This is a genomic window from Streptomyces sp. NPDC058650 (assembly GCF_042717315.1).
In the GTDB taxonomy this organism is placed as follows: domain Bacteria; phylum Actinomycetota; class Actinomycetes; order Streptomycetales; family Streptomycetaceae; genus Streptomyces.
Genome location: NZ_JBHXRL010000005.1, coordinates 184018 through 410496 on the forward strand (window position 1 = coordinate 184018; position 226479 = coordinate 410496).

General features: G+C 72.1%; 203 protein-coding genes, 2 tRNA genes and 2 pseudogenes (1 of these 207 only partly in view). 126 read left to right on the top strand and 81 right to left on the bottom strand.

What is annotated here, in order from left to right:
* From ACFWWU_RS11085 to ACFWWU_RS11095, 3 genes and pseudogenes are all read left to right on the top strand, one after another.
* Positions 1–447, top strand: a pseudogene (locus ACFWWU_RS11085) (hypothetical protein); the annotation flags it as partial.
* 118 nt (positions 448–565) lie between these two features.
* Positions 566–1078, top strand: coding sequence for a hypothetical protein (locus ACFWWU_RS11090; RefSeq protein WP_384142280.1), 513 nt, complete (start codon positions 566–568; stop codon positions 1076–1078).
* Between the two features lie 288 nt (positions 1079–1366).
* Entirely contained in the window at positions 1367–1654 is a 288-nt protein-coding gene (locus ACFWWU_RS11095) for a chaplin (protein ID WP_384142283.1), read from the top strand.
* 68 nt (positions 1655–1722) lie between these two features.
* Here ACFWWU_RS11095 and ACFWWU_RS11100 read toward each other — a convergent pair whose 3' ends face one another.
* Complete coding sequence (locus ACFWWU_RS11100; RefSeq protein WP_384142286.1) at positions 1723–2589, bottom strand: tyrosinase family protein; 867 nt, start codon at positions 2587–2589, stop codon at positions 1723–1725.
* Positions 2573–2995 (bottom strand): tyrosinase family oxidase copper chaperone, encoded by a 423-nt coding sequence (locus ACFWWU_RS11105; protein WP_384142289.1) that lies wholly within the window; start codon positions 2993–2995, stop codon positions 2573–2575. The genes ACFWWU_RS11100 and ACFWWU_RS11105 overlap by 17 nt, the downstream gene beginning before the upstream one ends.
* A 149-nt stretch (positions 2996–3144) precedes the next feature.
* Between ACFWWU_RS11105 and ACFWWU_RS11110 the strand changes: the two genes are divergently transcribed.
* Genes ACFWWU_RS11110 through ACFWWU_RS11120 form a run of 3 tightly spaced genes read left to right on the top strand, consistent with a single transcriptional unit; the run spans position 3145 to position 5354 of the window.
* Entirely contained in the window at positions 3145–3648 is a 504-nt protein-coding gene (locus tag ACFWWU_RS11110; protein ID WP_384142292.1) for a DUF5949 family protein, read from the top strand.
* A 55-nt stretch (positions 3649–3703) separates the two neighbouring features.
* The gene (locus ACFWWU_RS11115) at positions 3704–4327 is read left to right on the top strand and encodes a vitamin K epoxide reductase family protein (RefSeq protein ID WP_384142888.1); all 624 of its coding nucleotides are present in this window, start codon (positions 3704–3706) and stop codon (positions 4325–4327) included.
* Position 4328: 1 nt separating this feature from the next.
* Positions 4329–5354: a glycoside hydrolase family 26 protein gene (locus ACFWWU_RS11120; protein WP_384142295.1), complete on the top strand. Its 1026-nt coding sequence runs from the start codon at positions 4329–4331 to the stop codon at positions 5352–5354.
* 34 nt (positions 5355–5388) lie between these two features.
* Here ACFWWU_RS11120 and ACFWWU_RS11125 read toward each other — a convergent pair whose 3' ends face one another.
* Positions 5389–6093 (bottom strand): hemolysin III family protein, encoded by a 705-nt coding sequence (locus ACFWWU_RS11125; protein WP_384142298.1) that lies wholly within the window; start codon positions 6091–6093, stop codon positions 5389–5391.
* 196 nt (positions 6094–6289) lie between these two features.
* On the opposite strand from ACFWWU_RS11125, the gene ACFWWU_RS11130 reads away from it, so the two are divergent.
* Entirely contained in the window at positions 6290–8122 is a 1833-nt protein-coding gene (locus tag ACFWWU_RS11130) for a phosphoenolpyruvate carboxykinase (GTP) (protein WP_384142301.1), read from the top strand.
* A 126-nt stretch (positions 8123–8248) separates the two neighbouring features.
* Here ACFWWU_RS11130 and ACFWWU_RS11135 read toward each other — a convergent pair whose 3' ends face one another.
* From ACFWWU_RS11135 to ACFWWU_RS11165, 7 genes are all read right to left on the bottom strand, one after another.
* Positions 8249–9199, bottom strand: coding sequence for a poly-gamma-glutamate hydrolase family protein (locus ACFWWU_RS11135; protein WP_384142304.1), 951 nt, complete (start codon positions 9197–9199; stop codon positions 8249–8251).
* A 17-nt stretch (positions 9200–9216) separates the two neighbouring features.
* Complete coding sequence (locus ACFWWU_RS11140; protein ID WP_384142307.1) at positions 9217–9807, bottom strand: hypothetical protein; 591 nt, start codon at positions 9805–9807, stop codon at positions 9217–9219.
* A complete protein-coding gene (locus ACFWWU_RS11145; protein ID WP_384142310.1) occupies positions 9794–11425 on the bottom strand; it encodes a substrate-binding domain-containing protein in 1632 nt (543 codons plus the stop codon). Before ACFWWU_RS11145 ends, ACFWWU_RS11140 begins: the two co-directional genes overlap by 14 nt.
* Positions 11422–12642 (bottom strand): toxic anion resistance protein, encoded by a 1221-nt coding sequence (locus ACFWWU_RS11150; protein ID WP_384142313.1) that lies wholly within the window; start codon positions 12640–12642, stop codon positions 11422–11424. Before ACFWWU_RS11150 ends, ACFWWU_RS11145 begins: the two co-directional genes overlap by 4 nt.
* Entirely contained in the window at positions 12639–13769 is a 1131-nt protein-coding gene (locus ACFWWU_RS11155; protein ID WP_384142316.1) for a hypothetical protein, read from the bottom strand. The genes ACFWWU_RS11150 and ACFWWU_RS11155 overlap by 4 nt, the downstream gene beginning before the upstream one ends.
* 172 nt (positions 13770–13941) lie before the next feature.
* Positions 13942–14340 carry a hypothetical protein gene (locus tag ACFWWU_RS11160; RefSeq protein ID WP_384142319.1) on the bottom strand — a complete coding sequence of 133 codons (399 nt, stop codon included), beginning with the start codon at positions 14338–14340 and terminating at the stop codon, positions 13942–13944.
* Between the two features lie 80 nt (positions 14341–14420).
* Positions 14421–15632, bottom strand: coding sequence for a pyridoxal phosphate-dependent aminotransferase (locus tag ACFWWU_RS11165; protein ID WP_384142322.1), 1212 nt, complete (start codon positions 15630–15632; stop codon positions 14421–14423).
* A 118-nt stretch (positions 15633–15750) separates the two neighbouring features.
* Here ACFWWU_RS11165 and ACFWWU_RS11170 point away from each other — a divergent pair, with 118 nt between their 5' ends.
* Positions 15751–16299: a hypothetical protein gene (locus ACFWWU_RS11170; protein WP_384142326.1), complete on the top strand. Its 549-nt coding sequence runs from the start codon at positions 15751–15753 to the stop codon at positions 16297–16299.
* Positions 16300–16402: 103 nt separating this feature from the next.
* The gene (mptB, locus tag ACFWWU_RS11175) at positions 16403–17833 is read left to right on the top strand and encodes a polyprenol phosphomannose-dependent alpha 1,6 mannosyltransferase MptB (RefSeq protein ID WP_384142329.1); all 1431 of its coding nucleotides are present in this window, start codon (positions 16403–16405) and stop codon (positions 17831–17833) included.
* A 25-nt stretch (positions 17834–17858) separates the two neighbouring features.
* Here mptB and ACFWWU_RS11180 read toward each other — a convergent pair whose 3' ends face one another.
* Together ACFWWU_RS11180 and ACFWWU_RS11185 are read right to left on the bottom strand one after the other, a co-directional pair.
* On the bottom strand, positions 17859–19466 hold the full coding sequence (locus ACFWWU_RS11180) for an amidohydrolase family protein (RefSeq protein WP_384142332.1): 1608 nt from the start codon (positions 19464–19466) through the stop codon (positions 17859–17861).
* Positions 19467–19477: 11 nt separating this feature from the next.
* The gene (locus tag ACFWWU_RS11185) at positions 19478–20743 is read right to left on the bottom strand and encodes an alanine racemase (protein WP_384142335.1); all 1266 of its coding nucleotides are present in this window, start codon (positions 20741–20743) and stop codon (positions 19478–19480) included.
* 286 nt (positions 20744–21029) lie between these two features.
* Here ACFWWU_RS11185 and ACFWWU_RS11190 point away from each other — a divergent pair, with 286 nt between their 5' ends.
* From ACFWWU_RS11190 to ACFWWU_RS11200, 3 genes are read left to right on the top strand one after another with little or no spacing between them, the layout of a single operon-like run.
* Positions 21030–22094, top strand: a complete 1065-nt coding sequence (locus tag ACFWWU_RS11190) for a sugar kinase (protein WP_384142337.1) — start codon at positions 21030–21032, stop codon at positions 22092–22094.
* A complete protein-coding gene (locus ACFWWU_RS11195) occupies positions 22091–22852 on the top strand; it encodes an IclR family transcriptional regulator (protein ID WP_384142340.1) in 762 nt (253 codons plus the stop codon). Before ACFWWU_RS11190 ends, ACFWWU_RS11195 begins: the two co-directional genes overlap by 4 nt.
* On the top strand, positions 22849–23262 hold the full coding sequence (locus ACFWWU_RS11200; protein WP_384142343.1) for a RidA family protein: 414 nt from the start codon (positions 22849–22851) through the stop codon (positions 23260–23262). The genes ACFWWU_RS11195 and ACFWWU_RS11200 overlap by 4 nt, the downstream gene beginning before the upstream one ends.
* Before the next feature lie 82 nt (positions 23263–23344).
* Here ACFWWU_RS11200 and ACFWWU_RS11205 read toward each other — a convergent pair whose 3' ends face one another.
* Entirely contained in the window at positions 23345–24724 is a 1380-nt protein-coding gene (locus tag ACFWWU_RS11205) for a M14 family metallopeptidase (protein ID WP_384142346.1), read from the bottom strand.
* 381 nt (positions 24725–25105) lie between these two features.
* Positions 25106–26827, bottom strand: a complete 1722-nt coding sequence (locus ACFWWU_RS11210) for a chitinase (RefSeq protein ID WP_384142349.1) — start codon at positions 26825–26827, stop codon at positions 25106–25108.
* Between the two features lie 373 nt (positions 26828–27200).
* Between ACFWWU_RS11210 and ACFWWU_RS11215 the strand changes: the two genes are divergently transcribed.
* The 8 genes from ACFWWU_RS11215 to ACFWWU_RS11250 all read left to right on the top strand — a co-directional run bounded on the left by ACFWWU_RS11215 (position 27201) and on the right by ACFWWU_RS11250 (position 34384).
* On the top strand, positions 27201–28343 hold the full coding sequence (locus ACFWWU_RS11215) for a hypothetical protein (RefSeq protein ID WP_384142352.1): 1143 nt from the start codon (positions 27201–27203) through the stop codon (positions 28341–28343).
* Between the two features lie 64 nt (positions 28344–28407).
* Positions 28408–29118 (top strand): Flp pilus assembly protein CpaB, encoded by a 711-nt coding sequence (cpaB, locus tag ACFWWU_RS11220; RefSeq protein WP_384142355.1) that lies wholly within the window; start codon positions 28408–28410, stop codon positions 29116–29118.
* 7 nt (positions 29119–29125) lie between these two features.
* Positions 29126–30394, top strand: a complete 1269-nt coding sequence (locus ACFWWU_RS11225; RefSeq protein ID WP_384142358.1) for a CpaE family protein — start codon at positions 29126–29128, stop codon at positions 30392–30394.
* Between the two features lie 39 nt (positions 30395–30433).
* Positions 30434–30772 carry a TadE/TadG family type IV pilus assembly protein gene (locus ACFWWU_RS11230; protein WP_384142361.1) on the top strand — a complete coding sequence of 113 codons (339 nt, stop codon included), beginning with the start codon at positions 30434–30436 and terminating at the stop codon, positions 30770–30772.
* Entirely contained in the window at positions 30769–31164 is a 396-nt protein-coding gene (locus tag ACFWWU_RS11235) for a TadE/TadG family type IV pilus assembly protein (protein ID WP_384142364.1), read from the top strand. Before ACFWWU_RS11230 ends, ACFWWU_RS11235 begins: the two co-directional genes overlap by 4 nt.
* A 19-nt stretch (positions 31165–31183) precedes the next feature.
* Positions 31184–32527, top strand: coding sequence for a CpaF family protein (locus ACFWWU_RS11240; protein ID WP_384142367.1), 1344 nt, complete (start codon positions 31184–31186; stop codon positions 32525–32527).
* Between the two features lie 13 nt (positions 32528–32540).
* The gene (locus ACFWWU_RS11245) at positions 32541–33482 is read left to right on the top strand and encodes a type II secretion system F family protein (RefSeq protein ID WP_384142370.1); all 942 of its coding nucleotides are present in this window, start codon (positions 32541–32543) and stop codon (positions 33480–33482) included.
* 14 nt (positions 33483–33496) lie between these two features.
* The gene (locus tag ACFWWU_RS11250) at positions 33497–34384 is read left to right on the top strand and encodes a DUF5936 domain-containing protein (RefSeq protein WP_384142373.1); all 888 of its coding nucleotides are present in this window, start codon (positions 33497–33499) and stop codon (positions 34382–34384) included.
* A 160-nt stretch (positions 34385–34544) separates the two neighbouring features.
* Here the strand turns inward: ACFWWU_RS11250 and ACFWWU_RS11255 are convergent, their stop codons facing one another.
* Entirely contained in the window at positions 34545–34727 is a 183-nt protein-coding gene (locus ACFWWU_RS11255) for a hypothetical protein (protein WP_384142376.1), read from the bottom strand.
* A gap of 564 nt (positions 34728–35291) precedes the next feature.
* On the opposite strand from ACFWWU_RS11255, the gene ACFWWU_RS11260 reads away from it, so the two are divergent.
* From ACFWWU_RS11260 to ACFWWU_RS11275, 4 genes and pseudogenes are all read left to right on the top strand, one after another.
* Entirely contained in the window at positions 35292–35504 is a 213-nt protein-coding gene (locus tag ACFWWU_RS11260) for a Flp family type IVb pilin (protein WP_384142378.1), read from the top strand.
* 41 nt (positions 35505–35545) lie between these two features.
* Positions 35546–36130 (top strand): annotated as a pseudogene (locus ACFWWU_RS11265) (pilus assembly protein TadG-related protein); the annotation flags it as partial.
* A gap of 31 nt (positions 36131–36161) precedes the next feature.
* A complete protein-coding gene (locus tag ACFWWU_RS11270) occupies positions 36162–36734 on the top strand; it encodes a hypothetical protein (protein WP_384142382.1) in 573 nt (190 codons plus the stop codon).
* 9 nt (positions 36735–36743) lie between these two features.
* The gene (locus tag ACFWWU_RS11275; RefSeq protein WP_384142386.1) at positions 36744–37355 is read left to right on the top strand and encodes an OmpA family protein; all 612 of its coding nucleotides are present in this window, start codon (positions 36744–36746) and stop codon (positions 37353–37355) included.
* Here ACFWWU_RS11275 and ACFWWU_RS11280 read toward each other — a convergent pair.
* Complete coding sequence (locus ACFWWU_RS11280; protein WP_384142389.1) at positions 37352–38281, bottom strand: endonuclease domain-containing protein; 930 nt, start codon at positions 38279–38281, stop codon at positions 37352–37354. The genes ACFWWU_RS11275 and ACFWWU_RS11280 overlap by 4 nt on opposite strands.
* 164 nt (positions 38282–38445) lie before the next feature.
* Here ACFWWU_RS11280 and ACFWWU_RS11285 point away from each other — a divergent pair, with 164 nt between their 5' ends.
* Together ACFWWU_RS11285 and ACFWWU_RS11290 are read left to right on the top strand one after the other, a co-directional pair.
* Positions 38446–38808: a hypothetical protein gene (locus ACFWWU_RS11285; RefSeq protein WP_384142392.1), complete on the top strand. Its 363-nt coding sequence runs from the start codon at positions 38446–38448 to the stop codon at positions 38806–38808.
* A 31-nt stretch (positions 38809–38839) separates the two neighbouring features.
* The gene (locus ACFWWU_RS11290) at positions 38840–39952 is read left to right on the top strand and encodes a mannosyltransferase family protein (protein WP_384142396.1); all 1113 of its coding nucleotides are present in this window, start codon (positions 38840–38842) and stop codon (positions 39950–39952) included.
* Here the strand turns inward: ACFWWU_RS11290 and ACFWWU_RS11295 are convergent.
* Entirely contained in the window at positions 39924–40289 is a 366-nt protein-coding gene (locus ACFWWU_RS11295) for a DUF192 domain-containing protein (protein WP_384142399.1), read from the bottom strand. The two genes, ACFWWU_RS11290 and ACFWWU_RS11295, sit on opposite strands and share 29 nt — an antisense overlap.
* Before the next feature lie 39 nt (positions 40290–40328).
* Here ACFWWU_RS11295 and ACFWWU_RS11300 point away from each other — a divergent pair, with 39 nt between their 5' ends.
* A complete protein-coding gene (locus tag ACFWWU_RS11300; protein ID WP_384142402.1) occupies positions 40329–41066 on the top strand; it encodes a prepilin peptidase in 738 nt (245 codons plus the stop codon).
* A 295-nt stretch (positions 41067–41361) separates the two neighbouring features.
* Here the strand turns inward: ACFWWU_RS11300 and mgrA are convergent, their stop codons facing one another.
* Entirely contained in the window at positions 41362–42399 is a 1038-nt protein-coding gene (gene mgrA / locus ACFWWU_RS11305) for an L-glyceraldehyde 3-phosphate reductase (protein WP_384142404.1), read from the bottom strand.
* Positions 42400–42526: 127 nt separating this feature from the next.
* On the opposite strand from mgrA, the gene ACFWWU_RS11310 reads away from it, so the two are divergent.
* The 5 genes from ACFWWU_RS11310 (at position 42527) to ACFWWU_RS11330 (ending at position 48347) form a co-directional block, all read left to right on the top strand.
* On the top strand, positions 42527–43288 hold the full coding sequence (locus tag ACFWWU_RS11310; RefSeq protein ID WP_329621406.1) for an isoprenyl transferase: 762 nt from the start codon (positions 42527–42529) through the stop codon (positions 43286–43288).
* Positions 43289–43594: 306 nt separating this feature from the next.
* Positions 43595–44920 carry a PhoH family protein gene (locus tag ACFWWU_RS11315; RefSeq protein ID WP_384142408.1) on the top strand — a complete coding sequence of 442 codons (1326 nt, stop codon included), beginning with the start codon at positions 43595–43597 and terminating at the stop codon, positions 44918–44920.
* Between the two features lie 361 nt (positions 44921–45281).
* The gene (locus ACFWWU_RS11320) at positions 45282–46025 is read left to right on the top strand and encodes a transglycosylase SLT domain-containing protein (RefSeq protein WP_384142411.1); all 744 of its coding nucleotides are present in this window, start codon (positions 45282–45284) and stop codon (positions 46023–46025) included.
* A gap of 139 nt (positions 46026–46164) precedes the next feature.
* The gene (locus tag ACFWWU_RS11325; RefSeq protein WP_384142414.1) at positions 46165–47640 is read left to right on the top strand and encodes an AI-2E family transporter; all 1476 of its coding nucleotides are present in this window, start codon (positions 46165–46167) and stop codon (positions 47638–47640) included.
* On the top strand, positions 47637–48347 hold the full coding sequence (locus ACFWWU_RS11330; RefSeq protein WP_384142417.1) for a hypothetical protein: 711 nt from the start codon (positions 47637–47639) through the stop codon (positions 48345–48347). The genes ACFWWU_RS11325 and ACFWWU_RS11330 overlap by 4 nt, the downstream gene beginning before the upstream one ends.
* 72 nt (positions 48348–48419) lie before the next feature.
* Here ACFWWU_RS11330 and ACFWWU_RS11335 read toward each other — a convergent pair whose 3' ends face one another.
* A complete protein-coding gene (locus tag ACFWWU_RS11335; RefSeq protein ID WP_317598739.1) occupies positions 48420–48950 on the bottom strand; it encodes an alkyl hydroperoxide reductase in 531 nt (176 codons plus the stop codon).
* Between the two features lie 6 nt (positions 48951–48956).
* Complete coding sequence (locus ACFWWU_RS11340) at positions 48957–49511, bottom strand: peroxiredoxin (RefSeq protein ID WP_024758658.1); 555 nt, start codon at positions 49509–49511, stop codon at positions 48957–48959.
* Between the two features lie 134 nt (positions 49512–49645).
* On the opposite strand from ACFWWU_RS11340, the gene ACFWWU_RS11345 reads away from it, so the two are divergent.
* Positions 49646–50620: a hydrogen peroxide-inducible genes activator gene (locus ACFWWU_RS11345; RefSeq protein ID WP_384142421.1), complete on the top strand. Its 975-nt coding sequence runs from the start codon at positions 49646–49648 to the stop codon at positions 50618–50620.
* A gap of 101 nt (positions 50621–50721) precedes the next feature.
* Here the strand turns inward: ACFWWU_RS11345 and ACFWWU_RS11350 are convergent, their stop codons facing one another.
* From ACFWWU_RS11350 to ACFWWU_RS11360, 3 genes are read right to left on the bottom strand one after another with little or no spacing between them, the layout of a single operon-like run.
* On the bottom strand, positions 50722–53094 hold the full coding sequence (locus ACFWWU_RS11350) for an FtsX-like permease family protein (RefSeq protein WP_384142424.1): 2373 nt from the start codon (positions 53092–53094) through the stop codon (positions 50722–50724).
* Positions 53091–53774: an ABC transporter ATP-binding protein gene (locus tag ACFWWU_RS11355; RefSeq protein WP_384142427.1), complete on the bottom strand. Its 684-nt coding sequence runs from the start codon at positions 53772–53774 to the stop codon at positions 53091–53093. The genes ACFWWU_RS11350 and ACFWWU_RS11355 overlap by 4 nt, the downstream gene beginning before the upstream one ends.
* Positions 53771–54295 (bottom strand): PadR family transcriptional regulator, encoded by a 525-nt coding sequence (locus tag ACFWWU_RS11360; RefSeq protein ID WP_384142430.1) that lies wholly within the window; start codon positions 54293–54295, stop codon positions 53771–53773. Before ACFWWU_RS11360 ends, ACFWWU_RS11355 begins: the two co-directional genes overlap by 4 nt.
* Before the next feature lie 278 nt (positions 54296–54573).
* Between ACFWWU_RS11360 and ACFWWU_RS11365 the strand changes: the two genes are divergently transcribed.
* The gene (locus tag ACFWWU_RS11365; RefSeq protein ID WP_384142433.1) at positions 54574–56847 is read left to right on the top strand and encodes a transglycosylase domain-containing protein; all 2274 of its coding nucleotides are present in this window, start codon (positions 54574–54576) and stop codon (positions 56845–56847) included.
* An 89-nt stretch (positions 56848–56936) separates the two neighbouring features.
* Here ACFWWU_RS11365 and ACFWWU_RS11370 read toward each other — a convergent pair whose 3' ends face one another.
* The 3 genes from ACFWWU_RS11370 to ACFWWU_RS11380 form a co-directional block, all read right to left on the bottom strand.
* Positions 56937–59030, bottom strand: coding sequence for a SpoIIE family protein phosphatase (locus ACFWWU_RS11370; RefSeq protein WP_384142436.1), 2094 nt, complete (start codon positions 59028–59030; stop codon positions 56937–56939).
* 311 nt (positions 59031–59341) lie between these two features.
* Positions 59342–60007 carry a DUF402 domain-containing protein gene (locus ACFWWU_RS11375; protein WP_384142439.1) on the bottom strand — a complete coding sequence of 222 codons (666 nt, stop codon included), beginning with the start codon at positions 60005–60007 and terminating at the stop codon, positions 59342–59344.
* A 66-nt stretch (positions 60008–60073) separates the two neighbouring features.
* Positions 60074–61483, bottom strand: coding sequence for a class II fumarate hydratase (locus tag ACFWWU_RS11380; RefSeq protein WP_384142442.1), 1410 nt, complete (start codon positions 61481–61483; stop codon positions 60074–60076).
* A gap of 118 nt (positions 61484–61601) precedes the next feature.
* Between ACFWWU_RS11380 and ACFWWU_RS11385 the strand changes: the two genes are divergently transcribed.
* Entirely contained in the window at positions 61602–63131 is a 1530-nt protein-coding gene (locus ACFWWU_RS11385) for a ricin-type beta-trefoil lectin domain protein (protein WP_384142444.1), read from the top strand.
* A gap of 121 nt (positions 63132–63252) precedes the next feature.
* Here ACFWWU_RS11385 and ACFWWU_RS11390 read toward each other — a convergent pair whose 3' ends face one another.
* Positions 63253–63909 carry a lipoprotein gene (locus tag ACFWWU_RS11390; RefSeq protein WP_384142447.1) on the bottom strand — a complete coding sequence of 219 codons (657 nt, stop codon included), beginning with the start codon at positions 63907–63909 and terminating at the stop codon, positions 63253–63255.
* A gap of 98 nt (positions 63910–64007) precedes the next feature.
* Here ACFWWU_RS11390 and ACFWWU_RS11395 point away from each other — a divergent pair, with 98 nt between their 5' ends.
* The gene (locus ACFWWU_RS11395) at positions 64008–64532 is read left to right on the top strand and encodes a hypothetical protein (RefSeq protein ID WP_384142450.1); all 525 of its coding nucleotides are present in this window, start codon (positions 64008–64010) and stop codon (positions 64530–64532) included.
* Positions 64533–64549: 17 nt separating this feature from the next.
* Here ACFWWU_RS11395 and ACFWWU_RS11400 read toward each other — a convergent pair whose 3' ends face one another.
* Both ACFWWU_RS11400 and ACFWWU_RS11405 read right to left on the bottom strand, forming a co-directional pair.
* Positions 64550–65218, bottom strand: a complete 669-nt coding sequence (locus ACFWWU_RS11400; RefSeq protein WP_384142453.1) for an HAD family acid phosphatase — start codon at positions 65216–65218, stop codon at positions 64550–64552.
* A 224-nt stretch (positions 65219–65442) separates the two neighbouring features.
* Positions 65443–67137: a fumarate hydratase gene (locus ACFWWU_RS11405; RefSeq protein ID WP_384142456.1), complete on the bottom strand. Its 1695-nt coding sequence runs from the start codon at positions 67135–67137 to the stop codon at positions 65443–65445.
* A gap of 239 nt (positions 67138–67376) precedes the next feature.
* On the opposite strand from ACFWWU_RS11405, the gene ACFWWU_RS11410 reads away from it, so the two are divergent.
* Positions 67377–68096, top strand: coding sequence for a DUF1707 domain-containing protein (locus tag ACFWWU_RS11410; protein ID WP_384142459.1), 720 nt, complete (start codon positions 67377–67379; stop codon positions 68094–68096).
* A 322-nt stretch (positions 68097–68418) separates the two neighbouring features.
* On the top strand, positions 68419–68793 hold the full coding sequence (locus ACFWWU_RS11415; RefSeq protein WP_384142462.1) for a WhiB family transcriptional regulator: 375 nt from the start codon (positions 68419–68421) through the stop codon (positions 68791–68793).
* Positions 68794–69073: 280 nt separating this feature from the next.
* On the opposite strand, the gene glpX is transcribed toward ACFWWU_RS11415, so the two are convergent.
* Positions 69074–70108: a class II fructose-bisphosphatase gene (gene glpX / locus ACFWWU_RS11420; RefSeq protein ID WP_024760872.1), complete on the bottom strand. Its 1035-nt coding sequence runs from the start codon at positions 70106–70108 to the stop codon at positions 69074–69076.
* 133 nt (positions 70109–70241) lie between these two features.
* On the opposite strand from glpX, the gene ACFWWU_RS11425 reads away from it, so the two are divergent.
* Entirely contained in the window at positions 70242–70775 is a 534-nt protein-coding gene (locus ACFWWU_RS11425) for a DUF4245 domain-containing protein (RefSeq protein WP_384142465.1), read from the top strand.
* A gap of 106 nt (positions 70776–70881) precedes the next feature.
* Here the strand turns inward: ACFWWU_RS11425 and ACFWWU_RS11430 are convergent, their stop codons facing one another.
* The 4 genes from ACFWWU_RS11430 to ACFWWU_RS11445 form a co-directional block, all read right to left on the bottom strand.
* On the bottom strand, positions 70882–71472 hold the full coding sequence (locus tag ACFWWU_RS11430) for a malonic semialdehyde reductase (protein WP_384142468.1): 591 nt from the start codon (positions 71470–71472) through the stop codon (positions 70882–70884).
* A gap of 366 nt (positions 71473–71838) precedes the next feature.
* Positions 71839–72093 (bottom strand): exodeoxyribonuclease VII small subunit, encoded by a 255-nt coding sequence (locus ACFWWU_RS11435; RefSeq protein ID WP_384142471.1) that lies wholly within the window; start codon positions 72091–72093, stop codon positions 71839–71841.
* 48 nt (positions 72094–72141) lie between these two features.
* Positions 72142–73371 carry an exodeoxyribonuclease VII large subunit gene (gene xseA, locus ACFWWU_RS11440; protein ID WP_384142474.1) on the bottom strand — a complete coding sequence of 410 codons (1230 nt, stop codon included), beginning with the start codon at positions 73369–73371 and terminating at the stop codon, positions 72142–72144.
* 208 nt (positions 73372–73579) lie between these two features.
* Entirely contained in the window at positions 73580–74941 is a 1362-nt protein-coding gene (locus ACFWWU_RS11445; protein ID WP_384142477.1) for an APC family permease, read from the bottom strand.
* A gap of 54 nt (positions 74942–74995) precedes the next feature.
* Here ACFWWU_RS11445 and ACFWWU_RS11450 point away from each other — a divergent pair, with 54 nt between their 5' ends.
* Both ACFWWU_RS11450 and ppgK read left to right on the top strand, forming a co-directional pair.
* Positions 74996–76048, top strand: a complete 1053-nt coding sequence (locus ACFWWU_RS11450) for a 4-hydroxy-3-methylbut-2-enyl diphosphate reductase (RefSeq protein ID WP_384142480.1) — start codon at positions 74996–74998, stop codon at positions 76046–76048.
* Between the two features lie 44 nt (positions 76049–76092).
* Positions 76093–76836: a polyphosphate--glucose phosphotransferase gene (gene ppgK, locus ACFWWU_RS11455; protein ID WP_384142483.1), complete on the top strand. Its 744-nt coding sequence runs from the start codon at positions 76093–76095 to the stop codon at positions 76834–76836.
* 267 nt (positions 76837–77103) lie between these two features.
* Here the strand turns inward: ppgK and ACFWWU_RS11460 are convergent, their stop codons facing one another.
* Entirely contained in the window at positions 77104–77685 is a 582-nt protein-coding gene (locus tag ACFWWU_RS11460) for a DUF6542 domain-containing protein (protein WP_384142890.1), read from the bottom strand.
* A 341-nt stretch (positions 77686–78026) separates the two neighbouring features.
* Between ACFWWU_RS11460 and ychF the strand changes: the two genes are divergently transcribed.
* The 3 genes from ychF to ACFWWU_RS11475 all read left to right on the top strand — a co-directional run bounded on the left by ychF (position 78027) and on the right by ACFWWU_RS11475 (position 82903).
* Positions 78027–79115, top strand: coding sequence for a redox-regulated ATPase YchF (gene ychF, locus ACFWWU_RS11465; RefSeq protein WP_384142486.1), 1089 nt, complete (start codon positions 78027–78029; stop codon positions 79113–79115).
* A 226-nt stretch (positions 79116–79341) separates the two neighbouring features.
* A complete protein-coding gene (locus tag ACFWWU_RS11470) occupies positions 79342–82002 on the top strand; it encodes a BTAD domain-containing putative transcriptional regulator (RefSeq protein ID WP_384142489.1) in 2661 nt (886 codons plus the stop codon).
* A gap of 103 nt (positions 82003–82105) precedes the next feature.
* Positions 82106–82903, top strand: a complete 798-nt coding sequence (locus tag ACFWWU_RS11475) for a DUF4232 domain-containing protein (protein ID WP_384142492.1) — start codon at positions 82106–82108, stop codon at positions 82901–82903.
* 67 nt (positions 82904–82970) lie between these two features.
* Here the strand turns inward: ACFWWU_RS11475 and ACFWWU_RS11480 are convergent, their stop codons facing one another.
* Positions 82971–84140 (bottom strand): pyridoxal-phosphate dependent enzyme, encoded by a 1170-nt coding sequence (locus tag ACFWWU_RS11480; RefSeq protein ID WP_384142495.1) that lies wholly within the window; start codon positions 84138–84140, stop codon positions 82971–82973.
* 141 nt (positions 84141–84281) lie between these two features.
* Between ACFWWU_RS11480 and ACFWWU_RS11485 the strand changes: the two genes are divergently transcribed.
* Positions 84282–85856 (top strand): S8 family serine peptidase, encoded by a 1575-nt coding sequence (locus tag ACFWWU_RS11485; protein WP_384142498.1) that lies wholly within the window; start codon positions 84282–84284, stop codon positions 85854–85856.
* A 161-nt stretch (positions 85857–86017) separates the two neighbouring features.
* Complete coding sequence (locus tag ACFWWU_RS11490) at positions 86018–87226, top strand: DUF4190 domain-containing protein (protein WP_384142501.1); 1209 nt, start codon at positions 86018–86020, stop codon at positions 87224–87226.
* Between the two features lie 128 nt (positions 87227–87354).
* Here the strand turns inward: ACFWWU_RS11490 and ACFWWU_RS11495 are convergent, their stop codons facing one another.
* Positions 87355–88689 (bottom strand): glycoside hydrolase family 18 protein, encoded by a 1335-nt coding sequence (locus ACFWWU_RS11495; RefSeq protein WP_384142504.1) that lies wholly within the window; start codon positions 88687–88689, stop codon positions 87355–87357.
* Between the two features lie 308 nt (positions 88690–88997).
* On the opposite strand from ACFWWU_RS11495, the gene ACFWWU_RS11500 reads away from it, so the two are divergent.
* The 5 genes from ACFWWU_RS11500 (at position 88998) to ACFWWU_RS11520 (ending at position 94271) form a co-directional block, all read left to right on the top strand.
* Positions 88998–89750: a GntR family transcriptional regulator gene (locus ACFWWU_RS11500; protein WP_384142507.1), complete on the top strand. Its 753-nt coding sequence runs from the start codon at positions 88998–89000 to the stop codon at positions 89748–89750.
* A 549-nt stretch (positions 89751–90299) separates the two neighbouring features.
* Positions 90300–90479: an SPOR domain-containing protein gene (locus ACFWWU_RS11505; protein WP_384142510.1), complete on the top strand. Its 180-nt coding sequence runs from the start codon at positions 90300–90302 to the stop codon at positions 90477–90479.
* Between the two features lie 40 nt (positions 90480–90519).
* On the top strand, positions 90520–90993 hold the full coding sequence (locus tag ACFWWU_RS11510) for a (deoxy)nucleoside triphosphate pyrophosphohydrolase (protein ID WP_384142512.1): 474 nt from the start codon (positions 90520–90522) through the stop codon (positions 90991–90993).
* 143 nt (positions 90994–91136) lie between these two features.
* On the top strand, positions 91137–91559 hold the full coding sequence (locus tag ACFWWU_RS11515; RefSeq protein ID WP_384142515.1) for an ATP-binding protein: 423 nt from the start codon (positions 91137–91139) through the stop codon (positions 91557–91559).
* Positions 91560–91703: 144 nt separating this feature from the next.
* Positions 91704–94271, top strand: a complete 2568-nt coding sequence (locus ACFWWU_RS11520) for a SpoIIE family protein phosphatase (RefSeq protein ID WP_384142518.1) — start codon at positions 91704–91706, stop codon at positions 94269–94271.
* A 56-nt stretch (positions 94272–94327) separates the two neighbouring features.
* Here the strand turns inward: ACFWWU_RS11520 and ACFWWU_RS11525 are convergent, their stop codons facing one another.
* Positions 94328–95035: a PspA/IM30 family protein gene (locus ACFWWU_RS11525; protein ID WP_384142521.1), complete on the bottom strand. Its 708-nt coding sequence runs from the start codon at positions 95033–95035 to the stop codon at positions 94328–94330.
* A 50-nt stretch (positions 95036–95085) separates the two neighbouring features.
* Positions 95086–97194 carry a TPM domain-containing protein gene (locus ACFWWU_RS11530; protein ID WP_384142524.1) on the bottom strand — a complete coding sequence of 703 codons (2109 nt, stop codon included), beginning with the start codon at positions 97192–97194 and terminating at the stop codon, positions 95086–95088.
* Positions 97195–97345: 151 nt separating this feature from the next.
* Between ACFWWU_RS11530 and ACFWWU_RS11535 the strand changes: the two genes are divergently transcribed.
* Positions 97346–98353, top strand: coding sequence for a hypothetical protein (locus ACFWWU_RS11535; protein ID WP_384142527.1), 1008 nt, complete (start codon positions 97346–97348; stop codon positions 98351–98353).
* Between the two features lie 280 nt (positions 98354–98633).
* On the opposite strand, the gene ACFWWU_RS11540 is transcribed toward ACFWWU_RS11535, so the two are convergent.
* The gene (locus tag ACFWWU_RS11540) at positions 98634–99722 is read right to left on the bottom strand and encodes a LacI family DNA-binding transcriptional regulator (protein WP_384142530.1); all 1089 of its coding nucleotides are present in this window, start codon (positions 99720–99722) and stop codon (positions 98634–98636) included.
* 120 nt (positions 99723–99842) lie between these two features.
* Between ACFWWU_RS11540 and ACFWWU_RS11545 the strand changes: the two genes are divergently transcribed.
* Positions 99843–100688 carry a transglutaminase domain-containing protein gene (locus ACFWWU_RS11545; RefSeq protein WP_384142533.1) on the top strand — a complete coding sequence of 282 codons (846 nt, stop codon included), beginning with the start codon at positions 99843–99845 and terminating at the stop codon, positions 100686–100688.
* Here the strand turns inward: ACFWWU_RS11545 and ACFWWU_RS11550 are convergent.
* The 4 genes from ACFWWU_RS11550 to ACFWWU_RS11565 form a co-directional block, all read right to left on the bottom strand.
* The gene (locus ACFWWU_RS11550) at positions 100669–101439 is read right to left on the bottom strand and encodes a succinate dehydrogenase/fumarate reductase iron-sulfur subunit (protein WP_384142536.1); all 771 of its coding nucleotides are present in this window, start codon (positions 101437–101439) and stop codon (positions 100669–100671) included. The two genes, ACFWWU_RS11545 and ACFWWU_RS11550, sit on opposite strands and share 20 nt — an antisense overlap.
* Positions 101436–103346 (bottom strand): fumarate reductase/succinate dehydrogenase flavoprotein subunit, encoded by a 1911-nt coding sequence (locus tag ACFWWU_RS11555; RefSeq protein ID WP_384142539.1) that lies wholly within the window; start codon positions 103344–103346, stop codon positions 101436–101438. Before ACFWWU_RS11555 ends, ACFWWU_RS11550 begins: the two co-directional genes overlap by 4 nt.
* 32 nt (positions 103347–103378) lie before the next feature.
* A complete protein-coding gene (locus ACFWWU_RS11560) occupies positions 103379–104200 on the bottom strand; it encodes a hypothetical protein (RefSeq protein WP_384142542.1) in 822 nt (273 codons plus the stop codon).
* 64 nt (positions 104201–104264) lie between these two features.
* Positions 104265–104486, bottom strand: coding sequence for a hypothetical protein (locus ACFWWU_RS11565; protein ID WP_384142545.1), 222 nt, complete (start codon positions 104484–104486; stop codon positions 104265–104267).
* 248 nt (positions 104487–104734) lie between these two features.
* Here ACFWWU_RS11565 and ACFWWU_RS11570 point away from each other — a divergent pair, with 248 nt between their 5' ends.
* The 13 genes from ACFWWU_RS11570 (at position 104735) to ACFWWU_RS11630 (ending at position 122856) form a co-directional block, all read left to right on the top strand.
* The gene (locus ACFWWU_RS11570) at positions 104735–107146 is read left to right on the top strand and encodes an ABC transporter family substrate-binding protein (RefSeq protein WP_384142547.1); all 2412 of its coding nucleotides are present in this window, start codon (positions 104735–104737) and stop codon (positions 107144–107146) included.
* Positions 107147–107539: 393 nt separating this feature from the next.
* On the top strand, positions 107540–109441 hold the full coding sequence (typA, locus tag ACFWWU_RS11575; RefSeq protein ID WP_384142550.1) for a translational GTPase TypA: 1902 nt from the start codon (positions 107540–107542) through the stop codon (positions 109439–109441).
* Between the two features lie 493 nt (positions 109442–109934).
* The gene (locus tag ACFWWU_RS11580) at positions 109935–111572 is read left to right on the top strand and encodes an ABC transporter substrate-binding protein (protein ID WP_384142553.1); all 1638 of its coding nucleotides are present in this window, start codon (positions 109935–109937) and stop codon (positions 111570–111572) included.
* Positions 111573–111745: 173 nt separating this feature from the next.
* A complete protein-coding gene (locus ACFWWU_RS11585) occupies positions 111746–112678 on the top strand; it encodes an ABC transporter permease (protein WP_384142893.1) in 933 nt (310 codons plus the stop codon).
* Positions 112671–113618 carry an ABC transporter permease gene (locus ACFWWU_RS11590; protein ID WP_384142557.1) on the top strand — a complete coding sequence of 316 codons (948 nt, stop codon included), beginning with the start codon at positions 112671–112673 and terminating at the stop codon, positions 113616–113618. The genes ACFWWU_RS11585 and ACFWWU_RS11590 overlap by 8 nt, the downstream gene beginning before the upstream one ends.
* Before the next feature lie 13 nt (positions 113619–113631).
* A complete protein-coding gene (locus ACFWWU_RS11595; RefSeq protein WP_384142560.1) occupies positions 113632–114690 on the top strand; it encodes an ABC transporter ATP-binding protein in 1059 nt (352 codons plus the stop codon).
* Entirely contained in the window at positions 114683–115771 is a 1089-nt protein-coding gene (locus ACFWWU_RS11600) for an ABC transporter ATP-binding protein (protein ID WP_384142563.1), read from the top strand. Before ACFWWU_RS11595 ends, ACFWWU_RS11600 begins: the two co-directional genes overlap by 8 nt.
* A 194-nt stretch (positions 115772–115965) precedes the next feature.
* Complete coding sequence (locus tag ACFWWU_RS11605; protein ID WP_384142566.1) at positions 115966–117591, top strand: ABC transporter substrate-binding protein; 1626 nt, start codon at positions 115966–115968, stop codon at positions 117589–117591.
* A 103-nt stretch (positions 117592–117694) separates the two neighbouring features.
* Positions 117695–118618 (top strand): ABC transporter permease, encoded by a 924-nt coding sequence (locus ACFWWU_RS11610; protein ID WP_384142569.1) that lies wholly within the window; start codon positions 117695–117697, stop codon positions 118616–118618.
* Positions 118611–119597 (top strand): ABC transporter permease, encoded by a 987-nt coding sequence (locus tag ACFWWU_RS11615; RefSeq protein WP_384142572.1) that lies wholly within the window; start codon positions 118611–118613, stop codon positions 119595–119597. The genes ACFWWU_RS11610 and ACFWWU_RS11615 overlap by 8 nt, the downstream gene beginning before the upstream one ends.
* Positions 119598–119603: 6 nt before the next feature.
* Positions 119604–120587 carry an ABC transporter ATP-binding protein gene (locus ACFWWU_RS11620; protein WP_384142575.1) on the top strand — a complete coding sequence of 328 codons (984 nt, stop codon included), beginning with the start codon at positions 119604–119606 and terminating at the stop codon, positions 120585–120587.
* Positions 120580–121653: an ABC transporter ATP-binding protein gene (locus ACFWWU_RS11625; protein ID WP_384142579.1), complete on the top strand. Its 1074-nt coding sequence runs from the start codon at positions 120580–120582 to the stop codon at positions 121651–121653. The genes ACFWWU_RS11620 and ACFWWU_RS11625 overlap by 8 nt, the downstream gene beginning before the upstream one ends.
* Before the next feature lie 258 nt (positions 121654–121911).
* Positions 121912–122856 carry a hypothetical protein gene (locus ACFWWU_RS11630; RefSeq protein WP_384142582.1) on the top strand — a complete coding sequence of 315 codons (945 nt, stop codon included), beginning with the start codon at positions 121912–121914 and terminating at the stop codon, positions 122854–122856.
* A gap of 1 nt (position 122857) precedes the next feature.
* Here ACFWWU_RS11630 and ACFWWU_RS11635 read toward each other — a convergent pair whose 3' ends face one another.
* Entirely contained in the window at positions 122858–125056 is a 2199-nt protein-coding gene (locus ACFWWU_RS11635; protein WP_384142586.1) for a prolyl oligopeptidase family serine peptidase, read from the bottom strand.
* 181 nt (positions 125057–125237) lie between these two features.
* Between ACFWWU_RS11635 and ACFWWU_RS11640 the strand changes: the two genes are divergently transcribed.
* The 4 genes from ACFWWU_RS11640 to ACFWWU_RS11655 all read left to right on the top strand — a co-directional run bounded on the left by ACFWWU_RS11640 (position 125238) and on the right by ACFWWU_RS11655 (position 129237).
* Positions 125238–125432 (top strand): hypothetical protein, encoded by a 195-nt coding sequence (locus ACFWWU_RS11640; protein WP_046911704.1) that lies wholly within the window; start codon positions 125238–125240, stop codon positions 125430–125432.
* Positions 125433–125469: 37 nt separating this feature from the next.
* Complete coding sequence (gene mshB / locus ACFWWU_RS11645) at positions 125470–126360, top strand: N-acetyl-1-D-myo-inositol-2-amino-2-deoxy-alpha-D-glucopyranoside deacetylase (protein ID WP_384142590.1); 891 nt, start codon at positions 125470–125472, stop codon at positions 126358–126360.
* Positions 126357–126788: a DUF6113 family protein gene (locus ACFWWU_RS11650; RefSeq protein WP_384142593.1), complete on the top strand. Its 432-nt coding sequence runs from the start codon at positions 126357–126359 to the stop codon at positions 126786–126788. Before mshB ends, ACFWWU_RS11650 begins: the two co-directional genes overlap by 4 nt.
* 73 nt (positions 126789–126861) lie before the next feature.
* Complete coding sequence (locus tag ACFWWU_RS11655; RefSeq protein WP_384142596.1) at positions 126862–129237, top strand: hypothetical protein; 2376 nt, start codon at positions 126862–126864, stop codon at positions 129235–129237.
* Between the two features lie 129 nt (positions 129238–129366).
* On the opposite strand, the gene ACFWWU_RS11660 is transcribed toward ACFWWU_RS11655, so the two are convergent.
* The 6 genes from ACFWWU_RS11660 to ACFWWU_RS11685 form a co-directional block, all read right to left on the bottom strand.
* Entirely contained in the window at positions 129367–129729 is a 363-nt protein-coding gene (locus ACFWWU_RS11660; RefSeq protein WP_384142599.1) for a DUF1304 domain-containing protein, read from the bottom strand.
* A 102-nt stretch (positions 129730–129831) separates the two neighbouring features.
* The gene (locus ACFWWU_RS11665) at positions 129832–130374 is read right to left on the bottom strand and encodes an EF-hand domain-containing protein (protein WP_384142602.1); all 543 of its coding nucleotides are present in this window, start codon (positions 130372–130374) and stop codon (positions 129832–129834) included.
* 154 nt (positions 130375–130528) lie between these two features.
* Positions 130529–132100 carry a serine/threonine-protein kinase gene (locus ACFWWU_RS11670; protein WP_384142605.1) on the bottom strand — a complete coding sequence of 524 codons (1572 nt, stop codon included), beginning with the start codon at positions 132098–132100 and terminating at the stop codon, positions 130529–130531.
* Positions 132097–133662, bottom strand: coding sequence for a serine/threonine-protein kinase (locus tag ACFWWU_RS11675; RefSeq protein WP_384142608.1), 1566 nt, complete (start codon positions 133660–133662; stop codon positions 132097–132099). Before ACFWWU_RS11675 ends, ACFWWU_RS11670 begins: the two co-directional genes overlap by 4 nt.
* Before the next feature lie 98 nt (positions 133663–133760).
* The gene (locus tag ACFWWU_RS11680) at positions 133761–134579 is read right to left on the bottom strand and encodes a tetratricopeptide repeat protein (RefSeq protein WP_384142896.1); all 819 of its coding nucleotides are present in this window, start codon (positions 134577–134579) and stop codon (positions 133761–133763) included.
* Between the two features lie 73 nt (positions 134580–134652).
* Positions 134653–135654 carry a GNAT family N-acetyltransferase gene (locus ACFWWU_RS11685; protein WP_384142611.1) on the bottom strand — a complete coding sequence of 334 codons (1002 nt, stop codon included), beginning with the start codon at positions 135652–135654 and terminating at the stop codon, positions 134653–134655.
* A gap of 112 nt (positions 135655–135766) precedes the next feature.
* On the opposite strand from ACFWWU_RS11685, the gene fdxA reads away from it, so the two are divergent.
* Both fdxA and ACFWWU_RS11695 read left to right on the top strand, forming a co-directional pair.
* Complete coding sequence (gene fdxA, locus ACFWWU_RS11690; RefSeq protein ID WP_015035968.1) at positions 135767–136087, top strand: ferredoxin; 321 nt, start codon at positions 135767–135769, stop codon at positions 136085–136087.
* Positions 136088–136171: 84 nt separating this feature from the next.
* A complete protein-coding gene (locus ACFWWU_RS11695; protein ID WP_384142614.1) occupies positions 136172–137266 on the top strand; it encodes a bifunctional succinyldiaminopimelate transaminase/glutamate-prephenate aminotransferase in 1095 nt (364 codons plus the stop codon).
* Between the two features lie 156 nt (positions 137267–137422).
* On the opposite strand, the gene ACFWWU_RS11700 is transcribed toward ACFWWU_RS11695, so the two are convergent.
* Entirely contained in the window at positions 137423–137872 is a 450-nt protein-coding gene (locus tag ACFWWU_RS11700) for an ATP-binding protein (RefSeq protein ID WP_384142617.1), read from the bottom strand.
* A 303-nt stretch (positions 137873–138175) separates the two neighbouring features.
* Entirely contained in the window at positions 138176–139165 is a 990-nt protein-coding gene (locus tag ACFWWU_RS11705) for a hypothetical protein (protein ID WP_384142620.1), read from the bottom strand.
* A gap of 37 nt (positions 139166–139202) precedes the next feature.
* Here ACFWWU_RS11705 and dapE point away from each other — a divergent pair, with 37 nt between their 5' ends.
* Positions 139203–140306 carry a succinyl-diaminopimelate desuccinylase gene (dapE, locus tag ACFWWU_RS11710; protein ID WP_384142623.1) on the top strand — a complete coding sequence of 368 codons (1104 nt, stop codon included), beginning with the start codon at positions 139203–139205 and terminating at the stop codon, positions 140304–140306.
* 75 nt (positions 140307–140381) lie between these two features.
* The gene (locus ACFWWU_RS11715) at positions 140382–141131 is read left to right on the top strand and encodes a TIGR00730 family Rossman fold protein (protein ID WP_384142626.1); all 750 of its coding nucleotides are present in this window, start codon (positions 140382–140384) and stop codon (positions 141129–141131) included.
* A 170-nt stretch (positions 141132–141301) separates the two neighbouring features.
* Here ACFWWU_RS11715 and folP read toward each other — a convergent pair whose 3' ends face one another.
* Entirely contained in the window at positions 141302–142162 is an 861-nt protein-coding gene (gene folP, locus ACFWWU_RS11720) for a dihydropteroate synthase (RefSeq protein WP_384142629.1), read from the bottom strand.
* Between the two features lie 102 nt (positions 142163–142264).
* Here folP and ACFWWU_RS11725 point away from each other — a divergent pair, with 102 nt between their 5' ends.
* On the top strand, positions 142265–142585 hold the full coding sequence (locus ACFWWU_RS11725) for a hypothetical protein (RefSeq protein ID WP_384142632.1): 321 nt from the start codon (positions 142265–142267) through the stop codon (positions 142583–142585).
* Positions 142585–143172 carry a DNA-3-methyladenine glycosylase I gene (locus tag ACFWWU_RS11730; protein ID WP_384142635.1) on the top strand — a complete coding sequence of 196 codons (588 nt, stop codon included), beginning with the start codon at positions 142585–142587 and terminating at the stop codon, positions 143170–143172. The genes ACFWWU_RS11725 and ACFWWU_RS11730 overlap by 1 nt, the downstream gene beginning before the upstream one ends.
* 24 nt (positions 143173–143196) lie before the next feature.
* On the opposite strand, the gene ACFWWU_RS11735 is transcribed toward ACFWWU_RS11730, so the two are convergent.
* Together ACFWWU_RS11735 and ACFWWU_RS11740 are read right to left on the bottom strand one after the other, a co-directional pair.
* Positions 143197–144000, bottom strand: coding sequence for an enoyl-CoA hydratase/isomerase family protein (locus ACFWWU_RS11735; RefSeq protein ID WP_384142638.1), 804 nt, complete (start codon positions 143998–144000; stop codon positions 143197–143199).
* Positions 144001–144086: 86 nt separating this feature from the next.
* On the bottom strand, positions 144087–144314 hold the full coding sequence (locus tag ACFWWU_RS11740) for a hypothetical protein (RefSeq protein WP_384142641.1): 228 nt from the start codon (positions 144312–144314) through the stop codon (positions 144087–144089).
* Between ACFWWU_RS11740 and ACFWWU_RS11745 the strand changes: the two genes are divergently transcribed.
* Entirely contained in the window at positions 144313–144480 is a 168-nt protein-coding gene (locus ACFWWU_RS11745; protein WP_017239934.1) for a DUF3117 domain-containing protein, read from the top strand. The two genes, ACFWWU_RS11740 and ACFWWU_RS11745, sit on opposite strands and share 2 nt — an antisense overlap.
* A gap of 167 nt (positions 144481–144647) precedes the next feature.
* On the opposite strand, the gene ACFWWU_RS11750 is transcribed toward ACFWWU_RS11745, so the two are convergent.
* Entirely contained in the window at positions 144648–145313 is a 666-nt protein-coding gene (locus ACFWWU_RS11750) for an O-methyltransferase (RefSeq protein ID WP_024759307.1), read from the bottom strand.
* A 142-nt stretch (positions 145314–145455) separates the two neighbouring features.
* Between ACFWWU_RS11750 and sigE the strand changes: the two genes are divergently transcribed.
* The 5 genes from sigE (at position 145456) to ACFWWU_RS11775 (ending at position 150167) form a co-directional block, all read left to right on the top strand.
* Positions 145456–146214 carry an RNA polymerase sigma factor SigE gene (sigE, locus tag ACFWWU_RS11755; protein ID WP_384142645.1) on the top strand — a complete coding sequence of 253 codons (759 nt, stop codon included), beginning with the start codon at positions 145456–145458 and terminating at the stop codon, positions 146212–146214.
* Positions 146211–147146, top strand: a complete 936-nt coding sequence (locus tag ACFWWU_RS11760; RefSeq protein ID WP_384142648.1) for an anti-sigma factor family protein — start codon at positions 146211–146213, stop codon at positions 147144–147146. The genes sigE and ACFWWU_RS11760 overlap by 4 nt, the downstream gene beginning before the upstream one ends.
* 75 nt (positions 147147–147221) lie before the next feature.
* Positions 147222–148922, top strand: coding sequence for a trypsin-like peptidase domain-containing protein (locus ACFWWU_RS11765; RefSeq protein ID WP_384142651.1), 1701 nt, complete (start codon positions 147222–147224; stop codon positions 148920–148922).
* 91 nt (positions 148923–149013) lie between these two features.
* Positions 149014–149466, top strand: coding sequence for a sec-independent translocase (locus ACFWWU_RS11770; protein ID WP_384142654.1), 453 nt, complete (start codon positions 149014–149016; stop codon positions 149464–149466).
* A 74-nt stretch (positions 149467–149540) separates the two neighbouring features.
* Positions 149541–150167, top strand: coding sequence for a hypothetical protein (locus tag ACFWWU_RS11775; protein ID WP_384142657.1), 627 nt, complete (start codon positions 149541–149543; stop codon positions 150165–150167).
* A gap of 60 nt (positions 150168–150227) precedes the next feature.
* On the opposite strand, the gene ACFWWU_RS11780 is transcribed toward ACFWWU_RS11775, so the two are convergent.
* The 3 genes from ACFWWU_RS11780 to ACFWWU_RS11790 are packed head-to-tail and all read right to left on the bottom strand — an operon-like array spanning position 150228 to position 153245.
* Positions 150228–151361, bottom strand: a complete 1134-nt coding sequence (locus tag ACFWWU_RS11780) for an Mrp/NBP35 family ATP-binding protein (protein ID WP_384142660.1) — start codon at positions 151359–151361, stop codon at positions 150228–150230.
* 44 nt (positions 151362–151405) lie between these two features.
* Positions 151406–151972, bottom strand: a complete 567-nt coding sequence (locus ACFWWU_RS11785) for a DUF1003 domain-containing protein (protein WP_384142664.1) — start codon at positions 151970–151972, stop codon at positions 151406–151408.
* Positions 151962–153245 carry a magnesium transporter MgtE N-terminal domain-containing protein gene (locus ACFWWU_RS11790; RefSeq protein WP_384142666.1) on the bottom strand — a complete coding sequence of 428 codons (1284 nt, stop codon included), beginning with the start codon at positions 153243–153245 and terminating at the stop codon, positions 151962–151964. The genes ACFWWU_RS11785 and ACFWWU_RS11790 overlap by 11 nt, the downstream gene beginning before the upstream one ends.
* A gap of 297 nt (positions 153246–153542) precedes the next feature.
* Here ACFWWU_RS11790 and ACFWWU_RS11795 point away from each other — a divergent pair, with 297 nt between their 5' ends.
* Positions 153543–154301, top strand: a complete 759-nt coding sequence (locus tag ACFWWU_RS11795) for a hypothetical protein (RefSeq protein WP_384142669.1) — start codon at positions 153543–153545, stop codon at positions 154299–154301.
* Here the strand turns inward: ACFWWU_RS11795 and ACFWWU_RS11800 are convergent, their stop codons facing one another.
* Entirely contained in the window at positions 154302–154808 is a 507-nt protein-coding gene (locus ACFWWU_RS11800) for a hypothetical protein (RefSeq protein WP_384142672.1), read from the bottom strand. It abuts the gene before it with no gap.
* Between the two features lie 37 nt (positions 154809–154845).
* Entirely contained in the window at positions 154846–155973 is a 1128-nt protein-coding gene (locus ACFWWU_RS11805) for a magnesium and cobalt transport protein CorA (protein WP_384142675.1), read from the bottom strand.
* 428 nt (positions 155974–156401) lie between these two features.
* Here ACFWWU_RS11805 and ACFWWU_RS11810 point away from each other — a divergent pair, with 428 nt between their 5' ends.
* The 4 genes from ACFWWU_RS11810 (at position 156402) to ACFWWU_RS11825 (ending at position 159688) form a co-directional block, all read left to right on the top strand.
* Positions 156402–156986, top strand: a complete 585-nt coding sequence (locus tag ACFWWU_RS11810; protein WP_384142679.1) for a suppressor of fused domain protein — start codon at positions 156402–156404, stop codon at positions 156984–156986.
* Positions 156987–157132: 146 nt separating this feature from the next.
* Positions 157133–157771 carry a DUF6758 family protein gene (locus ACFWWU_RS11815; protein ID WP_384142682.1) on the top strand — a complete coding sequence of 213 codons (639 nt, stop codon included), beginning with the start codon at positions 157133–157135 and terminating at the stop codon, positions 157769–157771.
* Between the two features lie 96 nt (positions 157772–157867).
* Entirely contained in the window at positions 157868–158728 is an 861-nt protein-coding gene (locus ACFWWU_RS11820) for a PHP domain-containing protein (protein WP_384142685.1), read from the top strand.
* Between the two features lie 354 nt (positions 158729–159082).
* Positions 159083–159688, top strand: a complete 606-nt coding sequence (locus ACFWWU_RS11825; RefSeq protein WP_351823479.1) for a MarC family protein — start codon at positions 159083–159085, stop codon at positions 159686–159688.
* A 111-nt stretch (positions 159689–159799) separates the two neighbouring features.
* Here the strand turns inward: ACFWWU_RS11825 and ACFWWU_RS11830 are convergent, their stop codons facing one another.
* A complete protein-coding gene (locus ACFWWU_RS11830; protein WP_086024648.1) occupies positions 159800–159952 on the bottom strand; it encodes a hypothetical protein in 153 nt (50 codons plus the stop codon).
* A gap of 175 nt (positions 159953–160127) precedes the next feature.
* On the opposite strand from ACFWWU_RS11830, the gene ACFWWU_RS11835 reads away from it, so the two are divergent.
* Positions 160128–161081, top strand: a complete 954-nt coding sequence (locus tag ACFWWU_RS11835) for an NYN domain-containing protein (RefSeq protein ID WP_384142689.1) — start codon at positions 160128–160130, stop codon at positions 161079–161081.
* 16 nt (positions 161082–161097) lie between these two features.
* Here ACFWWU_RS11835 and ACFWWU_RS11840 read toward each other — a convergent pair whose 3' ends face one another.
* Both ACFWWU_RS11840 and ACFWWU_RS11845 read right to left on the bottom strand, forming a co-directional pair.
* Complete coding sequence (locus tag ACFWWU_RS11840; protein WP_384142692.1) at positions 161098–161988, bottom strand: alpha/beta fold hydrolase; 891 nt, start codon at positions 161986–161988, stop codon at positions 161098–161100.
* 113 nt (positions 161989–162101) lie between these two features.
* Complete coding sequence (locus ACFWWU_RS11845; RefSeq protein WP_384142695.1) at positions 162102–164624, bottom strand: DEAD/DEAH box helicase; 2523 nt, start codon at positions 164622–164624, stop codon at positions 162102–162104.
* Between the two features lie 487 nt (positions 164625–165111).
* Between ACFWWU_RS11845 and ACFWWU_RS11850 the strand changes: the two genes are divergently transcribed.
* Positions 165112–165834 carry a ferritin-like fold-containing protein gene (locus ACFWWU_RS11850; protein ID WP_317598878.1) on the top strand — a complete coding sequence of 241 codons (723 nt, stop codon included), beginning with the start codon at positions 165112–165114 and terminating at the stop codon, positions 165832–165834.
* Between the two features lie 75 nt (positions 165835–165909).
* Here ACFWWU_RS11850 and ACFWWU_RS11855 read toward each other — a convergent pair whose 3' ends face one another.
* The 4 genes from ACFWWU_RS11855 to ACFWWU_RS11870 form a co-directional block, all read right to left on the bottom strand.
* On the bottom strand, positions 165910–166179 hold the full coding sequence (locus ACFWWU_RS11855) for a hypothetical protein (protein WP_317598880.1): 270 nt from the start codon (positions 166177–166179) through the stop codon (positions 165910–165912).
* A 244-nt stretch (positions 166180–166423) separates the two neighbouring features.
* Positions 166424–166651, bottom strand: a complete 228-nt coding sequence (locus ACFWWU_RS11860) for a DUF3107 domain-containing protein (protein WP_015036001.1) — start codon at positions 166649–166651, stop codon at positions 166424–166426.
* Between the two features lie 139 nt (positions 166652–166790).
* Complete coding sequence (locus tag ACFWWU_RS11865) at positions 166791–167450, bottom strand: TetR/AcrR family transcriptional regulator (RefSeq protein ID WP_329621297.1); 660 nt, start codon at positions 167448–167450, stop codon at positions 166791–166793.
* A 146-nt stretch (positions 167451–167596) separates the two neighbouring features.
* Entirely contained in the window at positions 167597–167812 is a 216-nt protein-coding gene (locus ACFWWU_RS11870; protein WP_384142700.1) for a hypothetical protein, read from the bottom strand.
* Between the two features lie 142 nt (positions 167813–167954).
* Between ACFWWU_RS11870 and ACFWWU_RS11875 the strand changes: the two genes are divergently transcribed.
* The 12 genes from ACFWWU_RS11875 (at position 167955) to moeZ (ending at position 182959) form a co-directional block, all read left to right on the top strand.
* On the top strand, positions 167955–168920 hold the full coding sequence (locus tag ACFWWU_RS11875; protein ID WP_384142703.1) for an alpha/beta fold hydrolase: 966 nt from the start codon (positions 167955–167957) through the stop codon (positions 168918–168920).
* An 8-nt stretch (positions 168921–168928) separates the two neighbouring features.
* Positions 168929–170431 (top strand): DUF3152 domain-containing protein, encoded by a 1503-nt coding sequence (locus tag ACFWWU_RS11880; protein ID WP_384142706.1) that lies wholly within the window; start codon positions 168929–168931, stop codon positions 170429–170431.
* Between the two features lie 101 nt (positions 170432–170532).
* Entirely contained in the window at positions 170533–170628 is a 96-nt protein-coding gene (locus ACFWWU_RS11885; protein ID WP_317598890.1) for an Ms4533A family Cys-rich leader peptide, read from the top strand.
* 236 nt (positions 170629–170864) lie between these two features.
* Positions 170865–172616, top strand: a complete 1752-nt coding sequence (locus tag ACFWWU_RS11890; RefSeq protein ID WP_384142710.1) for an ABC transporter substrate-binding protein — start codon at positions 170865–170867, stop codon at positions 172614–172616.
* Positions 172613–173605, top strand: coding sequence for an ABC transporter permease (locus ACFWWU_RS11895; RefSeq protein ID WP_384142713.1), 993 nt, complete (start codon positions 172613–172615; stop codon positions 173603–173605). Before ACFWWU_RS11890 ends, ACFWWU_RS11895 begins: the two co-directional genes overlap by 4 nt.
* Positions 173602–174591: an ABC transporter permease gene (locus ACFWWU_RS11900; RefSeq protein WP_384142716.1), complete on the top strand. Its 990-nt coding sequence runs from the start codon at positions 173602–173604 to the stop codon at positions 174589–174591. Before ACFWWU_RS11895 ends, ACFWWU_RS11900 begins: the two co-directional genes overlap by 4 nt.
* On the top strand, positions 174588–176240 hold the full coding sequence (locus ACFWWU_RS11905) for a dipeptide ABC transporter ATP-binding protein (RefSeq protein WP_384142719.1): 1653 nt from the start codon (positions 174588–174590) through the stop codon (positions 176238–176240). The genes ACFWWU_RS11900 and ACFWWU_RS11905 overlap by 4 nt, the downstream gene beginning before the upstream one ends.
* Positions 176241–176430: 190 nt before the next feature.
* A complete protein-coding gene (locus ACFWWU_RS11910; protein WP_384142722.1) occupies positions 176431–178077 on the top strand; it encodes a glycosyltransferase in 1647 nt (548 codons plus the stop codon).
* A gap of 13 nt (positions 178078–178090) precedes the next feature.
* Positions 178091–179833: a hypothetical protein gene (locus tag ACFWWU_RS11915; RefSeq protein WP_384142725.1), complete on the top strand. Its 1743-nt coding sequence runs from the start codon at positions 178091–178093 to the stop codon at positions 179831–179833.
* A gap of 190 nt (positions 179834–180023) precedes the next feature.
* The gene (locus ACFWWU_RS11920) at positions 180024–180995 is read left to right on the top strand and encodes an NAD-dependent epimerase/dehydratase family protein (protein ID WP_384142728.1); all 972 of its coding nucleotides are present in this window, start codon (positions 180024–180026) and stop codon (positions 180993–180995) included.
* Positions 180983–181717 carry a spherulation-specific family 4 protein gene (locus ACFWWU_RS11925; protein ID WP_384142731.1) on the top strand — a complete coding sequence of 245 codons (735 nt, stop codon included), beginning with the start codon at positions 180983–180985 and terminating at the stop codon, positions 181715–181717. The genes ACFWWU_RS11920 and ACFWWU_RS11925 overlap by 13 nt, the downstream gene beginning before the upstream one ends.
* Positions 181718–181780: 63 nt before the next feature.
* Entirely contained in the window at positions 181781–182959 is a 1179-nt protein-coding gene (gene moeZ, locus ACFWWU_RS11930) for an adenylyltransferase/sulfurtransferase MoeZ (RefSeq protein WP_384142734.1), read from the top strand.
* Positions 182960–183044: 85 nt separating this feature from the next.
* On the opposite strand, the gene ACFWWU_RS11935 is transcribed toward moeZ, so the two are convergent.
* The 3 genes from ACFWWU_RS11935 to ACFWWU_RS11945 all read right to left on the bottom strand — a co-directional run bounded on the left by ACFWWU_RS11935 (position 183045) and on the right by ACFWWU_RS11945 (position 188954).
* Entirely contained in the window at positions 183045–184610 is a 1566-nt protein-coding gene (locus ACFWWU_RS11935) for an alpha/beta hydrolase (RefSeq protein ID WP_384142737.1), read from the bottom strand.
* A gap of 44 nt (positions 184611–184654) precedes the next feature.
* Positions 184655–186229, bottom strand: a complete 1575-nt coding sequence (locus ACFWWU_RS11940; RefSeq protein ID WP_384142740.1) for an alpha/beta hydrolase — start codon at positions 186227–186229, stop codon at positions 184655–184657.
* Positions 186230–186299: 70 nt separating this feature from the next.
* Entirely contained in the window at positions 186300–188954 is a 2655-nt protein-coding gene (locus tag ACFWWU_RS11945) for a flippase-like domain-containing protein (RefSeq protein ID WP_384142743.1), read from the bottom strand.
* A gap of 168 nt (positions 188955–189122) precedes the next feature.
* Between ACFWWU_RS11945 and ACFWWU_RS11950 the strand changes: the two genes are divergently transcribed.
* The 7 genes from ACFWWU_RS11950 to nudC all read left to right on the top strand — a co-directional run bounded on the left by ACFWWU_RS11950 (position 189123) and on the right by nudC (position 200994).
* On the top strand, positions 189123–189488 hold the full coding sequence (locus tag ACFWWU_RS11950; protein ID WP_384142746.1) for an MGMT family protein: 366 nt from the start codon (positions 189123–189125) through the stop codon (positions 189486–189488).
* A gap of 224 nt (positions 189489–189712) precedes the next feature.
* On the top strand, positions 189713–193141 hold the full coding sequence (locus tag ACFWWU_RS11955; protein WP_384142749.1) for an ATP-dependent helicase: 3429 nt from the start codon (positions 189713–189715) through the stop codon (positions 193139–193141).
* A 165-nt stretch (positions 193142–193306) separates the two neighbouring features.
* Positions 193307–194062, top strand: coding sequence for a hypothetical protein (locus ACFWWU_RS11960; protein WP_384142752.1), 756 nt, complete (start codon positions 193307–193309; stop codon positions 194060–194062).
* Positions 194063–194172: 110 nt separating this feature from the next.
* Complete coding sequence (locus ACFWWU_RS11965; RefSeq protein WP_384142755.1) at positions 194173–195075, top strand: hypothetical protein; 903 nt, start codon at positions 194173–194175, stop codon at positions 195073–195075.
* A gap of 105 nt (positions 195076–195180) precedes the next feature.
* Positions 195181–198561 (top strand): UvrD-helicase domain-containing protein, encoded by a 3381-nt coding sequence (locus ACFWWU_RS11970; protein ID WP_384142758.1) that lies wholly within the window; start codon positions 195181–195183, stop codon positions 198559–198561.
* Between the two features lie 10 nt (positions 198562–198571).
* Entirely contained in the window at positions 198572–200002 is a 1431-nt protein-coding gene (locus ACFWWU_RS11975; protein ID WP_384142761.1) for a dipeptidase, read from the top strand.
* A gap of 35 nt (positions 200003–200037) precedes the next feature.
* Positions 200038–200994, top strand: a complete 957-nt coding sequence (nudC, locus tag ACFWWU_RS11980) for an NAD(+) diphosphatase (RefSeq protein WP_384142764.1) — start codon at positions 200038–200040, stop codon at positions 200992–200994.
* A 56-nt stretch (positions 200995–201050) separates the two neighbouring features.
* Here the strand turns inward: nudC and ACFWWU_RS11985 are convergent, their stop codons facing one another.
* On the bottom strand, positions 201051–201308 hold the full coding sequence (locus tag ACFWWU_RS11985; protein WP_384142767.1) for a mycoredoxin: 258 nt from the start codon (positions 201306–201308) through the stop codon (positions 201051–201053).
* Between the two features lie 147 nt (positions 201309–201455).
* Here ACFWWU_RS11985 and ACFWWU_RS11990 point away from each other — a divergent pair, with 147 nt between their 5' ends.
* From ACFWWU_RS11990 to ACFWWU_RS12010, 5 genes are all read left to right on the top strand, one after another.
* Positions 201456–203633, top strand: coding sequence for an ATP-dependent DNA helicase UvrD2 (locus tag ACFWWU_RS11990; protein ID WP_384142770.1), 2178 nt, complete (start codon positions 201456–201458; stop codon positions 203631–203633).
* A gap of 174 nt (positions 203634–203807) precedes the next feature.
* On the top strand, positions 203808–204140 hold the full coding sequence (locus tag ACFWWU_RS11995; RefSeq protein ID WP_384142773.1) for a hypothetical protein: 333 nt from the start codon (positions 203808–203810) through the stop codon (positions 204138–204140).
* A gap of 171 nt (positions 204141–204311) precedes the next feature.
* Positions 204312–204698: a WhiB family transcriptional regulator gene (locus ACFWWU_RS12000; RefSeq protein WP_384142776.1), complete on the top strand. Its 387-nt coding sequence runs from the start codon at positions 204312–204314 to the stop codon at positions 204696–204698.
* Positions 204695–205018: a hypothetical protein gene (locus tag ACFWWU_RS12005; RefSeq protein ID WP_384142779.1), complete on the top strand. Its 324-nt coding sequence runs from the start codon at positions 204695–204697 to the stop codon at positions 205016–205018. Before ACFWWU_RS12000 ends, ACFWWU_RS12005 begins: the two co-directional genes overlap by 4 nt.
* A gap of 115 nt (positions 205019–205133) precedes the next feature.
* On the top strand, positions 205134–205316 hold the full coding sequence (locus tag ACFWWU_RS12010; protein WP_024758716.1) for a hypothetical protein: 183 nt from the start codon (positions 205134–205136) through the stop codon (positions 205314–205316).
* Positions 205317–205334: 18 nt separating this feature from the next.
* Here the strand turns inward: ACFWWU_RS12010 and ACFWWU_RS12015 are convergent, their stop codons facing one another.
* Both ACFWWU_RS12015 and ACFWWU_RS12020 read right to left on the bottom strand, forming a co-directional pair.
* Positions 205335–206684 (bottom strand): ABC1 kinase family protein, encoded by a 1350-nt coding sequence (locus tag ACFWWU_RS12015; RefSeq protein WP_384142783.1) that lies wholly within the window; start codon positions 206682–206684, stop codon positions 205335–205337.
* A gap of 41 nt (positions 206685–206725) precedes the next feature.
* Positions 206726–207877: a TOMM precursor leader peptide-binding protein gene (locus ACFWWU_RS12020; protein WP_384142786.1), complete on the bottom strand. Its 1152-nt coding sequence runs from the start codon at positions 207875–207877 to the stop codon at positions 206726–206728.
* 211 nt (positions 207878–208088) lie between these two features.
* On the opposite strand from ACFWWU_RS12020, the gene ACFWWU_RS12025 reads away from it, so the two are divergent.
* From ACFWWU_RS12025 to ACFWWU_RS12040, 4 genes are all read left to right on the top strand, one after another.
* Entirely contained in the window at positions 208089–208664 is a 576-nt protein-coding gene (locus ACFWWU_RS12025; protein WP_384142789.1) for a M48 family metallopeptidase, read from the top strand.
* A 131-nt stretch (positions 208665–208795) separates the two neighbouring features.
* Positions 208796–210481: a TerD family protein gene (locus ACFWWU_RS12030; protein ID WP_384142792.1), complete on the top strand. Its 1686-nt coding sequence runs from the start codon at positions 208796–208798 to the stop codon at positions 210479–210481.
* A gap of 14 nt (positions 210482–210495) precedes the next feature.
* Positions 210496–211176 (top strand): AIM24 family protein, encoded by a 681-nt coding sequence (locus tag ACFWWU_RS12035; protein ID WP_384142795.1) that lies wholly within the window; start codon positions 210496–210498, stop codon positions 211174–211176.
* Between the two features lie 19 nt (positions 211177–211195).
* Positions 211196–211951 carry an AIM24 family protein gene (locus ACFWWU_RS12040; protein ID WP_384142798.1) on the top strand — a complete coding sequence of 252 codons (756 nt, stop codon included), beginning with the start codon at positions 211196–211198 and terminating at the stop codon, positions 211949–211951.
* Positions 211952–212008: 57 nt separating this feature from the next.
* Here the strand turns inward: ACFWWU_RS12040 and ACFWWU_RS12045 are convergent, their stop codons facing one another.
* The gene (locus ACFWWU_RS12045; protein ID WP_384142801.1) at positions 212009–212530 is read right to left on the bottom strand and encodes an NUDIX hydrolase; all 522 of its coding nucleotides are present in this window, start codon (positions 212528–212530) and stop codon (positions 212009–212011) included.
* Positions 212527–213984 (bottom strand): zinc-dependent metalloprotease, encoded by a 1458-nt coding sequence (locus tag ACFWWU_RS12050; RefSeq protein WP_384142804.1) that lies wholly within the window; start codon positions 213982–213984, stop codon positions 212527–212529. The genes ACFWWU_RS12045 and ACFWWU_RS12050 overlap by 4 nt, the downstream gene beginning before the upstream one ends.
* A 211-nt stretch (positions 213985–214195) precedes the next feature.
* On the opposite strand from ACFWWU_RS12050, the gene ACFWWU_RS12055 reads away from it, so the two are divergent.
* From ACFWWU_RS12055 to ACFWWU_RS12070, 4 genes are all read left to right on the top strand, one after another.
* On the top strand, positions 214196–215305 hold the full coding sequence (locus ACFWWU_RS12055; protein WP_384142807.1) for an SDR family oxidoreductase: 1110 nt from the start codon (positions 214196–214198) through the stop codon (positions 215303–215305).
* 116 nt (positions 215306–215421) lie between these two features.
* On the top strand, positions 215422–215883 hold the full coding sequence (locus ACFWWU_RS12060) for a molybdenum cofactor biosynthesis protein MoaE (protein ID WP_317598947.1): 462 nt from the start codon (positions 215422–215424) through the stop codon (positions 215881–215883).
* Between the two features lie 245 nt (positions 215884–216128).
* Entirely contained in the window at positions 216129–216260 is a 132-nt protein-coding gene (locus tag ACFWWU_RS12065) for a hypothetical protein (RefSeq protein ID WP_384142906.1), read from the top strand.
* Between the two features lie 72 nt (positions 216261–216332).
* Entirely contained in the window at positions 216333–217421 is a 1089-nt protein-coding gene (locus ACFWWU_RS12070; protein ID WP_384142810.1) for a PDZ domain-containing protein, read from the top strand.
* Between the two features lie 97 nt (positions 217422–217518).
* On the opposite strand, the gene ACFWWU_RS12075 is transcribed toward ACFWWU_RS12070, so the two are convergent.
* Positions 217519–218070, bottom strand: a complete 552-nt coding sequence (locus ACFWWU_RS12075) for a PPA1309 family protein (RefSeq protein WP_329621264.1) — start codon at positions 218068–218070, stop codon at positions 217519–217521.
* A gap of 136 nt (positions 218071–218206) precedes the next feature.
* On the opposite strand from ACFWWU_RS12075, the gene ACFWWU_RS12080 reads away from it, so the two are divergent.
* From ACFWWU_RS12080 to ACFWWU_RS12095, 4 genes are all read left to right on the top strand, one after another.
* Positions 218207–221098 (top strand): UPF0182 family protein, encoded by a 2892-nt coding sequence (locus ACFWWU_RS12080; protein WP_384142899.1) that lies wholly within the window; start codon positions 218207–218209, stop codon positions 221096–221098.
* Positions 221099–221143: 45 nt separating this feature from the next.
* A tRNA-Met gene (locus ACFWWU_RS12085) sits at positions 221144–221217 on the top strand.
* A gap of 202 nt (positions 221218–221419) precedes the next feature.
* Positions 221420–223429, top strand: coding sequence for a tetratricopeptide repeat protein (locus ACFWWU_RS12090; protein WP_384142813.1), 2010 nt, complete (start codon positions 221420–221422; stop codon positions 223427–223429).
* Between the two features lie 61 nt (positions 223430–223490).
* A tRNA-Met gene (locus ACFWWU_RS12095) sits at positions 223491–223564 on the top strand.
* Between the two features lie 125 nt (positions 223565–223689).
* On the opposite strand, the gene ACFWWU_RS12100 is transcribed toward ACFWWU_RS12095, so the two are convergent.
* Positions 223690–224109: a Fur family transcriptional regulator gene (locus ACFWWU_RS12100; protein WP_317598955.1), complete on the bottom strand. Its 420-nt coding sequence runs from the start codon at positions 224107–224109 to the stop codon at positions 223690–223692.
* Positions 224110–224276: 167 nt separating this feature from the next.
* On the opposite strand from ACFWWU_RS12100, the gene ACFWWU_RS12105 reads away from it, so the two are divergent.
* Positions 224277–225728, top strand: coding sequence for a catalase (locus ACFWWU_RS12105; protein WP_384142817.1), 1452 nt, complete (start codon positions 224277–224279; stop codon positions 225726–225728).
* Positions 225729–225788: 60 nt separating this feature from the next.
* Here the strand turns inward: ACFWWU_RS12105 and ACFWWU_RS12110 are convergent, their stop codons facing one another.
* Complete coding sequence (locus ACFWWU_RS12110) at positions 225789–226181, bottom strand: cyclic nucleotide-binding/CBS domain-containing protein (protein WP_384142820.1); 393 nt, start codon at positions 226179–226181, stop codon at positions 225789–225791.
* A 203-nt stretch (positions 226182–226384) separates the two neighbouring features.
* Positions 226385–226479: the end of a histidinol-phosphatase gene (gene hisN / locus ACFWWU_RS12115; RefSeq protein ID WP_384142823.1), read on the bottom strand. 715 nt of this gene lie beyond the right edge of the window; 95 of the gene's 810 nt are visible here — the last part of the coding sequence; its start codon lies beyond the right edge, outside the window; its stop codon occupies positions 226385–226387.

Consider the following 226479-nt stretch of genomic DNA (forward strand, 5'->3'; position numbering starts at 1 on the left):
CGTACGACTCCGCCGCACACGCAGCCGCCGACGACTCCGCCGCACACGCAGCCGCCGACGACTCCGCCGCACACGCAGCCGCCGACGACTCCGCCGCACACGCAGCCGCCGACGACTCCGCCGCACACCGAGCCGCCGACGACTCCGCCGCACACGCAGCCGCCGACCACTCCGCCGCACACCGAGCCCCCGACCACTCCGCCGCACACCACGCCCCCGCCGACGAATCCGGAGGAGCCCGGCGAGTGCGAGGAGCCCACGCCCGGTGAGGAGCCGGAGCCCGGTTGTGAGGAGCCGACGACTCCGCCCACGTCCCCGCCGGGCCCCGAACTCCCCGACACCGGCAGCGAGCCCGCGCTCATGGGCGCGGCCGCCATCAGCGCGGCGCTGATCATCGGCGGCACCGTCGTCTACCTCAGGGGCGGACGGATCTCCCGCCGTCACTGACCCCGCGGACTGACGCAACGTCAAGCGAGGCCCTCGCCTTCACCGGTGAGGGCCTCGGGCGTTGCTGCACACGGGGGTATTCCGCCACGTTTCCCCCGAACGGCTCGTTCTACAGAGCATGACTCTGCGCTCTCACGCCGGCATGGGAATCCTCATGACCGCGCTCGCCTCCGCCGCCCTGGCCGCCCCGGCCGCCGCCGTCGAGGCACCGGTGATCGTCCCGCTCCAGGGACTTGAGCCCGTACTGCCGATGGACGCGCCCACGGTGGCCACCGGCGTGCCCGTCCCCGTGCCCGGCGCGCCCACCGGCTTCCAGAAGGGCCTCGGCTCCCTGCCGGACCTCACCCTGCCCAGCGTGCCGCTCACCAGCACCCTTCCGAAGACCGTCGTGGACGCGCCGCTGCCCGAGCTCCTGGACGGCAGCGACCCCGGCCGGGCACTCCTCAGCAGCCCGCACTCGGAGATGAAGGCGTCCACGCCCGGCGCCGTCGTCGGCAACCCCGTGGAGGCCCCGCGCGGCAACGGGCTCGCCGGTCTGCCGGACCTGGCGAAGCCTCAGGCCGCGCTCCTCACCCCCGTGCTCAGCGGAGCCCTCGACCCCCAGCTCGGCCTGGCACCGAACGCGCACTGACGGCGTCGCGCGCCCCACGCGGGTGAAGACACGATTCTTCCCCGCCACCCCCGGGGTCGTTGATCGTTACAAGAGAAGGCTCGTCGCATGGCCGCGGCCCGTGGACCGAGGCCCGTCCCGTCGTAACCGGCGGCGGGCGCCCTCCGTCCGCGGGCCAACTCTTTTCGGATCTTTTCGGATTTCATTCGTCCCGTTCGGCGCAATGACCGTGACCAGACCTTGTGACCGGCGTTGAAGGGGAGTCGGCCGTGATTCCTGCGGTCGCTTTCCACGTCCAAGGAGTTCTTGATGTCTCGTATCGCGAAGGCTGCCGCTGTTCTCGCCGGCACGGGTGCCGTGGCCCTCAGCGGAGCCGGCCTGGCCGTCGCCGACTCGGGCGCCGAGGCCGTCGCCGCCCACTCGCCCGGTGTCGCCTCCGGCAACGTCGTCCAGGTCCCGGTCCATGTCCCGGTCAACCTCTGCGGCAACACCGTCAGCGTCATCGGCCTGCTCAACCCGGCCTTCGGCAACACCTGCATCAACGCCGACGGCCACGGCCACGACAACGGCAACGGCAACGGCGGCTACGGCGGCTGATCCCCTCCGTTTCGACAGGTGTGTCCCCCCGGCCCCAGCGGGCCGGGGGGACACACCTGTGTGCGGGGTCAGGCGTACCGGTAGATCCGGCTGTGGTCGAACAGCTCCGCCGGAGTGACCCCCCAGGGCGCCATCGGCTCGTGTCGGGCGACGACCTTGCGGTACTGCGCGTCGCCCAGCGGCGGCGGCTCCGCCGGCAGGTACGCGGCGCCCGGGTTGCGCTGCTGCCACCGCGACCAGACCAGGTCGACGAAGGAGTGGTGCAGCCAGAAGACCGGGTCGTTGACGGAGCCGCCGCCGAGCATCAGCCCGCCGACCCAGCGGTGGACCCGGTTGTGGACGCGGAACCGCTCGTTGCCCTGGCCCGGGGCCCAGCCCTCCAGCCGGTTGCGGAAGCCGGAGCCGCTCGTCGAGTTCCAGGGCGCCACGTCGTACACCCGCTCCCGCATCACCTCGTCGAGCTGGGCCTGCGTGGGAAGTGCGACCGGATCGTGGGGCCGGCCGAAGTCCCTGGTTAGGAAGCGGGTCTCGGACATCGCGTACGTGACGTTCCACCGCCCGGCGGAGTGGGCGAAGGGGCCGGTCATGACCTGGAGGTCGGCGCGCCGCCCGTTGCCGCCCATGAAGTCCTCACCCCAGATCGACGAGGCGGGGCTGTTGTCCCGGGTCCAGTCCCAGTAGGGGACGGAGACCGTGCCGTCGATCCGGCGCAGCGCCTTCTCGAACTCCAGCAGGAACCTGCGGTGCCACGGCAGGAAACTCGGCGCCATGTGGGCGGTCCGCAGCCGCCCCTCCCCGTCGGCCGTGTAGTGGTCGATGTGGGTGCGGACGAACTCGTCGTACGCGCCGGTCCGCTTGAGCTCCAGGACGGCGGCGACGAACTTCCGGCGCTCGGCGCCGGTCAGGTCGCGCTGGTTCTTACGCGTGTACACCACGCGGGCTCCCTCCCGTCGGGTCGGTGTGGACGCCATGGGCGGCGGCGAACCGGGACAGCGGGGCCGCCCCCAGCTCGTCCACGGCGGCGCGGGTGGCCGCCAGCGGCGTCGGGCAGGACGCGTAGTGGTCGATCGGCGAGACGTAACCGCCGTCGGCGCAGCGCATCAGATGCAGCGGCCGGCCGTCGACGAAGGCGGCCGGGGTGCCGCCGGGTCCGGAGAAGCCCCGGATGCGGCGGCCTCCGTACATCTCGTCGAAGGCGAGCGGGTCGCGCGAGCCGCGCGGCGCCCCGGACGGCGCTCCCGGCGGGGTGCGGGTCGCGATGCGGCCGAGCGCGCCCCCGGTGAAGGCGGTGACCGCCACAGCGAAGAGGGACCGCAGTGCGACGCGGCGCGGGACGATCATGAGTGATCTCCTCGGGTCGGCAATTGCCCTCAGGGCACAACGATGAAAACCCGGGTTCGTTGCGTTCGAAATGCCAGCGGCGTGAATATCGACCGTTCGGGTGAAATCGGCGAAGAGGGAGGGGGGTTGGGCCACTAGCATCCGGATTCATGACCACTTCCAATGTCGTTTCCTCGGCGCGCAGCGCCTCTCCGCTGGGAACTCTCACGGTGATTCCGTGGTCCAGCGAGCCCTCCGCCGACTCGGCGGGCACGCCGTTCCTCATGGCGTATTCGCTCGGCGACGGCCGGGACGGCCCGGAGGCCGGTCAGCAGGCGCTGCGGACGGCCCTGGAGTCCATGAACCTCTCGGTCGGCGACCGGCTCTTCGACCTGGAGAAGGACGCCGGGATCAACGCGACGCTGATCGTCGAGGGCGGCTCCGCCGTGCTCAACCTGCCCTTCCTCAAGGTGCAGTGCCCGGTGCCCGACGAGTGGGAGGCCGCCGCCCGCGAGCGCGGCCAGGTCTACCTCATCTGCTCCGTGCGCCCGTGGCCCGAGGCCGTCCCCGGGCAGCCGGTCGACGAGGCGCGGCTGCGTTCCTTCGTCTCCGACGAGGAGATGCTCGCGGAGTGCGCGCACGTCCTGATGCCGGTGCGGCGCCTCCAGGGCTGAGCGCGAGACAACGGAAGGCGGTCGCGGCATGGCGACGGTGAACGTACGGGGCGGGATGCCCGGGCAGCGGCAGGAGGAGTCCGCGCGGGAGACCGCGGGGACTGGGCTCGGCGCGGGCCGGGCGTTCGCCTGGATGCTGATGGTCACCGGGGCGGCGGGCGTACTGGCCGGCTGGGTGATCACGATCGACAAGTTCAAGCTTCTGGAGGACCCCGGCTTCCAGCCCGGGTGCAGCCTGAACCCGGTCGTCTCCTGCGGCAACATCATGAAGAGCGAGCAGGCTGCGGTCTTCGGCTTCCCCAACCCGATGCTCGGGCTCGTCACGTACGCCGTCGTCGTCGCCGCCGGTGCCGGGCTGCTCGCCGGGGCCCGCTACCGGGGCTGGTTCTGGCTCGGCCTCAACGCCGGGATGCTCTTCGGTGTCGGCTTCTGCACCTGGCTCATGTACCAGTCGCTGTACGAGATCAACGCGCTCTGCCTGTGGTGCTGCCTGGCCTGGGTCGCCACCATCGTCATGTTCTGGTACGTGACCGCGCACAACGTCCGGGCCCGGCTGCTGCCCGCCCCGGCCGGGGTGCGGACCTTCCTCGGCGAGTTCGCCTTCGCCCTGCCCGTCCTGCACATCGGGATCATCGGGATGCTGATCCTGACCCGCTGGTGGGACTTCTGGACGAGCTGACGTGAAACCCCTCCCCTGGTTGTCCCGGCCGCGGGCCGCACTGATCGTGCTGCTCGCGGCCGTTCTCGTGGTCCTGTCGGCGCCCGAGCGGCTCGCGCCCGGCGGGCGGCACACCGGAAGCCGGGCGCCGGTGACTCCGGAGCCGCTGCCCGGGGTGCCCTCCGGCTTCTTCACCGGCTCCGACGAGGCCGGGGTGCGGCGGATCGCGCAGGTGCAGGCCTGGCTCGGCGGCGAGACGCTGACCGTCGGGCACACCTACCTGCCCGGTGACCGCTGGTCCAACATCGAGGGGCATCCGGCGCTCTTCGGGCCCTGGGCGCGGTGGAAGGAGGAGCGGCCGGGACGGCTCTTCGTCCTGAACGTGCCGCTGCTCGACCGCAACGAGGCGGGGCTCCCGGACGCGGAGGTGCGCGCGGGGCTGCGGCGCGGCGCGGGCGGTGCCTTCGACGCGCACTTCCGGGTCCTGGGGGAGCGGCTCGTGGAGCACGGGCTCGGCGACGCGGTCCTGGTGCTCGGCTGGGAGATGAACGGCACCACGTACAGCCATCGCTGCGGCCCGGACCCGACGGCCTGGAAGGCGTACTGGAGGCGGGTCGTGGGGGTGCTGCGGGAGGTGGCGGGGCAGCGGTTCCGCTTCGACTTCACCCCGAGCCGGGGCCTCGACGCCGTGGCGTGGCCGCTCTGCTACCCGGGGGACGACGTCGTCGACATCATCGGGATGGACGCCTACGACCAGCCGGCCGGGCTCTCCTTCGAGGAGCAGGTGACCGAGGAGTACGGGCTCGAACACCACGTGCGGTTCGCGGCGGCGCACGGGAAGCCCGTCTCGTACCCGGAGTGGGGGCTCTTCAGGAACGGGGACAACCCGGTGTACGTGCGGGGGATGCTCGACTGGTTCGCGGCGCACCGGCCCGTCTACCAGACGGTGACGGACTACTGCCCGCACGGAGTGTGGGAGTGCGCGGACAATCCGGAGTCGGCGCGGATCGTCCGGGGTGCGCTGGGCGCGCCGGCGGCGCGCCGGTAGGGGTTTGGTCGCCTACCGGCACGGTCGGCGGGCGTCAGGCGTGCTGGTAGGCCACCAGGGAGATGCCGACGTAGTGGACGACGAAGGCCGCGAGGGTCAGCGAGTGGAAGACCTCGTGGAAGCCGAACCAGCGGGGCGAGGGGTTCGGGCGCTTGATGCCGTAGATGACCCCGCCCGCGCTGTAGAGCAGACCGCCGACGACGACGAGGACGAGGACGGCGATGCCGCCGGCGCGCATGAAGTCCGGCAGGAAGAAGACGGCGGCCCAGCCCATCGCGATGTAGCAGGGCGTGTACAGCCAGCGCGGGGCGCCGACCCAGAAGACGCGGAAGGCGATGCCGGCGGCGGCCGCCGCCCAGACCGCCCACATGAGCGGCTCGCCCGTGGAGTCGGGGAGCAGGAGCAGGGTGAGCGGGGTGTAGGTGCCCGCGATGATCAGGAAGATGTTGGCGTGGTCGAGGCGGCGCAGGACGGCCTCGCCGCGCGGTCCCCAGTTCCCGCGGTGGTAGAGCGCGCTGATGCCGAAGAGCAGGCAGGCCGTGAGGACGTAGATCCCGCAGGCGATCCGGGCGCGGGGCGAGTCGGAGAGGGCGACGAGGACGAGGCCCGCGACGATCACGGCGGGGAACATGCCGGCGTGCAGCCAGCCTCTGAGCCGGGGTTTCACCGGGAGCGCCGGGGGGTTCCCGACCGACGGCGGGTACTCGGTCGGGGTCACTTCCGGCGTGGCTGCAGTCATGACAACGAATCGTACCTACGCACCAGTAGGTCCCGGATATGAGTGGCGATGCTCACGTGTGCGGCCCTCTGGACATATGGGCGCTAACATCGGATGATCAAATGAGTGCGGTCGGCACCGGATGAGCGGCTACGAAGCATCCGGGTCGCGGCCCCCACGGGGCATACACCAAAAAACCCCTCAACAAGGAGCAATCGTGGCGCGCGACAACGCGGCTCCCACCACCGTCCCGACCCAGCACCAGGAGCTCGTCTCCTGGGTGAACGAGATCGCCGAGATCACCCAGCCGGACAGCATCGTCTGGTGCGACGGGTCCGAGGCGGAGTACGAGCGCCTGTGCGAGGAGCTCGTCGCCAAGGGGACCTTCACGAAGCTCGACCCGGTGAAGCGCCCGAACTCGTACTACGCGGCCTCCGACCCCTCCGACGTCGCGCGCGTCGAGGACCGGACGTACATCTGCTCCGAGAAGGAGGAGGACGCGGGCCCGACCAACCACTGGAAGGCCCCGGCCGAGATGAAGGAGCTCTTCGCGGGCTCCGACGGCATCTTCCGCGGCTCGATGCGCGGCCGCACCATGTACGTCGTGCCCTTCTGCATGGGCCCCGTCGGATCCCCGCTCTCCGCCATCGGCGTCGAGATCACGGACTCCGCGTACGTCGCCGTCTCCATGCGCACCATGACCCGCATGGGACAGGCCGTCCTGGACGAGCTCGGCACCGACGGCTTCTTCGTCAAGGCCGTGCACACGCTGGGCGCGCCGCTCGCCGAGGGCGAGGCCGACGTGCCGTGGCCCTGCAACACCACCAAGTACATCTCGCACTTCCCCGAGAGCCGCGAGATCTGGTCGTACGGCTCGGGCTACGGCGGCAACGCCCTGCTCGGCAAGAAGTGCTACGCGCTCCGCATCGCCTCCGTCATGGCGCGTGACGAGGGCTGGCTCGCCGAGCACATGCTGATCCTCAAGCTGACCCCGCCGGCGGGCGAGGCTGAGGCCCCCACGTACATTGCCGCCGCCTTCCCGTCCGCCTGTGGCAAGACCAACCTCGCCATGCTGGAGCCCACGATCTCCGGCTGGACGGTCGAGACCATCGGCGACGACATCGCCTGGATGCGCTTCGGCGAGGACGGCCGCCTCTACGCGATCAACCCCGAGGCCGGTTTCTTCGGCGTCGCGCCCGGCACCGGCGAGCACACCAACGCCAACGCCATGAAGACCATGTGGGGCAACTCCGTCTTCACGAACGTCGCCCTCACGGACGACGGCGACGTGTGGTGGGAGGGGATGACCGAGACGGCCCCCGCGCACCTCACGGACTGGAAGGGCAACGACTGGACGCCCGCGTCCGAGACGCCGGCCGCCCACCCGAACGCCCGCTTCACCGTGCCGGCCGGGCAGTGCCCGATCATCGCGCCGGAGTGGGAGGACCCGAAGGGCGTGCCGATCTCGGCGATCCTCTTCGGCGGCCGCCGCGCCTCCGCCGTCCCGCTGGTGACCGAGTCCTTCGACTGGAACCACGGCGTCTTCCTCGGTGCGAACGTCGCCTCCGAGAAGACCGCCGCCGCCGAGGGCAAGGTCGGCGAGCTGCGCCGCGACCCCTTCGCCATGCTGCCGTTCTGCGGCTACAACATGGGCGACTACATGGCCCACTGGGTCAAGGTGGGCGCCGAGGCCGACGCCGCGAAGCTGCCGAAGATCTACTACGTGAACTGGTTCCGCAAGAACGAGGCGGGCAAGTTCGTCTGGCCCGGCTTCGGTGAGAACAGCCGCGTCCTGAAGTGGATCGTCGAGCGCCTGGAGGGCAAGGCCGAGGGCGTCGAGACCCCGATCGGCATCCTGCCGACCGCGGAGTCCCTGGACACCGAGGGCCTGGACCTGCCGGCCGAGGACCTGGAGTTCCTCCTCAAGGTCGACCGTGACGTGTGGCGCGAAGAGGCCGCCCTCGTCCCCGACCACCTGAACACCTTCGGCGACCACACGCCGAAGGAGCTGTGGGACCAGTACAACGCGCTCGTGGAGCGCCTGGGCTAGTCGTCCCTTCGAGACTCGTGGTGGGTTGCCCCGAAACACCGCCCTGACCAGTGGGGTCACGACGGCCCATCACGACGCATCCGGCTCCCGGAGCCCCCTCAGGCTCCGGGGGCCGGCGCACGTCCGCTACAGGATCGGCTGTCCGGCCTCGACGGTGGCGATCGCCCGGCGGCAGGCGTCGCGGAAGCTTTCGAACCGGCCGCCCGACTTGTACCAGGTCTCCGCGCGGCCGCCGCGGGACGACGGGTCGCCGAAGAGGCTCTTCCGCAGATCCGTGGTCAGCTCCAGCTGGGCGCCCATGGCGAGCATCGTGCGGTTGCACGGGTTGTTGACGTGGCTGCCGTTGAACTCGGCGAGCGTGGCGGAGTAGCGGGGGTCGTAGGCGTCGACCGCCTGGAAGCCGGCGTTGTTGATCTCGGTCACCAGGGCCGAGCGGAACGCGGCGTTGAGGCCGCCGACGACGGCGACCCCGAGGTCTCCGGTCGGCGGGTAGACGGCCGTGGGCAGGTTCAGCTGCTCGAACTTGCAGCCGTGCAGGGACAGGACGTTGAGGTGGCTCGCCGCGGTCGCCAGGGCGACGTGGTCGTCACAGTTCTTCGAGGTGACGTGCAGGGCAACGTTGCCGTTGGAGAGCAGGCCCTCGAACATGAAGTAGTCGTGCACGGTCGGCAGGATCGGGTCGCCCGCGGGGTCGCCCATCCCTTCGCCCGGGGCGCTGCCCGGGCTGTAGCCGGCGATGCCCAGGCACAGCTCGCTCGTGCCTATCTCGATGCCGCCGCCGTGCAGCGCGAGGATCGCGGTGCGCTGGAAGTCGTACTTCTGGCTCATCTTGAGGTCGAACTGCTGGTGGCGGCGGTAACGGCGGCTGTACGAGGTGCCCTCGACCAGCTTCGGGTCCTGGTAGAGGAGGGTGTTCGACTTGTACTCGATCGGGTCCGGAAGCGTGACGTCGGAGGGCAGGGCGGCGGCCGGGGTGGCGGCGGCGAGCTGGCCGAGGACCGGGGCTCCCGCCGTGGCTGCCGCGGCCAGCGCGGTCAGGATGGTGCGGCGGGATGCGGAGTGCTCGAAAAGTGTCATGTGCGGACCGTAGTCGATCAGTTGCCGCGCCCTTCCACGTACTCCGTGTGAATGTGCTGACGGATGGCTTCCGCTTCCTGGAGGGCGGTGGCGATCGCCGTCGCCTCCTCGTGGAGCGCGGCCAGCTGCCGTTCGAGGTGACCCTCCGGCGCCTCGGCGCCCGAGGCGAACCGCGACCACCACCGCGTCCGTACGAAGGTGTCGACCGCCTCCGGGACGTCCAGCCGGACCGCGCGGGCCAGGACGTGGAGGTGCTCCGGGTCGCTCACCCAGCCCGGTTCGAGCAGGGCCTCGATCAGGGTGTCGAGTGCGGTGAGCTGCTCGCGGGTGGCCGACGGCAGCTCCACCTCGGTCAGATACGCGCGCAGCTTGGTGAAGTCGGCTCGCAGGGCGTCCAGTTGCTCGTCGGCGCTCGGGAAGTGCGGGGTGTCCGGACGCTCGGGCGGGGCGATCAGCGCCCCCGCCCCGTACAGGCCCACGACGACCAGCGGCCACAGGGAGCCCGCGGCTCCGGTGAGGGTGAGCGCGAGGCCGGCCAGGCCGGCGGCGCAGCCCGTGAGGTTCTTGCGGGACTCGGCGTACCGCAGGAGGCGGTTACTGGTAGCCACGGATCTCCTCGAAGGCGCCGTCCAGCGAACCCTGTTGGGCGTCGAAGAGCTTGCCGCCGGTCAGGCTCGCGATGTGGTCGAGCTCGCCGCGGTCGGAGTCCCCGAAGAGGATCGGGAAGACCGGGGTGCGCTGCTGCTCGGCGGGCAGGGAGCGGTAGAAGGTGTCGAAGGCGGAGGCCGGGTCGCCGTCGGTGTTCTCCCCGTCCGTCATGAGCACGATCGAGGTGAACGTGTCGGTGGGGGCGGTGCCACCGGAGGACGTGCCGAGGAAGCGGTACGCCTCCTGGACGCTGGAGTAGATCGCGGTGCCACCGGAGGCCGAGAGGTTCCGGACGTCGGTCCCGATCGCGTCCTGCGCCGCCTTCGGCGAGGCCGGGTCGACCGTGTGCGTACGGACCTCGTACTGCTTCACCGCGGAGCCGAAGGGCATCAGGGTGACCTCCTCCCGGTCCCGGAAGTCGCCGGTGAGCTCGGCGAGCGCCGTCTTGAGGCGTTCGAGGCGCTCGCCCGCCATGGAGCCGGACGTGTCGAGCACGTACACCGTGCGGGAGGGCCTGCGCAGGGTGTTGTCGTACGCGTCGAGCAGGCCGTCGGCGACGGCCCGGCTGCCGGGGAACGGCAGCTCGCGCCGCTGGTCCTCGGCGAGCGCGGACGCCGGCGGCACGCCGAGGACGACCGGGCGGCGCAGGGTCGTGTCCGTGATCCGCCGCTGGGCGTCCGGGGTGCGCAGGTAGGTGGTGAGCCGGCCGGCCGCCTCCTTGGCTTCGGTGCGGGCGGAGGTGAGCAGGGTGAGCGGGTAGTCGGCGGTGACGACGCCGTCCGACGGACGGATCACGGTGAGCTTCCCGGGCGCGGACAGCAGCACGGACTCGTAGTTGACGAGCGCGTCGACGTCGGCGCGGCGGCCGTAGGCGGTCGCGAGCCAGCCGGAGGAGCCGGACGTCAGCTTCTGGCCCGCGAAGAACTCCTTCAGCCGGGGAGTGGCCCGGGTGACGTCCCGCTCGGTGAGCGCGGACTGGGCGCCGGAGAGTCCCGAGGCGACCGAGACCAGCGCGGAGAAACCGGAGTTGGAGCGCATCGGGTCCGTCATGCCGTACGTCAGCTTCTTCTCGGCGACCGCCTTGTGCAGCTGCGACCAGGTGACCTTGGCGGGGTCCCAGCCGAGGCGGGTGACGGCGGCGGGCCGGACCCCGAGGGCGACCGGCGAGGTCATGATCGGGGTCTCGCCGGTGATCCGCTTCGCGGTGTCCGGACGGAGCCTGAGGTAGTCGTTGGAGGAGAGCCAGATCGCGTCGTACGCCTTCTCCGCCTCGCCGGAGGCGATCTGCTCGACGGCGTCGAGGGTGCCGGCGTAGGTGGGGCGGACGGTGACGCCGGTCGCCTTGCGGGCCTCTTCCAGTACGGGGGCCATGTCGGCCAGCTCGGAGGAGGCGAGGACGCGCAGGGTGCCGGGGGCGTAGCTCGTGCCGTGCCGGTCGGGGGTCGGACGGCTGCCCTGGCCGCCGGAGGAGCTGTTGTCGATGGTGGAGCAGGCGCCGCCGGTGGCCGTGACGAGCAGGGCGAGGGCCAGGCCGGCGAACGTACGCCTCAGGAAGCCGCTGCGCGGGGTGCGGGTCATGCGGGGCCGCCACCCTCCAGGGCGCTGGTGCGGCGGCTGCGCTCCAGATGGGAGCTCGCCTGCTGGAGCTCGGAGGTCAGGGACCGGACGGTGGCGGCCATCGACTCCGTGGCCTGGACCTTGTACGTGTCGATGGCGTCGAGGGTCGTGTAGATCTGCTGGAACGCCGTGCGGAGCGTCTCCGCTCCCACCGCCGGGTCCGCCGCGATCCGCTGGATCTCGCCGGCCTGCTCCGACAGCATCCCGGCGTTGGTGGCGATGAGGTTCTCCGTCGTCGACCGGAGCGCGTTGACCTGCTCGGTGACGTTCCGCTGGTGCTCCAGCGCGGTGGCGAGCATCACGGCGATCCGCAGCGCCGAGAGGGTGGTCGTCGCCGCCCGGTCGACGCCCTTGATCAGCTCGGCGTTGTTCCGGCGGACCACGTCCATCGCCATGTACCCCTGGGCACAGACGGCGAGTTGGGTCAGCAGGTCCTGGTGCTTCTGCCGGACCGGGAAGAGGACGTCGGCGCGCAGCGCGTCCGCCTGGGCCCGGTCCGGGGTGACGGCGATCCGCTCCTCCACGGCCGCGTCGAGGGCCTCGGTGAGCACCGCGTACTCCTGGAGCTTGCCCATGGTCTCCCAGAGGCGGGCCCGCTCGGTCTGCAACGCGGCGTTGTCGCGCTCCAGTTCGTCCTGGCCGCCGCGCAGCGCGCCGACGATCCGGTTCAGAGTTGCCTGCGAGGAGGCGTACTTGGCGACGTGGTCGCGCAGCTTGTTGCCGCCGGGGAGCTTGGAGAGCAGCCCCTTGAACCCCTTGGCCGGGGTGTCCCGGGGGTCCAGGTCCTCCACTGTGCGCCGGAGTTCGACGAGCGAGGCGCCGACCCTGGTCTGGGCGTCGCCGGCGGACGCGCCGGTGCCGAGCGAGCGGACCGTGCGGTCGAGCATCCGGTTCGACTGCTGGGTGGCGGAGCGCATCTCGCCCGCGCCGAGCGCCGTGATCTCGCCGATGCGGCCCGAGAACTCGGGGGAGCGCGGGTCGAGTCCTTCGATCGAGCCGACGTACTCGGCGGCCCGCCGGGACATCTCGGTGCGGGTGGACTCGTCCAGCGGGACGACGCCGGAGACCTGCTCGGCGCGGACGGGCGCCACCGGCTCCGGCGGGGTGAGGACGAGCGGGCTGTCGTTCCCGGGCGGTGTCAGGGCCATCGTTCTTCTCGGATCCTCGGGCGTGGTCATGCGGTGTCCCCCTGGTCGCGGGCCCGCAGCGCCATCTCGTGCAGCACCTTGCTGGTGGGCACGGGCGCCTGGCGGACGCCGGTCAGTGTCTGGTTGAGGTAGGCGGTGTGGTGGTCGGTGGCCGAGGTGAACTCGCTCGCCGCGCCCTGCGGCCGGAAGCCGTGGCGGACGGCGAGCTTGCGCAGTTCGGGGTCGGTGGCGAGGAGTTCGCCGAGCGCCCGGCCGTTCTCGGTGAGCGGGACGAGGGTGTGGTCGCTGTTGACGGTGGTGTCCGGGTAGAGGACGACGAGGTCGCCCATGGGCTTGCCCGCGAGGAGCTGGGCGGCGACCTGGGACTCGTACACCAGGACCAGCGGGTTGCCGACGCCGCTGATGAAGTCGCGGAACGGGGCGTCGGAGCCCGCCTGTTGGGCGCCCTGCACCTGGATCAGTTTGCGCATGAGGGGGGCGGTGCGGGTCACGGCGGCGGCGTCGCCCGCGACCTTGCCGCCGTCGGCGACGTAGCTCGCGGCCGCCAGGTAGAGGGCGCCGGAGTTGGAGGCCACCGGATCGGTGGAGGTGATGAAGAGGGTGCCGCTCAGCTCGGCGTGCCCGGCGGAGCCCTTGAGCTGCTGCCAGGTCCGGTCGGCGCGGGCGGCGGCCAGGTAGGCGTCCATCTTCAGGGTGCCGGTCGTCCCGCGCGGGCCGAGGGTCGCGAGGCCGTTGCCCGCGAGGACCCGGGCCGCCGCGCTGTGCGCGACGACGACGAGCGGCGAGTAGAAGGGCCGCAGCGGGGCGGTGGTCGCCTTGTCCTTCGTCTTCGCCTTCGCGCGGAGCCCGTCGGCGGGCCCCCTGGAGGACGGGAAGGCGAAGTCGTAGCCGTCCAGGGGGAGTTCGTCCATGTCCCAGGACCCGGAGGTCTCGGTGCCCACGGCGAAGCCCTTGGTGGCCAGCGCCTTCACGACCTGCGGGTCGGCGAAGAACTCCGCCTTCTCCGACCCGATGACTCCTCGCACGGTCTTCGTTGCCGTGCCTGTGTCCTTGTCGCCGCCCGTCACGAGGACGGCGGCCACGCCGCCGAGGAGCAGGGCGGCCAGGACGATTCCCAGGATGCGTCTCACGCGGGCAGCGTGCTCGCGGAAACCCACATTCCAGGGGGAGTTGGGTGTACGAGGGGTGAAGTGCCGATCCCGGTACCGAACCGGAGCGATGGCTGCCGGATGGGCGGGCGGAGGGGGGGCGGACGGGAGGCGGTGGCTCCGGCCGTCCCGGGTGGGTGGCGCCCGGTCCGCGCGGTTCGTGCCGCGCGGACCGGGGCCGTCAGGGGGTGCCGGCTGCGGCCAGGGTGGGCTCCCCGGCCAGTGCCGCGGTGTGCGCGTCCATGCGCCCGGCGGCGAGGATCGCGGCGGCCGTGTCGGCCCGGGAGGCGGCGACGACCAGGGCGCGGCCCGCGAGGGCGTGCGCCTTGTGGTGCAGGTCCCGCGTCGGCGAGCCGCTCAGGCCCGCGTGGCGGGCGGGCGGTGCGCCGCGCAGCCGCGCCACCTGGCGGGCGATGAGCTCGCCCGCCTCCGTGTCGCCGAGCTCGTCGGTGACGGCGAGCAGGGCGGACAGGTGTCCGGCGAGCTGGATGTCCAGCTCCTCCTCGCGGGAGCGGTGCGGGTACGCGTGGTCGTCGTCGGCCATCCGGTGGACCGACTTGGTGCGGATCGGTTCGTACATGGGGATGGCCTCCTGAGTGCTCTGAGAGCCATCCTAGCTTAGATTCAGTCTAAAGTTGAGTGATGTCCGGCATGGTGGGTTCAGGGCTGGCTGTAGCCGTCCAGGAACCGGCCGATCCGGGTCACCGCGTCCGCCAGGTCCGCCGCCGCGGGCAGCGTGACGATCCGGAAGTGGTCCGGCTCGTGCCAGTTGAAGCCCGTCCCGTGCACGACCATGATCTTCTCGGCCCGCAGCAGGTCCAGGACCATCTGCCGGTCGTCCTTGATCTTGTAGACGTTCGGGTCGAGCCGCGGGAACAGGTACAGCGCGCCCTTCGGCTTCACGCACGTCACGCCCGGGATCTGGGTCAGCAGGTCGTACGCCGTGTCGCGCTGCTCCAGGAGCCGCCCGCCCGGCAGCACCAGTTCCTCGATCGACTGCCGGCCCTGGAGGGCGGCGGCCACCGCGTGCTGCGCCGGCATGTTCGCGCACAGGCGCATGTTGGCGAGGATCGTGAGGCCCTCGATGTACGAGGTCGCGTGATGCTTCGGACCGCAGACCGCGAGCCAGCCGGAGCGGAAACCCGCCACCCGGTAGTTCTTGCTCATCCCGTTGAAGGTGAGGCAGAGGAGGTCGGGGGCGATCGCGGCGGTCGGTGTGTGCGTCGTACCGTCGTAGAGGATCTTGTCGTAGATCTCGTCCGAGCAGACGACCAGGTTGTGGCGGCGGGCGATCTCCGTCAGCGAGCGGAGCATCTCGTCGTCGTAGACGGCGCCCGTCGGGTTGTTCGGGTTGATGATCACGATCGCCTTGGTGCGGTCGGTGATCTTCCGCTCGATGTCGGCGAGGTCCGGCATCCAGTCGGCCTGCTCGTCGCAGCGGTAGTGCACGGCCGTACCGCCCGCGAGCGAGACCGACGCGGTCCACAGCGGATAGTCCGGGGCCGGTACGAGGACCTCGTCGCCGTCGTCGAGGAGCGCCTGCATCGACATCTGGATCAGCTCCGAGACGCCGTTGCCGAGGTAGATGTCCTCGACGGAGAGCGGAATGCCCTTCGTCTCGTAGTGGCTCATCACCGCTCGGCGGGCCGACAGCAGGCCCTTCGCGTCGCCGTAGCCGTGTGCCTCGGAGAGGTTGCGCAGCACGTCCTCAAGGATGGCGGGCGGACACTCGAAGCCGAAGGCGGCCGGATTGCCCGTGTTGAGCTTGAGGATGCGATGACCCGCAGCCTCAAGCCGCATCGCCTCTTCGAGCACCGGACCCCGGATTTCGTAACAGACGTTGGCGAGCTTCGTGGACTGGATCACCTGCATGACGAGAGCTTACGGCGGGGTGGGGCGGGACGCCTCGTGTTTTGGGACACGTCGGACACGGCACCCCGATGTGACCCCCGTCGCACCGGCGGTGTCGTGCTCCCTACAATTCGGGCCCATGAGCCAGCACGACCCCGGCGCCGCCGGCCCCCGGCGCGCCCGCCGCCACGCCCCCGCACGCCGGGGGCGCGGTCCGGTGTGGCTGATCGCCGCGGGCGGGATCGCCGTCCTCGGGGCCGCCGCCGCGCTGCTCGCGGGCGGCTCCGGCACGAAGGGCGGCACGGGCTCCCCCGACGGCGGCCCCGGCGGACCGCCCGCGCTGATCCAGGCGGACCCCTCCGGACCCTCCGACCCGTCGGGACTCTCCGACCCCTCCGACCCGTCCAGCCCCTCCGACCCCTCCGACCCGTCCGCCCGCGACGGTGAGGCCGGTCCGACCGATGCGTCGGGCTCCGGCGGGGACGGGAGCGCCACCGCCTCCGCGCCCGCGTCGCCCCAGGGGCGTGCGGCGCCCTCCGCCACGGCCGGCGACCAGGAACCGACCGCTGCTCCGTCCGGGTCCGGGACGACCGATCCGGCCGCCGGCCCGACGACGGAGGCGGCTCCCGCCGGCGACCAGCCGACGAAACCGGGGAAGGGGCGGGGCTCCTCCAGGCGACCGAGATAGGGCCCGGGACGGCGGTCGTCGGCGGCCCGGGTCCCCGGCGGCGGGAGCGGGTGCCCGGCGGCGAGGTCGGGTCCCGCGCCCGGCCGGGATAGGTTGGCACGCCATGTGGGTTTTCAGTGCCTCCGGATGCCGGTGGCTGGGTGCTGCCGGATCGCTCGCCGTCGCCGTGGGCGGGTGGGCCGCCGGGACGCTGCCCGTACGCGGCGGCTGGGGACTGTGGGAGCCGCGCGGCTCCGCGCTCGCCGTGGCCGGCGCCGTCCTCGCCTACCTCGGCCTGACCCTGCTCGTCGCCGCCTGGTGGCGGTACGGCGTCCTGCTCGTGGAGGGCGTACGGGACGGGGTGCTCGGGACCCTGGCCCTCTGGACCGCGCCGCTGCTCCTCGCCCCGCCGCTCTACAGCGCGGACGTCTACAGCTACGTCGCGCAGGGCGCGATGGTCCTCGAAGGCCACGACGTCTACGGCGGCGGGCCCTCCGTCCTCGGCCCCGGCGACCTCGGCGCGGACGCGGCGGCGAGCGTCGGCGGCCACTGGACCGACACCCCGGCACCGTACGGTCCGGTCTTCCTGCTCCTCGCCGCGGTCGTCGTGAAGGCGACCGGCGGGGCGATCGTGCCGGCCGTGCTCGGGATGCGGCTGATCGCCCTGGGCGCGCTCGCGCTGATCGTCTGGGCCGTACGGGGGCTCGGCGGGGGTGCGGGCGGCCGCGACGGCGCGGTGTGGCTGGCCGCGCTCAACCCGCTGCTGCTGATCCATGTCGTCGGCGGCATGCACAACGACGGGCTGATGATCGGCCTCATGCTCGGCGGCGTGCTCCTCGCGGTGCGCGGGCGGTGGGTGCTCGGCTGCGTCCTCGTCGGCCTCGCGATGATGGTGAAGTCGCCGGCGGCCGTCGCCCTGCTGTTCATCGGCGTCATGATCGCGCGCCGGGACGGTGGCGTACGGGGTGTCGTGAAGGGGCTCGTGCTGCCGGGGCTCGTGGCGGGCGGGGTCGCCGTGGGGGCGACGCTGGCCGCCGGTACCGGGTTCGGGTGGCTGTGGACACAGAGCGTCGCCGGGGCCATCCACACGGCGCTCTCGGTGACGAGCGACCTCGGGCTCGCGCTCGGGCTGCTCGTCGCGGACGATCCCGATCCGGTGAAGGGCGTCGTCCAGAAGCTGGGGCTCGTCGTCGCCGCCGGGCTGATCCTCGCGCTCGCGTGGCGCTCGTGGCGGGGGGCCCTGGACCCGGTGCTCGGCCTCGGGATCTCGCTGGTCGCGCTCGTCGCGCTCTCGCCGATGGTCCAGCCGTGGTACCTGCTGTGGGGGACGGCCGTCGTCGCGGCGGTCGCCTGGCGGAGCCGGGTCGGACAGGTGCTGGTGGTGCTGTCGGCGGCGCTCGTGTACGAGACGGCGCCGTCGGGGCGCACGCCGTGGTACGGGTTCGTGGTGGCGGGGGTCGTGGTGGCGTTGGGGCTGCTGTGGATGCGGCGGGAGCGGTGGCCGGTCCTTTCGCGGCGGGGCGCCGTGCCGGACGCGACGGGGGCGTGGACCTAGCGGACCCAGGCCGCCGTCCCGCACCTCAGCTCGTCGGGGTCCTCCGGATGGCGCGGCCCGCCAGGGTGTCCGTGCGCTTGCCGTCCTCCATGACGAACCTGCCGTCGATCAGGACGTGCGGGATGCCCACCGGGAGGGTGCGGGGGGACGCGTACGTCGCTCCCGCCGCGACCGTCACCGGGTCGAAGAGGACCAGGTCCGCCACGTACCCCTCGCGGACCAGGCCCCGGTCCGGGAGGCGGAGGCGGGCCGCCGGGCGGGAGGTCAGGTGGGCGACGCACTCCTCAAGGGAGAGGACGCCGAGCTCGCGCACGTACCGGCCGAGGTAGTGAGGGAACGTGCCGTACGCGCGCGGGTGCGGCTTGAGGCCCTGGAGGATGCCGTCCGAGCCGCCCGTGTGGACCCGGTGCCGCATGATCGTCCGGACGTTCTCCTCGTGGCCCACGTGCTGGAGGATCGACGTCCCCAGCCGGTCGTCGAGCAGGAGGCGCCGCGCCGTGGCCCAGCCGTCGAGGCGGCGGCCCACGAGCTCCGTGAGGCCCGGGTCGGTCACGCCCGCGATCTCGATCGTGTCCCAGTCGACCGGCACTCCGTGGCAGCCGTCCGAGCCGACCACTTCGAGGTGGTGGCGGATCCGGTCCGCCGTCTCCTCGTCACGGAGCCGCGCGAGGACCGCCTCCGGGCCGCCTTCGCTCGCCCAGCTCGGGAGGACGGCGACGAGGGTCGTGCTGCCGGGCGTGTACGGGTACGTGTCGAGGGTGATGTCCGCGCCCCCGGCGAGGGCCTCGTCCAGGAGGGCGAGGAGCTCGGGCGCCCTGCCCTCGTTCACGCCGAAGTTCATGGTGGCGTGGGCCAGATGGAGGGCGCAGCCCGCCTCGCGCGTGAGGGCAACCATCTCCGCGTACGCCTGGAGGGCGCCGGCGCCGTACGAGCGGTGGTGCGGGCAGTAGTAGCCGCCGTACTCCGCCACGACCCGGCACAGTGCGGTGAGCTCGGCGTCCGGCGCGTACATGCCGGGGGTGTACGTCAGGCCGGAGGACATGCCGACCGCGCCCTGCTCCAGGCCCTCGGCGACGAGCCGCCGCATCCGGTCCAGCTCGGAGCCGGTGGCGGGGCGGTCCTCCCAGCCGACCGCGTACATCCTGACCGTCCCCTGGGGGACGAGGTACGCGGCGTTGACCGCGATGCCCCGGCCGCCGTGCGCGCCGTCGAGGCGGTCCAGGTACGCGCCGACCGTGCGCCAGTCGAGGTCGAGGGTCGTGTCCCCGGGCGCGCCGCCGTTCCAGCCGGCGATCGTCCGCCGGACCTCGGCGAGCGTGCGGTCGTCGACCGGCGCGTACGACAGGCCGTCCTGGCCCAGGACTTCGAGGGTCACGCCCTGCGCGGCCTTCGCGCTGTGGTCCGGGTCGCGGAGCAGCGCGAGGTCGCTGTGGGCGTGCATGTCGACGAAGCCGGGGGAGAGCGCGAGGCCCTCGGCGTCCACGATCCGGCGGGCCGTGGGGCGCTGACAGCCGGCGGCGGCGCCCTCCTTGACGATCGCGGCGATCCGGCCGCCGTCGATCGCCACGTCGGCCCGGTAGGACGGGCCGCCGCTGCCGTCGACGACCTCCGCGTCGCGGAAGACGAGGTCCATGCCGACTCCTTCTAGAAGAACGTGCGGAGGTAGTCGACCACCGTGCCGTCCGCCTCGACCAGCGGGATCAGCTGCCACTTGTCGAAGGACGTGCACGGGTGGGACAGGCCCATGCCGACCCAGTCGCCGACCTTCACGTCCGCCTCGGGCGTCGTGCGGAGCCAGGTGTGCTGGTCGGAGAGGCCGGTGACGGTGACACCCTCGGCGGCACGGACCTCGCCCGTGCGGGCGTCGCGGACCACCTGCGCCTCGGGCAGGTGGAGGTCGTGGGCCGCGTCCCGCTTGCCCGCGTTGGTGAACGCCTGCTCGGCGGTCGGGCGGGAGACGACCTGCGACCAGAGCCTGAACGCGGGCTGGAGCGCGCCCTCTTCGGGGACGCGGTTGAACGGGGTCCGCTCGCGGTACTGGCCGTCGTCGTGCGAGACGTACGCGCCGGAGCGCAGCAGCTTCAGGACGGGGAGGGAGAGTCCGGGGATCTCCGCGAAGACGTCCGCGACCGCGTCGAACCACTCGCTCCCGCCCGCGCTCACCACGATCTCGCCGATGGCGGGGTCGAAGCGGCCGGCCTTGTCGAAGTCGGCCGCGAGCCCGACCAGCCGGTGCAGCCACTCCCTGACCCGCTCGCCGTCCGCCCCGGGCATGGTGCCCTCGTACCCGGCGACGCCGACGAGCCGCAGGGTGGGGACGGCCGCGACCGCGTCGGCGACGGCCGCGCACTCCGCCTCGGTCCGTACGCCCGTCCGCCCGGTCGCGCCGGCGGCCAGCTCGACGACGACGTCCACGGGGCGGGCGGCTCCTGCCGCGCGCAGGGCCTCGTCCATCAGCTCGACGCCGCGCACCGAGTCGACGTAGCAGACGAAGCGGAAGTCCGGGTCGGCGTCGAGCTCGGCGGCGAGCCAGCGCAGGGCGACGGCGTCGACGACCTCGTTCGCGAGGAAGATCGTGGCCACGCCGTGGGCGCGGTAGACGCGGGCCTGGTGGGGCATGGCGGCCGTGATGCCCCAGGCGCCGTGCTCCAGCTGGCGGTCGAAGAGCCGGGGGGCCATGGAGGTCTTGCCGTGCGGGGCGAAGGCGAGGCCGTGGCGCTCGGCGTAGACCTCCAGGAGGCGGAGGTTGTGCTCGACGGACTCGGCGGAGAGCGCGAGGACGGGGGTGGTGAAGCCGCCGGTGAAGAGGGAGCGGCGCTGGGCCGCCAGCTCGCCGACGGTCAGGCCCTCGGCGTCCGGGGGCAGTCCCTTGAAGCGGTGGTCGACTCGCTCGCTCGCCAGGTCGGGCACGGGGCCTCCTCGTCCAGTGTTGCATTGTGTGCAACGGTCATTGCGTATCTTGCTCGTGGCTGTCTAACATCCGGGCCAAGGCCGGGTCAATGGACCCGTAACAGTCACAGGGAGCCCGAGAGTGAGCGGACACGCGCCCCCGGACGCGACCTCGGACACGTCCGCACCCTCACACGCACCCGCGCCCTCACACACACCCGCGCCCTCACACGCACCCGCGCCGTCACACGCACCCGCGCCCTCTCGCTCACCCGCGCCCCCGGACTTCGTCTGCCTCGGCGAGTCCATGATCACCTTCCTACCCTCCCGGCCCGGCCGCCTCGCCGACGTTCCCTCCTTCGCCCGCGCGATCGGCGGCGCCGAGTCCAACGTCGCCTGCGCCCTCGCCGCCGCCGGACACCGCGTGAGATGGGTCGGCCGCGTAGGCCGGGACGGCTTCGGCCACCACCTGGTGGAGACGATCGGCGCGTACGGCGTGGACGTCACGGCCGTCATCCGCGACCCCCACCGGCCGACCGGCGTCTACTTCCGCACCGACGAGGACCGGGCCACCGAAGCGCACGAGGTCGTCTACTACCGGGCAGGATCGGCCGCCTCCGCGATGTCGCCCGAGACCGTGCCGTACGCCTCCGTCGCCGACGGCCGCGTCCTCCACCTCACCGGCATCACCGCGGCCCTCTCCGAGGACTGCCTCACCCTCATGCGGGAACTCACCGCCCCGCGCCCCGGCCGCCCGCTCGTCTCCTTCGACGTCAACCACCGGCCGGGCCTGTGGCGCGACGGCAGCGCCCCCGAGGTGCTCCTCGAACTCGCGCGCCGCGCCGACCTCGTCTTCGTCGGCGCCGACGAGGCGAAGACGCTGTGGGGCCTCCGCGATCCGGCCGCGATCCGTGGGGTCCTGCCGGAACCGGCCGTGCTGGTGGTGAAGCGGGGTGGGGAAGGGGCGGTGGCGTTCGAGCGCTGCGCGGCTTCCTTCCCCACCCCGCCCCTTCCCGAACCGGGGGCTCTGCCCCCGGCCCCCCGCGCCTCAAACGCCGGCGGGGCTGAATTTCGGCCCGACACCGTCACCTCCGTCCCCGCCCCCCGCGTCGACGTGGTCGCGCCCGTCGGAGCCGGCGACGCCTTCGCCGCCGGCTTCCTCTCCGCCACCCTCCGAGGGCTCGACATGGCCACGCGGCTCCGCCACGGCCACCTCATGGCCGCCGCCGCCCTCACCGTCCCCGGCGACGTCGCCGTCCCTCCCCGCCGCGCCCGCGCCGACCGGCTCGCCGCCCTCGACGCCGGAGCCTGGGGCACACTTCACCTCGGCCCCGGCTGGACGGGGGAGGACCAGGAGGTACGTACGCCATGAGCCAGACCGTCGACCGGGCACTCAGCATCCTGCCGCTGCTCGCCCAGGGCCCCGCCGACCTCGGGCAGGTCGCCGAACGGCTCGGCGTCCACAAGTCGACCGCCCTGCGGCTGCTGCGCACCCTCCACGAGCACGGCCTCGTCCACCGCCAGCAGGACCAGCGCTACCGACTCGGCGCCCGCCTCTTCGCCCTCGCCCAGGAAGCCGTCGAGAACCTCGACGTCCGCGAGATCGCCCACCCCTACCTCGCCGCCCTCAACGAGCAGACCGGGCACACCGTCCACCTCGCCGTGTACGAGGAGGGCGAGGTCCTCTACATCGACAAGGTCGAGAGCCGCTACCCGGTCCGTATGTACTCCCGCATCGGCAAACCGGTCGCGATCACCGTCGCCGCCGTCGCCAAACTGCTCCTCGCCGACCTGCCCGAGCCCGACCGCCGCGCCGTCGCCGCGAAGCTCGACTACCCCCCGTACACGCCCCGTTCGACCCCGAACGCCGCCGCCTTCCTCAAGGAGCTGGCGACCGTACGCGAACAGGGCTGGGCCACCGACCTCGGCGGCCACGAGGAGTCCATCAACTGCGTCGGCGCCCCGGTCCGCGGCGCCGACGGCCGGGTCGTCGCCGCCATGTCGGTCTCGGCGCCCAACGTGGTCGTCACGGCCGAGGAACTCCTCGGTCTCCTCCCGCTGGTGCGCCGCACCGCGGACGACATCAGCCGGGAGTACTCCGGCACCGCCCCTACCAAGGACAACGGATGACACTCGAGAAGACCGCCCTCACGCCCGCCACCCACACCGCCCCGCCCGCGCAGTTCTCGCACGGCGTGAAGAAGGGCAACATCCTCCAGGTCGCCGGTCAGGTCGGCTTCCTGCCCGCCGTCGAGGGCCAGGCCCCGACGGTCGCGGGCCCGACCCTGCGCGAGCAGACCCTCCAGACCTTCGCCAACGTCAAGGCGATCCTGGAGGAGGGCGGCGCGAGCTGGGACGACGTCATGATGACGCGCGTCTACCTCACCGACGTGGACCACTTCGCCGAGATGAACGCGATCTACAACCAGTACTTCCAGGAGCAGGGCCTCAAGGCCCCCGCGTCCGCCCGGACGACCGTGTACGTCGGCCTCCCGGCCGGCCTCCTCATCGAGATCGACGCGCTCGCCGTCCTCGGCTGAGCGGTGCGACGTCGCGTGACGTGCGGGGGCGCCCCGGCGGTGGTCCGCGGGGGCGCCCTCTGCGCTTCGTACGTGGGTCAGGTCAGGCCGTGCAGTACTGCGCCTGCTTGCCGATCGAGCGGTACATGCAGTCCGCGTTCTCCAGGAGCTGGAGGACGGCGTCGCGGTTGCGGCTCGTCTCGCGCTCGATGACCTCGTCGGGCGGGTAGAAGCCGCCGCCGCCGGACGACGCCGGGTACATCTCGAACGTGTACCCGAAGATCCTGTGCACGCCCCACAGGTAGTCGTCGATCGAGCCGTCCGTGATGTAGAGGTCGCTGGACTGCTCGGGGGTGTAGCCGTTGCTCGCCGCCATCTTCCCGCCGACGGTCGCGAAGGCGTCGCGGTCGTCCTGGGTCATGCCGGGGGCGGTGTTCGCGGTGGTCCAGCCGAAGGGCCAGAGGACCAGTTCGCTGTAGGTGTGGAAGTCGATGGCCGCGGTGATCTGCTGCTTGCCGCCGACCGTGCGCGAGCGGACGAAGTCGGCGACGACCTTCACCTCGGGGGCCGACTCGGGGGCCGTGCCCCGGTACGTCTCGGAGCTCTTGGAGCCGGAGGAGCCGCCGCAGCAGCCCCACTTGTAGTTCCAGTTCCGGTTCATGTCCGTACCGATGTACGAGGAACCGGAGTTGGGCTGGCGGTTCTTGCGCCAGCTGCGGTAGGAGCCGGAGGCGATGTCGTACTCGCCGCCGTCCGGGTTGAGGTCGGGGATGATCCAGATCTCGCGCCCGTTCACGGCGTTGGTGACCCGGGAGTCGGTGCCGTAGCCCGCGCCGAGCTCGCGCAGGAGGTAGAGCGCCATCTCGACCGTGAGGTGTTCGCGGGCGTGCTGGTGGTGGGTGAAGAGGACCTCGGGCTCGCTCTCGTCGCTGGCGACGTTGTCGCTGATCTTGATCGCGACGATGTCCCGGCCCTGGTAGGACTTCCCGATGACCTGCTTGCGCATGATCGAGGGGTACGCGGCGAGGCGCTGGTCGATCTCCGCGTTCATCTCCGCGTAGTTGTGGTACCTCGCGTCGGCGGAGGGGAAGTCGAGCGGGCCGACGGCCTGGCCCCCGGGCTCGTCGTGGGTGTGGCCGTCGGCGATGTCGCGGTTCGGCGGGCCGGGGAGGGCGACCGGCTTGTAGCCGAGTGCCTTGAGGTTCTTCAGCTGTTCGGTGTTGGCGCTGACGACGACGGAGCGGGCGTCGACCTCGTCGATCGAGACGCCGGTGGCGGTGAGCGCGGTGCGGGCGGCCGGGGTGGACGGTCCGGCGATCTCGTACTGCCGGATCACCTCCTCGGCGCCGGAGGCGATACGGGCGGCGGTCGGCGCCGGGTCGGCCCCGGCGGGTGAGGAGAGAGCGGAGAGGGGCGCCGCGAGGGCGAGCGCCACGAGGGCCGCGAGGGTGGCGGACCTTCTGCCGCGGGTGGGACGTCGCATGGTGTCTCCTGGGTGGGGAGTGTGGGGGAGTGCGACAAACTCGTGCGGGTGTCCGGCCACATGGTGAAGGCATGTCATGGACCGGTCAAGATGATGAGTTCGGCCATGCCGTCCCGGGTGGTGCCCTCATGAGCGGATACGTCATCGAGCACAAGCTAGGTGACGGCGGCGTGGAAACCGTCTACCTGGGCCGATCGCGCGGCGGCCGCGGCGCCACCGCGAAGGGGACACGGCCGGAACTCGCCGTAGCCCCGTCCCTCCGCCCCCGCTGCCGCCGCGTCCCGCGCCGGGCTTCGCCCCCGACCGGGTGGCGGTCGCGCGGAAACGCGACGCAGCGCCGCCGGGGGAGCGACGGCGCTGCGTGCGGGAAATCCCGTACCGCTAGGGGAGGTTGTGGACGTGCGGGCCGACGGCGTTCGACCAGGCGTTGCCGGCCGTCGCGTCCCAGTTGGTCGACCAGGTCATCGCTCCGCGCAGCGTCGGCCAGGCCTGGGCCGGCTTGTAGGTGCCGCAGCCGGTGAGCTTGGTCAGGCAGTCGAGCGCGTTCTTCACGATCTGCGGGTCGACGTAGCCGCTGCCCGCGCCCCGCGTGGAGGCGGGGACGCCCAGGCCGACCTGGGACGGGGCGAGACCGCCCTGGATCTGGATGCAGGCGAGCGCGGTGAGGAAGTCCACCGAGCCCTGGCTGTACACCTTGCCGTCGCAGCCCAGCATCGAACCGCTGTTGTAGTACTGCATGTTGACGACCGTGAGGATGTCCTTCACGGCGAGCGCCGTCTTGAAGTACTCGGTGCCGGTGTTCTGCATGTCGATGGTCTGCGGAGCCATCGTCAGGACCATCGACGAACCGGCCTTGGCGGAGAGCTGGCGCAGCGCCTTGGTCAGGTACGTGGAGTTGATGCCGTGCTCCAGGTCGATGTCGACCCCGTTGAAGCCGTACTCCTGCATCAGGGCGTACGCGCTGTTCGCGAAGGCGGTCGCGCTCGCGTCACTGTTGATCGTGACGTTGCCCTTCTCGCCGCCGACCGAGATGATCACGGACTTGCCGGCCGCCTTCTTGGCCGCGACGTCGGCCTTGAAGTCGGCGGTGGAGGCGTAGCCGACGGCCGGGTCGAGGTTGAAGACGATCTGGCCGGGCGTGGTGGTCGAGTCGGCGAAGGAGACGGCGATGATGTCGTACTGCGCCTGCACGTCCCGCAGCTTCTGGACGGTCGCGCCGTTGTCGAAGTTCTGCCAGTAGCCGGTCAGGGCGTGCTTGGGCACGGCCGGGCCGGGGCCCGGGTCGGTGACCTTGGCGGTGCGGGCCGACACGGCCGTGGACTTGGCGGACTCGCCCGCGGAGTTCGTCGCGGCGACCTGGAACTGGTAGGCGGTGTCGGCGGTGAGGCCGGTCACGGTGGTGGACGTGCCGGTCACCGTCTGGGGGTTGGCGCCGTCGCGGTAGACCTTGTAGCCCGTGGCGCCGGAGACCGCGCCCCAGCTGAGGGCGACGGAGCTCGACGTGACCGTGCCGGCGGTGAGGCCGGCGGGGGTGGCCGGGATGACGGGGTCGGGGTCCTGGCCGCCGCCTCCGTCGGGGCCGAAGACGCTCACGTCGTCGACCAGGTAGGGGGACGTGCCGTACCAGCCGTGGGTGTAGACCTCGACGGAGGTCGTGCTCGCGCCGGTGGTGAAGGTGGTGGTGAGCTGCTTCCAGGCGGCGCTGTCGGGCGTCCAGGTGGAGACGCTGCCCGAGCCGGTCCCGGTGCCGCTCGCGCCGAGGTAGGCGTAGCCGCCCTGGACCCAGGCGCTCAGCGTGTACGTGGAGTTGGGCTTGACGGCCACGGTCTGCACGCACTTGGCGTTGTCGAGGCCGGCCGGGGTGGCCTTCAGGGCGCGGGCCCCGGTGCGTACCGGCGAGGAGACGGCGGCGCCGCTGCCCGCGGAGCAGGACCAGTTGGCGAGGCCGTTCTCGAACCCGGCGTTCTTGGCGACGTTGACGTCGGCAGCCTGCGCGGTGCCGGCTCCGCCGACGAGGACGAGCCCGGAGCCGACGGCGATCGCGAGGGCTCCGCCGAGCCATCGACGTGCGTGCGGGCGGGTGGTGGTGCGGTCCACGTGCATCCTCCGGTGGGGGAGTTGGGGATGTGGAGGTGCCGTACGTCGTCGTACGGAGGGGCTCGTACGGGGGTACGAGGCTGATGCGGGGGTGCGGACGGTGGCCACCGTTGTCGCACAAGCTGGTCCAGACCAATCGCGTTGTCAAGACCTCCGGCGGCAAGCGGCGTTCGGCGGCGGTGGAGTCACGGCGAAAAGGGCCGGTGGGCCCACTGCGGGGCCCGAAGAAAGTGGGGGGAGCTTGGCGGATTGTGTGTTCACCACCCCGGGTGGCGTGGATAGGGTGCAGAGGCGGCGGCGCCCTGCGGTGACGCCGCGAACGCGGTAGGTGATCTGCGGCTCCCGGGACCCCGGAGGCCGGAGGGGACGGGGGTCTGACGTGCCGACAGCGATCGCGGTCACCAGCGCCGACCTGGTGCTGCCGCCGACCGACCCGCAGACACCGAACGCCGCCGTGCTCCCGGGCCCCGAGACGCGGTCCCTCGACGCCTCCGTCGCCGACATGCAGCAACTCCTCACGCGGTACGGAAGCGTGGTCGTCGTCTGCCCCACCTCCGCACCCGCCGCCGTCGAGCGCCGCCTGCTCGCCGTCCGCGGCCTCCTCGAAAGCGACCGGATCGCGCTGGTCAGGACCGACCTGCCGCCGCTCGGCGCGGCCGTACTCGTCCGGCAGTTACGACAGCTGGCGGCCTGCGACTTCAGCCCCGGCGTACTCGCCTCCGCCGCCAGGCTGCTCGCCCACTACATCTACGCCGGGGCCGTACTCGGCTCGGTGTCCCGCCTCGACCGCGTACCCGTCAGCCTCTCCTCCCACCTCAAGAGCTGGCTGCCCGGAGCCCACTTCGCCGTCCTCGCCGGGCCCACGCCGCAGATCGTCCGGCTCGGCGGAGCGGGCGACCAGCGCCTCGCGGGACCGGAGTTCGCCACGCAGCTCCTCGTCGCGCGCGGCCAGCTCCAGACCGACTGGCCCGCCACCGCCCTCGTCCCCGCGTGGCAGATCCAGAGCCCCGTCCAGGAGGCCGGACTGCCCGAGACCTCGCCCGGCTGGTGGGGTACGGGCAAGCTCGTGGAGTTCGTCGCGTACCTGCCCGACCTGCCCGTTCTCTACCAGCTCGTCTCCTCCGTACGGCGCGAGACCTGCCACTGGTGCGGGATGGAGCTCATCGGCGACCGCTGCGGCTTCTGCGCGGCGCCGCTGACGGCCGTCGCCGGACCGGCGGCGACCGGGGCGGCACCGGGGTCCGGGACGGCGCAGGCCCGGGGGGCGACGCAGGTGCTCGGCACGGCCCGCGACACGGCCCCCGCCCTCGACCCGGTCCCGGCCCGGGGCCCGGCCCCGATCCCGGCTCCGGCCGGGGGGCGCGGAGCCACGCGGGCCATAGGAGCCGCACCCGGCTCCGGACCCGGCTCCGCACCCAGCTCCGCACGTGGCTCCGCACCCGGCCCCGCACGTGGCTCCGCACCCGGCCCAGCACCCGGCCCCGCGATCGGCCCCGCGATCGACCCCCGCACGGTCCCGTGAGCGCCGCCGCGTACGACCACCCCCGCCCGCCAAGACCCACGTCTCCGATCGAGGAAGTACGGCCATGAACTCCCGCCAGCGCCGCGGCGTGATCCTCTTGCTGCTCTCCGTCCTGTGCGCCCTCGGCGCCTTCGCCGGCGTCCTCACGGTCATCAGCGACGTGAACGCGAAGGTCGGCCCGGAGGTCACCGCGTACCGGCTCAGCGAGAACGTGGCCCCCTACGCCGCCCTGAACGCGGGCCAGTTCGAGAAGATCTCCATGCCCAAGCGCTGGCTCTCCGCCACCGCCGTCACCGATCTCCGCCAGATCGAGGGCAGGATCGCCGTCACCGAGCTCAAGAAGGGCTCCCTCCTCCAGAGCGACATGATCGTCCGGAAACCCGAGCTCAAGCCCGGCGAGCAGGAGATCGCGATCATGATCGACGCCGCCACCGGAGTCGCGGGGAAGATCAACGCCGGCGCCACCGTCAACATCTACGCCACCTTCGCCGGCGAGAAGAAGGACGACCCCTCCCAGTCACGGATGATCGTCGCCGGCGCCCGCGTCCTCTCCGTCGGCAAGCTCACCCCCATCGACAACCGCAACGGCGGCTCCGGGCGCACCGCCACCGAGGCCGTCCCCATCAGCTTCGCGCTCTCCACCCTCGACACCCAGCGCGTCGCGTACGCCGAGTCCTTCGCCGAGCACGTACGCCTCGCCCTCGTCGCCCCGGCCACCGGCGGCGCCCCGGCCGATCAGCGCGACCGCACCTACACGCTCGAAAAAGACAAGTGAGGCCGGTATGACCACCAGGATCCTGCCGGCCGTCGGGGACCCCGACGCCGCCCGCTCCGTCGTCACCCTGCTCAGCCAGCTGCCCGACGCCGAACCCGCCGCGCCCGTCACCGACTCCACCCAGCTCGTCGACACCCTCGCCCGGCTCGCCGCCGAGTCCCTCGACGAACTCCCCGAGGTCGTCCTCGTCCACGAGCGCATCGGCCCCGTCCCCGCGCTCGACGTCGTCCGCGAGGTCGCCCTCCGCTTCCCGGCCGTCGGCGTCGTCCTCATCACCGCCGACGCCAGCCCCGTCCTCTTCTCCGCCGCGATGGACTCCGGCGCGCGCGGCCTCGTCACCCTCCCCCTCGGCTACGAGGAGCTCGCCAGCCGCGTGCAGGCCGCCGCCCAGTGGTCCGCCGGGGTACGCCGCCACCTCGGCGCCGGAGCCGAACTCGCCACCGGACCCGGCGGCACCGTCGTCACCGTCAGCGGCGCCAAGGGCGGCGTCGGCACCACCGTCACCGCCGTCCACCTCGCCCTCGCCGCCCGCGCCTCCGGCCGGACCGTCGCCCTCCTCGACCTCGACCTCCAGAGCGGCGACATCGCCTCCTACCTCGACGTCCAGTTCCGGCGGTCGGCCGCCGACCTCGCGGCGATCGCCGACATCTCGCCCCGCGTCCTCCAGGACGCCGTATTCGTCCACGAGACCGGCCTCGCGCTGCTCCTCGCCCCGGCGGAGGGGGAGCGCGGCGAGGAGGTCACCGACCGCGCCGCCCGCCAGATCGTCAGCGCCCTGCGCGCCCGTCACGAGGTCGTCGTGGTCGACTGCGGCTCCCAGCTCACCGGCGCCAACGCCGCCGCGATCGAGATGTCCGACACCGCGCTGCTCGTCACCACCCCGGACGTGGTCGCGGTACGGGCCGCCAAGCGGACCGTACGGATGTGGGAACGCCTCCAGGTACGGAAGGCCGAGGAGACCGTCACCCTGGTCAACCGACACCACCGGTCCTCGGAGATCCAGCCGCCCCTCGTCCAGAAGATCACCGGCACCCGGACGGCGGGCGTCTCCGTCCCCGCCAACTTCAAGGAACTCCAGGCCGTCGTCGACGCGGGCCGGCTGCACGACCTCGACGCCCGCTCGACGGTCAAGCAGGCCCTGTGGTCGCTCGCGGGGGAACTGGGCCTGGTCCAGGCGACCCCCGCGCCCGGTCAGCAGGGCAGGCCCGGCAAGGAGCTCGCCCGGGCGGGCGACCGGGGCTCGCTCGGTCTGCGCCGCCGCACCGGAGGCCGCTGAGCGATGCGAGCCGCGTACCGGGACGACGACAGAGGGCAGGTGGCGATCGAGTTCCTCGGCATGGTGCCGCTGATCCTGCTCACCCTCGCCCTGCTGTGGCAGGTCGTCCTGGTCGGCTACACGTACACGCTGGCGGCCAATGCGGCGGACGAGGGAGCGCGGGCGTGCGCGGTCGGCGGGGATCACAGCGAGGCCGCGCTGCGACACCTCGATGGGGCGTGGCGGGACGGCGCGGTGGTGGGGGGCTGCTCCCCGAGCGGCGGCATGGCGACCCTGACCGTGGTGGTCCAGGTCCCCGCCATCGCCCCGGGCACGGTCGGCCTCTTCCCCGTGTCGGCCACAGCGGGTGCGATCTCGGAGGAGGAACTCAAGCAATGAGCGAACACCTCCGTGCGAGGGCCCGGGACCGAGGCCAGGCCGCCATCGAATACCTCGGCTTCCTCCCTCTCCTGCTCATCGTCGGGCTCGCGGGCCTCCAGCTCGGCATGGCCGCGTACGCCGCCCAGCAGGCGGGCACGGCGGCCCGGGCCGCTGCCCGGGCCGCGACTACGGACGTCGAGGGCGGACCGGGGTCCAGTGCGGCCGGCCACGCGGCCGTGAGCGGTTGGATCTCGCGCCGGGCGGAGATCGAGGTGACGCCCCCCGTGGGCGACCAGGTGGTCGCCACCGTCACCGTCCAGATCCCCCGCGTCCTCCCCTTCTGGGAATTCGACCCCATCGTGAAGACCGCCACCATGCCGCTGACCCCGCCCACCGAGGACGACGAATGAGAAGGAGGGACGACACGTCATGAGTCTGCGTGCCCGGATCAACGCCCCCGAGGACAAGGGCGCCGGAGCCGGCCGGGAGGATGGTCACCTCGTCGCCGCCTTCCGGGCCAAACTCCTGGAGGAGATCGACCTCACCGAGATGTCCGCGCTCGCGGCCGCCGAGCGGCGCGCCCGCCTGGAGCGCGTCCTCGGGCACATCATCAGCCGCGAGGGACCGGTCCTCTCCACGGCCGAGCGGGCCCAGCTGATCCGCCGCGTCGTCGACGAGGCCCTCGGTCTCGGCGTCCTCGAACCGCTCCTCGAAGACGCCTCGATCACCGAGATCATGGTCAACGGCCCCGACCAGATCTTCATCGAGCGCGCCGGCCGCGTCGAGCTGCTGCCGCTCCGCTTCGCCTCCCACGACCAGCTGATGCAGACCATCGAGCGGATCGTCTCGACCGTGAACCGCCGCGTCGACGAGTCGAACCCGATGGTCGACGCCCGGCTGCCCTCCGGCGAGCGCGTGAACGTCATCATCCCGCCGCTCTCCCTCACCGGGGCGACGCTCACCATCCGCCGCTTCCCCCGCGCGTACACGCTCCACGAGATGATCGGCCTCGGCTCGCTCGACGAGCAGATGCTGCTCCTGCTCTCCGGGCTCGTCCAGGCCAAGTTCAACCTGATCGTCTCCGGCGCCACCGGCACCGGGAAGACGACGCTCCTCAACGCCCTCTCCGGTCTCGTCCCGGAGGGCGAGCGGATCATCACCATCGAGGACTCGGCGGAGCTCCAGCTCCAGCAGGCCCACGTCATCCGCCTCGAAGCCCGCCCGCCGAACATCGAGGGCCGTGGTGCCATCTCCATCCGCGACCTCGTACGCAACTCCCTGCGCATGCGGCCCGACCGGATCATCGTGGGTGAGGTCCGTGGCGGCGAGACCCTCGACATGCTCCAGGCGATGTCCACCGGCCACGACGGTTCGCTCGCCACCGTCCACGCCAACTCGGCCGAGGACGCCCTGATGCGGCTCCAGACGCTCGCCTCGATGTCCGAGGTGAAGGTGCCCTTCGAGGCGCTCCGCGACCAGATCAACAGCGCGGTGGACGTCCTCGTCCAGCTGACCCGGCACCCGGACGGCACCCGCCGGATCACCGAGATCGCCGTCCTCGCCTCCCACGGGCGCGAGCGCTTCCTCCTCGCCACGATCTGCCGTTTCCAGGCGCAGCCGGTCGCGGCCGACGGCCGGGTGTACGGACAGTTCACCTACCACTCGCTGCCCCGGCGGGTCGCCGAGCGGCTCTACATGGCCGGTCAGCCCATCCCGCAGGCCTTCGGCGTGGCCGCGACCGACGCCGGGCTTGCCACCCGAGAAGCGAACTAGGAGCCGAGTTTCCATGACCGATCCCGTGTGGCTGACGCTCGGCGTGGCGCTGCTCTGCTGCGTCCTCGGCGTGACGGGCGTCCAGGTGTACGCGAGCGGGGCCCGCCGCCACGCGGCGCTCGTCGCCCGGCTCGACGAGACGAACGAGCCCGAGACGTCCGGCCGCCGCAGGCGCCACTTCCGGGGCATCGACCGACGCGTACGCCGGACGTCCCTCGGCCGGAAGCTGGAACTGCGGATCGCGGCGACCGGACTCGACGTCACGCCCGGCGAGTTCACGGTCGGCCTCGCGGTGACGGTCGCCGTCCTCTGGGTGGTCGGACAGTCCGCGCTCTCCCCGTTCTTCGGTCCGATCTGCGGACTCCTCGGCGTGTGGGTGGCGTTGGGCTTCCTCAACTGGCAGCGGCAGAAGCGCATCGAGAAGTTCATCAACCAACTCCCCGAGCTCTCCCGCATCCTGGCCAACGCCACCCAGGCCGGACTCGCCCTGCGCATGGCGCTCAGTCTCGCCGCCGACGAGCTGGAGTCCCCGGCGGGAGACGAACTGGAGAAGGTGGCGCAACAACTCGCCGTCGGCACCTCCCTCGACGACGCCCTCGGCGAGCTGGCCGAACGCCTCCCCTCCCGTGAACTCGTCGTCCTGGTCACCACGCTCGTCCTCGCCAACCGGGCGGGCGGCACCGTCGTCTCCTCCCTCCGGAACCTCACCGAGACGCTGGAGGAGCGCAAGGAGACCCGGCGCGAGGTCCGCACCCAGCTCTCCCAGGTGAGCATGACCGCGTACGCCGTCCCCGTCATCGGCGTCGGCTCCCTCCTGCTCATCGACAACATGCAGCCCGGCGCCCTCGACCGCATGACCGGCTCGACCCTCGGGCAGTTCGCGGTGGTCGCCGCCTGCGCCCTGTACGTGGTCGGCTTCGCCGCCATCCGCCGCTTCTCCAAGATCGACGTATAGGACGGGCGCGCGCCATGGACCTCCTTCTCGCCCTGCTCGCCGGGCTCGCCGTCGCCGGCATCGCCTACGGCCTGCGCCTCTACCGCGCCGACGCCCGCCTCCCCGACGACCTCAAGCTCGCCCTGGAGGTCGGAGCCACCCGTACCGGCGCGGTGGACTCCGCCGTCGACCGCCTCGGCATGCGCTACTCGCCCGCCGTCCTGCGCCTCATGGGCCCCAAGCGGGTCAACGCCGTACGCCGCCGCATCGACCTCGCGGGCAACCCCGGCGGACTGACGATCGACCGGTACGGGGCGAGGCGGGCCGTCTACGGCTTCCTGGGCGTCCTGGGCGGCCTGCTCATGCTGGGCAGGGGATCGGTCCTCGTCGCGCTCCTCCTCTTCGCGTTCGGCGCGTTCTGGACGGAGGTCGGCATCTGGTCGGCGGTCCGCATCCGCAAGGACCAGATCGAACGCACGCTGCCGGACTTCCTGGACGTCCTGGCCGTCGTCGTCTCGGCCGGCCTCGGCTTCCGCCAGGCCCTGGAACGGGTCGCGGAGCAGTACGCGGGCCCCTGGTCCGACGAACTCCGCATCACCCTGCGCCAGATGGACATGGGCGTCAGCCGCCGCCAGGCCTTCGACGAACTGCGCCGCCGCAACGACTCGGAGCAGGTGGCGCAGTTCGTCACGGCCCTCCAGCAGGGCGAGGAGCTGGGCGCCCCGATCGTCGACACGCTCATCCAGATCGCCAACGACATGCGACGGACGGACGCCCAGAACGCCCGCCGCAAGGCGGCGAAGGCGGTCCCGAAGGCCACCATGGTCATCACGACCCTGATGGTCCCGGCGACGATGATCCTCCTCGGCGCGGGCCTCTTCCTGGGCACGGGCACCGACTTCGGCTCGGTCACGGGCGAGTGAGCCCGCATCGCTGAAGCCGCCCGCGCCTCCCGGCTCGACCGCGCCGCGCCGCGCCGCGCCGCCACGGACAACGACGATGCCGGTGCCGGGCCGCTGTGCCGGTTCCGCGAACCGGATCAGGCCATGGCCGAGCGGGCCCGGATCACCGTGGGGCGCGCGCTCAGCGGCCGCCACCGCCCCGGCGCCGGTCCCGGTCGTGGAACAGGTCGAGCACGTCCGGCACGGGCGGGAAGTCCGGCGCGCACTCCGGGCAGGCGTGGACGTTGAATCCGGGCCCGGAGTTCTGGTGCACCTCGGAGACGACGACCGGGGCGGTCGTGATCGCGCAGCAGCGCACGCACATCCGTACGGGCTGCCGCGCCGCCCGCGTGGTCGCCTCCTCCGGGTACGGCCACGTCGCGGCGAAGGCGTCGCGGTGCGCGCCCTCGCGTCCGGCGGGAAGCGCGCACGGTGGTCGATGACGGCCGGGACGGCCCTCACCGGGCTACCGAGCGCCGCAGAGCTCGGGGCCCGGGACGGTCGAGATCGCCATCACGCCACCCGGGTGGCGGGACCGACGCCTGACCTAGGGTCACGACGGCGGCGGCAACTGTCTCAATCTCACCGCAGGTTGACGAACCTGCTTCGCGCGCGCAACCGCATGTGACAGAGTGCGGACCGAGTGTGAGAGAGGTGGGGGTGACGGGACTTGATTGCCATGGGCCTGAACGATCAGCGGATCGCCGCGACTTGCTCCAACGCCTTCGCTGAACTCCACACCGCCACGCGCGCCGAGGCCCTAGCCTTTTGGCTGGGCACCAGGCCGACCCGATGACCGGCACCAGGTGGGCCCACGGGCCCTGTGAGCCGACACGACCACCGGCTCACCGTGCCGGTGCGCAGGCGTCTGAACGCGGAGGGGACCACGATGAACGACGTGATGCTGAAGGCCGTGACCAAGGCCAAGGTCCGGGCATGGAGTTGGACGACAAGGTCCACGAGGGACCGCGGGCAGACGGCGGTGGAGTACCTCGGGATCATCGTGGTGGTGGTGGCGATCGTGGTGGCGATCACTGGCACGGATATCGGCAGCTCGATCAAGAACGCCATTACGCAGAAGATTGCCGACCTGACGAAGTAGCCCGATCGGCACGGCGAAGCGGGGATTCGGGCCAGGCGTTTCCTATCTACATCGCTGTCGTGGCGGGTCTATTGTTTCTCGCGCTCGCCTACTTCTTGGTGGGGCAGGCGGCCTTCGCTCGGAACAGCGCGCAGACAGCGGCCGACGCAGCGGCGCTAGCAGCCGCTCAGGATGCTCGGGAGCAGCTGCGGGACGACTGGCTTGAAGTAGCCCTCGTCCCTGAACAGTGGGCTGGCTTCCTTCAAGGGACGGCGTACGTCGATCGCTCTGCGTGCCAGCAGGCGGGTGAGTTCGCGGCCCGGAATCAGGCAAACCTCTCAGGGGACGGCTGTGAGCCTCTCGCCTCCTGGGGGTTCCGCGTGACGGTACGCACAACGGGCTCTGAGTCGCAGCAGGCAACGGCGTCTGCTGAAGCAGTGATCGAGCCGCGCTGCACGTTCACGCTGCAGGAGCCCACTTCGGAGCCGACTCCCACGCCATCGGCACCCGGTGAGGGCGAGGGGGAGGAAGAAGAAGAGGGCCCGATCGAGGGGCTCGATTGCAACGGAGACTCCTGGGAGATCGATCCCGAGAACCCGACCTTGCCCGGCGCCGTCGACCTCTTCACGGTCCGATTGTCCGAATGACCTGCGACGACGAGTAAAGGAAGCGCGCTTCATGAACGTTCGGTACGCACGACGAGGGTTGACCCTCCTCGCGGTGACGTCGGTGGCTCTCCTTGCGGTCGGCTGCGGAGCTGAGGAGAAACCGAAAGCGGACAAGCCGGCAGCGGTTTCATCCGCGCCTCAGAAGGATGCGACCACGCAAGGTTCGCAGGAGGTCGCGGAGCCGACGGAGACACTGGCTGTCCTCAAAGGGCAGAAGGGCGTGGAGCTCGTGATCAACTCCGCGGAACGTGACTCGGGAGGTTTCCTGACGGTCAAGGGCCAGTTGAAGAACACCTCGGATTCGGCTGTTGCCCTCCCCTCCCAGATGAGGGGCGACGAGACCGAGGTTGTGAAGCACGGCAACTCTCTGGGTGGTGCAACGCTTGTCGACTCCGTGGGTAAGAAGAGGTACTACGTTCTGCGGGACACGGACGGGCGACCGCTGACTACCTCGGCGCTCGACATCCTCCCGGCAGGGGCGGCGGCCGACGTATTCATGCAATTCCCCGCACCCCCCGCCTCCACCACCGACGTCTCGTTCCAGCTCCCCACCTTCGAACCCGCCACCCTCAAACTCTCCTGAGGCGACGCCATGACGACGACGAACCGCCGCCTGGCCGCCCTGGCCCTCGTCTCCGTGGGCGTCTGGCCGCTCACCATGCCCACCGCGCACGCCGACGATCCGCCCGGCTCCGCCGGCATCGCCGCTGCGCCGCCCGCCATCAACGCCAACGCGCCCGCGCTCATGCTCCCCGACGGCGCCACCCTCGCGCCCGCCAAGGTGCTCGACATCAAGCAGATCGTCGAGGAGGAGGGCGGTGCGGAGCGCCGGCAGGACACCAACGTGGACGTGACCTTCGCGCTTCAGGCCGAGGTCCTGTTCCCGAAGAACAGTGCCAAGCTGAGCCCCGCCGCCACCTCCCGCATCGCCGCCATCGCTGCCGAGGTCAACAAGCTCGGCTCCGGCCGCGTCCGGGTCTTCGGGTTCACCGACAACCTCGGGACGTACGAGCACGGGCTCAAGCTCTCGAAGCAGCGCGCCGTCGCCGTGCAGCAGGTCCTCGCCCGGAGTCTCGACCCCGGGACGGCCTTCGACGTCCGGGGCTACAGCGAGGACTATCCGATCGCGGACAACGCCTCCGAGGAGGGCCGCAAGAAGAACCGGCGCGTCGAGGTCTCCTTCCCCCGGACGACGGCCCCTTAGCGGGAGAGGGAGGTCAGGGCCGTCCGGATCGTTCGCGTCATGCGGTCCGGGGTCGTGAAGACCTCCCTCGCCGTGAAGCGCAGGACCCGGCGGACCTCCGGGCAGGACTGGAGCGCGTTGAAGCGGGCGACGTCCCGTTCGTGGGCCCGGCGCGTGCCGTGGAACGCGTAGCCCTCCACCTCCACCGCCAGGCCCGCCTCGCGGAAGAGGAAGTCGGGGCGCAGGGTCCCGCCCTCGGGTGTGCGGAGCGGGGGCTGAGACTCCGGGAAGAGCGCCGCGTCCCGTATGCGGAGACGGGCCACCGACTCCGCCGGGGAGCCCGAGGCCGGCTCGGTCAGGCGCAGCCAGGCGCGGGCCCTGGGGCCGCCGGGCCTCGGCGCGGCGAGTTCGGCGGCCAGCTCCTCGTACCGGACGAGCGCCTCGCGCCGTACGCCGCCGACCGCCCTCCGCGCCAGCGCCGAGTCCGCCGCCACGACCGCCTCCTCACGGCTGCCGCAGCTCCGTATCAGGTCGCCGACCGTCCGTGCTGGGGTCGTCACCCGCAGGCCGCGCCGTATCGCGCAGTCCCCGTCCGTGAGGGAGGACGTGGAGCGGACCCGTATCAGGGCGTCGTGCGTCGAGCGGGACGTCGCCGGTGCCGTGAAGTCCAGGAAGGCTGGGTCAACGGTCCTGCCCAGCACTTCGATGCGGTGCAGTCGCGCCGCCGTCCCGTGGCTGCACACCAGCTCCGGGCGCAGGAGCTGGAGCGCCGTCGCACGCACCCGCCAGTCCACTTCCTTACCCGGTGCCGCCCACGCGCCCCGGCAGATCCCCTGCCACCCGTCCCGGCGCAGGCGCCCCGCCAGCCGGCCCCGGGACCAGCCCGCCGCGACCGCCCACACCGTCAGGAGTACCCCGCCCCTCGCGAGGATCGCCAACTCGTACATACGCCCAACGATCCACGGAAGAGCGACACTTCGCACCCCCTGTGGAAAACCCCAAGAAACTCGTCGTCAGGAAAGTGCAAAAGTGACGGGACGCACGGGCGGCGGAGGAGCATCCTGGATCGGAGTACCCGACACCACAGGGACCGTTCCGAGGTGGGCTGCCGATGACATCGACGCCGAGTGTCCAGCTGGTCAGTGATCTCGTCACGCGGATTCCCGAGTTCCGGGGCGCCTACGAGACCCATGTCATGACACAGGGCGGCGTCCTGCCGCACGTCTTCTTCTGGGACGTCGTCCAGGGCACCGTCCGCTCCTTCCTCGGCGAGGACCCGACCGCCGCCGACTGGCGCCGCACGCTCGACTTCCTGGAAGAGCAGTGCTGTCGCGGTGTCATGGGCATCGACGAGGTCATCGTCACCTCGTTCCTCGGCGACCTGCCCTCCCCTCAGGAGCCCGGCCACGCCATCGTCCGGCAACTCGGACCCGTTCTCTCCGCGAAGTTCGTGCGGATAAGGCCCCTTGGGTGAGACGTAGGGCGACCTCGGGATAATCGGACGCATGTTCCTGCCCCGCCGTCCCACCAGCCTCTCGCGCCCCACCCTCACCGCCCTCGGCGGATACGTCGCCACCCGGCTCATCGGCCTCGCCGTCCTCGCGATCGCCGCCGCCGCGACCGGCAAGGACGGGCTGCACCGGCTCAAGGGCCGCTGGGACTCCGTCTGGTACGTCCGCGTCGCCGAGAACGGATACGGGTACGAGGTCACCCTGCCGAACGGCGCCGTCCACTCCGACCTCGCCTTCTTCCCCCTCCTCCCCGCCCTGGAGCGGGGCCTCTCCACCGTCCTCCCCGTCGACGCGGCCACCGCCGGGCTGGCCGTGTCCTGGACAGCCGGCCTCGCCGCCGCCGTGGGCATCTACAAATGCGGCGCCCACTTCGCCGGCGAGCGCACCGGCGTGCTGCTCGCCGTCCTCTGGGGCGTGTACCCGACCGCGTTCGTGCAGTCGATGGCGTACACGGAGACCCTGTTCACCGCCTTCGCCGCCTGGTCGCTGTACGCGGTCCTGCGCGGCCGGTGGATCCTGGCCGGCGCCCTGTGCGCCGCCGCCGGGCTCACCCGGCCGACGGCCGCCGCGCTGATCGCCGCCCTCGGGATCACGGCCCTCGTCACCCTCGTACAGGAGCGGAGGCTGCCGCTCCGGACGGTGGCCGGTGTGCTGATCGCCCCGCTCGGCTGGCTCGGATACGTCGTGTACGTCGGCGTCCGCCAGGGCAGCGCGACCGCCTACTTCGACGTCCAGGCCGCCTGGGGCAACTCCATCGACGGCGGCATCGCCCTCGCCCGCTTCATCGCCGGCCTGCCCTGGCCCGCCGCCCTCGGCCTGTGCGCGGCGCTCGCGCTCCTCGGCTGGCTCGTCGCCCTCTGCGTACGGCAGAAGCAGCCGCTGCCGCTGCTCGTCTACACGATCGGCGTCGTCCTCGTCTCCCTCGTCGGCGCCGCCTACTTCGGCTCCCGGCCGCGCCTGATGATGCCCGCCTTCGGGCTGTTGCTCCCGCCCGCCGTGGCCCTCGCGCGGCTCAGCACCCGCACCGCCGTGCCCGTCCTCGCCGGGCTCGCGCTCGCCTCCGCCGCCTACGGGGCGTTCACCCTGCTCGGCTCGGGCCCGCCGTGATCCGTACGGAGACGCCCGGGCACAGCCCCCACGCCTCCATCGCGCCCGCCTCCGCCTCAAGCACGTGCCGGCCGCGCGGCCTGACCATGCCCAGACGCCCCGGCCGCATCGTCACCACGGACAGGACCCGGAGCGAGCGGTCCAGATAGGCCACGTCGATCGCGAACCGCATGCCGAAGGTGTGCACGCTGTTCGTCCGCGTGATCAGCAGCGCCCCCGCGATCCCGTCCCGGCCGAGCAGCCCCCGCCGCCGCGCCCGGTACGACGCCGCCACCTCCAGCGGAACCGACTGAGCGGTCACCACCAGCGTTCCCGGTCCGTCCTCCCATTTCCCCATGCGCCAGACCGTAGCCGCACGGGCCCCTAGGGTCGGTCCGTGTACGTCACGCTGATCGCCGTCGCCGCCCTGTGGGGGGCCGCCGTCGGGCTGCTCGTCCCGCGCGCCACGTACCGGCTGGCCGTGCCGGCCGAGGAGCCGTGGCGCGACCGGTGTCCCGCCGGGCACCCGCTCGTGGGACCCGCGCGCGGCTGGCTCGGCGGGCCCGGGCGGCAGGGCTGCGCGACCACCCCCAGCCCGCTCGCCGCGCCGCTCCTCACCGCCCTCGCCTGCGCCGCGCTCGCCGCGGCCACCGGCGGGCCCCGGCCCGAGCTGGCGGTCTGGCTGCTCGGCGCGCCCTTCGCGGTCCTCCTCGCCTGCGTCGACGCCCGCGTCCACCGGCTCCCCGACGGGCTCACCCTGCCGCTCGCCGCCACCGTCCCGCTGCTCCTCGGCGGCGCCGAGCTCCTGCCGTACGACGCGGGCTCCTGGCTCGGGGCGCTGCTCGGCGCGCTCGCCCTCGGCGGGTCCTATCTGGTGCTTTTCGTGATCAATCCGGCGGGACTCGGCTTCGGCGACGTCAAGCTGGCGCTTCCGCTGGGCGCGGCCCTCGGCTGGTACGGCTGGGGCGTCCTGTTCGCCGGGGCCTTCGCGGGCTTCCTCCTCGGCGCCGTGTACGGCCTCGGGCTCGTCCTGCTGCGCCGCGGGGGCCGCTCCTCGGCGATCCCCTTCGGCCCGTTCATGCTGGTCGGAGCTCTGCTCGGACTGCTCCTCGGGGCGTTCAGCGCGATCCCCTGAAGTGTGCGTGCGTCAACGCCACGCCACGACGGAACCCCGCCGCCACGCCGGGGCGCAAACCCGCCACACGGCCTCACAGCCCTTGTCCCGACCGGGATCCGGGAAATCCAGGGCGGTGAGTTCCGTGCACCTGGCGCGCAGCACGACTATCGAAGGGTTATGGTGGAAACCCCCCCTCGGGCCGGTCCGTATCCCCCCCACGGACCGGCCCGTTTTTTTCTTTCCCGCCGTATCGGCCGCCGCATCGGTAGCCGCATTGGCCGCCGTATCGGCCGCCGGATCCGGCGGCCAGGCGTCAGCCCCGGCCGGCCCAGATGTTCGTGCCGTCGGTGTCGACCGCGAACGAGTCGATCTCCTTGAGCTCCTCGTCCGTCAGCGGAGCGGCCGCGAGCGCCGCCACGTTCTCCTCCAGCTGGGCGACGCTGGACGCGCCGATCAGCGCCGAGGTCATCCGCTCGTCGCGCAGCACCCACGACAGCGCCAGCTGCGCGAGCGACTGCCCGCGCCGCTCCGCGATGGCCGCGAGGCCGCGCAGACGCCGCAGCACCTCGTCGGAGAGCAGGTTCGGGTCGAGGGACTTGCCCTGGGTGGCCCGCGAGCCCTCCGGGATGCCCTTCAGGTACTTGTTGGTGAGCAGCCCCTGGGCCAGCGGCACGAAGGAGATGCAGCCCATGCCGGCCTCCTCCAGCGTGTCGAGGAGGCCGTCGTCCTCGGTCCAGCGGTTGATCATCGAGTACGAGGGCTGGTGGATCAGGGCCGGGACGCCCATCTCGCGCAGGATCCGGGCCGCCTCGGCGGTCTGCTCGCTGTTGTACGAGGAGACGCCGACGTACAGCGCCTTGCCCTGCTGCACGGCGGAGGCCAGGGCCCCCATCGTCTCCTCCAGCGGGGTGTGCGGGTCGAAGCGGTGCGAGTAGAAGATGTCGACGTAGTCGAGGCCCATCCGCTTCAGGGAGGCGTCGAGCGAGGACAGCAGGTACTTGCGGGAGCCCCACTCGCCGTACGGGCCGGGGTGCATCTCGTAGCCGGCCTTGGTCGAGACGATCAGCTCGTCGCGGTAAGGCGCGAAGTCCTGGGCGAAGAGCTTGCCGAAGTTCAGCTCGGCGGAGCCGGGCGGCGGTCCGTAGTTGTTCGCCAGGTCGAAGTGGGTCACGCCGAGGTCGAAGGCGCGACGCAGGATCGCGCGCTGGTTGTCCAGCGCGCGGTCGTCGCCGAAGTTGTGCCAGAGGCCGAGCGAGATCGCCGGGAGCTTGAGGCCGCTGCGGCCCGTGCGGCGGTACTCCATGGCGTCGTAGCGGTCCGCGGAGGCGCGGTACAGGGGGGAATCAGTCACGTATCTCTGCTTATCACGGACCTGTGACAGTCCCGGGCTGGGAGCCTGTCGCCCGTGCGCAGTAGTGTGGCGGCTTGCGGACCGCCGCTGCCGGGCGGACCGCCGCTGCATGGAGAGGTAAAGAACAGTGAACCTGCGCGACCTGGTGTACGGGCTCTACGCACGCCGGGTGGAAGGCCGCCTCGACCACGCCCAGGTGCCCAAGCACATCGGCGTCATCCTCGACGGGAACCGGCGCTGGGCCAAGGCGTCCGGCGGGACCCCCGAGCAGGGGCACAAGGCGGGCGCGGACAAGATCCAGGAGCTGCTCGGCTGGTGCGCCGAGACGGACGTCGAGGTCGTCACGCTCTGGATGCTGTCCACGGACAACCTGAACCGGCCCGAGGAGCAGCTCGTCCCGCTGCTCGGCATCATCGAGAACGCCGTGCGCGCGCTCGCCGCCGACGGCCGCTGGCGCGTCAACCACGTCGGCACGATGGACCTGCTGCCCGCCCGTACCCAGTCCGTGCTGAAGGAGGCCGAGCAGGCCACCCACGCCAACACGGGAATACTGGTGAACGTGGCGGTGGGCTACGGCGGCCGCCAGGAGATCGCGGACGCGGTCCGCTCGCTGCTCCTGGAGCACGCGGAGCGGGGGACGAGCTTCGAGGAGCTAGCCGAGATCGTCGACGTCGAGCACATCTCGGAGCACCTGTACACGCGTGGTCAGCCCGACCCCGACCTGGTGATCCGTACGAGCGGCGAGCAGCGCCTCTCCGGATTCATGCTCTGGCAGAGCGCCCATTCCGAGTACTACTTCTGCGAGGTCCACTGGCCGGCCTTCCGCAAGGTCGACTTCCTGCGGGCCCTCCGCGACTACGCGGCCCGGCACCGGCGCTACGGCACCTGAGCCTTCCTGGTCAAACGTAGGACACACCCTCTCGGAACCGATCACCTCGTGTTCACGAACACGTCGTCATATGCCATGGCATGGCATGGCTGGTTCGAGGGCATATCCCTGGTGAAGTGAGCGGCACGGAGACCGCCACCCGGGAGGCCCCTTGCACCAGGACGACCGTGCGGGACACGTACGGGAGAAGCGGAGGGCCGTGGTTCGGCCCGTGCATCGCGGCCTGAGCCCGGTCCCATTCCGTAGCGACACCGGTTCCGTCGCGCCCCGACCTCACAGGGGTCTTCAGAGGGGGTCTGTCCTTCCGTGGTGACCAGCACGAAGCGCCGACTTAACGACCGGCGCACCTATGTTCTCGACACCAGCGTCCTGCTGGCCGACCCCAACGCGATGTCCCGGTTCGACGAGCACGAAGTGGTGCTCCCGATCGTCGTGGTCACCGAGTTGGAGGCCAAGCGGCACCACCCCGAACTCGGCTACTTCGCCCGGCAGGCCCTGCGCCTGCTGGACGACTTCCGGGTGAAGTACGGACGCCTCGACGCCCCGCTCCCCATCGGGGAGCTCGGCGGCACCCTGCGTGTCGAACTCAACCATTCCGACCCCGGCGTACTGCCCGCCGGCTACAGGTTGGGGGACAACGACTCACGGATCCTCGCGGTCGCGCGCAACCTCCAGGCGGAGGGGTACGACGTCACGGTCGTCTCCAAGGACCTGCCGCTGCGCATCAAGGCCTCCTCGGTCGGTCTCCTCGCGGAGGAGTACCGCGCCGAACTGGCCATCACGGACGCCAACGGCTGGACCGGGATGTCCGAGCTCGCGCTCTCCGGGGAGCAGGTCGACCTGCTCTTCGACCAGGACACGCTGTACGTGCCGGAGGCCGCCGAGCTTCCCGTCCACACGGGCCTGGTGCTCCAGTCCGAGCGCGGCAAGGCGCTCGGCCGGATCACCTCCGAGGGGAACGTCCGGCTGGTCCGCGGCGACCGGGAGGCCTTCGGGCTCCGCGGCCGCAGCGCCGAGCAGCGGATCGCGCTCGATCTGCTCCTCGACCCGGACGTCGGCATCCTCTCGATGGGCGGCCGGGCCGGCACCGGCAAGTCCGCGCTCGCGCTCTGCGCGGGCCTGGAGGCGGTCCTGGAGCGCCGGCAGCACCAGAAGGTGATGGTCTTCCGCCCGCTGTACGCGGTCGGCGGCCAGGAGCTCGGCTACCTGCCGGGCAGCGAGGCGGAGAAGATGAGCCCCTGGGCTCAGGCGGTCTTCGACACGCTGTCCTCGGTCGCGAGCCGCGAGGTCATCGAGGAGGTCCTCGGGCGCGGGATGCTGGAGGTGCTGCCGCTCACCCACATCCGGGGCCGCTCCCTCCACGACGCGTTCGTCATCGTGGACGAGGCCCAGTCCCTGGAGCGGAACGTCCTGTTGACCGTTCTGTCCCGGATCGGGGCGAATTCGCGGGTCGTGCTGACCCATGACGTCGCCCAGCGCGACAATCTCCGGGTCGGCCGGTACGACGGAGTCGTCGCCGTGGTCGAGAAACTGAAGGGGCATCCGCTCTTCGCCCACGTCACCCTCACCCGCTCCGAGCGCTCCCCGATCGCCGCGCTCGTGACGGAGATGCTGGAGGACGTTCAGATCTGACCCGTTTCGTACGCATCCGTACGCGTACGACAGTTGGCGCCGCCCGGCAAAGCGCAGGAGCTTAGCCGGGCGGCGCTCTCCTGTCCGCTGCATCGTCAAAAACACCTGCGTCTGCCGAGGTGTGAGCTTTCACACGCAACACAGAATTGCCTTGCGGTGCCGCCGTCCGGCAAAGTCTTGCTTCCGTCAGGCCCCGCATACGGCACACGTGCACCTTCAGAGGCGCACACCCCATGAACAACTCAACAGCCGTCAGCCGTATGCCGCCCACAGCATCACGGGCCCGTGTCTTCAGTGACCCAGTACGTCGGAGACCAGCGCCAGGGGCACGATTTCGCCCGCGTGGTCACCTATGCGGGCGATGCTGGAAGGAAACCGTGTGAGCCGGATCTCGGTCCGGGGATTCGCGGTGGCTTCGGCCACTGCGGTCACCACCGTCGGCGCCGTCGTCGGCGTTGCCTCGGGCAACGCCGTGCAGGCTTCGGAAGACAACTTCGAGGCCACCGCGGCCGATACCACGCTGCTCGCGGACATCCCCGCGGGCGAGCAGGCCCAGGTGCAGGTCTCCTCGCTCTCGGAGCAGGCCGACGTCCAGGCCGCTGCCGCCGACGCCACCGCGAAGAAGACCGCGGAGGAGAACGCCCGGCTCCGCGCCGCCCAGGACGCCGAGGCCAAGAAGGAGGCCGCCGACAAGGCCGCCGCCGAGGCCAAGGCCGAGGAGGAGCGCAAGGAGCGGGAGAAGGAAGAGGCCGCCGAGCGCGCCAGCCGTTCCGCGGTCCGCGACGCCTCCAGCTTCTCCGCGCAGGGGTCGTACTCCGTCGCCGAGGTCAAGGCGATGGCCCGCCAGATGATCCCGGCCTCGCAGTTCCAGTGCTTCAGCAACATCGTGGACCACGAGTCCACCTGGAACTACCGCGCGGTCAACCCGTCTTCGGGCGCCTACGGCCTCGTGCAGGCCCTGCCGGGCAGCAAGATGTCCTCGGCCGGCGCCGACTGGCAGACCAACCCCGCCACCCAGATCAAGTGGGGCCTCAGCTACATGGACGGCCGCTACGGCAGCCCCTGTGGCGCCTGGTCGTTCTGGCAGGCCAACCGCTGGTACTAGTACCGGCGTGCTCAACCTCCGGGAGCCCCTCACCGTCCTACGGTGGGGGGCTCTTGCGCGTAGGCGTGTAGGTTGCGAAGGCCCATGAGCTTCCGGGGAGCGGGTGGGTCGAAGGACGAGCGGGGGGAAGAGGAAAGAGATGTCGAGACTGCCGGGATGGCTGGGACGGCTGGGCGAGAGCCTGAGCCGCATGGGTGAACGCCTGGACGAGCGCAGGGCCGAGGCGGAGGCCGAGGACGAAGCCGGGCGCGAGGCCGGGCGCGAGGTCGGGCCTCCCGCGCCGGGCGGCCTTCCGCGCGAGGACGCGAACGCGAACGCCGCCGTGCCCGAGCGGCCCGCCCCTTCGGACGTCGACACCGCCCCACCCCCCTCCACGGTCTCCACGGCCGAGGAGGCCCCGGACGGAGCCGGCCGCTCCGTCCCCGCCCCTCCCGCGTACGCCCCCGCCGTCGCCGCCCGCCCCGACCCCGTCGCCGCGATCCCCTGGGGCATGCGCGTGGCCGCGGAGGCGAGTTGGCGGCTCCTCGTCTTCGCGGGCACGGTCTGGGTGCTGATGAAGGTGATCAGCTCCGTCCAGCTCGTCGTCCTCGCCTTCGTCGCCGCGCTGCTCGTCACCGCCCTGCTCCAGCCCACCGTCGCCCGGCTCCGCACCATGGGCATGCCGCGCGGTGTCGCCACCGCCGTCACCGCCGTCTCCGGCTTCGTCGTGATGGGCCTGGTCGGCTGGTTCGTGGTCTGGCAGGTCATGGACAACATCGACAACCTGTCCGACCAGATCAAGGACGGTATCGAGGAGCTCAAGCGCGGGCTGCTCAACAGCCCCTTGCACGTGACCGAGCAGCAGATCAACGGAATCGCCAAGAACCTCAGCGACTCCGTCGGTGCCAACGCCGAGCAGATCACCTCCGTCGGCCTCCAGGGCGTCACGGTCGTCGTCGAGACGATGACCGGCATCCTGCTCGCCATGTTCTCGACGCTCTTCCTGCTCTACGACGGGAAGAAGGTCTGGGAGTGGACGCTCAAGCTCGTCCCCGCCCAGGCCCGGCCCGGCGTCGCGGGAGCGGGGCCGCGCGCCTGGCGCACCCTCACCGCCTATGTGCGCGGCACGGTGCTCGTCGCCCTGATCGACGCGGTCTTCATCGGTCTCGGCCTCTACTTCCTCGACGTGCCGATGGCCGTGCCGCTCGCCGTCTTCATCTTCCTGTTCGCCTTCATCCCGCTGGTCGGCGCGGTGATCTCCGGCGCCCTCGCGGTCGTCGTCGCCCTCGTCACCAACGGCCTGTTCACCGCGCTCATGGTGCTCGTCGTCGTCCTCGCCGTGCAGCAGATCGAGGGCCATGTGCTCCAGCCCTTCATCCTCGGCCGCGCGGTACGGGTCCACCCGCTGGCCGTCGTCCTCGCGGTCGCGGCCGGCGGTCTGACCGCGGGCATCGGCGGTGCCGTGGTCGCCGTCCCGTTGGTGGCCGTGTCGAACACGGTGGTCGGCTACCTGCGCGCGTACAGCACCGAACAGGCCCTGCGCAGCACACCGGAACCGCGCGGCGCGACCGCGTTCGAAGTGGCCCCGACCCCGGCACCGGGCTCGGGGGCCGTCAAGGGGGAGAAGAGCACGTGATATCCGAGCCGGAACTGGACGGCGGCGACGGCTTCGTCACCTCCGAGGTCCTCACCGAGACCCCGCCGCCCGCCCCGCCCCGCCCGCCCCGCACCCGCCGCCCCTGGCTGTGGGCGCTCGGCGGCGCGGTGGCGGCGTCGGCGGCGTGGGGCGGGGGGGTCTACGCGTACGAGAAGCGCCAGGACGGGGGGCCGGACATGCGCGGGTACAAGAGCGTGGAGAGCCTGTGCAAGACGGCGGAGCTGAAGGCGCTCGTCGGGGTCCTCGGGAAGCGTTCGTCGGACAGCACGGCGGACAGCGGATCGAACAGCGGAGAGGACGGAGCCAGGGATCCGGTTCTGGACATCGCGAACTGCTCGCTGACCTTCGGACCGCCCGAGACCGGCTACAGCGGGGACGTCACGTACACCCGGCATCTGGTCACCGATCCCGGGCCCGAGTTCGACGCCGTGGCGAAGCGCTTCGGCGCGGGGGAGCCGTACGAGGGGCTGGGGGAGAAGGCGTACCTTCAGGTCTACGAGGACCAGGGGGCGGAACTGCGGGTGCTCGACGGTCAGGTGGAGATCACGATCAGCTTCAGCACGATGTCCAGCTGGAACGAGGACACCGGCGAGGTGATCCGGGACACCAAGCCGATCGACCTCTCCGGGATCGAGGTCCCGCTGGCCCAGGACATGCTCGCCCTCATGACCGCGCTCAAGAAGTAGCCGTACCGGCATGACGGAAGGGCCCCGGGGCGCGAAGCCCCGGGGCCCTTCTCGTACGACGGTCATGCCTTACTAGGCGAGGACCGCTTCCGCGTCCAGCGTGACGCCGACGGCCTGGATCACCGCGGCGATCTTCACGGCCTCCTGGATCGTCTCGCGGTCGACACCGGCCTCGCGCAGGACCTGCTCGTGCGAGTCGAGGCACTGGCCGCAGCCGTTGATCGCGGAGACGGCCAGCGACCACAGCTCGAAGTCGACCTTCTCGACGCCCGGCTTGCCGATGACGTTCATCCGCAGTCCGGCGCGCATCGTCCCGTACTCGGGGTCCGACAGCAGGTGCCGGGTTCGGTAGAAGACGTTGTTCATCGCCATGATCGCGGCGGCGGACTTGGCCGCCTGGTACGCCTCGGGCTTCAGGTTGGCCTGGGCCTCGGGCTCCAGCTCCTTGAGGACGATCGGCGAGCGCGAGGCGATCGCGCAGGCGAGGACCGTGCCCCAGAGCTGCTGCTGCGGGAGCTCGCTGTTGCCGATGACCGAGCCGAGGTTCAGCTTCAGGTCCTTGGCGAAGTCCGGTATGGCTGCCTTGAGTTCGTCGAGAGCCATCTCAGATCACTCGCCCGAGAGCAGCGCGGCAGCGTCGAGGGTGCCCTCGCCCTTGTTCCAGTTGCACGGGCACAGCTCGTCGGTCTGCAGGGCGTCGAGCACCCGCAGGACCTCCTTGGGGTTACGGCCGACGGAGCCGGCGGTCACCATGGTGAACTGGATCTCGTTGTTCGGGTCCACGATGAAGACGGCGCGCTGGGCGAAGCCGTCCTCGCCGCGAACGCCGCAGTCGCTCATGAGCTCGTGCTTCGAGTCGGCGAGCATCGGGAAGGGCAGGTCACGCAGGTCGGCGTGGTCCTTGCGCCAGGCGTGGTGCACGAACTCCGAGTCGCCGGAGACGCCGAGGATCTGGGCGTCGCGGTCCGCGAACTCGTCGTTCAGCTTGCCGAACGCGGCGATCTCGGTGGGGCAGACGAAGGTGAAGTCCTTCGGCCAGAAGAACACCACGCGCCACTTGCCCTCGTAGGCCTTGTGGTCGATCTGCTCGAACTCCTTGCCGCTCTCCAGCGACACGCAGGCGGTCAGGTCGTAGGTGGGGAACTTGTCACCGACAGTGAGCACGCGCTCTCCTTGCGAAACGGGAAGGGTCCCTTTTGGGGTCTTCCGTGGGGGTTGGACGTGTTCACAGCATGGCACGGAGTGCATTGATCAGTGAAATAGCTAGAGTGGGTCGTGTTGATCGAAGGTGGTTATCAGTGGCATCCCCGTACACCCCGCCCTACAGCCCGCACCGAGGCAAGCAGCCGAGTCTTTCGCAGCTCAGAGCCTTCGCCGCGGTCGCCGAGCATCTGCACTTCCGCGATGCGGCGGCGGCCATCGGCATGAGCCAGCCCGCGCTCTCGGGCGCGGTTTCGGCTCTCGAAGAGGCACTCGGTGTCCAGCTCCTCGAGCGTACGACGCGGAAGGTGCTGCTCTCGCCCGCGGGGGAGCGGCTCGCGGTCCGTGCGCGGGCCGTCCTCGACGCGGTCGCCGAGCTGATGGAGGAGGCGGAGGCGGCCCAGGCGCCGTTCACCGGGGTGCTGCGGCTCGGGGTGATCCCGACCGTCGCCCCGTATCTGCTGCCCACCGTCCTGCGGCTCGTCCATCGCCGCTACCCGGACCTCGACCTCCAGGTCCACGAGGAGCAGACCTCCTCGCTCCTGGAGGGCCTCGCGGCCGGGCGGCTCGACCTGCTCCTGCTCGCCGTGCCGCTGGGCGTGCCCGGCGTCACCGAACTGCCGCTCTTCGACGAGGACTTCGTGCTCGTCACCCCGCAGGGGCATCCGCTGGCCGGACGGGACGACATCCCGCGCGAGGCCCTCAAGGAGCTGCGGCTGCTGCTCCTTGACGAGGGGCACTGCCTGCGGGACCAGGCCCTCGACATCTGCCGCGAGGCCGGCCGTACCGGCGGCGCCGAGGTCACCACCACCGCGGCCGGCCTCTCCACCCTGGTCCAGCTGGTGGCCGGCGGCCTCGGGGTGACCCTGCTGCCGCGCACCGCGGTGACCGTCGAGACCGCCCGTAACAGCGCCCTGTGGACAGGGCTGTTCACGGAACCGGCGCCCTCGCGGCGGATCGCCCTCGCGATGCGGACGGGCGCGGCCCGGCACGCCGAGTTCGAGGAGCTGGCGGAGGCGCTGCGGGGCGCGATGAAGGGGCTTCCGGTACGCGTCGTGGGCGCGGGTTCCTGACGCCCGTCCCCCCGTACCCCCTGCACGCGCGGTGGGCGCGGGTTCCCGAAGCCCCCCGGCTCCAGGTACCCGCGCCCACCGGCGTACATCCGCTCGACGGATTACTCCGTGCGCAGCCCGTCCGCCCGCATCAGCCGCCACAGGACCGGCATGCTCAGGAGCGTCACGGCCGCGATCAGTCCGAGCCCGATCCCGGCGACCGGCAGGAAGACCCACCAGTCCTGGACCCGCTGCCCGCCCATCTTCAGCAGGACCACCCCGAGACCGAGCCCGCCCGCCACGGCGAGGACCAGACCGAGGGCGATCGGGATCGCCGTCTGCCACAGCACCGACCAGCTCAGGGTCGAGCGGCGGGTGCCGAAGGCGACGAGCGAGGAGAGCAGCCGCCTGCGGTCCCTGAGCTGCTCCAGTGTCGCGACCAGGAGCGAGGCCGCCACCAGGAGCATCGTCAGGGTGGAGCCGACCAGGATGCCCGTGCGGACGCTGGAGAACGCGGCGTCCCGCTGGGTGTCCTGCAGGGTGCGGACCCAGGACGTCGGATCGATGGCCGCCGCCGTGTTCCGTACGTGCTCGGCGGCGTCCGGCACGGCCGGGTCGAGCCGGACCATGGTCTGCGCGTCGGGCTCGTCGAGCAGCCCGGCGTCGATCGCCGACGGGGTGGCGAGGACGCCGTACTCGTACATGCCGGTCGGGTCGGGCCGGGAGTCCACGATCCGGGCGGTGGCCGGGATGCGCCACTCCGGCACCTTGTCGCCCTCGGGGCGCTTCGGCGCGTCCGGGTGCGGATACGGGTCGCGCAGGGCGACCACGGCGCCCGGGCGGGCGGCGCTGGTGACCCGGCTGTCGTCCGGACTGCCCTGCGCGCCGTGGGCGAGGAAGACGAAGACGTCGCCGTCCGTGCAGGAGGGCAGCGTCGCGTACTCCTTGAGGGAGGCGCAGTCGCCGACCCGGAGCGAGGCCATCGGGGCGAACTCCTCGCCTTCCTTGAGGGGCCCGGTCCGCCACACGTTCGACTGGACGATGCCGATCACCCCGGTGACGCCCTCGGTCCGCTCGACGCGGGCGATGATCCCGCGGGCCTCGTCGACGGTCCGCGCGTCGGCGCCGATCGCGATCTGGGCGCGGGACGTGTCCTGGCCCGTGAGCTCCGTGAAGTCCTTCTCCATCGCCTGGAAGAGCATCTGGAGGGCGATCGCCCCGGTCGCCGCGACGACGATGCCGCTGACCGCGCGGGCTGCCGTCCCACTGCTCAGCTGGAGTCTGCGGACCGCCAGCTGCCAGGCCACCGGACCGGCGTGCAGGCGCTTCACGCAGGCCTCGACGAGCCACGGGAGGAGCGTGGTGAGACCGATCAGGGCGAGCGTGGTGCCGGCCGCGATCCCGACGGTGTCGACGCTCGTCTGGGTCACCGAGACCTTGCCCATGAGCGGGACGAGCAGCGCCGCGCCGGCCGCCAGGAGCAGCAGCCGCCACCACACCCGGCGGCGGCGGGGCGTGGAGACGCGGACGACCCCGAGCGGCTCGATCGCCACGCCGCGCAGCGCGAAGAGCGTGACCACGACCGAGGAGACCGGGACCGCGACGAGGACGATCACGGCGAGCGCGGTCATCGGCACGACGTCGGAGGGGTAGGCGTTGACGTCCCAGATCGTGAAGGACCCGGCGAACCGCCGTGCCACCGCGAAGAGTCCGAGGCCCACCAGGAGACCGAGCAGCGCGCCCGCGAGGGACTCGCCGGCGGCGATCCGGCGGGTCATCGCCGTGTCCGCGCCGACCAGCCGCAGGGCCGCGAGCCGCCGGTCGCGCTGTTCGCCGCCGAAGCGGACGGCGGTCGCGATGAAGACGAGCACCGGTAGCAGCAGGACGACACAGGCGACGATGACGAGCAGGATCAGGAACGCGTTCAGCGGTTCCTCGGGCACCGACCAGCCGTAGCGCGTGCCGCGCCCGTCGAAGTTGTCGGTGGTGAGGAAGTCGACCTGGGCGAGGTACCGCAGCTCGGCCGGGCCGATGAGTCCGGCCGGGCCGATCGTCCCGGTGACCTTGTAGGGGAGCCGCTCCTTGAGGAGGGCGCCCTCGGGGGAATCGAGCAGCTCGCGGAGTGCGGGGGAGACGGCCATCTCGCCGACGGCGGGCAGTGTCGCGGTGCCCGGCGGGGCCGGGGGCGCGTCGCCCTCGGGGCGCACCAGCAGACCGGTGACGACGTCGTCCCGGTAGACCGTCGTCCGGCCGAGGTGGAGGAAGGAGTCGGGCCGGGGCGAGTCGATCTGCTGGCTGCCGTCGACGGCGCGCTCGGACTCCCGTACCTCCCGCTGGAACGTCATGTTGGGCAGCGAGACGGCGACGAGCAGCAGGGCCACGCCGAAGCCGACCCCGGTGGCGGTCAGCAGGGTACGGAGGAGGCCGGGGCGTCCGCCGGTGACCGCGAACCGGCCGCCGAGCGCCAGGTCGCGGGCCCAGGTGGCAAGGCTCATGCCGCCCACTCCGCGTCCCGTACCGAGCCGTCCCGTACGACGATCTCCCGGTCGGAGTAGGCGGCGACGCGGGCCTCGTGGGTGACGAGGACGACGGCGGCACCGGTGTCCCGGGAGGCGTCGGTGAGCAGCCGCATGACCCGCTCGCCGTTGAGGGAGTCGAGCGCGCCCGTCGGCTCGTCGGCGAAGATCACCCGCGGGGCGGAGACGAGGGCACGGGCGACGGCGACGCGCTGTCCCTGGCCGCCGGATATCTCGCCGGGGCGCTTGCCCGCGACGGTGTCGACCTCCAGGCGGGCGAGCCACTCGGCGGCCCTGGCCTCGGCGGCCTTCCGGCGCTCGCCGTTCAGGCGGAGCGGGAGGGCGACGTTCTCCACGCAGGTCAGCTCGGGGACGAGCTGGCCGAACTGGAAGACGAAGCCGAAGTCGGTCCGGCGCAGGGAGCTGCGCGCGGTGTCGGAGAGCGCGGTGAGCTCTCGCCCGTCGTAGGTGATCGTGCCCGCGTCGGGCCGCACGATTCCGGCCAGGCAGTGCAGCAGCGTGGACTTGCCGGAGCCGGACGGGCCCATCACGGCGACGACCTCGCCGGCCCGGAGGGAGAAGTCGGCGCCCGCGAGCGCCGGGGTGGAGCCGTAGGCCTTGTCGAGGCCGGTGGCCCGCAGGAGCGGGGCGGTGTTCATCGGCGGACCTCCTCGGCGAGCCGGTCGAGACGGGCGGCGGTCAGTTCCAGCCAGCGCAGATCCGCTTCCAGGTGGAAGAGGGCGTGGTCGCAGATGAGCTGGTCGGCGAGGTCGCCGTCCTTCTTGCGCCGGGTGAGCTCGCGCATCAGCCGCAGGTGCTCGGAGCGCTGGGTGTCGAGGAGGTCGGCGGCCCCGCGGCCGGTGAGCAGCGCCAGGACGACCTTGGTGTAGAGCGTGGACTGGAGGTACGGCTCGGGCTTCTCGGGGGTGGCGAGCCACGAGGCGACATCGGTGATGCCGGCGTCGGTGATCGCGTACCGCTTGCGCTCGGGCCCGCCGCCCGCCTCGACGCCGTCGACGACGACCAGGCCGTTCTTCAGGAGCCTGGACATGGTCGAGTAGACCTGGCCGTAGTGCAGGGGCCGGTCGTGACCGAACCGCTCGTCGAAGGCGCGCTTGAGGTCGTAACCGTGGCGCGGTCCGGATTCCAGGAGACCCAGAAGGGTGTGACCGATGGACATGCGCGTCACTGTACACGGGGTGTATACGCACGATGCATAGTGGTCGGGAGCGGCGTGGAGCGTTCCTCGCGGCCTGATCTCGATTGCTGCGGGCGCGCAACCATCGGGCCCGTTCGAGCGTCGGTTCCTCTGGGGGTGGGTGCTGATTCTCACGTCCGGAAAAGGCGTGATCGGTTGCCAATTGTCTGCATCGTCGGTGTTAGCTTGCTGAGCTGATCCGGCGCGGACGCGCGACAGCCGAGGCGCCGAGACACACGACGAGTGGAGCGACAGGACCCATGGGCCGACCGGACAAGAGCAAGGCGAAGAAGCGCGGCATACGCCGCTTCTTCTCCTGGAAGAAGCTCCTGGGCACCTTCTTCGTGTTCTGCCTGCTCGCCATGGGCGCCCTGTACATCGTCTACGTCATCGTCCCCGTGCCGACGGCCAACGCCGAGGCGACCATGCAGAGCAACATCTACAAGTACGCCAACGGCAAGATCCTCGCCCGCACCGGCGAGATAAACCGCGAGATCGTCGGCCTGGAGAAGATCCCCGAGCCGGTCCAGAAGGCCTTCGTCGCCGCCGAGAACAAGAGCTTCTACCGGGACAACGGCGTCGACATCAAGGGCACCACGCGCGCCGCCTGGTCGACGCTCACCGGCCAGGGCAAGCAGGGTGGTTCGACCATCACCCAGCAGTACGTCAAGAACTTCTACCTGAGCCAGGACCAGACGGCGACGCGCAAGCTCAAGGAAATGGTCATCGCCATCAAGGTGGACCAGGAGACGAGCAAGAGCGACATCCTCGCCGGGTACATGAACACGAGCTACTACGGCCGCTCCTCCTACGGCATCCAGGCCGCCGCCCGCTCGTACTACGGCGTCGACGCCACCGAGCTCACCACCGCCCAGGGCGCCTACCTCGCCTCGCTGCTCCAGGCGCCCAACCAGTACGACTGGACCTCCGCGAGCACCACCGGCCGCAAGCTCGTCGAGGAGCGCTGGAACTACGTCCTCGACAACATGGTCGGCGAGGGCTGGCTCTCGTCGACCGAGCGCGCCGGCATGAAGTTCCCCGTGCCGCAGAAGGCCAAGCCCGCCCCCGGCATGGAGGGCCAGACCGGATACATCGTCGAGGCCGCCAACCAGGAGCTGATGCGCCAGGGCGTCAGCGAGGAGGACATCAAGGCCGGCGGCTGGACGATCACCCTCACCATCGACGAGAAGAAGCAGAAGGACCTCGTCAAGGCCGTCGACCGGCAGCTGGAGGCCAAGCTCGACCGCAAGGGCGACAAGAAGGACGCCACCGTCCAGGCCGGCGCCACCTCCGTCGACCCGAAGACCGGCGCGGTCGTCGCCATGTACGGCGGCGTCGGCGCCACCGAGCACTGGACGTCCAACGCGACCCGCCGCGACTACCAGCCCGCCTCGACCTTCAAGCCGATCGTCCTCGCCTCCGCCATCGACAACGGCTCGGAGACCCAGGACGGGCGGGAGATAGGTCTCGGCACGATCTACGACGGCACCAGCAAGCGCCCGGTCGTCGGCAGCGCCATCCCCTTCGCGCCGGAGAACGAGGACAACCGAAACCACGGCCCCGTCACCGTCCAGAAGGCCACCAACAGCTCCATCAACTCGGCCTTCGCCCAGATGATCGTCGACGTCGGCGAGGCCGAGACCAAGAAGACCGCCCTCGCCCTCGGCATGAAGGACGGCCAGGACTTCGGCCTCAGCCCCGCCATGTCCCTCGGCACCATGGGCGCCTCGACCCTGGACATGGCCGGGGTGTACGCGACGCTCGACAACCACGGCAAGCAGGTCACCCCGACCCTGGTGAAGGCCGCCGCGCACAGGGACCGCAAGGTCGAGCCCGTGGACGCGATCGGCAGCCAGGTCATCAGCCGCGAGGCCGCCGACACCGTCACCAAGGCCATGCAGGGCGTCGTGCAGAGCGGCTCCGGCTTCCGCGCCGCCGGTGACTACGACGCCGCCGGCAAGACCGGCACCTCCGAGAACAACCGTTCCGCCTGGTTCGTGGGCTACACCCCCGAACTCGTCACCGCCGTCGGTCTCTTCGGCGAGGACACCAAGGGCAACCAGGTCACCCTCACCAACACCATCAACGAGGGCCGCGCCAACGGTGGCCGCACCCCCGCCCAGATCTGGGGCGACTACACCACCAGCGCCCTCGACGGCGGCTCCGACGCCCGCTTCGACCTGGAGACCGAGAACGGGACCGGGACCGGGGGAACGGGCTCGTACGAGCCGGACCCGGACCCCACCCGGACCACCGAGGCTCCGGAGGAGCCGACCGAGGAGCCGACCACCAGGTCCCCGGACCCGACGCCCCCGCCGACCTCGACGGCCACCACACCGCCGGAGCCGACCCGGGACCCCGTCACCACGCCGCCGGAGCCCACCCGCGACCCGGCGCCTCCGACCCAGGACCCGACCACGCCGCCGCCCACGACCGGGCCGCCGACGACCGACCCGACGACGATCCAGCCGCCGGACCCGGATCAGGGGGAGACCGGTGACGACAACACCGGGGGCCCTGATCGGGGGCAGTGAGGCCGTAAGGCTGTGAGGCCGTAAGGCTGTGAGCGGTGATGGCCGGACCCCACGGGGGTCCGGCCATCACTCGTGTCCCGCCGTCTCGCTCAGCTCCGCGTGGCCAGCTCGAACCAGACGACCTTGCCGCCCGAGAGCCGGGTGGCCCCCCACCGGCGGGCCAGCCGGTTCACCAGGAACAGGCCGCGCCCGCCCTCGTCCGTGTCCCGCGCCCGCCGCTGCCGGGGCAGCTGCGGCGAGTCGTCGCCGACCTCGCAGCGCAGCACGTCCGTCTTGAGCAGCCGCAGCGTCACCGGCCGCTCCGCGTACCGCACGGCGTTCGTCACGACCTCGCTGATCAGCAGCTCGACCGAGTCGGTCAGCTCCTCCAGGTCCCAGCGGGCGAGCGCCCGCCGGGCGAGCCGCCGCGCCCGCCCCGGAGCCGCGTCCTCCGGCTCCAGGAACCAGTACGCCACGTCGCTCGGGGCGATCCCCTCGAACCGGGCCGCGAGCAGCGCGATGTCGTCGTCCCGGTCGCCCGGACCCAGCATGTCCAGGACGTCGTCGCAGAGCGCCTCAAGGGGCGGCGAGTGGTCCGGCCCGGTCAGCTGCGCTGTCGCCGCGAGGCGCTCCCGCAGCTGCTCGATCCCGGTCCACACGTCCCGCAGCCGGGACTCCACGAGACCGTCCGTGTAGAGCAGCAGCGTCGCGCCCGCCGGGGCGTCCAGCTCGACCGCCTCGAAGTCGACGCCACCGACCCCGATCGGGGCGCCGGGCGGCACCCGCAGCACCTCGGCACGACCGCCGAGGTGGAGCAGTATCGGCGGCGGGTGACCGGCGTTGGCCACGGTGATCCGGTGCGAGACCGGGTCGTACACCGCGTACATGCAGGTGGCCATCCGGTTCTCGCCGAGCCGCTGCGCCTGCTCGTCCAGGTGGTGCAGGACCTCCTGCGGCGGCAGGTCGAGCCCGGCCAGGGTCTGCGCGGTGGTGCGCAGCTGGCCCATGATCGCGGCCGAGGTCATGGAGTGGCCCATGACGTCGCCGACGACCAGGGCGACCCTGCTGCCGGGCAGCGGGATCGCGTCGTACCAGTCGCCGCCGACCCGGGCCGTCTCGGCCGCCGGGAGGTAGCGCGAGGCGAGCCGGACGCCGGTCGGCTGCGGGAGGGAGTCCGGCAGCATCGTCCGCTGGAGCTCGTCCGCGATGTACGCCTCGCGGCCGTACAGGACGGCCTTGTCGATGCCGAGCGCGGTGTGCGTCGCCAACTGTGCCGCGACGAGCAGGTCGTTCGGCTCGAAACCGGCCCGCTCGGGACGGCGCAGGAAGACGGCAGCGCCGATCACCCGGCGCCGGCCGCGCAGCGGCGCGAGTATCGCCCGCAGCCCGCCGGGCAGCGGATGCTCGGAGCCGAGGAGTTCGGTCAGCGCGGTCTTGGCGGCGGCGGAGTCCCCGAACACCGGTCGCACGCCGCGCAGCACCTCGGCGAGCGCCCCGCCGGACCGCACCTCGCAGAGTTCGGCCGCGGGGGTCGGATCCGGATCGGGCACGAGGACGAGCTCCTCGCCCTCCAGTTCGCTTAACCGGAGGCGGTCCGTGCGGCGCAGCCGTAGGACGAACGGCGCCACCGGGCGCTCGTCGCCCACCGGCAGCGGATCGCGCAGGTAGACCAGGATCTCGTCGGAGAAGGTGGGCACGGTCGCCCGGCACAGGCCGAGCACGATCTCGTCGAGGTCGAGCCCGCGTGCGATCCGGCGGGTCGCGGCGCCGACGAACCGCAGCCGCTCGCCCTCGCGCCGCGTGGCGCCGTCGGGGCCCCGGCCTGCGCCGGGGCTCTGCGCGGCCACGGCGACGGCCACGGCCCCGGGGGCACCGGGCCCGCCGCCCGGACCGCCGGCTGTCTCGCCGGGCGAGCCGGGAGCGCCGGACGTGCCCGACGTGCCGGGGGTACGCGGCGTTCCCGCCGTCGCGGGAGCGTCGGGGGTGCCGGGGGCGCCGGGGGCGCCTTGGCTGCCTGGGGTGCCGCTCGTCACCGGCGTGTCCGTACCGGGGGCCGTCGCCGTCCGGTCCGCCGGGCCGCCCGGCTGGGCGGGCACGTCGGAAGGCAGGCCGGCGGCCGCCGCCTCCTGGCGAGGGCGCGCGCGTTCCTGCGGCCGGGCAGCCAGCGGCTGTCGGCCTTCGTGGGAGGTGGGATGCTCCGTCACGCGTGGGATTCCGTCCGTCCGGGCCGGTGGTGCGATGCACTCGCTCTTCTCGCCGATGCCGCGCCTTCGGCAGGGATAAACCCCTCGTATGCAGCGGATGTGGACGTTCCGCGAGAGGCGGCAACGGCAGGGGTCGGAACACCCGGGCGCACGTCCGGCACTGCTCTCCCCTTCGTGGATGACTTGTGGTCAGGTCCTGTGCTGTGCTCAGTCGTTGACGTGGCGCCCGGTCGGTCTGACGTGCTGTTCGATCCGCTTCTGTCGTGCGGAGGACGATCCTACGTTTGAACCCCGGGGGCGCATCAAGGGTCTCACGGGGCCGTATGGGCCGGAGTGCGGTCCCAGTCGCCGGGGAGGTGCGGCACCGGCCACCCCGGATCGGGCCGCCAGTCCTCCCAGCCGTCCGCGAACGGCGTCCCCCAGGACCGGATCAGATCCACCGCCCGCTGCCCCGCCGCCCGCACCCGCGCGGCCTGCTCCGCGTCCATCAGACCGGCCCGCTGGGCCTGCGCGAACTCGTCCTCGTCCCGCCACAGCCAACTGCGGTCGGGGTAGACGGAGATGTCGAGGAAGTGGTCCTCGGAGTCGACGCCGCCGGACCAGCGGGCCCGCGGCTCCTCCAGGTTCACGTACCAGCTGCGGAAGCGCCAGCCGCGCTCCCAGAACAGCCACACCGACCAGGGGTCCCCGGGCCGGGCCAGTTTGAGGACGCCGCTGCCGAACCAGCGGGACCGTTCCGTGGTGCGCGGGGCGGTGTACCGGGTGGCGAGCGGCTCCTCGTGGACGGGCGTGCCGTCGCTGAGCACGGGCCGTACGCATTCGGTGCCCGGCGCCATCCAGACCGCGAGCAGCTCGGACGTGTCCTGGACGACGGTCACCGGCCGGCAGATGTGCACGGCGCCGGTGCCGTTGCCGCGGTAGCGCCAGAGGATCTGCTCCCCCGGCGCCCAGTGCTGAGGGCCGCCCGACTCTGTCATGCGCAGATCTTAGGGGCGCGCTCCCACGAGCGCTGCGGTACAGGTCACGGATGAGTCAGCCCTGGTCTACGGGTGCGTCATCCGCAGCACGTCGAGCGCTTCGTCCAGCTGCTCGACCGTGAGGTCGCCCCGCTCGACGTACCCGGAGGCGAGTACCACCTCGCGGATGGTCTTCCGCTCGGCGAGGGACTTCTTGGCGACCTTGGCGGCCTCCTCGTAGCCGATGTACTTGTTCAGCGGGGTGACCACGGACGGCGAGGACTCGGCGTACTCGCGGGCGCGTTCGACGTTGGCGGTGATGCCGTCGACCGTGCGGTCCGCGAGCAGCCGGGAGGCGTTGGCGAGCAGCCGTACCGACTCCAGGAGGTTTCTGGCCATCACCGGCAGCATCACGTTGAGCTCGAAGTTCCCCGCGGCGCCCGCCACCGCCACCGTGGTGTCGTTTCCGGTCACCTGCGCGGCGACCATCAGGACCGCCTCCGGGACCACCGGGTTCACCTTGCCCGGCATGATCGACGAGCCCGGCTGGAGGTCGGGGAGGTTGATCTCCGCCAGGCCCGTGCGCGGGCCGCTGGCCATCCAGCGCAGATCATTGGCGATCTTGGTGAGGGATACGGCGACGGTCCTGAGCTGCCCGGACGTCTCGACGAGCGCGTCGCGGGCGCCCTGCGCCTCGAAGTGGTCGCGGGCCTCCGTCAGCGGCAGGCCGGTCGCCCGCGCGACCTCCGCGATGACGGCCGCGGAGAAGCCGGCCGGGGTGTTGATCCCGGTGCCCACCGCCGTACCGCCGAGGGGGAGTTCGGCGAGCCGGGGGAGTGCGGCGCGCAGCCGCTCCACGCCGTACCGGACCTGGGCCGCGTAGCCGCCGAACTCCTGGCCGAGGGTGACCGGGGTGGCATCCATCAGGTGCGTACGGCCGGACTTCACCACGGTCGAGAATTCGGCTGATTTTCGCTCCAGGGAGGTGGCCAGATGGTCGAGGGCGGGGATCAGGTCGCGGGTGACGGCGCCGGTGGCCGCGATGTGGATGGAGGACGGGAAGACGTCGTTGGACGACTGCGAGGCGTTCACGTGGTCGTTGGGGTGGACGTCCCGGTCCTCGGGGAGCCGCTCGGAGGCGAGGGTGGCGATCACCTCGTTGGCGTTCATGTTGGACGAGGTGCCGGAGCCGGTCTGGAAGACGTCCACGGGGAAGTGGTCGTCCCACCGCCCGTCGGCGACCTCCTCCGCCGCCGAGACGATCGCCCCGGCCCGGTCCGCGTCGATCACCCCGAGCTCGGCGTTGACCGTGGCCGCGGCGGCCTTGATCCGGGCCAGGGCCTCGATGTGGGCGCGCTCCAGGCGCTGGCCCGACACGGGGAAGTTCTCCACGGCCCGCTGGGTCTGGGCACGCCACTTGGCGTGCGCGGGGACCCGCACCTCGCCCATGGAGTCGTGCTCGACGCGGTACTCGCCGGCTGCGCTGTTCGTCGTCATCTTCCTCGCCATCTCTCTCAACCTCCTGTAAAAGCTGAGCACTTGTCTTGTTCGATGTATTCCCAACACGCGTACCGACCAGTAAAAACCGTGGGTAACCCCACTTCCAGGAGGCGCAATGACGCGCACCAGGTACAGACTCCGCTGGCCCATCGCGGCCGTCGCCGCGGCCGCCGCCGCGCTCGGCACGATGACCGCCGCCGCGCCCGCCGGAGCCACCGGCACCCTCACAGCATCGGTCACCGCTTCCGTACCGCTCCCGCCCGAGCTGGAGGCGATCCGGGCCGCCGAGGCCACCAAGATCTACGGCGACCCCGCCGAGCGTCCGCTCGCGCAGCGCAAGACCGGCCTGATCTCCCTCGGCGACAGCGAGATCTCCGGCGAGGGCGTCGGCACCTACGAACCCCCCACCAACGGCCCGACCAACTGGTGCCACCGCGCTCCGGACGCCGCCATCCACCGCACCGGCATCCCCGCGGACCTCACCTTCAACGTCTCCTGCTCCGGCGCCTACACCGGCAACATCCGGATCGGCGGCTCGAAGCAGTACGCCGACGAGCTCGTCCAGAGCGACAACCTCGCCGTCAAGGCCCGCAACACCCGGATCAAGATGGTCCTGCTCGTCGCCGGAGCCAACGACGACCTGCAGTTCGGCCCCGTCATGACCGACTGCGTCCAGCGCTACCTGCTGCTCCAGGGCGCCTGCGAGCCCAAGTACGCCCCCGGCTGGCAGGCCCGCGTCGACGCGCTCGTCCCCAAGGTCGAGCAGACCGTGCGCGACCTCAAGACCGTCATGCGCGACGCCGGATACGCCGACGGCGACTACAAGCTCGTCGTCATGGGCTACCCCAGCCCCATCGGCCCCGACTTCCACGACAACCCCTCCTTCCCCGGCAAGCTGAGCTGCGGCGGCCTCGGCTACGACTCCGACACCGTCTGGGGCCGCAACACCGCCGTCCCCGCCTTCGAACGCGGCATGCGCAAGGCCGCCGCCTCGACCGGGGCCGTCTACCTCGACAACTCGCGGCTCTTCCACGGCCACGAGGTCTGCATGGAGGACGCCTGGGCCCGCGGGCTCTACATCGACCTCTCCAAGCCCGGCACCCCGGACGAGAACTCGGTCCGGCAGTCCTTCCACCCGAACGCCCGAGGACACGCCGCCTTCGCCTCCTGCCTCACGCAGATCTACGCCTCGGGTCTCCGCGAGGCCGGCTGCGCCGACGTCGACTCCTATGGCAAGCCGACGCTCTTCCCGGTCGCCTGGGACGACGCGTACAAGCCGTTGAGGAACCAGGCCACCGGCCAGTGCGTCGACGTCGAGGCCGCCTCCTCGGCCAACAACACCGGTGTGGTCGGCTGGGACTGCCACGGTGGCCGCAATCAGGGCTGGTGGTACGACTCCACCCGCCGGACCGTCCACACCCAACTCACCCAGGACCGCTGCGTCGACGTGCCCGCGTCCGGCTTCCAGGCGGGCAGGGCGCTCATCATCTGGAACTGCCACGGCGGCGCCAACCAGAAGTTCGTCCGTGACGGCGCGACGATCCGGCCCGCCGGCGCGACGGGCCTCTGCCTCACCCAGGGCGCGGCGAAGGAGCCGATCCGGCTCCAGAACTGCGACGGCTCCGCGAAGCAGAACTTCGCGTAGTCGTCCGCTCCCTCGCGGAACGCCGTGGCCCTCGTCCGGTGCGGGACGGGGGCCACGGCTCTGTTCGTGGGGCCACGGCTCTGTTCGTCCGAAACGGAGCTGCCTGGCTCGGCCGCCGGGCTCAGCCGAGCTTCAGCGTCGTCCTGGCCAGCTCGTACGCCGGGAGCATCGCCCGGTGTTCCTCCGTGTCGAGTCCGCCGAGGTGGACGATCACCGTCCCCTTCGGGGTCGCGACGGCGAAGGCCCGCTCCTCCTTGGACTCCTCCATCAGATCGTTGCGGACCGTGTACGTCACCTCGGTGGCGGGCACCGCGCCCGCCTTCGTCTCCCGGTAGATGACGGCGGAGGTCTTCTCCTCGGCCTTCACGAAGCCTTCGAGGGCGGCCCGGGCCGGGCCCTTCCCCGCCGTCCACACCCGGAGGTAACCGACGTGCCCCGCCGGCTTGGCGTCCACCTCGCAGCGGACCGTGGCCGGTCCCTGGCGGGTGAGCGCAGCGAACTCCTCGCTCTCCGGGTTCTCGATCGCCTCGGGCTTCCACTGCTCCGCCAGACCGAACGAGACGGGCAGCGCGCAGGCCGTGCCCGGCCCGCCGAGGGTCGCGCGGGAGGCGGCCGCGGCCGGCGTGGCCGGCGCCGCCGGGGTCGTGCTCGGCGTCGTGGCCGGCCGGGCGCCCTGGGTGACCTCGGGCAGCGGCTCGGGGGCGGCGCAACCGGCCGTCAGCACCCCGCTGACCAGGAGAGCGGCAGTCGGGACCATGATCCGTATCGGGTGTTCCATGCGCGTCAGAGTAGCGGCGCGCGCGGGCGGGACCGCGGCGGGCGGCGGACAATGAAGCGAGCCGAGAGGGAGATCCACCACCCGCGAGGAGGCAGGTCATGTCCCGAAGCTTCAGGAGGATCGGCGCGCTCGGCGCGGCGACCGTCGCGCTCGTCGCCTTCGGCGCCGCAGCCCCGGTTTCGGCAGCCCCGTCCGCCGTCGACACCCAGGCCGTGGCCCTCGATTTCACCCTCTACGCCAAGGACATCTCCGGCGACGAGGGCGAGGAGAGCGCTCCGGCGCCCGAAGTCGGCGACTCCTTCGTCTTCGCCGAGGACCTGTTCAGGTCCAAGGGCGGCGAGCAGCTCGGCCGGGACGGCGTGACCTGCACCGTGGTGCGCGCCGACACCCCCGGCGAGCTGCTGTGCGTGGGCAGCTTCGTCCTGACCGGCGGCCCCGCCGGCCAGCGCGGGCAGATCGCCGGCCAGACGCTCCTCCCGATCGACTCGGGCGAGCAGCAGCCCGCCCCGTTCGACATCGCCGTCACCGGCGGGACCGGCGACTTCAAGGACGTGAGCGGCCACATCCGCTCGACCCCGGACGGGGCCTACTCACGGCTGGAGTTCCACCTCACCCGGCCCTAGGGCCTGTGGGAGCTCCGTCAGGAGAGCTTGCCGTCGTAGTCGGGCAGCTTGAAGGCGCGCTCGGCGTGCCCGCCGACGATGTCGGTGGTGTTGTTGCCGATGTTCGCGATGATCGTGTAGCCCTTGGCCTCGATCTCCGCGCGCTTCTCGGTCTTGTACGCGCTGACCTCGGCGAACAGGTCGGGCAGCGAGCGCACGTACAGGCCGTCGACGGGGTATCCGGCCCGCTTCAGGTTCCAGTCGGTGAGGGAGTGGATGATCCCGGGGCGGGCGGTGACGAAGAAGACCGCCACGCCCTTGTCGTGGGCGTCCTGGACCAGGTCACGGACGTCCGCGATGGCCGGGGTCGGCAGCTCCCAGAAGGGGTGGAAGTCGGTCTCCAGGGAGGAGTTGTCGATGTCGAGGACGATCGCCTGCTTCTCGCTGCCGGCGTCCTTCGCGCGCTCCTCGATGTACGGGCGGGCCTCGGCGACGACGGCGGCCACGTCCTTGCGCCAGGTCGCGTAGTCCACGTCCGCGAGGGCGGCGGTCGACACCAGGTGGGTGTCCGGGTCGGCCGCGGAGGCGGCGGGCGCGGGGCCGACGACGAGGAACGCCGTCAGGGCCAGCGCGCCCGTGGCGCCGGCGGCGACGCGCCTGCGGGCGGACGACGGGGCGGTGGGGGTGGTGGGGGGTGCGGAGGGCATGGGGGGCTCCCGAGGGGTCTACCGGCTCAGTGGTTGACATGCTCGCGGCCAATACTGACCGGTAGGTAACGGGAGGTCTACCGGTCGGTAGCGAGTTTCTGAGCGGAGATCGACGACACCCCCCGGTCCGGGTACGCGACGACACCCGCGGTCCGGGTACGCGACGACGCCCCCGCTCCGTACGTACGGAACGGGGGCGTCGTCGGGACGTCGCGCGGAACGGCTCAGCCGAGGCCGGGACCCCGCACCGGGATGTGCGTGAAGGTCGGCTCGGGCGCCGGGTTCTGGAAGAAGTCGTTGCCCTTGTCGTCCACGACGATGAAGGCAGGGAAGTCCTCGACCTCGATCTTCCAGACCGCCTCCATGCCGAGCTCCTCGTACTCGACGACCTCGACCTTCTTGATGCAGTCCTGGGCGAGCCGGGCCGCCGGGCCGCCGATCGAGCCGAGGTAGAAGCCGCCGTGGCTGCCGCAGGCGTTCGTGACCTGCTGCGAGCGGTTGCCCTTGGCCAGCATGACCTTCGAGCCGCCCGCCGCCTGGAACTGCTCCACGTACGAGTCCATGCGGCCGGCCGTCGTCGGGCCGAAGGAACCGGAGGCGTACCCCTCGGGGGTCTTGGCCGGGCCCGCGTAGTAGACCGGGTGGTCCTTCAGGTACTGGGGCATCTCCTCGCCCGCGTCCAGGCGCTCCTTGATCTTGGCGTGCGCGATGTCGCGCGCCACGACCAGCGGGCCGTTGAGGGACAGCCGGGTCTTGACCGGGTACTTGGTCAGCTCGGCGAGGATGTCGTCCATCGGCTGGTTCAGGTCGATGGTGACGACGTCGCTCTCCTCGGAGAGGCCCGCGGCGGAGCCGCCGTTCAGCTCGGTGTCGGTCGTCTCCGGCAGGAAGCGCGCCGGGTCGGTCTCCAGCTGCTCCAGGAAGACGCCCTCGGCGGTGATCTTCGCGACGGCCTGGCGGTCGGCCGAGCAGGAGACGGCGATCGCGACGGGCAGCGAGGCGCCGTGGCGGGGGAGGCGGACGACGCGGACGTCGTGGCAGAAGTACTTGCCGCCGAACTGCGCGCCGATGCCGATCTTCTGCGTCAGCTCGAAGACCTTCTCCTCCAGCTCCGTGTCGCGGAAGCCGTGGCCGGTCTCGGCCGAGCCCTCGGTGGGCAGCTCGTCCAGGTAGTGCGCGGACGCGTACTTCGCGGTCTTGAGCGCGAACTCGGCGCTCGTGCCGCCGACGACGATCGCCAGGTGGTACGGCGGGCAGGCGGCCGTGCCGAGCGAGCGGATCTTCTCCTCCAGGAACTTCATCATGCTCGCCTCGTTGAGGACGGCCTTCGTCTCCTGGTAGAGGAAGGACTTGTTGGCGGAGCCGCCGCCCTTGGCCATGAAGAGGAACTTGTACGCGCCGCCGTCGGTCGCGTACAGCTCGATCTGCGCGGGCAGGTTCGAGCCGGTGTTCTTCTCCTCCCACATGGTGACGGGGGCCATCTGCGAGTACCGCAGGTTGAGCTGGGTGTACGCGTCGTAGATGCCCTTCGACAGGGCCTCCTCGTCGCGGCCCGGGGTCAGCACGTTCTGACCGCGCTTGCCCATGACGATCGCGGTGCCGGTGTCCTGGCACATGGGGAGGACGCCCGCGGCCGCGATGTTCGCGTTCTTGAGGAGGTCGAGCGCGACGAACTTGTCGTTGCTCGACGCCTCCGGGTCGTCGATGATCCGGCGCAGCTGGGCCAGGTGGGCCGGGCGCAGGAAGTGCTGGATGTCGCGGATCGCCTCGGCGGCGAGCGTGCGCAGCGCCTCGGGCTCGACCTTGAGGAACGTACGGCCGTCGGCCTCGAAGGTGGAGACACCTTCGGAGGTCACCAGGCGGTAGGGCGTGGTGTCCTCTCCCAGGGGCAGCAGATCGGAGTACGCAAACTCTGGCATGACGGCAGCCATTCCTCACTCGGCAGACGGCGGCGCCGCCTCCATTGGCGGTGCCTCCTCCAGCGTAGAGCGCGGCCGCGGCCCCGATCCTGTGAGGTAAGGCTCACTAGCGACCGGGATCGCGCCGATGTGGCGTGTTCCTTCCGCGGGGGTCGTTTCCGTCTGCCCGTTCGTCTCGTCCTCCACAGGTCCGGCCCCGCCCCTGGTCGCGATCTATCGCGTTTCGCTAGGCTGACTCCGTGGACCTCGAAAAGAAGCCCGAACCCGAAAAGCAGCCGCAGCCGCAGCGGTCGGCCGCGCCCGCCGAACCCGCCCCGGCCGAGACCGCTTTCGCCGACCCGCGAGGCTCGCTGCGGGCATCCGACGCGGACCGGGACCGGATCGCGGACATCCTCAGGGACGCCCTGGCCGAGGGCCGGATCGATCCCGAGGAGCACTCGGACCGGATCGACGCCGTCTACCGCGCCAAGACCGTCGGAGAGCTGGAGCCGATCGTCAGCGACCTGCCGAGCCCCCGGAGCCGCCGGGAGCCGGAACCGGCGTACGACTACGATCCGGGCGACCCCGACGTCGCCGCGGACAGCCTCGTCGCGATCTTCTCCAGCACGACCCGCAAGGGCCGGTGGCGGGTGGGCCGCAGGACGAACGCGTTCGCGCTCTTCGGGAACATCGAGATCGATCTGACCGAGGCGATCTTCGCGCAGCGCCTGACCACCATCAACGCCACGTCGATCTTCGGGAACGTCGAGGTGCGCGTCCCGGAGAACATCAGCCTGCGCGGCAACGGCAGCGGAGTCTTCGGCAACTTCGAGGTGGTGACCCTGGAGGGCGTCGATCCGCAGGCCCCGGTCGTCGTCGTCAACGGCTACTCGGTCTTCGGGAACGTCGAGGCGAGGCCCAAGCGCGGCAAGTGGATCACCGACCTCCAGGGCAAGCTGCGCAAACACCTCGGCCACTGACCCCGGGCGCCGCTCGGGACGGCCTCAGGGCGCGGCTCGGGGCGCGGCTCCGGACGGGCTCCGGGGCGCGGCTGCGGACGGCCTTCGGACGGGCTCCGGGCGCGGCTCCGGACGGCCTCCGGACGGGCTCCGGACGCCGCTTCGGACGGCCTCCGGGCGCCGCTCGGGCGCCGGGGCGATCTCCAGGGCCGGCAGGTGACCGGAATTCGTCCTGAGGTATCCGCAGTGCGGAACGGCGCGGTACGCAGTGCATAGGCGCGCGCACAGCGGGTAGGGCTGCTGCATCGCCGCTCGCTCGCGAAGCCGTCGTCAGGAGTAGACCGTGCTGCCACTGCCGCATCAGCCCCTCCAGGTCGCCGCCGTGCCCCCTCAGCGCACACCTGTCCGGGAGGACGAGGCCGGCCCCTGGCACGCGGAGGCGGCGTGCCGCCGGGACGAGGCCGGGCTGTTCTTCGCCCCCTCCAAGGAGCCGACCGCCGCGCGGCTCGCGCGGGAGGAGGCGGCCAAGCGGGTCTGCGCCCGCTGTCCCGTGATGATCGACTGCCGGGAGCACGCGCTGCTCCAGCCCGAGCCGTACGGCGTGTGGGGCGGGCTCACCGCCGCGGAGCGCCGTGTGGTCCTGGCCAGGCGCCGCCGGCGCGAGGTGGAGCTGAGGAAGGCGTCCGCGACCGACGGACGGATCGCCCAGGCGGGCTGACAGGGGAGCGGACGCCGACGCGGCCCGTACGGGAAGGGGCGCCCCCACCGCACATGGGGGCGCCCCTTTTCGTGCCGTTCCGCTCGGGCGTGGCTCGGCCGTGGACCGAGGCGACGGCTCAGCGGTGCGCCGATGTCGGCCGCACCCCGATTCGGCCATTCCGCCGCTGAGCCGCTGAGCCGCTGAGCCGCTCAGCCGCTGAGTGGCTCAGCCGCTGAGTGGCTCAGTCGTTCGGCTGCTCGCCGAGTCGACCCGTCGTCGGATCAGCGGGCCGTTCGGCCTACTTGGCGCGATCGAAGTCGATCTTGCTGTACGCGCGCAGCTTCGAGAGCCGGTGCGTCGAGTCGATCTGGCGGATCGTGCCGGACTTCGAGCGCATGACCAGCGACTGCGTCGTCGCCGTCTCGGCGCGGTAGCGCACACCGCGCAGCAGCTCGCCGTCGGTGATGCCGGTCGCGACGAAGAACACGTTGTCACCGCTGACCAGGTCGTTCGTCGAGAGCACCCGGTCCAGGTCGTGGCCCGCGTCGAGCGCCTTCTGCCGCTCGGCCTCGTCCTTCGGCCACAGCTTGCCCTGGATCACACCGCCGAGGCACTTGATGGCGCAGGCGGAGATGATGCCCTCGGGGGTGCCGCCGACGCCCATGAGCATGTCGACGCCCGTGCCCTCGCGGACGGCCATGATCGAACCGGCGACGTCGCCGTCCGAGATGAACTTGATCCGGGCCCCGGTCTCGCGGATCTCCTTGACGATGCCCTCGTGACGGGGGCGGTCCAGGATCATGACCGTGATGTCCTCGGGCGAGGAGTTCTTCGCCTTGGCGACCCGGCGGATGTTGACCGAGACGGGGGCGTTGATGTCGACGAAGTCGGCGGCCTCGGGGCCGGTGACCAGCTTGTCCATGTAGAAGACCGCGGACGGGTCGAACATGGTGCCGCGGTCGGCGGCGGCCAGGACGGCGATCGCGTTCGGCATGCCCTTGGCGTTGAGCGTGGTGCCGTCGATCGGGTCGACGGCGATGTCGACCTCGGCGCCGGTGCCGTCGCCGACCCGCTCGCCGTTGAAGAGCATCGGGGCTTCGTCCTTCTCGCCCTCGCCGATGACGACGACGCCGTTCATCGAGACGGTGGAGATCAGGGTCCGCATGGCGTTGACCGCCGCGCCGTCCGCGCCGATCTTGTCGCCGCGGCCGACCCAGCGGCCGGCGGCCATGGCGGCGGCCTCGGTGACGCGGACCAGCTCAAGGGCGAGGTTCCGGTCGGGGGCCTCGGGGGAGACGACGAGCTCGGGCGGCAGGTGATGGCTCTCGGTCATCGAAGCGCACCTTTCTGTACGGCGACGGCCGGGAACGGCGACGGCCGGAAAAACGAGGGTGGTCCGACTCTATCGGTACGTCGACAAAATGAGCAGAGGGGCCCACGTTTGAGCGCGACACCCTGATGCGACCATGTGGGGCGTGGCAGGTATGCGAGGTAGGCAGACGGTACGAGGGATGTTCCAGTCCCTCGGGGTGATCATGGTCGCTGCGGGAGTGATGTATCTCTTCATCCCGCACGACGAGAGCGCGGCGCCGGTCAAGGCGAAGGACTACCGCGTCGAGCTCCTGACGGCCCAGCGGGCGGCGCCTTATCCGGTGCTGGCGCCCGAGGGGCTCGGGGCGGACTGGAAGGCGACGGTCGTCTCGTACAAGCGCGAGAAGAGCGACGCCTGGCAGCTCGGTTTCCTCTCCCCGGACACGCAGTACGTGGCGATCCACCAGTCGACGGCGGCGCCGGGCGAGTACGTGCCCGAGGTCACGCACGAGGCGAAGAACACGGGCAGGACCCGGACGGTGGCCGGCCAGGTCTGGCAGCGCTGGGAGGGGCCGAAGTACGACGCGCTCGTCCGTACGGACGGCGGCGCGACGACCGTCGTGACCGGTACGGCGTCCTTCGACCGGCTGGCGGAGATGGCGGGCTCGCTCAAGCCGCACAAGGCCTGACGGGCACCCGAGGCGTACGAGAGGCGCACGAGGCGTACGAGAAGGGCCCCGCACTCCGTGAGTGCGGGGCCCTTCTCGTGTGCCGTCAGGCGGTGTGCGCTCAGGCTCAGACGGTGGTGACGACGTCGTCGTAGGTCAGGCGCGGGGAGCGCGGGAACCAGGCGTCCTCGCCCGGCTTGCCGATGTTGACGACCATCAGCGGGGTGTGGTCGGCGTCCAGGAACTCCTTCTGGAGGCCGGCGAAGTCCAGACCGGTCATCGGGCCGGCGGCGAGGCCGGCGGCGCGGACGCCGACGATGAAGTACGCGGCCTGGAGGGCGGCGTTCAGCACGGCGGACTGCTCGCGGACCGGGCGCTCCGAGAAGAACATGTCCTTGGCCTGCGGGAAGTGCGGGAGCAGGGCCGGGAGCTCCTCGTGGAACTCGTTGTCGGCGGAGAGGATCGCGACCAGCGGGGCGGACGCGGTCTTCGCCTGGTTGCCCTCGGCCATGTGCTTGACCAGGCGCTCGCGGGCCTCGGGGGAGCGGACCAGGGTGATGCGCAGCGGGGTCTGGTTGAAGGCGGTCGGACCGTACTGCACCAGGTCGTAGATCGCCTGAACCTGCTCGTCGGTCACCGGCTCGTCGGCGAACGTGTTGGCGGTGCGGGCCTCGCGGAAAAGGAGGTCCTGGGCGGCGGGGTCAAGGACGAGAGACATGCTGCGTACCTTCCGGACTGCGGATCAAGCGATGTCCTCGACAGTACGCGCATGATTGGTGAAACTTCAACCAATCCATCCGGATAGTGATCCGCTTCACTCTGGAGTCTACGCCAGGACCCGGCAGGGCCCGGCAGGGCCCGGGCAGGGCGCCAGCCAGGGCACGGGCAAGGACCCGGCAGGGCGCCGGCCAGGGCACGGGCAGGACCCGGCAGGGCGCTGGCAGGGCGCCGGTCACGGCACGGGCAAGGACCCGGCGGCACAGGCAGGGCGAGGCAGGGCGCGGGCAGGGCCCGGTCAGGGCACGTGTAGGGCGCCGCCGGCTAGGGCGCCGGTACGGCGCGGGTAGGCGCCGCCCGGTCAGGGCTACTCGTCTCCGCCCGGGCCCCCACCCGCCGCCTCCGCCTCGGCCGCGCGCTCCGCCGCCAGGGAGGCGTCCAGCCGGGCCCGCGCGCCCTCAAGCCGCCGCCGGCAGACCTTCGCCAGCTCCTCACCGCGCTCCCAGAGCGCGAGGGACTCCTCCAGGGACGTCCCGCCCGCCTCCAGCCGCCGCACGACCTCGATCAGCTCGTCCCGCGCCTGCTCGTACCCGAGCGCCGCCTCTTCCGTACCGGCTGCCATGTGCTCCACCCTCCGTGCCACTTCACTCTGATGATCTTCAGGACCTGGTCAGGCCGGGCCGGCCACGTCCCCGCCCACGCGTCGCACCGCGAACTCGCCCTCGGCGACCCTGGCCCGCAGTTCCTCGCCCTCCGCGACCTCCTCGGGGGATCGGACCACCGCGCCGTCCGCCCGCTGGAGCACCGCGTACCCCCGCTCCATCGTCGCGGCGGGCGACAGCGCCCGGACCCGCGCCCGCGTGTGCGACAGCTCCGAGTCGGCCCGGTCCAGGAGGTGCCCAAGGACCCGCCGGCTCCGCGCGAGCAGCGCGTCGACCTCGTCCTCGCGGACCTCGACCATCCGCTGCGGATGCTCCATGACGGGCCGCGCGAGCGCGTGCGCGAGACCGCGCTCCTCCCGCTCCAGGAGCCCCCGCACGGTCCGCAGCGCCCGGTCCCGCAGCCCGCGCACCCGGTCGAGCTCCTCCCCGACGTCCGGGACGACCTTCTTGGCGGCGTCCGTGGGCGTCGAGGCCCGCAGGTCGGCCACCAGGTCGAGGAGAGGGGAGTCCGGCTCGTGCCCGATCGCGGAGACCACCGGCGTACGGCAGTCGGCGACGGCCCGCACGAGCTGCTCGTCCGAGAACGGCAGCAGGTCCTCGACGCTGCCGCCGCCCCGGGCGACGATGATCACGTCCACGTCGTCGTGGGCGTCGAGCTCCTTCACCGCCTGGACGACCTGTGGGACCGCCTTCACGCCCTGCACCGGGACGTTCCGCACCTCGAAGCGGACGGCCGGCCAGCGGCGCCGCGCGTTCTCCAGGACGTCCCGCTCCGCCGCCGAGGCGCGTCCGCAGACGAGCCCGATCAGGTGCGGCAGGAACGGCAGCGGCTTCTTCCGGTCGAGCGCGAAGAGCCCCTCGGCCGCGAGGCTCCGCTTCAATTGCTCAAGCCGGGCGAGCAGCTCGCCGATGCCGACCGGCTTGATCTCCACGGCCCGCAGCGACAGCTGCCCGCGCGGCGCGTACCACTCGGGCTTGGCGTGCACGACGACCCGGGCGCCCTCGGACACCAGGTCCGCGACCGAGTCGAAGACCTGGCGGTAGCAGGTGACGCCGATGGAGATGTCGTACGAGGGATCCCGCAGGGTCAGGAAGACGACCCCGGCCCCGGGGCGCCGCGACAGCTGCGTGATCTGCCCCTCGACCCAGATCGCTCCGAGGCGGTCGATCCAGCCCCCGATCAGCCGGGAGACCTCACCGACGGGAAGCGGTGCTTCGGCGGACGTAGTCAGAGCCATGGACCGAGCGTAACGGCGCAGTACGACAACGTGTACGACAACGGGCGGCAAGAACGGGGACGGCGGCGCGTACGAGAACGGGGCGGCAAGAACGGGGACGGCGGCGCGTACGAGAACGGGGCGGCAAGAACGCGGGCGGGAGCGCGTACGAGAACGGGGACGGCAACGCGTCCGGCAACGCGAGGGCGGCGGTGCGCGTCCGACGGCGTCAGGGCCGCGCGGGCGTCCGTGTCGTGCCTTGCACGGCCAGGACGATGAGCCCGACCCCCAGCCACACCACGCCCACCACCTGCGCGGCGACCGAGGCCTCCACGATCACCGCGATCAGGATCGCCGCCCCGACGACCGGCATGACGACGTGCTTCAGCCAGTTCGGCGGCCCCTCCGCCCTTCGTACCGCGAACCACCCCACCACGCTCGCGTGCAGCAGCACGAACGCCGTCAGCGCGCCGACGTCGACCACCGACACCAGGTGGTCGAGGCCGTCGTCCCGCCGCGCCGCCCACAGCGCCGCGACCATCGTCACCGTCGCCGACACGAGCAGCGCCACTCTCGGCACGCCCGAGTCCGTACGGGCGAGGACGTGCGGCAGCCGCCGGTCGCGGCCCATCGCGAAGAGCAGCCGGCCGCCGGCCGCCTGCCCCGCGAGGGCGGCGAAGGCCGCGCCGATCGCCTTCGAGGCGGCCACGAGATCGTGCAGCCAGCTGCCGACCGACACCTCCACGGCGTCGTAGAAGGCCGAGCCCTGCTTCGCGGGATCCGCCGCGAGCTCGGCCGACGAGACCGGCTCGAGCAGGGCCACCAGCCAGGTCTGCGCCACGAACAGAACGCCCGCCAGCGCCAGGCAGAACAGCACCGCCCGCGCGACCTTCGCCGAACCGCCCGTGACCTCCTCCGCGAAGGAGGCGATCGCATCGAAGCCCAGGTAGGACAGGACCGCCACGGACACCGCGCCGAGGACCGCGGCCGCCGAGAACGAGGCGTCACCGGTCAGCGGCGACCACCAGTCGCGCCGCGGCCCGTCCTGTACGAGCACCACCACCGCCGACACGACGAAGACCAGCAGGACCACGATCTCCATCGCGAGCACGGCGAAGCCGACCCGGGCCGCGGCCCGGACACCCCACAGGTTGAGCAGGGTGGTGACCACCACGGCGATCCCGGTCCACACCCACCGGTCCACCTCCGGGACCAGCGCCTCCATGGCGATGCCCGCGAAGAGATAGGCCACGGCGGGGATCAGCAGGTAGTCGAGCAGCGCCATCCACCCGGCGACGAACCCGGGCCCCTCGCCGAGCCCCTTGCGGGCGTACGTGAAGACGGAGCCGGCCTGCGGCGCGACCCGCACCATCTGGGCGTAGCTGAACGCCGTGAACGCCATGGCGACGGTGGCCACGACGTACACCAGTGCGACGGCCCCGTGGGACTTGGCGTCGAGCGTGCCGAAGACGCCGACGGGTGCCATCGGCGCGATGAAGAGGAGCCCGTAGACGACCAGGTCGCGGAAGCCGAGGCTCCGACGGAGATCCGTGTGCTCGTCGCGCGCAGCGACCTGCGGTTCCTCGGCCATGCGGCCAGTCTCGGCCACGGCGCCGATCAAACCGCTGACCGACGCGGCCTTACGATGGGACGCATGACTGCAACGCCCGCGCCGACGCCCGAGTCCGCCTCCGCGACGAACCGCCCGAAGCGTGTCCTGCTCGCCGCTCCCCGCGGCTACTGCGCGGGCGTGGACCGTGCCGTGATCGCCGTGGAGAAGGCCCTGGAGCAGTACGGGGCGCCGATCTACGTACGCCACGAGATCGTCCACAACAAGTACGTGGTCCAGACGCTGGAGCGGAAGGGCGCGATCTTCGTCGACCAGGCGACCGAGGTGCCGCCGGGCAACATCGTGATGTTCTCCGCGCACGGCGTCGCCCCGACCGTCCACGAGGAGGCCCGCCAGGGCCGGCTCGCGACGATCGACGCGACCTGCCCGCTCGTCACCAAGGTCCACAAGGAAGCCGTCCGCTTCGCCAACGACGACTTCGACATCCTCCTCATCGGCCACGAGGGCCACGAGGAGGTCATCGGCACCTCCGGCGAGGCCCCCGACCACATCCAGCTGGTCGACGGCCCCGGGGACGTCGCCAAGATCGAGGTCCGCGACCCCTCCCGGGTCGTCTGGCTCTCCCAGACCACGCTCTCGGTCGACGAGACGATGGAGACGGTCGACGCGCTGAAGGAGAAGTTCCCGCAGCTGATCTCGCCGCCGTCCGACGACATCTGCTACGCCACGCAGAACCGCCAGATCGCGATCAAGGAGCTCGCCGGCCAGGCGGAGCTCGTGATCGTCGTCGGCTCGAAGAACTCCTCGAACTCGATCCGCATGGTCGAGGTCGCCAAGCAGGCCGGCGTCCCCGCCGCGTACCTGGTCGACTTCGCGAGCGAGATCGACGAGGCCTGGCTGGAGGGTGTCACCAGCGTCGGCCTCTCCTCCGGCGCCTCCGTCCCGGACATCCTGGTCCAGGAGGTCCTGGCGTGGCTCGGCGAGCGCGGCTACGCGGACGTCGAGATCGTCAAGACGGCGGACGAGTCCCTGACGTTCTCGCTGCCGAAGGAGCTCCGCGACAAGGACCTGCGGGCGGTGGCGGAGCAGCTCGGCAAGGCGGAGCCGGCCGCCGCGGTCACGGAGTAACTCCACAAGGAGTAAGTCCCGGCCGCAGCCCTTACCGTGGGTCCATGAACGTCTTCGGAGTGGACATCGGCGGCTCGGGCATCAAGGGCGCCCCTGTGGACCTGGAGCGCGGAGCGCTCGCCGAGGAGCGCCACAAGGTACTGACCCCGCAGCCCGCCACACCCGACGGTGTGGCGGGCTGCGTCGTGGAGGTCGTGGAGCACTTCGGCTGGACCGGACCGGTGGGGGTGACCTTCCCGGGCGTGGTGACGGGCTCCACGATCCGTACCGCCGCCAACGTCGACAAGGCCTGGATCGGCGTCGACGCGGGCACTCTCCTGAGCGAGCGGCTCGGCGGCCTCCCGGTGACCGTCCTGAACGACGCGGACGCGGCGGGGGTCGCGGAGATGACCTTCGGCGCGGGCCGGGGCCGCAAAGGCACGGTGATCCTCCTGACGCTCGGCACGGGCATCGGCTCGGCCCTCTTCGTCGACGGCAGGCTCGTCCCCAACACGGAGCTGGGCCACCTGGAGCTGAAGGGCCACGACGCGGAGCGTCGGGCCTCGACGAAGGCCAAGGAGGACGAGGACCTCACCTGGGAACACTGGGCGAAGCGCCGGCTATCGAAGTACCTGGCGCACGTGGAGATGCTGTTCTCGCCGGAGCTGTTCATCATCGGCGGCGGGGTGAGCCGCAAGGCAGACAGGTTCCTCCCGCTCGTCGAGGGCATCCGCGCGGAGATCGTCCCGGCGGAGCTGCAGAACAACGCGGGGATCGTGGGCGCGGCGATGGCGGCGGGCGAGTCCTGACGGGGCACGGATTCGGCGGGCGCCGCCGAATCCGTACGAGCCGGGCGACGCGACCGAACGCTCCGACAGGGCTGGGCGACAGCCCTATGTGACGGGGCTGGGCGATGGGCTACGCGACAGGGCTACGCGAACGGGCCTGCGCGACAGGGCTGGGCGACGGGCCTACGTGACAGGAGCTACGCGACGGACCTGCGTGACAGGGCTACGTGACAGGGCTACGCGACGGGCCTACGCGACAGGGCGACGCGACGGACTTGCGTGACAGGGCTACGCGACAGGGCGGCGGCCGGGTGCCGAAGGCCGCCCACTCGCCTTCTCACCCGCGGCAGCGGCAGCGGCGGCGGCGGCGGTGGTGGCCCGCTGCTGGCGGCGCCCCATGTCCCGTACCTTCCGCACGCTCGTGATGAGCCCGGCGACGAGGGTGCCGCCGTACAGCCACCCGGCGTGCACGGCGAGCGCGGTCACGACGGCCATGGCCTGGCCGCCGAGCCCACCGCTACCGCCCGCGATGGGGACGACCCCGACGGCGAAGGCGATGGGCACGCTGATCGGGGCGGTGACGAGGTCGGCGGTACGGACCCACAGCGCGGCCAGGGCGCTGACCGGCAGGAACAGCAGCCCGAAGACGACCGGGGAGCCGTCGAGGATCAGCCGGTCGAGGAATCCGATCACCAGCATGACGGCGGCGGCGAACAGCCCGGCGCCGAGCCCGGTGAGCCGGGGCGAGGGGAGCCGCCGCAGGGCGAGGACGACGGGCGGCACCGGCCGTGCTCCGGGTGCCGTTCCCGGCCGCCCCGCACCGCGCCCGGGAACGGCGCCCGCCGCTCCCGCGGCCCCGGCCCGCTGCACGCGTGCGCCGCCGGCGCCCCGCCCGGCCCTGCCGGTCACGCGGTAGACGGCCACGCCCTCCACGGCCACGCCCTCCACGGCAGCGCCCTCCACGAGCGCGCCGGGCGGCGTCACGGGCGGCGTGACGGGGTTTTGCGGCCGTCGGCGGCCTTGCGGCTGACTTGTCCTGTGCTGCTCCACCCCACCAACGTAGGTCGGGAAAGGGCGGGAACCGGGTCCGGGACACGCCCTTTGGGTGACCTTGCCCCCGAGATCGACCGAAGGTCGGCGTCACTGGCCGGTTCACCCCGCCCGTAAACTGGGGGATCGGCCCACCATCCACACTTCAGGAAGTCGCCACCGTGTCGCTCACGATCGGAATCGTCGGTCTGCCGAATGTCGGCAAGTCGACCCTGTTCAACGCCCTGACCAAGAACGACGTGCTGGCGGCCAACTACCCGTTCGCCACGATCGAGCCGAACGTCGGCGTCGTCGGCGTCCCGGACGCCCGTCTGGCCGTCCTCGCGGGCATCTTCGCGTCGCAGAAGATCCTCCCCGCGACGGTGGACTTCGTCGACATCGCCGGCATCGTGCGCGGTGCTTCGGAGGGCGAGGGCCTCGGCAACAAGTTCCTCGCGAACATCCGCGAGTCGGACGCGATCTGCCAGGTCATCCGCGCCTTCAAGGACGAGAACGTCGTCCACGTCGACGGCAAGGTCTCGCCCAAGGACGACATCGAGACGATCAACACGGAGCTGATCCTCGCGGACCTCCAGTCGATCGAGAAGGCGGAGCCGCGCCTGACGAAGGAGTCCCGCCTCCAGAAGGAGAAGGTCGCGGTCCTCGCGGCCGTCCTCGAGGCCAAGAAGATCCTCGAAGCGGGCGACACCCTCTTCTCGAAGGGCATCGCCAAGGGCACGGAGCAGGGCGACCTCCTCCACGAGCTGCACCTCCTCACCACGAAGCCCTTCCTCTACGTCTTCAACGTGGACGAGGACGAGCTGACGGACGAGGCCTTCAAGGACGAGCAGCGCGCGCTGGTCGCCCCCGCCGAGGCCATCTTCCTGAACGCGAAGCTGGAGCAGGAGCTCATCGAGCTGGAGGACGACGAGGCCCTCGAACTCCTCCAGTCGGTCGGCCAGGAGGAGCCGGGCATGGCCACCCTGGGCCGCGTCGGCTTCGCCACCCTGGGCCTCCAGACCTACCTGACGGCAGGCCCGAAGGAAACCCGCGCCTGGACGATCAAGAAGGGCGCCACCGCCCCCGAGGCGGCCGGCGTCATCCACACCGACTTCCAGCGCGGCTTCATCAAGGCGGAGATCATCTCCTTCGCCGACCTGGTCGAGTGCGGCTCGGTCGCAGAGGCCCGCGCGAAGGGCAAGGCCCGCATGGAGGGCAAGGAGTACGTGATGCAGGACGGCGACGTGGTGGAGTTCCGCTTCAACGTCTGATCGCAGCCAAGGGGCCGGACCCTGATGAGTCCGGCCCCTTCCGCGTGTCCGGGTGGGCCTGCAGTCGGAGTGGGGCGGCGTGGGCTCGTCGACGTCACCGCCATGTGCGGATTCGGACGGCGAGGGCGGGATCGGGGATCTCCACGTCGCGGGCGACCCCTTCGGCCCACGTATCCTCGACTGCTGGGGATCGGGGGACGGGGGACAAGGATCGCGGAGGTATCAGGTGGAGTTCCGGCTGCTCGGCTCCGTTGCGCTGGTGACGGAGAACGGCGACGTAGCCCTGGGGCCCGCCAAGCGGTCCACTCTGCTCGCCATGCTCCTGCTGCGGCCCAACGGCGCCGTGAACGTGCAGCAGTTGATCGACGCACTGTGGGAGGACGAGCCGCCCACGCACGCCAAGACCGTCCTCCAGGGGCACGTCTCGCGGCTGCGGGCGCTGCTCGCCGAGCACGGGGCGGAGGCGTACGGGGTCGAGCTCGCCACCCAGGGCTCGGCGTACGTGCTGCGCCTCCCGGAGTCGCTCGTCGACGCCCACCGCTTCGAGGAGCTCGTCGCGCTCGCCGGGGTGCAGCGCCATCCCGGTGACGCCGTGCGGATGCTGCGCGAGGCGCTCGCGTACTGGCAGGGGCCCGCGCTCACCGGGACCGTGCACAGCAGGCCGCTGGAGGCGGCGGCCGGGGGGCTCGAGGAGCTTCGGCTGGCCTCCGTGGAGGCCCTGGCCGCGGCGTACGGCGCGCTCGGTGAGCACGGACGGGCCGCCGCCGTCCTCCGTACCGAGGCCGTCGCCCACCCCCTGCGCGAGTCCCTGGCTGCCGCGCTGATGCTGGCGCTCGGCCGCGCCGGGCGCCAGTCGGACGCCATCGACTGGTACCACCGCACCCGGCGGCTGCTCGCGGAAGAGCTCGGGGTGGACCCCGGCGAGGCGCTCGCCGAGGCGTACGCGACGCTCCTCCGTTCCGCCGAGCCCGCCGCCCGCGTCCCCCGCCCGCCCCTCCCGGTCGAGGCGTCCGTCGCGTTCGCGGCGCCGGAGCAGCTGCCGCGCGCGCCGCGCGGCTTCACCGGCCGGGGCGCCGAACTGGCCGCCCTCGACCGGGCCGTCGGCGGTGTCGTCGCGCCCCTCTGTCTCGTCACCGGACCCGCCGGCGTCGGCAAGTCGGCGTTCGCCGTCCACTGGGCGTACGAGCGGCGCGCCGGCTTCCCCGACGGTCGACTTTTCGCCGATCTGCGCGGCTTCAGCGACACCCCGGCGCCCGAGACCGCCGCCGTCCTCCGCGAGTTCCTGCTCGCGCTCGGTGTCCCGGCGCTGCGGATCCCGGAGGCCGCCGACGCGCGCGGCGCGCTCTTCCGCTCCCTCACGGCGGGCCGCCGGCTGCTCGTCGTCCTCGACAACGCGCGCTCCTCCGAGCAGGTCAGGCCGCTGCTCCCCGGCGGCGACCTCTGCGCGACGGTCGTCACCAGCCGCGACCGGCTCAGCGGCCTCATCGCCTCCGACGCCGCCCGGCCCGTGCCGCTGGGCCATCTGCCGCCCGCCGACTCGGCCGCCCTGCTCGCCACCGTACTCGGCGAGGCGCGGGTCGCCGCCGAGCCCGCCGCCGCCGAGCGGCTCGCCGGACTCTGCGACGGACTGCCCCTCGCGCTGCGCGTCACGGCGGCCCGGCTCGCCGAACGGCCGCAGTGGACACTCGACGTCATGGTCGGCGAACTCGCCGACGAGCAGGTCCGGTTGACGCTCCTCGACGTGGAGGACGTCGGGGTGTCCGCCGCGCTGCGCCTCACCGTGCAGCAGCTGCCCGACTCCGCCGCCCGGATGTTCCGCGCGCTCGGCCTGCACACCGGTTCCGACCTGGACTGCTTCGCGGCGGGCGCGCTCGCCGGCACGTCCCCCGCCCACGCCTCCGCCGACCTGGACCGCCTCGCCGCCGCCCACCTCCTCGCCGAGGCCGTCCCCGGCCGCTGGACCCCGCACGACCTGGTGCGCCTCTACGCCCGCAGCGTCGCCCCGGAGGCCGACCCCGAGGGCCTGCCCCGCCTCCTCGACCACTACCTCTACACGGGACTCGCCGCCGACGCCGCCGCCGAACCGGGCTCCCAGCCCTGCTACTCGCTGCCCGCGGACGCCCGACGGCCCGCCGCGACACGGGAGTTCGAGGACCGCTCGGCGGCGCTCGACTGGTACGTGGCCGAACGCCCCGCCCTGGAAGGCGCGGTGGCCGCCGCCGCGGCCCTCGGCCTGCACGACCGGGCCTGGCGCCTCGCCCTCGTGCAGTGGCCGCTGATGCTCATGCGGATCGGGGACGGCTGGACGCCGCTCCTGGAGGCCGGGCTCGCCTCGGCCGAGCACGTGGGCGACCTCGACGCGCAGTCGCGGACGCGGGCGCTCCTCGGCTGGGTGCTGCACGAGGAAGGGCGGGACGCCGAGGCGCTCGTCCACCTGGAGAAGGCGCCGATCCTCGCCGCCCGGGCCGGGGACGCGGTCAGCGAGGCGATCGCGTACGTCAATTACGCCGCCGTCCTGGACGCGACCGGGGAGCACGAGCGGGCCGGACTGCTCATGGTCCACGCGGTCTCCCTCGCCGACCGCACCGGCCATCCGTCCACCCAGGTGCTGACCCTCCACCATCTGGCGACGCACTGCCTGAAGGCCGGCGAGTACGACGAGGCGCTCGCCCACACCGTTCGCGCGGGGGAACTGGTCACACCCGACGCGGTGGTCGTCCTGGCGCAGTTGCAGATCGTCCGGGGCGAGGCGCTGGCCGGCATAGGTCGCCTTGAGGAGGCCGCTGACCAGCTTAAACGGGCGATCGTCGCGGCCGACGCGGCCGGGTTCACCGAGGGTTCCGCGCGGGCCGCGGAGCGGCTTTCGCGGCTGTCAGCGGATCGTTAGCGGTACGCAAGCCGTTCGGCAGCGGGGGGCCGGAAGCTGGATACAGCACGCAGTACGGACCTAGTTACCGCGTCGACCTACAGCTTCACGGGGGAGAATCACCATGCGTACGACCATGCGTACCCACCACAAGACCACCGTCCTGGCCGCGGCCGCGATCACCGCCCTCTCGCTGGGTCTGACCGCCTGCGGCGGCGACACCGGCGCCAAGGACGCGGGGAGCGCGAGCAGCTCGCAGCAGGCCGCCGCCGGCACCTCGGACAAGGGCACGGCGGACACCGCCTCCGGCGGCACCGGCTCGACGGGCTCGGGCACCACCGGCACGACCGGCACCACCGGCTCCACCGGATCGGGCGACACCGCCGGTGCGGCCGACCAGGCCTCGGTGAAGGGCGCGACCGCGGGCGGCTCCACGAGCAAGGCCGGCGGCTCCACCGGATCCTCCACCGGCGGCAAGACCTCCGCCAAGGCCCCGGCCTGTGCCCACGGCGACGTCAAGATCACCGCGGCGAAGGCGGACGAGGTTCCCACCGAGCACATCGTCCTCACCGCCACCAACGTCTCCGGCAGCTCCTGCACCCTCCTCCAGTACCCGCTGATCGCCTTCGGCGACATCCAGACGGCCAAGGACGTCCCGGCCGTCGCGAAGAGCAAGCCGGCCGCCCCGATCGTCCTGAAGCCCGGCAGCCCGGCGTACGCCAACGTGCGCGTCGCGCTCGGCGGCGTCGACGAGGAGAACAAGGTCGTGAAGAGCTTCAACGTGAACCTCTTCGCCGCCGACGGCCCGGCCGAGGGCAGCATCGTCGTCAAGGCCCCCGCCGGCGGCATCGCCGTCGACGAGGCCGCCGCCAAGACGGGCTACTGGACGTACGAACTGCGCAGCGGCGCCGACGAGTTCTGATCGGTACGAGGGCGGGCCACGCCCAGCGCCTGTCCGGCTGATCAGTGTCGGACAGGCCGCACACGCCCTAGCGCGCCGGCCCCGTCTTCGCGCCCGCCCCGCACAGCGGCACCACGGTGAGGCCGGGGCGCTGCTGGGCGGCGGCGACCGCCGCCCAGCAGGCCACGCCGGTGGCCTCGACGAAGAGCCCGCGGGCCGCCAGGTCCCGCTGTGCCGTGCGGATCTGGTCGTCCGTCACCGTCAGGAACGTGCCGCCCGTCCCGCGTACCGCCCGGAGGATCTGGCGGGCTCGGGGCGGCGCCGGGATCGCGATGCCCTCGGCGAGGGTGGGGCGGGAAGGGGCCGGGGCGCTGATGTCGTCCGCGCCCGCGTGGAAGGCGGTCGCCAGGGGGGAGACGGCCTCGGCCTGGACGGCGACGAGGGCCGGCCGGGTGTCCGTGAGGCCCTGACGGCGCAGTTCGCCGAGGGCGAGGGCGGCGCCGAGGAGCAGCGTGCCGTTGCCGACGGGGACGACGATCGTGTCGGGGAGCCGGCCGCCGAGCTCCTCCCAGAGCTCGTACACGTAGGTCTTGGTGCCGTGCAGGAAGTACGGGTTGTACACGTGCGAGGCGTAGAACGTGCCGGGCGCGTCGGCGGCCTCGCGGGCCGCCCGGGCGGTGGCCTCGCGGTCGCCGGGCACCTCGACGACGCGGGCTCCGTGCGCCCTGATCTGCTCCAGCTTCTTCGGGGACGTGCCCTCGGGTACGTACACGAGGGTGTCGAGCCCGGCCCGCGCGCCGTACGCGGCGATCGCCGTGCCCGCGTTGCCGCTGCTGTCGGCCACGACCCGGTCGAGGGCCCCGGCGCGCGCCAGGCGCAGGGCGTGCGCGGCGAGCATCACCGCGCCCCGGTCCTTGAAGGACAGCGTCGGCATGAGGAAGTCGAGTTTGGCCGAAACCGACTCCGTGAGGGGGACGAGCGGCGTGCGGCCCTCCCCGAGGGTCACCTCGGGTCCGTACGGCATCGGCGGCAGTGCCTCCGCGTACCGCCACAAGGAATTCACACGTGACGCGAGGGACGCGAGTGGCGGGAGGGATGGCGGTGGCGGCGTGAAGTCCAGGTCCCAGGGGCCTCGGCACGTCGGACAACACCAGGTGAGCGCGTCCGTGGGGGAGTGGACACGGCACCGGGAGCACACGTAGGCGGTCACGGGGCCCAGGATGGCAGCCGTGTGACGCGGGTGTGTCGGGTACGGCATGACCCTTGTGTGATTCCTATGGATCCGTCAATCTTTCGCTCGGCAGCCGGACATGCGGAACGGCGCGGACATCTCGCGTCGTCTTGTCATGTTCATGCCTTCCCCCACAGCAACGCACCACCAATGAGGAGGACCCCTCACATGTCAGTGATGCGTGACTCACGTCGCCGAATAGCCACCGCCGCGGCCATCGCCGTCGCAGCCCTCGCCCTCGGCTCCGCCTCCACCCTCCCGGCCGCCGCCTCGCCGGCCGCCGCGGAGGGCGTCATCGAGAACGCCGGAGCCGAAGGCACCATCGCGGGCAGCTACATCGTCACCCTCGACGAGTCCGCGCAGGCGGAGACCGCCAAGGGCCGGGCGGTCGCCGCCAAGTTCGGCGCGAAGATCAAGCGGACGTACACCTCGGCGATCAACGGCTACTCCGTCGAGCTCTCCGAGGCGCAGGCGAGGAAGCTCGCGGCCGACCCCGCCGTGAAGTCCGTCGTGCAGAACCGCGTCTTCACGATCGACGGTACGCAGCCCTCCCCGCCGTCCTGGGGCCTCGACCGGGTCGACCAGAAGGCCCTCCCGCTGAACCAGAGCTACAGCTACCCGGACACCGCGGGCCAGGGCGTCACCGCGTACATCATCGACACCGGTGTCCGCATCAGCCACAGCGACTTCGGCGGCCGCGCCGCCAACGGCTACGACGCCATCGACAACGACAACACCGCCCAGGACGGCCACGGCCACGGCACGCACGTCGCCGGCACCGTCGGCGGCACGGCCCACGGCGTCGCCAAGAAGGCCAAGATCGTCGGCGTCCGCGTCCTCGACAACTCCGGCTCCGGCACGACCGAGCAGGTCGTCGCGGGCATCGACTGGGTGACGCGGAACGCCGTCAAGCCGGCCGTCGCCAACATGAGCCTCGGCGGAGGCGTCGACACCGTCCTCGACGCCGCCGTCCGCAACTCGATCGCCTCGGGCGTCACGTACGCCGTCGCCGCGGGCAACGACAGCTCCAACGCCTCCAACTACTCGCCGGCGCGCGTCGCGGAGGCCATCACGGTCGGCTCCACGACCAGCACCGACGCCCGCTCCAGCTTCTCCAACTACGGCACGGTCCTGGACATCTTCGCCCCGGGCTCCTCCATCAAGTCGGCCTGGAACACCAACGACACCGCCACCAACACCATCTCCGGTACGTCGATGGCGACCCCGCACGTCGCGGGCGCCGCGGCCGTCTACCTCGCCGGCAACCCGACGGCGACCCCGGCGCAGGTCTCCACGGCCCTGACGACCGCCGCCACCCCGAACGTCGTCACCAACCCCGGCAGCGGCTCCCCGAACCGGCTGCTCTTCGTCGGTGGCGGCGGCACCACCCCGCCCACCGGACCGAAGTTCGAGAACACCGCGGACTTCGCCATCGCCGACAACGCGACCGTGGAGTCCCCCGTCACCGTCAGCGGCGTCACGGGCAACGCCCCCGCCGCCCTCCAGGTGCCGGTCGGCATCGTCCACACCTACATCGGTGACCTCCAGGTCCAGCTGATCGCCCCCGACGGCTCGGCGTACACGCTGAAGGCCTTCGGCACCGGCGGCAGCGCGGACAACATCAACACCACGTACACCGTGAACGCCTCCTCGGAGGTCGCCAACGGCACGTGGAAGCTGCGGGTCACGGACAACGCGAACGCCGACATCGGCAAGATCGACTCGTGGGGCCTGCAGTTCTGAGCCCGTGTTCGTAGCTGAACGGTGAGGGGCGGTCGCCTGCGGGCGGCCGCCCCTTCGACGTACCCGGGTCGAAGGATGCGGGGGCCGACCACGTACGATGCGCGCTCGTTCGTCTGTTCGCATCAGCCACCCAAAGCCGCCCCAACAGGAGCACGTCAGCCGTGGAGCCGACCCAGCCGCCCCAGCAGCCCCCGTCGCCCCAGGGCCCGCAGCAGCAGGGCTGGCCCGCCCCCGGCCCGTACACCTCCCCGGGGGGCCCGTACGCGGCCGGTCCCTACGGCGGCCCGCCCGGGATGCCCGGTCCTCCCGGCATGCCCGGTCCTCCCGGCCTCGGGCCCTACGGGCAGCCCCTGCGTTCCACCAACGGGCTCGCCGTCGGCTCCCTCGTCGCCGGCATCGTCTGCTGCCTTCCACCCCTCGGACTGGTCCTCGGCCTGATCGCCCTCCCGCAGATCAGGAAGAAGGACCAGACGGGCAAGGGGCTCGCGATCACGGGCATCGTCCTCTCCGCCGTCAGCTGCCTGCTGCTCGTCGTCGGTCTCGTGACCGGCGCCATCGGTTCGGCCGTCGACGCCTTCAACGAGGGCGTGGACGAGGCGGCGCGCACCAAGTCCCCGTTCGCGCTGCGCACCGGGCAGTGCTTCGGCGACGACAGCAAGCTGGAGGACTACGCGACGGACGTCGAGATCGTCGACTGCGCGAAGCCGCACGACGGCGAGGTCACCGGCAGCTTCAAGCTCACCGGCTACGGCAGCAAGTGGCCCGGCGAGTCCGAGATCGACGGGGTGGCGGAGAAGCGCTGCGAGACGATCAACTCCGCGTACGCACTGGACACCTGGGCCGTCCCCGTGGACGTGTGGGTGTACTACTACATGCCGACCGGCCAGAGCTGGCGCCTCGGCGACCGGACCGTGACCTGCGCGTTCGCGAGCGAGGAAGGGTCCTTCACCGGTTCGGTGCGGTCCGACGCGAGCACGCTGACCGCCGACCAGGAGCACTTCCTGAAGTCCGTCAACCCGATCGAGAAGGTCGGCTCCCTTGAGCCGGAGGACGACCCCGACGAGGACTTCGCGGCCAACAAGGCGTGGGCCGGGGAGATGCTGGCGGCGATCGAGGGGGCGCGCGCCGGCCTGGGGAAGCACTACTGGCCCGGCGCCTCCACGGCCCCGGTCGCGGCGCTCGGCAAGGAGCTCGACGCGGCCGCGAAGCAGTGGCGGAAGCTGGCAGGCGCGGCCGACGCGGACGCCTACTGGGAGGCGTACGACACGGCCTGGTACGCCGTGCCCGAGAACCTGGGCGCGAAGGCGCGGACCGGGCTCGGCCTGACGGACACGCCGCCGGTGGAAGAGGGCCCGAGCAGCTCGGCCTGACGGGCGACGGAAGGCGTACGAGTACGGGTACGGGTTGGGGGCGCCGGGACGGGCACGGGTTGGGGCGCCGGGTACGGGCGCGGGAACGGGGCCGGGTCTCCCTCGGGAGGCCCGGCCCCGCGTGTGTCTCAGCGGCGGGTCAGGCCCCGGTCGATCGCGGTGATCAGCTCACCGTCGGGGGTGTCGCCGTCCAGGGACCAGACCATGGCGCCGCCGAGGCCCCGCTGGCGGACGTAGGACGCCTTGGTGCGCAGCACGGTGGGGTCGTCGTAGGTCCAGAGGGTCGTGCCGTCGAAGAGCCAGGCGTGGCCGTTCCGGTAGCCGCGGTGGAGCGTGTACGTACCGGAGTCGGCGAGCTTCTTGAGGTGCTTGTAGTCCTCGGAGCCGGCGGCCCAGGTGGCGGGGGCGGGCCCGGTGGCGGACTGGCCGAGGCCGTCGCCGCCGCCGGTGACGCCCGTCCAGCCCTGGCCGTAGAAGGGCATGCCGACCACGAGCTTGTGCGCCGGGGCGCCGCGCCGCAGCCAGGACTTCACGGTCCCGTCGACGCTCCAGTCGTTCTTGGCGAAGAGCGCGGACTGCTGGGCGGTCGTCGTCTCGCCGGAGACGTGGAAGTCGTATCCCTGGAGGTTCACGAAGTCGAAGTCCCGCATGATCCTGGCGACTTCGAAGCCCGCGTCGATCTTGGCGGGGGCGGTGGGCACGTACGCGCTGAGGTCGTAGCGCTTGCGCTGGGGCAGTGAGCGCCCGTAGGCGTCGAGCTGGGTGCGGAACTCCCGTACGAGCTTGGTGAAGTTGGGCTTGTCCTCGGGGCGGATCACGTTCCCGGGGGCACCGTCCGAGCCGGGCCACTCCCAGTCCAGGTCGATGCCGTCGAAGAGGCCGGCGGCGGCTCCGGCGCCGCCGCGGGCGCCGTCGGCGGGCAGGTTGCCCTTGATGTACGTGTCGATGCAGGAGGCGACCAGCGTCTTGCGGCCGGCGTCGGTGCGCACGGCGTCGGAGAAGTGGGCCGATCCGCTCCAACCGCCCAGCGAGATCATGACCTTGAGGCCGGGGTTCTTCGCCTTCAGCTCGCGCAGCTGGTGGAAGTTGCCGGCGAGGGGCTGCTCGGCGGTGTCGGCGACGCCGTCCACCGAGTCGGCTGCTTCGACGGGGCGGACGTAGTCGGCCCACGGGTCGGAGCCGGGCACGTTGCCCATGAGGCACTTGCCGTTCGAACCGACGATGCCGAAGGCGTAGTTGATGTGGCTGAGCTTCGCGGCGGTACCGCTGGTCTCCAGGTCCTTGACCTGGAAGTCCCGCCCGTAGATGCCCCATTGGGTGAAGTACCCGATGCGCTTCAGCGCGTGGGTGGGCGAGGGGGAGGGCTGGTGCGCGTCGGCCGTGGGGGCCAGGGTGGCGAGGAGGCCGAGGGTGGCCGCGGCTGCGGCGCCGAAGGTCAGCTTGGTCAGGGCTCTGGGGCGCATGGGCTCGTTCCTGTGCGAGGCGGGATGGCGCGTGCGAGGTGGAGGGCCCGTGCGTGAGGGGCCGTACATGAGGGGCCGTACATGAGGGGCCGTACATGAGGGGCCGTGCAGGCAGGAACGTATTGGTCTGTACCAATAGAGGTCAAGGGGTGCGACGCCGTCCGAGCGTCACGTACTCCCGGTGACCGTGGGTAGCAAGGCCTGCGACCGGCGCGTCATCACTTCGAGTGAAACTTTGGCCCATGCTTGCGGATCGCGACCCTCGGTTGTCACTCTGTAGCTGTCAGTCAACCTGAGGGGAGTGTCCAGTGACATTCGGTGAGCAGCCCGCCTACTTGCGCGTGGCGAGCGATCTGCGGGAGAAGATCGCCAACGGCTCGCTTCCGCCCCACACCCGTCTCCCGTCGCAGGCGCGCATCCGCGAGGAGTACGGGGTGTCGGACACCGTCGCGCTGGAGGCCCGCAAGGTGCTCATGGCGGAGGGCCTCGTGGAGGGCCGCTCCGGCTCGGGGACGTACGTGCGGGAGCGCCCGGTGCCGCGCCGGATCGCCCGCTCCGGCTACCGCCCGGCGTCCGGCGCCACCCCGTTCCGGCAGGAGCAGGCGGCCGAAGGGGCCCGGGGGACCTGGGAGTCGAGCAGTGAGCAGGAGCCGGCGAGCCCCGAAGTGGCCGCCCGGCTCGACATCGAGCCGGGGGAGCGGGTGATGCGCACGCGGTACGTGTACCGGGACGGGGGCGAGCCCATGATGGTCTCCACCTCCTGGGAGCCGCTCGCGGTCACCGGCCGGTCGCCGGTGATGCTGCCCGAGGAGGGCCCGCTGGGCGGCTGCGGTGTCGTCGAGCGGATGGCGGCGATCGACGTGGTCGTGGACAACGTGGTGGAGGAGGTCGGCGCCCGCCCCGGCCTCGCCGAGGAGCTCCTCGTGCTCGGCGGGGTCCCGGGCCATGTGGTGATGGTCGTCGAGCGGACGTACTACGCGTCGGGGCGGGCCGTCGAGACGGCGGACGTCGTGGTGCCGGCCGACCGCTACCGCATCTCTTACCACCTGCCGGTCCGGTGATCCGGCACGCCGTGTTCCCGCCCCCGGGTCGCGGGCGCGCGCGCCGACCGATGAGCGGGTCCGACCGTCCGGGCGGTGTGACCGCGAGGTGACGGCACGTCAGCCGTGTAGCCGCCCGGCAATCGTGGACCGCGACGCGTCGTCACGCCCGGCTCCTGCCTTCCTCCTCCGTCCCCGCGATCCGGTCGGACGACGATCGGCGCCTCGATCGTGCCCAGATCGGCGAGCGGGCCGACTGGCTGCGCTTCATGCCCGCGAAGACGGAGGCCGACAAGCGCCGGCTGACCCCCCGTACATCGAGTCCCAGCGCGCCTGCCTGTACGCCGTGAACCCGGCCGGGCGGCGGCGCCGTCCTGCTGCCGCCGACCGTTCCCCAGGCTGCCCCGGGGCGTGAGCTTCGGCCTCCCTCCGTCAGTTACCGGCCGATCCGTATCTCTTTGTGCAAACTCATATCCGCTGTGTGAAGGTCAGGCGTAAGCTCCGGCATATGCGGATTGCGGTTTCCCGGAGATCGTTGGAGATGCCCGGACCGGCGGAGGGAGAAGCCTGATGAGCGACAGCGGCGCTGTTCTTCCCTGGCTTGTCATACGGCAGGACGACAACGGCAACCGCTACCGCGTGGGGCGGTATGCGACCAAGGACGAAGCCCATAAGGTCGCGGACAGTCTCGACGACCGCGGCCACAAGCAGCTCTACTGGGTCGAGCGCATCGGCACCCCGGCTCTCTGAGCCCGACGGGTGCCGCCCGCCCCGGGCTACGCTCGCGCCCATGACGGAACGCACCACCGACCCCACCGCGTCCCACGAGCGCCACCACGGCACCGACCCCGGTGTCGTGGTCGTCGTCGCGGGGGCCGTGTACGACCGGGGGCGCCTGCTCGCCGCGCGCCGCAGCGCCCCCGCCGAGCTCGCCGGCCGCTGGGAGCTCCCCGGCGGCAAGCTCGAACCGGGCGAGAGCCCCGAAGAAGCCCTGGTCAGGGAGTTGCGCGAGGAGCTCGGCGTCGAAACCGAACCGGGTGAGCGCATCCCCGGCGAGTGGCCGCTGAAGCCCGGATACGTCCTGCGGGTATGGACCGCCCGGCTGCTCTCCGGTGAGCCCCGCCCGCTGGAGGACCATGACGAGCTGCGCTGGCTCGCCCGGCACGAGCTGGACACGGTCGACTGGCTCGACCAGGACCGCCCGGCCGTCGCCGAGGCCGCGCTGCGGCTCCCGGCGGCTCCCGCCGACGGAGCGCGCGACTGAGTCTCTACGCCGTTCGTGCCACCGTGCGCCCATGGCTGCGCCCGACACGATATCCCGCACCAAATAGCGGGTATGTCCTGATTGGTCCCCTGGAAGGGGACGTGGGCCTTCCTGCTGACACACGGCTGGGGAAGTGATCGGGTGTGATCGACACCGACGGCGACTGTGCCGAGTGGAACTTCCCGGCAGAGGCCAATGCCGTGCGTACCGCCCGCCATGCGGTCCGCGAGACCCTGCGGGCGTGGGACCTGGACGCGGCCCTCGGCGATGTGACCGTCCTGCTGGTCAGCGAGCTGGTGACCAACTCCCTGCGCTACGCCTCCGGGCCCATCGGCGTCCGCCTGGTCCGCCCCCGGCTCGACGGAGCCGAGCCCTCCCCGCATCCCGCGCTGCTCGTGGAGGTTTCGGATCCACTTCCGGATCCCCCGACGGAGCGACCCGCCGGACCGGACGACGAGGGGGGTCGCGGACTCGGTCTGGTGGCCTGTTCCGCACGGCGCTGGGGGACCCGTAAAGGAAGGACGGGCAAAACCGTATGGTTCGAGCTGGCTCTCCCTGGTGAGTAAACAGGGTGGGACAACGATCACCGGCACTCGGCCCGAAGGGAACGAGACCACCCTGTGATCGTGAACGTCGTGCCGTCGGGGCCTGCCGTATTGAATACTGCGGGCATGGCCGGTCCGGTGCGGTGAGCTGGAGGGGACGGTCGCGTGAGCGAGATATCCGAGACGGCGAGCGGCTTCGTGTGGCAGAGCAGCCCGCCCGGCTCCATCTATGACTACATCCGGGTCGCGTCGTTCTCGATCGGGCCCGACGGCCTCGTCGAGCAGTGGAGCAGGCGAGCCGTGGACCTCTTCGGCGTCAGCGCCGAGGAGGCCAGGGGCAAGGACCCGGTCGAGGCCTTCATGCCCGCCGACCTGCGCGAGCGCGGTCATCGGCGGGTCAAGGAGATCCTCGACGGCAAGGAGTGGACGGGCCTCGTCCCCTTCCGCATGCCCGGCGAGGAGCGCCCCCACGGCATCGCCGAGATGTACGTCATGCCGAGCGAGACCGAGTCCGGGGAGCGGGCCGCGCTGTGCATCGTCGTCGACGTGCGCGCCCTCCGCCGCATCGAGACGGACCTCGCCGCCTCCCAGGCGATTTTCGGCCAATCCCCCTTCGGTTTTCTCCTCTTCGGTACCGACCTCACCGTGAAGCGGGCCAACCAGCGCTTCGCCACCGTCTTCGGCGGCTCGGCCGACGACCACCGCGGCCGGACGGTCCACGACTACCTCGCCCGGTCCGAGGCCGACCGGATGACCAGCGCCCTCCGGCGGGTCCTGGAGACCGGGGAGTCCGTCACCGACCTCCAGATCGTCGGCGCCGCCCCAGGCGCCCGGGACCGCCGCCACTGGTCCATCAACCTCTACCGCGTGCACAGCGGCTCCGGCCGGCCGATCGGCGTCGCCGGTCTCGGCATCGACGTCACCCGCCGCCACAACGCCGCCCGCGAGGCCGCCAGCGCCCGCCGCAACCTCGCCCTCCTCAACGAGGCCGGCGCCCGCATCGGCAACTCCCTCGACCTGGAGGCCACCGCCCGCGAACTGCTCGACGTCGCCGTACCCGGCTTCTGCGACCTCGCCTCCGTCGACCTCTACCAAGGCCTGCTGACCGGAGACGAAGCACCGCCGGGCAGGTGGGGCAGCTCCCACGACGTGGGCTACGGGGCAGGCAGCGCCGAACTCCGCAGGGTCGCCTTCGCGAGCGCCGTCGCCGACACGCCTCTCAGAACCGACGAGGGGCACGGGCCGGGCAGCGGCTGTTGCGGACCCGTACCGATCGACGTCGGGGCCGTCCACCGCTACCCGTTCAACTCGCCGTGCGCCGGAGCGCTGCGGACCGGACGGATCCGGACCGTGCCGGGCGCCGACGGCGAACTCGTCCAGTCCACGCTGGTCGTCCCGATGGTCGCCCACGACACCGTCGTCGGCCTCGTCCAGTTCTCCCGGACCAAGGGCAGCGAGCCCTTCGGGGAGCGCGACCGGGCCCTCGCCGTCGAACTCGCGGCCCGCGCCGCCGTCTGCATCGACAACGCCCGCCTCTACCGCCGCGAACACGAGCGGGCCCTCATCCTCCAGCGCAGCCTGCTCCCGCCCGGCGACCCCGAGGCCGCTGGACTCGACATCGCCTGCCGCTACCTGCCCGGCACCACCGCCACCGAGGTCGGCGGCGACTGGTTCGACGTCATCGAACTGCCCGGCCACCGCACCGCCCTCGTCATCGGGGACGTCATGGGCCGCGGCCTGCGCGCCGCCGTCGCCATGGGCGAACTGCGCACCGCCGTCCGCACCCTCGCCCAGCTCGACCTGGAGCCCGCCGAGGTCCTCTCCCACCTCGACGAGATCGCCCGCGGCCTCGGCGCCCCCATCGGCACCCAGCAGTCCCGCACGCACAAGTCCCGGGGCCCCGAACTCGCCGAGGTCTACCTCGCCACCTGCGTCTACGCGGTGTACGACCCGGTCACCCGCCGCTGCACCTTCGCCAACGCCGGCCACCTCCCGCCGCTGCTCGTCGAACCCGGCGAGGAGGCCCTGCTGCTCGACGTACCCCCCGGGATGCCGCTCGGGGTCGGCGGCGAGCCCTTCGAGGAGGTCGAGGTCGAACTGCCCGAGGGCGCCCTCCTCGCCCTCTACACCGACGGCCTCGTCGAGTCCCGCGACCATCCCCTGGACGAGGGACTCAGCGCCTTCCGACGCGCCCTCACCGACGCGTCCCGCCCGCTCGAGGACGTCTGCGACCGGGTCCTCACCAGCCTCGACACCGGGCACGGCGAGGACGACATCGCCCTCCTCATGGCCAGGATCCAGGGCCTGCCCAGCGAGGCCGTGGGCGACTGGCGGCTGCCCAGGGAGCCCCGCTCGGTCGGCCGGGCCCGCGAACTGGCCCGCGCCCAGCTGAAGGCCTGGGACCTCGAACCGCTCGTCGACACCGTCGAACTCCTCGTCAGCGAACTCGTCACCAACGCGCTGCGCTACGGCGAGGGAGAGATCCGGCTGCGCCTGCTGCGCGACCGCACCCTCGTCTGCGAGGTCTGGGACGCGGGCCTGGTCCAGCCGCGGCGCCGCCGGGCCAAGGACACCGACGAGGGCGGTCGCGGCCTCCAGCTGGTCGGGCTGCTCAGCTCCTCCTGGGGATCCCGCCGCACCCCGCGCGGCAAGACCGTCTGGTTCGAACTGGCCCTGCCGGACGGCGACGGGACGGCGGAACCCACGGTGGAACAGCTCCTCAGCATGTTCTGACCGATGCCACCCACGGCGGGCGGCATACCGCACCGCCCGCCCGAGCCAGGACCGGATCAGCCCTTGAGCGCGGCCAGCCGCGCCTCGATCTCCGCGCTGTCGCCGAGCGCGTCCAACTGCTCGAACTGGGCGTCCAGCGAGGAGGCGGCGAGCTCCTGCTTGCCCATCGCCTTCGCCTCCTCCCGGCGCACCTTGTCCTCGAAGCGGCTCAGCTCGCTGGTCGGGTCGAGGACGTCGACGGTCTTCACCGCGTCCATCATGCGGTTCTGCGCCTGCGCGGACTTGGCCCGCGCGACCAGCTCGTCGCGCTTCGCCCGGAGCTCGCCGAGCTTCGCCTTCATCTGGTCGAGGCCCGTCCTGAGCTTGTCCACCACCTCGGTCTGCGAGGCGATCGTCGGCTCCGCCGTCCGCGCCTCCTTCTCCGACTGGAGCTGGCGGCCCAGCGCCACCTTCGCCAGATTGTCGAACCGGTCCGCCTCCGCCGCCTGCCCGCCGGCCCGCAGCTCGTCCGCCTTCCGGCTGGCGGCCAGCGCCTTGCCGCCCCACTCCTTCGCCGCCTCCACGTCCTCCTGGTGGTCCTGCTCCATCAATCGGAGGTTGCCGATCGTCGACGCCACCGCCTCCTCCGCCTCCGAGATGTTGCTCGAGTAGTCGCGGATCAGCTGGTCCAGCATCTTCTGCGGATCCTCCGCCTGGTCCAGCAGCGCGTTGATGTTGGCCTTCGCCAGCTGGGTGACCCGGCCGAGAACGGTCTGCTTGCTCATGGCTCTTCTCCTTGAGAGGGACAGAACAGGGGACACGGAACGCGCGGTCCTCAGAACCGGCCGCCGCCGCCCCGCCGGCCGCGCGTGCCGCTGCCGCCGAAGCTGCCGGGCCCGCCGCCGAAACCTCCGCCCCCGAAACCCCCACCCGAACCTCCACCGAACCCCCCATGTCCGCCTCCCCTTCCCCCGCCGAACAGTCCGCCGAGGATGATGCCGCCGAGCACGGCACCGCCGAGCCCGCCGCCACCACTTCCTCCCACCCCTGTTACACCGCCCAAGCCGTTCGGGTTCCCATACGTCCGGACGTCCTGCTCGGCGAGGTCCTGCGCACGCCGGGCCAGCGCGTCCGCCTGCTGGGCCTCCGCGAGCGCGGCCTGCGGGTCCTCGGCGTCGGCCAGGACCCGCGCCTTCTCCCAGCGGCGCTGGGCCTCGGCCAGGCGCGTACGGGCCTCGGAACCCACGGCTCCCCGATGCGTGGTGATGTAGTCCGCGGCCGCTCCGATCGCCGAGCGGGCCGTCAGCATCGCCTGATCGAGGAGCGCACGGGCGCGCCGAGTGCCCGACTCGCGCTCCCGTGCGCCCTCCAGCGCCTCGTCGAGCGCCGCGTCGGCCTCCTCGACCCGGCGCAGCGTGTCGAGCGGGTCGTACCGGCCCGCCTCCACCGCTCGCCGGACCTCGGCGACCACCGACTCGGCCCGGGCGATCCGGCCCTGGAGATCGGCGGTGGAGACCCCTTCGGCCGTCCCCTTCAACAGGCCACGCGCGTCCGCGAGATCCGCGTCCGTCTCGGAGAGCGCGCCCGGCAGCTTGCCCACCGCCTCGGCCAGCTCCTGAGCCCGCCGGTCCACGGCCTCGACGAGCCGGGCCGCCTGGGCCACCGCGCCCTCGGCCGCCCGGATGTGCACGGCGGCCTCGCCGTTGTCCCCGGCGTCGATCTGCTGGCGGGCCTGGTTGATGTGCGTCGTCGCGAACACGAGCCGGTCCTTCGCCTGCTCGATGTCGCCGGCGACCGGGGACGCGGCCGAGTCCGCGTACCGCTCGCGCATCGCGGTCAGCGCCGCCTCGGCCATGCCCATGCGCCCGGTCTGCTCGCGGAAGCCGGTCTCGACCGAGGCCAGCGCCTCGGGAGCGTTCCGCTCCAGGGCCCGGAGCCGGTCGAAGTCCTCGCTCTCGGCATCGAGACGCGCGTCCGCCTCGGCGCAGCGCCGGAGGATCTCGTCGAGCATCCCCCGGCGGGTCGAGTCGTCCTCGGGAAAGGAGTCGTCGAGCTTCTGCCGCAGCCGGAACGAAGCCGTCAGCTGCTCCTTGGCGAAGGCGACCGCCTCGGTGAAGGGCTTCACCGCCTCCTCGCCGAACTGCGCGGACGCGAAGCCGAGCTCCTCCTGGCTGGTGCGGACGGCGTCGTCGGTGGCGACCAGCGCCACCCGGGCCTGCCCGTCGAGCTCGTCCAGGGACGGCGGCGCGGGCTCCTTCGGCGCGCCCCAGCCCTGGCCGCCCTGCGGGGTGGTGCGGGTCTCGGTCCGCCGGCGCCTCTTGGTGTACGCGTAGGCCGCGACGGCCCCCGCGCCGCCGACCAGCACCACCGGCAGGACCAGGTCGGTCGCCGAGGTGCCGTCGTCGGCCGGGGTGCCGGGGTCGGCGGGCCCGGGGGTGATCGCCGGAGCGGGGACGGGCAGTCCGGCGAGGACGGCGTCGTAGCCGTTCGCCGCGCCGATGGCGGCGCCCGCCCAGTCGTTCTGCCGCAGGGGCGGTTCGATCGCGGTCCGGGCCACGTCGTCCAGCTGGTCCTGGGTGAAGCGGGAGTCCGGGTCGGCGGAGTAGCCGTACTGCCGGTCGTGAGTGGCGACGGCGAGCAGCAGGTCCTCGACTCCGAGGCCGTTGCGCTCCGCGGTGGCGTCGGCCCAGCTCTGCGCCGAGCGCCCGGAGAAGTCCCGTACGTACACGACGAAGAGCTGCACCCGCCGGTCGTCGTAGAGCCGGTCGAGGGCCTGGGACACGGAGGCGCGGCGGTCGCCGAGAGCTCCCACCCGGTCGGTGATCTGCCCCTCGCGGGACAGGACGACGGGGTCGTCGGCGTGGGCACGGTGAACGGCGGGTACGAGGAGCCACCACGCCGCCACCAGTACCGCGAGAAGGGTTCGGGTGGCTATTCGCGTCACAAGTGGGAGGTTATGTCCGGGTATGCGGCTCCGCGACCGGGCCGATGCCATTCGGAAACCGTTCGAGGCCGTCCGGCGTCACTGTCTGTGGCCGCCTCTACGGTGGCGCCAGTGACACGACGGCTCTTGGGGGACTCGGGTGAACGGACGGTTGAGAGGCATATGGCGGCGGGGACGATGGTTCGTCCTCGGGCTGGTCCTGCTGCTCGTCGTGCCCCTGCTCACCGGCGCGATCGCGCTGCGCCTCACCTACACGGGAGACGTGAGGGAGGACGCGCGGACCCGGGGCAAGGACGCCATCTGGCTCGGCCACGCCTGGGTCGACGGGCGGAAGCAGGACGCCGACCTCGCCGCCTTCGCGGAGCGGATCAAGGGCACCGGGATCCGCGACCTGTACGTCCACGCCGGACCGCTGCGACACGACGGCACCCTGCCGGCGGCCAAGTACCCCCGGGCGAAGTGGCTGATCGACGCGGTCCACCGCACGATGCCCGGGATACGGGTGCAGGCGTGGCTGGGCGACGTCCTCGCCACGGAAGGACCCGACGGACTGCGCCTGGACAAGGCCGAATCCCGGGCGGCCGTCGTCACCTCGGCCCGGCAGATCCTGGACGCCGGCTTCGACGGCGTCCACTTCGACCTGGAGCCGCTGCTCTCCGACGACGGGAACTACCTGTCGCTCCTCGACGACCTGGGGGAGCTGACCCGGGCCCGGAAGGTACCCCTCTCGGTCGCCGCCCACCAGATCGACCCGGTGCCGGCCGCGCACACGGTGAACGGCGCGCTCACCGGCCGCGAGAAGTGGTGGTCGCAGGAGTTCTTCGGGCAGGTCGCCCGGCGCGTCGACCAGATCGCGGTGATGTCGTACGACACGTGGATGCCGCTGGAGGGCCTGTACGGCGGCTACGTCGCCCAGCAGACGACCCTCGCCCTCGAAGTGGCGCCCGAATCCACCGACCTGCTCATGGGCCTCCCCTTCTTCCATGAGGACGACCTCGGCCACCACGAGAACGCGGAGACCGTCGCCGCCGCGATCCGCGGCACGAGACTCGGCCTCGGGCGCACGGACCACGACCGCGAGCGGTTCGGTGTCGCGCTGTACGTCGACTTCGCCGCGGAGGAAGGGGACTGGGCGGCCTACCGCGAGGGCTGGCACTGAGCCGGTCGAGCCCGTACCCGTGGCGCGGTTCGAGGCGTACCGGCGCGAGCGCCACGAGGCCGCGCTCGCCGTCGATCCCGCCTCCGAGGTCGGGGACGTCGAGGCGGTGCGGGACGGCGTCCGGATCCACGGTCGGTGACGTACGGCTCGGTGGCCGGCCGGCCCTCCCCGACGGGGGCCCGGCGGAGCGGGGCTTCGTGCGTCGTGAGCCGGGAGACGTACGTCATCGCGGACCGCGTGGCTGATCTGTGGTGCGCGGCGACGGCGCTGCCCGACGCCTTCAGCAGCCGCAGCTCTGCCGCTTCGCGAGCGTCACCGGCAGCATCAGGGACTTCGGGGCGCGTTCGCGGTCGCCCAGGCGTTGGACGAGGAGCTCGACGGCCTCTTCGCCCAGGCGGCGCGTCGGGCGGCGGACCGTGGTGAGCGTCGGGCGGACAAGGCGGCTCAGCGGGATGCCGTCGAAGCCGGTCACGGCGATGTCGGCGGGGACCCGCAGGCCCCGCCGCTCCAGGGCCAGGAGCGCGCCGACCGCCATCTGGTCGCCGGCGAAGACCATCGCCTGCGGCGGCTCGCCGCTCCGGTCGAGCAGCGCTTCGGCCGCGCGGGCGCCCTCGGCCTGGGTCATCAGCGGCGCCCGTACGTCAGGGGCGTCCGGCACCGGGAGCCCGGCGTCGCGACAGGCCGCGGCGTACCCCGCGAACCGCGCCTCGACGTCCGGCGACTCCTCGGCCGCGCCGACGAAGACCAGGCGCCGCAGCCCGTGGTCCTCGATCAGGTGCCGGGTGAGGGCGCGCTGCCCGTCGGCGTCGGCGACCTCGATGTGGTCGAGGTGGTCGATCTCCCGGGGGCCGGCCAGCATCACGACCGGCAGACGGCGCGAGACGACCTCCAGTTCTTCGGCCGGCACGGTCCGCGCGAGGACGGCGAAGCCGTCGACCCGCCCCGCGATCTGGTGGACGAGCGTCTGCGGCCCGCCCTTCAGGGAGGCGGCGATCAGCAGCGCGTACCCGTGTCGCCGGGCCGCCCGCTCCATGCCCCGGATGATCCGGTCGCTGTAGAGCATGGCGGCGTCGTCGTCCTCGACGCCGTCCTCGGTCCCGATCGCGTCCGGGTCGGAGTGGTCGGGGAAGCAGAACCCGAGCACGCCCGTGGTCCGGCTGGCCAGGCCGCGCGCGCTGCCGCTCGGCACGTAGCCGAGCCCGCGGGCGGCCTCCAGGACCCGGTCGCGGGTCTGCGCGCGGACCGAGTCGGGGTTGCGGTACACCCGCGACACCGTGGCGATGGAGACGCCCGCGCGCTCGGCGACGTCGTACACCGTGGGGGCACTCACCGGCCGGCCATCCGTCCTCCTCGCGTGGTGAAAGCGCATTCACCGTAGGGCGGCGTCCGTCCCGGCGGCAACCACGCCCCCGCACGCTCGGGGCTCCACGCCACAAAGGAGGATGAGGCCGTCGGCCCCATGAGCCGGCACACCGAGGGGGAGTACGTCATGACCAGTCGTCTGCTGATGCCCGTCCGGACCGCGGCCAGGACCACCGACAGGACCGCGGCCAGGACCGCCGACAGGAGGACCGCAGGCAGCGCGGCCGCCGGGTCCACCCGCCCCACTCCGATCCTGGACCTGGAGCACCCGAGGGTCGTCGCGTTCGTGGCGAGGGTCCTGCGGGAGGCGGACGCGCGGGGCGCGGTGACGGCGCGCGACCGGCTCCGGACGGCCCACGGGATCATCGTCCCGGCCGTCCGGCCGGTGTACTCCGTGGAGGACCGGCGCCGTGTGTCCCGGACGCTGCGGCTCGGCCGCGGCTCGTGCAGCCAGCGCATGGCGGTCCTGGAGGCGGTGGCCCGGTCGCTCGGAGTGCCGACCCGGGTGCGGGGACTGCTGGTCGACGGCGCGTTCTGGTACCCGCGCTTCCCGAAGGTGCGCCCCTTCGTGCCCGAGGAAGTCCTGCTGACCTGGCCCGAGTTCCTGCTCGACGGCGCCTGGGTGCCGGTGGCGGAGCTCTTCGACGCCCAGGGCCCGCGTACGGCCGCGAGCGGGCCCACGGCGGGCGGCTTCACCAACTCCGGTCCGGAGACCCTCTTCGAGGCCGTGGCCCGGACCCCGGTGGACTGGGACGCACCGGCCGCGTGCGCGGGCTCCACCGCCCCCTGCGACCTCTCCGCCCACCTCCGTACGGACCTCGGCCGCTTCGACTCGCGCGACGAGCTGTTCGCGCGCCACGGCCAGACGCTGTGCCGCCCCGCCCGCACCCTCGCCGAGCCCGTCCTCGGCCGGTGGAGCGCGGGCGCGACACCCGCTGCGCCGCCGGAGCCCGCTACGCCTTCCGCCGCCTGATCGTGTTGCCGAGCCACACCAGCGGGTCGTACTTCCGGTCCACGACCCGCTCCTTCAGCGGGATCAGCGCGTTGTCGGTGATCCGGATGGACTCCGGGCACACCTCCGTACAGCACTTGGTGATGTTGCAGTAGCCGAGCCCGTGCTCTTCCTGCGCGCTCCGCCGCCGGTCGATTCCGGCCTCCTCCGCCGAATCCAGCGGGTGCATGTCGAGCTCCGCGACCCGCATGAGGAACCGGGGTCCGGCGAAGGCCTCCTTGTTCTCCTCGTGGTCGCGCACGACATGGCAGGTGTCCTGGCACAGGAAGCACTCGATGCACTTCCTGAACTCCTGCGAGCGGTCCACGTCCTCCTGCCGCATCCGGTACTCGCCGGGGCCGACCCCGGGCGGCGGGACGAAGGCCGGGATCTCCCGGGCCTTCGCGTAGTTGAAGGAGACGTCCGTGACCAGATCGCGGACGATCGGGAAGGCGCGCATCGGGGTCACGGTGATCACCTCGTCCCGCGCGAAGACCGACATGCGGGTCATGCAGAGCAGCCGGGGCCGTCCGTTGATCTCGGCCGAGCACGAACCGCACTTGCCCGCCTTGCAGTTCCAGCGCACGGCGAGGTCGGGCGCCTGGGTGGCCTGGAGCCGGTGGACGACGTCGAGGACGACCTCCCCGTCGTGCACCTCGACCGTGTAGTCGGTCAGTTCGCCGCCGTCGGTGTCGCCGCGCCACACCCGGAAACGCGCGTCGTAGGCACTCATGACCCCAGCTCCCCTTCCAGCTCACCGTCGGCGAGGTACTTGGCCAGTTCCTCCTGCTCGAAGAGGGCGAGCAGGTCCGGACGGATCGGTTCGGTACGGACCCGTTCGAGCTCGATGCCGTCGCCGTCGGCGTGGCACAGCAGGTTCACGGGGCGCCACTCCCGCACCATCGCGGGGTGGTCCTCCCGGGTGTGCCCGCCCCGGGACTCGGTGCGCTCCAGGGCTGCCCGGGCCACGCACTCGCCGACGAGGAGCATGTTCCGCAGGTCGAGGGCGAGGTGCCAGCCCGGGTTGAACTGCCGGTGTCCCTCGACGCCGATCCGGCGGGCCCGCTCCCGCAGGGCGGCGATCCGCTCCAGGGCCTCGGCCATCTCGCCCTCCCGCCGGATGATCCCGACGAGGTCGTTCATCGTCTGCTGGAGTTCCTGGTGGAGCGTGTACGGGTTCTCCGGCGCCCCGCCCGACGGCGCCCCGCCCGACGGTCCGCCGAACGGCGCCAGCGCCTCCGCCTCCGCCGTCTCGATGTCGGCCGCCACGACCGTTCCGCCCGCCCCGGACATCGCGTACTGCGCCGCGTAGAGCCCGGCCCGCCGGCCGAAGACGAGCAGGTCGGAGAGGGAGTTGCCGCCGAGCCGGTTGGAGCCGTGCATGCCGCCCGCGACCTCGCCGGCCGCGAAGAGTCCCGGCACGCCGACCGTCGCCGCCGTCTCGGAGTCGACGGCCACGCCGCCCATCACGTAGTGGCAGGTCGGCCCGACCTCCATGGCCTCCGCCGTGATGTCGACGTCGGCCAGCTCCTTGAACTGGTGGTACATCGAGGGGAGCCGCCGCCGGATCACCTCCGCCGGCATCCGCGTCGACACGTCGAGGAACACCCCGCCGTGCGGGGAGCCGCGTCCCGCCTTCACCTCGGCGTTGATGGCCCGCGCCACCTCGTCGCGCGGCAGCAGCTCGGGCGGGCGCCGGTTGTGGTCGGGGTCCTCGTACCAGCGGTCGCCCTCCTCCTCCGTCTGCGCGTACTTCTCCTTGAAGACGTCGGGGACGTAGTCGAACATGAACCGCTCGCCCTCGGAGTTCCGCAGCACGCCGCCGTCGCCGCGTACGGACTCGGTGACGAGGATCCCCTTCACCGAGGGCGGCCAGACCATGCCGGTCGGATGGAACTGCACGAACTCCATGTTCACCAGCGGCGCGCCCGCGAGCAGGGCCAGTGCCTGCCCGTCGCCCGTGTACTCCCACGAGTTCGAGGTGACCTTGAAGGACTTGCCGATGCCGCCGGTCGCGAGGACGACCGCGGGCGCCTCCAGGACGAGGAAGCGCCCGGTCTCCCGCTCGTAGCAGAAGACCCCGGCCACCTGGCCGTTCGCGCCCTTCAGGATCCGGGTGACGGTGAACTCCTGGAAGACCTTCAGCCGCGCCTCGTGGTCGCCGGTCTCGCGGTGGTCCTCCTGCTGGAGGCCGACGATCCGCTGCTGGAGGGTCCGGATGAGTTCGAGCCCGGTCCGGTCGCCGACGTGCGCGAGCCGCGGGTACTCGTGCCCGCCGAAGTTGCGCTGCGAGATCCGGCCGTCCGCGGTCCGGTCGAAGAGGGCGCCCCAGGTCTCCAGCTCCCAGACCCGGTCCGGGGCCTCCTGGGCGTGCAGCTCGGCCATCCGCCACTGGTTGAGGAACTTGCCGCCCCGCATGGTGTCCCGGAAGTGCGTCTTCCAGTCGTCGTGCTCGTTGGCGTTGGCCATGGAGGCGGCGATTCCGCCCTCGGCCATGACGGTGTGGGCCTTGCCGAAGAGGGACTTGCAGATCACGGCGGTACGGGCGCCCGCCCGGCGCGCCTCGATCGCGGCCCGCAGTCCGGCGCCGCCGGCACCGACCACGACCACGTCCCACTGCTGTCGCTCCACCACTGCCATCTCAGAAGAACCTCACGTCGGAGAAGCTCACGTCAGAAGAACCTCGGGTCGTCGAAGGTGCCGGTCGCGAGCAGGTACACGTACAGGTCGCACACGGCGACGCTGATCAGCGAGGCCCACGCGAGCTGCATGTGCCACCGGTTCAGCCGCCCGGTCCAGGTCCACAGCCGGTACCGGACGGGGTGCTTCGAGAAGTGCCGCAGCCGGCCGCCGACGATGTGCCGGCAGGAGTGGCAGGACAGGGTGTACGCCCAGATGAGGGCGATGTTCACGAGGAAGACCAGCGTCCCGAGTCCCGCGTGCCCCCAGGCGTACGAGGCGTCGCGGAAGGTCAGCACGGTGTCGTAGGTGAGGATGCCGGCGACCGGCAGCGCCGCGTAGAAGAAGTACCGGTGGACGTTCTGCAGGAGCAGTGGGAAGCGGGTCTCGCCCGTGTACGTACGGTGGGGCTCGGCGACCGCGCAGGCCGGGGGAGACGCCCAGAAGCCCCGGTAGTACGCCTTGCGGTAGTAGTAGCAGGTCAGCCGGAAGCCGAGCGGGAAGATCAGGATCAGCAGGGCGGGGGAGAGGCCCCACCAGCTGCCGAAGATCTCCCAGTTCGGCCCGCCCTTCATGGGGACGCAGTTCGACGCCAGACAGGGCGAGTAGAACGGCGAGACGTAGGGGGCCGCGTAGTAGTCGGCGGCGGCGAACGCCCGCCAGGTCGAGTACGCGACGAAGGCGAGCAGTCCGGCCGCGGTGGCGGCGGGGGAGAGCCACCACCGGTCGGTGCGCAGATGGCGGGCGGCGATGGCGGCGCGCCCCGGGGAGCGCACCCCCGTCGCGGACCCGGGCGGTTCCGTACCTGTGGCCAACAGGCCCTCCTCCGGTCGGTTGCCGGTACGTCCTCAGGCGCGTGGTGGCCCGGGCGCGTGGCGGCTAAGGCGCGTGGCGGTCGCGTGCTCCCAGTCCCTCGTCGTCCGTGTCGGTCCACAGCTCGCTGTCGTACGGGGCGTCGGGGATGGTCACCAGGCCTTCGGCGCGGCCGACGGTCGGCGCCGGGCCCCGCTCCGCCGTGACGGAGCGCTCCAGCTCGCCGACGGTGCGGACCAGCTCTTCGAGGCAGCGCTTGACGGCCGCCAGATCGTCCTGAACGGACATGGGTTGCCCTCACTTCCGCGAGCGGCTTCCGCAGGAGTGTCGCGCGTCACACCCCGCTTGGGAAGCCATGTGCACGGGTTTCCACTCGTCCGGAGCGCCCCGGGTCGGGGTCGTTGGGCCGCACGAGTGGGGTTTCCCGGACGTGCCGCCGTGTCGCCGTGGCCGGATCCGCTCCGTCCTTTTCAGTGTATGAGCAATAGGTCTGATCATCTCTAAATGGCATAAATCTGGACGAAGGGGTACAAGTCATGTCCCAGTTCGGCGCCCCTCGCGGGAGGACATGCTCCAGGAGCCCCCGCTCCCGCACGCTCCGCTCCGTCGCCACCCTCACCAGTGCGGTCCTCGCCGTCACCGTGCTCGCCGGTTGCAGCTCCGGCGACGAAGCCGACGAGGCGCCGGCCGCCGCGCAGGACAACGCCCCCGCCGCGCGCGACAAGGTGGCCGACGGCGGCACCCTGCGCTGGGCCGTCGACGCGCTGCCCACCACCCTGAACAGCTTCCAGGCCGACGCCGACGGCACCACCGCCCGCATCGCCGGGGCCGTGCTCCCCTCCCTCTACACGATCGACGAGCGGGGCCGACCGCAGCTGAACCCGGACTACCTGGAGTCCGCGCAGGTCGTCGAGACCGAGCCGAAGCAGGTCGTCCTCTACAAGCTCCACCAGCAGGCGGTGTGGAGCGACGGACGCGAGATCGGGGCCCCCGACTTCGTGGCCCAGTGGCGGGCGCTGAGCGGCCGCGACACCGCGTACTGGACCGCCCGCAACTCCGGCTACGAGCGGATCGAGAAGATCGAGCGGGGCAAGAACGACCTGGAGGTGCGGGTCACCTTCTCCAAGCCCTACGCCGACTGGCAGTCCCTCTTCACCCCGCTCTACCCGAAGCAGGTGATGGGGTCCCCGAACTCCTTCAACGACGGGGCGCGCACCACGCTCAAGGCCACTGCAGGACCGTTCCTGCTGAAGTCGATCGACCGCAAGAGCGGCGACGTCACCCTGGCCCGGAACCCTCGCTGGTGGGGACAGTCCGCCAAGCTCGACAGCCTCGTCCTCAAGGCCGTCCCCCGCGCCGACCGCGCCGCCGCCCTCGCCGCGGGCAAGCTCGACCTGGCCGAGATCGACCGCGCCACGGCCGAACGGATCGCCCTCGCGCTCCGGGACGCCCGCGCCGGCCGGAACGGCGCGCAGGCGGCCCTCGCCCACGGCCCCGGCTCGGCGATCACCCCCTCCAAGGCCCTGAAGTCCTGGGCCCTCGCGTACGGCTCCGACGAGGAGAAGGCGGAGGAGGTCCAGGCCGCCCGCCAGAAGAACCAGAAGGCCGTCACCCGGTACGCGAACGAGCAGGACACCCTCGCCGGCTTCGTCGTCCGCAAGTCCCTGGAGCCCGCCTACACCCAGCTCTCGCTGAACGGCGAATCGGGCGCGCTCGCCGACGAGCGGGTACGGCGGGCGGTGGCCCGCGCCATCAACCGCCAGGAACTGGCCGAATCCGTACTCAAGCCCCTCGGCCTCCCCGCGACACCCCCCGGCAGCCACCTGGCCCTCGCCGGCCAGGCGGCGTACGCGGACAGCAGCGACGCACTCGGCGACCAGGACACCGCCGAGGCACGGGCGCTCCTCGCCGACGCGGGCTGGGTCCCGGGCGGGGCGCTCCGGAAGCCGGCCGGCGCGAAGGACGGCACCGAGGCCGGGAGCGAGGCCGAGAAGAAGGCGAAGCAGGCCGAGCGGGAGAAGAAGGAGAAGTCCGGCGACAAGGCCGCCGGCGCCGCCACCGACGCCAAGAAGAAGGCGAACGACACCGCCTCCGACGAGGGCCTCTACATCGTCGGCGACGACAAGCCGGGCGACCCCAGGGCCCTCCCCGCCCCCGTCGTCGGCGCCGCGGGCCCCGAGAACGGCACCAACGTCCTCGCCCCGGCCGCCGCGGCCGCGGGTCAGAGCGCCGCGCTCCTCGCCCGGGCCGAGGCGCTCGACACCGGCACGGGCTCCGGCGCCCGGGCCGGTGTCCCGGTCGCCAAGCCCGACCGGGGAGTGGCCGGGGCCTACGCCCCGCGCGGCACCGCGGCCCCCGTGACCGCGCCCGAGGCCACGCGGGTCCTCGGCAAGGACGGCAAGGCCCTCAGCCTCCGCTTCGTCCTGCCCTCCGGGCCCGGCTCGGAGTCGCTGCGCGCGGTCGGCGACCGGATCATCCGGATGCTCGACGCGGTGGGGATCCGTACGCAGGTCACCAAGGTCTCCGACGACAGCTTCTTCAAGGACCACGTCGCCGCGGGCGACTACGACCTGGCCCTCTACTCCTGGCCGGCCTCCGCCTTCCCGGCGACCGACGCCCGGCCCATCTTCGCCAAGCCCGAGCCCGCGTCGGACGGCTCGCTCCTGGTCGAGCAGAACTACTCGCGGGTCGGCACCGACCGCATCGACCAGCTCTTCGACCAGGCGGCCGGGACGCTCGACGAGGAGGAGGCCCGCGAGCTCGTCCGCCAGGCGGACGCCCGGATCTGGGCAGCGGCCGGTTCCATCCCCCTCTACCAGCGTCCGCAGCTCGTCGCGGCGAAGGCGGAGATCGTGAACGCGGGGGCCTGGGGCCTCGCCGTCCCCCGCTACCAGGACATCGGCTTCAAGAAGCCCGAATCCTCCAACGGAGCAGAGCGAAAGCGCTGAAAGCTCCAAAGTCTACGAAACCGCTGGTCACAACCTCAGAAGCAGCTCAAGTTCCTTGCCCGCCGGTGGCCCCGGCGGGCAGGATCGCGTCGGCCGCTTGACCCGGCCAGTCCGCTGTCACACCGCAGTCGCACCACAGCAGCACCGCATCTCCCGCGTGCCCGGAGCGTCCCCAGCGCGACCGGGCACACGCCGAACCGACCGGGCACACGCCGAACCCCCGGCGCTTCGGTGGATCAAGGCCGAAACCCCCTAGTAGACCCTCTCGGATCCGGGCGGGGAAGCCCCTTGCGCGGCAGCCCCGTACCATAGGACATAGCCGTGGCGCGTCCGCCCGGCGGGCGTACGAGGAACTGACGCCAATCCCACGATCCGAGAGAAGCGCAAGCACCCATGCCCACGCGCCACGACATCCGTAACGTCGCCATCGTCGCCCACGTCGACCATGGCAAGACGACCATCGTCGACGCCATGCTCAAGCAGGCCGGTGCCTTCGCCGCCCACCAGCAGCTCGACGACCGCATGATGGACTCGAACGACCTGGAACGTGAGAAGGGCATCACGATCCTCGCCAAGAACACGGCGGTGAAGTATCACCCCAAGGACGGCGGGGCCCCGATCACGATCAACATCATCGACACCCCGGGCCACGCCGACTTCGGTGGCGAGGTCGAGCGCGGTCTCTCGATGGTGGACGCGGTCGTCCTCCTCGTGGACGCCTCCGAGGGTCCGCTCCCGCAGACCCGCTTCGTGCTGCGCAAGGCCCTCCAGCAGCGCCTGCCCGTCATCCTCTGCATCAACAAGACGGACCGCCCGGACTCCCGGATCGACGAGGTCGTCAACGAGACGTACGACCTCTTCCTGGACCTGGACGCCGACGAGGACCAGATCGAGTTCCCGATCGTCTACGCCTGCGGCCGTGACGGCATCGCCTCGCTGACCAAGCCGGAGAACGGCACCGTTCCCGCCGACAGCGAGAACCTGGAGCCGTTCTTCTCCACCATCCTGGAGCACGTCCCGGCCCCGACGTACGACGAGGAGGCCCCGCTCCAGGCCCACGTCACCAACCTGGACGCCGACAACTTCCTCGGCCGCATCGCGCTCCTCCGCGTCGAGCAGGGCGAGCTGCGCAAGGGCCAGACGGTCGCGTGGATCAAGCGGGACGGCACGATCTCCAACGTCCGCATCACCGAGCTGATGATGACCGAGGCGCTCACCCGCAAGCCCGCCGAGGTCGCCGGCCCCGGTGACATCTGCGCCGTCGCCGGTATCCCCGACATCATGATCGGCGAGACCCTGGCCGACCCGGAGAACCCGATCGCGCTGCCGCTGATCACGGTCGACCAGCCGGCCATCTCCATGACCATCGGCACCAACACCTCGCCGCTCGTCGGCCGCGGTGGCACGGGCAAGGGCGCGGACGCCAAGTCCGCGGTCAAGCAGCGCAAGGTCACCGCCCGCCAGGTCAAGGACCGTCTGGACCGCGAGCTGATCGGTAACGTGTCGCTCCGCGTCCTCGACACCGAGCGCCCGGACGCCTGGGAGGTCCAGGGCCGTGGTGAGCTCGCGCTCGCCATCCTGGTCGAGCAGATGCGCCGCGAGGGCTTCGAGCTGACCATCGGCAAGCCGCAGGTCGTCACGAAGCTCGTCGACGGCAAGGTCCACGAGCCGGTCGAGCGCCTCACGGTCGACGTGCCCGAGGAGCACATGGGCGCCGTCACGCAGCTCATGGGCGTCCGCAAGGGCCGCATGGACAACATGTCGAACCACGGCTCCGGCTGGGTCCGCATGGAGTTCGTCGTTCCGTCCCGTGGCCTCATCGGCTTCCGTACGGAGTTCCTGACGAACACCCGCGGCACGGGCATCGCCCACTCGATCCACGAGGGCCACGAGCCGTGGTTCGGCACGCTGACGACCCGTAACAACGGTTCGCTGGTCGCCGACCGCGCCGGTGCCGTCACCGCCTTCGCGATGACGAACCTCCAGGAGCGCGGCGTCCTGTTCACCGACCCCGGCACCGAGGTGTACGAGGGCATGATCGTCGGCGAGAACTCCCGCTCCGACGACATGGACGTGAACATCACCAAGGAGAAGAAGCTCACCAACATGCGCTCCTCCTCCGCCGACTCCTTCGAGGCGATCGTCCCGCCGCGGAAGCTCTCCCTGGAGCAGTCCCTGGAGTTCTGCCGCGACGACGAGTGCGTCGAGGTGACCCCGGAGGCCGTGCGTATCCGCAAGGTCGTCCTGGACCAGAACGCGCGCGGTCGCACGGCTTCCCGCGCCAAGAACGGCTGAGTAAGGTCGCATACGGCCGAGGGCGGCGGGGTAGATCATCGACCTGTGATCTTCGCTGCTCTCGACTCACGTATCGACTGACATAGCGTCAGCACCGGAGCCCGGGCCCCCACAGACACCTGTGGGGGCCCGGGCTTTTCGTCAAGTTCCGTCAACTCCATTTCGGAGGCCGAGTGTCCGTATATCGGCCATCGCTCTCCGGTACGTGTGTTAACGGTCCGTTTCGGGGGTGTCTGTCTGTGCTCAGTTTGTCCGGATTTCGGTATCTGGGGCCTTGGTGATGTTGTCAAAACGAGACCACTTAAGTGTGGTTTACAGCCCGGGCGTACTTAATAGTTGGCTCCATTGAGCTCGGGTCAATGGGTCACGCACTGTGGGGAGTGCCGACTCACGAGCACACTCGGGGCACTTGAGTGCAACGCCGTCAGGGGTGTCGGCGAACTCGGAGTGCCCCCTCTTGTAGTGACAAAAGTGGACTCATGAGGAGGAACCCATGCGCGGTGCCAAGAGCGCCAAGTGGGTAACGGGCGCGATCATCGTCGCCCTTGCTGCGACCGCCTGTGGCGGGGGTAAGACCGACAGCGGCGACGGCAAGGGCGCTGTTGACCCGAACGGAATTTTCTCCATCGAGCTGGGCGAGCCTGAGAAGCCCCTGCTCACCGGCGACACGATGGAGTCCAACGGCTCCGCCGTCATGGCCGGCCTGTTCTCGACCCTGGTCGACTACAAGGCTGACGGCTCGCTGGAGATGATCAACGCCGAGTCGGTCACCACGACGGACTCGAAGACGTGGACCGTCAAGCTCAAGCCGGGCTGGACCTTCCACGACGGCACCCCGGTGACCTCCAAGTCCTACGTGGACGCGTGGAACTGGAACGCCAGCCTGAAGAACGCCCAGGGCCTCGCGACCTGGTTCGCGGACATCAAGGGCTACGACAAGGTCCACCCGGACGCCGAGGGCGCCAAGCAGACCGCCGACAAGCTCGAGGGTCTGAAGGTCGTCGACGAGACCACCTTCAAGATCGAGCTCTCGAAGGCCGTCCCGTACTTCGGTCACAAGCTGGCCTACATCGTCTTCGCGCCGATGGCCGAGTCCTTCTACAAGGACCCGGCCGCGGGCGGCCAGAAGCCGGTCGGCAACGGTCCCTACAAGTTCAAGAGCTGGGACCACAAGAAGAAGATCGAGATCACTCGATACGACGACTACAAGGGCCCGAACAAGGCGAAGAACGGCGGTGTGGTCTTCAAGAACTACACCACCCTCGAGGCCGCGTACGAGGACCTGAAGGCCGGCAACGTCGACGTCCTGCGTCAGATCGCGCCGAAGGACCTCCCGGTCTACCGCCAGGACCTCGGCGACCGTGCCGTGGACCAGCCGTACTCCGCGATCCAGACCATCGCCATCGCCTTCTACGCCGACCAGTGGAAGAAGCCGAAGCAGATCGACCCGCGCGTCATCCAGGGTCTGTCCATGGCGATCGACCGTGCCACCATCACCAAGACGGTGCTGCAGGGTACGCGTGAGCCCGCGACCGGCTGGGTCGCCAAGGGTGTCCTGGGCTTCCAGGAGGACGGTGGCGCCGGCGTCACCAAGTTCGACCCCGCGAAGGCCAAGGAGCTCATCAAGGCCGGCGGTGGCGTCCCGAACAACAAGATCTCGATCCAGTTCAACGCCGACGGTGGCCACAAGGAGTGGGTGGACGCTGTCTGCAACTCCATCACCCAGGCCACGACTGTCCAGTGTGTCGGCGACGGCAAGCCGGACTTCCAGGCCGACCTCCAGGCCCGTAAGGGCAAGCAGGTCAAGTCGATCTACCGCTCCGGCTGGGTGCTCGACTACCCGGTGAACGCCAACTTCATCTCGGACCTGTTCCGTACGGGTGCGGCGGGTAACCAGGGCGACTTCTCCAACAAGACGCTGGACGCGAAGATCGCCAAGGCCGACTCGGCCGCGACGCTCGACGAGTCCGTGAAGCAGTTCCAGGCCATCGAGAAGGACCTGGTCAACTACATGCCGTCGATCCCGCTCTGGTACTACAAGGTCAACGCGGGCTACTCCGAGAAGGTTTCGGGCGTGGCCTACGGTCAGGACGGCGACCCGATCCTGACCGGCGTCGAGGTCAAGAAGTAATCACCCAAGCGTAGTCCGCCTGCCGATGCGGGGCTGACGGGAAGTCAGCCCCGCACTCGGCGCCTTACGCATGTGGCTGGGGGGCCCTTCCGCGACACTCGCGCACCCGAAAGGGGCGCGGCTGCCGCGGGAGGGCCCGTCGGTTGCTGCTGTCACATTTCAACGGAGGCATGATGGGGCGCTATGTCGCACGACGACTGCTCCAGATGATCCCGGTATTCCTCGGGACGACCCTGCTGATCTTCCTCATGGTCTACAGCCTGCCCGGCGACCCCGTGGCGGGGATGTTCGGGGACAAGGGCGCTGACCCCGCGACCCTCGCGAAGATCAGACACGATCTGGGACTGGATCTGCCGCTCTGGCAGCAGTACTGGAACTACATGACCGACATCATCCTGCACTTCGACTTCGGGAACCAGATCCGCAACGGTCGCCCGATCACCGAGGTACTGGGTGAGGCGTTCCCCGTCACTCTGCAGCTCGCCGCTCTCGCGTTCGCGTTCGAGCTGGTCTTCGGCCTCGGCCTCGGCATCATCGCCGGCCTCAAGGCCGGCCGGCTCGCCGACAACGCGGTCCTGATCTTCACGCTGCTGATCATCTCGATCCCGGTCTTCGTCCTCGGCTTCATCATCAAGATGGTGTTCGCCTTCGAACTGGGCTGGATCGAGCCGGTTGTCAGCAACGACCAGCTGGTGTCCGAGATGATCGCGCCGGCCATCGTGCTGGGCGGTCTCTCCCTCGCGTACGTCGCCCGGCTCACCCGCACCTCCATGGCGGAGAACCTGCGCGCCGACTACATGCGCACGGCCGTCGCCAAGGGTCTGCCCCGCCGCCGCGTCATCGGCGTGCACCTCATGCGCAACTCGATGATCCCCGTGATCACCTTCCTCGGCACGGACATCGGCGCCCTCATGGGCGGCGCGGTCGTCACCGAGCGCATCTTCAACATCAAGGGTGTCGGTGGTCTCATCGCCGACTCGATCACCCGGCGTGAAGGGGCCACCCTGGTCGGCCTCGTCACCATCCTGGTGGTCATCTACCTCGTCACCAGCCTGCTCATCGACCTGCTGTACGCGGTCCTGGACCCGAGGATCCGGTATGCCTGACGTGACCAAGACCGTCCCCGCCGTCGAGGACGCCGTCGCGCTTCCCGCCGACGTGACTCCTCCGGCGAAGCAGGAGAAGGCCCGCAGCCTCTGGGGCGACGCCTGGGCGGACCTGCGCCGCAACCCGTACTTCCTCGTCTCGTCGGTGCTGATCTTCTTCCTGTTGGTGATCGCTGCCTTCCCGAGCCTCTTCACCAGCGCGTCGCCGACCGCCGGTGACCTGGTCAAGCACTTCCTCGGCAAGCCGGAGCTCGGCAGCATCGGCTCCGAGGGCTGGCTCGGCTACGATGGCCAGGGCCGCTCCGTCTACGCCCGACTGATCTACGGCACCCGTGCCTCGATCATCGTCGGCATCTGCGTCACCGCGATCGTCACGGTCGTCGGCGGTGTGACGGGCATGATCGCCGGCTACTTCGGCGGTGCCGTCGACGCGCTGCTCTCCCGGTTGACGGACATCTTCTTCGGCATCCCGTTCCTGCTCGGCGCCATGGTCGTCCTGCAGTCCTTCGTCGAGCGCACCGTCTGGGTCGTCGTCTTCGCCCTGGCGTTCCTCGGCTGGACCCAGATGGCCCGCGTCATGCGCGGTGCCGTGATCACCGTCAAGCAGGCCGACTACGTACACGCGGCCAAGGCGCTGGGTGCCGGCACGACCCGCATCCTGTTCCGGCACATCCTGCCGAACGCCATGGCTCCGGTGATCGTCGTCGCCACCATCGCCCTGGGCGGATACATCTCCGCCGAGGCCACCCTCTCGTACCTGGGTCTGGGCCTCGCCGCCCCGACCGTGTCGTGGGGTGTGGACATCTCCACCGGTGTCGACCAGATCCGAGTGGCGCAGCACATCCTGCTGTACCCCTCGATCATGCTCAGCATCACCGTTCTGGCGTTCATCATGCTCGGCGAAGCCGTCCGCAACGCCCTCGACCCCAAGCTGCGCTGAGGAGGGCGTAAACGTGACCATCATCGACAACACCGCGACGGTCCCGTCGCCCCGCGACGGCGCCGACCACAACGGTCCGCTGCTCGAAGTCCGTGACCTGCACGTCGAGTTCCACACCCGAGACGGTGTGGCCAAGGCGGTCAACGGCGTCAACTACTCGGTGGACGCCGGCGAGACCCTCGCCGTCCTCGGCGAGTCCGGCTCCGGCAAGTCCGTCACCGCTCAGGCCATCATGGGCATCCTCGACATGCCGCCGGGCAAGATCCCGCAGGGCGAGATCCTGTTCCGCGGCCAGGACATGCTGAAGATGTCCGAGGAGGAGCGCCGGAAGATCCGCGGCCGGAAGATCGCGATGATCTTCCAGGACGCGCTGTCCTCCCTCAACCCGGTCCTCAGCGTCGGCTACCAGCTCGGCGAGATGTTCCGGGTGCACCAGGGCCTGTCCAAGAAGGACGCCAAGGTCAAGGCCATCGAGCTGATGGACAAGGTCAAGATCCCCGCCGCCGCGGCGCGGGTCTCCGACTACCCCCACCAGTTCTCCGGCGGTATGCGCCAGCGCATCATGATCGCCATGGCGCTCGCCCTGGAGCCGGACCTGATCATCGCCGACGAGCCCACCACGGCTCTCGACGTGACCGTCCAGGCCCAGGTCATGGACCTCCTCGCGGAGCTCCAGCAGGAATACAACATGGGCCTGATCCTGATCACCCACGACCTCGGCGTCGTCGCCGACGTCGCGGACAAGATCGCCGTGATGTACGCCGGCCGGATCGTCGAGCAGGCGCCGGTGCACGAGCTGTACGGGCGCCCCGCGCACCCGTACACCCGAGGTCTCCTGGACTCGATCCCGCGCCTGGACCAGAAGGGCCAGGAGCTGTACGCGATCAAGGGCCTGCCGCCCAACCTGCTCCGCGTGCCCACCGGCTGCGCCTTCAACCCGCGCTGCCCCAAGGCCGACGACATCTGCCGTACGGAGATCCCGGCCCTGGCGCCGGTCACCGAGCAGGACGGCGCGGATCTCCCGGGCCGTAAGAGCGCCTGCCACTTCTGGAAGGAGACGATCCATGGCTGACCTCAGCAAGAACGACGAGGCCGTGGCCGCCGCCGTCGAGGCCCCCGTGGGCCGCGGCGAGCCGATCCTCCAGGTCCGCAACCTGAAGAAGCACTTCCCGCTGACGCAGGGCATCCTGTTCAAGAAGAACGTCGGCGCGGTCAAGGCCGTGGACGGGGTCTCCTTCGACCTCTACCAGGGCGAGACCCTCGGCATCGTGGGCGAGTCCGGCTGTGGCAAGTCCACGGTCGCCAAGCTCCTGATGAACCTGGAGCGGGCCACCGCCGGCGAGGTCTTCTACAAGGGCCAGGACATCACCAAGCTGTCCGGGCGCGCCCTGAAGGCCGTCCGCCGCAACATCCAGATGGTGTTCCAGGACCCGTACACCTCGCTCAACCCGCGGATGACGGTCGGCGACATCATCGGCGAGCCCTTCGACATCCACCCCGAGGTGGCCCCGAAGGGCGACCGGCGCCGCAAGGTGCAGGAGCTGCTCGACGTCGTCGGTCTGAACCCCGAGTACATCAACCGGTACCCGCACCAGTTCTCCGGCGGTCAGCGCCAGCGCATCGGCATCGCCCGCGGCCTCGCGCTCAACCCGGAGATCATCATCTGCGACGAGCCGGTCTCGGCCCTGGACGTCTCCGTCCAGGCGCAGGTCATCAACCTGATGGGGAAGCTCCAGGAGGAGTTCAACCTCTCCTACCTCTTCATCGCGCACGACCTGTCGATCGTCCGGCACATCTCGGACCGCGTCGGCGTCATGTACCTCGGCAAGATGGCCGAGATCGGTACGGACGAGCAGATCTACGAGCACCCGACGCACCCGTACACGCAGGCGCTGCTCTCCGCGGTGCCGGTGCCGGACCCGCAGGCCCGCGCGCACCGCGAGCGGATCATCCTCACCGGTGACGTCCCCTCGCCGGCCAACCCGCCGTCGGGCTGCAGCTTCCGCACCCGCTGCTGGAAGGCGCAGGAGAAGTGCTCCCAGGAGACTCCGATCCTCGCGATCCCGGAGCGCTTCCAGGGCCAGGACACCCCGGCCGCCCACTTCTCGGCGTGCCACTTCGCCGAGGAGAAGCAGGTCGTCCCGGTGCACTGACGCACTGATACGCCGTCTGATCCGGTTCGCCCGGAGACCGAGAGGCCCCCGCCACCCGTAAGGGTGCCGGGGGCCTCTCGCGTTGCCGGGGCGCCCCGACGGCCGCACCAATGGGCGCCGACAACATGCATACCTCCTGATTTCGGGCCATATTGAGCCCTAAGTCACACTTAGGGACATATGGGAGGCACTCCATGCGCGGAGCCACGCACGCCAAGTGGGCCGCTCTGGCCACCGCAGTCGCCCTCGCGGCGACCGCTTGCGGCGGCGGCGACGACAGCGGCGGCGGAGGGGCCGACGGCATCGTGTCCTCCTCGTGGGGAGACCCGCAGAACCCACTGGAGCCCGCCAACACCAATGAGGTGCAGGGCGGCAAGGTCCTCTCCATGATCTTCCGGGGGCTCAAGCAGTACGACCCGAAGACCGGCGAGGCCAAGGACATGCTCGCCGAGAAGATCGATACCACCGACTCGACCAACTTCACCATCACGGTCAAGGACGGCTGGACCTTCTCCAACGGCGAGGCGGTCACCGCCAAGTCCTTCGTCGACGCCTGGAACTACGGCGCCCATCTGAAGAACAACCAGAAGAACGCCTACTTCTTCGGCCAGATCGAGGGGTACGACAAGGTCCACCCCGAGAAGGGCGAGCCCACCGCCGAGACCATGTCCGGCCTCAAGGTCACAGGCCCCCAGACCTTCACGGTCAAGCTCACCCAGAAGTTCTCCACCTGGCCCATCACCCTCGGCTACGCGGCCTTCGCGCCGCTCCCCAAGGCCTTCTTCGACGACCACGCGGCCTGGCTGTCGAAGCCGGTCGGCAACGGCCCGTACACCGTCGACTCGTACACCAAGGGCTCCGAGATGGCCCTCAAGCGCTGGGACGGCTACCCCGGCGCCGACAAGGCCCAGAACGGCGGCATCACCCTCAAGGTCTACACCGACAACAACACCGCCTACACCGACCTGACGGCCGGAAACCTCGACCTCGTCGACGACGTCCCCGCCGCCCAGCTCAAGAACGTCTCGGCCGACCTCGGCGACCGGTACATCAACGTCCCCGCCGGCATCATCCAGACCCTGTCGTTCCCGTTCTACGACTCGGCCTGGAACAAGCCCGGACAGGAGAAGCTCCGCCAGGGTCTCTCCATGGCGATCGACCGCGAACAGATCACCGAGACGATCTTCCAGAAGACCCGCACCCCCGCCGTCGACTGGACCTCCCCGGTCCTCGGCGAGGAGGGCGGCTTCAAGGACATCTGCGGCGACTTCTGCAAGTACGACGCGGCCGAGGCGAAGAAGCTCGTCGCCGAGGGCGGCGGCATCCCCGGCGGCACCATGAGGATCTCGTACAACGCCGACACCGGCTCCCACAAGGAATGGGTCGACGCGGTCTGCAACTCCATCAACCGTGCCCTCGGCAACGACACGGCCTGTGTCGGCAACCCGGTCGGCACCTTCGCCGACTACCGCAACCAGGTCACCTCGCAGAAGCTCACGGGCCCCTTCCGAGCCGGCTGGCAGATGGACTACCCGCTCATCCAGAACTTCCTCCAGCCCCTCTACTACACCAACGCCTCGTCCAACGACGGCAAGTGGACCGACCCCGAGTTCGACAAGCTGGTCGACCAGGCCAACGCCGAGACCGACATCGCCAAGGCCGTCGGACTCTTCCAGCAGGCCGAGGAAGTCCTCCGCGACGACATGGGCGCCATCCCGCTCTGGTACCAGAACGGCAGCGCCGGCTACTCGGAGCGCGTCTCCAACGTGACGCTGAACCCGTTCAGCGTCCCGGTCTACGACCAGATCAAGGTCAACTGACGTCGTAGCAGGTCGGAGGCGTACGGCCCGGCCCGCGGACCCCCGCGCCGGGCCGTACGCCTTCCTCACACCCCTACCCGGAGCCAACCCCCGGAGTCCCCCCATGGGTCGTTATGTGATCCGGCGACTGCTGCAGATGATCCCGGTCTTCTTCGGCGCCACGCTGCTGATCTTCCTGATGGTGAACGTGATGGGCGACCCCATCGCCGGACTGTGCGGCGACCGCCAGTGCGACCCGGCGACCGCGGCGCAGCTGGAGAAGGAGTTCGGACTCGACAAGCCGGTCTGGCAGCAATACCTGACCTACATGGGCAACGTCTTCACCGGCGACTTCGGCACTGCCTTCAACGGCCAGGAAGTCACCGAGCTGATGGCCAGCGCCTTCCCGGTCACCATCCGCCTCACCCTCGTCGCCATCTTCTTCGAGATCGTCATCGGCATCAGCCTCGGCGTCCTCACCGGCCTCAAGCGCGGCCGCCCCGTCGACACCACCGTGCTGCTGCTGACGCTGGTCGTCATCTCCATCCCGACCTTCGTCACCGGCCTCCTCCTCCAGCTCCTCCTGGGCGTGAAGTGGGGCTGGATCAAGCCGGCCGTCTCCAGCGACGCCCCGCTGAACGAGCTGATCGTCCCCGGCCTCGTCCTCGCCTCGGTCTCCCTCGCGTACGTCACCCGGCTGACCCGGACCTCGATCGCCGAGAACAAGCGGGCCGACTACGTCCGCACCGCCGTCGCCAAGGGCCTGCCCCGGCACCGGGTCATCAGCCGCCACCTGCTGCGCAACAGCCTCATCCCGGTGGTGACCTTCATCGGTACCGACATCGGCGCGCTCATGGGCGGAGCCATCGTCACCGAGCGGATCTTCAACATCCACGGTGTCGGCTACCAGCTCTACCAGGGCATCCTCCGCCAGAACACCCAGACCGTGGTCGGCTTCGTGACCGTCCTCGTCCTGGTCTTCCTGGTGGCGAACCTGCTCGTCGACCTCCTGTACGCCGTCCTTGACCCGAGGATCCGCTATGCCTGAGCAGCCTCAGCCGTTCGACGACGGCCGCGCGATCAACCACACCGGCGCCGGGGGCGGCACCGACCTCGCGATGGACGAGGGCGAGACGCTGGAGAAGACGCCCGGCGGCCCCGAGGGCACCGGACCCGACAAGAAGCCCCGCTCGCTCTGGTCCGACGCCTGGCACGACCTGCGCCGCAACCCGATCTTCATCATCTCCGGCCTGGTCATCATCTTCCTGGTGATCATCTCGATCTGGCCCCAGCTCATCGCCGGCGGCAACCCGCTCGACTGCGACCTCTCCAAGGCCCAGGAGGGCTCCCAGCCCGGCCACCCCTTCGGCTTCAACGGCCAGGGCTGCGACGTCTACACCCGTACCGTCTACGGAGCCAGGGCCTCCCTCCAGGTCGGCCTCTTCGCCACCCTCGGCGTGACCCTCCTCGGCTCCGTCCTCGGCGGCCTCGCCGGCTTCTACGGCGGCGCCTGGGACGGCTTCCTCTCCCGCGTCACGGACGTCTTCTTCGCGATCCCCGTCGTCCTCGGCGGCCTCGTCCTGCTCTCCGTCGTCAGCAGCAGCACCGTCTGGCCCGTCATCGGCTTCATGGTGCTCCTCGGCTGGCCGCAGCTCTCCCGCATCGCCCGCGGCTCCGTCATCACCGCCAAGCAGAACGACTACGTCCAGGCCGCCCGCGCGCTCGGCGCCTCCAACAACCGGATGCTGCTCCGGCACATCGCGCCCAACGCCCTCGCGCCCGTCATCGTCGTCGCGACCATCGCCCTCGGCACGTACATCTCCCTTGAGGCGACGCTCTCCTTCCTCGGTGTCGGCCTCAAGCCCCCCACCGTCTCCTGGGGCATCGACATCTCCTCGGCCGCCCCCTACGTGCGCAACGCACCGCAGATGCTGCTCTGGCCCTCCGGCGCGCTCGCCATCACGGTGCTCGCCTTCATCATGCTCGGCGACGCCGTCCGCGACGCCCTCGACCCGAAGCTGAGGTAGGGACCCATGTTGCTCGAAGTGCGCGACCTGCACGTGGAGTTCCACACCAGGGAAGGGGTGGCCAAGGCGGTCAACGGCGTCGACTACTCCGTCGACGCGGGGGAGACCCTCGCCGTGCTCGGCGAGTCCGGCTCCGGCAAGTCCGTCACCGCCCAGGCCGTCATGGGGATCCTCGACATGCCCCCGGGAAAGATCACCCAGGGCGAGATCCTCTTCCAGGGCCAGGACCTCCTGAAGCTCAAGGAGGAGGAGCGGCGCAAGATCCGCGGCGCCAAGATGGCGATGGTCTTCCAGGACGCGCTGTCCTCCCTCAACCCCGTCACCAGCGTCGGCGACCAGCTCGGCGAGATGTTCCAGGTCCACAAGGGGATGTCGAGGAAGGACTCCAGGGCCAAGGCCATCGAGCTGATGGACCGGGTCCGCATCCCCGCCGCCAAGGAACGCGTCGGCCAGTACCCCCACCAGTTCTCCGGCGGCATGCGCCAGCGCATCATGATCGCGATGGCGCTCGCCCTCGAACCCGAGCTGATCATCGCCGACGAGCCGACCACCGCCCTCGACGTCACCGTCCAGGCCCAGGTCATGGACCTCCTCGCCGAGCTCCAGCGCGAACTCAACATGGGCCTGATCCTCATCACCCACGACCTCGGCGTCGTCGCCGACGTCGCCGACAAGATCGCGGTCATGTACGCGGGCCGGATCGTCGAACGGGCCCCCGTCCACGAGATCTACAAGGCCCCCGCCCACCCCTACACCAAGGGCCTCCTCGAATCGATCCCGCGCCTGGACCAGAAGGGCCGGGAGCTGTACGCGATCAAGGGCCTGCCGCCCAACCTCCTGAACATCCCGCCCGGCTGCGCCTTCAACCCCCGCTGCCCCCTGGCCAGGGACCGCTGCCGGACCGACGTACCCCCGCTGTACGACGTGACCGAGTCCCCGGTGCCGCGCACCAGCGCCTGCCACTTCTGGAAGGAGTGCCTCCATGGCTGAGGCGATTCTCGAAGTCCGGGACCTCCACAAGTACTACCCGCTCACCCAGGGCATCCTCTTCAAGAAGCAGGTCGGCGCGGTCAAGGCCGTCGACGGCGTCGACTTCGACCTCGCCGCCGGCGAGACCCTCGGCATCGTCGGCGAGTCCGGCTGCGGCAAGTCGACCGTCGCGAAGATGCTGGTCAACCTGGAGCGGCCGACCTCCGGATCGATCCGCTACAAGGGCGACGACATCACCCAGCTGTCCCCCCGCGCCCTCAAGGCCGTCCGCCGCAACATCCAGATGGTCTTCCAGGACCCGTACACCTCGCTCAACCCGCGCATGACGGTCGGTGACATCATCGGCGAGCCGTACGAGATCCACCCCGAGGTCGCCCCCAAGGGCTCCCGCCGCCAGAAGGTCCAGGACCTCCTGGACGTCGTCGGCCTCAACCCCGAGTACATCAACCGCTACCCGCACCAGTTCTCCGGCGGCCAGCGCCAACGCATCGGCATCGCCCGCGGCCTCGCGCTCCAGCCCGAGATCATCGTGGCGGACGAGCCGGTCTCCGCGCTCGACGTCTCCGTCCAGGCGCAGGTCGTCAACCTCCTGGAGAACCTCCAGTCCGAGTTCGCCCTCTCGTACGTCTTCATCGCCCACGACCTCTCGATCGTGCGGCACATCTCCAACCGGGTCGGGGTCATGTACCTCGGCCGGATCGTCGAGATCGGCAGCGACGCCCAGATCTACGACCACCCGACCCACCCGTACACCCAGGCCCTGCTCTCGGCGGTCCCGGTCCCGGACCCGGAGGCGCGCGCCCACCGCGAGCGCATCATCCTCACCGGCGACGTCCCCTCCCCGGCCAACATCCCCTCCGGCTGCCGCTTCCGCACCCGCTGCTGGAAGGCCCAGGAACGCTGCACGCTGGAAGTCCCCCTCCTCGCCGTCCCGGCGGTCTTCCGCCTCACGGACAGCCCGGCGAAACACGACTCGGCCTGCCACTTCGCGGAGGAGAAGCAGGTGGTGCCGCCGGAGAGCGGGAACGAGAACGGGAACGGCGGGGAAGAGCCCACGTCGCTTTAACCCGCAGGCAACCCGACGGACTCGGGTCCGATATACGGACACGACACGATCGTCCACGTACGGCCGTGCGGGTGCCGTGAGCCGGCCGGGGCGCACCATGCCGCCCCGGCCGGCCCCCTCTTTTTCGGGCTCGGTTCACCTCCGGGGCGCTGGAGCCGGACTCACGTACCCGCGCGCCCCTTCGGCTCACTCGCCAGGTGCTGGTGGGTTGGGCGGAACCGCTTGTTTCGGCGGGTCGCGACCGTGAGTATCGGATCCGTGACTGTGACACGACCGGCACGTCTCACGGGCGCCGCGCTCTGCGCCGCGCTCGCCCTCTTAGCCGCCGTGTGGATCCTCAAGGACCTCGCCGTGGCCGGCTCGCCCGCCGACCTCGCCCTGTCCTGGATCGGGGACCACCTCTTCCCGGCGAGGGGACGGACCGCCACGTCGTCCGTCGACCCCCTGCTCCTCGCCGTCTACGTCGCCGGCGCCGTCGCCGCCCTGCGCTCCCGCCACGCGGCCTCCGCGCTCGCCGCCGCCGGCGCCGTCACCCTCGCCCTGCGCCTGCCCGGCCTCTGGGCGCCCGGCAGCGGCGCGCTCGTCACCGCCCTCCTCGAACTCGCCCTCGCCGCCGGCCTCGTCGTCACCGCGGCCGCGGGCCGCCGCCGGGCCGACGGCCCGCACGAGCAGCTCCCCACCCGCCCCCGCACGGGCCCGGCCGCCGTCGCCGCGGCCCTCCTCGCGCTGGGCGCCCTCACCGTCGTCCTGTGGGAGGCGTACTGGGCCGTCGAACTGCCCCTGGAGGTCACCGTCGACCGGTTCGTCGGCGGTCGGTCCCTCGTCATCCCGGTCCTCGCGCCCCCGCCCGGCTGGCTGGCGGTGATCCTCGTCGCGCTGTACGGGACCGCCGCCGGCTCCGCCTTCGCCCGCGCCCGCCACACCCGGGCCTTCGGGCTGCTCGCCGGGGCGTTCCTGGCGACCGACGGCCTCGTCGAGTTCGTACGGGTCGTCAGGTTCGAGCTGCTCACGCACCTCATGGACGCCTCCACCGCCCAGCAGGCGCACGTCCTCAGCTCCGTCATCGGGCTGCTCGGCGGCATCGCGGTGCTCGTCCTGCTGGCCGGGCGCGGCGCCCCGGCCGCCGCGCCCGTCTCCTACGGCCCGTACGGCTCGTACGGACCGCCCCCGGCCCCGCCGTACCCGCCGCCGCCCCACTGGTGACTCACCCGACGAGGCCGAGCGACCTCCTCAGGAAGTCCACCTGGAGCAGGAGCAGGTTCTCCGCCACCTGCTCCTGCGGCGTCATGTGCGTGACCCCGGACAGCGGCAGCACCTCGTGCGGCCGGCCCGCCGCGAGCAGGGCCGAGGAGAGCCGCAGCGCGTGCGCGAACACCACGTTGTCGTCGGCGAGACCGTGCACGACCATCATCGGCCGCGCGGGCTCCTCCGGCGCCGTCAGACCGTCGTCGGCGAGCAGCGACTGCGCCGCGTACACCTCCGGATCGTCCTGCGGGGTGCCGAGGTACCGCTCCGTGTAGTGCGTGTCGTACAGCCGCCAGTCCGTCACCGGCGCCCCGACGACGGCCGCGTGGAAGACGTCCGGGCGCTGGAGCACCGCGCGTGCCGCGAGGTAGCCCCCGTAGGACCAGCCGCGGATCGCCACCCGCCCCAGGTCCAGCGGGAAGCTCCCGGCCAGCGCCTGCAGCGCGTCCACCTGGTCGTCGAGCGTCGGCGTGAGATCGCGCAGGATCGCCTTCTCCCAGGCGGGGGAGCGGCCCGGCATGCCGCGACCGTCCGCGACGACCACCGCGAAGCCCTGGTCGGCGAACCACTGGGACGTCAGATACGGGTTGTGCGCGGCGAGCACGCGCTGCCCGTGCGGACCGCCGTACGGATCCATCAGCACCGGAAGCGGCCCGTCCTCCTCCGCGTACCCCGTGGGCAGCAGCACCGCGCACGGGATCCGCCGTCGCCCCGCCTCCGTGAGCCGTACCCGGGCGGAGATCACCGGCTCCTGCGCGTACGAGCCCACCACCGCGACCTGCTCGCCGTCCCGCAGCACCCGCGCCACGCTCCCGGGCGCGCCCGGCCGCGCCGAGACGAGGACCGTCACCGGCCCCGAGCGCACGGCCCCGTGCACCCCGGCGCCCTCGGAGAGCCGCTCCGCCCCCCGGTCGGTCACCCGGTACACATGGATCTCGCCGGTCTCCGGCGCCGCGGCCGCCTCACCCGCCGAGGCCGATACGAGGACGTCGTCCTCCCCGAACCCGAGCACCGCCCTGACGTGCAGCGCCCCGTCCGTGAGGAGCCGCTCCCCGACGGCGAGGGCCCGGGCCCCGCTCTCGTCCGTGACACGGACGAGCCGCCCGTCGGGGGTGCCTCCCGGGCGGAGCCCCGGGGGAGCCCACGCCGGCACCCCCGGCAGCAGCTCCAGCCACGCCGGGTCCTCCTCCGCCCGCACGGTCGAGGTCTCCCCGGACGCCGTGTCCACCGCCAGATTCAGCTGGGCCCGCTGGTCCCGCGTCTGGACGAGCAGCAGCGGCGCCCCGGCCGCCGACCAGTGCACCCGCGCGAGGTACGGATACCGCTCCCGGTCCCACACCACCTCCGTACGCGCCCCGTCGAGGCCCAGGAGGAAGAGCCGCACCGCCGCGTTTTCCGTACCCGCCGCCGGGTACGCGACCTCCTGCGGCGCCCGCGCGGGATGCGCCGGATCGGCGATCCACCAGCGGCGTACGGCCCGGTCGTCCGCACGAGCGACCAGCAGCCGGTCGGAATCGGGGGACCACCAGTACCCGCGGTCCCGGCCCATCTCCTCGGAGGCGATGAATTCGGCCAATCCGTAGGAGACGTGCCCGTCCTCCGGAACCGCGAGCTCCCGATCACCGGAACCATCCGCTCCGACCACCCGCAGCGCACCCTCCGCCACGTACGCGACGAGCCGCCCGTCCGGCGAAGGACGGGGATCGATCACCGGCCCCGGCACCGGCAGCTCCCGCGCCGTCCCCGCCCGCAGCTCCGCCGTGAAGAGCCGCCCCGACAGGGCGAACGCCGCCAGCTCCACGGCCGAGTCCACCGCGTACGCCACGATCCCGCCGGAGCCCTCCCGGCTCCGCTCCCGGCGTGCCCGCTCCTCCGGCGACAGCTCCTCCGCCGCTCCCGCGAGCAGCGTCTCGGGATCGGCGGCCACCCGCTCCACCGGTGCGCCCACCGCCGGCAGGTCGAGGACCCACAGCCGGTGCGAACGGTCCGTCCCGGAAGCCGATCTGACGAACACGACGCGCTCCCCGTCGGGAGACACCGAGAAACCGCGCGGAACGCCCAGCGTGAACCGCTGGGTCCTGGCGTGCAGGCGGGGGAAGGAGAGCGCGGCCCGGGGCGCGGCCGACGGCTGGGGGGACGGCTGTCGAGACGAGGTCATGCGGCTGAAACTAGTGCCGTGCGCCCCCCTCGTGCCTCCGTCCGCCGATCGATGCGATGGCACGGATAGTTATGATCCGTAGCGCTAGGTGGGTATGCAGCGTTGTGTGCGGGCGACTGGCACATGCTCCCTGCCCGAACCGTTCGAATATCCGACCGAAGAAGTGTGGAGGTGGACCGCCGTGGCACTCTCGATTTCGGTGGTGGTGCTGCTGGCGATCGTCGTCTTCCTGCTGATCCGGAAATCCGGGCTGAAGGCGGGACACGCGGCGATCTGCGCGCTCCTGGGCTTCTACCTGGCGAGCTCGTCCATCGCCCCGTCCATCAGCACGCTGACCACCAACGTGGCGAGCATGATCGGCGGCCTCAAGTTCTGACCCCGCCGTAACAGGAGGGGTCTCGTAGGGTGGGGCCATGACCGATCTCCCCGCCCGTCGTCTGCTCCTCGTGCACGCGCACCCGGACGACGAGTCGATCAACAACGGCGCCACCATGGCCAGGTACGCGGCCGAGGGCGCCCTTGTCACCCTGGTCACCTGCACGCTCGGCGAGGAGGGCGAGGTCATCCCGCCCGGGCTCGCCCACTTGGCACCCGACCGGGAGGACCGGCTCGGCCCGCACCGCGTCGGCGAACTGGCCGCCGCGATGACCGAGCTCGGCGTCACCGACCACCGCTTCCTCGGAGGCCCCGGCCGCTTCCGCGACTCCGGAATGATGGGCGCCGAGCAGAACAAGCGCGAGAACGCGTTCTGGAACACGGACGTGGACACCGCCGCCCCCCACCTCGTCGACGTGATCCGCGAGACCCGCCCGCAGGTCCTCGTCACCTACGACCCCGACGGCGGCTACGGCCACCCCGACCACATCCAGGCCCACCGGGTCGCCATGCGCGCCGCCGAACTCGCCGCCGACCCGGCGTACCGCCCCGACCTCGGACCCGCCCACACGATCGCCAAGATCTACTGGAACCGCGTCCCCCGCCCGGTCGCCGAGGCCGGATTCGCCCGGCTGCGCGCCGAGGGCTCCGTCTTCCCCGCCATCGCCGCCATCGACGACGTACCCGGAGTCGTCGACGAGGACCGGATCACCACCGCGATCGACGCGGGCCCGGAGCACACGGCCCGCAAGACCGCGGCGATGGCCGCCCACGCCACCCAAGTCGCGGTCGACGGCCCGTTCTTCGCCCTCTCCAACGACCTCGGCCAGCCGATCCTCACCACCGAGTACTACGAGTTGGTCCAGGGCGCCCCGGGCGCCCCCGCGGGCGTCCGCGAGACGGACCTCTTCGCGGGGGTGACCGCGTGAGCGCCGCCGCCTCCCGGGCCTCCTCGGGCGCTTCCCACCGGACCCCCGCGCCGGCCCCGGCCCCGGCCCCCCTCCCGACCTCCCGCGCCGCCCGATACGTCTGGTACGGAGCCCTGGTCGTCCTCGGCGCCCTCGTCGGGGCCGCCGGAGCCCTCGTCCAAGCCGCCTGGTTCCCCGGCGGCTTGCTGCTCGGACTCCTCGCCACCGCCGCCGTCGTCTACGGAGGGATCCGCGCCACCGGCACCCAGGCCGGCGTCGTCGCCGCCGGCGGCGGCTGGCTCGTCGCCGTCATCCTGCTCAGCTTCGGACGCCCGGAGGGTGACGGGGTGTTCGGCGGAGGCGCCGGAGAGCTGCTCTTCCTCTTCGGCGGCATGGCGGTCGCTGTGATGTGCGCCACGCTGTCCCGGCTCCCGCGACCGACCCCGTGAACAGGACGACTTGATACCGGGGACGCCCTGACTTCGGCCGGATTGCCCGTCGTCCGCCACCCAGGGGTCGGGTATGGAGCGGCGCTGCCCAGTATGGTGGTGCGCGCCGCCGAACCGCCCGGGTTACACGAGCCTCAGCAAGAGCGGGCGGTGGAGCCAACCGGGAGATCCTGCTTTGAGTCGTGAAACTGGTCGAGAGACTGACAGTTCGTCCTCCGGCGCCCAGGGGCGCGGTGGAGCCGCGTACCCCTCGGGTACACCGCCGTACGGATCCCGCCAGTATCCGTCGCTCCACCCCTCGCAGGACGCGCCGGAGGAGACCTCCGTCGCGCCCGCACCGCCGGAGGAGCCCAAGACCGAGACGACGCTGACGACCCGGATCCGGATCAACATCCCGGGTTCGCGTCCGATCCCGCCGGTCGTGGTCCGCACGCCGGTCGCCGAGGCGCCCGCGGCGGAGAAGGAACCGGAGCCGACACCCGCACCGGCACCCGTACCCGCGCCTGTCGCGGCACCGGTGCCGGTACCCGAGCCGGTCGCGGCTCCGGAGCCGGTGACCGCCGAGGCGGCGCCCAAGGGGAAGGAGACGAGCGACTGGTTCGCCCCGCGCAAGGCGTCGCCGAACCCCGCCCCGACCCAGGCCCCGGCTCCTGCCCCGCCGTCCGCTCCGGCGACGCCCGGCCCGCTCGCCACGGCGCCCGACGCCCCCGGCACGGGCTTCGCGGGCTCCGCGACATCCGGCGTCCCGACGGTCGGCACGACCCCGTCGAGCCGCCCGGTGGCGACCCCCGGCGCCGGCAACCCGCTGTACGAGAGCGGCACACCGGCCGGCGGCACGCCCCGGTACGAGGGAACACCGGGATACGACGCCACACCGATGTACGACGGCACGCCGTCGGGCGGGACGCCCCAGTACGACGGAACCCCGGCGGCGGGCACGCCGATGTACGACGGCACGCCCGCGTACGACGGAACCCCGGCCGCCGGCACGCCCAGGTACGACGGCACGCCCTCGGGCGGCACTCCCGCGTACCGCGGCCCGGCCGCCGGACCGCACGCGGGCCCGACCGGTCCCACCACCGGCCCGGTCACCGGCACCGCCTCGCTCGGCGGCCCGGCACCGACCACGCCGTTCCCCGGCCCGCCCGGTGCGCGGGGCGGCGCCCCGCGCATGTCCGACGACACCGCGATCCTGACCCCGCAGCCGCCCGCCCCGAAGCCCGCCCAGGGACCAGGACGGGCGCAGGGGCCGGGCCAGGGCAAGGGCCCGGGTCAGGCACCGGGACCGATGCGCCCGCAGGCACCCGGCCAGGGCGCACCCGGCCACGGCGCGCCGGCCGGCGGCGGTGGCCACGTCTCCGGCGACACCCTCACCAGCGGCATCCCGGTCGTCCCGCCGTCGGCGGCCCGCCCGAACCTCACCCCGCGCATTGAGGAGACCCCCGCCCCGGCGCCCGCCGCCCCCCGCCCCGCTCCGGCACCGAGCCGCGCCCAGGCGAGGAAGGGCCGCTCCAAGCTGGTCCTCGTCGCCGCGGGGCTCGTCGGCCTCGCGGGCGTCGCCTACGGCGCCGGACTGCTCCTCAACCACTCCGACGTCCCCAAGGGCACCACGGTGCTCGGCGTGGACATCGGCGGCGGTACGAAGGAGGAGGCCGTCAACAAGCTGGAGGCGGCCCTCGGCAAGCGCGCTGCCGCGCCGCTCCAGCTCAGCGTCGGCGGCAAGAAGGTCCAGATGCCGCCCGAGAAGGCGGGCCTGGCCCTCGACAGCCAGGAGACCGTCCGCGCGGCCGCCGGCAGCGACTACAACCCGGTCTCCGTCATCGGCTCCCTCTTCGGCGGCGAGCGGATCGCCAAGCCGGTCTTCCCGGTCGACGAGGAGAAGCTCGCCGTCGCCCTGCGGGACCTGGCGGGCGCCTCCGCCTCCGCGACCGAGGCGACGATCCGCTTCGCGCCGAACAAGGTCACCCCCATCGAGGGCAAGCCCGGCGCCGGCATGGACGTCCATCGCTCGATGATCTCCGTCAAGGACGCCTTCCGCGCCCAGGTCGAGACGGGCCAGGGCAAGGTCGTCGAACTCCCGGTCACCACGCTCAAGCCGTCGATCACGAAGGCCGAGCTGGACCGGGCGATGAAGGAGTTCGCCGAGCCCGCCATGTCCGACCGGATCACGATCGTGGCGGGCGGCAAGGAGATCCAGTTCGGCCCCGCGCGGTCGCTGCCGCAGATCCTCTCCATGAAGGCCGTCGACGGCCGCCTGGTCGAGGTCTACGACAAGAAGGCGATCGAGAGGCTCCTCGACGGCGCCTTCGACGGGATCATGATCACCAAGGGCGACGGCACCAAGCACGAGGTCTCCGCCGACGACGTGGCCTTCGTGATGCGCGACGCCCTCATGGGCAAGACGAAGGCCGAACGCACCAAGGTCATCGACCTGAGCGGCAACGGCTGACACCCGGGCCGTACGAGGCGCCCCGCACCCCCGTCCGACGACCGTCGGGCGGGGGTGTCACGCGTCCGGGCCGTCGCCAGCCGCCGTACAGGGCGAGCCCCCTCCGGGGGTGACGGGCGCGTCCTGGGGTCAGCCCGCGACGAGGACGGCGGAGAGGGCGAGCGCGCCGGGCAGGGCCTGGGCGAAGAGGATGCGGCGGTTGGCGGTGGCGGCGCCGTAGATGCCGGCGATGACGACGCAGGCGAGGAAGAAGACCTTCACCCGGAAGCCGGTCGGGTCGTCGGCGATGAGACCCCAGACGAGCCCGGCGGCGAGGAAGCCGTTGTACAGGCCCTGGTTGGCGGCCATGGGGGCCGTCGCGCGGGCCATCTCGGCGTCGAAGCCGGAGAAGCCACGGCCGACCTCCTTCTGCCACAGGAACATCTCCATCACCAGGATGTACAGGTGGAGCAGGGCGATCAGGGCGACGAGGATGTCGGCGGTCAGATCCATGGGCGCATTCTTCCGCAGGGCGGGCGGATGACGGCTTGCGACGCGGTGACGCACAGGACGACGCCCCGCCGTCGCGTACGACGGCGGGGCATCGCGTGAGTATCAGATCTGTCCGAAGAACAGGCTGCCCGGTGCGTTCGGGTCGTCCGAGAGGAAGTGCTCACGGATCGCGCGGATGAACTCCTGGCGCGAGATGGCGCCGTCGCCGTCGACGTCCAGCTTGTTGAAGCTGTCCATCGCGTCGGGCGCGTCGACCTTCCACACGTCCCTCAGAGCGCGGGCGAACTCGTCCTTGCTGATCTCGTTGTCGCCGTTGACGTCGACGACGTCGAAGATCACATGACCGGCGCCCTCGGCCACGTTGAGCCGGCTGGTGTCGACGGCCGCGAGGCGGTTGGACGTGACGAACTGGTCCTTCGTGAGCCGGTCCCCGTCCGCGCCCGAGTGGCGCAGCAGCTCCAGCCAGTAGATCTGGGTGAAGGTCTGGAGCGCCCTGGCCCGGCGGTCGTTCCTGTCGAGCTTGTAGGCCTCGATGTAGCGGTTGGCGAGCTGCTGGTAGTCCGTCCAGTCCAGGTAGCCGTCCTGGTCGGCGTCCATGGTGGTGAAGGCGCGTTCGAGCTTGGCGGTGATGACGTCCGTGGTCATGGGACGAGCCCTTCCGTGATCTTGATTTCGCGGCGCCCTCAGCATGGGGTCGAGATGTCCCGAAGGGGCAGCGATCCGCGTATATGGCACCCGATCCAGTGATCACTCCCCGCGAGGTTGCCGCCCCTACCCCCCACCCCGAGGCCCTCCGTGTTCAGGCGCGCGGCATCGCCGTGAACGCCGCCTGCGAGATCGTCCCGGCCTCCTGCTCGCACGTCTCGGCCGGGTGTCTCTTGCCGCCCAGGGACACGACCACCACCAGGTTTCCCTTGCGGGCGTAGAGGGTGCACGTCGTCTCCCCGCCGTTCGGCGTGCTCCAGAAGGCCTCGTCGGCGAAGGCGAGGCCGGTCTCCGGGCGTTCGCCCTCCGCGTCGTCCGCGAACTCGCGCTCCTGGCGGTCCGTGGCGTTCTCGTCCGTGCCCGCGCTGCGGCGCAGTTCCCAGCGGACCATGGCGTGGGCGTAGTAGTTCCAGCCGTCCGGCTGCGGCGCGTCCTTGTCGTTCCAGGAGCAGCTGGTCGTGGCCGTGTCCGAGTACTCGGTGTACGCGTCCTGGGTCGGGTTCCTGGCCGGGAGCGGGAGCTTCGGGGCCACCTCCGCGCAGACCGGCATCGTCAGGTACGCGTCCGGCGGGCCCGCCGTCAGCCCGCCGTCCTTCAGGGCCCACCACGCGCCGCCGCCCAGGACGCACAGGGCGACGGCGGCGGCGACGGCGATCCGGCCTCGACGGCGGGCCGGCGGCGCGGCGGGGGAGAGGTGGGTGACCACGGCCGTCGGGGCCGTGTGGGCCCTCCGGGGCGGGACCACCATCGTCCGCTCGGGGTCCTCGTGGTGAGGGGTGAGCAGGTGGTCGATCGCCCGCCGCTGGTCGTCGATCATCGCGTGGACGGCGGGCGGCCACTGCCGGGCGGCCGGGGCCGCCGCACCGAGTGCGGTGAGGAGCTGTACGGGGCTCGGGCGGGCCGCCGGGTCCTTGGCCAGGCACCAGGCCAGGAGGCCGGCCAGCTCCGGCGGTACGGCGGTGAGGTCGGGTTCCCTGTGGACGACGTTGTAGAGCGACTGGAGGGTCGACGGGCCCGCGAACGGGCTCGCACCGGTCGCCGCCATCGCCAGGACCGAGCCGAGCGAGAACACGTCGCTCGCCGGGGTGAGTTCCTTCCCCTCGGCCTGCTCGGGCGACATGAACGCGGGCGAGCCGACCACCAGACCGGTCCCGGTCAGCTCGGTGACGTTCCCGGCCTCGGCGATCCGCGCGATGCCGAAGTCGATGACCCGGGCACCGTCCCCCGAGAGCAGCACGTTCTCCGGCTTCAGGTCCCGGTGGATCAGCCCCGCGCGGTGGATCTCGTCCAGGGCCGTCGCCAGCTGTACGGCCAGGCGCCGTACCGTCTCGGCGGGCAGGGTCCCGGACCGTTCCACCGCCGCCCCGAGCGAGGGGCCCGCGACGAACACGGAGGCCAGCCAGGGCACGGGCGCGTCCGCGTCGGCGGCCATCACGGCCGCCGTGCAGGCGCCGGACACCTTCCGCGAGGCGTCGACCTCGCGCCGGAACCGGGCGCGGAAGTCCTCGTCGTGGGCGAACCGGGCGTGCACCTGCTTCACGGCGGCGAGCCGTCCGTCGGGCGCGGCGCCGAGGTAGACGCGGCCCATGCCGCCGCGGCCGAGCTCGGCGAGGAGCCGGTACGGCCCGGCCTCGCGGGGGTCGGTGGGGCTCAGGGGCCTCGTCACTGCGCCGCCGCCTTCGTCTTGATGAGCGCGAAGGCCTGCCTCGCGCTCTCCTCGGTCAGGGCCTCACACGTACCCAGGGGGTAGTTGGGGCCCTTCACCTGGACGAAGAGCTCCAGGTTGACGTCCCGGGCGTACAGCACGCAGTGGCCGTCGGGTTTGTACCAGAGGGCCTCCTCGACGAAGTCGAGCGTGGAGACCCGCTGCGTGGCGCCGCGTATGTACATCCCCTCGAAGCGCTTCTTCGCGCCCTCGGCACCGGTGGGGCCGCCCGGCTTGCTGCGGTAGAGGTCCCAGACCATGACGATCTGGTCGCCGGAGCGGGTGTTCCAGGTGCACTGGTTCGACGTGGCGCCGTCGTACTGGGTGTGCGGGGGCCCGCCTTCCTGGACCCGCTGCTGGGTGAACCCGGTCGGCGGCTTCACCTTCGGGCGCAGCTCCTCGCAGGAGGGGATCGGCCCCACGTACGTGTCGGCCACCTGGCTCAGCGGAACGTTTCCCGGCGTCGGGACGGGCTCGTCCACGAACGCGTAGTACACGTCGTCCGCCCAGCCGTTCACCGCGACCAGCGCCCCGGTGACCGTGAGGACCCCCGCGACGACGGCGGCGACCGTCCAGAGCCGGCGGCCCCGGCTCCGTACCCGGGGGAGGGGAGGCGTCGTGGGCGCGGTCACGGTCGGCGCCGCGCTCACCAGCCGGGCGGTCTCCGCCGACTGGTCCGCGATCCGCCGGTGCACGGCCTCCGGCCAGGGCCGCGCCGACGGCGTCACCGGCCCGATGAGGGCGAGGACGTCCCGGGGGGAGGGGCGCGCCCCCGGGTCCTTGGCGAGGCACGCCGCGAGGAGTCCGCGCAGCCCCGGCGGTACGGCCCCGAGGTCGGGTTCCTCGTGGGCGATGCTGTACATCAGCGCGGGGGCCGAGGCGCCGTTGAACGGCGTCTTCCCCGTACACGCCACGACCAGGGTGGCGCCGAGCGCGAAGACGTCGGCGGCGCTGGTCGGCGCCCCGCCCGTGATCTGCTCCGGCGCCATGAACGCGGGGGAGCCGATGAGCGCGCCCGTGTGCGTGAGCTTCGTCAGGTGGTCGCCCGCCCGGGCGATGCCGAAGTCGATCACGCGGACGCCGTCGTCGGTGAGCATCACGTTCGACGGCTTCAGGTCCCGGTGGACGAGCCCCACCCGGTGGATGTCGGCCAGCGCCTGGGCGAGGCCGGCGGCCAGCTGCCATACCGCCTCCTCGGGCAGGAAGCCGTCCGCGACGACGTCGCTCAGCGAGAGCCCGGGGAGGAAGAGCGAGGCGAGCCACGGTGTCGGGGCGTCCGGGTCGGCGTCGACCACGGGTGCCGTGTAGGCACCGGACACCCGGCGCGAGGCGTCGACCTCGCGGCGGAACCGGGACCGGAAGCCCTCGTCGTCGGCCAGGTCGGCGTGCACCTGCTTGACCGCGACCAGACTGCCGCTCGGCGCGACGCCGAGCAGGACCCGGCCCATGCCACCCTGCCCGAGCACCGCGACCGTACGGAACGGCCCGACCTGTGTCGGGTCGTTCGGCGTCGATGGACGCATGTGATCACCTCCCCCGTGAACGCGGAAGGATCCTAGTAGGGGTGGATGCGGATCACCGTGGATTCGTCACGTGATCCACAAGACATCCACAGGCAGGGTCAGTTCAGGCGGGCCCTCGCCGCCTGGGCCCGGCGGCGTATGACGGTCGCCGACTCCGGGTCCACCGCGTCCATCACACGCGCGTACGCCTCCATCTCCGCCGCACCCGCGAGGAACTCGCCGCGCTGGACGAGCAGCTCCGCGCGCTCGTAGCGCAGCCGCGCCGGGTGGGAGGGCAGCAGCAGCGCGAGATCCACGGCCCACAGGCCCACGTCGGAACGCTCGGGGCGGGGGGCCGCCCAGGCGCGGATGTTGTTGAGGACGCGCAGCACGATCGCACCGGGCTCGGCCGGCCGGAGCATGGAACGGTCGAGGGCCTCGCCCGTCGCGCTCGCCACGAGCAGCTCCGCGTCCGCGCCGGTCAGGGGCCGGCCGCCGGAGAAGGGGTCGGCGAGGTTCAGGTCGGCGGGGTCGCCGAAGCCGACGACGAAGTGGCCGGGGAGACCGAGTCCGTACACGGGGGCGCCGGCCCGGCGGGCGACCTCCATCCACACGACGGAGAGCAGGATCGGCAGGCCCCGGCGGCGGCGCAGCACCTCGTGCAGGAGCGAGGACTCCAGGCGCTGGTAGTCGGCGGGCACGCCCTCGAAGCCCTCGCGGTCGCCGAGGAGCGCGGCGAGCTCGGTGGCCCAGGTGCCGGTGGTGCGGGTCGCGTACGGGATGAGCCCGGCGAGGCGGTCGAGTTCGATCTCGGCCTCGTCGATGACGTGCCGGGTGACGGTCGGATCGGCCACCGCACCGACGAGCAGACAGAGCCGGGCGAGATCGGGCCGCTCGGCCCGGGCCTCCTCCGCGAACTCCCGACGCCAGTCGGGCACGTCCTCCGGCGGTTCTTCGCCCGCCCGTTCGTCCGGTCCGTCGGACCCGGCTCCGTGCTCGGTCACGCCTCCGTCACGCCTCCGCCCATCGGTAGTGGTGGTAGTGGTGGTGGACCGCGAAGCCCATCCCGTCGTACAACGCCCGGGCGCCGTCGTTGTCCGCCTCCACCTGGAGCCAGGCCGCCGACGCGCCCTCGTCGAGCGCCCGCCGGGCGAGTGCCGTCATGACGGACGTCGCCAGGCCCTGCCGCCGGAGGGCGGGGTCGACCTCGACGGCCATGAAGCCCGCCCAGCGGCCGTCGACGACGCAGCGCCCGATCGCCGCCGGCACCTCTCCCGTGCCCGCCACGGACGCGAACCACACACGCGGACCGGAGGTGAGGACCGGCCGTACCGCCGGGCTCGGCTCCCCGAAGCGCTGGTAGCGGAGCAGCCACGACGCGTCGAGCGTGCGCGAGAGGCGTACGGCGGAGACGTCGGCGTCCAGGTCGCCGATCGGGGCGAGCGCCCCGATCCGGACCTCGGCGGAGACCTCGCGCCGCCAGCCGTGCCGGTCGAGCGCCGCGGACAGCAGTTCCTGGGTGCCCTCGGCGCCGGTGGCCGTCTGGACGTACGCGGGGAGCTTCCGGGCCGCGTACCACTCGCGTACGAAGGTCAGGGCCTCCGGCACCGGGAGTCCGGGATCGCCGAGCGGCAGCGCGGAGTTGGCGCGGCGGGTGAATCCGTCGGCGGCTCGCAGGGTCCACTCGCCGAGCTGCTCGCTCTCGACCGGCTGCCAGGCGCGCGCGGTGGCCCGGGCCAGCTCCGGGAAGGTGGCCGAGGGGCCCCTTCGCCGGGCGGGAGCGGGGGGGACGACCTTCCCCGCGACCAGGGAGGTTTCCGCGATCCGGACGGTTTCACCGCTCCTTCGTGTGATCAGCAGCACACCGGAGTCCCACGATGTGAGAACCCCTACCGCGTCCGTGAACTTCCCGCCCGTCGCGGCGGAGTCTGTCACGTACCGAACGGAGACACGTTTTCCCACGTCAGCGCCGGTGATCCGGACCTCAAGGAGTCCTCCTCCGATCAATTCCACAGCTTCTCCGCCCCTCCTGTTCGGATCGTCCCCAAGAACGGAGATACTAGGTGCGGGCATCGACGACGCCGCGCTCCCGCGCAGACCAGCCCTATCGAGGAGGAACGACAGCGTGACCTACGTCATCGCGCAGCCTTGTGTCGACGTCAAGGACAAGGCGTGCATCGAGGAGTGCCCCGTCGACTGCATCTACGAGGGCAAGCGGTCCTTGTACATCCACCCGGACGAATGCGTCGACTGCGGGGCCTGTGAGCCGGTCTGCCCGGTTGAGGCGATCTTCTACGAGGACGACACCCCGGAGGAGTGGAAGGACTACTACAAGGCGAACGTCGAGTTCTTCGACGAGCTCGGTTCGCCCGGTGGTGCCTCCAAGCTCGGCGAGATCGAGCGTGACCACCCCTTCATCGCCGCCCTGCCGCCGCAGAACGGCTGATCGACCGCATCCGGTCCCGTACGGCGTCGGTCGCTGTACGGGACCGAGGCGTTTCCCGTACGTACAGGAAGTGAGAGCCAACCCGTGAGCGCAGTCTCTTCGCGCCTGCCCGTCTTCCCCTGGGACAAGCTGGAGCCGTACAAGAAGACGGCCCTGGCGCACCCGGACGGAATCGTGGACCTCTCGGTCGGCACGCCCGTCGACCCGGTCCCCGCGCTGATCCAGGACGCCCTGGTCGCGGCGGCGGACTCGCCGGGCTATCCCACGGTGTGGGGGACGAAAGAGCTGCGGGACGCGCTCACCGGCTGGTGCGAACGCCGTCTCGGCGCCGTGGACTTCGCCCACGAGAACGTGCTGCCGGTGGTCGGCTCGAAGGAGCTCGTCGCCTGGCTGCCGACGCAGCTGGGCCTGGGGGCCGGCGACCGGGTCGCGTACCCCCGCCTCGCCTACCCGACGTACGAGGTCGGCGCGCGGCTCTGCGGTGCCACGCCCGTCGTCTACGACGACCCGACGGAGCTGGACCCGGCCGGTCTGAAGCTGCTCTGGCTCAACTCCCCGTCCAACCCGACCGGCAAGGTCCTGGGCAAGGACGAGCTGACCCGGATCGTGGCCTGGGCGCGCGAGCACGGCGTCCTCGTCTTCTCCGACGAGTGCTACCTGGAGCTGGGCTGGGAGGCCGACCCGGTCTCCGTCCTGCACCCGGACGTCTGCGGCGGTTCGTACGAGGGGATCGTCGCCGTCCACTCGCTGTCCAAGCGCTCCAACCTGGCCGGCTACCGTGCCGCGTTCATCGCGGGCGACGCGGCGGTCCTCGGTGAGCTGCTGCTGATCCGCAAGCACGGCGGCATGATGACCGCGGCCCCGGTGCAGGCGGCGACGGTCGCCGCGCTCGGTGACGACGCGCACGTGGCCGGGCAGCGGGAGCGGTACGCGGCCCGCCGGGCGGCGCTGCGGGCGGCCCTGGAGGCGCACGGCTTCCGGATCGAGCACAGCGAGGCGAGCCTGTACCTGTGGGCGACCCGGGACGAGCCGTGCTGGGAGACCGTGGCGTACCTGGCGGACAAGGGCATCCTGGTGGCGCCCGGCGACTTCTACGGCGAGGCCGGGGAGCGGTTCGTGCGGGTGGCGTTCACGGCGACGGACGAGCGCGTCGACGCGGCGGTCAAGCGGCTCGGCTAGCGCCGGAGGACCGGGCGGCCGGAGGATCGGGCGGCCGGAGGACCGGACGACCCGACGGACGGGCCTGCCGGATGCGCGGACGGGCCTGCCGGATGTACGTGGGAGGGCCCGGGGAGCACTGATGCTCCCCGGGCCCTCCCGTGTTTCCGTGCCGGATCAGCCGATCGGCAGGCCGCCCAGGGACGGGGCGGCCGGCAGGCCGCCGCCCAGGGCGCCGGCGGCCGGGCCCGTCGCGCTGTCGCCGGCGGCGCCGGCCGTCTTGCCGACGACCTCGCCGGTGCTGCCGGCGGCCTCGCCGGCCACCTGCTGGGCGGCCGGGGTGGCGGTCTTGCCCGCCGCGCCGGCGGTCTTGCCGACGGCCGGGACGGCCGTGCCGACGGCCTGGCTGCCGGTGGCGCCGACGACGCCGGTGGCGGCCTGCGCGCCGCTGTCGACAGCGGTGCCCGCGCCGGCGGCGTCCAGGGCGGTGACGCCACCGAGGGCGTTGGCGGGCGCGATGCTGTGGTCCAGGGCGCTCGCGGAACCGGCCGCACCGACCACGGGGGCTGCTCCGGCCGCGATGAGGAGGGCGGCGCGGGCGATCCGACGGGTCAGGGGGAGGGACATGGTGCTCCTTCGACGGGGTGCGACGAGTGGTGTTCGGACGCAGTGACAACCGGCCCCGGGGTGGGAGAGGTTGCGGCGGTCGAAGGTAAAGGATTGGTAATGCGTCGTATTGTCGGGTGGGGAGGAAAATGGACGAACGTGTCATTGCGTGGGCGTCTGCCGAACCGTCACTTCCCTTGTCCTGTAAGGGAATTGGGGCGGCAGGACGCGACGCGGAAATGACCGCGCGAAGTGCGGGAGAATTTCCCGGGATTCCCTCCGGGCGCATGCCACGGCCGGGTGAACGACCGTACGTGTGACCGGCTACCGCGCGAGCCGGATACGGACCGATCCCGTGTCGGAGACGGCTCCGGAGCCGGTACCGGACGCCGCACCGGCGGAGGCCCCGGAGGACTTCGCCCAGCCGCCGGACGCGTCGCTCGCGCGCCACACCCGGCCCCCGTACGCGACCTCCGTGACGCGCAGCTCGTCCGCCCGCGCCACCGCCCACTGCGCCAGTTCCCAGCCGCGCCGCTCGTCCGACCCGGCACCCGGAGCCGTGCCCGCGTCCGTCGCCGCCCGGACCGGCACCACGAGCACCGGCGGCTCCGAAGCCGACCGTCCCGCGCTCGACCCGCCCGTGACCGCCCTCGGCGCCGCCTTCTCGCCGAAGGCCCGCACCAGCTCCGTACGCACCCGCTCCGGATCGCCCGGCGGGCCCTTCACATCGCTCGCCGTACAGGTGAGCGCGGCCGGCGCCCGACCGGTCAGCGCCGCCGAGAGCAGGGTCGCGTCCGGCTCGTGCTTCGCGTACGCCTGCGGGAAACCGCTCCGCTGCACCTTCTGCGCCGCCACCGTCAGCGGCATCCGCGAGTACCCCGGGACCTTCTCCAGGCCCTCGTAGAACTTCCCCGCCGAGTACACCGGGTCCATGATCTGCGCCGGCGTCCCCCAGCCCTGCGAGGGCCGCTGCTGGAACAGACCGAGCGAGTCCCGGTCGCCGTGCTCGATGTTCCGCAGCGCCGACTCCTGGAGCGCCGTCGCGAGCGCGATCGTCACCGCACGCTCCGGCAGCCCCCGAGAGGTGCCGACCGCCGAGATCGTCGCCGCGTTCGACGCCTGGTCCGGCGTGAACTCGTACCGGTTCTCGCCGGTGCCGACACTGCACCGCGGCGTGCCCCTGCTCCCCGTCACCTGGTGGAAGGCCACGTACGAGGCCAGGCCGAGGAGCGCGGCCAGGGCGGCCGCGGAGCGGGCGAGACGGCCGCGGCGGGCGGGGCGGCCGCGACGGACGGTGCGGGTGGGCTCGGACACGGGCCCACCGTACTGGAGGCCGGGTTAGGGTCGGCACATGGCTGACATCACTCCGTACGAGACCCGGCTGGACCTCTCCCAGGACGGGGCCGCCCTGACCGCCGCCCTCGTCGACTTCCCGTCCGTCAGCGGGACGGAGCAGCCGCTCGCGGACGCCATCGAGCAGGCCCTGCGTGCCCTGCCGCACCTCACCGTCGACCGCCACGGCAACAACGTCGTGGCCCGTACGCACCTCGGCCGCACCGAGCGGGTCGTCCTCGCCGGCCACATCGACACCGTGCCGATCGCCGACAACGTCCCCTCCCGCCTCGACGACGACGGCATCCTGTGGGGCTGCGGCACGACGGACATGAAGTCGGGCGTCGCCGTCCAGCTCCGGATCGCCGCCACGGTGCCCGAGCCCAACCGCGACCTCACCTTCGTCTTCTACGACAACGAAGAGGTGGCCGCCGACCTCAACGGCCTCGGCAAGGTCGCCGCCGCCCACCCCGACTGGCTGGAGGGCGATTTCGCCGTCCTCCTGGAGCCCTCCGACGCGCAGGTCGAGGGCGGCTGCCAGGGCACCCTGCGGGTCATCCTGCACACCGCGGGCGAGCGGGCCCACTCCGCGCGCTCCTGGATGGGCTCCAACGCCATCCACACCGCCGCCCCGATCCTCGCCCGCCTCGCCGCGTACGAGCCGCGCAGGCCGGTCATCGACGGCCTGGAGTACCACGAGGGCCTCAACGCGGTCGCGATCGCGGGCGGCGTCGCCACCAACGTCATCCCCGACGCCTGCACCGTCACGGTCAACTACCGGTACGCCCCCGACCGCTCCCCGGCCGAGGCCCTGGCGCACGTCCGCGAGGTCTTCGCCGACTGCGACATCGCCGACTTCGTCGTCGACGACGAGAGCCCCGGTGCCCTGCCCGGCCTCTCGCACCCGGCCGCCGAGGCCTTCATGAAGGCCGTCGGCGGCAGCGCGCAGCCCAAGTTCGGCTGGACCGATGTCTCCCGCTTCAGCGCCCTCGGCGTGCCGGCCGTCAACTACGGTCCCGGCGATGCCATCTACGCGCACAAGCGCGACGAGCACGTCGCCGTCGACAAGATCCACCACTGTGAGGCACGCCTCCGCGACTGGCTGACCGCCCGACTTCCGTAATTTCGCGTTTCGTCACCTCTGTCGTCCTACGCTGACCGGACCAGAAGATCAGTGGATCGGCGGAGGGAGCAGGCCATGGGCATTCCCGAGGGAATGGCGAAGCCCGAGGAGCAGCGTCTGGGGCCGGTGCTGAGGCGCAGGGATCAGGTCCAGTCGGGCACCACGGACCAGCGGCTGCTCGACACCGAGGGCGACTCGGAGTGGGTGCACACGGACCCCTGGAGGGTCATGCGCATCCAGTCCGAGTTCGTCGAGGGCTTCGGAGCCCTCGCCGAACTGCCGAGCGCGATCAGCGTCTTCGGCTCGGCCCGCACGAGGCCGGACTCGCCCGAGTACGAGGCGGGCGTACGGATCGGCCGGGCGCTCGTCGAGGCCGGTTTCGCGGTCATCACGGGCGGCGGCCCGGGCGCCATGGAGGCGGCCAACAAGGGGGCCCGGGAGGCCAAGGGCGTCTCGGTGGGCCTCGGGATCGAGCTCCCCTTCGAGCAGGGGCTGAACCAGCACGTCGACATCGGCGTGAACTTCCGCTACTTCTTCGTCCGCAAGACGATGTTCGTGAAGTACGCGCAGGGCTTCGTCGTCCTGCCCGGCGGCCTCGGCACCCTCGACGAGCTGTTCGAGGCGCTGACCCTGGTCCAGACCCGCAAGGTCACGCGCTTCCCGATCGTCCTCTTCGGTACGGAGTACTGGAAGGGGCTCGTCGACTGGCTGCGCGACTCGGTCGTCGCGGGAGGCAAGGCGTCGGAGCGCGACCTGCTCCTCTTCCACGTCACGGACGACGTGGAGGAGGCGGTGGCGCTGGTGACGAAGGAGACGGGCAAGTAGAAGTCAGCCCGTATGGGGCCCCTCACGCCCTCAGGGCGTGAGGGGAGTCCGAGGACCGGGGTCCGGGGCGGCAGGTGCCGCCGGTCGGTTGTGCCCACCCGTTCCGCCGGGGCTGGGGCCCCCTCTGGGGGAGGGTGGGCACGACCGACCACCGGTCGGCACCCGCCCCGCTACGCCAGCCCGCGCCGGGCCACGGCGGGAGGCCGGTGTCCGGCGATGGACGCCACCATGTCCAGGACCTGCCGGGTCTCGGCGACCTCGTGCACCCGGTACACCTGGGCCCCCAGCCAAGCCGAAACCGCGGTCGTCGCCAAAGTGCCGAGCACCCGCTCCTTGACCGGCCGGTCGAGCGTCTCGCCGACGAAGTCCTTGTTCGACAGGGAGACGAGCACCGGCCAGCCGGTCTCCGCCATCTCGCCGAGCCGCCGCGTCGCCTCCAGGCTGTGCCGGGTGTTCTTCCCGAAGTCGTGCCCCGGATCGATCATGATCCCGTCGCGCCGCACTCCGAGGGCCACGGCACGCTCCGCGAGCCCCACGGTCACCCGCAGGATGTCGGCCATCACGTCCGCGTACTCGGCCCGGTGCGGCCGCGTCCGCGGCTCTGCGCCGCCCGCGTGCGTACAGACGAGCCCCGCGCCGTACTTCGCGGCGACCTCCGCGAGTCCGGGGTCGACCCCGCCCCACGCGTCGTTCAGGACGTCCGCCCCGGCCTCGCAGACGGCCGCGCCGACGTCCGCCCGCCAGGTGTCCACACTGATCACCACGTCGGGGTGGCGCCTGCGGACCTCGGCGACGAAGCCGACGGTCCGGCGGGCCTCCTCCTCGGCCGTGACCTCCTCGCCGGGGCCCGCCTTCACCCCGCCGATGTCGATGATCGCCGCGCCCTCGGCCACGGCCCGCTCCACGCGGTCGAGCGCCGGCTCGTCCCGGAAGGTGGCGCCCTGGTCGTAGAAGGAATCCGGGGTCCGGTTCACGATCGCCATGATCACCGGCTCGTGCGGCCCGAATTCACGCCGTCCCAAGCGCAGCATCCCTTTTGTCCTCCCTCGCGTCCGTTCGCTGCGACCCTAACCGTCAGTGGCGCATGGCACGATCGGCACGGGACGAATTCCACTCCGGGAAGAGGCGCGCAGGTGTTCTGGTTTCTGCTCATCACGATGGTCGTGGTCGTGGCCGCGGTGACTCTGGCGGTGGTCGGCGGAGGCGACAGCGAGGTGCTGCCGGAGGTGGCACCCGAGCAGCTCGTCGACCCCCTCCCGGCGGCCCGCCCGGTCGACCGCGCCGACGTCGAGGCGCTCCGCCTCCCCGTCGCCGTCCGCGGCTACCGGATGGCGGACGTGGACGACGTCCTGGTCCGCCTCGGCGCCGAGCTCGCCGAGCGGGACTCCCGGATCGCCGAGCTGGAGGAGGCGCTCGCGGGCGCGTCCGCGGGTGACGGAGAGGACGACCGTTGATGACGGAGGGCGGGCCGCTCCCCGGCCCGGACGGGCGGCTGCGCTGCCCCTGGGGCCTGTCGACCGAGGACTACGTGGCCTACCACGACGAGGAGTGGGGCCGCCCGGTCCACGGCGACGACGAGCTCTTCGAACGGCTCTGCCTGGAGGCCTTCCAGTCGGGCCTGTCCTGGATCACGATCCTGCGCCGCCGTGAGGGCTTCCGGCGCGCCTTCGACGGCTTCCGCATCGCCTCCGTCGCCGGCTTCGGCGAGACCGACCGGGAGCGGCTCCTCGCCGACGAGGGCATCATCCGCAACCGCGCCAAGGTCGACGCGACCCTCGCCAACGCCAAGCTGCTCGCCACCTGGTCCCCGGGCGAGCTCGACGCCCTGATCTGGTCCTACGCCCCCGATCCGGCCGGCCGTCCCACCCCGCGCTCGGTCTCCGACGTCCCGGCGGTCACGGACGAGTCCACGGCCCTCGCCAAGGCCCTCAAGAAGCGCGGCATCCGCTTCGTCGGCCCCACCACCGCCTACGCCCTGATGCAGGCGTGCGGCCTGGTCGACGACCACGTGGAGGGGTGCGTGGCCCGGGGCGGGCGGTAAGACACCGCCCCAGGCAGACGCCGGCTAGCGGCCCAGGTAGCGGGGCTTCTCCTTGGCGATGAAGGCGCGGACCGCGATCGTGTGGTCCTCCGAGGCGCCCGCGAGGGACTGCAGCTCGTCCTCCTTCTCCAGGGCCTCGGCGAGCGAGTGGTCCGCGCCGTACGCCAGGGACTCCTTCAGCGCCGCGTACGCCACGGTCGGGCCCTCCGCCAGCTTGCGGGCCACCTTCGCGGCCTCGGCGGCGAGGTCGGCGGCCGGGACCAGGCGGTTCGCGATGCCGAGCTCGTACGCCTCTTGGGCGGTGATCGAGCGCGGGAACAGCAGCAGGTCCGACGCCCGGCTCGCGCCGATCAGCCGGGGGAGCGTCCAGGACATGCCCGAGTCAGAGGTGAGCGCGACGCCCGCGAAGGACGTGTTGAACGCGGCCGTGTCCGCGACGACCCGGTAGTCCGCCGCGAGCGCGAAGCCGAAGCCCGCCCCCGCCGCGACGCCGTTCACGGCCGCCACGACCGGCTTCCGCATGCCGGTGAGGGCCCTGACGATCGGGTTGTAGTGGTCGCGGACCGTGTTCATGGTCTCGCGTGTGCCGGACTCCTGGTCCGCCATGAGCAGGCCCACGTGCTCCTTGAGGTCCTGGCCGACGCAGAACGCCCGGTCGCCGGCCGCGGTGAGCAGGACGGCCCGTACGGCGGTGTCCGCGGCGGCCGTTTCCGCGGCGTCCCGGAGCGCGACCTTCGCCGCCACGTTCATCGCGTTCATGGCCTCGGGCCGGTTGAGCGTGATGGTGGCGAGCCCGTCGCTCACCTCGTACAGGACCGTGTCGGCCATGGGGTTCCCTTCGCTTCTTTGCGCGGTTGACCTGCCCAGCATGGCGGAGATCACCCGCACCGCACATGTGAGCTGCGTCAAAGAATTCAGGGCGTCAGCGCGATCCGGAGCGGCGCAGTATCGCAGCCCGATCGCCGAAATGTGCGGTTTTGAGAGAGCGCGTTGCGCAAGCGATGCAGATCGATGTTGGTCATCGGGTCCTGTGATGCGGGATAATGACCTGGAAGCAATGTGTTCGAAGCCGGTGAAGCGTGCTCCGCATCGAAGAGCTGCCCGGCTGACAATGAGCTGGTTTCAGGAAGGGGATCAAGCATGGCGGCCATGAAGCCGCGGACGGGTGACGGCCCGCTCGAGGTGACCAAGGAGGGGCGGGGCATCGTCATGCGCGTTCCGCTCGAAGGCGGCGGTCGGCTTGTCGTCGAGCTGACCCCGGGTGAGGCCGAGGCGCTGGGCGACGCCCTGAAGAAGGTCGTCGGCTGACCTGATCCTTCACGATTCCTCGCCACTGCCCCGGGACGGTTTCCACCGTGCCGGGGCAGTGGTGTGTCCGAGGCCCTCGGGTTCGGGGCCCTCGGGTCCGGGGCCTCGGTAGGAGTCCAGTTCCGTGGGCCCGGGGAGGGCTGGGGGAGGTCTGGGGCTTCGGAGGGTCAGCCCCGGCGTACGGCGCAGAGCAGGCCGTCGCCCACCGGCAGCAGCGACGGCAGCAGCTCCTGGCTCTCCCGCACCGTGCGCAGCAGCTCGCGGACCCGCAGGACCTCCGCCGGCTGGGCCGCCGAGTCGACCGTCCGGCCGTCCGCGAAGACTCCCTCGAAGCAGACGAGACCGCCCGGTCGCAGCAGGCGCAACGATTCAGCGAGGTAGTCCAGGTACTCCAGACGGTCGCCGTCGCAGAAGACGAGGTCGTATCCACCGTCCGCGAGACGCGGCAGGACGTCGAGGGCGCGGCCGGGGATGAACCGGGCGCGATTGCCGGCGAAGCCCGCCGCGCGGAACGCCGTCTTCGCGAACTGCTGGCGCTCCGGCTGGAGGTCCACCGTCGTCAGGACGCCGTCCGGCCGCATCCCGAGCAGCAGGTAGATGCCCGACACGCCCGTGCCGGTACCGATCTCCGCCACCGCCTTGGCGTCCGCCGTCGCCGCGAGCAGGCGCAGCGCGCCACCGGTGCCGGGCGACACCGAGGGCAGCCCTGCCTCCCGGGCCCGGTCCCGGGCCCAGCGCAGAGCTTCGTCCTCGGCGACAAAGGCGTCGGCGAACGACCAGCTCGTCTGCCGGTTGGCGGTAATGGCCCTCTCCTGTCCCCGTAGTTGACGCAACGGTGACTGTATCCGCTGTCAGCGGGAACCCGCAGATGGGACCGCACGTTCACTGGAGGCAGGACGCGGCCGGCGGCAGCCGGGCGAGCCGGTTCCAAATTCGCGTAAAGATTCTTATCCGGAGCTAACGGGCGAGGTGGCTATGGTAGGGGCTCCGCTGGACACCACCAGAGCCGACAGGGGAGGTGCGGCTGCGCTTGTGGATCGGGGAGGAGTGCTTCGGCGTCTTCTCAGGTCGGCGGGTGAGCCGAAATCCGTGACCGACACCGCTGACCGAATCCGCACCACCGACTCCGCTCCCACCACCGCGACCTTCGCATCGGATGCGGAATCGCAGGCGTGGACTCCGCCCAGCTGGGAGGAGATCGTCAGCACGCACAGTGGCCGGGTCTACCGCCTCGCCTACCGCCTCACCGGCAACCAGCACGACGCCGAGGACCTCACCCAGGAGGTCTTCGTCCGCGTCTTCCGCTCGCTGTCGACGTACACGCCGGGCACCTTCGAGGGCTGGCTGCACCGCATCACCACCAATCTCTTCCTCGACATGGTCCGCCGCAAGCAGCGCATCCGTTTCGACGCGCTCGCCGACGACGCCGCCGAGCGGCTGCCCAGCCGCGAGCCGTCGCCGCAGCAGGTGTTCAACGACACGCACTTCGACGCCGACGTGCAGCAGGCCCTCGACACCCTCGCGCCCGAGTTCCGCGCCGCGGTCGTCCTCTGCGACATCGAAGGACTGTCGTACGAGGAGATCGCCGCGACCCTCGGCGTGAAGCTCGGCACCGTCCGCAGCCGGATCCACCGCGGCCGCTCCCACCTGCGCAAGGCGCTCAAGCACCGCTCGCCCGAGGCCCGGGCGGAGCGTGCGCTCGCTTCCGTCGGATGGGAGGCAGGGACAGCGTGAGCGGCACACGTCCCTCGTCGCCGACCCCCGCAGAACACCACCTCGGGGACCGGCTCGCCGCGCTCGTCGACGGCGAGCTCGGCCACGACGCCCGGGAGCGGGTGCTCGCGCACCTCGCGACCTGTGCACGCTGCAAGGCCGAGGCCGACGCCCAGCGCACCGTGAAGAGCGTCTTCGCCTCCGCGGCGCCTCCGCCCCCCTCGGAGGGCTTCCTCGCCCGGCTCCAGGGGCTCCCCGGGGGACCAGGTGAGCCTTCGGGCGGCTCCGGCGGGCCCGGAGTGCCACGAGGGCCCCTCGAAGAACTGCTCGGCGCGGCGGCGCTGAGGTCCGACGGCTTCGCCACCGCGGCGGTCGTCACCCCGCGCTCCCCGCACCCCGGCACCGGCTTCCGGATCCACGAGGTCGGCGACCGCGCCTCCGGCACGTCCGGGCGCGGCCGGCGCTTCGCCTTCGCGGCGGCCAGCGCGGTCTCCTTCGCGGCGATCGCCCTCGGCGGCGCGCTGCCGGTGGAGACCTCGGTGAGCGCGAGCGGACGCGGCGGGCAGGGCACGGGCAGCGCGGTCACCCCGCTGCGCGCCACGGCCACGGGCGGCGCCCCGGGCACCGGCGGCGTACGCGGTACGCGGTCCGGAGAGCGTTCGGGCGCCCAGTCCGTCGCCGAAGAGCCGCTCACCCCGCTCGCGGCCCGGACCGGCGCCCCCGCCGGCAGGGCTCCCGCGGGCACCGTTCCCTCGGGCGCGGTTCCGCCGGACGCGGTGCGCTCCGGCACGGCTCCGCTGGTGGCCGTGCGCCTCCAGAACCAGGCCATGCGGTCGTTCTTCGCACTCTCGCCGTTCATACGACCGACGGGTCCGGCCCTCGATCTGGCCCTCGTCCCCGGTCCCACCCCGGCGGCGAGCCCGACGAACGCACCGCTCGGCTCCCACCGCTGACCCGCGACCTGGTTGAATCCAGGGACAGGGGCGCCCGAGCCGGGGCGCGGACGGGTCAGCGGTTGCGGGGAGAGCATGGACGACGGGAAGCCGAACTGGTGGAGCCGGCCTTCGACGGCACCGGAGGCGGCGCGGATACCCTCGCCGCCTCCGACCGACGGCGGTGACGACGGTGACGGTGATTTCCCCCTGCCCGCGCCACAGTCGCCGGTCGAGGCCGACGTCCACACCACGGAGATCTCCGCCGTGCCCCGGCCGGAGTCGGAGCCGGACCCGGAGAACGCGCCCGCGCCCGCCGTCCTGCTGACGAAGGCAGAGCCGGCCGACGCTCCCGTGGCCGACGCGCCGCAGCCCCCGGCGGTGGCCGCGCAGCCCGCCCCCCAGCCCCTGCACGCGCCCGACGAGTACCGGACGCCGCCGTACGGCGAGCCCGGCCCGTGGGCGCCCGCGCCGCCCGTGCAGCACCCGGCGCCCCCCGTGCCGCCTCAGGGCCCCGTACCGCCTCAGGCACAGGCTCCCGTGCCGCCCCAGGCACAGGCTCCCGTGCCGCCTCAGAGCCCCGTACCGCCGCAGCAGGGCGGGACCGCCCCGTGGATGCAGTACGACCCCTGGGGCGGGGCCCTCGGCGGCGGCGGTGTCGCACCGGCGCCCGCGAAGAAGTCCCGGAAGGGCCTCGCGCTCGCCGGGGCGCTGGTCTTCGCCCTCGTCACCGGCGTCATCGGCGGCGGCATCGGCGCCTACGTCGAGCGGAACGGCGGACTCACCACCGTCGAGCTGCCCCAGGCCGACGGCGGGGACACCGACCGCGCCCCCGAGAGCGTGGCCGGCATCGCCGCCGGCGCGCTGCCCGGCGTCGTCACCCTGCACGTCAGCGGCGGCGGCTCCTCCGGCACCGGCACCGGCTTCGTCCTGGACGCCAAGGGCCACATCCTGACCAACAATCACGTGGTCGACGCGGCCGAGTCCTCCGGGGACATCACCGTGACCTTCTCCAGCGGCGAGACCGCCCGCGCCAAGATCGTCGGCAAGGACACCGGCTACGACCTCGCCGTCGTCCAGGTCACCGGCGTCTCCGGCCTCAAGGCGCTGCCCCTCGGCAACTCCGACAACGTCCGCGTCGGCGACCCCGTCGTCGCCATCGGCGCGCCCTTCGACCTCTCCAACACCGTGACCTCCGGGATCATCAGCGCCAAGGAGCGCCCGATCACCGCCGGCGGCGAGAAGGGCGACGGCACCGACATCAGCTACGTCGACGCCCTCCAGACCGACGCCCCGATCAACCCCGGCAACTCCGGCGGCCCGCTGCTCGACTCCAAGGGCCGGGTCATCGGCATCAACAGCGCGATCCGCGCCGCCGGCGGTTCCGGCGACGGTGACGGCGGCAGCGCCGGCCAGCCCGGCTCCATCGGCCTCGGCTTCGCCATACCGATCAACCAGGGCAAGCGGGTCGCCGAGGAGCTCATCAACACCGGCAAGGCCACCCACCCCGTCATCGGTGTGAGCCTCGACATGCAGTTCAACGGCGACGGCGCCCGCGTCGGCGAGAAGGGCAAGGACGGCGCCGCCTCCGTCACCCCGGGCGGCCCGGCCGCCGCCGCGGGGCTCCGGCCCGGCGACGTCATCACCAAGGTCGACGGCCAGCGCGTGCACAACGGCGAGGAGTTGATCGTGAAGATCCGCGCCCACCGCCCCGGCGACGAGCTGCGCCTCACCCTCACCCGTGACGGCAAAGAGCTGACCAAGACGTTGACACTCGGTTCGTCGCAGGGCACCTGAGCGCCATGCGGTGGATGTCGGGAGGTACCCGCCGGACAGTTTCGGCGGGTACCGTGGACCGGGCCCTGGACCGGCGTGAAGGAGCTACTAGGTGTTCAGCGACATAGGCGCACTCGAGCTGGTGGCCCTCGTGGTCCTCGCCGTGCTCGTCTTCGGGCCGGACAAGCTCCCGAAGGTCATCCAGGACGTCTCGCGCTTCGTGAAGAAGGTCCGTGACTTCTCGGACAGCGCGAAGGAGGACATCCGCAGCGAGCTGGGACCCGAGTTCAAGGACTTCGAGTTCGAGGACCTCAACCCCAAGACGTTCCTCCGCAAGCAGCTGGAGGGGAACGAGGACCTCCAGGAGCTGAAGGAGCTGCGCGGCTCGTTCGACCTCAAGAAGGAGATGAACGACGTCGCCGACGCGGTCCACAGCCGCGAGCCGCAGCCTTCGGCGGTCAGCGGAGCTGCTTCCGCCGGCACCCCGGACCTCCTGAAGAAGCAGGACAAGCCGACCAATCCGGACACGGTGGAGCGTCCGGCGTACGACTCCGACGCGACCTGACGACGGGCTGTCACGGACCCGACGCGTCCTGGTGGCTATCCTCCCTCTGTTGACGGAACGAGGAGGCGGCCGAGTTGGAGACCACGAGTCGGGTGGAGGGCGTACCGACGGCCCGGCGTACCCCCGAGGGCTATTTGCGCGCGCCCTTCGCCTGGTACGGCCTCGACGAGGCCTTTACCGGGCCGCGCTGGCTGATGCAGGTCGGCACGGCGGCGGACGGCAGCGTGCAGCACGGTTCGACGGGGCACGGTGACGAGCCGTCCATAAAGTCGGACGCGCGGGGCACGGAGAAGGAGCGTTTCGCCGTCGTGGTGACGGTCGCGGCGAGCCCGGTCCGGCGGACCGGGGACGGGACGGGCGTCCTCGACGCCACCACGGTCTCCTCCGCCGCCTGGCTGGCCGGGTCGGGGCTCCTGGTCCACACCTGGCCCGCCTCGCTCGACCACGGGATGCGCGACAACTGGCTGGACCAGCAGACGGAGACGGCCTTCGAGCTCGCCGACGACCTCGACGGGCCCGCCTGGTCGACGCTGTCGCTCCCCGTGGACGGGGTGCCGGTGCCCTTCCACTACCGCGAGTCGGAGTTCGGCTGGGTGCTGGCCGGGTCGGCGGCGGGGGTGCACCTCGGGGCGTACGGGCGGGGGATGAGCGCGTACGGGCTCGGGTTCTCGCAGATCAAGGACCTGGAGGCGTACGCGTAGACGCGGGTACGCGAGAAGGGCGCCCCCCACATGGGGGGCGCCCTTCTCGCGTACCGCTTCTCAGAACTTGTTGCGCGGGGTGATGCCCAGGCTCATGCCCGACAGGCCGCGCTGGCGGCCGCCCAGCTTGCCCGCGATCGCGCGCAGGGCCGCGCCCGCCGGGGAGTCCGGGTCGGACAGGACGACGGGCTTGCCCTCGTCGCCGCCCTCGCGCAGCCGGACGTCGATCGGGATCGAGCCGAGGACGGGGACGGTCGCGCCCGTGGTCCGCGTGAGACCGTCGGCGACCCGCTGGCCGCCGCCCGTGCCGAACACGTCGACCATCTCGTCGCAGTGCGGGCACGGCAGGCCCGCCATGTTCTCGACGACGCCGACGATCTTCTGGTGCGTCTGCACGGCGATCGAGCCGGCCCGCTCGGCGACCTCGGCGGCGGCCTGCTGCGGGGTCGTGACGACCAGGATCTCCGCGTTCGGGACGAGCTGCGCGACCGAGATCGCGATGTCGCCCGTGCCCGGCGGCAGGTCGAGCAGGAGGACGTCCAGGTCGCCCCAGTACACGTCCGCGAGGAACTGCTGGAGCGCACGGTGCAGCATCGGGCCGCGCCACACCACCGGCGCGTTCCCCGGGGTGAACATGCCGATCGAGATGACCTTCACGCCGTGCGCCGACGGCGGCATGATCATGTTCTCGACCTGGGTCGGACGGCCGTCCGCGCCCAGCATCCGCGGCACGCTGTGGCCGTAGATGTCGGCGTCGACGACACCGACCTTCAGACCGTCCGCGGCCATCGCCGCGGCGAGGTTCACGGTCACGGAGGACTTGCCGACGCCGCCCTTGCCGGAGGCGACCGCGTACACCCGGGTCAGCGAGCCCGGCTTCGCGAACGGCACCTCGCGCTCCGCGCCGGTCCCGCGCAGCGCCGCCGCCAGCTCCTTGCGCTGCTCGTCGCTCATCACGTCGAGCGTGACGTCGACGGCGGTGACGCCCTCGACGCCGGAGACGGCCTCGGTCACGCGCTGCGTGATGGTGTCGCGCATCGGGCAGCCGGAGACGGTCAGGTAGACCGTGACGGCGACCCTGCCGTCCGGTTCGATCTCCACCGACTTGACCATGCCGAGCTCAGTGATCGGTTTGTTGATCTCGGGGTCGTTCACCGTCGCCAGTGCTTCGAGCACCGCGTCTTCCATTGCCATACCGACGATGGTACGGCGCCGACCACCGGCCCATGAAAGGGCTGTCAACGGTCGGGTACGTCACTTCCGTGACCTTCGCCGGAGGGGAATAGATCCCGGCGCTCCTCCAGCTCCCTGATCAGGTCCTGGAGCTCCGAGCGGATCCAGTCGCGCGTGGCGACCTCACCGAGGCCCATGCGGAGCGCCGCGATCTCCCGCGTCAGGTACTCGGTGTCCGCGATCGACCGCTCGTTCTGCTTGCGGTCCTGTTCGAGATTGACCCGGTCCCGGTCGTCCTGCCGGTTCTGGGCGAGCAGGATCAGCGGGGCCGCGTACGAGGCCTGGAGGGACAGGGCGAGCGTCAGGAAGATGAACGGGTACTCGTCGAACTTCAGCGACGCCGGGGCGAAGATGTTCCACGCGACCCAGACGATGATGGTCAGGGTCATCCAGACCAGGAAGCGCCCCGTCCCCAGGAAGCGGGCGATCCGCTCGGACGTCCGCCCGAACGCCTCCGGGTCGTACTCCGGCAGGAACCTGGCCCGGCGCTCGCGCGGCAGGTCGAGCCGGATCCGGGCCACCATCGGCCGGTCCCGCTCCCGGTCCCGCTCCTGTCCCCGCTCAGCGGCCATGCCCGCTCCCCTCCTCGTGGAACTCGGTCTCCCGCCAGTCCTCCGGCAGCAGGTGGTCGAGCACGTCGTCGACGGTGACCGCGCCGAGCAGCGAACCGCTCTCGTCCACGACGGGCGCGGCGACCATGTTGTACGCGGCGAGGTAGCTGGTGACGGCGGGCAGCGGGGTGTCCGGGCCGAGCGGCGGCAGGTCGCTGTCGACGAGCGAGCTGACCAGTGTGAAGGGCGGGTCCCGCAGCAGCCGCTGGAAGTGCACCGTGCCCAGGTACTTCCCGGTCGGCGTCTCGTCCGGCGGCCGGCACACGTACACCTGCGCGGCGAGCGCCGGCGACAGGTCCTGCTGGCGCACCCGGGCCAGCGCGTCCGCGACCGTGGCGTCCGGCCGCAGCACGATCGGCTCGGTCGTCATCAGACCGCCGGCCGTCCGCTCCTCGTACGACAGGAGCCGGCGTACGTCGGCGGCCTCGTCGGGCTGCATCAGCGTCAGCAGCCGCTCCTGGTCCTCCTCGGGCAGCTCGGACAGCAGGTCGGCCGCGTCGTCCGGGTCCATCGCCTCCAGGACGTCGGCCGCGCGTTCCTCCTTCAGCTTGCCGAGGATCTCGATCTGGTCGTCCTCGGGCAGCTCCTCGAGGACGTCGGCGAGCCGGTCGTCGTCGAGGGCCGCGGCGACCTCGGCGCGCCGCTTGGGGGAGAGGTGGTGCAGGACGTTGGCGAGGTCGGCCGGGCGCAGCTTCTCGAAGGTGGCGACGAGGCTCTCCGCGCCCTGCCCCTCCTCCTCCAGGGAGAAGCCGGTGACGGCCGACCACTCGACGGTGAACGTCTCGCCCTTGCGGCGCAGCGCCCCGCTCTTGCCGCGCCGGACGAAGACCTTGTCGATCTCCCAGTCGCGGCGGGCGGGCAGCTGCTGGATGGCGATGTCGAGGACGGTGACCTCCTCGCCCTCCTGCCCGTCGGCGCCCACGAGCCGGACGCGCCGGTCGAGGAGTTCGCCGAGGACGAGCCGCTCGGTGGGCCGCTGCTCGAAGCGGCGCATGTTGACCACGCCCGTGGTGATGACCTGGCCGGACTCGACTCCCGTGATGCGGGTCATCGGGACGAACACGCGGCGGCGGCTCAGCACCTCCACGACCATGCCGAGCAGCCGGGGCGGTCTGCGGCCGACGCGGAGCATCGCCACGAGGTCGCTGACGCGGCCGACCTGGTCGCCGACGGGGTCGAAGACGGGGACCCCCGCGAGGTGCGAGACGAAGATCCGGGGGGCGCCTGCCGCCATGCCACGCGCCTCCTCGGTGCCGCACGATTCGAGTCGTGGCAAGAGCTTTGCCGGTGATTGCAGCTCTTTGCCGGGTTCAGGCTAGCCCGTGCCGTTCCGCCCCGCTCCGGCAGCGACTCCGTACGGCTGGCTGCGGGGCCCGTCACCCGGCCCGGGTACGCTGCGGTCTGCCGTTCCCCCCCCCACGCGGCCCCGGCACCGGACCCGGCCATTCCGCCCGGCCCGGCCGACGGCCGTCCACGGCACCCCGTACGGGCCACGGCCCGGCGTACCCCCACGACACGAGAGGCAGCGCAGATGGCCGTTCGTACCCCGTCATCGCGTATCCGCAGGGCCGTCGTGCCCCTGGCGCTCTGCGCCGGGCTGACGGCCGGACTCACCGCCTGCGGTGCCGATCCGGACGAGGGGACCAACGGGGTCGGGAGGCTCTCCGCGCCCGAGATCGAGCAGAAGGCGCAGTCGGCCGCCGACACGGCGAAGGCGGTACGGCTGGCGGGCACGCTGGTCAGCAAGGGCGGCACCTTCAAGCTGAACATGCGGCTCAAGCAGGACGGCGCCGCCGGCTCGGTGACGACGAAGAACAGCACCTTCGAGCTGCTGCGGTTCGGCGACGCGCTCTATCTGAAGGCCGACGCGGGCTTCTGGGCGCACGACGACGAGGCGACCGACGAGCCCACCGAGGCGGACACCGAGGCCGCCGACAAGCTCGACGACATGTACGTGAAGGTGCCGCAGGGCGACCCCTCGTACAAGCAGTTCCGCGGCTTCACCGACATGGACGTGCTCCTCGACGGACTGATCGGCCTGCACGGGGAGAAGGTCAAGGGCGACCGTGACCAGATCGGCGGGGTCCGCACGATCAAGGTCAAGGGCGGCGCGGAGGGCGAGGGCGGCACGCTCGACGTGGCCCTGGAAGGCTCCCCGTACCCGCTGCAGTTCGCGCGGGGCGGGGGAGCGGGCATCGTCGTGCTCTCCGAGTGGAACAAGGACTTCCCGCTCGCGGAGCCGTCGAAGGAAGAGACCCTCGACTACGGCAAGCAGCTCCCCCGGACCTGACTACGCGCGGCGCTTCCGGAACAGCAGCTTCGGGAGCGCGGCCGGCACCGGCCGGCGGGTCGTGGCCTCCGAGGGCAGCGGTACGGCGGCCAGGGAGCCGTCCGGCAGCTCCGTCGTCGAGGTGCGGGGGTCGAGCCGCAGGACGCGGCACTCGCGCGCCCAGCGCCCCGGCATGGCCTCGCCGTCCGAGGCGTTCAGCCGCTTGCCCTTCAGCTCGGCGACGGCGGCGTCCCACTCCTCCGTACCGGGGGAGAGCTCGCGCACCGCGGCCGTCCAGGCGACGAGCCGCCCGCCCTTGTCCTTGCTGCGGACCGTGACCTCGGCCGTCCCGCCGTCCACGAGGCCCGGCAGCGGCTGCTCGCCGGGACCGTCGCCGACGACGTGCGCGGCGCCGTCGTGCCAGACGTGCCAGAGCGCGCGGGAGGGACCGGTCCCGCGCACCCAGACGAGGCCGGACTTCTTGGTGGCCTCCTCGACGAGGGCGGACCCGGGCAGCTCTTCAGTCATGGCCCGAAGCTTAGGCCCTGTCCGGCGGGGTCCCCCGCTACAGCCAGCCGTTGCGCTTGAGCATGCGGTGGATGCTGAAACAGACCACGACGATGCCGGTGAGCACCATCGGGTAGCCGTACTTCCAGTGCAGCTCGGGCATGTGGTCGAAGTTCATGCCGTAGACGCCGCAGACCGCCGTGGGGACGGCGACGATCGCCGCCCACGAGGTGATCTTGCGCATGTCCTCGTTCTGCGCGACGGTCGCCTGCGCCAGGTTGGCCTGGAGGATCGAGTTGAGGAGCTCGTCGAAGCCGACGACCTGCTCCTGGACGCGGGCGAGGTGGTCGGCGACGTCCCGGAAGTACTTCTGGATGTCGGGGTCGACCAGCCGCATCGGGCGCTCGCTGAGCAGCGTCAGGGGGCGCAGGAGCGGGGTGACGGCCCGCTTGAACTCCAGTACCTCGCGCTTGAGCTGGTAGATCCGGCCCGTGTCCGTACCGCGGGTGGAGCCCTTCGTGCTCGGCGAGAAGACGTCGATCTCCAGCTGGTCGATGTCCAGCTCGACGGCGTCGGCGACCGCGATGTAGCCGTCGACGACGTGGTCGGCGATGGCGTGCAGCACGGCCGAGGGGCCCTTGGCGAGGAGTTCGGGCTCGCCCTGGAGGCGGTGGCGGAGGTTGCGCAGGGAGCCCTGGCCGCCGTGCCGGACGGTGATGACGAAGTCGGGGCCGGTGAAGCACATGACCTCGCCGGTCTCGACGACCTCGCTGGTCGCGGTGAGCTCGGCGTGCTCGACGTAGTGGATCGTCTTGAAGACGGTGAAGAGGGTGTCGTCGTACCGCTCCAGCTTGGGCCGCTGGTGGGCGTGGACGGCGTCCTCGACGGCGAGCGGGTGCAGCCCGAACTCGGCGGCGATACCGGCGAATTCGGCCTCGGTCGGCTCGTGGAGCCCGATCCAGGCGAAGCCGCCGCTCTCCCGTACCTGGCTCATCGCGCCGCGGGGCGTGAGGCAGTCGCGGTCGTCGACCCGGCGCCCGTCGCGGTAGACGGCGCAGTCGACGACGGCGCTGGAGGCCGAGTGGTCGCGGGTGGGGTCGTACGAGGTGTACGTGGTGGGGGTCTTGCGCAGGCTGTGCCGCAGGCTCGGCCGGACGGCGGCGCGCAGGTCACGGATCATCGACATGGGCATGCTCCTTCACGGAGAGGCCGTCGGTGCGATGCGTGGCACAGCCCGGAATGGGGACGTGGAGCTACGTCGTCCACAAAGCGGGCGGCACCGGGGGATCGCGGTGACGGCGTTCGCTACAGACAGGCAAAGGCGAAATGCTCTTCCGTCGTGCGAGATGCCGGAGAAGGCAGGTCCGAACGGGGACCCTGGGATCACCGGAGGGAGAAGCGCACCGGGCTCGGGTGCGGGGCGGAAGAGCGACTGGTACTGCCCGACCGACTTCGGTCCATCGCAGCCCCACCTCCTCCGGCCGGTCCCCCGTGAGGGATGACGTGTGACGAGTAATCAGGAGTTCGTGACTCCCGACCAGCGGCCAAGACTATCAGCCGACAGAGGGTCAATCCTTGACTTTGCCCGTTCCATACGCGCTTTATGCTCAACCCATGGGAGAAGTTCTTGCTCTGGTCGAGGCCCGGCTGCGGACGGCGCTCGGAGAACCGGACGCGCGGGCCGCGGTGACGTTTCTCGGCACTGACCGGATCGAGGTGCTCCGCTTCGTCGACGGTGACCTCGTGCGGTACGCGACCCTCGGGATGTCCGCCTCGCCGATGGCCGACCCGACCGCCGCCCTCGCGGACCCCGTGAAGGGCCCGCGCGCGGAGCTCGTCCTCACCGTACGGTCCGGCCTCGCCGACACCGACAAGGTGCTGCGCCCGCTCGCCGTGCTCGCCGCCACCCCGCAGGTCGAGGGTGTGGTCGTGGCCCCCGGCGCCTCGCTCGACGTGGGCGACCCCCTCTGGCCCGGCGCCGGCTTCAGCTCGGTCCTCGTCGCCGAGCCGGGCGGCCTGGTGGAGGACCTGGAGCTGGACGCGCCGCTCGACCCGGTCCGCTTCCTGCCGCTGCTCCCGATGACCCCGAACGAGGCGGCGTGGAAGCGGGTGCACGGGGCGCAGGCCCTGGAGGAGCGCTGGCTGGCCCGGGGAACGGATCTGCGCGACCCGCTGCGCGCGTCCGTGAGCCTGGACTGAGGCCGGTGCCGCGGGCCTGGTGCCGCGCCCGGTGTCGCGGCCCGGTGTCGTGATCGGCCACCCCGGGTGAACGGCTCGGGCCGGACGGGTGATCGTCCGCGGGCCGTCCTTGACGCGGGGCCCGAGGGGTAGGACCGTTGAGCCCTATGAGGGGCGAACCCAGTTGTCCGAAGTGCGGTGGCAGGGTCAGAGCGCCCGGTCTCTTCGCCGACTCCTGGCAGTGTGACGTGCACGGCTCGGTGCACCCGCTCCAGCCCGTGATCCCACCCAGCGTCGAGGCCCTCGGTGTCGTGGTGAACCGGTCCCACGTTCCGGTGTGGATGCCGTGGCCCCTGCCCGTCGGCTGGCTCTTCACCGGTGTCGCGTACGCCGGTGACGACCGCAGCGGCGGCCGTGCGACGGCCGTCGCGTGCTCGGGCCCCGGCCCGCTCGGCGGGATCGGCGAGCTGCTTCTGATCGCCGAGGAGCTCGGCGTCGGCCTCGGCGCGCGGTACGCCGGCATCGACGGCCTCGACCCCGGCTCCGGCATGGCCATCGACAAACCGCCCCAGGCGAAGGTGCTCGCCGCCGGACGCCCCACGCCGCTGTGGCACGTCACCGGCACCCCGCAGGACCGCGCGGTCTTCGCGGGCGAGGCGCGCGGCCTCTGGCTGTGGGCGATCGTCTGGCCCGAGCAGTCCGGCCTCCTGATGTACGACGAGCTGGTCCTGACGGACCTCCGGGACGCGGGCGCCGAGGTCGAGCTGCTGCCGTGCGGCGCACTCACCCCGAGGCTGCTGAAGTAACGGGCGACCGGGTGACCGGATCCGTACACGGCTGTTCGATTCGCCCGTTATGCTGAAGCGTCCCTCGTCCGTGCCGAGCCCCCGGAGTACCGCGTCGTGCGCATCGATCTGCACACCCACTCCACGGCTTCCGACGGTACGGACTCGCCGGCCGAACTCGTCAGGAACGCGGCCGCCGCCGGGCTCGACGTCGTCGCGCTGACGGACCACGACACCACCCGCGGCCACGCCGAGGCGATCGGCGCGCTGCCCGAGGGGCTGACCCTCGTCACCGGCGCCGAGCTGTCCTGCCGGCTCGACGGCGTCGGCCTGCACATGCTCGCGTACCTCTTCGACCCGGAGGAGCCCGCGCTCCTCGCCGAGCGCGAGCTCGTCCGGGACGACCGCGTGCCGCGCGCCCGGGCCATGGTCGGCAAGCTCCAGGAGCTCGGCGTCCCCGTCACCTGGGAGCAGGTCGCCCGGATCGCCGGCGACGGTTCCGTCGGCCGCCCGCACGTCGCCGAGGCGCTCGTCGAGCTCGGGGTCGTCCCGGATGTCTCCGGGGCCTTCACCCTCGACTGGCTCGCCGACGGCGGCCGGGCGCACGTCGAGAAGCACGAGCTGGATCCCGTCGACGCGATCCGCCTCGTCAAGGCCGCCGGCGGGGTCACCGTCTTCGCGCACCCGCTCGCCGTCAAGCGCGGCGAAGTCGTGCCGGAGGCGGCGATAGCCCGGCTGGCCGACGCCGGACTCGACGGCATCGAGGTCGACCACATGGACCACGACGAGGCGACGCGCGCGCGGCTGCGCGGGCTCGCGAAGGAGCTCGGACTGCTGGCCACGGGCTCCAGCGACTACCACGGCGGTCGCAAGACCTGTCGCCTCGGCGACTACACCACCGACCCCGAGATCTACGGCGAGATCATCCGCCGTGCCACAGGGGCCTTCGCGGTCCCCGGCACGGGGGGAGCGGTCTAGCCCCAGGGGGCAGGCCCGAGGCCCACGGCCTTCGGCCTTCGGCGAGCGTCCGGAGCGGACGGGTCGCGGCGGTCGAACCGGCCGGTGCGGCCACCACGCTCCGGGCCCGGGCCCGCGTCCGCGCTCGTCCCGCGCCGGGCGGTGCGGTGTCCTGCCGGTCGTATCCGGTCGCACCCGGTCTCCCGGTCCTCCCCGCGAGGAGCCTGGGCCGCCCCACCCGTATCCGTCCACGTCACCCCGCGCGGCTCCGCGCCCCGCGGTGGACGTACCCACGTCGGCCCGCTGGCGGAACTCCACATTCCGGCAGTGGGAGCCCACACCCCACCGTTCGACTCTCCCGCAAGGCACCCCACCGTGTTCGACGTCGCCGTCTTCGGCTCGCTGTTCCTGACCCTCTTCGTGATCATGGATCCCCCCGGGATCACGCCGATCTTCCTCGCCCTCACCTCCGGCCGGCCGGCCAAGGTCCAGCGCCGCATGGCCTGGCAGGCCGTCGCCGTGGCCTTCGGCGTCATCACCGTCTTCGGCATCCTGGGGCAGCAGATCCTCGCGTATCTGCACGTCTCCGTCCCCGCGCTGATGATCGCGGGCGGTCTGCTCCTGCTGCTCATCGCGCTCGACCTGCTCACCGGCAAGACCGACGAACCGAAGCAGACGAAGGACGTGAACGTCGCCCTGGTGCCGCTCGGCATGCCGCTGCTCGCCGGGCCGGGCGCGATCGTCTCGGTCATCCTCGCGGTGCAGCACGCCGACAGCGCCGCCGCGCAGGTCTCCGTCTGGGCCGCCATCGTCGCCATGCACGTCGTGCTCTGGCTGACCATGCGCTACTCGCTGCTGATCATCCGCGTCATCAAGGACGGCGGCGTGGTCCTGGTGACCCGCCTCGCCGGCATGATGCTCTCCGCCATCGCGGTGCAGCAGATCATCAACGGCGTCACCCAGGTGATCCAGGGGGCCTGAGCGGCGGGAGCCCCCTTCGGGGCCCCGGCTCCGGACACCACTGCGCCCCCGTACGGATTCCGCTCTGCGAAGTCCGTGCGGGGGCGCGGTGCGTGGTGTGGACCTGGCCTGCTACGAGGCCGAGGTCTCGGCGGGGCGGATCCAGATGCGCTGGCCGATCGAGGCGGCCTGCTGCACGATCCGATTGACGGAGGCGGCGTCCACGACCGTGCGATCGACGGGCGTGCCGTCGATGTCGTCGAGGCGCAGGATTTCGAAGCGCATGGGCTTCTCCCTTCGTCTGAGTTGATCCTCCTGAAGGAGAACTGAGTTACGTATGTGTCCAACGAAGTGCACCCTGCAAACATTCCTTACGCTAAGGAAAATTTTCGGATGTCTAACTACTAGCGGGTAGGGGGGTGTGGCGGCAGCGCCGCAGGCGGCGGAGAATGAGCCCCGTATGAACGACGCAGAGACCACCGACGCACCCGCCGACGCCCCCACCGACGCGCAGCCGATCGACGCCCGCCTGAGCGCGCTCGACGCCCGCGTGGAGCGCACCAACGAGCTCCTCCAGCGGATGCTGGCCGAGGTAGCCAAAACCCCTTCCACCCACGCCATCTTCGTCGACGCAGGTTACGTCCATGCTGCGGCCGGGTTGCTGGTGACGGGCACCGAGGACCGGCGCTCCTTCGACCTCGACGCCGAGGGCCTGATCGAGGCCTTCATCGACAAGGCCCGCACGATCTTCGCGGACAGCAGACTGCTCCGCGTCTACTGGTACGACGGCGCCCGGCGCCGGATCCACACCCCCGAACAACAGGCCATCGCCGAGCTGCCCGACGTCAAGGTCCGCCTCGGCAACCTCAACGCCAACAACCAGCAGAAGGGCGTCGACTCCCTGATCCGCACCGATCTGGAGTCCCTCGCCCGCCACCGCGCCATCAGCGACGCCGCCCTCGTCGGCGGCGACGAGGACCTCGTCTCGGCCGTCGAGGCCGCCCAGGGCTACGGGGCCCGCGTCCACCTCTGGGGCATCGAGGCCGCCGAGGGCCGCAACCAGGCCGAGGCGCTCCTCTGGGAGGTCGACAGCCAGCGCACCTTCGAGCTCGACTTCTGCCGCCCGTACGTCACCCGCCGCCCCGTCACGACGTACGAGAACGAGGGCGAGCCGCCGCCCTCCCGCGAGGAGGTCCGCTTCGTCGGGGCCCAGATCGCCGCGACCTGGCTCGCCGAGCGCGGCCGGGACCGGCTCGGCGAGCTGCTGCCCGGCGCCCCCTACCTCCCGGGCCCCGTCGACCAGGACCTGCTCGTCGAGGCGGAGCGCCTGCTCAGCCGCTCCCTGCGCGGGCACGCCTCCCTGCGGCGCGCCCTGCGGGACGGCTTCTGGCAGCACCTCAAGACGCAGTACTGACGCGGTACCGAGGGGCTTACGGGGCTGCCGCACCGGCTTCCGCGCGGGCGTCGGCCCGCTCCCAGAAGCCGGTGAGCCGGTCCGTCAGCTCGCGCGGGTGCGACACGTTGGGGGAGTGGCCCGCGCCCTCGACCACCGTGTGGTGCGCGCCGGTACGGGCCGCCGCCGCGGCCAGCTCCTCCGGGGGCCAGACCATCTCGTCCACCCCGTACGCGATGTGCAGCGGCATCCGCAGCTCCAGCAGCTCCGCCGTACCGTCCGGATCGGTCAGGAGCAGTCGCCCGGCGCCCGCGAGCTGGGCGATCCGGGTCCGCATCCAGCGCCGTCGCAGGAAGCCCGTGAGTTCCGGAGCGTCGCCCGTGTCCGGCTCCTCGCCCCGGCCGTCCAGCCAGCACATCGCCTGCCAGACCCGCTCCTTCGGCAGCAGCGCCAGCGCGCCCCGCAGGACGCGGATCCGGATCCGCTGCGGTCGCGCGACGCGGCCGGGTCCCGAGGAGAGCAGGGTGAGCGAGCGGAACGCGCCGGGCGCGAGGGAGGCGGCGGCGCGGGCCACGAGGCCGCCGAAGGAGTGGCCGAGCAGATGGACGGGCCCGTCGCCGAGGGCGGCGGCCTGCGCGACCGCGTCGAGGGCGAGCGGCCTGCGCCGGTAGGCGGCCCGGCCACGGGGGCCCGGGGTCTCGTGCTGGCCGCGCCCGTCCACCGCCACCGCCCGGTACCCGGCCTCGCTCAGCGGCCCGAGCAGCGCCAGGAAGTCCTCTTTGCTGCCGGTGTACCCGGGGAGCAGCAGCACCGTCCCGCGCCGTGCGCCCCCGGGTATCGCGTCGAGGACGGCGAAGTCGCCCCGTGCGGTCGCCAGTCGGCGGGCGCGGGTGCGGGGCGGGAGTGCGAGGGAACGGGGCTTGCTCATATCTGGACTGTAACGGCGCGAACAGGGCAGGGCTCGGGGGCGCCTGCCACAACGGCCGTGCGGCCCGGCCCCTGAGGAGGGACCGGGCCGCACGGCCGTGACGGGGGCGGGGATCAGCTCTCGGGCTGAGCCGCCGCCGCCTTCTTCGTGGTGCGGCGACGGGGAGCCTTCGGGGCCTCCTCGGCGACCGCGGCCTCGACTGCCGGGGCCTCGGCGGTCGCGGCCTTCTTCGTCGTACGACGACGTGTCGGCGTCTTCGGCTCCGAGGCGTCGGGCGCCTCGGCGGCGACCGCCTTCTTCGTGGCGCGGCGACGCGGAGCCTTCGGGGCCTCCTCCGCCACCGGGGCCTCGACGGCCTCGACGACGACCTCGGCGGCCGCGGCCTTCTTGGTCGTGCGGCGGGCGCGGGGAGCCTTGGCAGCCTTGGGGGCTTCCTCGACGACGGGCGCGGCGACCGGCGCGGTGACCTGCTCGACGACCGGCGTGGCGACCGGTTCGGCGACGGGGGCCTCGGTCACCGGTGCTTCGGTGGTGACCGGGGATCCGGCGGGCCTGCGGGCGGTGCGGCGGGCGCGGGGAGCCTTGGGGGCTTCCTCGACGACCGGCTCGACGACCGGTTCGGCGACGGGGGCCTCGGCCACCGGCGCTTCGGCGGTCACCGGGGAACCGGTGGCCTCGCGGACCGCACGGCGACGGCGCGGGGCGGGAACCTCGGCCGTGACCTCGACGACCGCGACGGTCTCGACGACCGGAGCGGCGACGGTCTCGACGACCGGCTCCGCGACGGCCTTCCTGGCCGAGCGGCGGCGCGGGGCCTTCTTCGGCTCCGCCGGGGCCTCCACGGGGGCCTCGACGACCGGGGCGGCGGGCGCCTCGGCGACCGGAGCGTTCCGCAGGGCGGCCGCGGCGGTCTCGACCGTCTGGAAGGAAACGGTGTCCTCGACCGGCCGCAGGACGCGGGGACGGCGGCGACGCGGCGCCGGGGCGGCCTCCTGGGCCACGGGGGCCTGGGCGACGGGCGCGGCCGTCACGGCCTCCGGGCGGGCGGCGCGGGCACGGCGACGGGGGGCCTTCGGCTCCTCGACGACGGGGGCCGGAGCGGCCTCCACGACCGGGGCGGCCTGAGCCACCGGAGCGGCCTGGACCGGCTGGGCGACCGGAGCGGTCTGGGCGACCTGCGCGGTGCCGGGGCCGCCCGGACGGGTACGGCGACGGCGACGCGGGGTACGCGGGCCGGACTCGGCCGGGGCGTCCTCGGTCACCGGAGCGGCCGAAGCAGCCGGAGCGGTGGTGGCCGGAGCCGTCGACGCCGGGGCGTCACCGAGGTCGCCGCCGCCACGGGTACGCCGGCGCTGACGCGGGGTCCGCGTACGGGCCGGGAACTCCTCGGCCTTCTCGACCTTGTCGGCCTTCTCGGCCTTCGGGCCGCGTCCACGGCGTCCGCCGGGCTCGCCCAGGTCCTCCAGCTCCTCCGCGCCCAGACCCGCACGGGTCCGCTCGGTGCGGGGCAGGACGCCCTTGGTGCCCGCCGGGATGTCCAGCTCCTCGTAGAGGTGCGGGGACGACGAGTACGTCTCGGCCGGGTCGTGGAAGTCCAGCTCCAGCGCCTTGTTGATGAGCTGCCAGCGCGGGATGTCGTCCCAGTCGACCAGCGTCACCGCCGTGCCCTTCGCCCCCGCGCGGCCGGTGCGGCCCACGCGGTGGAGGAACGTCTTCTCGTCCTCCGGCGACTGGTAGTTGATGACGTGGGTGACACCCTCGACGTCGATGCCGCGCGCGGCGACGTCGGTGCAGACGAGGACGTCGACCTTGCCGTTACGGAAGGCGCGCAGCGCCTGCTCGCGGGCGCCCTGGCCGAGGTCGCCGTGGACCGCGCCGGACGCGAAGCCGCGCCGCTCCAGCTGCTCGGCGATGTCGGCCGCCGTGCGCTTCGTACGGCAGAAGATCATCGCGAGCCCGCGGCCGTTGGCCTGGAGGATGCGGGAGACCATCTCCGGCTTGTCCATGTTGTGCGCGCGGTAGACGTGCTGCTTGATGTTGGCGACGGTCACGCCCTCACCGTCGGGCGAGGTGGCCCGGATGTGGGTGGGCTGCGACATGTAGCGGCGGGCCAGGTTGATGACCGCGCCCGGCATGGTCGCCGAGAACAGCATGGTCTGGCGCTTGGCCGGAAGCATGTTCATGATCTTCTCGACGTCCGGCAGGAAGCCCAGGTCGAGCATCTCGTCGGCCTCGTCCAGGACGAGGACCTTGACGTGCGAGAGGTCGAGCTTGCGCTGGCCGGCCAGGTCGAGCAGACGGCCGGGGGTGCCGACGATGACGTCGACGCCCTTCTTGAGCGCCTCGACCTGGGGCTCGTACGCGCGGCCGCCGTAGATGGCGAGCACGCGGACGTTACGCACCTTGCCGGCGGTCAGGAGGTCGTTGGTGACCTGCTGGCACAGCTCGCGGGTGGGGACGACGACCAGCGCCTGCGGGGCGTCGGTCAGCTGCTCGGGCTTCGCCCGGCCGGCCTCGACGTCCGCGGGAACGGTCACGCGGTCCAGGATCGGAAGGCCGAAACCGAGGGTCTTGCCCGTGCCGGTCTTGGCCTGGCCGATGACGTCGGTGCCGGTGAGGGCGACCGGAAGGGTCATCTCCTGGATGGGAAAGGGGGTGACGATGCCGACGGCCTCAAGGGCCTCGGCCGTCTCGGGAAGGATTCCGAGCTCTCGGAAAGTCGTAGTCAGGGTGCTGCCTCTTCTGTGGACGCGGTGCGAGGCGAACGATGGGGGTCGTACCGTGCCGGGACACTGCCTGCCGGATCGGGAAGATCACAGTCGGTCAGGTGGCGCGGGACCACTGCCGTCGCTCGAGCGTCGTACCGCTGAGGTGACCCTTCCGCGGGTCCGCCGGAAGGGCTGTCGGGCCGGAGCCGATCGGGCCACCGACCGGGCATCCTCATTCATGAGTCGGCCCACCGGATACGTCCGAACGTGCGAAAGCATGTCCGCATACTCAGCAGGCGCATTACCACTGTACCCCGGAATCGCGCATATGTGTTGGGAGAAAACGTGATGAGGGCACGGTCACACTGACTGACCAGGGCCTTCCCGGCGGCGGGAGCGGGCTATTCTGCGCTCCATGGAGACGCCTGACAACGCCACACCGACCGGGATCGCCGCCGAGGACTGGGCCACGGCATCCGCCGAGCCCCAGTACCGCGCCGCCGTCATCGACCTCCTCGGCGCGCTGGCCTACGGAGAGCTGGCGGCCTTCGAGCGGCTCGCCGAGGACGCCAAGCTGGCGCCGACCCTCGCGGACAAGGCGGAGCTGGCGAAGATGGCCTCGGCCGAGTTCCACCACTTCGAGCAGCTGCGGGACCGGCTCGCGGCCGTGGACGCCGAGCCGACCGCCGCGATGGAGCCCTTCGCCAAGGCGCTCGACGACTTCCACCGCCAGACCGCGCCGTCGGACTGGCTGGAGGGTCTCGTCAAGGCGTACGTCGGCGACTCGATCGCCAGCGACTTCTACCGGGAGGTCGCGGCCCGGCTCGACTCCGACACGCGTGGTCTCGTCCTGTCGGTGCTCGACGACACCGGCCACGGCAACTTCGCCGTGGAGAAGGTCCGCGCGGCGATCGACGCCGACCCCCGCGTCGGCGGTCGGCTCGCGCTCTGGGCGCGCCGTCTGATGGGCGAGGCGCTCTCGCAGGCGCAGCGCGTGGTCGCCGAGCGCGACGCGCTGTCGACGATGCTGGTCGGCGGTGTCGCGGACGGCTTCGACCTCGCCGAGGTCGGCCGGATGTTCTCCCGGATCACCGAGGCCCACACGAAGCGCATGGCCGCGCTCGGCCTGGCCGCGTAAGTCCTGTCGTACGGCTAGTACGGCTAGTACGGCTCGTACGACTCGTACGACTCGTACGTCGGCGAGTGGCGCTGTTCACGCCGCCGCTGATCGTCGCAGCCGGCGCGAGGCCGGGCGGATCAGCAGCGAGAGCAGCACCGCCGCGACCGCCACCGCACCGATGAGGGTGGCGAGGAAGTGGCCGGGGCCCAGCGCCCCGTGGGTGACGAGCGCGCCGAAGACGCCGCCCACCGCGCCGGTCATGAGGACGGTCCCCCGGGAGGGGAGGCGGTCGGCCAGCCATTGCACGGCGGCCCAGGCCAGGGCGAAGCCGAGCAGGGCGGAACCGAGGGCTTCCAGGAACACGGCGGATCACCTCGCGGGTGCTGCGGGGCGGGTGGTGCGGTCGTAGCCCTCCTACCCCCGGCGCCTCGACGGCAATCCTCCCCGTACGCCCTGACGTGGCCGTTCGGCCAGAGGACGGGCTGAGGACGGACCGGGAACGGACCGGGAACGGACCTCGGACGCACGGGCACGCACCGAGGACGGACAGACGAAAAGGCCCGGCGGACCATGACGGTCCGCCGGGCCTTTCCCGTAGATCCGGGACTCAGAGGGCGCCGAAGCCCACCCGACGCACGGCGGGCTCGCCGAGCTCCACGTACGCGATCTTCTCGGCCGGGATGAGGACCTTGCGGCCCTTCTCGTCCGAGAGGCTGAGCAGCTGCGCCTTGCCGGCCAGTGCGTCGGCCACCGCGCGCTCCACCTCCTCGGCGGACTGCCCGCTCTCCAGAACGATCTCCCGGGGTGCGTGCTGCACGCCGATCTTGACCTCCACGGCTATGTCCCTCCGAACGGTCAGCGTTGCGCGACTTCCGCGCCGTACGCTGCACACATTAGCCCGGTGAGGGGACGCGCACGGCTCAGCGGCGGCACGCCAGGAGCGAACAGCCCGCGGGAATGCCGCCGGAGGCGGGTCAGTGGCCCTCGGCGCTCAGCTGGCCGTCGACGGGGTGCAGCGGGAAGCCCGCGATACCGCGCCAGGCGAGCGAGGTCAGCAGCCCCACCGCCTTCTCGCGGGGGATCACCGACTCGCTGGACAGCCAGTAGCGGGCGACGACCTGGGAGACGCCGCCGAGTCCCACGGCGAGCAGCATCGACTCGTCCTTCGAGAGCCCGGTGTCCTCGGCGATGACGTCGGAGATCGCCTCGGCGCACTGGAGGCTGACCCGGTCCACGCGCTCGCGCACGGCCGGCTCGTTGGTCAGGTCGGACTCGAAGACCAGCCGGAAGGCGCCGCCCTCGTCCTCGACGTACGCGAAGTAGGCGTCCATCGTCGCCGCGACGCGGAGCTTGTTGTCCGTGGTGGAGGCCAGGGCCGTGCGCACCGACTGCAGGAGGGACTCGCAGTGCTGGTCGAGCAGGGCCAGGTAGAGCTCCAGCTTTCCGGGGAAGTGCTGGTAGAGCACCGGCTTGCTGACGCCCGCCCGCTCCGCGATGTCGTCCATCGCTGCCGAGTGGTACCCCTGGGCGACGAAGACCTCCTGGGCCGCGCCGAGCAGCTGGTTCCGTCGGGCACGCCGCGGCAGGCGCGTGCCCCGAGGGCGTGCGGCCTCTGTCTGCTCGATGGCGCTCACGCGGCCTCCCAAGATTCGATCCATGCGCGCTGTCGCGCCGCGCGGCCATCGTACTTTTGGGTAACCCGGCTGTGCGCGGTGCGAACGCAGAATTTCACGGACCGGACGCCCTGGTCGACAGTCGATTCAAGATTAAACCGAACAAATCAGCGGTAGTCGTCCTCGTCGAGGGTGACGACGCGCGTCTGATCGGTCGCGTCGGCCTCGTTCGCCGACTCGTGCTCGATATGTGTGGGGTGTTCGTCCTCGCGTTGCTGCACTTCGGTGTGCTGTTCGGCCGCGTCGGCCTCGGGGATTTCCTGGTCGAGCACAGCGGCCTCTTCCTCGGCGAATGTGTCCGGCTCGGTCGGATCGACAGTCATGAGGTTCCTTCCGGCGCGCGGGGTCCGCGGTCCTCTCCGATGGCCCTCCCTTCGAGCCTAGGAGCACACGCGCCCTGCCGCACACGCACTTGTGACGGCACCCACACGCGCCCCCGCGTGATCGTCTCGTAATATTGCGGCCATGTCCTCGACCGAGCTGCCGGAAACCCGGACCGCCGCCGCACCGCAGGCGTCGCGGATCCGTGCCGTACGGGTCGCCGACGGCGAGGAGCTCCGCTCCGTCGCCCTGCCCGGACTCACCCTCACCGTGCGCGCCCGCCCCGGCACCCGTGCCGGTCTGCCGCCCGCGCTGTACGTCCACGGTCTGGGCGGTTCCTCGCTGAACTGGTCGGCGCTCATGCCGCTGCTCGCGGACCAGGTCGACGGCGAGGCAGTCGACCTGCCCGGCTTCGGGGACTCCCCGCCGCCCGACGACGGCAACTACTCGGTCACCGGGCACGCCCGGGCCGTCATCCGGCTCCTGGACGCCGGCGGGCGCGGACCGGTCCATCTCTTCGGCAACTCGCTGGGCGGCGCCGTCGCCACCCGCGTCGCCGCCGTGCGGCCCGACCTGGTCCGCACCCTCACCCTGATCGCCCCGGCCCTGCCCGAGCTGCGCGCCCAGCGCACCGCCTGGCCCACCGTGATGCTCGCGGTGCCCGGCGTCGCCTCGCTCTTCGCGAAGCTCTCCCGGGACTGGACGCCCGAGCAGCGGGTCCGCGGAGTCCTTTCGCTCTGTTACGGAGACCCCGGCCGGGTCTCCGACGAGGGTCTCCGGCACGCCGTCGAGGAGATGGAGCGGCGCCTGGAGCTCCCGTACTTCTGGGACGCCATGGCCCGCTCCTCGCGCGGCATCGTCGACGCGTACACGCTCGGCGGGCAGCACGGGCTGTGGCGGCAGGCCGAGCGCGTGCTCGCCCCGACGCTGCTCGTCTACGGCGGGCGCGATCAGCTCGTCGCGTACCGGATGGCCCGGAAGGCGGCCGCCGCCTTCCGTGGCTCGCGCCTGCTGACCCTGCCGGAGGCGGGGCACGTGGCGATGATGGAGTATCCCGAGACGGTCGCCCAGGCCGCGCGGGAACTGATCGCCGAAGACGGCGGGAGCTGAGCCGGGGCGTGGGACGACATAGTCGCAAGGGCTCCGTGCCCTCGGTGCCCGGCACCGAGCAGCGCGCGGCGGCCGGACGGACGCAGGGGACGACGGGGGCGGCGGCGCAGGGCGCGGCCGGTCAGCCCCGGGCGGCCGCGACCGCGGAGACCGGGGGAGCACCCGGGCAGGCCGCGGGGACGGGACGCCGCCGCAGGGCGCCGGGTGACGGCCAGGACGCCGCCGGTACGCCCGCGCACGGGACCCCTCGGTACGGAGCGCCGCAGTACGGGCCGTCTCCGTACGGGCCGAAGGCAAACGGGCCGCAGACGTACGGCGGGCAGGGTCGCGGCGGGCAGGAGTACGGCGGGCAGGGTCGCGGCGTGCAGGGGTACGGCGGCGGGGCCTCCGACACCCCGGCGCACGGGACCCCGGGCACGCCCGCGTACGGCATCCCCGCCTACGGGACCACTTCCGTACGGGGCGGGCATCCCCAGCACGACGAGGGCACCGGACCGAGGCCCGAGGGGTCCGGCCGCCGGCGCGGCTCGCACCGGGCCCCCGGGTCCGAGCAGGACGCACCCCCTTCCGAACAGGCCGATTCCCAGGGGCCGTTCATCCCCGGGCCCCGGCGCGAGACCCTGACCGGAGCGGAGGCCGAAGCCGAGCCCTCGGCCGACGGGCCGCCCGGCCGGACCTTCAGGGGCCGCACCCTGACCGGCATCGCTGCCGCCGCCGTCACCACCGTCCTCGCCATCGTCGTCGCCGGACAGGTCACCGACCGGGGGGCCGCGCCGAGCACCGCACACGCCGCCGACGGGCCGGGCGAGCGCGCCTCGGGCGACACCTCCGCCTCCCGTTCCGACGACCGGATCACCCCGACGCGTCCGGCGACCGCCAAGCCCGCCCCCTCCGCGGCGGCCCCGGTGCCGACGTACGAGCAGCTGATGACCCGCCAGTTCCCGATCGATCCGAAGCTGGACGGCTCAGGGGAGTTCGAGGCCGTGGCCGGCTTCCAGAAGGCGCCGGGCAAGGGGCGGCTCGTCCGCTACCGGATCGACGTCGAGAAGGGGATCGGACTCGACCCCGGGCTCTTCGCCTCGGCGGTGCACAGGACACTCAACGACGAACGCAGCTGGGCCGGCCAGGGGGCGATGACCTTCGAGCGGATCTCCACCGGAGAGCCCGAGTTCGTCATCACGCTCGCGAGCCCCGGCACCACCGGGGAGTGGTGCGACAAGTCCGGACTCGACACGACGGTCGACAACGTGTCCTGCGATTCCGCCAGCACCGAGCGCGTGATGATCAACGCGTTCCGCTGGGCGCAGGGCTCGGCGACCTTCGGGCCCAAGGCCATGCACGCGTATCGCCAGATGCTCATCAATCACGAGGTCGGGCACCGGCTCGGGTACGGCCATGTGAGCTGCAGCACGCCCGGCGCGCTCGCGCCCGTGATGCAGCAGCAGACGAAGTCGCTGCGGGTCGACGGAATCGCCTGCCGCCCCAACCCCTGGGTGTATCCCGGAAGTTGATGTTCCGTCCGATCTCACCATGATCACATGGTGAGACGTGCGTCTCGGGAATCCCTGAATGCGCGTTGACATCGCTCGTGCGTTCGTTCATATTTCTCGGCATGTCGCACCGTCACGTCGCCTTCGATCGCGCCGCCATTGAGCTGGCGCTCATCGGCGTGACCCGGCACGCCGTGGCCGACATTCTCTGTAGCTGACGCTCCCCCTGGGTCCAGAGGCCCGGGTGGTACCTCCAGCCCGAGCGCCCGTCGGCCACTTTCTCCTTTCCGTACCGCCGACGCCTTTCCGCGCCCGGGTGCTTTCCTCCCGCAGGCGCGGCTTTTCGTATGTGCCGTTCCGGCTCTCCGCATTCTTCCCGGAGAACCGACCGCTCGCCGCTGCCTGCGCGGAATTCCCCTTTCCCCGCCCGCAGTTCTCCGAGAGGTCTTCTCCGATGCGTCAATCGTCCGTCATTTCGCGCCGCGTGGCAGCGGCCGCCGTCAGTCTCGTCCTGGCCTCGGGCGCCGCCGCCTGCGCGGGACCCGAGGACACCGGCGCCAAGGGAGGCGCTGCCGGCAAGGCGGCGGCGGGCACCCCGCAGAAGGGCGGCACGCTCACCGTCCTCAACAGCGAGGCCCAGACCGACTTCGACCCCGCCCGCCTCTACACCTCCGGCGGCGGCAACGTCCCCTCCCTCGTCTTCCGTACGCTCACCACCCGCAACCGCGAGGCGGGCGCGGCGGGCAGCAAGGTCGTCCCCGACCTCGCCACCGACCTCGGCCGCCCCAACAAGGACGCCACGGAGTGGACCTACACCCTCAAGGAAGGGCTGAAGTTCGAGGACGGCACGCCCATCACCAGCGCCGACGTCAAGTACGGCATCGAGCGCTCCTTCGCCGCCGAACTCTCCGGAGGCGCCCCCTACCTGCGTGACTGGCTCGTCGGCGGTGACACGTACGAGGGCCCCTACAAGGCTGCGTCCCAGGGAAAGCAGGGGAAGGGGCTCGCGTCCGTCGTCACGCCCGACGCCCGGACCATCGTCTTCAAGCTGAGGAAGCCCGAGGGCGAGTTCCCCTTCGTCGCCACGCAGACCCAGTTCGCCCCCGTCCCCCAGGCCAAGGACACCGGCGCGACGTACGAGGAGCACCCCGTCTCCTCCGGCCCGTACAAGGTCGTCAAGAACGAGAACGACGGCGAGCGCCTCGTCCTGGAGCGCAACGAGCACTGGGACCCGAAGACCGACGAGGAGCGCAAGGCCTACCCGGACCGCGTCGACGTCCGCTCCGGGCTCGACGAGGCCGTCATCAACCAGCGCCTCGCCACCTCCTCCGGGGCCGCCGCCGCCGCCGTCACCACCGACACCAACCTCGGCCCGGCCGAACTCGCCCAGATCGGCTCCGACAAGGCGCTCGCCGCCCGCGTCGGCACCGGGCGCTTCGGCTTCACCAACTACCTCGCCTTCAACCCCAAGGTGAAGCCCTTCGACAACCCGAAGGTGCGCCAGGCCGTCTCGTACGCGGTCAACCGCACCAGCGTCGTCAACGCCGCCGGCGGCTCCGCCCTCGCCGAGCCCGCCACCACCTTCCTGCCGGAGCAGAAGTCCTTCGGCTTCACGCCGTACGACCACTTCCCGGCCGGGAAGACGGGCAACCCGGAGAAGGCCAGGGCGCTCCTCGAGGAGGCCGGGTTCCCGAACGGGCTCACCGTCACCCTCCTGCACTCCACCGCCCAGAACCGCGCCACCAGCCCCGAGATCGCCACCGCCGTGCAGGAGGCCCTCGGCAAGGCCGGCATCACGGTGAAGCTCGACGGCCAGGAGCCCAACTCCTTCAACGAGAAGCGCTGGAGCGTCAAGGACGCGCCCGGCCTCTTCCTCTCCCGCTGGGGTGCCGACTGGCCGGCCGGCGGCCCGTTCCTCGCGCCGATCTTCGACGGCCGCCAGATCGTCGCCGACGGCTCCAACTACAACCACGCCCAGCTGAACGACCCGGCGGTGAACAAGGAGATCGACGAGATCAACAAGCTGACCGACCTCCAGGCCGCCGCCGCCCGCTGGGGCGCCCTCGACAAGAAGATCGGCGAGCAGGCGCTCGACGTGCCCCTCTTCCACCCGGTCTACAAGCGTCTCGTCGGCAAGGACATCAAGAACGTCGTCATCAGCGACTGGACCGGCGTCCTCGACATCTCGCAGGTCGCGGTCAAGTGACCGCACCGACCGGCACCCCGCTCGCCGATCCGACGGCGCCCGTGGCGGGCACCCCCGCCCCGGGCGCCGCCCGGCAGGCCTGGCGGCGGATCCGCACCCGCCCGGCCGCCCTCGCCTCCGCCGGAGTCCTCCTCCTGCTCGTCCTCCTCGCCCTCGCCGCGCCGCTGCTCGCCGCGCTGGAGGGCCAGGACCCGTACGCGTACCACGACGACCTCGTCGACTCGGCCCGCGGCGGTGTCCCGTACGGCTCCTTCGGCGGAGCGAGCGCCGACCACTGGCTCGGCGTCGAACCCGGCACCGGCCGCGACCTCCTCGTCCGCCTCCTGTACGGAGCCCGGATCTCGCTCCTCGTCGCCGTCGGCGCCACCGCCGTCCAGGTCGCCCTCGGTGTCGTCATCGGCCTCGCCGCCGGGCTCGGCAGCCGCTGGGTCGACGGCCTCCTCGGCCGGATCACCGACGTGCTCGTCGCCCTGCCCATGCTGGTCCTCGCCATCGCGCTGACCGCCGTCGTCCCCCGGGACTTCCCCCGCCCACTGCTGCTGATCCTCGTCATCGGCCTGCTCGGCTGGGCGGGCACCTCCCGGATCGTGCGCGCCCAGACGCTCACCCTCAAGAGCCTCGACTTCGTCGCCGCCTCCCGCCTCGCGGGCTCGGGACGGTGGCGGACCGCCCGCCGCGAACTGCTGCCCGCGCTCGCCGCGCCCGTCATCACCTACGCGGCGATCCTCGTCCCCACCAACATGGTCGTGGAGGCCTCCCTCTCCTTCCTCGGCGTGGGCGTCACCCCGCCCACCCCGTCCTGGGGACAGATGCTGTCGACCGCGCAGACCTGGTTCCGCGCCGACCCCGCGTACGTCCTGCTGCCCGCCGGACTGCTCTTCGTCACCGTCCTCGCCTTCACCGTCCTCGGCGACGCGGTCCGCACGGCCCTCGACCCGCGCGAGGCGAGCCGGCTGCGCGTGGGCACCCGTAAGGAGAACTCCCGATGACCCGCTACGTCCTCAAACGGCTCGCGGGTGCCGCGCTCGTCCTCCTGGCGCTCTCGGTCCTCGTGTACGCCCTCTTCTACCTGGCACCGGGCGACCCCGCCCGGCTCGCCTGCGGAGAGCGCTGCAACCCGCAGCAGGTGGCCCAGGTGCGCGAGCAACTCGGACTGAACGAGAGCGTGTTCGCGCAGTACCTGCACTTCCTCCAGGGCGTCTTCGCCGGCCGTGACTACTCCACCGGGACCTCCGTCGTGCACTGCGGCGCGCCCTGCCTCGGGCTCTCGTACCAGAGCGACACGGAGGTCACCCGACTCGTCCTGGAGAGGCTCCCCGCCACCGCCTCGCTCGCCCTCGGCGCGCTCGTCGTCTGGCTCGTCGTCGGCGTCGGCACCGGACTGCTCTCGGCGCTGCGCCGGGGCGGCCCGACCGAGCGGATCCTCACCGTCCTCACCCTCGCCGGGACCGGCACGCCCGTCTTCATCCTCGGGCTGCTGCTCCTCATGGTCGTCTGCGCCCACCTCCAGTGGCTGCCCTTCCCGAGCTACGTCCCGCTCGGCGAGGACCCCGAGCAGTGGGCCTGGAACATGCTGCTGCCCTGGCTGACCCTCGGCTTCTTCGAATCCGCCAAATACGCGCGCCTCACCAGGAGTTCGACCCTGGAGACGCTCGCGGAGGACCACATCCGCACCTTCCGCGCCTACGGCGTGGGGGAGCGGTCCGTCGTCACCCGCCACGCCCTGCGCGGCGCCGTCCCGCCCGTCATCGCGATCAGCGCCGTCGACCTCGGCTCGATGTTCGGCGGAGCCGTGCTGACCGAGTCCCTCTTCGGCATCCCCGGACTCGGCAAGACCCTCATCGACGGCGTGCGCGAGATCGACCTGCCGGTGGTGGTGGGCGTGGTCATGGTGATGGGCGTGGCCGTCGTCCTCGCCGGCGTCGTCGCCGACCTGCTGTACGCCGCCGCCGACCGAAGGGTGGTCCTGACGTGACCCCGCACAGCGAAGGGCCTCTGGTGGAAGTCCGGGACCTCACCGTCGAGTTCGACCGCGACGGCGATCCGGTACGGGCCGTGGACGGCCTCTCCTTCACCCTCGGCGAAGGCCGCGCCCTGGCCCTCGTCGGCGAGTCCGGCAGCGGCAAGTCCACCGTCGCCGGCGCCCTCCTCGGCCTCCACCGGGGGACGGGCGCGCGGGTCACCGGCTCCGTACGGGTCGGCGGCATCGACGTCGGCGCCGCCGGCCCGCGGGAGCTGCGGAGACTGCGCGGCGGGGTCGCCGCGATGGTCTTCCAGGACCCGCTGTCCGCCCTCGACCCCTACTACGCCGTCGGCGACCAGATCGCCGAGGTCCACCGGATCCACGCCGGAGGCTCCCGCCGGGGCGCCCGGGCCCGCGCCGTGGAGGTCCTCGACCGGGTGGGCATCCCCGATGCCGCCCGCCGCTCCCGCTCCCGCCCGCACGAGTTCAGCGGGGGCATGCGCCAGCGTGCCCTCCTCGCGATGGCCCTCGCCTGCGCACCCCGGATCATCGTCGCCGACGAACCGACCACCGCCCTCGACGTCACCGTGCAGGCCCAGATCCTCGACCTGCTGCACGAGCTCCGGCGCGAGACGGGCACCGCGCTGCTCCTCGTCACCCACGACGTGGGCGTGGCCGCCGAGAGCGTCGACGACGTGCTCGTCATGCGCGGCGGCCGCGAGATCGAACGCGGGCCCGTCGCCGGGGTGCTGGGCGCCCCCTCGGAGCCGTACACGCGCAGGCTGCTCAGCGCCGTGCCCCGGCTCGACGGGCCGGTGCGGCCCGTCGCCCCCGCGCCCGCCCGCGAGCCGCTCCTCGAAGCGCTCGACCTGCGGCGGGAGTTCGGGCGCGGCAAGAGCGCGGTGACCGCCGTCGACGGTGTCTCCCTCACCGTCCACGCCGGTGAAACCCTGGGCGTCGTCGGGGAGTCCGGCAGCGGCAAGACCACGCTCGGCCGGATGCTGGTGCGGCTCCTCGATCCGACAGGGGGCCGGCTCCGTTTCGGGGGTACGGACATCGGCGCCCTGTCGGACCGGGAGCTGCGCCCCTACCGCCGCGAACTCCAGATGGTCTTCCAGGACCCCGTCGCCTCCCTCAACCCGCGCCGCTCCGTGGGCGAGTCGATCGCCGACCCGCTGCGCGCGGCGGGGGAGCGCGACGAGACCCGGATCCGCTCCCGGGTACGGGAGCTGCTCGACCGGGTCGGGCTCGAACCCGACCGGCACGCGGCCTACCCGCACGAGTTCAGCGGCGGCCAGCGCCAGCGCGTCGGCATCGCCCGCGCGCTCGCCGCCGAGCCCCGGGTCGTCGTCTGCGACGAACCGGTCTCCGCGCTCGACGTCACCACCCAGGCCCAGGTGACCGCGCTGCTCGCCGAGCTCCAGGCCGAACTCGGCCTCGGGCTCGTCTTCATCGCCCACGACCTCGCCGTCGTCCGGCAGGTCAGCGACCGTGTCGCCGTCATGCGCGCGGGGCGGATCGTCGAGCAGGGCACGGTCGAGGAGGTGTACGGCGCACCCCAGGATCCGTACACGCGCCGGCTGCTCGCCGCCGTTCCGTCCCTCGATCCGGTCCTCGCGGCCGAGCGTCGGGGGCGGCGCCGGGAACTGGCCCCGGCCTGACGTTCCGTAACCGATCCGCCGCGTATCGCGACCGAACGCGACCGGGGTGGGAAAGTTACGTGCATTCACCCCTTCCGGTGGTGCGACGGACAACCGTCCATCGCGCCACCGGTATCTCCGCTTACGTTCTTCCCGCTGCGAGTCGCCGGACCAACGGTGGCCGACGTCAAGGGAGATCGGGGGTGCACTCGTGCGGATCGGACTGCTCACGGAGGGTGGCTACCCGTACGTCACCGGTGAGGCCGGACTCTGGTGCGAACGGCTCGTACAGGGGCTCGGGCAGCACCAGTTCGACGTCTACGCCCTCGGCCCCACCGGCACCACGGCCCCGCTCCCCCCGAACGCCCGGACCGTCCGCACGGGCGACGTGAGCGGCCCTGACATCGACACCACCCCGGGGAGCCGCGTCGAGCGGGCCGCCTTCGGAGACGACCGCGCCTCCCGCCGCGCCTACGGACGGCGCGAGCGCCGCCGTTTCACCGAGGGCTTCCACGCCCTCGCCACCGGCCTCTGCGCCGAACACGACGAGACCTCCTTCGCCACCGGGCTCCACGCCCTCGCCGACCTCGCCCGCGAGCGCGGCGGACTGCCCGGCGCGCTCCGCTCCGACGACGCCGTCCGCGCCCTCGAAGCCGCCTGCCGCGCCCCCGGCGCACGCCGGACCGCGGCGGCGGCCGACCTCCCCGACCACCTCGCCTTCGTCGACCACCTGGAGCGCGCCCTGCGCCCGCTCTCCCTCGACTGGTACGAGGAGGACGCGCTCGGCGCCGTCGACGTCTGCCACGCCACCGCCGGCGGCACGACCGCGCTCCCCGGACTCCTGGCCAAACGCTTCTTCGGGACGCCGCTCCTCGTCACCGAATACGGCGTCCAGCTCCGCGCCCACTACCTCTCGCCGGCCGTCGCCGACCGCTCCGCCCCCCTGCGCGGCCTCCTCGCCGCCCTCCACGGCCGGCTCGCCGCCGAGACCTACGGTCAGGCCGCGCTCCTCACCCCCGGCAACGCCCACGCCCGCCGCTGGCAGGAGAGGTGCGGCGCCGACCGCGCCCGGATCCGCACCGTCCATCCCGGCCTGGCCTCCGACCGCTTCGCCGAGGTCGGCGAGGACGAGGAGAGCGGCGACCCGACCACCCTCGTCTGGGTCGGCCGCGTCGAACCCGCCAAGGACCTCGTCGCCCTGCTGCACGCCTTCGCCGAGATCCGGGCCCGGCAGCCCGACGTCCGGCTGCGGATCGTCGCCGTGCCGACCGGCGAGCCCGCCGCCGACGCGTACCTCACGCACTGCAAGGGGTTCGCGGCGCAGCTCTTCCCCGACGAGGCCCCGGGGGCGCACGCCGTCGGCGAGAACCCCGTCACCTTCGAGGAGCTCGGCGGACCCGAGGCACCCACCCTGGAGGAGACGTACGCCTCCGCCGCGGTCGTCGTCCTCTCCAGCGTCGTCGAGGGCTTCCCGACCAGCCTCGTCGAGGCGATGTTCTGCGCCCGCGCCACCGTCTCGACCGACGTCGGCGCGGTCGTCGAGGTCATCGGCGGCACCGGCCTCGTCGTCCCGCCGCGCAACCCGCGCGCGCTCGCCGACGCGTGCCTCGCGCTGCTCCGGGAGCCCGAGCGCCGCTACCGGCTGGGCGCCGCGGCCCGCGCCCGCGCGCTCGAACTCTTCACCGTCGAACAGAACCTCGCCGCGTTCCGCGGCATCTACCTGGAGCTTCTCTCCCACGCGCCGGTGCGCCACCGCTCCGGGGACGGCGTGCCCTTCGCCCACCCGGCCGAGGCCCACGTGCCCGGCAGCTGGACGCACCAGGCCGTGACCGCGGGCACAGGAGCCCCCGATGCCTGAAGGAGGCACCCCCATGCGCGGCCCCGCCGCCCCCACGAGCCCCGGAGCCTGGGACGCCCGCTCCGAAGCACTCCTCGGCACCCCGGCCCTGACCGCGGACGGCACCGAGGCGAGGGACCTCCCGCCGGAGGCGCCGGACGGGCCGGACGGGCCGGAGGCCGTGGACACCGCGCCGTCCGGGATAGCCCCGTCCGCCGCACCGGCTCCCGCAGGCGCCGACCCCTTCGACGCCCCGGAGCGCGGTCTCGCCTGGATGGCCGCGACGAAGGCACCCACCTCGCCAGACGAACCGGAGGCGCTCGCCTCGCCGACCCTGGTGGGGGAGCTGTCCCCGGCCGAGGAGTCATCCCTGGCGGACACGCCCGCGACTCCGGCGGAGGCGCCCGCCCCGGCGGGCACACTCGCCCCGGTGGCGGGGCTCGCCTCGGTGGACCCGCTCGCGCCGGTGGCGGGGCTCGACTCGGTGGACGCGCTCGCGCCGGTGGCGGGGCTCGCCTCGGTGGCAGGGCTAGCCTCGGCAGATCCGCTCGCCCCGGCGGACCCGCTCGCCTCGGCGGACCCGCCCGCCCTGCCGGAAGGGCCTGCCCCGGTGGACGCTCTCGCCGCCACCACCACCGCCACCACCGCCACCACCGCCGACCGGGCCGGCGCCGTCGGTCCCGGGGCGGTCGAGGGGGCGGGTGCGCCCGCGCCTGGCGCCTCGGTCTCGGCTCCCCGGCCGCGGCGCGGCAACGCCGATCCCGTCAAGGTGCTCATGCACCGGCACCGGGAGCTGTGCGAGCGGGCCGTCGACCCGCTGGAGATCGCCGCCGGGCTCGAAGCGCAGGGGTTCACCGACCGGACCGCCGCCCGCTTCCGGCACCGGGACGTCTTCGCGCTCGCCGAGGAGCTGTACGTGCGCGTGCCGCGCGGCACCGGCACGCCCCCGGCCCCGGCGTCGGTCGAGCGGGCCCGCGCCGACTGGGTGCTCGCCGCCCTCGCGCCCGGCGCCGCCGCCGCGCTCGCCGGGCTCGGGCTCGCCCTCACCCAGGGGTCCGTCCGCCTCGCCGTCGGCGCCGCCGGAGCCGTCGCGCTCACCGGCGCGCTCCTCCTCGCCGTCCGGCGCGGACCGCTCCGCGCCCCCGGCGGCCGGACCGTGCCCGCCGCCCGCCTCTGGACCGTCTGGCTCCTCGCGTACGCGCTCGCCGGCGACGGGCTCCTGGCGCAGGTGCTGACGGGCGGCCCCGACGGGCCCTGGGACCTCGCCCCCGGCCCCCTCCTGGCCCTCGCCCTCGCCGTCGCCCCCGCCGCCTGGGGCGCCCACGTCTTCGCGAGCCGGGCCCGCCGGCGGATCGCCGACAGCCGGGGACTCGCGGACTTCGCCGCCGGAGCCCGACCGCTGCTCCTCGGCACCGTGACGCTCCAGCTCCTCGCGCTCACCGCCCTCCTGGCGCTCACCGGATTCAGCCCGGGGGCCTTCACCCTCGGCGCGCTCCTGCTGCTCGCCCGGCTCCTCACCGTCCACGGCTTCCCCGAGACGGCCTCCGCCGCGCTCGCCGCCGCCTGCGCCGCCGAGGCCCTCGCCCTCGCGAGCGTCCTCGCCGCCCGTATCCCCGTCCCCGGCTTCGACGCGCTCGCCGCCCCCGTGCGCGCCCTAACCGACGCCGCGGGACCCGGGGCCGTACCCACCCTCGTCTGCGGCACCGCCGCGCTCGGCCTGCTGGCCCACGCGACCGGCGCCCTCGCCCGGGCCTCCGCCCATACAGCCACCCCGTGAGAACCCGAGCGAAGGCCTGGCGACCACCGCAACCACCACCCCGCCGACCTCCCGCCGAGACACCTTCTCGCACCCGCGGAGCCGACGCCGCGGGCGTGCCCCGTCACCTCTCTCATCACCCCGCAAGGAGACCGAAGACCATGACCCCTCAACCCCAAGCACCGGCCGGTCGGCACGAAGGGGCCGCGCGATGAGGGTGCTACTGCTCGGAGCCAATGGCTTCATCGGCCGCTTCGTCGCCGACCGGCTGCTCGCCGACCCGGCCGTCCACCTCACCGCCCTCGGCCGCGGCGACGACGCCGACGTGCGTTTCGACCTCGCCTCCGGCAGCCCGGGCGCGCTGACCCGCTTCCTCGACGCCGTCCACCCCGGGGTCGTCGTCAACTGCGCGGGCGCCACCCGCGGCGGCGCCCGCGAGCTGATCCGGCACAACACCATCGCCGTCGCCACCGTCTGCGAGGCCCTGCGCCGCAGCGGCTGTGGCGCCCGGCTCGTACAGGTCGGCTGCGCCTCGGAGTACGGGCCGAGCCAGCCCGGCGCCTCCACGGCCGAGGACGCCGTGCCCCGCCCCGGCGGCCCGTACGGGGTGTCCAAGCTGGCCGCGACCGAACTCGTCCTCGGCTCCGGCCTCGACGCCGTCGTCCTGCGGGTGTTCTCGCCCGTCGGACCCGGCACCCCCGCCGGCTCCCCGCTCGGCCGCCTCGCCGAGGCGATGCGCCGCGCGATGCAGGCCGGGGACGGCGAGCTCAAGCTCAGCGGACTCGGCGTGCAGCGGGACTTCGTCGACGTACGGGACGTGGCCAGGGCCGTCCACGCGGCCTCGCTCTCCGCCGCCCAGGGCGTCGTCAACATCGGCACCGGCCGCGCGGTCCGGCTCCGCGACGCCGCCGCCGTGCTCGCCCGGGTCGCCGGCTACACCGGCAACCTCCACGAGCTGGACGCCCCGCACGGCATGCCGCAGCGCCCGATGATCGGCGCACCCCGCACCGAGGGGACCATCGCCGACCAGCTCGCCGCCGCCCCCTACCCGTACCCCGACGGCTGCGGCCCCTGGCAGCAGGCCGACGTCCGCACCGCCCGCGACCGGCTCGGCTGGCGGCCCCGGATCAACCTGGAGGAGTCGCTCGCCGACATCTGGATGGAGGCGGCGTGCCGCATCTGACGACGCCCACCGCCACGGCGCTGGGGGTGGGCGTCCCCGGCTACGCCCACCCGCTGCTCGCCCCCGTCGAGTGGGCCGAGCTGACCCGCCCCGGGACCCCGCTGCACTGGGCCGTGCTCAACGTCGCGGACGGCCCGGGGAGCCGTCCCGACCCGCACTGCCTGGAGGCCGCCGGGAAGCTCCGTAACGCCGGGGTCCGGGTCCTCGGGCACCTGGACCTCGCCTACGGTTCCCGGCCCTTCGGGGAGCTGGTCTCGGACGCCCACCGCTTCCTCGACTGGTACAAGGCGGACGGCTTCTACCTGGATCGCGCCCCCTCGGACCGGGCCGACCTGTCCGGGACGCGGCGGCTCACGGCCACCCTGGAGGCCGTCCTCGGCGGCGAGGCGCACCTCGTCCTCGGGCACGGCACCCACCCCCACCCGGGGTACGCGGAGACCGCCGACCAGCTGGTCACCTTCTCCGGCGCCTGGACGGACTACCGCTGGTCACAGGTGGCGGAGTGGACCGCCGACTACGCGGAGGCGAAGTTCGTCCACCTCGTGCACGGGGTCCCGCGCACGCACCTCGACGAGGCGCTGCGGGTCGCCCGCTGGCAGGGGGCCGGGACGATCTTCTTCACCGACCGGGCGGGAGGTCGGGGACAAAGCACGCCATTCCACTCGCTGCCCGGCTACTGGGACGAAATCGTCTCGCGGATCGGACCGGGTGTCTCGGAATGAGGAGGGGCGTGGCAGTGTTACGGGGAGAACAACCGTACTGACATACCGACAACCGGAGTCCCCGTGTCGCTGCCACCCCTGGTCGAGCCGGCTGCCGAGCTCACCGTAGACGAGGTCCGCAGGTACTCCCGCCACCTGATCATCCCGGACGTCGGGATGGACGGGCAGAAGCGGCTGAAGAACGCCAAGGTGCTGTGTGTCGGCGCCGGCGGCCTCGGCTCGCCGGCGCTGATGTACCTGGCCGCCGCCGGCGTGGGCACGCTCGGCATCGTGGAGTTCGACGAGGTCGACGAGTCGAACCTCCAGCGTCAGATCATCCACAGCCAGGCCGACATCGGCCGCTCCAAGGCCGCCTCGGCGCGCGACAGCGTGCTCGGCATCAACCCGTACGTGAACGTGATCCTTCACGAGGAGCGGCTCGAAGCCGACAACGTGATGGAGATCTTCGGCCAGTACGACCTGATCGTCGACGGCACGGACAACTTCGCCACGCGCTACCTGGTGAACGACGCCTGCGTGCTGCTGAACAAGCCGTACGTCTGGGGTTCGATCTACCGCTTCGACGGCCAGGCCTCGGTCTTCTGGTCCGAGTACGGCCCCTGCTACCGCTGCCTCTACCCGGAGCCCCCGCCGCCGGGCATGGTCCCGTCCTGCGCCGAGGGCGGCGTCCTGGGCGTGCTGTGCGCGTCCATCGGCTCCATCCAGGTCACCGAGGCCATCAAGGTGCTCGCCGGCGTGGGCGACCCGCTGGTCGGCCGCCTGATGATCTACGACGCCCTGGAGATGCAGTACCGCCAGGTCAAGGTCCGCAAGGACCCGGACTGCGCGATCTGCGGCGAGAACCCCACCGTCACCGAGCTCATCGACTACGAGGCCTTCTGCGGCGTCGTGTCCGAGGAGGCCCAGGAGGCGGCGCTCGGCTCGACGATCACTCCCAAGCAGCTCAAGGAGTGGATCGACGAGGGCGAGAACATCGACATCATCGATGTCCGTGAGGTCAACGAGTACGAGATCGTCTCGATCCCCGGCGCGCGCCTCATCCCGAAGGGCGAGTTCCTGATGGGCACCGCCCTCCAGGACCTGCCGCAGGACAAGCGGATCGTCCTGCACTGCAAGACGGGTGTCCGCAGTGCGGAAGTCCTCGCGGTGCTCAAGTCCGCGGGCTTCGCCGACGCGGTGCACGTCGGCGGCGGCGTGATCGGCTGGGTCCACCAGATCGAGCCCGAGAAGCCGGTCTACTAGACGGATCACGGTCCTCGGATCACGGATCACGGATCATAGGGAAGGGCCCGGAACCTCGTCATGAGGTCCGGGCCCTTCCCCGTGCTCACCCGCAGGTCGTGCCGTACGCCGGGACCGTGCCCTTCAGGAAGTACGCGTCGACCGTCCGCGTCACGCACGGCGAGGTGCCGTAGGCGCCGTGGCCCTCGCCCTTGTTCGTGACCAGGACGCCGACGCCGTCCCCGAGCTCCTTCGCCATCTTCTCCGCGCCCTCGTACGGGGTCGCCGGGTCGCCGGTCGTGCCGACGACGAGGATCGGGGCAGCGCCCGGGGCGCTCGCCTCCGGGGTCGTCCGCTCGCCCTTCACCGGCCAGTTCGCGCACCAGCCGGCCGTGTCCCAGGCGAGGAGCGCCCCGAAGACGGGGGAGAGCCCGCGGAACTCGGGGAGCAGCGCCTTCGCCTGCGCGGCGGTCGGGCGCTCGCTGGAGTCGGCGCAGGAGATCGCCCGCTGGGAGTGCGACTGGGTCGCGTAGTGGCCCTTCGCGTCACGGTCGTTGTAGTAGTCGGCGAGTTCGAGGAGAGCGCCGCCGCGACCCTGCTCGGCCTCGGCCAGGGCCCGGGTGAGCAGGGGCCAGTTCGACTGCCCGTACAGCGTGACCGCGATGCCCGTGAGCGCGAGGCCCTCGGTCAGCCGGCGGTCGCCGACGGTCAGCGGCTCATTGTCCAGCTTCCGCAGCAGGCGCGCGATCCGCTCCGCCCCGGCCTTCGGGTCCTCGCCGGTGCTCTTCAGGTAGTTGTCCAGGGCCCGCTGGAAGCCGACCGTCTGGTGGCGGGCGTGCCCGGTGGTGTCGGCGGTCGGGTCGACGACCGCGTCGAAGACGAGCCGCCCCACGTTCGCGGGGAAGAGGTGGGCGTACGTGCCGCCGAGCTGGGTCCCGTACGACATGCCGAAGTAGTGGAGCTTGTCGTCCCCGAGGACCTGCCGGACCAGGTCCAGGTCGCGGGCGGTGGCGGTGGTCGTGGTGTGCGGGAGGACCGTGGCGGAGCGGCGGGCACAGCCGGCGCCGAAGGCGGTGCTGTCCTTGAGGTACGCGGCCTCCTCGGCGGCCGTGTCCGGGGTGAGGTCCACCGAGGCCTCGGCGGCGGCCTGTTCGGCGTCGTCCCGGCAGACCACGCCGGCGCTGCGGCCCACGCCCCGCGGGTCGAAGCCGACGAGGTCGTAGCGCTCGCCCAGCTTCGCGTACTCCTCGGCCGCCTGCGGCAGGATCTCGACGCCGGAGGCGCCGGGGCCGCCGAAGTTGAAGAGGAGCGAGCCGATTCGGCCGCCCTTGTCGCCGGCCTCCTTGCGGATCAGCGCGACGGGGGTCGTGGCGCCTTCGGGCTTCGCGTGGTCGAGCGGGACCTCGACCGTCGCGCAGCGCCACTCGGGGCCGGGCCGCCGGCCGTTCTCCGGGGCCTCGCAGCGCTTCCAGCCGAGGCGCTGGCCGGTGAGGGAGGCGGGGAGCTCGGGGAGCTCGGCGGCCGTGGAGGGTTTGGCGTCGGTGGTCGGCGGCGGTGTCGGGGTGGTGGCGGACGGGGCCGCCGTCGTGGGCCCGCCGTTCCCGCCGCTCGTACAGCCCGCCACGAGCAGCCCGGTCACGGCGAGCACCGTCATGCGTACACGTATGGACATGCGTTCCCCCAGGATCCCGGCAAGGCGGCCATCCTAGGGGCGCGTCACTTGCAGACGGTCCCGGAGGCCGGCAGCTTGCCGTCCAGGAGGTACGCGTCCACGGCCTTCTTCACGCACGCGTTGCCGCCGTTGTAGGCGCCGTGGCCCTCGCCCTCGTACGTCAGCTCGATGCCGACGCCCTTGCCGAGCGCGTTCACCATCGCGCGCGTGCCCTCGTACGGCGTGGCCGGGTCCCCGGTGGTGCCGATGACCATGATCGGGGCCGAACCGGACGCGGAGACGTCCGGGTGCTCCCAGACGCCCGGCACCGGCCACTGCGAGCAGCTCGCGAGCGCCCAGCCCATGAAGTCGCCGAAGACGGGGGAGGCCTCGCGGAACTCGCCGAGCCGCTCCTTCGCCTGGCCGAGGGTGTAGCGCTCCTTGAAGTCCACGCAGTTGATGGCGGCGTTGGCGGCCTGGATGTTGCTGTAGGTGCCGTTCTGGCCGCGCCCGTTCAGCGAGTCGGAGAGCGAGAGGAGCAGCGCGCCGTCGCCGCCGTCGGCCGCGTCGAGCCCCTGCTCCAGATAGGGCCAGAACTCCTTCGAGTACAGGGACTGCACGATGCCGTTGGTGGCCTGCGTCTGGGTCAGCTCGCGGTCGCCGATGCCCGGGATCGGCTTCGCGTCGAGCGCGGCCAGGAGGTCGGTGATGGAGGACTCGACCTCGGCGACGCTCGAGCCGGGCAGGGTGCACTCGTCGCCGCGGTCCACGCAGTCCTGGGCGAAGTTGTCGAGGGCGAGCTGGAAGCCCTTCGCCTGGGCGAGAGCGCCTTCCTCGACGCCCGCGTCGGGGTCGACGACGGCGTCCAGGACGGCCCGGCCCACGTTCTCCGGGAAGAGATGGGCGTAGACGCCGCCGAGTTCCGTGCCGTACGAGATGCCGAAGTAGTGGAGCTTGTCGTCGCCGAGGACCTGGCGCATCAGGTCCAAGTCCCGGGCGGCGTTCTCGGTGCCGACGTGCGGCAGGGCCGGCCCCGATTCCCTCTCGCACCCGGCCGCGTACGTCTTCTGCGCGTCCGACAGGGTCCGCTCCTCGGCCGCGTCGTCGGGCGTGAAGTCCAGGGCGTAGTACGCGTCGAGCTCCTTGTCGGACGCGCACTCGACGGGTTCGCTGCGGCCCACCCCGCGCGGGTCGAAGGAGACGAGGTCGTAGCGGGAGCGGAGGGACTCGTACTCGTTGGCGAAGCCCGGCAGGCCGGTGATGCCGGAGCCGCCGGGCCCGCCGAAGTTGAAGACGAGTGAGCCGATGCGGTTTTCGCGGTCGCGGGCCTTGGCCCGGATGAGGGCCAGCTCGATGGTCTCGCCGGCCGGCGCCGACCAGTCCAGTGGTGCCTGGAGGAACGAGCACTCCCAGGTGGTGCCGCCGGGGAGCGGCGAGGGCGCGGTCCCGCCGCCCTCGGCGGCGGACGGCGGCGGGCAGGGGGCCCAGGCCAGTTTCTGCTCCGTCAGCGCCGAGAGTCCGGCCGAGCCGGTCGGCTGCGTCGTGTCGGCCGTGTCGTCCGCCCCGTCCGAGCACCCGGCGGCGAGCAGCACGGTCGTGGCGGTGATCAGGGCGGCGCGCTGGGCGGCGGAGATCGGCATAGGCCCATCGTGGGCCGCCGTCCGGGCCGCCGCGCGGGGCGGAGGTCCGGACGGGTGGCGGGCCTCCTCGCTACAGCGCCTCGCGTTTCGTCAGCCAGTTGAAGCAGATCCAGCCGGGGAGCACCGGGAGCCACAGGGTCAGCAGGCGGTACAGCAGCACCGCGGGCGTGGCGACCTCGATGGGAAGACCGACGGCGACCAGGCCGGCGATGAGCGCACCCTCGACCGCGCCGACACCACCCGGGGTCGGCGCCGCCGAACCGATCGCGTTGCCCGCGAGGAACACGACGGCCACGCTCGCGTAGCTGACCGTGTCGTTGCCGTGGCCGAAGGCCCGGATCGAGGCGTCCAGGCAGAACACGAACGCACCGGTCAGGAGCAGCATCCCGCTGATGCCGGTCAGCAGCTTCATGGGCCGCTGGAGCACGTCCAGCATGCGCGGCACCACACCGGCGAAGAGCGACCGCAGCCGCGTCGACACGAACTTGCGCATGAACGGGATGGCGGTCACCACCAGGACGATCACCGCGACCGTCAGCAGTCCGGCGATGACCGTCCTCGACGGGCTGAACGACTGCGTCTTCTCCGTACCCGTCAGATAGCCGAAGAGGAGCAGTAGCAGGATGTGCGCCCCGAGCCCGAAGAGCTGCGAGGCGCCGACGCTCGCCACCGCGAGCACGGGCCGTACGCCCGAGCGCTGGAGGAAGCGGGTGTTCAGGGCGACGCCGCCGACCGCCGCGGGGGCGACGATCTTCACGAACGAGCCGGCGACCTGCGCCACCACCGTCCGCCAGAACCCGACGCGCTCCGGGACGAAGCCCAGCAGGCTCATCGCCGCCGCCAGGTAGCTGACCGCCGAGAACACGACCGCCGCCGCCACCCACCGCCAGTCCGCCTCGCTGATCGTCGACAGCGGCGTACGGGCGATCTGCGACAGCAGGAAGTACGCGGCGACCGCGCCCGCGATCATGCTGACCAGCGTCCGCGGCTTGATCCGCTCCAGGCGGACCGGCTCCACCGGCGCCTGCGGACGGATCAGCAGCACCTGCTGCCGGATCTGCGCGAGCAGGTCCTCCTCACGGGCCTCGTCGAGCGCCGTGTCGAGGGCCCGCTTCTCGGCCTTCCGCTCCGCCTTCTTCTCGGCCTTCGTCTCGGACCGTACGGCGGTCTTGTCCGCCGTCCTGCCCGCCGCGGCCTCCGCCTTCGCCAGCTCCCGCTCGCGCTTGGCCGCCTCGGAGTCCGCGAGCACGCCCTCGCGCTCGCGGTGCGACCGCTCCCGCGCCAGTCTCCGCAGCGTCGCGCGCGTGGAGCGGCTCAGCGCGATCGGCTGGAGCAGCGGCATGCAGTCGGCGACGCTGTCCGGGCCGAGGACCTCCACGGCCGCCGCGACCGACCGCTCCGCCCCGACCCGCAGGCCGAGGGTGGTGAGCAGCTGTGCGATGTCCATCCGCAGGATCAGGTCCCCGGCCGCGATGTCGCCGCCCCGCAGGTCGGTCAGGAACACCCTGCCGGAACGATCCACCAGAATCGCGTCGCCCGCGAGCCTGCGGTGGGCGATCCGGCGCGACTGGAGCGCCCGCACCTGCCGCCAGGCGCCCCGAACCAGCTCGTCGGTGATCTCGTGGTCGTCGAGCGAGTCCAGGCTCCGGCCGCCGATGTGCTCGTACACGAGCATCACGGCGTCCGGGCCGAGCTCCGAGGTGGCGATCAGCTTCGGCGCGTTCGCCCCGGCGGCGATGGCCGCGTAGGCGAGGAGCGCCTCCTGCTCCAGGGCCTGGCGCAGCGAGACGATCGACCGGCGGGTGGTGATCGTCCGCAGCGTGATCCGCCGCCACATCCGGTAGAAGAAGCCGTGGGCCTGCTGCTCGCGGTCGACGACGGTGACGTCGAGCGGCGCACCCTCCTCCAGGGTCACGATGTACCGGCGGCCCCGGTCACCGATGTCCGACGCGTCCGGCACACCCTCGGCGCGCAGCGCCGTCACGGGGCGGAAACCGACCCGGCGCAGGCCGGCGAGGAGGGTCTGGCCGGTGGGCCGGACGTTCGGGGAGCCGACCGCGTACAGCGTGCCGTAGGCCACCGTCCAGCCGATCAGGATGGTCAGGATGATCGAGAGCGCCGTGGTGTAGCCGGCCATCAGCATCGTGAACGCGTCGAGCAGCAGCACCGCCCAGAGCGACACCCGCCAGCGGGGTCTTCGGGCCATGCCGACGGCGGTCATGTACGCGATGACCGGGGCGAGGTAGTTGTGCACCGGATCGGTGAGCCCGCCGCCGGACTGCGGCTGGGTCAGCGCGTCCTGGATGGTGCCGGGCGCGCCCTGGGCGACCCAGAGATCGGTGGCGAGGGTGACGCCGTGCGCGAGGACGGCGGCGAGGACGCCGTCGGCGATGCGCAGTCCGTCCCGTTTGATCAGGCGCTCGATGGCGAAGGCGACCGGGACCAGCAGGACGGCGATGGAGGAGACGAGACCGGCGATCTTGACGAAGATGGCGGGGGCGCCGCCGGCCCCCTTGTTGATGTCCTCTTCGAGGCCCGACGTCGTGGCGTGCGCGAAGGCGGCGACGGCGATGACGAGGCCGATGACGAGGAGACCGGCGAGCAGCCGCATCAGGTCGGAGGGACGGTGGACGCGGGCCGCGAGCAGGGGCTCGTCCCCGGAGACCCGCTCGGGCAGGCCGGCCTCGCCCTCCTCGGGAGGCTGCGTGTCCTGCCCCATCACCATGTCCGTCTCTGCATGTGCGTCGTGTCGTTCCCGCTCTTGTTCTTGTTCTCGTTCTTGTTCTTGTATTTGTCGCTCTTGATCTCGTATCACCAGTCACCGCCCGGACGATGGTGGCACGAAGAGCCGCCGCGCGGAGGCATCAGGGCCATGTCGGTGGGGTGAGGCAGGATGAGACGGATGAGCGTGGAGGAACCCGTGGGGGAGACCGGAGAACTGCCCGAGTACGCGGAGCGGGTGCTCGACGTCGCCGACGGGATCCCGCCCGGCCGGGTGATGACCTATGGCGACGTGGCCGAATGGCTGGGCGAGGGAGGGCCGCGTCAGGTCGGCCGTGTGATGGCCCTGTACGGCGGGACGGCGCCGTGGTGGCGTGTGGTCCGCGCGGACGGGACGCTGCTCCCCGGGCACGAGCTGCGGGCCCTCGGCCACTACCGCGAGGAGGGCACCCCGCTGCGCGAGGCGGGCCGGGCGGCCGAGGGACACGTACCGAGGATCGACATGCGGCGGGCCCGCTGGGACGGAACTCACACCTGAGGCCGGAGCCCCGGGGGGTACGGACCGTCCGGGCCCGCTGGAGCGGACGCGGTACGGCGTACGGCGCCGACGCCGGCACGGGGGACGGCTCGGGATCCGGGACGGAGTACGGCTCGGCGGCGGTCCGTTTCGCGTAACGTCGACGTTCGCGTCTTCCGCGGCGACGGCCGCCGCGCATGGGCGCCTCACCCGCACCACCACATCCCCCAGGACCGGCGAACCACGTGAGCTCCTCCTCCACCACCCGGCACACGCCGCACCAGGGACAGCCGTACCCGGGTCCGGGCCGGCAGCGGACCCCGGGCGCGTACCGACTGGTGCGTACCGCGCCGGCCCCGCTGGATCCCCCTCAGCTGGACGCAGCCCAGCGGGAAGTGGTTGACCACACCGGCGGACCGCTCCTCGTCCTCGCGGGACCCGGCACCGGAAAGACGACGACGCTGGTCGAGGCGGTCGCGACCCGGATGGAGCGGGGCGCCGACCCCGAGCGGCTCCTCGTCCTCACCTTCAGCCGCAAGGCCGCCGTCGAACTCCGCGACCGGATGGCCACCCGGCTCGGCGGCAGGCGCCCGCCGCAGGCGACGACCTTCCACTCGTACTGCTACGCCCTGATCCGCGCCCACCAGGACGCCGAGCTCTTCGCCGAACCGCTGCGGCTGCTCTCGGGGCCCGAGCAGGACCTCGCCGTGCGCGAGCTGCTCGCCGGCCAGATCGACCTGGAGAAGGCCGGTCTCGGGCGGGTCGGCTGGCCCGACGAACTCCGCGCCTGCCTCACCACCCGCGGCTTCGCCGACGAGGTGCGGGCGGTCCTCGCGCGCTCGCGCGAGCTGGGCCTCGGACCGGACGCGCTCGCCCGCTTCGCCGAGCGCGTCGGGCGCCCGGACTGGAAGGCGGCGGCCGGCTTCCTCGCCGAGTACCTCGACGTCCTCGACCTCCAGGGCGTCCTCGACTACACGGAGCTCGTCCACCGGGCCGTCCTGCTCGCCGGGAGCGCCACGCTGCCCGCGTACGACGCGGTGTACGTCGACGAGTACCAGGACACCGACCCGGCGCAGGTCCGGCTCCTGCACGCCCTCGCGGGCGGCGGACGGAGCACGGTCGTCGCCTTCGGCGACCCGGACCAGTCCATCTACGCCTTCCGGGGCGCCGACGTGAACGGCATCCTCGACTTCCCGGCCGCTTTCGGCGGCAACGACGTGCGCGTCCTGCGCACCTCGCGCCGCGCGGGCGCGGAGCTGCTCGGGGCGACCCGGCTGCTCACCCAGCGGATGCCGCTGACCCGCCTCCCCGCCGCCAAGGTCCGGGCGCACCGCGAGCTCGCGGCGGCGCGGGACGGGGGCCGGGCGGAGGCGTACACGTACCCGACGGCCTCGGCGGAGGCCGAGAACATCGCCGACCTGCTGCGCCGGGCGCACCTGGAGGACGGCGTCCCCTGGCAGGACATGGCCGTCCTCACCCGCGCCGCCGCCGCGCTCCCGTCCCTCCGCCGGGCGCTCACCTCGGCGGGCGTCCCGGTGGAGACGGACGCCGCGGACACCCCACTCCGCCACGAACCCGCCGTGGCCCCCCTGCTGCTCGCCCTCCGGGCGGTCGCGAGGCCGGGGGGCGCGTCCTCGGAGAGCCCCGCCGCGGGCGGGCCCGGGGACGAGGCCTCGCCCGTCGACACCGCGCAGGCGCCCTCGGACACCGCCGCCGACACAGCCGCCGCCGCCGACTCCGCTGCCGACACCGCCGACACAGCCGCCGACGCCGCCGACTCCGACGCCGCCGACTCCGCAGGCTGGCTCGGCGTCGAGACCGCGCTCGAACTGCTCGCCTCCCCCCTCGCCGGCGTCGACCCCGCCGACCTGCGCCGCCTGGGCCGTGCCCTACGGGACGAGGAGCGGGCCGGTGGGAACAAGGTCCCGCCCCCCTCCGACGTCCTGCTGGCCCGCGCGCTCGCCGAGCCCGAGCGGCTCGTCGCCCACGACCCCTCGTACGCCCGCGGCGCCCGCCGCCTCGGCGAGCTCCTCCGCGAGACCCGTACCCTCCTGGGCGCCGGCGGCACCGCCGAGGAGGCCCTCTGGGTCCTCTGGAACGGCACCCCCTGGCCGGGGCGGCTGGAGCGCGCCGCCCTGCGCGGCGGGCCCGCCGGACGCAACGCCGACCGGGACCTCGACGCCGTCTGCGCCCTCTTCGAGACCGCCGCCCGCGCCGAGGAGCGCGTCGGCGGCCGCGGTGTCCTCAACTTCCTCGAAGAGCTCGACGCCCAGGACATCGCCGCCGACACCCTCACCCGCCGCCACACCCGCCCCGACGCCGTCCGCCTCATGACCGCCCACCGTTCCAAGGGCCTCGAATGGGGATTCGTCGTCGTCGCCGGCGTCCAGGAAGGCCTCTGGCCGGACCTGCGCCGCCGCGGCTCCCTCCTCGAAGCCGACCGCATCGGCCGCGACGGCCTCGCCGAGCCCCTCACCCCGGGCGCCCTCCTCGCCGAGGAGCGCCGCCTGTTCTACGTGGCCGCCACCCGCGCCCGCGACCGTCTCGTCGTCACCGCCGTGAAGGCACCGGCGGAGGACGGCGACCAGCCCTCCCGCTTCCTCACCGAGTTCGGGGTCGAGCCGACGGAGGTGCCCGGCCGCCCCCGCCGCCCCCTCGCCGTCTCCGCCCTGGTCGCCGAGCTCCGGGCGACGACCGTCGACCCGGCCGCCTCGCCCGAGCTCCGCGACGCCGCCGCCCACCGCCTGGCCTCCCTCGCCGCGCTCGCCGACGAGGACGGCCAGCCGCTGGTGCCCGCCGCGCACCCGGACCGCTGGTGGGGCCTGTTCGAGCCGACGCACAGCACGGTGCCGCTGCGCGACCGCGACCTGCCCGTCGCCCTCTCGCCGAGCGCCCTGGAGAACCTCGCCACCACCTGCTCCCTCCAGTGGTTCCTGGGCCGCGAGGTCAAGGCCGCCGCCCCCGCCACCGCCGCCCAGGGCTTCGGCAACGTCGTGCACGTCCTCGCCGACGAGGTCGCCTCCGGCCGCACCCCGGCCGACCTCGACGTCCTCATGGCCCGCCTGGACTCCGTCTGGGACGCCCTCGCCTTCGACGCCCCCTGGAAGTCGGCCCAGGAGAAGGCCCACGCGCGTGTGGCGCTCGAACGCTTCCTGCAGTGGCACGTCATGGACCGCGGCGGCCGCACCCCCGCCGCCTCCGAGCACGGCTTCGACGTGACCCTGGCGGCGGGGGAGTACGAGGTCCGCATCCGCGGCTCCATGGACCGCGTCGAGACCGACGAGCACGGCCGCGCCTACGTCGTCGACTTCAAGACCGGCAAGGCGGCCCCCACCCGGGACGAGGTCGCCCACCACCCGCAGCTCGCCGTCTACCAGCTCGCGGTCCGGGAAGGAGCCCTCGACGAGGTCTTCGACGGGCACCGGCCGGAGCCGGGCGGCGCCGAGCTCGTACAGCTGCGGCAGGCCGCCCCGAAGAAGGAGGGCGGGGACGCCCTGCCGAAGGTCCAGGCCCAGGAACCGCTGGAAGGGGAGTGGGTCGGCGACCTGCTCGCCACCGCCGCGGGCCGCGTCCTCGACGAGCGCTTCACGCCCACCACCGGCCAGCACTGCGCGAACTGCGCCTTCCGCGCCTCCTGCAGCGCCCAGCCGGAGGGCCGCCAGATCGTCGAGTGACGAGTCGCCGGGACGAGTCGCCGTGACGAGTCGAGTGACACGCTGTGCGGAGAGTCACGTTCCGTTCCGTGCATCCTTTGTTCGCCTTCGCACGTCACTCTTCACGGCGTCCCACATAAGGGCGCTGTGAAGACAAGCTGTGAACGAACGCTGAGGAGTACGCGGATGAAGGCCAATCGGAAGCTCTGGGTTGCGGCGACGGTCTGTGTGGCCGTGGTCGCGGGTGTCACGGGCTGTTCCCAGGGCGACGACAAGGCCGACCCCTTCGCGGGACTCACGGCCGACGCCATCGCCGACAAGGCCGTCGAGACCACGAAGGCGGCCACCGCCTTCCACATGAACGGCAAGGGCACGACGGACGGGCAGGAGATGACGGTCGACTTCTCCGTCGACGACAAGGGCTCCTGCAAGGGTTCGATGCAGGCGGCCGGCAAGGGCGGCAAGGCCGAGCTGATCGGCACCGGCGGCGTCAGCTACATGAAGGGCGACGATGCCTTCTGGAGCTCCACCGCCGGCGAGGAGGGCGGCTCGTCGGAGGAGGCGGGCGCCATGTCCGCGCTGCTCAAGGGCCGCTGGATGAAGATGCCGGCCGGCGACGAAGGCCCCGACGCCTTCTGCGACCTCAAGACCATCGTCAAGGACATGGACGAGGACACGCCGCGCAAGGGCCTGACCCGCGGCGCCGACGCCGACGTCGACGGCGCGCCCGCCGCCACCCTCACGAAGAAGGGCACGAAGGGCGAGACCACGACCTTCTACGTGGCCAAGGACTCCGCCAAGCCGTACATCCTCCGGGTCGTGGAGGCCGGCGGCAAGGAGCCCGGCACGGTCACCTTCAGCGAGTACGACAAGCCGGTCACCGTCACCGCGCCCCCGGCCGACCAGGTCGTCGACATGGCGGAGCTCGCCGGCGCCTCCTGACCCACCGGCCCCACCCGCCCCACCCGCCCCGCCCGGTCGCGGGCACGCGCGTGTGGGGCGACCCTGGTGGACAAGGGGCGGGGACTCGGGGAATCCGCGAGGAGGCTCGCATGGCGTCCCACCGAAAACTCCGCGCAGCGGCGGTCGTGTGTGCCGCCGCCGCCCTCGCGGGTCCCGCGTCGGCGGCGGCCTGGGCGGCGCCCCCGGCGGTGGGCCAGCCCTTGGCGGTGGTCCAGGGCGCGGCGGTGGTCCAGGCCCCGGCGGCGGGCCAGGCCCCGGCGTTGATCCAGGCCCCGGCCCCAGCGCCGTCCCCCGACCCCTTCGAGAATCTCACCCCCGACGAGATCGGCGAGCGGGCGGTCACCGCCACCCAGTCCGCGACCTCGCTCCGTATGGCGGGCCGGGTCACCGCCGACGGGGAGTCGCTCGACATCGACTTCGCCCTCAACGACCGCGACGAATGCACCGGCGTGATGGTGATCGACGGCGGCACCGCCGAGCTGCGCCGCGTCGACGACATCACGTACATGAAGGGCGACGAGACGTTCTGGCGCGTCTCCATGGACTCCCAGGGGATGCCCGAGGCGCAGATCGACGCCACGATCGAGCTCCTCAAGGGCCGCTGGCTGAAGATCGCCCCGGGCCAGGCGGGCAGCAACGACCTCGGCGGCATCTGCGACCTGAAAGGCCTCCTCGCCTCCCTGGACGAGGAAAAGGCGGAGCCCGGAGGTCTGGTCCGGGGGCCCGACGGCGAGGTGGACGGCACCCCGGTCGCGACGCTCGTGAAGAAGGAGACCGGGGAAGAGACCGGCACGGAGACGTCCGAGCCGGAGACGACCACCGTCTCCGTCTCCCAGGAGGGCGAGCCCTACATCCTCAAGATGGTCAAGACGGGCGGCGAGGAACCGGGCTCCATGACATTCTCCGACTTCGACGAACCGGTCGACGTGGCCGTCCCGCCCGCCGCCGAGACGGTGGACCTGTCGAAGCTTGAGCAGGGCACACCCGTGTGATCCGGGTGTGAGCCGGGCGCGGGAGCCAGGGGAGGGCATGGGTGCGTGCCTTGGTGAGGGCCGGGCCGGGCCGCACTGTCAGTCGGTCGCGTTAGCCTCTTTGAGGTGACCGCACACCTCACCGACCCCGAGCAGCTCAAGGAGCTCCTCGGCATCCCGTTCACCCCGGAGCAGACGGCCTGCATCACCGCGCCGCTCGCCCCGCAGGTCGTCGTGGCCGGAGCCGGCTCGGGCAAGACGACGGTGATGGCCGCCCGCGTGGTCTGGCTGGTCGGTACGGGACAGGTCGCCCCGGAGCAGGTCCTCGGTCTCACCTTCACCAACAAGGCCGCGGGCGAACTCGCCGAGCGCGTCCGCACCGCCCTCGTCCGCGCCGGGGTCACCGACCCCGACGTCATCGACCCGGACGAGCCCCCCGGCGAGCCCCGCATCTCCACGTACCACGCCTTCGCCGGGCAGCTCCTCACCGACCACGGCCTCCGCATCGGCCTGGAGCCCACCGCCCGGCTCCTCGCCGACGCCACCCGCTACCAGCTCGCCGCGCGCGTGCTGCGCGAGGCACCCGGCCCGTACCCGGCGCTGACCAAGTCCTTCCCGACCCTCATCACCGACCTCCTCGCCCTCGACGGCGAGCTCGCCGAGCACCTCGTACGGCCCCGGGACCTCACGGCGTACGACTCCGAGCTCCTCACCGCCCTCGCCGGCGCCAAGCTCAGCAACGCCGAGCTGCGCAAGATCCCCGAGGCCACCGCCGCCCGCCGCGAGCTGCTCGACCTCGTCGTCCGCTACCGCGCCGCGAAGCGCTCCCGCGACCTGCTCGACTTCGGCGACCAGATCGCCCTCTCCGCCGAGCTCGCCACCACCCGCCCCGAGGTCGGGGGCCTGCTGCGCGAGGAGTTCCGGGTCGTCCTCCTCGACGAGTACCAGGACACCTCCGTCGCCCAGCGGCTGCTGCTCTCCGGCCTCTTCGGCCAGGGCACCGGACACGCGGTGACCGCCGTCGGCGACCCCTGCCAGGCCATCTACGGCTGGCGCGGCGCCTCCGTCGCCAACCTGGACGACTTCCCCGAGCACTTCCCGCACGGAGACGGCAGCCCCGCGCGCCGCTACTCCCTCTCCGAGAACCGGCGCAGCGGCGGCCGTCTCCTCGACCTCGCCAACCGTCTCGCCGCCCCGCTGCGGGCCATGCACGCGGGCGTGGAGGCGCTGCGCCCCGCGCCGGGCGCGGAGAAGGACGGCAGCGTCCGCATCGCCCTGCTGCCCACCCACGCCGAGGAGATCGACTGGCTCGCCGACTCCCTCGCCCACCTCGTCCGCACCGGCCGCGAGCCCGGCGAGATCGCCGTCCTGTGCCGGACCGCCACCGACTTCCCCGCGATCCACGCCGCCCTCGTCGCCCGGGACGTGCCCGTCGAGGTCGTCGGCCTCTCCGGCCTCCTCCACCTGCCCGAGATCGCCGACCTCGTCGCCGTCTGCGAGGTCCTCCAGGACCCGGGGGCCAACGCCTCCCTCGTCCGCCTCCTCACCGGCCCCCGCTGGCGGATCGGCCCCCGCGACCTGGCCCTCCTCGGCCGCCGCGCCCGCCTCCTCGTCCACCGGGGCGGTGACGACCCCGACCCCGAGCAGCGGCTCGCCGCCGCCGTCGAGGGCGTCGACCCGGCGGAAGTGGTCTCGCTCGCCGACGCGCTCGACACCTTCCTGGACTCCGGTGGCGCCTCCGACGACGGCCTGCCCTTCTCCGCCGAGGCCAGGGTCCGCTTCGCGCGCCTCGCCGCCGAGCTGCGCTCCCTGCGCACCTCGCTCGCCGACCCGCTCATGGACGTGCTGCACCGGATCCTCGGTGCGACCGGCCTGGAGGTCGAGCTCTCGGCCTCCCCGCACGCGCTGGCCGCCCGCCGCCGCGAGACCCTCTCGAACTTCCTGGACATCGCCGCGGGGTTCGCCTCCCTCGACGGCGAGGCGAGCCTGCTCGCCTTCCTCGGCTTCCTGCGCACGGCCGTCCAGTTCGAGAAGGGCCTCGACAACGCCCTCCCGGGCGGCGAGAACACGGTGAAGGTCCTCACCGCCCACAAGTCCAAGGGCCTGGAGTGGGACGTCGTCGCCGCCCCCGGCCTGGTCGCGGGCGCCTTCCCGAGCGCCCGCGCCCGCGAGGCGTGGACGTCCCAGCCCCAGGTGCTCCCGCACGCCCTGCGCGGCGACGCGGACACGCTGCCGGGGATCGACACCTGGGACGCGAAGTCCCTCACGTCGTTCAAGAACGCCATGCGCGACCACCAGCACACGGAGGAGCTCCGCCTCGGCTACGTCACCTTCACGCGCCCCCGCTCCCTCCTCCTCGGCTCGGCCCACTGGTGGGGCCCCTCCCAGAAGAAGCCCCGCGGCCCCTCGGACTTCCTCCAGGCCCTGTACGACCACTGCGAGGCCGGCCACGGCGACATCGAGTCCTGGGCGGAGGCCCCGGAACCCGACGCGGAGAACCCGTCCCTGACGGAGAACACGAAGGACGAGGCCTGGCCACTGCCGCTGGACGGCGAGGCGCTGACGAGGCGCCGCGCCGCGGCGGAGGCCGTGAGGACCAGGCTGCGGGCATACGTTCCGCAGGACGGAACAGACGGGCACAGCCTCCCCAGCGCGGCGCCCGACACCCTGGCCCCCGCCCCCGAGGACCTCTGGCCGGACGAGGACGAACCTGTCTGGGACGAGGAGACCCTCCCGGAGGACACCCACACGGACGCGGTCCCGGCCCCCCGGGAACCCGAGCGCGTACCCACCCTCACCCCGGAGGAGCTCCGCACCATCGCCTCCTGGGACCGCGACCTCACCGCCCTCACCACCGAACTCCGCCGCGCCCGCGCGACCACCCGCGACGTCCTGCTGCCCCCGTACCTGTCCGCCTCCCAGGTGCTCCGCCTCGCCGCCGACCCCGACGGCTTCGCCCAGGACCTGGCCCGCCCCATGCCCACGCCGCCGCAGCCCGCGGCCCGCCGGGGCACCCGCTTCCACGCGTGGGTGGAGTCCCGCTTCGAGGAGCTGCCGCTGCCGTTCCTCGGCCCCGAGGACCTGCCCGGCGGCGAGGACTTCGCGGGGGAGCCCGAGATCCTCGACGAGCGGGACCTCGACGCCCTCAAGGAGGCCTTCGCCCGCACGCCGTACGCCCACCGCTCGCCGTACCGCGTCGAGGTCCCCGTCCACCTCACCCTCGGGGGCCGGGTCGTCCGGGGCCGGATCGACGCCGTCTACCGGGACCGGGACACCGGTGCGTACGAGATCGTCGACTGGAAGACCAGCCACCACCGCACCGCCGACCCCCTCCAGCTCGCGATCTACCGGCTCGCCTGGGCCGAGCAGCACGGCCTCGCGCCCGACGACGTCACGGCCGCCTTCGTCTACGTCCGGACGGGCGAGGTCGCCCGCCCCGCCCGCCTGCCCGGCCGTGCCGAGCTGGAGGCCATCCTGCTGGGTGGGGCACCCTCCGGCGCCGGATAGGCTCGCAGGCATGAGCGAGACCCCGGACAGCGTCGTCCACGCCGTGCGTACGTACATCGAGCAGCACCGCGCCGCCTTCCTCGGCGACCTGGCCGACTGGCTGCGCATCCCCTCCGTGTCGGCGCAGCCGGACCGCGCGGGGGACGTCCGGCGCAGCGCCGAATGGCTCGCCGCGAAGCTCACGGAGACCGGCTTCGCCACGGTCGAGGTGTGGGAGACGGACGGCGCCCCGGCGGTCTTCGCCGAGTGGCCCTCCGGGGACCCGGACGCACCGACGGTCCTCGTCTACGGCCACCACGACGTGCAGCCCGCGGCCCGTGAGGACGGCTGGCACACGGAGCCCTTCGAGCCGACCGTGATCGACGGCCGGATGTACGCGCGGGGCGCCGCCGACGACAAGGGCCAGGTGTTCTTCCACACACTCGGGGTCCGCGCCCACCTCGCCGCCACCGGCCGCACCGCCCCCGCCGTCAACCTGAAGCTGATCGTGGAGGGCGAGGAGGAGTCGGGCTCGCCGCACTTCCGCGAGCTCGTCGAGACCCGCGCCGAGCGGCTCGCCGCCGACGCCGTGATCGTCTCCGACACCGGCATGTGGTCCGAGACGACCCCCACCGTCTGCACGGGGATGCGCGGGGTCGCCGACTGCGAGATCGAGCTGTACGGCCCCGACCAGGACATCCACTCCGGCTCCTTCGGCGGCGCCGTGCCGAACCCGGCCACCGTCGCCGGCCGGATCGTCGCCGCCCTGCACGACGAGACCGAGCGCGTCGCGATCCCGGGGTTCTACGAAGGCGTCACCGAGCTCTCGGACGCCGAGCGCGCCCTCGTCGCCGAGCTCCCGTTCGACGAGGCGGCCTGGCTGCGTACGGCCACGTCCCACGGCACGCTCGGCGAGGCCGGCTTCTCCACCCTGGAGCGGGTCTGGGCCCGCCCCACCGCCGAGGTCAACGGCATCGGCGGCGGCTACCAGGGCCCCGGCGGCAAGACGATCGTCCCCGCGTCCGCCCGGCTCAAGCTGTCGTTCCGGCTCGTCGCCGGCCAGGACCCGGCCAAGATCGAGCTCGCCGTCCGGGACTGGCTCGCCGGGCTCGTCCCCGCCGGCATCCGGTACGAGATCGTCTTCGGCGCCCCGACCCGCCCCTGCCTCACCCCCCTCGACCACCCCGCACTCAAGGCGGTGGCCGGGGCCATGAGCAGGGCCTTCGACGGCGCCAAGGTCCGCTACACCCGCGAGGGCGGTTCGGGGCCGGCCGCCGACCTCCAGGACGTCCTGGAGGCGCCCGTGCTGTTCCTGGGCATCTCCGTCCCGTCCGACGGCTGGCACGCCCCGAACGAGAAGATCGAGCTCGATCTCCTGATGAAGGGCGTCGAGACCACGGCTCACCTGTGGGGCGACCTGCCCGCCGCCCTAGGGCCTGTCCGGCACGCCGCCGGGCGCTGAACCCACACACCGATCCGGGGGAGTTGGAAGCACCTGTGAGCAACCTGAAGCACGCGTCAACGGACCGGCCGGACCGTCCGATCTCGCTGACCGCACCGAGCGGCATCGACCGGGCCGCTCACCACCGCCTCGACGAGGCGTGGCTGGCGGCGGCCTGGAGCCACCCCACGACCCGCGTCTTCGTGGTCTCCGGGGGCCAGGTGCTGATCGACGACCGGACCGACGGCACCACCGAGCTCGTCATGACCCCGGCGTTCGAGGCCCCCGTCACCGAGACCCACCGCTACTTCCTGGGCACGGACGCCGACGGGGTGTCGTACTTCGCGCTCCAGAAGGACTCGCTGCCCGGCCGCATGGACCAGTCCGCCCGGCCCGCGGGGCTGCGCGAGGCCGGGCTGCTGCTCTCGGACCGCGACGCGGGCCTCCTGGTGCACGCCGTGGCCCTGGAGAACTGGCAGCGGCTCCACCGCTTCTGTTCGCGCTGCGGCGACCGCACCGTCATCGCCGCCGCCGGGCACATCCGGCGCTGCCAGGCCTGCGGCGCCGAGCACTACCCGCGTACCGACCCGGCGGTCATCATGCTGGTCACGGACGACCAGGACCGGGCCCTGCTGGGCCGCCAGGTCCACTGGCCGGAGGGCCGCTTCTCGACCCTCGCCGGCTTCGTCGAGCCCGGCGAGTCCATCGAGCAGTCGGTGGCCCGAGAGGTCTTCGAGGAGGCCGGCGTCACGGTCGGCGAGGTCGAGTACGTCGCCAGCCAGCCCTGGCCCTTCCCGTCCAGCCTCATGCTGGGCTTCTTCGCCCGCGCCACCTCCTCGGAGATAGACGTGGACGGCGAGGAGATCCACGAGGCCCGCTGGTTCTCCCGCGAGGACCTCGCGGCCGGTTTCGAGTCCGGCGAGGTGCTGCCCCCGTACGGCATCTCGATCGCCTCCCGCCTGATCGAGCTCTGGTACGGCAAGCCGCTCCCGAAGCCGGGCGACGTGGTCTGAGAGACACGGAACCCCCGGCCGGAGGCCTCTCCGGTCGGGGGTCGTGAGTCGCGGGGTCAGACGCCGAGCGCCTGCTTCACCTGCGCGAGGCTCGGGTTCGTCATGACGACCTCGTCGCCGCCGGCGACGGGAAGGATGCGGACGGTGGGGACGGTCTGGTTGCCCCCGTTGGCCTTCTCGACGTACGCCGCCGACTCCGGGTCCTGCTCGATGTTGATCTCCGAGTACGCGATGCCCTCGCGGTCCATCTGGCTCTTCAGCCGACGGCAGTAGCCGCACCACGTGGTGCTGTACATCGTCACAGTGCCCTGCATGGCCTGGCGCTCCTCTTGTTCGCTGACGGGTGCCGAGAAGAAGAACGTACGCCCCGGCCGTCCCATTCCCGGCATTCGTATGACCGGCGCCTCCCGCCTGTGGACAAGCCGCCGCACCGAACTCGCCGGACCTGGCAGCATGGACAGGTGACAGCAGCAACGCACTCCACTCTCTTCCCGCAGGTCCCGGAGACGGCCGACGCGGTGCTCGACGGGCTCGACCCCGAGCAGCGCGAGGTCGCGCGGGCCCTGAGCGGCCCGGTGTGCGTGCTGGCGGGAGCCGGCACGGGCAAGACGCGCGCCATCACCCACCGGATCGCGTACGGGGTGCGGGCGGGGATACTCCAGCCCGCCAGTGTGCTGGCCGTCACGTTCACCAACCGCGCCGCGGGCGAGATGCGCGGCCGGCTCCGGCAGCTGGGGGCGGGCGGAGTCCAGGCCCGTACGTTCCACTCCGCGGCCCTGCGCCAGCTCCAGTTCTTCTGGCCGAAGGCCGTCGGCGGCGACATGCCCAGGCTCCTGGAGCGGAAGATCCAGCTCGTCGCCGACGCCGCGGCCCGCTGCCGCATCCGGCTCGACCGGAACGAGCTGCGCGACGTCACGGGCGAGATCGAATGGGCCAAGGTCACCCAGACGGTCCCCGCCGACTATCCGGCCGTGGTCGCCAAGTCCGTCCGGGACGCCCCGCGCGACCCGGCCGAGATCAGTCAGATCTACGCGCTGTACGAGCAGCTCAAGCGCGACCGCTCGGTGATCGACTTCGAGGACGTGCTGCTGCTCACCGTCGGCATCCTCCAGGACCGGCACGACATCGCCGAGCAGATCCGCCGCCAGTACCAGCACTTCGTCGTGGACGAGTACCAGGACGTCTCCCCGCTCCAGCAGCGCCTGCTCGACCTGTGGCTCGGCGACCGCGACAACCTCTGCGTGGTCGGCGACGCCAGCCAGACCATCTACTCGTTCACCGGCGCCACCCCCGACCACCTGCTGAACTTCCGCAACCGGCACCCGAACGCCACGGTGGTCAAGCTCGTCCGCGACTACCGCTCCACCCCGCAGGTCGTCCACCTTGCCAACGGCCTGCTCAGCCAGGCCCGCGGCCGGGCCGCCGAGCACCGCCTGGAGCTGATCTCCCAGCGCGACCCGGGCCCCGAGCCCGCCTACACGGAGTACGCCGACGAACCGGCCGAGGCCGAGGGCACCGCCCGCCGCATCCGGGACCTCATCGCCGCCGGCGTCCCGGCCGGCGAGATCGCCGTCCTCTACCGGATCAACGCCCAGTCCGAGGTCTACGAGCAGGCCCTCGCCGACGCCGGAGTGCCCTACCAGCTCCGCGGCGCCGAGCGCTTCTTCGAACGCCAGGAGGTACGGGAAGCGGGCATCGCCCTGCGCGGCGCGGCCCGCGCCGGCGGCAACGACTCCCTCCTCGACGACGCCGAGGACCTGCCCTCGCAGGTCAGGGCCGTCCTCTCCACCAAGGGCTGGACCACCCAACCGCCGTCCGGCTCCGGCGCGGTCCGCGACCGCTGGGAGTCGCTGGCCGCCCTCGTCCGGCTCGCCGAGGACTTCGCCCGCGCCAAGTCCGGCGCCACCCTCTCCGACCTGGTCGCCGAGCTCGACGAGCGGGCCGCCGCCCAGCACGCGCCGACCGTCCAGGGCGTCACCCTCGCTTCGCTGCACGCGGCCAAGGGCCTCGAATGGGACGCCGTGTTCCTGGTCGGCCTCACCGAGGGCATGATGCCCATCACCTACGCCAAGACCGACGAGCAGGTCGAGGAGGAGCGCCGCCTGCTGTACGTCGGCGTCACCCGGGCCCGCCTCCACCTCTCGCTCTCCTGGGCGCTGTCCCGCGCCCCGGGCGGCCGCGCCTCCCGGCGCCCCACCCGCTTCCTCAAGGGGCTGCGACCCGGCTCCGGCTCCCTCGGCTCCGGCACCGTCGCCGGGAGCGGAGGCATCGAGCGGGGCCTCACCGGCGGCCGGCGCAAGCCGCGCGGCCCCGTTCTGTGCCGGGTCTGCGGGGCGACGCTCACCGAGGCGGGCGCGATGAAGCTCATGCGCTGCGAGGACTGCCCCTCGGACATGGACGAGGGGCTCTACGAGCGGCTCCGCGACTGGCGCTCCGAGCAGGCGAAGGAGCTGGCCCAGCCCGCCTACTGCGTCTTCACCGACAAGACGCTCATGGCCATCGCCGAGCGCGTCCCGACCACCGACGGCGAGCTCTCCTCGATCTCCGGCGTCGGGATCCGCAAGCTCGACCGCTTCGGAGCCGATGTCCTGGCCATCTGCGCAGGTGGGGAGGGAGGGACGGGGTCCGACGAAGTCTGAGGAAAACTCGTCGCGAAAATAGTTTGCGCCTGCCCCGTCAAGCGCCATAGGTTCTTAACCACGGACACAGCGGCTTCTTCGAAGCCCTGTCTTCGTGCTGTACTTGTCCAAATACATACGAGGGTCAGGGCTCGCGCCCGAGCCCTCCGAGACGCCGAGAGGAGGCGATTAACCGTGATCAGCAACATCAAGCCCAGCACCGCCGGCTTCGTCAGCACCGCCAAAATGACCGATCGCGCGATCGTCTCCGCCTGCTCGCTCGGCCTCTCCGGCGCTGCGTTCCTTGGCAGCGGTCTGCCTGTCACCGGTCTGTCCGGTCTCGGCGTGGCCGCCATCGAGCGCAATGGGCGACCGACCAAGGCACTGGAAGCAGGAGCAGCGGGCAAGGCCACGGCCTATGCCTTTGCCGCGACCGGTGCCGTAATCCAGCAGCGCCAGACGACGACGACGCACCACCACATGATGTGGGCCTTCCGTGGGCTCGAACCCTGGAGTGATCCAGTCTGATCCATGATCGGACCGGCGCCTTCAGGGCCGCGGAACCCCACCCGGGATCCGCGGCCCTTCTGTTTGTCCCCGAACGGGGATGACGGAGCGAAGGGGCCTCGGGAAGAAACACCCGGTACCAGCCGAAACCCCGGCCAACAGGCCGGAACGACCAGACGAGGAAAGACCACCGTGCAACTCGAAGCGCACGCCCCGTCCGTACCGCCTTCCGATTCGATCTCCCTGCCCGGCTCCACGGAGGACCCCGCTTTGACCCCCCTCGCCCCCCTCGCCCCCCTCACCGCGCTCACCGCGCTCGACGACGCCATCGAGAACCTCGGCGTCCCCGTCCCCTGTCGCGCCTACGACCCCGAGGTCTTCTTCGCCGAGTCCCCGGCCGACGTCGAGTACGCGAAGTCCCTCTGCCGGACCTGCCCGCTCATGGCCGCCTGCCTCGCCGGCGCCCAGGAGCGGCGCGAGCCCTGGGGTGTCTGGGGTGGCGAGCTCTTCGTCCAGGGCGTGGTCGTCGCCCGGAAGCGGCCCCGTGGCCGTCCGCGCAAGAACCCGGTCGCCGCATGAGTGCCACCGGAACCATCGACCGCCCCTCCACGAACGATCCCCAGAAGCAGGCCCCGATGACCTCTTCCGCCATCGAGCCCATCGGCTCCGCGACCCCCGACTTCTCCATCACCGCCGCGCACACCGCGCGTCAGAACAGGACCCGCGAAATGCAACTCCTTCCAGAAGCCCTGGCTCGTGCCCATATGAACGAGCGCCAGCGTGAGGCCGAGGCGGAACGTCAGGCCGTGCGCCTGGTCGCCGCCCGGCGCATGCAGCGCCGCGCCGAGCGCGTCTCGCTGCGCGCCCGCCGCGCGCTGGCCATGGCCGTCATGAACTAAGGGGTTTCCACCCCGCGCCCTTCAGGGGCGCGCCCGCGGGGGCCGGTCCGAACGGACCGGCCCCCGCGGTGCGTTGCCCGGGCCGAGGCGGCCCCGCCGGGCTATCGTCACGAGGGTGAACGACGCCCGTACCCCCGAGGCACCCCTCGCCTGCGCGCGCTGCGGCAAGACCACCGACACCCTTCCGCTGACCTGGACGTGTTCGGTGGAGAACGGCCGGCGCGAGTACTTCTGCGAGGACTGCGCCCGCGCCAACATCCGCGCGATCGAGGGCCGGCTCGACTCCGCCTGGTGGTGACCGGCCCCAGGGCACGACTCAGTCGGCGTCCGGCGCGACGAAGCCCGGCAGCCACTCCTCCAGCTCGTCCCGGAGCCGTACCGTCGCGTTGAGCTGGCACAGCACGCCGATGGTGCTCAGCGTCACACGGTGTATCAACAGGTACGACGGCGGCAGGTTGAGCTGCTTGCCCAGCTGGTGGGCGGGAGAGCGGGGATCGGCGATCCGGGCGGCCTGGGCGCGGAGCCAGCCGCGGGTGAACAGGTACGTCTCCGCCTCGGCCGGTTCGATGATCGGCAGCAGGTACTCCAGGACCGCGTCCGGGTCGAGAGCGACGGACTCCTTGACGAACCCCTCCGTGCGGAGCAGTTCGTAGACGGTCTCGGCCTCACCGGCGAGCGTCATCCGCAGACACACGCCGATCGTCTCCGGCAGCCCGCCCGGGAGCCGGTCCACGGTGCCGAAGTCGAGCACCCCGAGGCGCCAGCTCGCCGGATCCTCGTCCCCCTCGGCGCCCGGCAGCAGCCGGAAGTTCCCCGGGTGCGGGTCGGCGTGGAGCAGGCCGGTGCGCGCGGGACCGGAGAAGAGGAAGCGGGCCAGCAGCTGCCCCGCCCGGTCCCGCTGCGCCTCCGTGCCGTCCGCGATCACCTCCGAGAGCGGGATCCCGTCCATCCACTCGGTCACGAGGACCTGCTCCGACTGGTGCACCACCGCCGGTACGACCACGTCGGGATCGTCCGCGAACACCTCCGCGTGCTCGCGCTGGGCCGTCGCCTCCAGGGCGTAGTCCAGCTCCTCGGAGACCCGGTCCCGCATCTCGGTGATCAGCGGCTTGATGTCCATCCCCGGCACGAGCGGCCCGAGGAGCCGGGCGAAGCGGCTCAGCTGGGTCAGGTCCGAGAGCAGTGCCTCCCCGGCACCCGGGTACTGCACCTTCACCGCGACCTCGCGGCCGTCGTGCCAGACCGCCCGGTGCACCTGCCCGATCGAGGCGGCCGCCGCCGGCTTGTCCTCGAACTCCAGGAACAGCTCACGCCAGTTCTCCCCGAGCCGCTCCTCGAGGACCCTGTGGACGGTGGACGTCGGCATCGGCGGCGCCGCTTCCTGAAGCTTCGTCAGCGCCGCCCGGTACGGTCCGGCGACCTCCTCCGGGAGGGCCGACTCGAAGACGGACAGCGCCTGACCCAGCTTCATGGCCCCGCCCTTCAGCTCGCCGAGCACCTTGAACAGCTGCTCGGCGGTGCGCTGCTGGAGCTCGCGGGCGACCAGCTCGGCGGACTTGCCGCCGATCCGTTTGCCCAGGCCCCACGTGGCGCGCCCGGCGAAGCCGAGTGGCAACGCGGCCAACTTGACGGTCCGGGTGACCGCCTTCCGGGGAAGATCAGACATGTGCCCCTCCAAATCCCAGACTGCCGTGTCGCGCAGGGCCGTTACCCCGCCATTGTGTCCTGCGCGCCCGCGGCTGCCGAGGCGCGCTCCCCTTCTCCGTCGCGCGCCGCCCCGCACGGGCAGTCAGGGTGCGGCCGCAGGCGCTCCGTCCGCCACTCCAACAACGGCAGTGACACCTCCCAGCGGGTGCCCGTGGCGGCCGGCAGGTCCCCGTCCAGGAACGCGAGCGCGTGCGCGGCGGCGAGTCCCGCCACGGCCGTGGCCAGCGCCAGGTCGCAGGCGGGCAGCGGATGCGGTGCGCCCGAGCGCCACTGGGCGAGGAGCCGGGGCCGGACGGGCTCCCGGTCCGTCAGTTCCTCCTGAAGGCAGCGGGCGCAGGCCGTCCCACCCGGCAGGACGAGCGGCCCGACCGTCCCCGTCGCCTCCAGCACCCCCGCGTACAAGTGGGGTGTGCCGGTCGCGATCCACGGCCCGGCCGGCAGCGGGTCGGGGACGTACGCGCCGAGACCGTCGCGCGGTGTCACCACGACGAGTGACAGCCCGGGCGTGCCCCGGCCGTCACCCGGCGGGGACGCCCCGGCTCTGCCGGCGCCGCCCCGTGCCCAGCGGCGCACCAGGCGCCGGGCCGCCGTCGCCCGGCGCTCGCCGACGGCTTCGGCCGGCAGTCCGCCCGGGGAGGTCTCCCATGGCTCGACCCGGCCGGAGTCCAGCACCTCGACCGTGCCCACGCCCGCCGCGGAGAGCAGGGCCGCCACCATCGCCCCCACCCGCCCCGCCCCGCGGACCTGGACGCGCAGGGCCCGCCGGGCGGTCAGTGTCCGCACCGCCCGGTCGGGCTGCCGGTGCACGACGGAGAGCGAGGCCAGGTCGGCGCGGAGCGGATCGAGTGCCGTGTCCACCGCGCCGGCGCCCGGACCCGCCTTCCCGGGCCGCCCGTTCGAGGCGTCCGCGAGGAGCCCGGCCGCCGCAAGCCGGCCGAGGAGCGCCTCCAGATGTCCGTCCGGCAGACCGCGTGCCCGCGCCTCGGCCCGCAGCAGCTCCGTCCCCCGGGTGCCGTCGAGCAGCGCGAGGAGCTCCCCGGTGCCCGTGTCGACCGGGCTCAGCACCACCGCGTGCGCGCGGGTGATCCCGAACTGGACGCACTGGAGACTCCGCCAGGCGCGTCGCAGCGCCGGTTTCACCATCGGATGCATTTCCCCGCCCCCGCCCGTGACCGCATTCAAGATCGACAACGGCTCTTCCGTCGTCCTGAAGCGAGAATGCCCCGCCGTGGTGAAGGCCGCCGAAAGTTGTCCACAGGCCAGGGGTATTAGTCATTCGAATGGTGCGCGAGGGGGTCGGATCCTTCCCGAAACGACTCCGGAGGGAGGACTTCCCCCACCGTCAGCGGGTAACGTCGGGGCCGTGCCCGCCGACCCACAGCGCAGCCTGACCAGCAAGCCGCCCCGCGGCTCGGGGACGAGTGCGGTCGAGGTCCGCAGAAGCGCGCGGCGGAGCAGAACCGTCTCGGCCTACCGCGAGGGCGACCGGACCATCGTGCTCATCCCCGCCCGCATGTCGGAGGCGGAGGAGCAGCGCTGGGTCACCGTCATGCTGGACAAGCTCGCCGCCCAGGAGAGCCGGAGCGTCCTCGACGACCGCGAGCTCACCGAGCGGGCCCTGCGCCTGTCCGACCAGTACTACGGCGGCCGGGCGCGCCCCGGCTCCGTCCGCTGGGTCACCAACCAGAACACCCGCTGGGGCTCCTGCACCCCGTCCGAGGGCAGCATCCGGCTCTCCCACCGGCTCCAGGGCATGCCCGAGTACGTCATCGACTACGTCCTCCTGCACGAGCTGGCCCATCTGCTCGTCCCGGGCCACGGCCCCAGGTTCTGGCGGCTCCTGGAGGCGTACCCGCGCACCGAGCGGGCCCGCGGCTACCTGGAGGGCGTGGTCGCCGCCGAGCGGCTCCCGCACCTCCCGGGCGCTCGCGAGGAGTGACACGGCCGATACCGGCTGCGCGCGTGTTTCCCGATTCCGTACCGAAAACGACCTGCCCTGTCTCAATGTCGCACTCAGCGGTTAGCCTGGCGCGAGCATTCGCCATTCGGGATGGGGGACGGTCGTTACGCATGGCCAGGGAATTCCAACGCGGCCACAAGGCCAAGATCAGCGATCTGACTGCGGGAACCGATCTGTACGTGGGTGTGCAGATCGCGGCGCCCGGACTCAGCTTCGACATCAGCTGCTTCGGACTCGACGCGGACGAGCGGCTCTCGGACGACCGCTACTTCGTCTTCTTCAACCAGCCGAAGTCGCCTGAGGAGTCCATCCAGCTGCTCGGTGCCCAGTCCGGTGACACCGAGTCCTTCCGCGTCACCCTCGACCGCATCCCCGCGAACATCCAGAAGCTCTCGTTCACCGCGACGATCGACGGCGACGGCCAGATGTCCCAGGTCGGCCCCGGCCACCTGCGGATCGTGGCGGGCGGCGAGGAAGTCGCCCGGTACGCCTTCACGGGCGCGGAGTTCTCCACCGAGCGCGCGGTGATGCTCGGCGACTTCTACCTCAAGGACGTCTGGCGGTTCGCCGCCGTCGGCCAGGGCTTCGACGGAGGCCTGGACGCACTCCTGCGGAACTTCGGCGGCGAGGTCGCCGAGGAGGAGCCCGCGGCGCCGCAGGCGCAGGCCCCGGCACCCGGCTTCGCCCCGCCGCAGCAGGCGGCGGCGCCCCCGGCCTTCGGGGCGCCCGCCCCGGCCGCGCCCCAGCCGCCCGCCCCGGCGCCCGCGTTCGGTGCCCCGCCGGCCCCGCCCGCGCCCGTCGCGCCGGTGCAGCCGGTCCACACGGCGCCGACGATGGTGGCGCCGATGGCACCCGCGCAGGTCCCGCCGCCCCCGCCGGCCCCCGCCCCGTACGGGCAGCCGCCTCAGCCACCGCAGTACGGCCAGGCCCCGGGCCAGACCCCGGGCCAGTACCCCGGCCAGGCCCCGGGCCAGTACCCCGGCCAGATCCCGGGGCAGGCTCCCGGCCAGTACCCGGGCCAGGGCCAGCCGCCGCAGCAGCCCTACGGGCAGGCGGCTCCCGGCCCGTACGGCCAGCAGCCGCAGTTCGGGCAGCAGCAGCCCGCGGGCGTTCCGCAGGGCGTCCCGGCCACCGGCGCGGGGCTCGCCGCCGCGCTCGCGCCGTTCAAGGAGACCGCGACCGGCGCCCGGTGGACCCCGCAGAACCAGCAACTCATGCGGGTCGACCTCGCCATGGGCGGCACCCCCGTCCTCGCCCGGCAGGGCTCCATGGTCATGTACCAGGGCAAGGTCGACTTCTCCCACAAGGGCGCGGGCTTCGCCGGCCGGATCGTCGGCAACGCCACCGGCCAGGAGATGCAGCTGATGCGGTGCACCGGCCGCGGGCAGGTCTTCCTCGCCGAGGAAGGCGCCCATCTGCACCCGATCGAGCTCCAGGGCGACGGCATCTGCGTCTCCGCGGAGAACGTCCTCGCGTTCGACGAGTCCCTCCAGTACGAGGTCCGCCGCATCGAGGGGCACGGCATCCCCGGCGGAGCCCTGTTCACCATGCAGTTCCAGGGCACCGGCACCGTCGTCGTGAAGACCCACGGCATCCCCGTGGTCCTGCCCGTCACGCCGACCACCTTCGCCGACTGCAACGCCGTCGTGGCCTGGTCGTCCGCGTCCCAGGTCATCCTCTCCAGCCAGGTGCGGCTCCGCCGCAACGCCTACCCGGGCCACAGCGGAGAGACCGTGAACCTCCAGTTCCGGGGCGCCCCCGGCAATTTCATCGTCGTCCAGCCCTACGAGGTCTGAGGGAGCCCGAAGTCATGAACCAGCAACTCGCGGGCTACGCCCCGACCCCCGTCGCGGCCCGGATGGAGAACCACGGCCGCGCCATGCTGAAGGTCGCCATGGCCTCCGGCCAGGAGCTGTACGCGCGGACCGGCTCGATGGTCGCCTACGAGGGCTTCATCACCTACGAGCCCAACCCGCCCGCCGTCCGCCAGGTCGCCAAGGAGTGGGCCACGGGCGAGGGCACGCCGATCATGAAGTGCTCCGGCGACGGACTGCTCTACCTCGCCGACTACGGCGCCGACGTCGTCGTGATCAACCTCCAGAACGACTCCCTGTCCGTCAACGGCACCAACCTGCTCGCCTTCGACGCGCACCTCCAGTGGGGCGTCGAGCGGGTCAAGGGACTCGCCAAGTTCGCCGGCCAGGGCCTGTTCAACGTGGAGATCTCCGGTACGGGCTGGGTCGCGCTCACCTCGCGCGGCACGCCGATCGTCGTCGACTGCGGTCGCGGCGAGGACGAGACCTACGTCGACCCCGACGCGCTCGTCGCCTGGTCGCCGACGCTCAAGGTCAAGGGCAAGCGCAGCTTCAAGGCCTCCTCCCTCATCGGGCGGGGCAGCGGCGAGGCCTACCAGATGGCCTTCTCGGGCCAGGGCATCGTCGTCGTACAGCCGAGCGAGGACAGCACCGACCGCCTGCGGGTCCGGGGCTGAGGGGGAGCGAGAACACACCATGCAGAGCCCGCTTTTCAACCACGCCGAACAGCAGAGCCAGGAGCGGTACGTCATCCAGAACCCGCAGCTCCTGCGGGTCAGCCTGACGGGGCAGGACGACATCCTCGCCCGCAAGGGCGCCATGGTCGCGTACCAGGGGCTCGTCGACTTCGACGGCGAGTACCAGACCCCGAACCAGCGCCGGGCCCGCGCCCGCACCGGCGAGGGTCTCGACCTGATGCGGTGTTCCGGCCAGGGCACGGTCTACTTCGCCAACCTCGCCCAGAACGTCCACGTCGTGGAGGTCGACCAGGAAGGGCTGACGGTCGACAGCGCCTACGTCCTGGCGCTCGACTCGACCCTCCACACCGAGGTCATCGCCGTCGACAGCCAGTACGGCATCTCCGGCTCCGGCAAGTACCAGCTCAACATCTCCGGCCGCGGCAAGGTCGCCCTGATGACCTCGGGCCAGCCGCTGATGATGCAGGTCACGCCCGAGAAGTACGTGAGCGTCGACGCGGACGCGATCGTCGCCTGGTCCACCGGGCTGCGCGTCCAGATGCAGGCGCAGACGCACAGCTCCAGCGTCCGCCGCCGCCGCGGCGACACGGGCGAGGGCTGGGAGCTCAGCTTCCTCGGCCAGGGCTTCGCTCTCGTCCAGCCCAGCGAGGTCATGCCCCCGCAGAACGCGGCCGTCGGCCAGGGCATCGCCGCCCAGTTCGGCGCCGGCCAGCAGGGCGCCCACGCGCAGAACCAGAACAACGCCTGGAACTGAGCACGGCACGCGGGTCAGGGGCGGTCGCCCAGGCGACCGCCCCTTCCCCATGTCCCGTCACAGACGGGCGAGCGTGCTCTCGACCAGCCGCACCACCGACGTGTCCGCCACCCCGGCCACCTGCTCGTACGGGTACCAGCGAAGGTCCAGCGACTCCTCGCTGATCTCCGCCGCGGCTCCCGCCGGAGCGAGCGCGGCGTACTGCACGTCCAGGTGCCAGTGGCACGGCGCCGGAATCGGATGCCGGTCGAGCCGCACCGGACCGCCCGGCAGCAGCGTCAGGCCCGCGATCCCGGACTCCTCCGTCGCCTCGCGCAGCGCGGCCGCCTCCAGCGTCACGTCACCCGCCTCGCAGTGACCGCCCATCTGCAGCCACATGCCCAGCTTCTTGTGCAGCGTCAGCAACACCTCACCCCGCGAGGGGTCGATCACCAGCGCGCTCCCCGTGAGGTGGCCCGCTCCGCACGGCTTGTACATGCCGTCCGGGTGGGCGGCCAGGTGATCCAGATAGAGGTCACGCAGCTCCGGCTGGTCCTCGTACGCCTTCAGTACGAGGACCGCGTCATCGTGCAGACTCACTCCTTGCCGTCCCCGTCCCCGTCCTCCGCGCCGCCCTTGCCGGGGTCGCCCTTCGCCGCCTCGCCGAGCATCTTGTCCAGCTCCGAGAAGTCGAGGTGCTCGCGGTGGACGAAGCCGTCCGGGTCGTCCAGGTCCGTCGCCGTCGGCAGCATGTCCGGGTGCTCCCACAGACCGTCCCGGCCGTCGACCCCGCGCGCGTCCGTGAGGGAGGCCCACAGGCGCGCCGCGTCCCGCAGCCGCCGCGGACGCAGCTCCAGACCGATCAGCGTCGCGAAGGTCTGCTCGGCGGGACCGCCCGAGGCCCGGCGCCGGCGCAGCGTCTCGCGCAGCGCGTCCGCCGAGGTCAGCCGCGACTTGGCGGCCTCGTGGACCACCGCGTCCACCCAGCCCTCGACCAGCGCGAGCGCCGTCTCCAGACGGGCCAGGGCCGCCTTCTGCTCCGGGGTGTCCTCCGGCTGGAACATGCCCTGCTGGAGTGCCTCCTGCAGGGCCTCGGGGTGCGTCGGGTCGAGCTGGCCGACCGCCTCCTCCAGCTTCGAGGTGTCGACCTTGATCCCGCGCGCGTACCCCTCGACCGCGCCGAACAGATGCGCCCGCAGCCACGGCACGTGCGCGAAGAGCCGCTGGTGGGCGGCCTCGCGCAGCGCCAGGTAGAGCCGCACCTCGTCCGAGGGCACGCCCAGGTCCTTGCCGAAGGCCTCCACGTTCAGCGGGAGCAGCGCCGCGCGCCCGGCCGGACCGAGCGGCAGACCGACGTCGGTCGAGCCGACGACCTCACCGGCGAGCGCGCCCACGGCCTGCCCGATCTGCTGGCCGAACATGGCGCCGCCCATGGAGCGCATCATGCCGATCAGCGGGCCGGCCATGGCCTGCATCTCCTCCGGCAGGACATCGCCCATCGCCGCGCCGACCCGCTCGGCGACCGGGTCCACGAGCTGCTGCCACGCCGGCAGCGTCGCCTCGACCCACTCCGCGCGGCTCCACGCCACCGCCGTGCTCGCGCCCGAGGGCAGCGAGGTCACGCCGTCCAGCCACAGATCGGCCAGGCGCAAGGCCTCCTCGACCGCCGCCTTCTCCGCGGGGCCCACACTGGCGTCCTTGGTGCCGTCGGCGGTGCCCTGGGCCACCACCTGGCGGGCGATCTGCTTGGCCATGTCCCAGTTCACGGGACCGCCCTCGTAGCTCAGCATCTGCCCGAGCTGCTGGAAGGCCGCGCCCAGATCGTTCGGGTTCAGCGAGCCGAACATCGCCGCGAACGGATTGTCCGCTCCGCTCTGACCGCTCAGCCCGCCCATGCCGGGCAGCCCGCCGAAGCCGAACGGGTTCGCCCCGAACGGGTTGCCGCCCTGGCCGCCGGAGCCCTGGCCACCTCCGGCGGGGTCCTTCTTCTTGCCCTCGTCGCCGTTCTCCGGCTCCTCCGGCGGAAGGCCGAATCCGAATGGGGTGTCACTCACAGGTTTCCTCGGCTCGTAGGGCCGCCGGCCTCCTGCCGACGGCGACTGCCCGACCAGGCCTGTCAGACAGACCCGCACACCACCAGCGTAGACATCCGCGCCGGAAATGGGCTCGGTGCTCCGTTGGGGCGTGCCCTGCGGCAGGATGGGCGCCACCTGGTCCGTACGCGTCATGCGTGTACGTACTGAAGACAACCGCTGGAGACGCCCGGTGAGTTCCCCAGATCCTCAGGTTCGCGGAGCGCGAAACCACTCAACCCGGTCCGCCGCGCGCGGCCCCGTCGTCGCGGTCACCGGCGCCGCTTCCGGCGTGGGCGACCTGCTGACCAGGCGCCTCGCCGCCTCCGACGAGATCAAGCAGGTCGTCGCGATCGACGAGCGCCGCGGCGAGGTCGCCGAAGCGCGCTGGCACATCCTCGATGTGCGAGATCCGGCCATCGCGGAGAAGCTGCGCGGCGCGGACGTCGTCGTGCACCTCGCCGTCGATCTCGACCTGGAGACCGACTCCGCCGCCCGAACGGCCTACAACGTGCGGGGCACGCAGACGGTCCTGACCGCCGCCGCGGCCGCCGGCGTGCACCGCGTGGTGCTCTGCACCTCCGCGATGGTCTACGGCGCCCTGCCCGACAACGACATCCCGCTCTCCGAGGACGCCGAGCTCAGGGCCACGGCGGAGGCCACCGGCGTCGGCGACATGCTGGAGATCGAGCGCCTCGGCCGCCGGGCCCCCCGCGCGCACCCCGGACTCAACGTCACCGTGGTCCGCCCCGCCGTCCTCGTCGGCGGTACGGACACGGCGCTGACCCGCTACTTCGAGTCGCCCCGGCTGCTCGTCGTCGCCGGCTCCCGCCCCACCTGGCAGTTCTGCCACGTCGAGGACCTGGTGAGCGCGCTGGAGTACGCGGCCCTGGAGAAGGTCGACGGCGAGTTCGCGGTCGGCTGCGAGGGCTGGCTGGAACAGGAGGAGGTCGAGGAGCTCTCCGGGATCCGGCGCATGGAGCTCCCCTCGGCCGTCGCCCTCGGCGCGGCGGCCCGCCTCCACCGGATCGGCCTCACGCCGTCCCCGGCGGGCGACCTCGCGTACACCATGCACCCCTGGGTGGTGAGCGTCGGACGGCTGCACGACGCCGGCTGGCGGCCGAAATGGACCAACGAGGAGGTCCTCGCCGCCCTCCTGGAGGAGGTCGAGGGCCGCCACACGGTCGCCGGCCGCCGGCTGGGCCGCAAGGACGCGACGGCGGCGGGCGCGGCGGGTGCGACGGTGGCGCTGCTCGGCACGGCGGCGCTCGTCCGGCAGATGCGGAAGCGGCGCGGGATCTGACCCGCGCCGGGGGCGGGCCCGGGCGGGCGGCCTGTAGAACCCTCCTACGGAGGGTTCCGACGACCGGTCGAAACCGCTATTCCGGGATGTCGGGGGCGTACGGCACCATGGGGTGCATGGCACGCACCCACGACCACCCCGGCGAGCAGGCAGCCGCCGACCCGATCAAGCTCCTCGCCATCCGGGAGACCCCGCTCTCCGTGGACGAGGTCTTCCGGGCCGTCGGTGACGACGCCTCCGGCGGCACGACGCTCTTCGTCGGCACCGTGCGCAACCACGACGGAGGGGCGGACGTCGACGGGCTCGGCTACTCCTGCCACCCCACCGCCGAGGCGGAGCTGCGCCGCGTCGCGGAGAAGGTCGTCGCAAACTACCCGGTCCGCGCGCTGGCCGCCGTCCACCGCGTCGGCGACCTCCGGATCGGTGACATCGCGGTCGTCGTCGCCGTCTCCTGCCCCCACCGCGGCGAGGCCTTCGAGGCCTGCCGCAAGCTGATCGACGACCTCAAGCACGAGGTCCCGATCTGGAAGCACCAGACCTTCTCGGACGGCACGGAAGAGTGGGTGGGGGCCTGCTGAGGGCCTTCCTGACACGGCTCCGGCCCGCAAGGCGACGCGCCGACAGCGCGTAGCCGAACGCCCGATTTGCGTAACCGGCCCCCAGGCAGCAGCGTTGATGCCACAGATGAATAGTCTGCTGATCAACTCACTGGGGATGGGAGGTCGGGATGGCAGCGCTGGCCTGGTTGCTGATTCCGCTTTTCGCAGTCGTCGGCGCGGCGATATGGGGAAGCTGGGCTTCGAGGAACAAGACGATAGGTGACGTGGCCGAGCTCGCCGGCTACGCCCGATTCCGGGACGCGATGGAGCGATCCCACATCACGACGGCCGACTCGGTCGTCCAGGAGCGCGAGACGGCCACGACGGCCGCCCCCGTCTCCACGCCGTCCAGCTGACGCGGCCCGCGGGCCGCCCCGTACGGACCGCCCCAGGGGTGTACCCACAGGCGAGTCCCGTACTGTCGTTCCATGCCACGCCGCACCGCGACGATGCTCGCCTCCACCTTGGTGTTGATCTGTCTGCTCATCGCAGGCGTCCTGATCCCGGTGCCCTACGCGGAGATGAGTCCCGGCCCCACGGTCAATACCCTGGGAGAGGCCAGGGGAGAGCCCGTCCTCTCGATCTCCGGGCGCAAGACCTACCCGACCGACGGCCACCTCAACATGACGACGGTCCGAGTCACCAGCGCGGACTACAAGATGAACGCCGTCGAGGCCGTCTACGGCTGGCTCGCCCACGACAACGTGGTGGTGCCGCACGACACGCTCTATCCGGACGGCAAGACCGAGGAGCAGTCGAGCCAGGAGAACGCCGAGGAGTTCAGCCAGTCCCAGGAGAGCGCCAAGGTCGCCGCCCTCGGGGAGCTGGGCATCCCGGTGACCAGCCGCGTCGTCGTCGCCACCGTCGTCAAGGACTCCCCGGCGGAGGGCAGGCTGCACGCCGGTGACGTCATCAGGGCCGTCGACGGCGCGACCGTCACCGAGCCGCGCGATGTCGCCGAGCAGGTCACGAAGCGCAAGCCCGGCCAGGACGTCGTGTTCACGATCGTCCCCGCCAAGGAGGCGGCCGAGGCCGAGAAGGCCGGCAAGGAGCCCACCGTCACCCGGAAGGTGGTCATCAAGACCGCCACCTCCGAGGAGGGCGACCGCGCCATCGTCGGCATCCAGGCCGGGACCGACCACGTCTTCCCGTTCACCATCGACATCAACCTCGCCGACGTCGGCGGCCCCAGCGCCGGTCTGATGTTCGCCCTCGGCATCGTCGACAAGCTCACACCGGACAGCCTCACCGGCGGCGCTTTCGTCGCCGGCACGGGCACCATCGACGACAAGGGGAAGGTCGGCCCGATCGGCGGCATCGACATGAAGCTCGTCGGCGCGCGCAAGGCGGGCGCGAAGTACTTCCTCACCCCCGCCGACAACTGCGCGTCCGCCGCCTCCGACACGCCCGACGGTCTGACCCTGATCAAGGTGGACACCATCGACGACGCCACGAAGTCGCTGGAGAAGCTCCGCAAGGGCGACACGGCGAACCTGCCGAGCTGCTCCACGAGCTGACCGGCCCACCACGGACGAGGGGCGCCCGGTCATCCGACCGGGCGCCCCCTCTTCGTACCGCCGCCGTGGACCGGCGCGGTTCACGACCAGGCGCGGTTCAGGACTCGAAGGTCGCCGCCAGCGCCTCGGCGAGGCCCGGCACCAGGTCGGGGCCGGTCAGGACCTCGGTGGTCGTGTCCTTCTCGCGCAGCCGGATCGCCGCCTCGCGGGCGCCGCCGCGCAGCACCGCCACGGTCATCCGGACTTCCTGGCGGTCCGGGTGCGCGGCCACCCACTTGGCGAGCTGCTTCTCGCTCAGCCCCTGCGGCACCTGGGACTCCGCCGACGGCGGCAGCATCAGCCGCTCCACCGTCAGGGCGCAGCCCGCCACGGAGGCGGGCCAGGCGATCGTGCCGAGGAAGTCGTCGAGCGGCTTCCCGCGCGGCAGCTTGTCCTGCTCGATGGGGGTGAAGGCGGTGGCGTCGTCGCCCAGGCCGAGCTGGGAGGCGAGGGCGGGCTCCTTGGCGCGGAGCCGTGCGGTGTCGACGAGGGCGAACAGACGGGCCGGCTGGTTCCAGCCGAGACCCGACGCGTACTCGTCGATCTCGAGTACCGCGCGGGTGAGGGGGCTCGCGGCCATCGCCGGGCCTGAGGGGGAAACGTTCGACATGACCAATATCCTGCCTCCTCTCCCCCCGAAGACGGGAACTAGGTAAAGCCTCAGTAAGTTGCACCAGTGGGCTCTACGATCGCGGGGCCTGCTTTTCAGACGCATCAACATCGAGGGGCGCACGTTGGCTTTCCAGATGCCGGACCGCGGCGGTAGCCCGTCCGGGCCGAGGATGAGAGTGGGCCGGCCGTCCCGGCGTGCCCGCACCCTGCTCATGACACTCGGGGTGCTGGCCGTCCTGGCCATGGCGTTCGTGATGTTCGCCGGGTTCTGGACGGACTGGCTCTGGTACCGCTCGGTCAAGTACTCGTCCGTGTTCACCACCACCCTGTGGACCAAGGTCGGCCTCTTCGCCGTCTTCGGTCTCCTCATGGGGCTCGCCGTCGGCCTCAACATCTGGCTGGCGTACCGGCTGCGCCCGCCGCTCAGCGCGATGTCGCTGGAGCAGCAGAGTCTCGACCGGTACCGGATGGGGGTCGCCCCCTTCAAGAAGTGGGTGCTCCTCGCGGTCACGGTCCTGGTGGGGCTGATCGCCGGAGCCTCCGCCTCGGGCCAGTGGCGTACCTGGCTCATGTGGATCAACGGCGTGAAGTTCGGCCAGAAGGATCCGCAGTTCGGGCTCGACGTGGCGTTCTACGCGTTCGACCTGCCCTGGTACCGCTTCCTCCTCGCCTTCGGCTTCGCCGCCACCGTCCTGTCGCTGATCGCCGCCGCGCTCACGCACTACCTGTACGGCGGACTGCGGATCACCAGCCCGGGCGCCCGCGCGACCGCCGCCGCCACCGGTCACCTCTCGGTGCTGCTCGGCGTCTTCGTCTCGCTCAAGGCCGTGGCGTACTGGCTCGACCGGTACGGCCTGGCCGTGAAGTCCAGCGACTTCAAGGCCACCGGCAACTGGACGGGGCTGCGGTACGTCGACGCCAACGCGTACCTGCCGGCGAAGACCATCCTCTTCTGCATCGCCGCGATCTGCGCCGTGCTGTTCTTCGCGACGCTCTGGCGCCGGACCTGGCAGCTGCCGGTGATCGGCTTCGGCCTGATGGTGCTCTCCGCGATCCTGATCGGCGGCCTGTACCCGGCCATCGTGCAGAAGTTCCAGGTCCAGCCGAACGAGCAGGCCAAGGAAGCGCCGTACATCCAGAAGAACATCGACGCGACCCGCAAGGCGTACGCGATCGACTCGACGAAACCCGAGAACTACTCGGGCAAGTCGACGGTCAAGGCCAAGGACCAGCTCCGCACGGACGCCGACTCGGCGGCCAGCTACCGCGTCCTCGACCCGAACATCGTCTCGCCGACGTTCCAGCAGCTGGAGCAGAAGCGGAAGTACTACCAGTTCCCGACGACCCTGGACGTGGACCGCTACCAGGGCAAGGACACGGTCATCGGTCTGCGGGAGCTCAACATCAAGGGCATCCCGAAGCGGAACTGGATCAACGACCACTTCACCTACACCCACGGCTACGGCGCGATCATGGCCACGGGCACGACGACCGACGCCAACGGCTCCCCGGTCTTCACCGAGTCCGGACTGCCGACGACCGGTGACATCGGCACGTACCAGCAGCGGATCTACTACGGCGAGAAGACCGACCAGTACTCGATCGTGGGCGGCCCGCAGAAGGAGCTGGACTACGAGGAGAACGGCGAGAAGACCACCAGCTACAAGGAGAAGAGCGGCGTCAGCCTCTCCGGCGCGTTCAACCGCGCCGCCTACGCGGTGGCCTTGAGCGAGCCGCAGATCCTCTACTCGGGGGCCATCGGCGAGGGCTCGCGGATCCTCTACAACCGCACCCCCAAGGAGCGCGTCGAGGCGGTCGCACCCTGGCTGACCATCGACGGCGACGCCTACCCGGCGGTCGTCAACGGCCGGATCCAGTGGATCGTCGACGCCTACACGACGACCAACGGCTACCCGTACGCCTCGCGCACCACGCTCGGCGACACCACGGCCGACTCCCTGACCGTCGGCAACCAGCAGCGCACGGTCGTCGCCCAGCAGAACCAGGTCAACTACATCCGCAACTCGGTGAAGGCCACCGTCGACGCGTACGACGGCACGGTGAACCTCTACCAGTGGGACACGCAGGACCCGGTCCTCAAGACCTGGATGAAGGCCTTCCCGGGCACGGTGAAGGCGAAGTCCGAGATCAACGGCGACCTGATGGAGCACCTGCGCTACCCGCAGGACATGTTCAAGGTCCAGCGCGAGCTGCTGACCCGCTATCACGTCACCGACCCCGCGCAGTTCTACAGCGGCTCGGACGCCTGGCAGGTGCCGGACGACCCGACCAACAAGGACGGCAACGCGGTCCCGCCGTACTACCTGAGCATGAAGATGCCCGGGGACACGGCGCAGCGCTTCTCGCTGACGACGACGTTCACACCGAACGGCCGGCCCAACCTGGGCGGCTTCATGGCGGTCGACGCCGACGCCACCAGCAAGGAGTACGGCCGGCTGAGACTGCTGCGGGTCACCGAGGACGTGCCGGGCCCGGCCCAGGTGCAGAGCAAGCTCAACGGTCTCCCGGACGTCGCCCAGTTCGTCCGGGACATGAAGGGCGCCGACTCCGACATCCAGTACGGCAACCTGCTGACCGTGCCGCTCGACGGCGGGTTCCTGTACGTGGAGCCGGTGTACGCCCAGGGCCGCAACGCGCTCTACCCGCTCCTGAAGAAGGTCGCGGTGTCCTACGTGGACGCGGACCAGCCGGACGGTGACACGACCAAGGACACCACCGTGTTCGAGGACAACCTCACCAACGCGCTGAACGCGGTCTTCGGGGTGGAGGCACCGACGACGCCCACGACCCCGCCGCCGGGCACCACACCCCCGCCGCCGACGTCGAACGACGCCGCTCTGAAGGCGGCGATCGCCGACGCCCAGAAGGCGTACGACGCGGGTGAGGCGGCGCTCCAGAAGGGCGACTGGACGGCGTACGGCAAGGCACAGGAGGACCTCCAGGACGCTCTCCAGCGCGCCGCGGACGCCGGGGCGAAGCTCAAGAGCACGGGATCAGGCGCCTGACCTGAGGTTTTCCCTCCCCGCGTCGTGATACTGTGGTTTCACCGACGCGGGGTGGAGCAGCTCGGTAGCTCGCTGGGCTCATAACCCAGAGGTCGCAGGTTCAAATCCTGTCCCCGCTACTCAGAACGAGGGCCCGGATCCATAAGGATCCGGGCCTTCGTCGTGTGTCGAGATGACGGAGGGCACCGAAGAGCGGTACGGAGGGGGCGGGTTGGTGTGAGGCGTGTTTGACTTGTCTCTCTGTGGGCATGTCGACAAAACGCTGAGTGACCTCACTGGCTGCGGTATACCAGGTGTGCTCGGGTTGCGGGTGGTGCGACGATGGTATTTATGGGGGACAGGGCAACTCTGTTGGAGACAGGGCGGTTTGTGCAGCGGCACGCCAGAAACGCCGCAGACGAGATCATCGAGGCAGTGGGGGCCGTCGATGCGGCCGTCGACACCACCGCCGAGACCGATGCCGACACCGAGAACGAGACGGAAACCGAGAGCGAGGCGCGCCACCGGCGCGCGGCCGAGCGCGGAGACCTCGCCTCGATGAGCGCGCTCGGCGCGCTGCTGCTGCGCCGCGGTGACCTCGACGGCGCCGAGCCCTACCTGCGCGGTGCCACCGCCGAGGGGGACCGGGCCGCGGCGAACAACCTGGGCGTCCTGCTCCACCAGCGGGGATACGCCGACGAGGCCGCCGGCTGGTGGCGGGTCGCCGCCGTCGCCGGCTCCGCGCCCGCCGCCCACGCCCTGGGCCGCCACCACCGCGAGCGCGGCGACGAGCCGGCCGCCGAGTACTGGCTGCGCCAGGCCGCCGAGCAGGGCCACGCCCTCGGTGCCTACGCCCTCGCCGACCTCCTGGAGCACCGCGGCGACGTCGGCGCCGAGCGGTGGCTGCGCGCCGCCGCCGAGCAGGGCCACCGCGAGGCCGCCTACCGCCTCGCCCTGGCCCTGGAGCGCCGCGCGACCGAGCCGGGCCGCGGGCCGTACGAGACCGGCCGCGGGCCGCACGACGCCGGCCGCGGGCCGCACGACACCGGCTCCCGGCTCCGCGTGCCCGGGGGCACCGCGAGCGCGGCCCCTCCGGCGGGCGCGGCACCCGGCGGCGTGACGGACCCCGCCCCGCCGAAGGGCGAGCTCACCGAGGCCGAGCCGTGGTTCCGGCAGTCCGCCGCCCGCGGGCACCGGCGCGCCGCGCTGCACCTCGGCGCGATCCTGGAGAAGCGCGGCGACCTCAAGGAGGCCGGCCGCTGGTACCTGAGCTCCGCCAAGGAGGGCGAGGCCAAGGCCGCCTGCGCCCTCGGCTTCCTCCTCCGCGACGCGGGCGACCAGGAGAGCGCCGCCGTGTGGTGGCTGCGCGCCGCCCAGGACGGCGACGGGAACGCCGCCAACGCCCTCGGAGCGCTGCACGCGGCCCGGGGCGAGCAGCAGACCGCCGAGCGCTGGTACCGCGCCGCCATGGACGCGGGCGACGTGAACGGGGCGTACAACCTCGGGCTGCTCTGCGCCGCCCAGGACCGGATCCCGCAGGCCGAGCAGTGGTACCGGCGCGCCGCCTACGCGGGCCACCGCGAGGCCGCCAACGCGCTCGCCGTGCTGCTCCTCCAGGCCGGCGACGCCAACGGCGCCGAGCCGTGGTTCTCCAAGGCCGCCGAGGCCGGCAGTGTGGACGCCGCCTTCAACCTGGGCATCCTCCACGCGGGCCGCGACGACGACCGTACGGCCCTGGTCTGGTACGAGCGGGCCGCCGCCGCCGGGCACACCGAGGCCGCCCTCCAGGTCGGCATCGCCGCCCTGCGCGACGGCGACGAGCGGACCGCCGAGCGGCACCTGCGCTGCGCGGCCGGCGGGGGCAGTGCCGAGGCCGCCTTCCGGCTCGCCTCGGTGCTCGACGCGCGTCGCCCCGACCCCGGCCCCGCGGTGCTCGGCGCGCCCCGGGACGAGAAGACCGAGTGCGAGGAGTGGTACGAGCGGGCCGCCCAGCAGGGCCACCGGCGCGCCCAGGTGCGGGTCGGGATGCTCGCCGCGGGCCGCGGCGACCTCGCCGAGGCCGACCGCTGGTACCGCGAGGCGGCGGAGGCGGGCAGCCGCAACGGCGCCTTCAACCTCGGGCTGCTCCTCGCCCGCGAGGGCAGCGAGCGCGAGGCCGCGCTCTGGTGGACCCGGGCCGCCCGGGCCGGCCACGGCCGCGCCGCGCTCCGGCTCGCGCTGCTCGCGGCGCGCCGGGGCGAGCTCACCGAGGGGCGGCACTGGTGCGCCCGCGCGGTGGAGCTGGGCCCGGCGGAGGTCGCCGAGCGCGCGGCCCGGCTGAGCGAGGCGCTGCACCAGGAACTGACCGCTTGATGGCCGCGCGCCAACGAATTTGCGCTGGTCGGGGGGCATCCCGTACAGTCGTGTTTACCGACGCGGGGTGGAGCAGCTCGGTAGCTCGCTGGGCTCATAACCCAGAGGTCGCAGGTTCAAATCCTGTCCCCGCTACTCAGTAGCAACGAAGGCCCGGATCCGGTTTCGATCGGATCCGGGCCTTCGTCGTGTTCCCCGAGAGGGAGACGACGGAAACGAGAAGGGCCCCCGCCGGAGCGGGGGCCCTTCTCGTTACGGTGTCAGGCCGTCGTGGCGCAGCTCGGGCAGATGCCGCGGTACGTGACCTCGACGTTCGAGATCGTGAAGCCGAAGCGCTCCGTGTCCGGCAGGTCCGCCATCGGGTCGCCCGCCGGGTGGACGTCGCGGATGGCGCCGCAGCGGCCGCAGACCAGGTGCTGGTGCGGGCGGTGGGCGTTGGGGTCGTACCGCTTGGCGCGGCCGTCCGTCGCGACCTCCATGACCTCGCCGAGCGTGACCATCTCGCCCAGCGTGTTGTACACGGTCGCGCGCGAGATCTCGGGCAGCCGCGTCACGGCGCGGGCGTGGACCTCGTCGGCGGTCAGGTGTACGTGATCCCCGTCGAGGACCTCGGCCACGACGCGCCGCTGCGCGGTCATCCGCCAGCCGCGTCCGCGCAGTCGTTCCAACAGGTCACTCATGGGCGCCAGCCTAACAGTCAGGGGAACCGGGTCCCGAACGGGTGTGACTTTGGAAGCCCACTTGACTTGGACAATGTCTATTGTAGGATCGAAACCGGTATTGGCCAAGGTCCTGGAAGGGGTCGGGGTCGACGGACAGGACTCGCAGGACAACGCAGGAGGCGCACGTGACGCAGGGACCGCTCACCACGGAGGCCGGCGCGCCGGTCGCCGACAACCAGAACAGCGAGACGGCGGGCGTCGGCGGACCGGCCCTCGTGCAGGACCAGCTCCTCCTGGAGAAGCTCGCCCACTTCAACCGTGAGCGCATCCCGGAGCGCGTGGTCCACGCGCGCGGTGCGGGTGCCTACGGCACCTTCACGGTCACCCGTGACGTCTCGCGGTGGACGCGTGCCGCGTTCCTCTCCGAGGTCGGCAAGGAGACCGAGACGTTCCTGCGCTTCTCCACCGTCGCGGGCAACCTCGGTGCGGCCGACGCGGTCCGCGACCCCCGCGGCTGGGCGCTGAAGTTCTACACCGAAGAGGGCAACTACGACCTCGTCGGCAACAACACCCCGGTGTTCTTCATCAAGGACGCCATCAAGTTCCCCGACTTCATCCACACCCAGAAGCGCGACCCGTACTCGGGCTCGCAGGAGGCGGACAACGTCTGGGACTTCTGGGGCCTCTCCCCGGAGTCGACCCACCAGGTCACCTGGCTGTTCGGCGACCGCGGCATCCCCGCCTCGTACCGCCACATGAACGGCTACGGCTCGCACACGTTCCAGTGGAACAACGAGGCCGGCGAGGTCTTCTGGGTCAAGTACCACTTCAAGACCGACCAGGGCATCAAGAACCTCACTCAGGCAGAGGCCAACCGCCTCGCCGGCGAGGACCCGGACTCGCACCAGCGCGACCTGCGCGAGTCCATCGAGCGCGGCGACTTCCCGACCTGGACCGTGCAGGTCCAGATCATGCCCGCGGCCGAGGCGGCCGCGTACCGCTTCAACCCGTTCGACCTCACCAAGGTGTGGCCGCACGAGGACTACCCGCCGATCGAGATCGGCAAGCTGGAGCTCAACCGCAACCCGGAGAACGTCTTCGCCGAGGTCGAGCAGTCGATCTTCAGCCCGGCGCACTTCGTGCCCGGCATCGGCCCGTCCCCGGACAAGATGCTCCAGGGCCGCCTCTTCGCCTACGGCGACGCCCACCGCTACCGCGTCGGCATCAACGCCGACCACCTGCCGGTGAACCGCCCGCACGCCACCGAGGCGCGTACCCACTCCCGTGACGGCCACCTCTACGACGGCCGCCACCAGGGCGCGAAGAACTACGAACCGAACAGCTTCGGCGGCCCGCACCAGACGGACCGGCCGCTGTGGCAGCCGCTCCCCGTCACCGGCCTCACCGGTGACCACGCCGCCCCCTCGCACGCCGAGGACAGCGACTTCGTCCAGGCGGGCGACCTCTACCGCCTGATGTCGGAGGACGAGAAGGGCCGTCTCGTCGAGAACCTGGCGGGCTTCATCGCCAAGGTCTCGCGGGACGACATCGCCGAGCGGGCGATCGGCAACTTCCGCCAGGCGGACGGTGACTTCGGCAAGCGGCTCGACGCCGCGGTCCAGGCCCTCCGTGGCTGAGGGCGCTTGTCGTAGGTAGGGACCGGGCCGGACTCCGCATGGAGTCCGGCCCGGTCCCGTTCATCGGCCGGCGACGCTGTGCACCGGGATCCAGCAGCGGATGATGTCCCGTACGGAGACGACGCCGACGGGTCCCCGGTCGTCGAGGACGACGAGGTGACGGAAGCCGCCGTGCGTCATCGCCTCGGCCGCCTCCGCCAGGGTCCAGGTGGGCGCGGCGAAGACGACGTCGCGGGTGGTGTGGGAGCCCGCGGTCTCGACGTCGGGATCCTGGTCCCGGGCGAGGGAGTTGAGGATGTCGCGCTCGGTGAGGATGCCGAGCCCGCCGGCGTCGGAGTCGAGGACGACGGCCGCGCCGACGCGGCGCGCCGACATCAGCCGGGCTGCTTGTCGGAGGGTGTGGGCGGGGCCGATGGTGAGGACCACCGTGCTCATGGCGTCACGGACGAGCATGGGCGGAGCCACCTCCTTGGTGAACCGTTCCCGCCTCAACGAGAACCGATTCACAAGTTCACAAGTGGGGGGACTCTCAGAGTGACACCGGGGGAGGGGTCCGACAAGGGGGCGCGCGAGGCGTCCCCGGGGAGTGACGACGGCGCGCGGGCCCGCGCGACCGTCCGCGGGACGGAGCTCGGCCCCGCGCCCGTCCCGTGCGCTCAGGCCTCCGGGCTCTCCTGGTTCAGGTAGCTCAGCAGCTCGCCGTGGAGCAGGCCGTTGGACGCCGCCGCGTTGCCGCTGTGCGGGCCGTGCC

What these genes read in the sequence shown, in the direction of transcription:
- ACFWWU_RS11090 (WP_384142280.1), top strand. Translation starts at nt 566, where the DNA reads ATGACTCTGCGCTCTCACGCCGGCATGGGAATCCTCATGACCGCGCTC.
- ACFWWU_RS11095 (WP_384142283.1), top strand. Translation starts at nt 1,367, where the DNA reads ATGTCTCGTATCGCGAAGGCTGCCGCTGTTCTCGCCGGCACGGGTGCC.
- ACFWWU_RS11105 (WP_384142289.1), bottom strand. Translation starts at nt 2,995, where the DNA reads ATGATCGTCCCGCGCCGCGTCGCACTGCGGTCCCTCTTCGCTGTGGCG.
- ACFWWU_RS11110 (WP_384142292.1), top strand. Translation starts at nt 3,145, where the DNA reads ATGACCACTTCCAATGTCGTTTCCTCGGCGCGCAGCGCCTCTCCGCTG.
- ACFWWU_RS11115 (WP_384142888.1), top strand. Translation starts at nt 3,704, where the DNA reads ATGCCCGGGCAGCGGCAGGAGGAGTCCGCGCGGGAGACCGCGGGGACT.
- ACFWWU_RS11125 (WP_384142298.1), bottom strand. Translation starts at nt 6,093, where the DNA reads ATGACTGCAGCCACGCCGGAAGTGACCCCGACCGAGTACCCGCCGTCG.
- ACFWWU_RS11135 (WP_384142304.1), bottom strand. Translation starts at nt 9,199, where the DNA reads ATGACACTTTTCGAGCACTCCGCATCCCGCCGCACCATCCTGACCGCG.
- ACFWWU_RS11145 (WP_384142310.1), bottom strand. Translation starts at nt 11,425, where the DNA reads ATGACCCGCACCCCGCGCAGCGGCTTCCTGAGGCGTACGTTCGCCGGC.
- ACFWWU_RS11150 (WP_384142313.1), bottom strand. Translation starts at nt 12,642, where the DNA reads ATGACCACGCCCGAGGATCCGAGAAGAACGATGGCCCTGACACCGCCC.
- ACFWWU_RS11160 (WP_384142319.1), bottom strand. Translation starts at nt 14,340, where the DNA reads ATGTACGAACCGATCCGCACCAAGTCGGTCCACCGGATGGCCGACGAC.
- ACFWWU_RS11165 (WP_384142322.1), bottom strand. Translation starts at nt 15,632, where the DNA reads ATGCAGGTGATCCAGTCCACGAAGCTCGCCAACGTCTGTTACGAAATC.
- ACFWWU_RS11170 (WP_384142326.1), top strand. Translation starts at nt 15,751, where the DNA reads ATGAGCCAGCACGACCCCGGCGCCGCCGGCCCCCGGCGCGCCCGCCGC.
- mptB (WP_384142329.1), top strand. Translation starts at nt 16,403, where the DNA reads ATGTGGGTTTTCAGTGCCTCCGGATGCCGGTGGCTGGGTGCTGCCGGA.
- ACFWWU_RS11180 (WP_384142332.1), bottom strand. Translation starts at nt 19,466, where the DNA reads ATGGACCTCGTCTTCCGCGACGCGGAGGTCGTCGACGGCAGCGGCGGC.
- ACFWWU_RS11190 (WP_384142337.1), top strand. Translation starts at nt 21,030, where the DNA reads ATGATCACCTTCCTACCCTCCCGGCCCGGCCGCCTCGCCGACGTTCCC.
- ACFWWU_RS11195 (WP_384142340.1), top strand. Translation starts at nt 22,091, where the DNA reads ATGAGCCAGACCGTCGACCGGGCACTCAGCATCCTGCCGCTGCTCGCC.
- ACFWWU_RS11200 (WP_384142343.1), top strand. Translation starts at nt 22,849, where the DNA reads ATGACACTCGAGAAGACCGCCCTCACGCCCGCCACCCACACCGCCCCG.
- ACFWWU_RS11205 (WP_384142346.1), bottom strand. Translation starts at nt 24,724, where the DNA reads ATGCGACGTCCCACCCGCGGCAGAAGGTCCGCCACCCTCGCGGCCCTC.
- ACFWWU_RS11210 (WP_384142349.1), bottom strand. Translation starts at nt 26,827, where the DNA reads ATGCACGTGGACCGCACCACCACCCGCCCGCACGCACGTCGATGGCTC.
- cpaB (WP_384142355.1), top strand. Translation starts at nt 28,408, where the DNA reads ATGAACTCCCGCCAGCGCCGCGGCGTGATCCTCTTGCTGCTCTCCGTC.
- ACFWWU_RS11225 (WP_384142358.1), top strand. Translation starts at nt 29,126, where the DNA reads ATGACCACCAGGATCCTGCCGGCCGTCGGGGACCCCGACGCCGCCCGC.
- ACFWWU_RS11235 (WP_384142364.1), top strand. Translation starts at nt 30,769, where the DNA reads ATGAGCGAACACCTCCGTGCGAGGGCCCGGGACCGAGGCCAGGCCGCC.
- ACFWWU_RS11240 (WP_384142367.1), top strand. Translation starts at nt 31,184, where the DNA reads ATGAGTCTGCGTGCCCGGATCAACGCCCCCGAGGACAAGGGCGCCGGA.
- ACFWWU_RS11245 (WP_384142370.1), top strand. Translation starts at nt 32,541, where the DNA reads ATGACCGATCCCGTGTGGCTGACGCTCGGCGTGGCGCTGCTCTGCTGC.
- ACFWWU_RS11250 (WP_384142373.1), top strand. Translation starts at nt 33,497, where the DNA reads ATGGACCTCCTTCTCGCCCTGCTCGCCGGGCTCGCCGTCGCCGGCATC.
- ACFWWU_RS11255 (WP_384142376.1), bottom strand. Translation starts at nt 34,727, where the DNA reads ATGTGCGTGCGCTGCTGCGCGATCACGACCGCCCCGGTCGTCGTCTCC.
- ACFWWU_RS11260 (WP_384142378.1), top strand. Translation starts at nt 35,292, where the DNA reads ATGAACGACGTGATGCTGAAGGCCGTGACCAAGGCCAAGGTCCGGGCA.
- ACFWWU_RS11270 (WP_384142382.1), top strand. Translation starts at nt 36,162, where the DNA reads ATGAACGTTCGGTACGCACGACGAGGGTTGACCCTCCTCGCGGTGACG.
- ACFWWU_RS11275 (WP_384142386.1), top strand. Translation starts at nt 36,744, where the DNA reads ATGACGACGACGAACCGCCGCCTGGCCGCCCTGGCCCTCGTCTCCGTG.
- ACFWWU_RS11280 (WP_384142389.1), bottom strand. Translation starts at nt 38,281, where the DNA reads ATGTACGAGTTGGCGATCCTCGCGAGGGGCGGGGTACTCCTGACGGTG.
- ACFWWU_RS11285 (WP_384142392.1), top strand. Translation starts at nt 38,446, where the DNA reads ATGACATCGACGCCGAGTGTCCAGCTGGTCAGTGATCTCGTCACGCGG.
- ACFWWU_RS11290 (WP_384142396.1), top strand. Translation starts at nt 38,840, where the DNA reads ATGTTCCTGCCCCGCCGTCCCACCAGCCTCTCGCGCCCCACCCTCACC.
- ACFWWU_RS11295 (WP_384142399.1), bottom strand. Translation starts at nt 40,289, where the DNA reads ATGGGGAAATGGGAGGACGGACCGGGAACGCTGGTGGTGACCGCTCAG.
- ACFWWU_RS11320 (WP_384142411.1), top strand. Translation starts at nt 45,282, where the DNA reads ATGCTGGAAGGAAACCGTGTGAGCCGGATCTCGGTCCGGGGATTCGCG.
- ACFWWU_RS11325 (WP_384142414.1), top strand. Translation starts at nt 46,165, where the DNA reads ATGTCGAGACTGCCGGGATGGCTGGGACGGCTGGGCGAGAGCCTGAGC.
- ACFWWU_RS11335 (WP_317598739.1), bottom strand. Translation starts at nt 48,950, where the DNA reads ATGGCTCTCGACGAACTCAAGGCAGCCATACCGGACTTCGCCAAGGAC.
- ACFWWU_RS11350 (WP_384142424.1), bottom strand. Translation starts at nt 53,094, where the DNA reads ATGAGCCTTGCCACCTGGGCCCGCGACCTGGCGCTCGGCGGCCGGTTC.
- ACFWWU_RS11355 (WP_384142427.1), bottom strand. Translation starts at nt 53,774, where the DNA reads ATGAACACCGCCCCGCTCCTGCGGGCCACCGGCCTCGACAAGGCCTAC.
- ACFWWU_RS11360 (WP_384142430.1), bottom strand. Translation starts at nt 54,295, where the DNA reads ATGTCCATCGGTCACACCCTTCTGGGTCTCCTGGAATCCGGACCGCGC.
- ACFWWU_RS11365 (WP_384142433.1), top strand. Translation starts at nt 54,574, where the DNA reads ATGGGCCGACCGGACAAGAGCAAGGCGAAGAAGCGCGGCATACGCCGC.
- ACFWWU_RS11375 (WP_384142439.1), bottom strand. Translation starts at nt 60,007, where the DNA reads ATGACAGAGTCGGGCGGCCCTCAGCACTGGGCGCCGGGGGAGCAGATC.
- ACFWWU_RS11380 (WP_384142442.1), bottom strand. Translation starts at nt 61,483, where the DNA reads ATGACGACGAACAGCGCAGCCGGCGAGTACCGCGTCGAGCACGACTCC.
- ACFWWU_RS11385 (WP_384142444.1), top strand. Translation starts at nt 61,602, where the DNA reads ATGACGCGCACCAGGTACAGACTCCGCTGGCCCATCGCGGCCGTCGCC.
- ACFWWU_RS11390 (WP_384142447.1), bottom strand. Translation starts at nt 63,909, where the DNA reads ATGGAACACCCGATACGGATCATGGTCCCGACTGCCGCTCTCCTGGTC.
- ACFWWU_RS11395 (WP_384142450.1), top strand. Translation starts at nt 64,008, where the DNA reads ATGTCCCGAAGCTTCAGGAGGATCGGCGCGCTCGGCGCGGCGACCGTC.
- ACFWWU_RS11400 (WP_384142453.1), bottom strand. Translation starts at nt 65,218, where the DNA reads ATGCCCTCCGCACCCCCCACCACCCCCACCGCCCCGTCGTCCGCCCGC.
- ACFWWU_RS11405 (WP_384142456.1), bottom strand. Translation starts at nt 67,137, where the DNA reads ATGCCAGAGTTTGCGTACTCCGATCTGCTGCCCCTGGGAGAGGACACC.
- glpX (WP_024760872.1), bottom strand. Translation starts at nt 70,108, where the DNA reads ATGACCGAGAGCCATCACCTGCCGCCCGAGCTCGTCGTCTCCCCCGAG.
- ACFWWU_RS11425 (WP_384142465.1), top strand. Translation starts at nt 70,242, where the DNA reads ATGTGGGGCGTGGCAGGTATGCGAGGTAGGCAGACGGTACGAGGGATG.
- ACFWWU_RS11430 (WP_384142468.1), bottom strand. Translation starts at nt 71,472, where the DNA reads ATGTCTCTCGTCCTTGACCCCGCCGCCCAGGACCTCCTTTTCCGCGAG.
- ACFWWU_RS11435 (WP_384142471.1), bottom strand. Translation starts at nt 72,093, where the DNA reads ATGGCAGCCGGTACGGAAGAGGCGGCGCTCGGGTACGAGCAGGCGCGG.
- xseA (WP_384142474.1), bottom strand. Translation starts at nt 73,371, where the DNA reads ATGGCTCTGACTACGTCCGCCGAAGCACCGCTTCCCGTCGGTGAGGTC.
- ACFWWU_RS11445 (WP_384142477.1), bottom strand. Translation starts at nt 74,941, where the DNA reads ATGGCCGAGGAACCGCAGGTCGCTGCGCGCGACGAGCACACGGATCTC.
- ACFWWU_RS11450 (WP_384142480.1), top strand. Translation starts at nt 74,996, where the DNA reads ATGGGACGCATGACTGCAACGCCCGCGCCGACGCCCGAGTCCGCCTCC.
- ppgK (WP_384142483.1), top strand. Translation starts at nt 76,093, where the DNA reads ATGAACGTCTTCGGAGTGGACATCGGCGGCTCGGGCATCAAGGGCGCC.
- ACFWWU_RS11475 (WP_384142492.1), top strand. Translation starts at nt 82,106, where the DNA reads ATGCGTACGACCATGCGTACCCACCACAAGACCACCGTCCTGGCCGCG.
- ACFWWU_RS11480 (WP_384142495.1), bottom strand. Translation starts at nt 84,140, where the DNA reads ATGCCGTACCCGACACACCCGCGTCACACGGCTGCCATCCTGGGCCCC.
- ACFWWU_RS11485 (WP_384142498.1), top strand. Translation starts at nt 84,282, where the DNA reads ATGTCAGTGATGCGTGACTCACGTCGCCGAATAGCCACCGCCGCGGCC.
- ACFWWU_RS11495 (WP_384142504.1), bottom strand. Translation starts at nt 88,689, where the DNA reads ATGCGCCCCAGAGCCCTGACCAAGCTGACCTTCGGCGCCGCAGCCGCG.
- ACFWWU_RS11505 (WP_384142510.1), top strand. Translation starts at nt 90,300, where the DNA reads ATGAGCGACAGCGGCGCTGTTCTTCCCTGGCTTGTCATACGGCAGGAC.
- ACFWWU_RS11510 (WP_384142512.1), top strand. Translation starts at nt 90,520, where the DNA reads ATGACGGAACGCACCACCGACCCCACCGCGTCCCACGAGCGCCACCAC.
- ACFWWU_RS11525 (WP_384142521.1), bottom strand. Translation starts at nt 95,035, where the DNA reads ATGAGCAAGCAGACCGTTCTCGGCCGGGTCACCCAGCTGGCGAAGGCC.
- ACFWWU_RS11540 (WP_384142530.1), bottom strand. Translation starts at nt 99,722, where the DNA reads ATGCGCTTTCACCACGCGAGGAGGACGGATGGCCGGCCGGTGAGTGCC.
- ACFWWU_RS11545 (WP_384142533.1), top strand. Translation starts at nt 99,843, where the DNA reads ATGACCAGTCGTCTGCTGATGCCCGTCCGGACCGCGGCCAGGACCACC.
- ACFWWU_RS11550 (WP_384142536.1), bottom strand. Translation starts at nt 101,439, where the DNA reads ATGAGTGCCTACGACGCGCGTTTCCGGGTGTGGCGCGGCGACACCGAC.
- ACFWWU_RS11555 (WP_384142539.1), bottom strand. Translation starts at nt 103,346, where the DNA reads ATGGCAGTGGTGGAGCGACAGCAGTGGGACGTGGTCGTGGTCGGTGCC.
- ACFWWU_RS11565 (WP_384142545.1), bottom strand. Translation starts at nt 104,486, where the DNA reads ATGTCCGTTCAGGACGATCTGGCGGCCGTCAAGCGCTGCCTCGAAGAG.
- ACFWWU_RS11570 (WP_384142547.1), top strand. Translation starts at nt 104,735, where the DNA reads ATGTCCCAGTTCGGCGCCCCTCGCGGGAGGACATGCTCCAGGAGCCCC.
- typA (WP_384142550.1), top strand. Translation starts at nt 107,540, where the DNA reads ATGCCCACGCGCCACGACATCCGTAACGTCGCCATCGTCGCCCACGTC.
- ACFWWU_RS11580 (WP_384142553.1), top strand. Translation starts at nt 109,935, where the DNA reads ATGCGCGGTGCCAAGAGCGCCAAGTGGGTAACGGGCGCGATCATCGTC.
- ACFWWU_RS11585 (WP_384142893.1), top strand. Translation starts at nt 111,746, where the DNA reads ATGGGGCGCTATGTCGCACGACGACTGCTCCAGATGATCCCGGTATTC.
- ACFWWU_RS11590 (WP_384142557.1), top strand. Translation starts at nt 112,671, where the DNA reads ATGCCTGACGTGACCAAGACCGTCCCCGCCGTCGAGGACGCCGTCGCG.
- ACFWWU_RS11600 (WP_384142563.1), top strand. Translation starts at nt 114,683, where the DNA reads ATGGCTGACCTCAGCAAGAACGACGAGGCCGTGGCCGCCGCCGTCGAG.
- ACFWWU_RS11605 (WP_384142566.1), top strand. Translation starts at nt 115,966, where the DNA reads ATGCGCGGAGCCACGCACGCCAAGTGGGCCGCTCTGGCCACCGCAGTC.
- ACFWWU_RS11610 (WP_384142569.1), top strand. Translation starts at nt 117,695, where the DNA reads ATGGGTCGTTATGTGATCCGGCGACTGCTGCAGATGATCCCGGTCTTC.
- ACFWWU_RS11615 (WP_384142572.1), top strand. Translation starts at nt 118,611, where the DNA reads ATGCCTGAGCAGCCTCAGCCGTTCGACGACGGCCGCGCGATCAACCAC.
- ACFWWU_RS11620 (WP_384142575.1), top strand. Translation starts at nt 119,604, where the DNA reads ATGTTGCTCGAAGTGCGCGACCTGCACGTGGAGTTCCACACCAGGGAA.
- ACFWWU_RS11625 (WP_384142579.1), top strand. Translation starts at nt 120,580, where the DNA reads ATGGCTGAGGCGATTCTCGAAGTCCGGGACCTCCACAAGTACTACCCG.
- ACFWWU_RS11635 (WP_384142586.1), bottom strand. Translation starts at nt 125,056, where the DNA reads ATGACCTCGTCTCGACAGCCGTCCCCCCAGCCGTCGGCCGCGCCCCGG.
- mshB (WP_384142590.1), top strand. Translation starts at nt 125,470, where the DNA reads ATGACCGATCTCCCCGCCCGTCGTCTGCTCCTCGTGCACGCGCACCCG.
- ACFWWU_RS11655 (WP_384142596.1), top strand. Translation starts at nt 126,862, where the DNA reads ATGGAGCGGCGCTGCCCAGTATGGTGGTGCGCGCCGCCGAACCGCCCG.
- ACFWWU_RS11660 (WP_384142599.1), bottom strand. Translation starts at nt 129,729, where the DNA reads ATGGATCTGACCGCCGACATCCTCGTCGCCCTGATCGCCCTGCTCCAC.
- ACFWWU_RS11665 (WP_384142602.1), bottom strand. Translation starts at nt 130,374, where the DNA reads ATGACCACGGACGTCATCACCGCCAAGCTCGAACGCGCCTTCACCACC.
- ACFWWU_RS11675 (WP_384142608.1), bottom strand. Translation starts at nt 133,662, where the DNA reads ATGCGTCCATCGACGCCGAACGACCCGACACAGGTCGGGCCGTTCCGT.
- ACFWWU_RS11700 (WP_384142617.1), bottom strand. Translation starts at nt 137,872, where the DNA reads ATGTCCCTCCCCCTGACCCGTCGGATCGCCCGCGCCGCCCTCCTCATC.
- dapE (WP_384142623.1), top strand. Translation starts at nt 139,203, where the DNA reads ATGGCTGACATCACTCCGTACGAGACCCGGCTGGACCTCTCCCAGGAC.
- ACFWWU_RS11715 (WP_384142626.1), top strand. Translation starts at nt 140,382, where the DNA reads ATGGGCATTCCCGAGGGAATGGCGAAGCCCGAGGAGCAGCGTCTGGGG.
- folP (WP_384142629.1), bottom strand. Translation starts at nt 142,162, where the DNA reads ATGCTGCGCTTGGGACGGCGTGAATTCGGGCCGCACGAGCCGGTGATC.
- ACFWWU_RS11730 (WP_384142635.1), top strand. Translation starts at nt 142,585, where the DNA reads ATGACGGAGGGCGGGCCGCTCCCCGGCCCGGACGGGCGGCTGCGCTGC.
- ACFWWU_RS11735 (WP_384142638.1), bottom strand. Translation starts at nt 144,000, where the DNA reads ATGGCCGACACGGTCCTGTACGAGGTGAGCGACGGGCTCGCCACCATC.
- ACFWWU_RS11745 (WP_017239934.1), top strand. Translation starts at nt 144,313, where the DNA reads ATGGCGGCCATGAAGCCGCGGACGGGTGACGGCCCGCTCGAGGTGACC.
- ACFWWU_RS11740 (WP_384142641.1), bottom strand. Translation starts at nt 144,314, where the DNA reads ATGCTTGATCCCCTTCCTGAAACCAGCTCATTGTCAGCCGGGCAGCTC.
- sigE (WP_384142645.1), top strand. Translation starts at nt 145,456, where the DNA reads ATGGTAGGGGCTCCGCTGGACACCACCAGAGCCGACAGGGGAGGTGCG.
- ACFWWU_RS11765 (WP_384142651.1), top strand. Translation starts at nt 147,222, where the DNA reads ATGGACGACGGGAAGCCGAACTGGTGGAGCCGGCCTTCGACGGCACCG.
- ACFWWU_RS11780 (WP_384142660.1), bottom strand. Translation starts at nt 151,361, where the DNA reads ATGGCAATGGAAGACGCGGTGCTCGAAGCACTGGCGACGGTGAACGAC.
- ACFWWU_RS11785 (WP_384142664.1), bottom strand. Translation starts at nt 151,972, where the DNA reads ATGGCCGCTGAGCGGGGACAGGAGCGGGACCGGGAGCGGGACCGGCCG.
- ACFWWU_RS11790 (WP_384142666.1), bottom strand. Translation starts at nt 153,245, where the DNA reads ATGGCGGCAGGCGCCCCCCGGATCTTCGTCTCGCACCTCGCGGGGGTC.
- ACFWWU_RS11795 (WP_384142669.1), top strand. Translation starts at nt 153,543, where the DNA reads ATGGCCGTTCGTACCCCGTCATCGCGTATCCGCAGGGCCGTCGTGCCC.
- ACFWWU_RS11800 (WP_384142672.1), bottom strand. Translation starts at nt 154,808, where the DNA reads ATGACTGAAGAGCTGCCCGGGTCCGCCCTCGTCGAGGAGGCCACCAAG.
- ACFWWU_RS11805 (WP_384142675.1), bottom strand. Translation starts at nt 155,973, where the DNA reads ATGTCGATGATCCGTGACCTGCGCGCCGCCGTCCGGCCGAGCCTGCGG.
- ACFWWU_RS11810 (WP_384142679.1), top strand. Translation starts at nt 156,402, where the DNA reads ATGGGAGAAGTTCTTGCTCTGGTCGAGGCCCGGCTGCGGACGGCGCTC.
- ACFWWU_RS11815 (WP_384142682.1), top strand. Translation starts at nt 157,133, where the DNA reads ATGAGGGGCGAACCCAGTTGTCCGAAGTGCGGTGGCAGGGTCAGAGCG.
- ACFWWU_RS11830 (WP_086024648.1), bottom strand. Translation starts at nt 159,952, where the DNA reads ATGCGCTTCGAAATCCTGCGCCTCGACGACATCGACGGCACGCCCGTC.
- ACFWWU_RS11835 (WP_384142689.1), top strand. Translation starts at nt 160,128, where the DNA reads ATGAACGACGCAGAGACCACCGACGCACCCGCCGACGCCCCCACCGAC.
- ACFWWU_RS11840 (WP_384142692.1), bottom strand. Translation starts at nt 161,988, where the DNA reads ATGAGCAAGCCCCGTTCCCTCGCACTCCCGCCCCGCACCCGCGCCCGC.
- ACFWWU_RS11845 (WP_384142695.1), bottom strand. Translation starts at nt 164,624, where the DNA reads ATGACCCTTCCGGTCGCCCTCACCGGCACCGACGTCATCGGCCAGGCC.
- ACFWWU_RS11850 (WP_317598878.1), top strand. Translation starts at nt 165,112, where the DNA reads ATGGAGACGCCTGACAACGCCACACCGACCGGGATCGCCGCCGAGGAC.
- ACFWWU_RS11870 (WP_384142700.1), bottom strand. Translation starts at nt 167,812, where the DNA reads ATGACTGTCGATCCGACCGAGCCGGACACATTCGCCGAGGAAGAGGCC.
- ACFWWU_RS11875 (WP_384142703.1), top strand. Translation starts at nt 167,955, where the DNA reads ATGTCCTCGACCGAGCTGCCGGAAACCCGGACCGCCGCCGCACCGCAG.
- ACFWWU_RS11885 (WP_317598890.1), top strand. Translation starts at nt 170,533, where the DNA reads ATGTCGCACCGTCACGTCGCCTTCGATCGCGCCGCCATTGAGCTGGCG.
- ACFWWU_RS11890 (WP_384142710.1), top strand. Translation starts at nt 170,865, where the DNA reads ATGCGTCAATCGTCCGTCATTTCGCGCCGCGTGGCAGCGGCCGCCGTC.
- ACFWWU_RS11900 (WP_384142716.1), top strand. Translation starts at nt 173,602, where the DNA reads ATGACCCGCTACGTCCTCAAACGGCTCGCGGGTGCCGCGCTCGTCCTC.
- ACFWWU_RS11915 (WP_384142725.1), top strand. Translation starts at nt 178,091, where the DNA reads ATGCGCGGCCCCGCCGCCCCCACGAGCCCCGGAGCCTGGGACGCCCGC.
- ACFWWU_RS11920 (WP_384142728.1), top strand. Translation starts at nt 180,024, where the DNA reads ATGAGGGTGCTACTGCTCGGAGCCAATGGCTTCATCGGCCGCTTCGTC.
- ACFWWU_RS11935 (WP_384142737.1), bottom strand. Translation starts at nt 184,610, where the DNA reads ATGTCCATACGTGTACGCATGACGGTGCTCGCCGTGACCGGGCTGCTC.
- ACFWWU_RS11940 (WP_384142740.1), bottom strand. Translation starts at nt 186,229, where the DNA reads ATGCCGATCTCCGCCGCCCAGCGCGCCGCCCTGATCACCGCCACGACC.
- ACFWWU_RS11945 (WP_384142743.1), bottom strand. Translation starts at nt 188,954, where the DNA reads ATGGTGATGGGGCAGGACACGCAGCCTCCCGAGGAGGGCGAGGCCGGC.
- ACFWWU_RS11950 (WP_384142746.1), top strand. Translation starts at nt 189,123, where the DNA reads ATGAGACGGATGAGCGTGGAGGAACCCGTGGGGGAGACCGGAGAACTG.
- ACFWWU_RS11960 (WP_384142752.1), top strand. Translation starts at nt 193,307, where the DNA reads ATGAAGGCCAATCGGAAGCTCTGGGTTGCGGCGACGGTCTGTGTGGCC.
- ACFWWU_RS11965 (WP_384142755.1), top strand. Translation starts at nt 194,173, where the DNA reads ATGGCGTCCCACCGAAAACTCCGCGCAGCGGCGGTCGTGTGTGCCGCC.
- ACFWWU_RS11975 (WP_384142761.1), top strand. Translation starts at nt 198,572, where the DNA reads ATGAGCGAGACCCCGGACAGCGTCGTCCACGCCGTGCGTACGTACATC.
- ACFWWU_RS11985 (WP_384142767.1), bottom strand. Translation starts at nt 201,308, where the DNA reads ATGCAGGGCACTGTGACGATGTACAGCACCACGTGGTGCGGCTACTGC.
- ACFWWU_RS12005 (WP_384142779.1), top strand. Translation starts at nt 204,695, where the DNA reads ATGAGTGCCACCGGAACCATCGACCGCCCCTCCACGAACGATCCCCAG.
- ACFWWU_RS12015 (WP_384142783.1), bottom strand. Translation starts at nt 206,684, where the DNA reads ATGTCTGATCTTCCCCGGAAGGCGGTCACCCGGACCGTCAAGTTGGCC.
- ACFWWU_RS12020 (WP_384142786.1), bottom strand. Translation starts at nt 207,877, where the DNA reads ATGCATCCGATGGTGAAACCGGCGCTGCGACGCGCCTGGCGGAGTCTC.
- ACFWWU_RS12030 (WP_384142792.1), top strand. Translation starts at nt 208,796, where the DNA reads ATGGCCAGGGAATTCCAACGCGGCCACAAGGCCAAGATCAGCGATCTG.
- ACFWWU_RS12035 (WP_384142795.1), top strand. Translation starts at nt 210,496, where the DNA reads ATGAACCAGCAACTCGCGGGCTACGCCCCGACCCCCGTCGCGGCCCGG.
- ACFWWU_RS12040 (WP_384142798.1), top strand. Translation starts at nt 211,196, where the DNA reads ATGCAGAGCCCGCTTTTCAACCACGCCGAACAGCAGAGCCAGGAGCGG.
- ACFWWU_RS12060 (WP_317598947.1), top strand. Translation starts at nt 215,422, where the DNA reads ATGGCACGCACCCACGACCACCCCGGCGAGCAGGCAGCCGCCGACCCG.
- ACFWWU_RS12070 (WP_384142810.1), top strand. Translation starts at nt 216,333, where the DNA reads ATGCCACGCCGCACCGCGACGATGCTCGCCTCCACCTTGGTGTTGATC.
- ACFWWU_RS12075 (WP_329621264.1), bottom strand. Translation starts at nt 218,070, where the DNA reads ATGTCGAACGTTTCCCCCTCAGGCCCGGCGATGGCCGCGAGCCCCCTC.
- ACFWWU_RS12080 (WP_384142899.1), top strand. Translation starts at nt 218,207, where the DNA reads ATGCCGGACCGCGGCGGTAGCCCGTCCGGGCCGAGGATGAGAGTGGGC.
- ACFWWU_RS12090 (WP_384142813.1), top strand. Translation starts at nt 221,420, where the DNA reads ATGGTATTTATGGGGGACAGGGCAACTCTGTTGGAGACAGGGCGGTTT.
- ACFWWU_RS12100 (WP_317598955.1), bottom strand. Translation starts at nt 224,109, where the DNA reads ATGAGTGACCTGTTGGAACGACTGCGCGGACGCGGCTGGCGGATGACC.
- ACFWWU_RS12110 (WP_384142820.1), bottom strand. Translation starts at nt 226,181, where the DNA reads ATGCTCGTCCGTGACGCCATGAGCACGGTGGTCCTCACCATCGGCCCC.